The sequence below is a fragment of the Ruegeria sp. AB7 genome (assembly GCF_056542625.1).
The window spans coordinates 513769-744454 of record NZ_JBQGAC010000002.1 but is presented as its reverse complement, the minus strand read 5'-3'; the positions used below and the strand labels follow the sequence as shown (position 1 = coordinate 744454).

The window sequence follows — 230686 nt, the reverse complement described above, 5'->3', positions numbered from 1 at the left end:
TCGTCATGAGTCGACCCATTGGGCACAAGATCAATCATCGAAAGGCGATAGATGATGATGAAATCGCTCCCCACGGCTTCCCGCGTGCGGCGCACCACCTCGATAGGCAGACGCATCCTGTTCTCGTATGACCCACCCCAGCGATCCTCGCGCTTGTTGGTGTGGGTCACGAGGAACTGGTTCAGGAAATACCCCTCGGAGCCCATGATTTCGACCCCGTCATAGCCCGCCTTCTGGGCCAGAACAGCCGCGTTGACGATGTCGCTGATTTGCTTCTCGATACCCTCTTCGTCCAACTCATGCGGCGGAAACGGAGAAATTGGGGATTTCACCGGGCTGGGGGCCACGCATTTCGGACCATAGGCATAGCGCCCCGCATGCAGAATCTGCATCGCGATCTTGCCGCCTGCCTCATGCACACGTTTGGTCACAATGGAATGGTTCGCCACCTCTTCATCATTGGTCATCATCGAGGCCCCGGGCAGCACCGAGCCCTCAAGGTTCGGGCCAATCCCACCCGTCACCATCAAAGCAACACCACCGCGCGCGCGATCCGCGTAGAACTCGGCGACACGGATCCAGTCGCCGGTCTCTTCCAGACCGGTATGCATCGAGCCCATCAGCACGCGGTTCTTCAACGTGGTAAAACCCAGATCCAGCGGGGCCAACATGTTTGGGTACGCAGTCATGGCAAACTCTCCCTCCCGACTTTGACCGTCAGATTGACCTTCGCGTCACCTTTGTCACGCGAAACCTAACGTCATTCCCTTTGCCTTTACTGCGGCGCTTGCTAGAGACGCAGCAAAGCTTAATCACGAGGCCGCGCATGACCCCTGATGAAATCGCCAAACTGCCCTATCGCCCCTGCGTGGGACTGATGTTGATGAATGCCGAGGGTCTGATCTTTGTCGGTCAGCGCAATGATCGCCACAAGGACGCCTGGCAGATGCCTCAGGGCGGCGTGGACAAGGGCGAAGACCCGCGCGATGCGGCCCTGCGCGAGCTTTGGGAAGAAACTGGAGTGACCGCTGATCTTGTGGAAATCATCGCCGAGACCGACGGCTGGCTGCCCTATGACCTACCGCATGACATTGTGCCGAAAATCTGGAAGGGCCGGTATCGCGGGCAGGAGCAGAAGTGGTACCTGATGCGCTTTCTGGGCCGGGATGATCAGATCGATATCGCAACCGAGCACCCCGAGTTCACCCACTGGAAATGGCAAGACCCCAAGAGGCTGGTCGATGAGATCGTGCCGTTCAAAAAGGACGTCTACCAGCAGGTTTTGGCAGCGTTTGAAAGACACTTCACTTAATCAAGCAATCAAAAAATTCTGTTTCCAATACGGCGCTGTTTTCTCGTCTAACAGCTTTGGCGTACCAGTCTGGTCGATGCTTGAGCATGCATCGACCACTGTTATCTCTGTTTTGGAAACACTAGAACTCGTCCGCACCCAGACCACGATCCAGACAGCTTTTGTTTGAAACCGACGCATCTGATTTGAACGTGTTCGCGACCGATGCGTTGATAGTTTTTCCGCGGCCCATCGAGACGGACTTTATTTTCCCATCAACCTCAGTCTGAAAACAACCGGAAACGCCATCGATACCACCCTCGTGGTCCTCAGACAGTTCGACAACTTCGAAACAAGCCACATTGCGCGACAGCCGTTTGCACCAGAACCGATCGGTGCGCTGGTCAACCTTCTTTCCGTCTTTCCATGTCGTCACATATATGCTGCCATTCTTAAGCTTTTTGGCGCGCTTCAGTTTCCCGGTTTCATGTGCGATCGCGAAGCAAAAGCCTTCGCCTTCATCAATCGTTAGTGCACCGTCTTGGATTTTGTCTCGGACTTTATCTTTAAAAAGGCTTGCCGGAAATGCCGAAGGCACTGCTGAGATAAGGCTTGAAAGCGAACCCCGAATATCTTCGCCCAGCCCATCCGTCTTTCCCGAAGAACAGCCCATTAGGATCGATACTTGTGGCGCGATCTCCTGATCCATGATGACCGTATAGTCACCAAAAGTCTTTCCCGGTGCGCTTGTTTGGTCTTCAATCAGCTGTTTCAGGTCGCTCAACGACAGTGCCGCAGCCGGGGCGGCCCAAACTGCAAATGAAATCAGAACAGCGGTTAGTCGCATAATGAAATTCCCGTCAGAGTAGTTTTCCCTGCGAGAATTGTTCAGAATGCTCGACCAAGCAAGAATTCTTTTTGGGTTAAGTGAGTTAGTTGGTGCCCACGTCCCTGCGGGCGCTCAGAACAGTGTCTAAATCAATCCTTCCGCGCGCAGCAATTCCTGCATATTCGCCTCAGGGCGCGGGCCGATATGGCTGATCACCTCGCGGGCGCAGACATTGCCGATCCGTGCACATGTCTCGTAATCGCGACCTGTGGCCATGCCAAACAGGAACCCGGCAGCGAACTGGTCACCCGCGCCGGTCGCGTCCACGGGTACGACCTTTTCAACCGGTACATCGATGCGCGCGTTGCCGTTCAGAACGGTCACCCCGTCGCCAGACCGGGTGCAGACGACCAGAGGGCAAATCTCGGCGGTTTTGGCCAGTGCTTCCTCAAGATCGTCGGTTTCGAAAAGCGATTTGATCTCGGCCTCGTTGCCGATCACAAAATCCAGCTCGTTCTCGATCAGCAGCAGGAAATCAACGCGGTGCCGCTCGACGCAGAACGGATCGGAAATGGCAATACCTGCCTTGCCGCCACCCTTATGGCAGTTGCGCGCGGCTTCAAGGAACGCGGCTTTGCCCTTTTCCTTGTCGAACAGATAGCCCTCGAGGAACATGATCTGGCTGTTGCCCGCGACGTCTTCCGAGACATCCCGAGAAGACAGCTCGGACGAAATACCCAGATAGGTGTTCATCGACCGCTCGCCATCCGGTGAGACAAAGATCATTGAACGCGAGGTTGGCAGCTCGCCCCCCGGCACCGGCGGGTTCACAAAATCCACCCCGTCTTCGTTCATCGCATCGGCATAGAAACGGCCCAGCGCATCATCATGCACCCGCCCGATAAACGCCGAATCCAGACCCAGTGCACCCGCACCCGCAATGGTATTGGCAACCGAGCCGCCCGGCGTCTGCACCCGGCCTTCCATTGAGGCATACAGTACCTCGCCGCGTTCCTGTTCGATCAGCTGCATGATACCCTTTTCGATGCCCATCAGCTCAAGGAAACTGTCATCGGCTTGGGAAATCACGTCCACAACGGCGTTTCCGATGCCGGTCAGTTGGTAGGTTTTCATTCGGTTTTGTCCTCAAATTCGCAGAGATCGCGGATGATACAGGTCGGGCACTGCGGTTTGCGTGCCTTGCAGTGATAGCGGCCATGCAGGATCAGCCAGTGATGCGCATGCAGCTGAAAGTCGGTCGGTATGTTGTCTTCGATGGCGCGTTCGACGGCGTCCACATTCTTGCCGGGGCAGATGCCGGTGCGGTTGCCGACGCGAAAGATATGCGTGTCCACGGCCTGTGCCGGATATCGCCACCACATGTTCAGGACAACATTGGCTGTCTTGCGCCCCACACCCGGTAGCGATTGAAGCGCCGCGCGGGAGTTGGGCACCTCACCGCCATAGTCTTCGACCAGAATGCGACTCAGCTTGATTACGTTCTTGGCCTTCTGGCGGAACAGGCCGATGGTCTTGATATGTTCGATCAGACCTTCTTCGCCCAGATCCAGCATCTTCTGCGGCGTGTCGGCGATCTTGAATAGCGCGCGCGTAGCCTTGTTGACGCCGGCATCGGTCGCCTGCGCTGACAGTGCGACGGCAACGACCAGAGTATAGACGTTTACATGCTCCAACTCGCCCTTGGGTTCAGGGTCGGCGTCGTGAAAACGCGTAAAGATCTCGCGGATCTTGTGGTATCCGAGTTGATTGGCCATCCGAGCCTTAATGCCCTGCCAGACAAGCGGTCGCAATTGAAAAGGTGCGTTTTGGTTTTGCCTAGGCGCGGGTCTTGGTCGATTTATCCCTATGCCTCACTTTTGCAGTCGGAAATCCACCCCCGCCGTTGCAAGTTGATCCCTGATCCCCTGCCACCGGTTCGGATCAGCCGCCAGAACGGCTGCCGAATTGATCTGAACCCGGTATCCTCGATTGAGCGCGCCCTGCGCGGTTTTATTCACGCAATGACACCCGTCCAACCCTGTCAGAACCAGCGTTCCGATCCGTTTGTCTTGCAGGAACCGTTCAAAGCCCGGCGAAGAAAAGGCGTCACCTACGGATTTTACAAACTCGGCATCGGGATTCAGCGCAAGACGCGGATCCAACCCAACTCCGTCGGAACCTGCGTTGCCGCGCCCCTGATTGAACCACCCGTTCAGCAAGTTCGCCAGCCGTCCCTTGAATTCATGACGGATGGCAATCACGGACCAGTCAGACTGGCGGGCGCTGTCCATCGTTGACCGGATCGTCGACAAGGCACCCTCAATTTGTGCGTCATCCCAGGTGGGTATCGAGGTAAAATCTGTTTGCATATCGATCACCAGCAGCGCCGTTTCAGGCCGCGATGCCAGGTCTATTTTGGCTCCGGTTGTCGGAGTGCCAATCTTTCGGATTTGCAAGAGGATGTACAACACGGCGATCATGATGCTTGCCGCCATTATCCAAAGGACGGTCATGTCAGGCCTCCTTGGCGAGTTCTGCGAAATAGCGGGTCAGGGCCAGCTGAACCTTGTGATAGGCGACAAGCTCTGACGCAGAAAAATCCTGTGCAAAGCGTGTCAGCTTGGCCATCTCATCCGCTCTGATTGCCGTGATCGTCTCTTCGCCCGCAGGGCTCAGCCGGTAGCAGTAGGTGCCTGCACGTTTGGGATTGGGCTGGCTTTCGATCAGCTGTGCGCCCATCAGCTCTTTTAAGATGCGCGAGACATATTGTCGTTTCAGCTGCAACTCGGCGCACAGCACCGGGGCGGTCGCGCCGGGAGATAGCGACAGACCTTCCAAAAGGGCACGTTGCCCGACGGTCACGCCTTTGCGCTGGCTGCCCTGCTCAACTGCTGCCGTGATGTTCCGCAGCAAAGGCCGGGTGGCCTGAACTGCCTGATAAAGCTGATCCAACCTGTGTCCCATACCTGAATGGTAGGAGAAATCGATTTGATTCGTCAACTCAGTTGACAAGATAAAGCGCAGGTTCCGGGTCGCAAGATCGACAGGGGCAAGTTACTGTTCCTGTAACTGATGAGGTGACCGATGAACGTCCAGACAGCAGAAAGCGGATATCATTATAACGTCATGCGGCGCGCGATCGAATTGATCGATCAAGGCGGAGAGAGTCTCAGTCTTGATGAGTTGGCTCGCCAGATGGATATGAGCCCTGCCCATTTTCAGCGTCTGTTCTCACGCTGGACCGGGGTCTCTCCGAAGCGATACCAGCAATACCTGACTCTCGGCCATGCCAAAGCTCTGTTGCACGAGCGTTTCACCACGCTGGAAACCGCTCATAATGTGGGGCTGTCCGGCAGTGGGCGGCTTCATGACCTATTCCTGAAATGGGAATCCATGAGCCCGGGTGAATACGCCCGCAAAGGCGCAGGTCTCACGATCTACTGGGGCTGGTTCGAGTGCCCCTTTGGCCCTGCGCTGGTTATGGGAACTGACAAGGGAATCTGTGGAATCGCCTTTGGGGCCGAGACAGGCGAGGAGGCGGCGATGGAAGACATGATCTCTCGTTGGCCCAATGCTGATTTTGTCGAGGACCCGATGCGCCTGCGGCCTTGGGTGCTCAGCGCCTTCGGTGCGGCCAGCGACCGGTTGGAGCCGACCCCACTCTACCTGATCGGCTCACCACTGCAGATCAAGGTATGGGAAGCGCTGATGCACATCCCTTCGGGGCAGGTCACCACCTATTCCGAGATCGCGCAGCGGGTCGGCTCACCCCAAGCGGTGCGCGCCGTGGGCACCGCAGTTGGGCGGAACCCGGTCAGTTGGCTGATCCCCTGCCACCGTGCTTTACGCAAATCGGGCGGCCTGGGTGGCTACCACTGGGGACTGCCCGTCAAGCGCGCCATGCTGGCCTATGAGGCGGCGCAGGCCGACGCCTGATTGACATTCTGGCGCGTCGTTGCCATATGCACGGCAGGTTCGGGTCCCCTGCCGTTCGCGGCCTTAGGCTTTGGTGAAACCCGATTGAATCACATCTGTTGCCCTTTCCAGGCGCGCGGATGGCAATGCGAACCCCGTCCAGATTTCGCGCCCGTTTCAGGAAACGAGGCACACCATGACACATATTCAGAACATCGCTCCGGTTGCGGAGCTGAAAGAGCAGGCAAAACGCCTGCGCAAACGCCTGCAGGACGCCGGAGTGAAGCTATCGCATAGCGAGGCGTTGGAACTGTTGGCGCATCAACTCGGTGCGCGGGATTGGAACACGTTGCACGCGATGGCAGGAAATCGAGTGCAGCTGCGCGTTGGTGACCGGGTTGAGGGCCGATATCTGGGTCAGCCCTTCACCGCCGAAATCCGCGGTCTGACCATGATTGGGGATGGCGGACATCGCCGGGTGACCCTTCAGTTCGACGTGCCCGTAGATGTGGTCCGGTTCGACAGTTTTTCGTCCCTTCGCCAGCGGGTGACAGGTGAGATTGGCTGGGATGGTCGATCCACCCGCCACACGTCGGACGGAGAGCCGCAGCTTATCGTCCGACCTGCCTAAGAAACAAAGCGAGGCACCCTTAGGGTGACTCACATTTTGATAGCACCAAGATTGACTATTCGGCGGCCCAACCGCCAACGGCCTTGACCTCAAGGAAGTCCTCCAGTCCCCAAACCCCGCCTTCGCGGCCATTGCCGGACTGTTTCATCCCACCAAACGGGGACCCAGCGCTGCGCGACTGGCCGTTCATCTCAACCATGCCCGACCGCAAGACGCGAGCCATTCGGTTGGCGCGTGCACCGTCTTGGGTCTGAACATAATTGGTCAGCCCGTAAGGTGTGTCATTGGCAATCTCGATGGCTTCTTCTTCGGTGTCGAAGGGGATCATAGTCAGAACCGGGCCAAAGATCTCCTCGCGCGCGATCGTCATCTGGTTATTGGCATCGGCAAAAACCGTTGGGCGCACATAATAGCCCTTGTTCAGCCCCTCTGGCCGACCCGTACCGCCTGCAACCAGACGCGCGCCCTCATCAATTCCTTTCTGGATCAGGTCCTGAATTTTGGTCCACTGCACTTCGTTCACCACCGGTCCGATATGTCGGCCTTCCTCGGCGGCACTGCCGACGGTGACCTTGTTTGCCACTTCGGCGGCTGTCTCAACCGCCTGATCATAGATCGGACGCTGCACCAGCATCCGGCTGGGCGCGTTACAGCTTTGACCGGTGTTGTTCATCATGTGCAGGACGCCGCGTTTTACCGCCTTTTCGTCGGCATCGGCGAAGACCACATTGGCCCCTTTGCCGCCCAGTTCCAGATGCACTTTCTTCAGTGTATCCGCCGCATTCTTGGAAATCGCAGTGCCCGCGCGGGTCGAACCGGTGAAGCTGACCATATCAACATCTGCGTGCCCCGAGAGCTGAGAGCCCACGCCCACGCCATCGCCATTCACCAGGTTGAAAACACCAGCCGGGAAGCCAGCCTCATCCATCATCTCAGCAAAGATCATCGCGTTCAGCGGGCTTTGCTCGGACGGTTTCAGCACCATCGTGCAGCCCGCAATCGCCGCCGCGCCGACCTTGAGCGTGACCTGATTCATCGGCCAATTCCATGGGGTGATCAGGGCTGCCACACCCACCGCTTCATAGATGATCCGGTCATTCGGCGCATGATCGCCCAGTGGGCGTTCGAATTGGAACGCCTTGGCGGCACGGATGAAGTTTTTCAGGTGATAGATCCCCGCGCCCGATTGCTGGCTGCGCGCCATTTCGATCGGTGCACCCATCTCCATCGACATCGCCTGGGCCAGATCCTCTGAGCGGGTGGCGTAAATATCGACCAGTTTCTCTACCAAAGCGATGCGCTCGTCCACCGGGGTTGCCATCCAACCAGGCAGAGCAGCTTTGGCCGCGGCGACCGCTGCGTTAGTGTCAGCCTCTGACCCCAATGAGATCACCGCGCATGGTTCTTCGGTCGACGGGTCGATCACTTCGAAATCATTCGGCTCTGATGGGGCGACCCATTTGCCGTTGATATAGAAATCGCGTTTTTCGATCATGGCTCATCCTCCGGATCAGGAATCAATCGACCGAACGGTCGGTTTTCATTCGCACTCTGTCACCCACCCGGGTGTCGGGCAAGGGTAAAACATAATTTGATCAAATTATCTACCTACTGAATCTTCTGACAGCGCAACATGAATGGTTTAACCTCTGCGCAAAGTGATTAGGTTGGCAGCAATCGACTCGCGATTTTTCACAGGAAAGGAGTTTCCCAATGGGTTTGCGCATCAATGATACGGTCCCGAATTTCACCGCAGAGACAGATCAGGGCACCGTCCAGTTTCATGACTGGATTGGCGATAGCTGGGCCATCCTGTTCTCACACCCCAAGGACTTCACTCCTGTTTGCACGACCGAGTTTTCGGCAGTTGCGCAGCTGAACGATGAATGGGCGGCGCGGAACACCAAAGTGATCGGCGTGTCGGTCGATGGTGTCGAAGATCATAAGAAGTGGAAAAAAGATATCGAGGCCTATGGCAACGCCAACCCCGGCTTCCCGATCATCGCCGATGACGGTCTGGCTGTGTCCAAAGCCTTCGACATGCTGCCGGCCGAGGCCTATCTGCCCGACGGCCGCACGCCTGCCGACAGCGCAACTGTACGCTCTGTCTTTATCATCGGACCCGATAAGCAGTTGAAACTGTCCATGACCTACCCGATGACCGTGGGCCGCAACTTTGCCGAGATTCTGCGTGCGCTGGATGGCCTGCAGATGAGCGCCAAGGGCGTGGCAACCCCCGCAAATTGGGTGCCGGGTGAGGATGTGATCATTCCACCTGCGGTCTCCAACGATGAGGCAAAAGAGAAGTTCGGCGAGTTCGAGACCATCTTCCCCTATCTGCGCAAAACCAAAGCGCCGTCGTAAACGGATCAACGGGCAGGGGGGCGAAAGCCCCTGCCTTTTTCTAGTGCGCAAACGCCGAGGTTGCGCCGCAAGGGGCAGATAGCTCCGGGCGCAGCATTTGCACTTCGTACGGTTTCAGAACCGGCAGCACCGTATCACCATAGCCGCCTGTGTCGGAATGAAGCTCGGGGAACAGCTCGAATAGTTCCTCCTTCACTGCACTGCTCATCGCGTCCAGCGTATATCCGCCGGGATAAAACGATTCCGACCACAATCCTTCGACATTCACCAGCTCATGCTGGTCGAACAGAATGTGAATGTACTCGACGCCCCCGCTTGGCGGTACTTGCGTGATAGACTTGCCGTTGAGCAGAGACTTGGCCGTCGCCAACATCATCGGGTGACTATGATGCAATTCCAATGCAGGTGAGGACACGACAACCCGATGCTGAGGTGACAGCAGCAGATCTCGCGATGGTGTCTGCGGCCCAAGACTGCCCGCACTGATCCGGATCGGGCAATGCTTAGGGGTCTGTCTCAGATCCGCCTCACTCAGCCGTCGCCGACCCACCCAGCGCACGGCCCGACCGGTGCCATCTGCGGTGATCACATGATCGCCTGCTTTGACTTCTTCGATCAGACGCTGGCCCGACGGTGTCAGAATATGTGACCCCGAAGTAAAGCAGACAAAGCTGGGAAGGTTATCATATTCGACCGCAGGTGCAGTACCCTGGGCCAGTGAGTTGCCTGTCAGTACATCGTTAACAGCAACGTTTCCCGAGGTCACAACGATGTATTGCGTACCCGAGAATTGCAGCAGTGTGTAGGTGACCGGTGCACCTCCGACCGTCGCGCTGTAGCCTTCAAATATTTGAAAGCTGCCGGAATTGTTCAGCCCGGGGATTGGGAGGGTATCGAACTGTTGGCTGCCGTTGTTGTCCGGATTTTCGAGAAAATTATCATCATCAGTAATGGTGACCTGAAACCCCTGGGTCACCGTCACACTGGGGTTGCCAAACGGATCTCCGTCGATCTCAAAGATGGTGATAGAGGCCAAAGCGCGGCGACGTCCCAGATGATTTGGATTTCCTTAACTTTGAGCTAACTCAACTTAGAAGTGTTAACATATCGTTTACCGTGACGCGCAGGGCTCGAAAGCGGCACTGATCGAAAAAGGCAGATTGGCTATGGTTGGATCGACTGTGGGCACGCCTGCCGAGGCGGTGGTTGGGATCGGATACGTCAGTTGAACGCGGTCTCGCTGCCAAAGGATTGTATCTTCTGATGGAAACTGAAAGCCGCGCTGACTGCGTTGACCAGGCGAAACATTGCCATGATGTTCGATACCACAGAGGCTGCGTATCTCGAGGCGATTAACTGGGATCCGATTTTGGACGTCGAAAGGTTGCGTTGAAGGCAACCGTGACGCGGCTTTCTTTACTTTGGTTTGGGTGGACCCAATGAGTCAGATAGGATGGAAAAAGGATCATTTCGCCGGCTGCCGGGCGCAGCTTCTTTTTGTTCCGAAACGCACTCGCCTGAAGTATGCGCCAGTGAGGCAACTCGTTTCGGGGGTCGAGAAACTCAATCATTCCAGACGAACCTTCTTCGATCTCGGGTTGAGAAACATAGTACACTCCAGACCAATGCGCGCCGGGATGAGTATGCGGCGCATTGTACCCGCCGGAAGGATTGTCGTTTATCCACCCGAACAGTTTCAGGCGAAGTTTATCCGGTTCAATCTTGTCTGAGACCTTTCGTGTTATTTGAAACACCGCATCTTCGGCCGCGTCTCGCAAATTCTGAATAGCGGGCGTATCGCGATCAAAGAGGTTTCCGTTTGAGTGCCATCCGCCGCGATTGGATTTTGAGGCACCCTCGTCTTCCTCACGCATCTTTTCGGCCTCAAACAGAATCGCCGCATTAAGCGCTGCACTGTTAGGCACCACAAATCGCATCATTGGAGTAGAGAAGAGCTTTTCGAATTTCTTGGCTTCGGGCATATCCTCGGTGTCACCTTCAAAAACTACGTGGCTGTAAATTCAGATCGGTCCGAGATCAAATTCAGGAATTTGCTCCTGATAAATTCTTCGGCGCTCTCCAAATCCACGTTCCCGCACATTGCGCGCATTACCCAGTACCGTTGAGGATATAGTTCTTTGGTTCAAGTCTGGCCTAACCAACCTAAGTTATATTCCCATCGCAAAGCGCCGATGTTTTAGTTCAATTGGCAATTCCTTTGAGGATGGGAACATGAACAAGAAAACTATCGGTCTGACATCAACTTTCGTTCTGATGGCCACCACGGCGCTTTCGCAAACCACCAAGCAAGACATCATCGACGAACTCACAGAACAAGGTTTCCAACGAATCGAAATAACCAACACGCTGTTTGGGAATCTTCGCTTTGAAGCAACTGGACCTGGAATCGAGAGAGAAGTGGTGCTGGGGAAAGACGGAACCATCGTTCGGGATCGTTCAGAGCGAGACGATGAGTTCGACGATGAGGAAGATGACGACGAAGATTTTGATGACGAAGATGACGACGAAGATGACGACGAAGGATTTGATGACGAAGGTGACGATGACGAAGGCGATGGGGAAAACGATAGCGAAGGCGACGATGGTGAACGCGACAGCGAAGGCGACGATGGCGAACGCGATAGCGAAGGCGATGACGGCGAACGCGATAGCGAAGGCGACGATGGCGAGCGCGACGGTGAAGGTGACGATGGCGAAGGGGATGACGAAGGCGACGATGATTAATTCAGCTTCCAACTTGAGCCCAAGCGAGATTGGGGTTTGAACAAATGGTTTAAAAAAGAAGCCATGTTCAAAGCGGGGATCGCTGTATATGCGATCTCTGCTTTGACGTTTGTGATCGAATTGATTGGCGAAATAACAGGGTACTACATTTTTTCCGCGAGTTGGGTGGTCCATGAAATCACGGCTCTCATCACCCTATTTGGGTTTATTCTTGGGGGGCTTTTGATTTGGCAAAGCCACAGGCTGTTTTTGCGACGTCACCAAGAAGTCAAACAGAACCTGCGAAAGGCTCAAGGCGAGTTTTTTCGGATGCTGGAACTACAGTTCGACCGTTGGGGCCTTAGTGCCGCGGAACGAGATGTTGCACTTCTCACCGTAAAGGGCCTGTCCCTCGCAGAAATAGCTAAACTGCGCGAGACCAGCGAGGGAACAATCAAGTCCCAGAACAATTCAATCTACAAAAAAGCCAAGGTCAAATCGAGGACGCAACTGTTAGGCGCGCTCATAGAAGAGCTTTTGATCGAAGAAAAGAAATAAACCAAGAAACGATCGGATATCGTCGTAAATTCATTCATTTATCGGCAATGAGTAGAAAAGAACGCCCAAGTAGATGCCTCGGGGCTGTAAAGCCAACGTTTTAAGTGGTTGCGAGGCTCTGTTTCAGGGCAATGCACTCAGCGATTAAAACTGTATCCTCATCTAAATTGAAGCCTACCCCACCACCAGCTGATGGTCGGCGCATTCCACAGCATCGCTGCGGCACTCGACATTCGCCCAAAGAAAAAGGCCCCGGCGGATTACCGGGGCCTTCGTTCTTGCAAAAGAGGCAGATTACTCTGCGCTTTCCTCTTTCTTTTCTTTCTTCTCGGGAACGATCTCTTCGCCGGTTTCCTGATCGACAACTTTCATCGACAGGCGCACCTTGCCGCGATCGTCAAAGCCCAGAAGCTTGACCTTTACTTCCTGACCTTCTTTCAGAACATCCGACGGATGGTTTAGGCGGCGGTTTTCGATCTGGGACACGTGTACCAGACCGTCGCGCTTGCCAAAGAAGTTCACGAAGGCACCGAAGTCGACGATCTTGACCACTTTACCGGTGTAGATCTGGCCCTCTTCCGGCTCAGCAACGATCGAGTGGATCATCTCATAGGCCTTCTTGATCGATTCACCGTCGGGCGACGCGATCTTGATGACGCCGTCGTCATTGATGTCGACCTTGGCACCCGAAACCTCGACGATCTCGCGGATGACCTTGCCGCCCGAACCGATCACTTCACGGATCTTGTCGGTGGGGATGTTCATGGTCTCGATGCGCGGGGCGTGGACCGAGAATTCGTTGGTCTCGGACAGGGCTTTGCCCATCTCACCCAGAATGTGCATCCGGCCGTCCTTGGCTTGCGCTAGGGCTTTCTCCATGATCTCAGGCGTGATGCCTGCAACCTTGATGTCCATCTGCAGCGAGGTGATGCCGTTTTCGGTACCCGCCACCTTGAAGTCCATGTCGCCCAGGTGGTCTTCGTCACCCAGAATGTCCGACAGGATGGCGTATTCGCCGTCATCTTCCAGGATCAGGCCCATGGCCACACCAGCAACCGGTGCTTTCAGCGGAACGCCCGCATCCATCATCGAAAGCGAACCACCGCAAACCGACGCCATCGAGGACGAGCCGTTGGATTCGGTGATCTCCGACACGATGCGGATCGTGTAGGGGAAGTCGGTCGCCGCAGGCAGAACCGCCTGCAGGGCGCGCCATGCCAGCTTGCCGTGGCCGATCTCACGACGGCCCGGACCACCCACGCGGCCAACTTCGCCAACCGAGTAGGGAGGGAAGTTGTAATGCAGCAGGAAGTTGGATTTGAAGTTGCCGTGTAGCGCGTCGATGAACTGTTCGTCGTCACCGGTGCCCAGCGTGGTCACGGCCAATGCCTGAGTCTCACCACGGGTGAACAGGGCAGAACCGTGGGTCCGCGGCAGCATCGAGGTTTCTGCAACGATCGAACGGATATCGGTGGTCGAACGACCGTCGATACGCTTGCCGCCTTTGACGACGTCGCCGCGCAGAATGCCTGCTTCCAGCTTCTTCATTGCGGAGCCGAGGTTGCCGTCTTCCAGCTGCTCTTCGGTCAGCGCTTCCTTGATCGCTTCGCGGGCCGCGGCAACAGCGGCGGTGCGCTCTTGCTTGTCGGTGATCGCGAACGCGGCGCGCATCTTCTCTTCACCGGCAGCCGAAACAGCGGCGGACAGCTCCGAGTAATCGGGGGCGACGAATTCGAACGGCTCTTTCGCGGCTTCTTCGGCCAGCGAGATGATCAGGTCGATCACGGGCTGAATTTGCTCATGCGCGAAGTTTACCGCGCCCAGCATTTCCGCCTCGGACAGTTCGTAAGCTTCCGATTCCACCATCATCACGGCGTCTTTGGTACCGGCAACAACCAGGTCCAGACGCTGTTCAGGGTTCAGGCGCAGGTCCTGCATGTCGTCGACGGTCGGGTTCAGAACGTATTCGCCATCCTCGAAACCAACGCGGGCACCGGCGATCGGACCCATGAACGGCGCGCCGGAAATGGTCAGAGCAGCGGATGCCGCGATCATCGCAACGATGTCGGGGTCGTTGACCAGATCGTGGGACAGCACGGTGCACATCACCAGAACTTCGTTTTTGAAGCCGTCAACAAACAGCGGGCGGATCGGACGGTCGATCAGACGCGCGGTCAGCGTCTCTTTCTCGGTCGGGCGTGCTTCGCGCTTGAAGAAGCCACCCGGAACCTTACCGGCGGCATAGTATTTTTCCTGATAGTGGACGGTCAGCGGGAAAAAATCCTGACCGGGCTTTTGAGCACGGGCAAAGGTCACGTTTGCCATCACGCTGGTTTCGCCCAGCGTGGCAATCACGCTGCCGTCGGCCTGACGGGCAACCTTGCCGGTTTCCAGTGTCAGCGTCTCTTCGCCCCACTGAATCGATTTCTTTGTTACATCAAACATATGCGTATCCTAGAACGGAGCACTCCCGCCCCTGCGGGTCTCCGGTTTGCATGGCGGCCCCATTGCCGCCGACCCCACTTTATCTTCCATTCGAGTGCCGGGGTCAGGGCACAACGTCTCAGATGACAGGCCCATACATCAGTTTGCAAGCTTTGGAAAGTCGGGAGTTTTTGGGGGGCAGGGGATTGCCTAACCCCCGCCCAAGATGGGCAGGGGCCGATGTATCAAAGGATAGCGTGCGCCAATATCATCACCACGCCGCAGCCCAGCGCATATCCGGTGTCGACTGCGATGGCGAAGCCGCTTTTCTGCGCCCAGGCCCCGACCGATGCGGCCTGAGCAGCCACCGCAAGGATGGCCAGAACTGCAACGCCAAGGCTATTGGTGGTCTCGGTCACGGCGATCACAGCAGCCAGCAGGATCAGAAATATGATCTGGGCTGCCAGTTGAGGCAGAGGTGGTGTGTCAGGCGGTGTCGGATCGATCCGAGTACCTTCGGCCCAACGTTTCTGAAATCCCACAGGTCCGTAGACCAGCCACCCTAGCAGAAAGGCGGCGATGACTCCCGCGCCAAGGGCAAGCCAGTTGATCACAACGCGACCTCCAGCACTTCAAGGATCCGGGTCCAGCCGCCTTCATGATTGTCTCGGCTTTCTTGCGAAGGGAAACGGATGTGATGCAGGCGCAATTCCGTGCCCTTATCGGTTGGAGTGAAATCCAGCGTCACAGTGGAATCGTCCTGACTGTAAGGAGAGTTCCAAGTGAATTGCAGCCGATTGGGCCGGTCGATCACCTTGTATTCGCCCTCATGCGGAAGGTCCCCGGCCTCGGGCGCGCGCATGATGATCTTGAACCGGCCCCCTACCTTGGCGTCAGAATAAGCTTCGGGCACTGACATGTTGGGACCGGGCAGCATGAACTTGGCCAGCATTTCCGGGTCTAGCCAAGCATCAAACACCTTTTCCGGCGGGTGCGGAATGGCGCGGGTTATTTCAAGGGACAGTTCCGTCATCTTCTGGGTCCTCCAAAGCAGTTTCCAAGGCGTCCAGCCGAAGCGCCCAGATCGAACGCAGCCCGGCGAACCAGTCATCCACGGCTGACAAGGGGGCCATCTGCACCTCGATCAGATGCTCGCGCCATTCCGTCCGACGCCGCACCAGCCCGGCATTCTCGAGCACCTTGATGTGCTTGGACACCGAGTTGAGGCTCATATCGAATTGCCGCGCAATATCCGTCACCCGCAAGGGGCCCTGCTGCGCGAGCATCGTTAGGATCACGCGGCGGGTTGGGTCGGACGCGGCCTTCAATATAGCGCTTAGGTCATAGCGATTCTCTCGTTCAACCATTTGGATGAATTACATGCCTTTTCTGCTTCAGTCAACCATTTGGTTGAATAACAGGATATTTGCAGCTCTGAAAGCTAATTCGGTCGCTCCCACCGCCTAACTATTCGCGAAATCGAATATATTTGGTGAAAATTTAGTATCCGTATAGGCTGAAACCACCATACCTGCGGTCGAAACGACGGAAACGCGCCAAGGGAATACGAATATCACCTCCGTCCGCCGGTCGAATACCTTGGCGTTTGCACGTAGCGAACAGAAGGGCAGACGCATGGCACAAACCAAGAAAATGCTGGATCCGGATCCCCGGATTTATGACTTTGAGACCGAATATGAGCTGGGGCAGGACAATGTCCGGCCTTTCGGTCTGGACATCCATAACCCGGTCTTTTTGATCTCTAGTATCCTGATCTTTGCGTTCGTCCTGATCGCGCTGGCAAATCAGGAATCCGCAGCCACGTTCTTTGGCTGGCTCCGACCATGGCTGACCAGCACGTTTGACTGGTTTCTGGTGCTGTCGGTTGACGCAATCACCCTGTTCTGTCTGGTGCTGATCATCTTGCCGGTGGGCAAGGTGCGGATCGGCGGCAAGGACGCCAAACCCGACTATTCCTACGCCGGATGGATCGCGATGATGTTCGCGGCCGGGATCGGCATCGGGCTGTTGTTCTTCGGCGTGATGGAGCCGGTCTATTACAACTTTGCAGAAGACGGCAACGCCCGCCCGCTGGGCATCGATATCGCTGTGCCGGGTAACGAATATATCGGCATTGTCGGCACGATCCATCATTGGGGTCTCGAAGGCTGGGCGGTATATGCGGCCGTTGGTCTGGCGCTTGCAATCTTCAGCTATAATCTCGGGCTACCATTGACCCTGCGTTCGGCTTTTTATCCGATCCTGGGCGAGCGCGTCTGGGGCTGGTGGGGCCACATCATCGATACTCTGGCAGTATTCGCGACCCTCTTCGGCCTAACCACATCATTGGGTTTGGGCGCACAACAGGTGGCCGCCGGGCTGTATGAGGTCTTTGGCATCGAACCCAGCCCCACCGTCACCGTCCTGCTGATCATAGGCATTACGATGATCGCACTGGGCTCGGTCCTGATGGGCATGGATGCAGGTGTCAAACGGTTGAGTGAGATCAACATGATCATGGCCGTAGGACTGTTCATCTTCGTCATTGTAGTTACCGGTGTCGGCACCGCCATTGCACGGTACTTCAACGTGATGGTGGATTACGTGACGCACCTGCCTGCTCTATCCAATCCGTTCGGTCGGGAAGACACCAGTTACTTCCACGGCTGGACAACCTTCTACTGGGCCTGGTGGATTGCGTGGTCACCTTTCGTGGGCATGTTCATCGCCCGCATTTCCAAAGGTCGTACGGTGCGTGAGTTCGTGATCTGCGCCTTACTGGCACCCACTGCGGTATGTGCCTTGTGGATGTCGACCTTTGGCGGCGCAGCCATCGACATGCTGAACGCAGGCGGCGCAGAAGGTGTCCGCGCCACGGTGATCGACAGTTACGCCCCAGAAGGTGCGCTGTTCGGGTTCCTGAAGGAACTGCCGCTTTACGGCATCATTGCCCCGATCGCTCTGATCCTGATCGTTGTGTTCTTTGTCACATCGTCGGACTCAGGCTCGCTGGTGATCGACACGATCACGGCAGGCGGAAAGATGGACGCACCGGTTGTGCAACGCGTGTTCTGGTGCACGCTTGAAGGCCTCGTCGCAATCGCACTGCTGCTGGGCGGAGGTCTCTCTGCCTTGCAAGGGGCAGCGGTGTCGACTGGAATTCCGTTTACCTTGGTGGTTCTGATCATGTGCTACTGCCTGTGGCTGGCGCTTAAATCAGAAAAGGCCAAGATGTAACTGGGATTATCCTGAGAAAACCGAAACGCCCGCCAATTCGGCGGGCGTTTTTGGTCCGGAGCGGCCCCTGTAGTGCGTGCCCATGCAGAAGTCGTCAGGAGCGTACCAAACGGCGGTCAGTGCAGCGAATCCTCGCGTTTGCCTTGGGTTGGATATTCCATCTTTTCATCTTCTAGGATCCCGCGAAGAATCGCCGCTGTCTCAACCTTCGAAATTGCCTTCTTATGGTCGTAGGGGTTATTCAAAATCGACCGCGCATTTGTGGCGTTGGACGTCTCAGACATCTTGGTTGCAAACACCCGGCTCAGAATTGTCTTCAATGGCATCATTCAACTCCCGCAACATATGGTCATCAAATCCTTGCCGCTGCGGGTCAGGTCCAAGCCACTTGAGGGAAGGGCTCAAAGACCAACTTCCGTGAGTGTGAACCCGCAGCGACACCGTCCATGTAAGAAAAATGGGGTGCCGAGAAAGGGGGAAGAAATCTGCTGTTTGCATCATTTTTTTGACCGCTTGGAAAAAAATCACGGCACTGCTTACGCTTACGTCAACCTTCTAACCTAGGGCCCGGCTTTCGCGACGCGGCGTCACTATTCGAAACCCAAGGTCAGCGCCCCGGATACCGCCCGTCGCCACGCCAAATTGGACAGAAAACAAAAGAGCCCATACCCTGACTCCGGGCAAATCTTGGCGCAGCGCGTGTTTCTTGTGATGTGGCCGGCCCCCTCGACGTTTTGAAATTGGATTATTCCGGGACCGTAATGAGGATGCTGTTATGAACCTTTCACGATTGTCTCTGTTGCTGGTCGTTTTCATTGACGTGATGGGTTTTGGATTGATCGTGCCGATTTTCAACACGATCCTGCTGGATCCACACCAGGCTTTCCTCGCACATGGAACAGCGACGAATATCCGCCAGCTCGACTATACGATTCTGATTGTCGTCTTCTTTCTGTTCTACTTTTTCGGGGCGGCCTTCATCGCCAAGTTGTCGGACTATATCGGGCGTAAAACAGGCATCATGATCTGCCTTACCGGTGCCCTGATCGGCTATGTTCTGACTGTGGCCGCGATCATGACGTCCAGCTATTGGCTGTTACTTTTGGGGCGCGCCATTTCCGGGTTTACGACGGCCAATCAACCCATTGCGCAGGCCGCATTGATCGACATCAGCCATGACGATCAGGAGAAATCAAAAAACCTCGGGATGATTGTTGCGGCATCCGCGCTGGGCCTGCTCGGGGGGCCACTGATTTCAGGATTGCTCAGCGACCAAAACCTGATGGGATCATTTGCGTCACTGGAACTGCCTTTCTACGTCGCCATTGCCCTGATCCTGATCAACATGGCGCTGATTCTGTTCTTCTTCTCCGAACCCGGTTTCAAAAGACAAAAAATTGACTTCGGGCTTTTAGATGTTGTTTTGAACTTGTGGAAAGTCTTCTCGCACCCGGTCGTTTTGCGGCTTTCGGTCGTCATGTTGTTCTCGCTGATGTGCCTGAATGCGTTTTTCTTCTTCATCGACACGTATCTGCTGACCCGGTTCAAGTTCAGTACGCTTCAAAACAGCATGGCCCTCGCCGTGTTCGGAGGCTCCATGGCCTTTGGCAGTGCCTACCTCACCGCGCCGCTGCACGAGCGGTACAAAAAGTTTCCGATTCTGTATGTCTCCATTGCAGCGATGGCACTTGGGATATTGGCCTTCATGCTGAACCCCATGGCCGATCTGACCTATGTCCTGATTGTTCCGATAACCATCGCGTTCGCGATCATGTACCCGACCATGCTTTCGTTGTTTTCCGCGAGCGTCGGCCCAACCGAGCAAGGTTGGGTCATGGGTGTGACAGTCGCCATCTACGCGTTGGGCTCCGGGACCATTACGGCCCTCAGCGGGTCCCTCATGGCTATCAATTTGCGGATGCCTTTCGTGCTCGCGGTCATCTGCGGTGTACTGGCATTGATTGCGATGGCGAAACTGTTTCGCCATCCCGGCGTTCAGGCGCTTGATACCAAAGGCAAGTAGGTTTCATCAGTGTGTCCCGAACGAAAATGGGCGCGCCCGCTACAGGCACGCCCAGTAAAAAAGGGAGGACTATGAAAAACCTGACGCTCGAAACAAAAGAAGCGCCTACTCACTAACATCCTCAGAATGGCGCAATCTTTGACCGCGTTCAGTGAAGTGGTTCACAGGAAGTTAAAAAAGTTTGCGCTTCTTTGCGTAGCGGTAAGGTTTGGGCCGCAGGTATGTGTGTGCCGTCTCTCATGAACATGGCGGGAAATTCGCGCGCCGCACAGTTCACTAGATTAGACAGTGACCAAAACAAATACGCCCACCAAATGGCGGGCGTACAAGATGTACAATTTGTACGAACAGGGCCTCAGCGCCTGTACAACATGAACAAAACGCGTTTAGCGGCGGATGCCCAGCTTTTTGATCAGGTCCTGATAGCGTGCTTCTTCTTTGCCCTTCAGATAGTCCAGCAGCTTACGGCGCTGAGCAACCATCTTCAGCAGACCACGACGACCGTGGTTGTCTTTCTTGTGGGTTTTGAAGTGCTCGGTCAGGGTGTTGATGCGCGAGGTCAGGATAGCAACCTGGACTTCAGGCGAACCAGTGTCGCCGTCCTTGGTTGCGAATTCTTTCATGACGCGTGCTTTATCAGCGGCAGTAATCGACATCGGGGTCTCCTTTAAAGGTTAGAGTTGATGGCGCAGGCCGGGATGTCGTCCAGCACAGGCCCATGGAGAAAACCGCACCGATTCCGATGCGGATGGGCGCGTATAGGCGCATTCACCGCAAATGGCAAAGGGATTCTGCAGGCTCAACTAGTGAAGGCGTACTGCTCCAACTGGGCTTCGGTCACAAACTGAATATCTTCAACAGTCAGACCCTCTGCGCCAAAAAGCTGAGCGACGTCTTCGCCATTGACCCGAACATGGGTCAAGCTGTTGTTTTCACTGTCCTGTTCGATCGTCAATTCCGGTTCTTCCGGGTTGTCCCAGGTGATAAGAAGCTTGTCGTGACCGATCTGGAAATCCATGATTGTCGTGGCTTCCTGCTCGGGGTCGGACTGCACAACGATCTCGTCCTCACCCTCTCCACCTGTGACCACATCGCCGTCTTCGGCAAGAATGACGTCGTCCCCAGAGCCCCCGTTTAGGAAGTCGCGCGCAGGCTCGTCCGGACCATCTTCTCCGGACAAGATGTCATCACCATCTCCGCCAAACAGGGCGTCTTCACCGGCACCCCCAACAAGGTAGTCGTCGCCATCTCCGCCTTGTAGCGTGTCGTCGCCGTCGTCGCCGCTTAACGTGTCATCGCCCTGACCACCAAAAAGCCGGTCATTCCCATCACCGCCGCTCAGATCATCTGTTCCGAAATGACCATACAGGTCGTCATTTCCTGACATTCCGTCCAGCGCGTCGTCACCATATTCACCATGGAGCACATCATTCCCGAGGTTGCCAAACAGGACGTCCCCGCCACCACCGCCATACAACACGTCGTTGCCAGCGCCGCCGTCGATCCAGTCGTCCCCGCCATATCCGTTGATCTGATCGTTGCCTTCCTGCCCGGTCAGAACATCCGCATCCTCATCGCCCGCAATGACCAGATCGCCTTCATACTCGGACACAATCTCACCAGTGTCAGAGTCGGTTTCCTCGGCAGAGCTGGGCTCGTCGACATTCTCGTCCGCGTCAAGCAAATTGCCTTCCGACAGGTCGTCGTCGGCCGTTTCCTCGATGCGATCGTCTTCATCCTCGTCATCGCCTTTGTCTTCTGGCACAAGTACGTCGCTGATTGCGTAGGCGGCACCACCCATGGCGGCCATTCCGAATAATCCGATCAGAAACATATCTACCCTCCGCAAGCACAATGGCTCCGAGTGTAAAACATCTCATGCAAACAATGGCTTGGTCAAAGCGAAGCTGAGAGCGTGGTTAACCCTTTATCACCAGGGTTCGGGCTGCTGAGTGTACGCAATGTAGAGAGGATGCTTCGGATGCCCGTCCTTGGTCAGCCCAAGGTGGAACAAGGGCTGGCCCGTGCCGCGCAGCAAGTCCTCAACTGCGGGGCCGCGTTCCAGATGTGCGCCATGGGTGCCCCAGGCGGCGATGACCTGATCCGCCCATTCCACGCCGTCTAGGATGGCTGCGTCATTCTCAGGCCCCACCGGATCTGCAGATGCTCGCATCTTGCGCGGATCAGTGTCGCGCCAGGCAAAGATATTGGTGACCTGAAAAGCTCCGAAACCCAGTGTGCGTGCGCGACGCTCGCAACGTTCCACCGTGGGGTCGTTCTGCACCTCGGTCGCCGTCGACGGATTCAGCATCACAAACAACGCCTTGCGGCCCGCCGGGTTCCAGATACGGGTCAGGCTATAGCGGTATTTTTCGCAATCGGAGTAGATGGCAGTCGAGGGCGCGTCGCCCTTGGTGTGAGAACGGGTGATCATGCAGTCGGGTTTGGCTGGAATTAGGCCCGTTTACAAGGGGCGATGTCCTGATCCTTAACTTGTGCTATACCTGCCTTCATTTGAACGGCTTATTCTGGGGGGAAGACATGACATTCGAGACATTGGATCCGGCGGATTGGGAGCAGACCCGCAAATTAGCACATGAGATGTTGGATATGGCGTTGGATCATACGCGTGATGTGCGTGATAGGTCGATATGGAAAGATATGCCGACTGCGATACGCAACGGGTTCGAAACGCCTGCACCTCAGCAGGGTATGCCGTTGGGTGATTTGATGGATGATGTCCAATCTCAGGTCATGCAGTATCCGATGGGTAATATCCATCCCCGGTTTTGGGGCTGGTATATGGGCGCGAGCAATTTCACAGGCGCGATGGCAGATTTTCTGGCTGCGGTTCAGGGTTCGAACCTTGGGGGTGGGAATCATGCGGCAGCCCTGATCGACCGACAAGTCGTCGACTGGCTACGCGAGATGATCGGTCTGCCGGAGGGGGCCAGTGGGACATTGGTCAGCGGCGGCAGCGTGGCAAACTTGATCGGGCTGACGGTGGCCCGCAACGTCAAATCCGGGATCGACATGCGCGAAGAGGGCATCGCCGCCATGGATAAGCCGATGCGGTATTACGGATCGGATCAGATGCACAGTTGTCACCAAAAGTCGCTCGAAACACTGGGCCTGGGCAACAAGGCGCTGCGGCGTATTCCTACGCAAGACGATTTGACGATGGATCTTGAAGCGCTTGCCGGCATGGTCGCGCAGGATCGCGCAGACGGCCTTAAACCCGCTTGTGTGATTGCCACCGCCGGAACCGTGAACACAGGCGCCATCGACGACTTGTCGGCGATTGCCGATTTCTGCCGCGAGGAAGGCCTGTGGTTTCATGTTGACGGCTGTATCGGTGCGTTAATTGCAATCGCCCATGATAACAGTTGGCGCGTGTCCGGCATCGAACGCGCGGATTCCGTCGCGCTCGACCCACACAAATGGTTACATGCGCCTTTCGAAGTGGGTTGCGCATTGGTGCGAAGCCATGATGCCCACCACGCGACATTTACTCTGACCCCGGAATACCTGGAACCGCAATCCCGAGGCGTCGCCGGGGCGGCGTTTTTGCACGATTACGGCATTCAGACTTCGCGTGGGTTTCGAGCGCTCAAGGTCTGGATGTCCTTGAAGGAGCACGGCGTTCAGAAATTCGGCAGGCTCATTGATCAGGATATCGAAAAGGCGCGTTATCTGACTTCGCTGATCGAGGCAGAGGATGACCTCACCTTGATGTTCCCCACCAATATAAACATCGTTTGTTTCCGCTATGACCCGGGCGGTCTCAGCCCCGAAACTCTGCGTGCGATTAACAGCGAAATCATGTTGTGCCTGCAAGAGGAAGGCACAGCGGTTTTATCGGATACAACGGTTCAGGGGGCGCATTGCCTACGGGTGGCGGTCAACAATCACCGCACGCAAAAGCAGGATCTGGATCTACTGGTGTCCGAGATACTTCGACTGGGTCACAAATTGCGTATCGCCGCCTGAACAGTCATCAGTTGGCGGCAAAGACGCGGCTTGGGTGCAATTCGCCCGACTTGTAAATTCCTACGGCCACGGCCTTGCCATCCAGCGAGGCCCAGGCCTCGTCGCCGTATTCTACGTCAGAGGCCAGCACCATGCCCGGATTGCCATTCCGCAGACGGGTGGCTCCTTCAGAGGTGCATTTCAGCTCGGGTAGGTCCGATAAGCCGGTTTCCAGCGGATGCAGATAATTATCCAGTGCGGTGGTTTTGGCCATTTCGTCGATCTGTTCGATGGTCAGGCCATCCTCGGCCTCAAACGGGCCGGACCAGATGCGGCGCAGTTTTTTCACGTGGCCGTGGCAGCCGAGCGCCTCACCCAGATCACGCGCAATGGAACGGACATAGCCACCTTTGCCACAGGTCATCTCCAGCACGACGTGGTCTTCGTCGGGGCGGTCGATCAGCACCAGTTCCTCTACCCAAAGAGGGCGGGCGGTCAGTTCTACATCCTCGCCATCTCGGGCCAGCTTATAGGCGCGTTGACCGTCGATTTTCACGGCCGAGAACTTGGGCGGCACCTGTTTGATATCGCCCAGAAACGGGCCGAGCGCTTGTTTGATATCCTCATCCGAGGGGCGCGCAATGCTTTCAGCGATGACTTCGCCCTCGGCATCATCGGTGTTGGTGGCCTGCCCCAGCCGCACGGTGAAGGTGTAGGCCTTCAGCGCATCGGTGATGTAGGGGACGGTCTTGGTTGCCTCACCCAGCGCAACGGCCAGAACGCCGGTCGCCTCGGGGTCCAGCGTGCCCGCATGGCCGGCTTTCTTGGCGTCCATCGCCCAACGCACCTTGTTGACCACCGCGGTCGAAGTCATGCCAGCGGGCTTGTCCACCACCAGCCAACCGGAAATGTCGCGGCCCTTGCGTTTGCGTCCCATTCTACACCTTGAGTCTTGCTGAGGCGCGCGAGTTAGCGGATCGTTTCGATGCTGTCAATTTGCCGGAACGTCCTCGACGACACCCACGATGGGTCCCAGCGAAAACCCGATATCCGACCGGTTGCTGGCGCGATCATACATGCGGGAAACGTTGCCATCTAGAAACAGCGCATTCGGTGTTTTCAATACATCGCGGAATAGGCTGCCGAATTCGTGGAAAGTGACGTAATCGTCCGAGATCGCAAACACCGCACGCGTGCCATCGGCGCTGGTGCCCACTCCGTTTCGGGTGTAGCGCGAGGTTGAATCCGGCAGAAAGCGAGGGTGCAACTCTCCGTTGATCACCAGCATGGGGCCCGATTGTGTCGCAAAGCGGCACTGCGGCGCCTGATCGACGAAATCCAAAGTCTCGAACACATCGGTACGGTTTTCACGGATGCAGAACACACCGTTGGGCAGCAGGCCGAAATTGCCGGGTCCGGCATTCGGTATCACGCGCATCTGCTCTTGCCCTTCTTCGACATAGTGGCCGACGGGCGAGCGGTCGTCATGGTACATGCCCGCATTCATCGCAAAGACGAGCCTTTTCCCCTGAGGCTCCAACGCCTCATTCACCGAAGAGAAATGACCCAGCAGATCGCCATTTTCATCGTTCAGAAACAGGCGCAAATCTTCCGAGGTATCCACCTCGCAAACCGTATATTGCTTGTCCTCATGAGTCAGCTTCTCGCAGGTGACTGCAGAGACTTGCGCGGCCCAAAGGACAGCACACAGCATGACAAGGGTACGGATCACTCGTCCAGATCGCGGCGTACCGCGTCCTGATTAAACATACGGCGGGTGTCGTCCAGTCGATCAAACGTGTCATCCAGACGGAACCGCAGATCGGGCGAGAATTTTAGGTTCAGCTTCTTGCCGATTACGCGCCGCAGCTCGCCCTTGTTGCGGGCCAGCAGGTCAATCACGTCTTCCTGCCCCTTGCCGCCCAGGGGCAGCACATAGGCGGTGGCGATCTTCAGATCGGGCGAGGTGCGCACCTCACCCACGGTGATCGACATACGGTTCAGGTCGGGGTCGTGGACATCTCCGCGCGCCAGAACCTCGGACAGGGTGCGGCGGATCAGTTCGCCGACGCGCAGCTGTCGTTGGGAAGGGCCGGGGCCATCGTGGAATTTGTTCTTTGCCATGCCCCCCGATCTAAGCCCAAAGCGGGGCTTTGCCAAGCGGGCGCGAACCGGGTAGGAGGCTTTGAGCCGACTTTAGAAAGGACCAGCGCAATGACCCATATTCCGGGGATCGTTATCACAGGGGCTTCGGGCCGTATGGGGCAGATGCTGATCAAGACCGTGTCTGAGAGCGATCAGGCGCGTCTGGTCGGTGTGGTCGAGCGTAAGGGTCATGACTGGATCGGTCAGGATGTGGGTCAGGCAATGGGCGGGCAGGCGATCGGTGTTACCGTTACTGACGATCCGCTGGAGGCATTTGCACAGGCGCAGGCCGTCATCGACTTTACTGCGCCCGAAGCGACACTGGAATTTGCCGCACTGGCCGCGCAGGCGCGGTGCGTTCACGTAATTGGCACTACCGGCATGAGTGACGAACAGATCGCCGCGCTGGAACCTGCCGCGCGCCATGCTGTGATTGTGCGGGCCGGGAATATGAGCCTTGGGGTCAATCTGTTGGTGCAGCTCACCAAAAAGGTTGCCGCCGCGCTAGATGAGGATTTCGATATCGAGGTCATCGAGGGGCATCACCATCACAAGGTCGATGCGCCTTCAGGCACGGCTTTGATGCTGGGCGAAGCTGCCGCAGAAGGGCGCGGTGTCAAGTTGGCGGATGTGGCCGATCGGGGCCGCGACGGTATTACCGGTGCGCGAAAACGCGGCGATATCGGCTTCCACGCGATTCGTGGCGGAGACATTGTCGGCGAACACGATGTCCTGTTCGCGGCACCCGGTGAGCGTATCGTGTTGCGCCATCTGGCTACTGACCGTGCGATCTTTGCCCGTGGGGCGCTCAAAGCCGCGTTGTGGGGTCAAGGCAAGGCGCCGGGCCAGTATGACATGGTGGATGTTCTGGGGCTGTAGGCTTCAGGATCAAGAGCCAAGAAAATTCGACGAATTTTCTTGGCTCTATCGATCGGGCGGATGAAAGCTGTCTCAGCTCGCCTGAATGTGCCGGTCGACCATCCGTTGTACCATCGGTGCGAAATGGGCGAAATCCGGGGTCTCCATATCAGCGCGTTTTCCCGCTTCGTCCAGATAACGGACCTGAATGATCTCTTTCAGGTTCGGATTTGCCTCGAACTCGGCGATCTCCTTGGCACTCATCGGACCACCCTGCAGTTCCAGCGTATGGACCGAGGCTGCGGACAGGCGATTGAAATACTCCGGCTTGGTGGCGCAGAGATACCGCTTGGCTGCCACGTGGTACCGGCAGCAATCGGTGATGACCGACGGAAAGAACTGCTCCAACACCTCGGCACCTGCATCTTCATGATGCCGGTCCTCGGTATCGTCCGGATGGTAAGTGCCGAATTCCGACGTAAAATGGCCAATGTCGTGCAACAGCGCACCGACGATAATTTCTTCGGACTGCCCGTTCCGTTCCGCAATCGTGGCACCCTGCAGCATGTGCTGGGCCATGGTGACGGGTTCCCCCAGATATTCCTCACCCCCCCGACGATCGAAGATGTCGCTGATAAAGGCAACGATATTGTCCCGGTTTAAGGTCGAGAAATCGGGTTTCATTCCGCCGCCTCCGGTTGTGTCATCTGCATGGCGGCCAGTGTCGAAAGCAGCCCATCTTTGTCAGCATAGCATCCCTGCAACCAGCGAGACCCGGCCCCGGAATAGCCCAGCCGTGCATGCATTACGCGTGTGTTGTCGACGATGAAGCTTTCGCCCGGTTCCAGCTTGAAAGACACGCCCATGGCGGGATCGTCAATGATCTCGCCCAGCTGGCGATAGGCTGCATAGTAGGCTTCCATCTTGTCAAAGGGTACATCCACGAACGGCGCAGACGAGCGGTTGTTGAAGCGAATGCCGATCAACTCGCCATCGGGGGAAAGCTCGATCATCGGGCGACGTGACCGCAAACAGACCCCGTCCGAACCTTTATACTCGAACCGTGCCGGATAGCCTGCAAGCAAGGCGAAGCCCTCGGGGTTCAGATCGCGCAGTCGCTCAGCCGCGCGGAAACCATCGACAACGATGGAATCGCCGCCTTCGGCCGAGTTCTCAAGGCAGTAGAGGATTTGCAGTGTCGGCACCGGGTCGCGATAAGGGTTGTCGGTATGGGCCTGCAACCCCAACCCAGTATAGGCGAGGTTGGTCGGGTTCACCTCGGTCCGAACCTCGAAATAGGGGCCGTAATTTGTCTGGCGCACGTAGCCGAACAGATCGGCCACTTTCAGCAGCGATTCCGGCTCGGTTGGGCCACCTGTCAGCTTGGCAAAGCCGTACTCCGCGACGGCAGCCAGCCAGCTGCGCTTGGCCTCAGGGTCGGTGTGCACCCTTTCCCAGTCACCGCTGGGGGCGCTGATACCACGCTCCCATGTGGTGACGTCGGATGCGGTGCGGCCAACTTCTTGCGCCTGTTCGCGGTCATAAACGTGATCGGCTAGCCAATCGGCAGGGAACATCACGGATTTGTTTTCGGGCTGGAACGTAACGCTCAGATCGCCATTTCGGATCTCGGCAGCGCTGATCGAGATATCGGAGGGGATATCGCCGATTGTGATCAGGCGCTGCCCGTTGCCGGGGGCGCGGGTCTCGGGGTCCAGCGCATTGTCGCGCAGCCAAATGGCGTGGAAGCGGGCCTGGGTACTATCGGAAAACGCGATAGTGACCACAGATGGGTCGAAAGTGGCTGAGCGCAGCATGGGGTCTCTCCTATTCGGCGCGGACTTTGCTTGAGGAGATACGCGCTCCGTGGCATTACTACAATTAAACCTTATTGCCACTGAGGGCTGGAAATACTTATGGCTAAGAAGCAGATCGGTTTACCTCCTTTGGACTGGCTGCGCGTGTTCGAAGCCGCCGGGCGATTGGGCGGTTTTTCTGCTGCCGCGCGCGAATTTGGTTTGACGCAGGCGGCGGTCAGTCAACGGATAGGCAATCTTGAGGCGTGGCTGGGCCGGTCATTGTTTGTGCGCGAAGCCCGCGGTGTTTCGCTGACCATCGAAGGCGAAAGCTATCTGCCATTGGTGCAGGACAGTCTGCAAGCACTGGAACGCAATACCGAGGATCTGTTCGGCAAAACTCCGCGCGAGCTTCGGGTCGCGGGACTTTCGTCGCATATCCACGCGCTGGTTCTGCCAGCCTTGCCCACGTTCCTTGAGGCGCAGCCAAATGTGCGTGTAATGACAGATTCGATGGCCCGCCGCGCCTCGCTGGAGGAAGAACGTACCTGGCTGCAGATCCGCTATGGCAGAGGTGTCTGGCCTGGACGAAAGGCAAAGCTTATTGCGCCCGAAGTGCTGGCACCGATGGCCGCATCCGGCATCAACTGGGGTGCGCCGCTGATTGATTTGCGCGGAGAACGCCCCGGCTGGAAGGACTGGGCGCAGGTTGCGGGGGTTGATGAATTACCGGCTGGCCGGATCAGTTTCGACTCGGTGGGTCATGCGATCACGGCGGCGCGTCAGGGCATGGGGATCGCCTTGGGTTCAATCCCTCTGGCATCGGGCAGCATCAAGACTGGTCAGTTATACAGACTGGATATGCCTGAGCTTAGGACAAAGGATGGCTATTGGCTGACTTGGCCCGAGGATCGGGCAAGATCGAAGCGGCAAAGGGCGTTGATAGACGACTTTCTGCAAGCGCTGCGGGGCGGGGCCTGATCAGAAATCGATGGCGATGCCCTTTTTTTCCCAATCACCATAGCGTGCCGGATCGGGACCGTCGCGCCCACCCAGTTCCTTGGGCTGCGCCTTGGCTTCCGCTTCGGCCTTTTTGCGACGTTCCTCAGCCTCGGCCAATGCGCGCTGAGCGGCGGGGGGCAGGTCTTTGCGCTCGTCACTCATGACATCGGGTTCCTTTCTGTTCAGGGCCTTGATATACGCCCTCGTCCGCCTAAGGCAATGCGGCAAAGGTCACGAGAGGCACTCAGCATCATGTCAAACTCTGCAACCGCTGCGCGGCGCAGTGCAATCTATCTGCTGGATCAGATATTGGGCGAGGGGCGGCTGTTACCTGAATGTCTGGCGGCCGGAGCATTGGATCGTCTGGTACCCGAGGATCGCGCGCGCGCGCAGCGTCTGACGATTGAAACCCTACGCGGGCTTGAGCGTGCCGACCGGCTGTTGGCCGATCACTTGCGGCAGACACCGGCGCTAACGGTGCATAACGCGCTGCGGCTTGGAACGGTCGAGTTGTGTCAGGGCGAGGCCGCGCATGGCGTGGTCAATTCGATGGTCGAGATCGTGGGACGCTCGCGCAAGCATGGGCGGCTCAAGGGGTTGGTGAATGCAGTCTTGCGCAAGATTGCCGCCGATGGACCGGATGCTTGGCCCAAGATGCGCGTGCCCCGTCTGCCCGACTGGCTGCGCGATCCTCTGATCATGGCGTGGGGCGATGACGCAGTAAAGGGTATGGAACAGGCCCATTTCAATGGTGCACCGCTGGACGTGACGCTGAAACCGGGCGCCGAGGCGCCGGGCGGAGAAGCCCTGCCCACCGGCTCAGTCCGTTTGCAGGATGCGGGGCAGGTGTCGGCTTTGCCGGGCTACAAGCGTGGAAACTGGTGGGTTCAGGATGCGGCAGCGGCGCTGCCTGTGCGCGTGCTGGCCCCGAAAGCCGGGGAAAAGGTGTTGGACCTTTGCGCCGCGCCCGGTGGCAAGACGTTGCAATTGGCTGTGGTAGCGGCAGAGGTCACGGCGCTGGATATCTCCGAAACACGGTTGGAGCGGGTGCGCGAGAACCTGAAACGGACAGGTTTGAAGGCCAAGGTGATCGCTGGTGATGCGCTGGACCATCAGGGCCAGTATGATGCCATCCTGCTCGACGCGCCGTGTTCGGCCACGGGCACGATTCGCCGCCATCCTGATTTACCCTTCGCCAAGGATGGTTCGGAATTCGGGGGATTGATCGAACTACAGGCCCGGATGCTGGCCCATGCCTGGACCCTGCTCAAACCCGGAGGCCGATTGGTATATTGCACCTGTTCCTTGTTGCCGGACGAAGGAGAGGTGCAGATCGAAGAGGCGCTGGATCAATACCCGGATATGCAGATTGACCGTGCGGCGCTTGAGATTGCGGGCGTTGAACCAGACTGGATTACAGAAGAAGGTGGCTTGCGTTTGCGCCCGGATTTCTGGGCGGACAAGGGTGGCATGGACGGGTTCTATATCGCCTGTCTGAACAAATCCGCTTGAGGCGACGCTTTTCGATGACTTGACGCGCGGACCGGTCTATCGTGTGTTCAAGCGCCCGCAGAGCGCAAGGGGCAGAGTCGCAAGCGTCATGTCAGAATCGGACACAATGGCCAATCGCTGGATGCGGTTTCAGAACCGCCTTTACGCGCGCCTGAGCCAAAGGCGGAAGGCGGTTTCGGGATTCGTCAGCCAGCCTGAGCCGCGCACCGTCGGTTCGTTTGCACGCGGGCGACAACTGGTGGCCGGGAATCTCCTTTTCGCTGGATATCTGGTCGAGGCGGATGACACCGATCTCTGGGATGTTGCTGCGCCCAGTCCGGATTTTGATGATGAACGCCACGGTTTCATCTGGCTGGATGATCTGGCAGCCGTCGGCGATATGCGCGCCCGTGAAAAGGCGCAGCGATGGGTCTGGGGCTGGATCACCGCACATGGGCGCGGGAAGGGGCCCGGCTGGGCGCCGGACCTGACCGGGCGCCGGGTGATGCGCTGGATCAACCACGCGCAATTTCTGCTACGCGGCGCTGATGAGGCGCAAAGCAGAGCTTTCTTCCGCTCCTTGGCACAACAAACATGGTTTCTTTCCAAACGCTGGACAGCAGCAACACCAGGATTGCCGAGATTCGAAGCGCTCGCAGGGCTGGTTCAGGCTGGTTTGGCCCTGGAGGGGTTGGAGCAACTGGCTGATCCCGCATTGCGCGCACTGGCCCGGGAATGCGACCGCCAGATCGATGCCGAGGGCGGCATTCTCACCCGCAACCCTGAGGAATTGCTGGAGGTCTTCACTCTGCTGGCCTGGACCTCTGCTGCACTTGGTGAAGTTGGCCGAGGCACGCCTGCCTCTCAGACCGGGGCGATCAAGCGCATTGCACCTACTCTGCGAAATCTGCGTCATGCAGATGGATCTCTGGCCAGATTTCACGGGGGCGGGCGTGGGCTTGAAGGGCGGCTGGATCAGGCACTGGCGCAAAGCGGTGTCAAGCCGCAGCAGCATTCGGACCTGTCAATGGGTTATGCACGATTGGCCGCCTCGAGAACCACGGTTCTGGTGGATGCCAGTGCGCCTCCCAAAGGTGCTGCGTCGTTCAACGCCCATGCATCCTCGCTTGCATTTGAGCTGACCTCAGGCCGCCGTCCTCTGATCGTGAACTGTGGATCAGGTGGCAGTTTTGGGCAGGAATGGCGCAGGGCAGGGCGCGCGACCCCGTCGCATTCGACCCTATGCGTCGAAGGGTATTCCAGCGCCCGGCTTGCAGAAGGCGCAAATGGGTCGTCGCAGGAAGCATTGGTGGATGGCCCGCAGGATGTGCCCGTGGATTTCGAGGATGCATTCGAAGGCACCCGCTTTATGGTGGGACATGACGGCTACGCCAAAGTGTTTGGCCTGACCCATGCCCGCACGCTTGAACTGCGCTTTGACGGGCGTGAGCTGGTGGGCGAGGATATTCTGCTGACCGCAACCGACAAAGCCAAACGGCAGTTCGATCGCGCGATGGACGGGGCAGGTCTGCAGGGGATAGCCTTTGACATCCGGTTTCACCTGCATCCTGACGTTGATGCGGCACTTGATCTGGGTGGCGCTGCGGTGTCGATGGCGCTCAAAAGCGGTGAGATATGGGTTTTCCGCCATGATGGCGTTGGAAAGTTGTCAGTTGAACCAAGCGTTTACCTTGAAAAAGGCCGTTTGAAGCCACGCGCGACAAAACAGATCGTTCTATCTGGGCGCGCAATGGAGTATGCGACGCGCATCCGGTGGACGCTCAGCAAGGCTCAGGATACAGCCTATGCAGTGCGGGATACGCACCGGGACGAGCCCGTTTTCGACTGACGCCAAAAGGACCTTTGGACCCATGACCGACCTTCACCCCGTGCGCCGCGCGTTGCTTTCCGTTTCCGACAAAACCGGGCTGATCGAGCTGGGAACGGCGTTGGCCGAACGCGGGGTTGAACTGCTTTCGACCGGCGGTACCGCGAAGGCGCTACGCGATGCGGGGTTGGAGGTGAAAGATGTCAGCGAGATCACCGGCTTCCCCGAGATGATGGATGGCCGGGTCAAAACGCTGCACCCGATGGTCCATGGCGGGCTGCTGGCTCTGCGCGATAATGACACCCATGTCGCCGCGATGAACGAACATGGTATCGGCGCAATCGATCTGCTTGTGGTAAATCTCTACCCATTTGAAGCGACCGTGGCCAAGGGCGCTGCCTACGATGAATGCATCGAGAACATCGATATCGGTGGCCCAGCCATGATCCGTGCCGCATCGAAGAACCATGCTTTTGTGAACGTGGTTGTGGATGTCGAAGACTACTCGTCGCTGCTGGATCAGCTGGAAGAGAATTACGGTAAGACTTCTCTGGGCTTCCGTCAGTGGCTGGCGCAAAAGGCCTATGCCCGCACTGCCGCCTATGACACAGCCGTGTCCAACTGGATGGCCGATGCGCTGGAGCTTGAGGCGCCCAAACGCCGCGCCTTTGCCGGTGAGCTGAAACAGACCTTACGATATGGCGAGAATAGCCACCAGTCGGCAGCGTTCTATGTAGATGGCTCGGGTCGTCCGGGCGTGGCGACGGCGGTACAGCATCAGGGCAAGGAACTGAGCTATAACAACATCAACGATACCGATGCCGCCTTTGAGTTGGTCGCTGAGTTCGACCCGGTCGAAGGGGCAGCTTGTGCGATTATCAAGCATGCCAATCCGTGTGGTGTAGCGAAAGGTGCGACGCTGCTTGAGGCCTATAAAGCCGCGTTCGACTGCGACAGGACGTCGGCATTTGGCGGTATCGTGGCGTTGAATCAACCGCTGGACGCGGAAACCGCGCAGGAGATCACGGGGATTTTCACCGAGGTTGTGATCGCTCCAGGGGCGTCAGACGAGGCCAAGGCGATCTTCGCCGCCAAGAAGAACCTGCGCCTGCTGACGACCGAAGCTCTACCGGATGTGACCGCCGGTGGTAAAACTGTGCGACAGGTGGCAGGTGGCCTGCTGGTACAGGACAAGGATAACGGCTTTGTTGGTATGGGTGACTTGAAGGTGGTCACCAAAAAAGCGCCATCTGAGGAGCAGATGCGCGACCTGCTGTTCGCGTGGAAAGTGGCGAAACATGTCAAATCCAACGCCATCGTCTATGTCAAAGACGGCGCGACCGTGGGTGTCGGCGCGGGGCAGATGAGCCGCGTTGACTCGGCACTGATCGCGGCAAAGAAAGCCGAGCGTATGGCTGATGCGCTGGGCTTGCCCCAGCCGCTGACCATCGGTTCGGCCGTAGCTTCTGATGCATTCTTCCCCTTCCCCGATGGGCTCATGGAGGCCGCCGAGGCAGGCGCGACATGCGTTATTCAGCCCGGCGGTTCGATGCGTGATGATGAAGTGATCGCGGCGGCGGATGAGGCCGGTCTGGCCATGGTCTTCACCGGCATGCGGCATTTCCGTCACTGATGCGCGGTTCGTTCATCCTATGGGCCGGATTGGCGGCGTTTTTGATCGACCAGATCAGTAAGTATCTGGTCGTTCGCGTAATGCGCGTAGCGCAGGGCGATATCGACGTGCTGCCACCGCTTCTGGTTTTCAGATACGGCGAGAATCGCGGCATCAATTTTGGCCTATTTCAGGGCGACGGTGACGCCGCCCGCTGGGTGCTGATCGGGCTTTCCGTGGCGATCTGCCTGGGCGTCCTGATCTGGCTGGGCCGCATCGCTCCTACGAAGCTTCAACAATTCTGCGGCGGTCTTCTGATCGGCGGGGCGCTGGGAAATGTCGTGGACCGGGTGCTTTACGGCTATGTTCTGGACTTTTTGAACATGTCCTGCTGCGGGATCAGCAACCCTTTTGTGTTCAATCTGGCGGATGTGTTCATATTTGCGGGAGCTTTGGGATTGGTCCTGTTCGATGGCAAAAAGCCCTCGTGACCTGCCGGACGATATGCGATAAAAGCGCCTGAAACTGGCTGGAGACACTGATGCGTATGCCACGCGCCATACTTGTTCTGACACTCGCCGTTGTCGTTGCGGGCTGTTCCGATATTGGTTTGCGCAATCTTGATCCGCCCGGAGCGGGGCCGGATGAATTTTCGGTATTGCCCGTCAAGCCGCTGACCCAGCCCAAGGACTACGCCTTTCTTCCAGCGCCGACTCCCGGCGGTGCAAACCTGACCGATCCTAACCCCAAAGCGGACGCCGTTGTGGCGCTGGGTGGTAGTGAGGCAGCGCTGAACCCGAATACCTCAATACCGGCCAGCGATGCCGCGCTTGTGACGGCCTCAAGCAGATATGGCGTTCCTGCCAATACGCGCCAGATAACGGCCGAAGAGGATGCGGCTTTCCGCAAAAATCGCGGTCGCTGGACCCGCCTGCGCCTGTTCCCGGTTGATCGGTACTCGCAGGTCTATGAACGTCAGTCAATCGATGCGAACGCGACCAATGAAGCGGCGCGTCGTCGTGGGATCGAAACGCCGTCGGCCCCGCCGCTGGAATGAATTCTTCTTAACTTTCCGTCATTGGCCTTGAACCCCGGCGGCACCACCGTAGTTTGAATATCAGAAATGAAACGGAGGATGCCCCATGGTTCGGGCCCTGGCATTGTCGGCTGCCCTGATCGCCGCCACCCCCTTGTTCGCGAAAGAGGGGCAAGAGGCTGTCACCACATTTACGCTGGAAAACGGCATGGACGTCGTAGTGGTCGAGGATCATCGCGCTCCTGTTGTGCAGCATATGGTCTGGTACCGGGCCGGATCCGCCGATGAACCGATCGGATCCTCTGGCGTTGCACATTTCCTGGAACATCTGCTGTTCAAAGCCACCGACACAATGGAAGCGGGCGAGTTGTCAGCCACTGTCGCGGCCAATGGCGGCAATGACAACGCTTTCACTTCTTACGACTACACCGCCTATTTTCAGCGTGTCGCCGCTGACCGGCTGGAACTGATGATGCGGATGGAGGCAGATCGTATGCGCAACATCCGCCTGACCGAGAATGATATCATCACCGAACGCGACGTGGTTCTGGAAGAGCGTAATCAGCGGACCGAAAACAATCCACGCGCTCTGTTCGGAGAACAGATGAATGCAGCGCAATATTTGAACCACCGTTACGGAGCGCCGATTATCGGCTGGCGCCACGAGATGGAGGCGTTGGATATGGACGACGCCCTGTCCTTCTACCAGACCCATTATGCACCCAATAACGCCATATTGGTCGTCACCGGAGATGTTGACCCCGACGAAGTCAGGGCGTTGGCCGATCAGTACTACGGTGTTATCCCAGCCAACCCTGATTTGCCCGAGCGGGTACGCTCGCAAGAACCACCCCAGACTGCCGAACGTCGCCTGACCTTCAAGGATGCGCGTGTCGCACAACCCTACGTGCAGCGCAGCTATCTGGCCCCTGAACGGGACGCCGGTGAGCAGGAGAAGGCCGCCGCCCTGTTCCTTTTGGCGGAATTGCTGGGAGGAAGCACAACCTCATATCTGAATGAAAAGCTGCAATTTGAGCAGCAGAAGGTGGTCTATACCGGTGCGTTCTACAAGGGGGTCTCATTGGATGACACGACCTTTGATCTGATTGTTGTGCCGGCTGAGGGCGTTTCGCTTCAGGATGCGGAGGATGCCATGGATCAGGCCGTTGCGGATTTCATCGCGGAAGGTGTCAAGGATGAAGACCTGGAGCGCATTAAGATGCAGCTCCGCGCCGCGCAGACCTATGCGCGCGATAACGTGGACGGTATTGGAAACCGCTATGGTCGTGCGTTGACCAGCGGGTTGACGGTCGAGGATGTGCAGGCCTGGCCCGACATCCTGCAGGCTGTGACGGGTGACGAGATCATCGCGGCTGCCCGTGAAGTGCTGCAACCTGAAACCTCGGTCACTGGCTGGCTGATGCGTGACGATGAGGTGACACAATGAAACGGTTTGCCGCAACGCTGATTGCGCTGATCATTGCCCTTCCCGCCTGGGCCGAGATTAAGATCAAAGAGGTAACCTCGCCCGGTGGTATTACCGCTTGGCTGGTCCAAGATCATTCGATCCCCTTCACCGCGCTGGAACTGCGGTTTCGTGGAGGAACGTCGCTGGATGATCCCGATAAACGCGGCGCGGTCTATCTGATGAGCGGCCTGATTGAGGAAGGCGCCGGCGACATGGATGCCCGCACCTATGCACGCGAACTTGAATCTCTGGCTGCGTCCTTCAGCTACAGGGCAACAGATGATACGGTCTCCATTTCGGCGCGGTTCCTGACTGAGAACCGGGATGAAGTGATTGATTTGCTGCAGACCACAATTCATGAACCGCGTTTCGATGAGGATGCGATCGATCGGGTGCGCGCTCAGGTGATTTCGGGTCTGAAGTCCGACCAGACTGATCCAAGCGATATCGCCGGACGCAGCTTTGCTGAAATGGCATATGGGGATCATCCATATGCGTCGGACGGTAAAGGTACGATTGAAAGCGTTTCAAGCCTGACCCGCGACGACATCGTCGCTGCCTACGACAATGTCTTTGCCAAGGACAGACTGTACGTCGGGGCTGTCGGCGACATCACAGCAGAAGAGCTGGGGGTACTGTTGGACGAATTGCTGTTGGATCTGCCAGCAACCGGGAAACCCATTCCAGACAAGGCGAAGGTCACCATTGACGGCGGTGTCAGCGTGGTGGACTTCAACACTCCGCAATCCGTCGCCCTGTTCGGGCAAAGTGGCATTGATCGCGACGATCCCGATTTCTTTGCGGCCTATATCCTGAATCACATTCTGGGCGGCGGCGGATTCGAAAGTCGCCTGATGCAGGAAGTACGTGAGAAACGTGGCCTGACCTACGGCGTGGCGACCTATCTGGTGCCCAAGGATCTGGCGTCGGTGTATCTGGGCTCGGTCTCATCTGCCAATGACCGTATCGCCGAAGCGGTCGAAGTGATCCGACAGGAATGGGCGCGCGCGGCTGCGGAAGGTGTGACGCAGAAAGAATTGGATGACGCCAAGACCTATCTGACCGGGGCCTATCCGCTGCGTTTTGACGGCAATGGCCAGATTGCCGGAATCATGGTCGGGATGCAGATGGAAGATTTGCCTATCGACTACATTGCGACTCGCAACGACAAGGTGAATGCAGTGACCTTGGAGGATGTGAACCGGGTGGCGTCTGAACTGCTGGACCCCGAGGGTCTGCATTTCACCATCGTCGGCAAACCGGAAGGGGTGGACGGCTGACGTCGTCCATCTACCCGCTGCCGAACAGAATTATTCGTTGTTATTGAATAATTTTTCTTGGAATTGACGGCAGTGGGTGATGCGAACCACTGGCGAAAGCAACGAGTTTGTGACCTCTTGCAGGGCGCAGCGCCAGACAGAAGATCGGCGATTCTCCGCCTTAAGTAATCGTTAACTCGCCTTGGCCATACTTTGGCCAGAAATGTCGAGAATTCTATGTTAGTCGGGAACGGAGATGGGGTTCAGAAGATCAACATCTCCTGAGACGAGGCTTGGGACGGATAGCGGCACCATGATAGTTGCGATAATGGGATTGGGAATACTTGCAGGGTTGTTAACCTTTGCTGCCGCTTTGATTGTCGGTCAATCTCTGCTCAGCGCTTTTGCACTCTACGTGGTGGCCGGTACGCTGACATCGCTTTTGTTAGCAGCGGGTATCTATTTCAGAAGCTCTTGAATTTGGTAGGTTGGAAATAAAGCCCAGCGACTGAAAAGTTTGCCACCAATCGGATCCCTGTGTTCTCACCTAAGCTTGGTCCTTTTTCGCTGCGCGCAGCATCTGACCCATCATCTGGCCAAACTTGCCCGAGCCGCGCTGATACAAAGCCCCGTCAACGGCCATGACTGTTCCGCTGATATAGCTCGCCATATCAGAGCTAAGGAACAGGCAGGCATTTGCCACATCCTGAGGTTGACCCCAGCGACCCAGCGGGACGTCCCGACGCAGCTCTTCATGGGCGTTTTCGGTAGGGGCCAGCCGTTTTGCGCCTTCGGTTCCTTCGATAAAACCCGGAACAACCGAATTCACGCGAATCCCTTCGACGCCCCATTCCATTGAAAGGGTTCGGGTGATCTGATCAACGCCCGCCTTGGCGGCGCAAACATGGGCCTGCCCTTCGTAAGGCAGATAGGATTGCGGGGCCGAAATGTTGATAATGCTGGCACCGGGACGTTTGAGATAGGGGTAGGCCCCTTTCATGACGTGGATCGTGCCCATCAGATCGATATCTATGACCGCCTTGAATGCATTGACCGACATTTCAGATGCCAGCGCTGGGAAGTTGCCGGCAGCACCAGAAATCAGGACATCGAAATCTCCAAAAGCGTCGTGGAATTGCTTAAGGCCTTCGGCTACGGCCTCTGGATTGCGAACGTCGAACGCCGCGCCGATCGCGTCGGATGCGCCTGCTGCTTTCAACGCAGCCACGGTATCATCGACCTTTTCCTGCGACCGGCTGGCGACAGCCAGATTAGCACCCGAGGCCGCAAAGGCCTCGGCAATGCCGCGATTGATACCGCTGGTGCCACCAATGACGATGACGGTCTTACTTGAAAAATCCATTTAGGCCTCCGGTGGTACGGGGGCCTTACTCTCCGTAGGGCACCCAGATGTTTTTCACTTCGGTCGCAGCCTGCAGGAAGCGGCGCGAATGGTCCACGCTCCAGTCAAATGCCGTCGCGTTATTGACCCAAGTCCGCTTCAGATTTCCGGCCGAGACGACCTCGATATCTTTAGACACGTCGGTCGATGAGAACGACCAGACCGCATCCACGTTCAGATGCGAGGCCAGCGGCTTTACCAGCTCTGCGTGGCTGCCGGTCAGGATGTTGACCACACCGGCTGGCACGTCCGAGGTTTCTAGGATCTGGTAAAAATCCGTTGCTGCCAGCGGGTAGGGCTCACTTGCCGCCAGAACCACCCGGTTGCCCATCGCAATCGCTGGCGCCATGGCCGAAACTAGACCCAACAGGGGTGCTTCATCCGCACACAGGGTGCCGATCACGCCAACCGGCTCTTTCATGGCAATGGCGACGCCCCGGATCGGAACACCATGTACTTGACCATCATACTTGTCCGCCCAAGCGGCGGCGGTGAACAGTCGCTGGATCGAGGCCTCAACCTCTTTCGCGCCGTCTTTCTTACCGATCATCGCATCAATACGAGCAGCGAACTCGCCCGCACGTGCCGAGAGGTTTTCACCGATGTAATACAGGATCTGAGCCCGCAGATGGCCGGTGGTCTTGGACCAGCCTTTTGCACCCGCTGCAGCCTCAACCGCGTTGCGCACGTCCTTACGGTTGGCCAGACCCACATGGCCAAGTAGGCCGGATTTGCCCCAGACGGGTTTCGAATAGCCGCCATCGGGCCGCGCCTGCTTACCGCCGACATACATCTTGGCGGTGCGGTCAATAGGATCGACTGGAGCGCCTTCGCCCATTGCCGCCTCAATCTTCGTCAGCGGTTTGGCCTTGGCTTTGGGCTTGGTATAAGCCGTCAGCCCTTCCCAACCGCCTTCACGGCCAAAGCCGCTTTCGCGTACACCGCCGAACCCGGCAGCAGCGTCGAACAGGTTAGTTGCGTTCACCCAGACCACGCCCGCAACCAGCTTGGGCGCGATATCCAGCGCGAGGTTCACGTTCTCGGTCCAAACAGTCGCGGCCAGCCCGTAGCGGGTGTTGTTGGCCAACTCGACCGCTTCTTCCGGGGTGCGGAAGGTCGAAGAAACCAGAACCGGGCCAAAGATTTCTTCCTGCATCAGCGGATCGGAGGTTTCGAGCCCAGTGATCAGCGTTGGTGGATAGTAGCAGCCATTCGAGGGCAGCTCACAGGCCGCCTGATGAACATGCCCAACCGTGTTGCTTTCGACCATGCCCTTGATGGTCTGTAACTGCACGGGGTCCACAACCGCACCCACGTCGATGCACTTGTCCAGCGGATCGCCGATGCGCAGCTTGTCCATACGGGCACGCAATTTGTCGTGGAAGCGATCAGCGATACCCTCCTGCACCAGAAGGCGCGAGCCCGCACAGCAGACCTGGCCCTGGTTGAACCAGATCGCGTCGACCAAGCCTTCGATCGCTGAATCAATATCGGCGTCGTCAAAGACGATGTAGGCGGACTTGCCGCCCAGTTCCAACGTCAGTTCTTTGCCAGAGCCAGCGGTCGCTTCACGGATGCGACGGCCCACGACGGTCGAGCCGGTAAAGGCGATTTTGTCGACGTCCGAAGACACAATCATCTCACCAACGGCACCATCACCTGTGACGATGTTGACCACGCCTTTCGGCAACCCGGCCTGCATGCAGATGTCGGCAAACAGCAGCGCGGTCAGCGAGGTGTACTCGGCCGGCTTCAGAACCACCGTGTTGCCCATTGCGATTGCAGGCGCGATCTTCCACGCCAGCATCAGCAGCGGGAAGTTCCACGGGATGATCTGGCCGCAAACACCCAGTGCTTCGGCATCTGGCAATTCGCTTTCCATCAACTGCGCCATGCCGGCGTGATAGTAGAAATGCCGCTGTGCCAGGGGGATGTCGATGTCGCGGGATTCTCGGATCGGCTTACCGTTGTCGAGGCTTTCGAGCACAGCAAACAAACGCGAGTGCTTCTGCAGCAGGCGCGCAATCGCGTAGAGGTAGCGCGCACGACCGGCACCGCCCAGCTTCTCCCATTTCGGCTGCGCTTTGCGCGCTGCAGAAACGGCGGCGTCTACGTCAGCCTGTTTGGCTTGTGTCAGCTTGGCCAGAACCTCTCCGGTTGCTGGGTTGCGGCTGTCGAATCCTTTGCCGGGTTTGGTAAACGCGCCATCGATGTAGTGGCCGAACTTGTCGCCCTGATCGACCAGCCATGCCAGTGCCTCGGCTGCGCTTTCGGGGGCAGGGCCGTAGTCCATGGTCTCGAAAATCTCTTTGACTGTCATTGTTTTTGTCCTCAGCCCATGGAGTGACGGTAACCGGCGGAGTATGCGCCGGTGACATAGTGTTCCAACTGCCGCTCAATGTCGCCCAGCAATGATGAGGCACCAAAGCGAAACAGATCCGGCTCCAGCCAGCGGTCGCCCAGCTCGTCCTTGATCAGCGACAGATAGACCAACGCATCCTTGGCTTTCGAAATCCCACCCGCAGGCTTGTAGCCTACGCGATAGCCGGTGCGGTCATAATAGTCGCGAATGGCTCGGATCATTACCAACGACACAGGCAAGGTGGCGTTGACGCTTTCTTTGCCGGTCGAGGTCTTGATGAAGTCTGCCCCTGCCATCATGCACACCAGCGAGGCACGGGCGACGTTGCGCAGGCTGCCCAGCTCTCCGGTCGCCAAAATGGCTTTGACATGTGCATCGCCGCAGGCGACGCGGAAGGCCTTCATCTCATCATACAGGGCCTGCCAGTCGCCAGACAGCACATGACGGCGCGAGATGACGATGTCGATCTCCTCGGCTCCGGCCTTCACGCTTTCTTCGATCTCTGCCACACGCAGATGAAACGGAGAGAGCCCGGCCGGGAAGCCAGTGGATACCGCCGCAACCGGAATACCAGTGCCTTCCAATGCGTCCACAGCCGTTTCGATCATGTCATGGTAGACACACACCGCTCCGGTTGTGATCGGCGGCATGTCCAGCGCCTGCAGAACTGAAGACGCGACAGGTTGACGAGCCTTTGCGCACAGGCGACGAACCCGCCCAACCGTGTCATCGCCCGACAGAGTGGTCAGGTCGATCATTGTGATCGCTTTGAGCAGCCATGCGGCCTGGTATTCTTTTTTCACCGACCGCCGACCGGGCAGCGTCGCTGCGCGTCGCTCGATGGCCGAAGTGTTGGCCTGCACGGCCCGCACCCAATCCAGATCCAGATCCATTCCTGGGTTCCGGGGCTCGGTCACTTGCGGCAGATGCGGGGTGCGCACGGTGCTTTCTGAGCTCTGCGTTTCCATTATTCCGTCCTTTTGGAGGTTCGCGTCAAAATCGCATGGGTCGCAGCGAAAGGGAAGGTGTGCCAGCGTCGTAAAGGGCAAATTTTTGACCAAATGGACAAATATAGTCGCTTTCTTGCGAGTAATTCGCATTTGCATTGACTTAGTTGCGAATGGTTCTCATATTTTGACTTAACAGGATAACCGTTCGGAGTCTGAAATGATTCGTCGATCGCTACTTACGGCATTGGCTCTCGTGTTTGTGTGGCCCGTCGCCGCAATCGCTCAAGCGCCACTGAAAGTCGTCGCCACCACCGGCATGATTGCAGATGCTGCGCGCCAGGTCGGCGGTGAACAGGTCGACGTGAAGGGCTTGATGGGACCCGGTGTCGACCCGCACGCCTATCGCCAGACCCGCACCGATATTGTTGCGATGACCCGCGCTGATCTGGTGCTGTGGCACGGCCTCTATCTAGAGGCTCAGATGGAAGGTTTCTTTGACGATCTGGGCCGCAAGCGGACAGTGGTTGCCGTGGCGGATGGCATCGACACATCGAAACTGCGCGCCCATGACGACTACGCTGACAAATTTGACCCGCACGTCTGGATGAGCCCGGTTCTGTGGCGCGATGTCGTGATCGCAGTGCAGGAAGCTCTGACCGAAGCCCGACCCGAAGCGGCAGATGAGTTCGCAGCCAACGCACAAGCTTTTCTGGCCGAGATCGATCTGCTGGCCGCCTATGGCAAGCAGGTTTTGGCGGCCGTTCCCGAAAACAACCGCGTGCTGGTGACTGCGCATGATGCATTTGGCTATTTCGGTGATGAATATGGCTATGAGGTGCTGGGTATTCAGGGCATCTCGACCCAATCCGAGGCAGGGTTGAACCGGATCGGTGAGTTGGTCGAAACTCTGGTAGAGCGTCAGCTGAACGCCGTGTTTGTGGAGAGTTCCGTTTCAGATCGATCCATGCGTGCCTTGATCGAGGGTGCTTCGGCCGAAGGTCACAAAGTGGGTGTCGGCGGAGAGCTTTATTCCGACGCGATGGGCGAGCCGGGCACATATGAGGGTACTTATATTGGCATGCTTGATCACAACATTACCGTGATTGCCAGCGCGCTGGGCGCGGATGTTCCCGAACGTGGCATGAACGGCAAACTGTCGGCGGGGTTCTAAACCATGATTGAACTCGCAACAGTTCAGGGCGTTTCTGTCGACGGGCAGGACATCGATCTTTGCCCCCTCGCCATTCGTGGTCTGACCGTCTCGTACGGTCAGAAGCCAGCGGTTTTCTCGGTCGATATGACGGTGCAGCCCGGCGCCATGACGGCGATTATCGGGCCAAATGGGGCTGGCAAATCAACCTTGCTAAAGGCTGCTTTGGGGATCGTGTCTCCGCTGTCGGGTCAGGTGACCGTGTTTGGTCAGCCGCTCGAGGACCAGCGGGCACGCATCGCCTATGTACCACAGCGCGCCAGCGTGGACTGGGATTTCCCGACGCGCGTGATTGATGTGGTGCTGATGGGCTTGTCGCGTCAATTGGGCCTGCTGGGTCGGGTTCGTGCCCGCCATACCGCCCGTGCCATGGACTGTCTGCACCGTGTCGGTATGCGGGAATTTGCCGACCGTCAGATCGGGCAGCTTTCTGGTGGTCAGCAACAGAGGGTCTTTCTTGCGCGCGCATTGGCACAGGATGCCGACATGTATTTGTTGGACGAACCTTTTGCAGGCGTGGACGCCGCGACTGAAAAGGCGATCATCGCCGTGCTGAAATCGTTGAAAGAGGCTGGCAAGACCGTTGTTGTAGTGCATCACGATCTGGCCACGGTCACCGACTATTTCGACCATGTGTTCCTGATCAACACCCGCAAAGTGGCCGAAGGTCCGGTTGCACAGGCCTTTACCGCTGAAACGCTGCAGGCCGCTTATGGCGGGCGTCTCGCAACGGCCCAGATCGATCAGATTTCGCGCGCGCTGGGGTAGTCATGCTTTGGGAGGCTTTGACGTTACAGCTTGGCTATAACGCCACGCTGGTTGCTATTGGTGCGACGTTACTGGGCGTTTCAGCAGGTGTGACGGGCACGTTCTTATTCCTGCGTAAACGCGCGCTGGTTAGCGATGCCATCAGCCACGCGACCCTACCGGGCGTTTGCCTTGCCTTCATGGTGCTGGTGGCCCTCGGTGGTGATGGGCGTAACTTGATCGGACTGCTTGCAGGTTCGGCAATATCCGCATGGGTTGGTTTGCTCTGTATGAACTGGCTGACCAGTCGCACACGTTTGGCAGAAGATGCAGCGATCGGCGCAGTGTTATCGGTGTTCTTCGGTTTTGGTGTCGTACTGCTGACGGTTATTCAAACCATGGGGGTTGGACGCCAGGCAGGATTGGAAGGATTCTTGCTGGGTTCTACTGCGGGGATGCTGTGGGCGGATGCTCTGGTCATCGCGATCGGGGGCGCGGCAACTTTGGTGCTGGTGATGATCATCCGCCGCCCGATGACGATGGTCGCCTTCGATCCTGAATATGCCGCCGCGCGCGGGTTGCCCGTGCATCGGATTGATCTGGCGATGATGGGGCTCGTGATGGCGGTGACCGTGGTCGGGTTAAAGATCGTTGGTCTGATCCTGATTGTTGCTCTGCTGATCATCCCGCCTGGGACAGCGCGGTTCTGGACGGAGCGATCCGACCGCGTGGTCGTTCTGGCCGGTTTGGCCGGAGGTCTTGCAGGGTTTCTGGGGGCAGGTATTTCGGCCTCGGCTCCGAACCTGCCGACCGGACCGATCATCGTTCTGGTCAGTTTTGGGTTCTTTGCCCTGTCGCTCCTGTTCGCGCCGGTTCGGGGCGTGTTGGCAGCTATTCTCAGCCACCTTCGGTTCCAGCGTCGAGTGCACATTCGGCAGGGACTGCTTGCACTGGCGCAGGGGCAGCAAATCTATGAACCCCTAACCATTCGCCTGTTACGCCGCACCGGCCTTGTGCGCGCCGATGGAGTTGCAACGGAGGAAGGGAGGGCGCGTGCGGCCAAGGCCCTACGAGACGAAAAGCGGTGGGAGATCGTCCGCGCGGATCAGGCGCATGAGGCCTCTGCGGCGCTGTACGATGGGCTGCGCGATATCGAGACCGTGCTGACTCGCGATCAGATCGCCGAGATTGATCGTCGTATCGGCGGCCCGCAGGAGGTCACGCCATGAGCGGAGAAGAGTTCGTACCCCTGTCGCTGACGCCTTTGTTGATTGGGACATTCGCGGCCATCGCATGCGCTCTGCCCGGTAACTTTCTGGTGCTGCGCAAGCAAGCGCTGATTGGCGACGCGATCAGCCATGTGGTGTTGCCCGGTATTGTCGTCGCGTTTCTGCTGACAGGCGCAATTTCAACCTGGCCGATGATGCTTGGCGCAGCAGGGGCTGCTGTGGTCGCCGTGGTTATGATCGAAGCGATCCGGCGATTGGGTCAGATCGAGCCGGGGGCAGCGATGGGTGTCGTATTCACGACCATGTTCGCCGGTGGTGTCCTACTGCTTGAGCAGACTGACACTTCGACCGTCCATTTGGACGTTGAACATGCGCTTTACGGCAATCTGGAAAGCTTGATCTGGCTGGATGCAACGGACTGGTCGTCGCTGCTGGATCTACAGGCATTGGCAGGGTTGCCACCTGAATTGCCGCGCATTGCGCTGACACTGACGGGGGTCTTGCTGTTCACGTGGTTGTTCTGGCGACCGCTCAAGATATCGACCTTCGATGAAGGCTTTGCGCGCACAATTGGTATCCGCACTGGTGCGTTAGGGATGGCTCTGGTGATCATAGCTGCGATTGCTGCTGTCGCGGCATTTGATGCAGTGGGGTCGATCATCGTGATTGCAATGTTCATCTGCCCGCCAGCTGCGGCACGGATGATGACCAACCGGTTGGAAGTCCAGATCGTCTGGAGTGTCCTGTTCGCAACCCTTTCCGCCGTGTCCGGTTATGTTTTGGCAGGCTATGGCCCATTGTGGTTGGGGGCTGCGGATGCTGTCAGCGCCGCAGGAATGATCGCCACGATATCAGGCCTGATTCTGGCGCTGACCGCTGCTTTTGGCCCATGCCGAACCCGCAGCGGAGCGCCCAGTCAGGCTTGACTTGGCGTATTCACGCCAACGCCCATCACGCAGTTTCGGCTGAACTTCGCCAAGTGGAAACAATCACGAATTCTTAACAAGATTTATTCCATTTTCGGTGATACCAAACTTTCAATTGGAAACCACAAGACCACCACTCACTCTGGTATATCCGGCCAGTTCTGACCTTAGTCGCTACCCCCTTAACGGCGCGGTCAAACTGGCCGGATACCTTGTTTAAAGCCCGCTCTTCACAATTCAAACCGGTGGTCGAATCGCGTGCGCCTATGCTAGGTCTAGCGGTATGGTGTATGCGAACCCCAATATCAGCGACAATCAACCGGTCATCCGGCAGCTTGATGACGCAGCGATCAACCGGATTGCAGCGGGTGAAGTCGTGGAACGGCCTGCTTCTGCCGTCAAGGAATTGGTCGAAAACGCCATCGATGCCGGGGCCACACGCATCGCTATTGAGGTCGCGGATGGCGGCAAGACCCTGATTCGTGTCACCGATGATGGGTGTGGGATCGCAGCGGGGGATTTGCCTCTGGCGCTGTCGCGCCATGCGACATCGAAGATCGACGGGTCAGATCTGTTGAATATCCACACATTTGGATTTCGCGGTGAAGCACTGCCCTCGCTGGGGGCTGTCGGGCGTTTGACCATCACCAGCCGTGTCTCGGGTGCTGATGCGGCCTCGATCCAGGTGTCCGGTGGCAAAATGGATGCAGTGAAGCCAGCAGCCTTGCGCGCTGGGACTGTGGTTGAGTTGCGAGACCTGTTTTACGCCACCCCGGCACGGCTGAAGTTCATGCGCACGGACCGGGCCGAGGCGCAGGCGATTTCAGACATTGTGAAACGTTTGGCGATGGCCGAGCCTTCGGTCGCGTTCACCCTGCGCGATGTCTCGGGCGGGGGAGAGGCGCGCGTGACCTTCCGCGCCGACCGCGAGAATGGCGATCTGTTTGATGCGCTGCATGCCCGATTGGCGCGCGTTCTTGGCCGTGAGTTCGCTGAAAATGCTTTGCAGATCGATGCCACACGCGAAGGGCTCAGGCTTTATGGCTATGCCGCGCTGCCGACCTATTCGCGCGGGGCTGCAGTGGCGCAGTATCTGTTCGTCAATGGGCGACCCGTGCGGGACAAGATGCTGACCGGTGCGCTGCGCGCGGCCTATTTCGATTTCCTCAGCCGCGACCGGCATCCGGCGGCGGCGCTGTTCATAGACTGTGATCCGACGCTGGTGGATGTGAATGTACATCCGGCAAAATCCGAGGTTCGGTTCCGCGATCCCGGCCTCGCGCGTGGCTTGATCGTGTCCAGCCTGCGTCACGCGTTGGCCGAGGCCGGGCACCGGGCATCTTCGACCGTGGCCAACGCAACCTTGGGTGCGATGCGGCCCGAGCCGGCACCTGCAACCCCGGCGCGGGTGTATCAAATGGATCGCCCGTCACCCGCGGCGCGTCAGGCGGCCTATCGGGCGCAATCTCCGGGTTTTGCGGAACTGTCGCAGGACTATAGCGGACGCATCGTGGAACCGGTGCCCGAAACTGCACCGGTGGATAAGCCGCAAGACCTGCCCTTGGGGGCGGCGCGCGGGCAGGTGCACGAGAATTACATCATCGCCCAAACGGCAGACGGCATGGTGATCGTGGATCAACACGCCGCACATGAACGGCTGGTTTACGAAAAGCTCAAGTCCCAGATGGCCGAAAATGGCGTTGCCGCACAAGCGTTGTTGATCCCCGAAATCGTCGAACTGACAGACGGTGACTGCACACGTCTGATGGCCGTTGCAGAGGACCTGTCGCGCTTTGGATTGACCATCGAACCCTTTGGTGGCGGGGCAATCGCCGTGCGCGAAACTCCGGCCATTCTTGGCGAGGTCGATGCCCGCGCGATGATCCTCGATATCCTTGATGAGCTCTCCGATCAGGGCGAAAGCCAGATGGTGCAAGCGCGGATCGAGGCGATCCTGAGCCGCGTGGCCTGCCATGGCTCGGTTCGGTCTGGCCGTCGGATGCGGGCCGAAGAGATGAATGCCCTGCTGCGTGAGATGGAGGCGACGCCCCATTCCGGGCAGTGCAACCACGGGCGGCCAACTTATGTGGAACTGAAGCTGAGCGATATCGAACGCCTGTTCGGCCGCAGTTGATCCGCTGGCCCGCTCGGGCTATGAAGAATAAAACAAGAACATCTGAGGCGATATGATCGAGATTGCTGGCACCCAATATGCGTTGAATGACCCTATCATCCTGATTGCAGGCGGGGTGGTGGTGTTGATTCTGCTGCTTCTGTTTCTGTCACTTCGAGCGTCACAGCGTTCAGCTCGGATGGCGGAGCCGCTGGCCCGGCAGATGGCGCACCTTGGGCAGCATGTGCAGCAACTGGGCCAGGGGCAGGAACAACTGCGGGGTGGCCTACAGCATGTCTCGGACACGCAGGCCAACGCGCAGGTGCAGGTGATCCAGACCGTTGAATCCCGCCTGTCATCGGTGCAACAGCAGATGAATGACCGGCTGGCCGATAACGCGATGAAATCGGCGCGCGCTCTGGCTGAGATGCAGGAGCGGATGAAGGAATCGCTGCATGGTTCGTCGAAACAGACGGCGACCTCGCTGACGCAATTGCAGGAACGTCTGGCAGCCATCGACAAGGCGCAGGACAATATCACCAAGCTTTCAGGCGACGTGCTGTCATTGCAGGATATTCTGTCGAACAAGCAGACGCGCGGGGCTTTCGGGGAAATTCAGCTGAACGATATCGTTTCGAAGGCGCTGCCATCAGATAGTTTTCTGCTGCAGGCCACGTTATCGAACGGACGGCGCGCTGATTGCCTGATCAACCTGCCGAACCCTCCCGGACCGATCGTGATCGACAGTAAGTTCCCGCTGGAAGCCTATGAGGCACTGATCGGATCGACCAATGATATGGAGCTGAAAGCAGCGGTACAAATGTTCCGCAGTACCGTGCGTAAGCACATCAACGATATTGCCGAGAAGTACATTCTGGACGGTGAAACTGCAGATGGGGCGCTGATGTTTCTGCCCTCTGAGGCAGTCTATGCCGAGCTGCACGCCAAGTTCCCTGAATTGGTGCAAGAGAGTTTCTCGAAACGCGTTTGGATCGTTTCACCCACAACTTGCATGGCGACGCTGAACACCATGCGGGCGATCCTTAAAGATGCGCGTATGCGCGAACAGGCCGGTGCGATCCGCAAGGAATTGGGGCTGCTGCATAAGGATGTGGAACGTTTAGGCGACCGGGTGTCGAACCTCGACCGTCATTTCGGGCAGGCTGCAAAGGATATCTCGGAAATCAAGATCAGCGCGGAAAAGGCGGGTCGCCGGGCGCAACGGTTGGATAATTTCGATTTCGAAGAGCTTGCGCCGGATGACCAAACAAACGTCGTGCCGCTGGGCAAAACCGAAGGGTAAGCGTTATTGGATCGACAGGTCCAAATTGTAACCAACCGTCTTGCCTGTGTCGCGATCGTTACCCATCAGATAAACACGTATGGTGTAGTCGCCATCATCGGGAAGCTCGATCCGGGCGGTATTTCCATCGATTGAGCCGTTGTAAATTGCGACGCCGTCGCTATCCGGCGGCAAGATGTTGAAATAGATCACGCCGTTGCCATTGGTGTCACTGACCTTAAGGTCGGCGAACATCTCCTGCCCAGCCTTGGCTCCGAGTTTATAGTCGAAATATTCGTCGCCGGTGACAGTCCCATTCACCATCGTGCCGAAATTGCCCGGTTGGAATTTAACGTCTGCGGACATCTGTGCGGAAACGCTGGCTCCAAAAGTCAGCAAAAGCGCTGTGACTGCCATCCTTAAGAACATTTATAACCCCGATTTAGTTAGCGTCGATAAACAACCCTACCACAACGGATCAGATTCGAAGGAATGGTTGGAACAGGCGCGGCATCAGCTTGCTGAACTTCAGTGGAGCATCAGTGACGGCCAGGCAAATGCAGTCTTCAGAAATATCTGCCGTAGGGGTATGATGGATAGACTGGTCAGCGATTTCGACATCGCCGCGGTCGAAGCGGTCGATCTCGTCAGAGAATGCACCCTGCAGGACCATCGTCAGTTCTATGCCTTTATGGCTGTGATCCGGCACCGCTGCCCCGGCGGGGATAAACAACAACCGGGCGGTGGCTTCGCTGGTCGTGGGCAGGATTGCCTGTTTGACACCCATGCCGACGGGCTTCCATTTGATCGCGTTCACGTCGCCGCCGACATAGTCCTGCAGCGGTGTCGGAAGAACTGCACAAGACGGGTGCGCGGGTTTCACCTTTGGTGCGCCCTGAGCAATCAATGCCATTGTTGCCGCCAGTGAACCGTCACTCATGCTTGCTGACGCATCTTGTTCCTGCAAAACGCATCCGCCAACTGCGTCAAAGCTTTCAGCGCGGGCGCGGCAGTGGTCGCACAGAGACAGATGCGTTGCGACCATCAGGTCAAACGCTTCGGGCAGATTGCCTGCGGCATAGGCCATCAGCAGGTCGTCTGTCAGGTGATGTTTAATCTCGTTTTTCATGCTCGTCATCTCAGTTCATCGCGTGGCGCAAGCGGTCCAGCGCCAGCCGTATCCGTGATTTGATCGTTCCCAAGGGCAACCCGGTCTGAGATGCGATTTCTCGATGGCTCAGATCTCCGAAGTAGGCCTTCTCGATCAGCTGTCTTTGCGCCTCAGGTAATGCCGCCATGGCATCACGCAGCTGCGCGGTTTCCTGTTGCAGCGCTAGAACGTCTTCCTGTTCCGGCTCCGCCTCCGGCCCCCACCCGAGGTCTTCGGGTTCGGGGCGGCGTTGCTTGCGCAATACGTCAATGCGCTTGTTCCTTGCGATCGTGAACACCCAGGTCGCAACCGTTGCCCTTGTCGGGTCAAACAGATGCGCCTTGTGCCACAAGGTCGCCATGACCTCCTGCGCGCATTCTTCAGCCAGGGCGGCATCCGAACCGGACTTGATCAGGAACGCCTTGATACGAGGCGCGAAATGCTGAAACAGTTCGGCGAAGGACGCCTGATCCTGAGCGTCTCGGATTCGACGGACGTGTTCCACCCAATCCTTTCTGGCGCCACAAGTATTATTCTGTCCGTTCACCGAGTTGCCCTTAAAACGCTTAGGTCCGCGCCAAACAATTCTTCCAGCAGCTTCTGCCGTCGGTTCGTCCATTGTCGCGGTGTCAGTCTCGGTAAACATAACCACAATACGTGGGGACACCCAAGGTGGATCAGTCGGTTGGATAAATTTCATCCAAAACCGGCTGAATATCGTATTGTGAGATACCAGATATGCGGAAATGCATGTCAATTGAATGATTTGCGGGCAGGACGGAAAATCTGTTTTATGAACAGAATTGATTATATCGCGGGCCATACCTTTCACGGGCGCAAAGGTGCGGTCGAGAATGCGTTTCGCTATTCCGTCGATTACATCTTGTTAGACCCCGAGGCCCACCCCAAGACCCCATACCTGTTTTCGATCAATGGCGCGAACCTGACAAGCTGGCGAGATTGCGATCATGGGGGTGAACCTGGTCAGGGTCGCGGGGGGATCTGGCTGCGTGAGTGCTTTGAGGCGCAAGATATTCCACAACCGGACAGGATGACCTTGCTGACACAACCCCGTGTGTTAGGGCATGTGTTCAATCCGGTCAGTTTCTGGTTCTGTTTTGATAAAGATAACCAGCTTTATGCTGTGGTGGCCGAGGTGACCAACACTTATGGCACACGCCATAGCTACTTGTGCCACAAACCCGATCTTTCACCGATTGCACCTACCGATCGGATACTTGCGGACAAGCTGATGCATGTCTCTCCGTTTCAGAAGATCGAGGGCACCTATACCTTCCGCTTTGACTATCAGGACGAACGTGTTGGTGTCTGGATCGATTATGGGCGTGCCCGAGGCGGTTTGATTGCCACGCTGACCGGTCCGCGCCAGCCGTACAGCAACCGGATCATTCTAAAGTCTCTCTGGCGGCGTCCGTTCGGCGCGCGCCGGGCGGTGTTTCTGATTCACTGGCAGGCTGTGAAGCTGTGGTTCAAACGGGCGCGGTTCAGCCCGTTTCGTACCGCGCCGGTTCCCGATCAGCCTGTATCCCGGTCGCGGCACTAAAGCCCTCCGCTTTGCGCAAGATCAAAGACGGTCACCTGTGGGATCGTGCAGAAATGCCTGGACCGCGAACACGAGGAGTTGAGACAGATGTTGGAAATCTCGGCAAGAAAGATCGCCCAGGTCGCCATGATGGGGCGTGAACTGGACCGGGCCGAGGGCGAATTGCGCGCATTCATCGACCGTATGGGTGAGGATGAGCAAGCAGAGCTGGTGGCCGTCATGTGGATCGGTCGAGAAAGCTTTTTTGCCGAGGATTTGGCCGAAGCGATTGCGACGGCTAAGTCCGAAGCCTCGACGCCTTGCGCGGATTATCTGATCGGAACACCGCATTTGTCGGACCATCTGGAAAACGGTTTGGATGCGCTGGGAATTTCAGCCGAGGACGTTGAAAACGATCTGATGTAGTCGGTGATCTGGCGACGGGTCAGCTTATCCTAGCGTATGAAGCAAAATTAATGAGGCCTTCCGTCGGGGTTAATGTCGAGTTCTTTGATCAGGTTCATCAAACACAGCGATGAATCTAGGAGGAACCGTCATGGCACATGTCAATGCAACCGGAGCAGATCATCGGGATCTGCTTTTTGGCCAACTTGTGAACCAAACAGTGCCAAAGTCAGGATGGCAGCGCCGCAAGGTCTACAAGAACACGATCCGGGCGCTTGAAGAACTCAGCGATCGTCAGCTTTTTGATATCGGCATTCCGCGTGGTGAGATCAGGCGGCGCGTATATCGAAACGTCTATCAGAACATACCCTATCTGAACGGCGTTTAAGCCTTTCCGGCGCTGTACGGATATCGGTCCATTGTAAATTTTGCTGAGGTAACGAGTATGCTGGATGCCAACCCAATCCCGAAACAAACCCCTTCAAAAAGCGCATTGATGCTGTTTGACCGGGCGATGAGAATTCACGCGATCAGGGCGGATATCGTTTGTGCCGCCCAGGAACTGAATCGGCTTTCTGATTCCGATCTGTCAGAACTGGGCATCAACCGCTGCGATGTGGAAGCGGTGATTGCGCAATACATCTGACGATAGCGGGTTAAGCCGCATTAAGAACGCAGCCGCTCCGAAGGTTCCGGAGCGGCTGTTTGTGATTTAGGCCGTGTGGTCCACGATCTGCAGGTGCTGCGCCAGCGTGTCGATCTCGCGCATCCAGTCCTGCACCAGCTTCGGGTCGCTGGGTGCAGCGTGAACTCCTGCGGGAATAGCGCGGTTCAGCACGGCCTCGACGGCCAGTGAAACCGGGATCGAAACCAACCGCGCCATCGCCGTCCCGCGCGCGTCGCCCCAGGCATCCATGACATAGGTTTTGTGCCAAACTTCAACGCCGTCCTTTTCCGCCTTTAGGCCCACACATAAAACCACGCGGTCAGGCTCGCCCTCGTCATAGGCGTTCTCGGCCCAGAACTGATCCGACATCTCTTTCAAGCGCGCATCGCCTTCGGGGCCGGACAGCGTTTCGATTTCGGTGAACACATCCGACCAAGCCTCAGCCCAGCCGTTCAGGCGCAAGGTGCCACGGACAAATTCCTTGACCGGCCAGTGATCCTCGAACTGGTACTCGGCCTTGAAGGGGATCGAGTCGCGGTTCGGGTAGACTTCGAAGCTTTCCGGAGTGGGCAGCGGTGCGATGTAGCTGGTGATCGCGTCCCAAGGTCGGGCGACATCCAGCGGCGCGTAGTCCCGGATTGACTTGGAAGGAGAGCGCAGCGCTTTGAGCACACCCAGAGGTGACCAGCTGAATTTGTAGCGGAACGGGTTGGGATTCTTGGGAACGCCTCCGCAATAAGAGATAAAGCTCAGGTGGTTTTGCGGATCAAACGCGTCCGAGGCGCGGTAATCGGCAACCAGCGCATGCGCCATCAGATGGTCGATGCCCGGGTCCAACCCAACTTCATTAACCAGCGCTACTCCGGCCTCGCGGGCCTTGCTGTCCAGCGCGCGCATCTCAGGTGCGATATATGAGGAAGAGACAAAGTTGGCTTCTTTCGTGATTGCCAACTCTGCCAAAGGTACATGCCAGTCACCAGGCAGCATCGATACGATGACGTCAACTTTTCCCAGCACCTCACCCAACGCATCGATGTCGAAGGCGCGGATGTCGTCGGTGAGGTCACCAACCTCTGTCTTGGCCTTCTCAATGGTCCGGTTCCAGACAGTGACTTTGTGCCCGCCTTCAATAAGACGGCGCAGGCCGGGGATGGCCGACAGGCCGGTGCCGCACCAGTGAATCGTCATCGCTCAGATCCCTTCAATATGAGTTTTGTAAGTTGCTTCTGCCCGGCCCCAGACGCCGCTATCCAGATCGGTGAGGGTCAACAACGACGGAAGTAGTTGCGACGCGTAGTCCTCGGAACTTTCGACAGGCAGCATCGACGGCAGGTTGTCGATCGCCATAACATCCATCACCGGATCGGTGGCCACGCGCAAGGCGGGGGCATCCCATGTGGTCGCGCGGTCATAGACCGGCACCGGGTTGTAATCGCTATCCGGGTCGCAGGCCACATCGCCGATAGCTGTAAGGTTCCGCGAGGTGGTCAGCGCTGACCGTGGGACAAAGACCGGTGTGCCGGGACGAGCGAAGATACAGTTCAGGAACAGGTCGTGATCGAGGATTTCTGGGAATGGTCCGCCGCGGGCGGTTTCGGCCATGTCCCACTTGGTAACGCTGACGCCCATTGCCTCGCAGAGATCAGCCGCGCCTGTGCCAACACGGCCCAACGCACCGATGACGATGGCGCGGGGACGGTCGGCGCCGGTGGAGTCCAGCTCGGCCAGCAATTCGGCGTTCAACGTGTCTTTGTTCTTATAAACACCAACCGGCGGGCATTCTTCATTTCGTTGCTGGGCCGCCCATGTCTTGAGCGTCACGGCAGCCCCCGCGTACCCAGCCCAATAGCCGAAAGCGGCAACCCGGCGGCCGTTTTCCTCGACCAGATACTCCAGATCATAAAGTGTGCCGCCGCCAGCCTTGAACCGCTGCAAAAGCGCGCGTCCTGAATGTTGCCCCTTATAGGCATGGCCGAACATGATATGGCGGTGGGGCAGGGGCGTGCCGTCCTCGGGCAGCTCCTTGAGGCCAAAGATGATCGCGTCCAGCGGGGCATTGGGCCAGGAATTCTCAGCCGCGATTTCACAGCCCGCGTCCTTGTAGCCATCAATTGCGATGGCGCGGACGAAACTTTCCTCGACTGTCACGCGGATGCCTGCCGCGATCAACGCGGCAGTGCCTTCGGGGGTCAGCCCGACCCGTTCCTCGTTCGGGCGCTGTTCTGCCCGGACCCAGAGATGTGTCATTCCAATTCCTTTTGTCAGAGCATACCGGCAGTGCGTACCGCCTGTACCGAGGGACGCGCCTCCATCGCTTCGCGGAAGGCGATGATCTTTGGAAAGGCCGAGACGTCAACACCGTCGCCCTCCAGCCAGCTGCAAACCACGTACAGGTACGCGTCGGCCAGCGAGAACGCCTCGCCCAAAACAAACGGCCCACGCAACCCGTTCGACGAGATATATGCGCAGGACTCAGTCATGTTTTGCGCGACTTTGTCCTTCATGTCTTTCCAGCTGGATTTCTTGTCTGCCCAACGGGGCCCGCGCATCTTGTGGGCATGGTTCACATGCATGGTCGAGGCGAGATAAAACATCACCTCTCGCATCCGCGCCGCCATAACCGAATCTGATGGCACCAATCCCGCCTCGGGCGCTTTAGCGGCAATGTATTCCAACAACGCTCCGGTTTCGGTCAGAATGCCGCCATCCACAACCAGTGCCGGGACCCGACCTTTTGGATTTATCTGCTTATAGGCGGGTTTGGTTTGCTCACCTCCGGCAAAGTCCAGTTGGATGGCCTCATACTCAAGCCCGGCCTCTTCCAGCGCAATTGCCACGGCGACCGAGATTGTGCGGGGGGCATAATAAAGTTGCATTGTAGCCTCCTTACAGATGGGTCTGCGCGAACTGACGGTCTGGCGCTTCCAGATGGGGCACTGCGTTGAACAGAACCGGACTTAGCTGCGCGCCAATCGGGTGCAGACGATGCATCGACGTGTTCATGATGGCAAGCGCCACCCGCGCCATCGATGGGATATCCAAGCCCATCGCCTGCCGCACCACCATCGAGATCAGCCCGCCCGAGGTCACGACAATTGCCGGACCGCCTTCGGTGCCTATCTCACGCAGAGCGTCGCGAACGCGAGTCTCGAACTCTTCAAAGGTTTCCGGCGTATCTTCGATCTCGCCCCGGGACCAGGCGGCAAAGGTGCGGGGCAAGTGCTCGACAAAGCCTTCGCGGTCGGTTGGTATTTCAACCCCGTGCTGCTGTTGGAATAACTGGGCGAGGGTGAAATACTCGATCTCATTCAGCCGCGCATCCCGAGTTGGCTGCGGCAGCCCCATGCTGGCCGCAGTTTCCACGTGCCGGTTGAGTGTGCCGCTATAAACTCGAGGGTAATGCAGGCGGGTATCGCGCAAATGCGCGCCCAACCAACGGGCCTGTTGGTGACCCAGTTCGCTCAGCCGGTCATAACTCAGCTCATCCCGTGCGGTTGTGTTGGCCTGCCCGTGGCGCACAAGTGTGATATGTGACATGATGATCCCTCTTGCGTTGACGTCTTAGGGCAGGTTCGGGGCCGGGACCAGAGGGCTTTCACGCGGGCCCGAAAAAACTCCTATATCAGGCGAAGTTTACCGCTATGGTCACCCCGACAAGGAGGACCCATGGCTGTCGATCACACACGGTTTCTGACCGATCTACACACGCTGCGTTCATTCGGGGCTTCGGGCGTCGGCAAGGGCGTCGTCCGCCCCGCCTATTCCAAAGCTGATATCGCCGCGCGCCAGTGGCTCGCCGCGCGCATGACCGAGGCTGGCCTGACTCCGCATGTCGACCCGGTTGGAAACCTGTTCGGGCTGGCTGATGGACCCTCGCTGCTGATGGGCTCGCATTCCGACAGCCAGCCCGAGGGCGGTTGGCTGGACGGAGCCCTGGGCGTCATTGCGGCACTGGAAATCGCGCGTTCCAGTGATCGACCCATCTCGGTCGTCAGTTTTCAGGACGAAGAAGGGCGGTTCGGCGTCACCACCGGATCGGCGGTCTGGTCAGGTGGATTATCTTTGGAACAGGCGGACGTGCTGATTGATGGCTCAGGCGTCACCTTTGGCAGCGCGCGGGCTAAAATGGCAAAGAAGTCGCAAGGCTTTGTTGATCCTGTCCGGTTCAGCGGCTTCATCGAAATGCACATCGAACAGGGCCCGGCACTGGATGCAGCCGGTGAACAGATCGGCGTTGTCACCGATATCGTCGGCATCCGCGATATGGTCATCACCTTCCAAGGCCAGCAAAACCATGCTGGAACCACGCCAATGCATTTGCGACGTGACGCGTTTCAGGCCCTGTCGCTGTTCAACACGCGCCTCAATGACCGGTTCCGTAATGTGGTCATGCCGCAAACCGTCTGGACCATCGGGCGTGTTGATGTTCACCCCAATGCGTCCTCTATCGTGCCGGGACGGGTGCGGTTTTCGATGCAATGGCGCGACGGCGATCCTGAGCGTCTGGTGCGTATGGAAGACATCATTCGCGCGACCGCACAGCAGATTGCCGAAGAGCAGGGCGTAACACTAACCTACGGCCCGATGCTGGGGTTAGAGCCCGTCAGCATGGACCCGGTTTTGCGCGGTGCGCTGGAAAGCGGCGCGCAGGCCATTGCGCCTGGGCGTTGGCGCAATATGCCATCCGGAGCGCTCCACGATGCCACCAATGTCTCGCGCCTGATGCCGGTTGCGATGCTCTTTGTCCCGTCGATTGACGGAATCAGCCACGATTTTGCCGAAGACACAGCCGAAGAGGATTTGGTTGCAGGTCTCAGGGTGCTTGATCGCGCAGTCCATTCCCTTGAGGAATGAAGGTAAGTTGAAGACCATTTCACGATTTTCCACGCTAAACCAAGTTACTATCGGGGATGTCCACCAGCTATGGGTGGGTGCTCGGCACAGGTTTACTGACTCCGAACAAGGAGTGTTGCCTAACGGAAAAAAGTTTCCTATAGGAACATTATTGATGCATGCACCCGTATACTGTTCTGCCGTGATCGAGGCGATCTGCTGAAATCCTGGGCTGAATCGTTGCAATCTGTGCAGCTTGGGTCAGACTGACAGGAACGTTTCTGGGTAACTGATACAAAGCAGGTGGCCACCATGACTTCATCCTTAAAACGCACGCCTCTTCACGCTTTGCATGTTGAGTTGGGGGGTAAGTTGGTTGATTTTGCGGGTTGGGAGATGCCTGTTCAGTATCCGTTGGGGATTATGGGGGAGCATAAGCAGTGTCGTGAGAAGGCGGCGGTGTTTGATGTGAGCCATATGGGTCAGGTGATTTTGCGGGGTGAGAATGTGGGTGAGAAGCTGGAAGCGCTTTGCCCGCAGGCTTATGCGACGCTGAAGGAAGGCAAGGCGCGGTACGGGTTTTTCACCAATGCCGAAGGCGGGATCATGGATGACCTGATCGTGTCGAATGCGGGCGATCATTACTTTGTGGTGGTGAACGCGGCGCTGCGGCATCAGGACATTCCGCATATGCGTGAGCACCTCGAAGGCGTTGAAGTGATCGAGATTTTCGACCGCGCGCTGGTGGCGGTTCAGGGCCCTGCGGCGGAAAACGTTGTGGGCGAACTGTGCCCCGCCGCGCGGGATCTGAAGTTCATGGAAACCACGGTGGCCGAGATCAACGGCGTCGAATGCCGCATCTCGCGGTTGGGGTACACGGGCGAGGACGGGTACGAGATCTCGATCCCCGAAGACAAGGCGATCGAGATCACCAAGGCGTTTCTGGCGCATGAGGATTGCGAAGCGGCCGGTCTGGGCGCGCGCGACAGCCTGCGGCTGGAGGCAGGTCTGTGCCTTTATGGCAATGACATCGACCAAGGCACCTCACCGATTGAGGCCTCGCTGGCTTGGGCGATCCAGAAACGCCGCAAGGAAGAGGGCGGCTTTCCGGGGGCGGACCGCGTGCAGAAGGAACTGGCCGAAGGTCCCGCGCGCAAGCTGGTGGGCATCAAGCCCGAAGGCCGTGCGCCAGCGCGTCAGGGCGTTGAGATCCAGTGCCTTGAGGGCAACAGCATCGGTCAGATCACCTCGGGCGTGTTTGGCCCCACGGTGGGTGGACCGGTGGCGATGGGCTATTTGAGCAAAGGCCATGGCGAGCCGGGCGAGAAGGTGAACCTGATCATCCGGGGCAAGCCGCAACCGGCTGAGATCGTGGCGCTGCCCTTCGTCAAACAGAATTACAAGCGTTGAAGTCAGGAGAGAGAGACATGGCAACCTATTATTCCGAAGAGCATGAATGGCTGAGCGTTGACGGCGACACCGCCACGCTGGGCATCACCAAACACGCCGCCGAGCAATTGGGTGACGTGGTGTTCGTGGAACAGCAGGAAGCAGGCGACGAGTTCGAAAAAGGCGGCGAGATCGGCGTGATTGAATCCGTCAAGGCGGCGTCCGAGCTTTACGCACCGGTCGACGGCGAGATCACCGAGGTGAACGAGGCACTGGCCGACAATCCCGGCGCGCTGAACGAAGACCCCGAAGGCGAGGCCTGGATCTACAAGATCAAGATCGCGGACGCCTCGCAGCTCGAAGACCTGATGGACGAGGCCGGCTACAAGGCCTTCATCGGTTAACTCAGGCGGCGGGTCCGTGCGCGGCCCCGCCCCTTCATCTGTTTCCAAATACTTCCGCCGGAGGCTCCTGCCGTCTCCGCCGGGCCTGACCTATCCTTGAGGAGCGCACACATGGCCTTCAAACTGACCGATTACGAAGCCTATGACTTCGCCAACCGCCGCCATATCGGGCCCAGCCCGACCGAGATGCGCGACATGCTCAAGGTGATCGGCTTCAAGACGCTGGACGAGCTGATCGACGCCACCGTCCCGCCCGCGATCCGGCAGAAAGAGCCGCTGGACTGGGGTCCGGCGATGACCGAGCGCGATGCGCTCTTTCACATGAAAGAGGTGGCGAGCAAGAACAAGGTTCTGACTTCGCTGATCGGTCAGGGCTATTATGGCACCACCACGCCGGCGCCGATCCTGCGCAACATTCTGGAAAACCCGGCCTGGTACACGGCTTACACGCCCTACCAGCCCGAGATCAGCCAGGGCCGACTTGAGGCGCTCTTGAACTTCCAGACCATGGTCAGCGACCTGACCGGGCTGGACGTGGCCAACGCGTCCTTGCTGGACGAAGCGACTGCGGCGGCGGAAGCCATGGCCATGGCCAAGCGCGGTGGCCGGTCCAAGGCCAACAACGCGGCCTTCTTTGTCGACAAGAACTGCCACCCGCAGACCATCGCGGTGATTAAAACGCGCGCCGAGCCTCTGGGCATCGAGGTGCAGGTGGCTGATCCGGACACGCTGGATGCGGGCGCGGTCTTTGGCGCCATCTTCCAGTACCCCGGCACCCATGGCCATGTGCGCGACTTCACCGCCGAGATTGCGGCCCTGCATGAACACAAGGCGATTGCCATCGTCGCCGCCGATATCCTGTCGCTGGCGCTGCTGAAGTCGCCCGGTGAGATGGGCGCGGATATCGCCATCGGCTCGACCCAGCGCTTTGGTGTGCCGATGGGCTATGGTGGCCCGCACGCCGCGTATATGGCGACCACCGACAAGCTGAAGCGCTCGATGCCGGGCCGGATCATCGGTGTCAGCATCGACAGCCGGGGCAACAAGGCTTACCGCCTGGCGCTGCAGACCCGCGAACAGCACATCCGGCGTGAGAAAGCCAACTCGAATGTCTGCACCGCGCAGGCGCTGCTGGCGGTGATTGCCTCGATGTATGCCGTGTATCACGGCCCCGACGGCATCAAGGCCATCGCGCAATCGGTGCACCGCAAGACCTCGCGTATGGCTGCCGGTCTGGAAGAGGCAGGCTTTGCTGTGGAGCCGGAAGTGTTCTTCGACACGATCACGGTTGAGGTTGGCCATCTGCAGAAAACGGTCATGGAGGCCGCTGTGGCCCGGGGCGTCAACCTGCGTAAGGTCGGCGACACGAAAGTGGGCATCAGCCTGGACGAACAGACCCGGCCCGAGACCATCGAGGCGGTCTGGGGGGCCTTCGGCATCGACCGCAAGGATGACAGCTCGAACGTGGCCTATCGCCTGCCGGATTACGCGCTGCGCGAAAGCGAGTACCTGACCCACCCGATCTTCCACAAGAACCGGGCCGAGGCCGAGATCACCCGCTACATGCGCCGTCTGGCCGACCGCGACCTGGCGCTGGACCGGGCGATGATCCCGCTGGGCTCGTGCACCATGAAGCTGAACGCCACGATCGAGATGATCCCGGTCACCTGGCCCGAGTTCGGCAACCTGCACCCGTTCTGCCCCGAAGATCAGGCGCAGGGCTATCACGAGATGATCGATGATCTGAACGACAAGCTGTGCCAGATCACCGGCTATGACGCGATCAGCCAGCAGCCCAACTCGGGGGCGCAGGGCGAATATGCGGGCCTGCTGACCATCCGTAACTACCACTTCGCCCGCGGCGAAGGGCAGCGGAACGTCTGCCTGATCCCGACCTCGGCGCATGGGACCAACCCGGCCTCGGCCCAGATGGTGGGCTGGCAGGTCGTGCCGGTGCAGGCAGATGAGAACGGCAATATCGACCTCGCGGACTTCCGCGCCAAGGCCGAAAAGCACTCGGACCATCTGGCCGCCTGCATGATCACCTACCCCTCGACCCATGGCGTGTTCGAGACCACCGTGCAGGAGGTCTGCCAGATCACCCATGATCACGGCGGTCAGGTCTATATCGACGGCGCCAACATGAACGCCATGGTGGGTCTGTCGCGTCCCGGAGACATCGGCGGTGACGTCAGCCACCTGAACCTGCACAAGACCTTCTGCATCCCCCATGGCGGCGGCGGCCCCGGCATGGGTCCGATCGGCGTCAAAGCGCATCTGACCGAGCACCTGCCCGGCCACCCGGAATACGGCACCGCCGTGGGTCCGGTCTCGGCGGCGCCCTTTGGGTCGCCCTCGATCCTGCCGGTTAGCTGGGCCTATGTGCTGCTGATGGGCGGCGCGGGTCTGACCCAGGCGACCAAGGTGGCGATCCTGAACGCCAACTACATCGCGGCGCGGCTCAAGGATGCCTACCCGATCCTCTACACCTCGGAAACGGGTCGCGTGGCGCATGAATGCATCCTCGACACCCGCCCGCTGGACGAGGCGGCCCATGTCAGCGTCGATGACATTGCCAAACGTCTGGTGGACAGCGGCTTCCACGCACCCACCATGTCCTGGCCGGTGGCCGGCACCCTGATGGTCGAGCCCACGGAATCGGAACCCATGGACGAGCTGGACCGCTTCTGCGACGCCATGCTGTCCATCCGCTCCGAGGCACAGGACATCATCGACGGCAAGATCGATGCGGAAAACAACCCGCTGAAAAACGCTCCCCACACGGTGCGCGATCTGGTCGGCGACTGGGACCGTCCCTACACCCGTGAACAGGCCTGCTTCCCCCCGGGCTCCATGGGCGTCGACAAATACTGGTCCCCCGTCAACCGCGTCGACAACGCATACGGAGACCGAAACCTAATCTGCACATGCCCGCCAATGACCGAATACATGGACGCAGCTGAATAAACCTCAATCAATAAACCCTCGCCAACTGGCGGGGGTTTCAATCCAAGTTCGGGAACGATTGCTCGCGGCCGAAGCGCTAAAGAAGGTGGAGGAGAAATGAAGCATTATGTCCCTGCAAATGACCATGCGCATTTGACCGAAACCACGTTGGCACGACCCAAACGAGACCATCAGATCGAGATCATTCTTTGCGAGGGCGGAGCGGAAGCATCGGCAGATATGCTGGTTGATTTCTATCGTGCCCTGAATGAACTGAACGAAGGCCATACATACATTACAAATATCCGCACCATTGCCGACGGTGCTGCGGGCGGACCCTTGCACTGGACCGGGCGAACCGCGATTTTCTGGGGGGATATCTACAAAAGCTGGCCTCTGACACCGTCGGACAAAACCTGGATCGCCCAAGTATTGAACCTGTCCTACCGATCAATTCTCGTTGGCGGTGCAGTGTTTCTTCTCGCCCAGACTAGTCGCGCAACCAAGCGGATTGCATCGGTTCACCCCAACTTTTCTGCCGCAGCGCAAGAGGTTGGACTGATCGACGTCGGTTCGGGTACATACTGGTCCTCAGATAGCCGCACCCATAGCGCATCAACCAGATTGGGCACGTTGCGTTTGTTGTCCGATTTTGTTGCCTTTGATCACGGCGAGCATCTTGCCGAGTCAGTACGCAGCTATATCGGGTTGGCCGACAGGCAAACTACATGCGCAAGCCAACTGGCAGCTCGATTGATCAGACGTTCAAAAGCCGACCCAATGGTGCGACAGGTTGTTGAAAAGATGCAGAACAATCTGGAGGATCCGCTTAGGATACCGGAACTTGCGATGGCGCTTGGTACATCAACGCGCCAGTTACAGCGGCGGTTTCTGGACAGAACGGGTGTAAAACTGCTGACAACGTATCGGGAACTTCGCCTAGAACGGGCCTATGGCCTGCTTCAATTTACCGAGATGACCTATCTTGAAGTGGCGACTGCTACGGGCTTTTCTTCCACAAGTGCATTGATGCGTGCGTTCCGAGATCACTATGATGCATCGCCCGAAAGTGTACGAAATCGGCGATTTGCAGGCAAAACTCAGGCTGTTTAGCTTGATCGTGTGAATCGACAGCGCAGTCGAATGCGGTTGATACCACACTGGGCCTGAACTTTTGGCATTCACCATTCATGAGGTCGACGACAGATACGATTGTTAGTCCAGTTAACAATGCTTTGCCACCGGCTCAATTATTGACCCGGCCACATCCTCAATTGCCGTCTTACAGACAAGCTCGCAGCTACGCGCTGGCCAATTGTTGTCGTAGGACCTCTCGCTTGTGATCTGCGAAGTTGATACGCTGGTGTTTCGATCGATACGATATTGTACGGGTCGGTTTACCATCCAGGTCCGCACTAGGAAAAGAGAGCATGAAACCTAGGAATTTCGTTCCGAAAGGGGCCGCGACGTTCGACATCGATTATGACGGACCATCCAACGAGATCTATTTTCTGTTGCTGCCGAAACTCACCATGCTTGCCTTTAGCGCAGCGGTTGAACCGCTGAGGATCGCCAATCAGGTCACCAACAAAGAGCTCTACAAGTGGTTTCTGATCTCCGAGGATGGGAACCCTGTTCGATGCTCCAATGGAGTCGAAATAGCAGCTGACTTGGCTCTGCATAATTTACCGCGATCATCCAGATTGTTTGTGTGTTCAGGGATCGAACCATCGGAAAGCATTAATTCAACGATCCTTTCGTGGATCAGCCGTCAGAAAGCGTTTGGCTGCAAGCTTGGTGGAATTTGTACCGGCGCATTTACGCTGGCCAAGGCAGGTATGCTGACCGGCAAGAAGTTCACACTGCATTGGGAAAACCAACCCGCCTTTGTTGAACACTTCGAACACCTGACACCATCGGCTAACCTGTATGAGATTGACAATGATCTGATGACCTGCGGTGGAGGTAACGCGGCAACCGATATGGTACTGGACATGATTGAAACCGACTTCGGAAAGGATCTGGCCATCATCGTCTCGGACATGTGCATCCACTCACGATCCAACAATCAAAAAACGCTCCAGAAATCCGCGTTTTCTGTCGCGTTGGGCAGTCGGAACCAATACCTGATCAACGCCATCCAGATCATGCATGAGAATCTGGAAGAGCCTCTGGATATCTCTGAGATCGCCAAGATCGTTCAGATTTCTCGCCGACAGTTGGAGCGGCTGTTTCAAAAGTATGTCGAGGTTTCCCCGGTACAATTCTACATCGAATTGCGTGTGGCGCGCGCCTACGCGTTGCTAAGCGAAACAGAAATGACCGTTGCTGAAATTGCGGCCGCTACGGGTTTTGGCAGCGCGACCCAACTGACAGTTCGGTTCAAGAAACGATACGGCGCAGCGCCGACCTCATTCAGGCGAGGCTGGTCGGGACAGAACGATTGAGAGATGCCGTGCCGGTGGACCCGGCTGCGATCGTACTCTACCAATCAGGGCTAGAGTCCGAGTTCGCCCCGCTCGGATAGCACCTGTAATCTGGGAACATTAACCGCCATGGAATTGAACCAACCCGAACTGCGCCAACTTAGGCGGTCATTCCACAGACACCCCGAATTGGGCTTCAATGAAACGAAAACCAAAGCCAAAGTTGCGGCGCTGCTGCGTCAATACGGGCTTGAAGTTCATGAAGGCGTGGGCGTGGTGGGTATCCTCAGGGCCGGTCAAGGCAACCGCGCGATCGGATTACGCGCAGATATGGACGCGCTACCCATTCAGGAAGCCAGCGATCATGATTACGTGTCACAAAATCCCGGCATTATGCACGCCTGTGGCCATGATGGTCACATGACGATGCTGTTGGGCGCAGCAAAGACTTTGTCCTCGGATCCCGGTTTCAGCGGCACGGTGGTGTTCCTGTTTCAACCGAATGAAGAGCTTGGACTGGGGGCCAAAGCGATGCTGGACGAGAATGTCTTGACGCGATTTCCAATCGAAGAAGTCTACGCCATACATAACCTGCCTGGGGCACCCGTCGGGCAGATGTCGACCCGAACCGGTTTAATATGCACATCGGAAAGCCTTTTCGAAATTACGATCAATGGGCAAGGCGGCCATGCGTCCATGCCGCAGTCTGGACGTGATGCGCTAACCGTGGGGGCAGAAATCGTTCTGGCGCTTCAGACAATTGTCGCACGCAAGCTGGCCCCGGGCGCCGGGGCGGTTGTGTCAGTGACCGAATTTCTGACCGACGGGCAGCGCAACGTTCTACCTGGAACGGCAACGCTAAAGGGTGATGCGCGGGCTCGCAGCCCTGAAGATCGAAATATGATTGAAGAACACATGCGCAAGATTGCGCATGGCATCGCATCCGCGCATGGCGTCGAAGTCCAAGTGGATTTCAAAACTGAGTTCATCGAAACGATCAACGCACCGATCCCGACCGAAGCTGCCATCCGCGTCGCGCAGCAATCCGGGCTGGACACACTTCCCAATCGTCAACCGATGAGCTTTTCAGAGGATTTCGCGCATTTCTGCGAAGCCGTACCCGGCTGCTTTATTCTACTGGGCAACGGTGAAACTGGCCCGAATGGGCAACCGCTGCATTCGAATGACTACGACTTCAACGATGCGTTACTGCCGATCGGCGCGGAATTCTGGGCAAATCTCGTGCGCGATAGGCTTCCGCTTCAAGACGAAGACTGAACGGGGCCCAGCAACATAGCACCTTCGAACGGCCGTCAGATGAATGATCTAAGACGGCCGCTCACACTGTAATTTGGACCTTACCCTTGCTAGAGCCTGATGCGGAATGCCGCAAACCCATCAGCGCCTTCACCGGCATCCTCGATGGTGACGCCTTTGACTTCGCCCATGTAGTCGCGCGCCTTTGGACCAGTTTCAAACAACGCGGTGGTGTCAGAAAGCGGCGCAAACGACCAGTTTGCATCGGCCTTGGGATCGATTGTTCCTTGCTCGACGATATACCGCACGATCACGTCGCGGTTGGTGTCAGGGGCTTCGAACACGACGGTATCACCCATTGCGCCCGGGAAAGAACCGCCGCCCGAAGCACGATAGTTGTTGGTGGCAATGATGAACTCCATGTCATCCGTGACCGCCTCACCGTTGAAGGCCAAATCTACGATACGGGCTGCATCCGGGTTGATCTCTTCCCCCTTGGGTCCAAAGCGCGACGGTTGCGATAAGTCGATCTGGTAGGTCACACCGTCCATCACGTCGAAATTGTAGGAAGGGAAGTCCGGGTTTAGCAAAATCGCATCCTCGGATCCCGCCTCGATCTGGTTGAACATACCCGCCGAGCGTTCCAACCAACCCCGAACCTGAGCACCGTTCACGCGTACCGCGCGCACGGTATTGGGATACAGGTAAAGATCAGCTACGTTTTTGATCGCAACATCGCCCACCGGAACATCTGTGTAATAGTCCGGGCCGCCGCGACCCCCGGCCTTGAACGGCGCTGCAGCCGATAGAATGGGCAGACCTTCATGTTCGGTGCCCTTCATCATCTCTTCGACGTACCATTTCTGCGCGATCGAGACGATTTGCACCGATGGGTCATCCGCAACTAACGCGAAGTAGCTGTGCAGCGGAGCCGAAGTCTTGCCGACCGCGCGGCGTACATAGGCCAGTGTTTCGTCGTGATCTTTCGCCACCGAGTCCAGCACTTTCTGATCGTCGCCAACAAGTGCGGTGATCGAACGGTCTTCGTTTCGCTTTGAAATCGGGCGCGCCTCGGACGTTGTCGTCACAACCCGCCATTCGTTTCCGTCGCGCTCAAGCAGCAGGTCCAGCAGGCCAAGATGTGACCCCCAAAATCCGCCCATCACCGCCGGTTTGCCCATCAAGGTCCCCTTGTCGACATCAATGCCGGGACGATCAGCAAAGGTAGCGGACGGGAATACGAGGTGATTGTGCCCGGTCACCAGCGCGTCGATGCCATCGACCCCTGCCAAAACGACTGAAGCATTTTCCATTCCATCAGCGTGATCCGCATCCCCAATGCCGGAATGCGACAAGGCGATGATCAGGTCGCACCCTTGTTCTTGCATCTCGGGTACGTAAGCCTGCGCCGTTTCGACTATGTCACGCGCCTGCACGTTGCCTTCCAGATGCTTGCGATCCCAGTTCATGATCTGCGGTGGCGTGAAACCGATGACACCAATCTTGATCGGATGCTTGCTGCCATCCCCCATTTCAACCTCACGCTCAAGGATGGCATAGGGCTTTACCAGAGTCGTATCATCGCGGGGGGACGCCCCAGTCTCTTTTGCAACATTGGCCAGAACAACAGGGAATTCTGCACCAGCAAGCGCCTTTTCAAGGAAATCTAGACCATAGTTGAACTCGTGATTGCCCAAAGTGGCAGCGTCATAACCAACAGTATTGAAGGCAGTGATGATCGGATGGCTGTCGCCTTCTTTCATGCCACGCTCATAGGCGATGTAATCGCCCATCGGATTGCCTTGCAGAAAATCTCCATTATCGACGAGCAGCGAATTTGTCGCCTCGGAACGAATCTCATTGATGATCGAAGCGGTCCGCGACAGTCCGACAGTATCGCGCGGTTTGTCCGCATAGTAATCGTATGGGAACACGTGAACATGGATGTCAGTGGTTTCCATGATCCTCAGATGCGCCTGATTGTTGGCCGCCGCCGCCGAAAAGGGATGCAAGGTGATGGCAGCTGCGCTGGCGGTCGTAGTGGCGAGAAACTGACGGCGCGAAATCAAACTACGATTGGAATAGGACATAAGGCACCTCTCAGGTTTGTGGATCGACGCGTGTTCTGGATGCTTTTCACAACAAGGGTATGACAGTGAAGATCTTTGCATCAAACATGTCGAACTTGGGGGTAGGATCCTAAAAGCCTATTGTATTGAATTGCACAGTCCAAGTCACTTTACGCACCAAAGGCGATTGCAGCGAACTGCCCCCATCGTCAGGCCTTCCAACCGATGGATGGCGGTTTCCGCGAGAGCGATGGCTGAGTGACAGACAGCGGTCAAAGCGCGTCGCAACGCGCATTAGACCCTTGAGCCTATCGGATATGATCTCGATGCGGTTTTGCCGTCTGTACCGACGCTTGTCATATTTGACCGGGGTCTTGCACGGACCACAATCGGCAGGAGCGGCACGTCAGCGCATATCATTGTGAATGAAAAAGACTATTTCTCTCAGTACACACCTATCGTCGAACCGGGGCTTTCTAGGCGACTTCGGGATGAAGGGTCTAGGCGTGCTATCTGCGCGTCAGCCAGCCGATGAACTCAATCATGATTTCAGTTCAATTTTCCAATCGGGAAAAAAGTGAAAGCTGCAAGTCAATGGCTTCCGAACTTGACGAAGTTACAATGGCCAAAACTGTTTGCAAAGCAAATACCCATTGCCTTTTCCACCAAAGCAACTAGTAGAGACGCGACTTCGTATTCGGGCCCCCTCTGACTTTCCTGCGCAGACTTAGATAATGAGCGATTTTGTCATGACACAGACATCACTGGACAACCTGCTACACAAACTTAATGCGAAGCAGGCTGTGATCGGGATTGTTGGACTGGGATATGTCGGACAGCCCCTGGCCCTCAGATATACCGAAATTGGATACCGGGTCATTGGCTTCGACCTGGATGCCACAAAGGTGCAGGACTTAAACTCCGGTCACAGTTCGATTGAGCATATCGACGATGCCCGCATCACAGCGGCACGGGAAAATGGGTTCGAGGCTACCACGGATTTTTCGCGTATCGCTGAGGCGGATGGCATTATGCTTTGCGTGCCAACGCCACTCAACAAATATCGCGAGCCAGATCTGAGCTTTGTCACCGATACGTGTGACCAAATATCAGATCATTTGCGTCCGGGTCAGGTTATTGCGCTGGAAAGCACGACTTATCCAGGCACAACCAAAGAAGAAGTTTTGCCTCGGCTTGAGAAAAATGGACTTGAGGTTGGTGAGGATCTTTTTGCTGTCTACTCACCCGAACGCGAAGACCCCGCCAACCCTGATTTTACGACTAATACAATCCCAAAAGTGGTCGGCGGACATACAGAGGCTTGCCTGAGGGCGGGCATCGCGCTTTATGAGCACGCGATTGATAAGCTCGTACCGGTAAGCTCGACCGAGACTGCCGAGATGACAAAGCTTCTGGAAAATATCCACCGGGCGGTAAACATTGGCCTCGTGAACGAGATGAAAATCGTTGCTGACCGCATGGGGATCGATATTTTTGAGGTTATCGACGCGGCCGCGACCAAACCCTTCGGGTTTACGCCTTACTATCCGGGTCCGGGACTTGGAGGGCACTGCATCCCTATCGATCCATTTTACCTGACCTGGAAAGCACGTGAATACGGCATCAACACACGCTTCATCGAATTGGCCGGTGAAGTGAACACGGCGATGCCGGAATATGTGTTTGGCAAACTCGCCAATGCGCTGAATGATCGCAGCAAAGCGATTCGTGGCAGTAAAATCATGGTTTTGGGCATCGCGTACAAAAAAAATGTCGACGACATGCGAGAGAGCCCTTCTGTCACCTTGATGGAGCTGATCCGAGACAATGGAGGAGATCTCAGCTACTCGGACCCCCATGTGCCCGAATTTCCCACGATGCGGGAACACTTCTTTGAATTGTCATCTGAAACCCTTACCCCTGAGGTTCTGTCGGAGCAGGATGCAGTTATTCTGGCGACCAATCACGATGCCTTTGATTATGAGTTGATCAAAAATCACGCGAAGCTCCTCATCGACACCCGCGGTAAATACCGTACCTCTGAGCAAAATATTGTTCGTGCTTAAATGAAACTGCGACCGGCTTTGCCGAGCAGGGCCGGAACACCTGGCGGATGGTACTTAGGAACGGCTGTCGCTCGTATGACCGCTTACGCGGGACCAAAACTCTGAATGGTTTGACGGTGTCCTAAGCGCTGGATGAATGCGCTTAGAATTGGACCCGCAAGGCAAAAATGTCGGCACTTTCCTGCCATTCCAATCAATTCATCGGTACGAACACCGCCTAAACAATTGGCGGCGCATGAAACGCGCGTTGTTCCGGTGCAGGTAGGCAGATATAGTTGCGGGAAATGTCAGGCCGCCTTCGGGTACAGGAAGATTGGCTGTTGACGAGTTCCAATTGTGAGCAATCAAGGGCCAAAACGCGTGAGCTTGAAAAACCGCAACACCCCGCCTCAGCGCCATGAGCTGCGAAAGGTGCGTAATCAGGGGAACAGTTTCCTGGCGCTTGCCTTCATTTTCAGCGTTTTTGTCAATCTGCTTATGCTGACCGGACCGCTGTTCATGCTGCAAGTGTATGATCGGGTCCTTGGGTCACGCTCGGTCGAGACTTTATCAGCGCTATTTCTGCTTGTCGCGCTGCTTTATGCGCTGATGGCGATGTTGGACTATGCGCGCGGCCGAATTGTGGCTCGGTTCGGAGCGCGATTTCAATCAGCACTCGATGAACGCGTGTTTGAAGGGACCATGCGACGCGCATTGTTCCCACAGGTTCGATCAGCGCCTGCGACTGCATTGCGAGATCTGGAATCGATCCGTGCATTATGTGCCTCGCCCGTTTTGTTGGCGGTAATGGACATCCCTTGGACTCCAATCTTTGTGGCTGCAATTTTCCTGTTCCACCCGTTGCTAGGCTGGTTGGCCGTCGCAGGCGGAACGCTTCTGGTTGTTATCGCCCTACTGAACCAAGCGTTGACCCATCGCAAAGTGGCAGATGCTCAAATCGCCTCTGCCAAAGCAAATGCATTTTCTGAACACGCCAGACAAGCTGCCGAGGTCGTCAGATCTCAGGGCATGCAAGAAGATGTCTCAAAACGCTGGTTGAACCAACGCACCGAGGCGCTTTCTCAATCCATATCCGCAAGCGACTGGACCGGCAGCTTTACTTCGTTGACTAAGTCTCTGCGGCTGTTTTTGCAGTCCGCCATGCTGGCGCTTGGCGCGTTGCTAGTTCTGCGCAACGAAATGACGCCCGGTGCTATGATTGCTGGCACGATCCTTCTAGGTCGCGCTTTGGCTCCGGTCGAAATGGCGGTGGGTCAATGGTCGATGATCGAACGCGCGCGCACGGCATGGATTAACCTGAACACATTTCTTGATTCAACGCCTCCTGAAGCGTCTCGTACCAAACTGCCCGTTCCCAAATCACATCTTGTCGCAAAGGGCCTGACGGTGATCCCTCCGGGCGCGAAGACACCGACACTACGGAATGCGGCACTTGAGTTGCGCCCCGGCACAGCTCTGGGTGTGATTGGTAAAAGTGGGTCTGGCAAAACGACCCTAGCCAAAGCGTTGTTGGGCCTTTGGCAACCGGCGGCAGGGGAAATCCGTTTGGCCGGCGCTACACTTGATCAATACGACCCTGATGATCTTGGGCAACATATTGGCTATTTGCCCCAGCAAGTGACCCTCTTTAACGGAACGGTTGCTGAAAACATCGCCCGGATGTCACAAACCCCTGATCCCGAAGCTGTAGTTGCCGCAGCGAAAACAGCCAATGCGCATGAGCTGATTCTGGGGCTTGAGAAAGGATACGATACCTTCCTTGAGGGCAATGACAGCCAGCTTTCCGGTGGGCAGAAACAGCGGATTGCATTGGCGCGCGCTCTCTATGGTAATCCGGTATTGTTGATTCTGGATGAGCCAAACTCGGCCCTGGATGCAGACGGAACCCTTGCCCTGAACAACGCGGTCCGCGAGCTCAAGAGCGCGGGCAAATCCACGATTATCATGACGCACCGGCCTCAAGCGATCTCGGAATGCGACGATCTTGTCGTTGTCGAGAAAGGCCAGATCGTCAAATCCGGTGGGCGCGATGAAGTTTTGAACACGATGGTCCAAAACGCCAACGTTATCAAAAGGCACCTGAACAAGGTGGGTGAATAATGGCAGACAAGAGTTCACGTCCCGTTTGGAGTATTAAAGCGCCCGCTTTTGTCGGCCTTTTGGCTCTGGTAGTTTTGATCCTGGGACTGGGATTATGGAGCGTCCGCACTGAGCTGGCCGGTGCTATTATCTCGCAAGGTGTGATCGAAGTTCAGAGCAATCGTCAGGTCATCGAACACCCCGACGGTGGCGTTGTAGGCGAGATATTCGTTCGTGACGGTGACGCAGTGGCGCGTGGGGACATGATGCTGCGGCTTGACGATACGTTTTTGGCCTCGGAACAAACGATCGTGGAATCTCAGCTATTTGAGTTACTTGCCCGAAAGACCCGGCTAGAGGCTGAACGGGATGGTGCGAACGCAGATACGTTAAAGCAAAATCTGCAAGAGCTCAAAGCCCGCGAATCGATCGACGACGATCTGTTGGAAGGCCAACAACGTCTGTTCAACGCCAGGTTGGAAACGCTGACCCAGCAGATCGACCAGCTTGGGAAACAGAAGATACAGATCCAGAACGAGATTGAGGGGACGCAGGCGCAATTGGCGTCACTGAATACTCAGGTCGAATTGATCAGAACGGAGCTCGAAGATCAGCAAGGTTTGCTTGATCGCGGCCTGACACAGGCCAGCCGCGTTTCTGCATTGCAGCGGGAAGAGGCAAATCTAACAGGGCAAATCGGCAGCCTCGAATCCACAGTTGCGCGACTGACAGGCCAGATCGCCACGACCGAGATTCAAATTGTTGAATTGCAGGCCACGCGGCGCGAAGAAGCCATCACCGAGCTTCGGGATGTGCAGTCTCGCGTTGTAGAACTGGCAGAACGTCGTCTTTCCCTTTCCGAGCGTTTGTCGCGTCTAGACATCCGTGCACCCGTCGCTGGCACAGTTTACGACAGTCAGGTTTTTGCCATCCAGTCTGTGATCCAGCCGGGTGAGCCGATGATGTATGTAGTGCCGCAGGATACGCCCTTGTTGGTCGCAGCACGGGTGGATGCGTTGCATGTGGATCAGTTACATCGCGGACAGGAAGTCGCCCTGCGCTTTCCCGCATTCAATCAACGCGACACGCCCGAGCTGAATGGCCGTGTGATCAATGTCTCAGCAGATTCATTCACAGATGAGACAAGCGGCTTTACCTTCTACCGTGCTGAAGTTGTGCCTGACGAAGGACAACTGGACCGTTTGAATGGCCAGGAACTGTTGCCGGGTATGCCTGTCGAAGCCATGATCAAAACTGATGAACGCACTCCGCTTTCTTACCTGGTCAAACCATTGGCAGATTACTTCTACCGCGCGTTTCGAGAATAGCACCGGTCACGCAGTCTCATTCAAACTGCCTCGATATTGCCAAGCAGTATTGAGGTCATGTCGACCGACAGATCACTATCAACAATAGTGACCTCTGCTCCGGTTTCGTAGGTGACGTTGCTGCGTGAAATTCCGGATAGATCCGCATTTGCATCCAGAAAAACCCACTCAGCGTTGTGCGCAGAAGGCTGGCCAACCGCAACCTGAAGAATTGCCAGTGCATCCAACGCGTTTACCGATCCATCCCGGGTGATATCGGCCGCGATGTAATTTTCGGCCGTTGCCGGACCCCATGTCGGATCAAGTCCAACCGACATGCGCAAAACCTGCAATGCATCCAGCGCTGTTATCTCGCTGCTTGCCGTTGAATACGATTTAATGATGTCCAATTGGCCGGGAAACGCGCCGTCTGGTAGATCCAGATCAAATTCACCTTGTGCATTTGCCTGCGCAACAATTGCAGACCCTCCGTCTGGGGTGAACCGGATTTCAGTATTTCCCAACGCTGCGTTTGGAGTCGTCGAATTCAGCGTGAACCCACCAGCTACCCCGTCTGATGAGTTGTTATCCGGCCCGCTACCCAGATTGACAGGAATATGATCGGGACCACCAAACCCTGCGCCGAATACCTGCTCAGTTGTCAGGGAGGTGCCATTAGCTGAAACAAGTTCTATCGTTTCGTCGCGATAAGCGATTTGGGCGCCTTGAGCGGTGGAAGTGAAATCCAACTGCGCTGGGGTGCGCAGAAAAGGATAATCGGTCAGATTCAAACGATCGGTGCCGGCCTGAAAGTCCGTGATCACAGTCGGGCCACTTGTTTGACGGATCACAAAGATGTCCGCGCCAGCACCACCCGTCATGGTCGTGGAACTAGTGCCCGTAATCAGCATATCGTCCCCTGCTCCGCCGTCCAGAATAGTGTCCAGTATACCGCCTTTTAGCATGTCGTCCTGCGCGGTACCGGTTACTGTTCCGAAGCCTTTGGCAACAATTCCAAGGTCGGCAATCGATACGCTCAGCTGAGTGAGCCCTGCATCCTGTTGAGATGATACAAATATCTGCAGCTCATCCCCCATAGGCGCAACGCTGATCGTTTGGACATTTTGCAATCCACTGTCCAGAGTATCTGCAAAACTATCCATATGGATGAGCTGCCCGTCCGGCGTCATTGTAAACAGCGTGATCCCATCATCCCCGCCCCCAGCCACCACGAAAACCCGACCATCAACCTCAAGGACTGAAAGATCCTGTACGGCCCCAAACCGGGTATGCAGGGTGTCCAGAATATGATCCGTCGGCTTTAACCGCCCGCTGGCGTCCAATTCCATAACGCTTAGCGAATTGCTTTGCGATCCGGCCACAACAATCCATGACTTTCCATAGGCTTGAATTGTCTCAACCGCCGTAGGAGAACTTATGCCCAGCGTCTGGATATCGTCATTACCGGCAACCTCAGAGAGCACGCCACTGCCTTGATCGATCGAATATGACGAGATTGTTCCACTGGTTGCATCTGCGCCGACAATGAAATGATTCGACCCCGATTGCAGGGTCTGAAGCGTACTGGCAGACGCGTTAATGCTATGCGCCGGGCTCAGCGATCCATCACCATTGATACTATAGGTGCCGATCTGGCCTGTGTCCTCATGCGCAAGCGCAAGCAAGTCGCCAGCCCCAATCGTTACCTGGACCGCTGCAGCGATATCCCCGCCGCCCGTCAAAGCATTGGTTTCTTGCAAGGCACCGATAGTGCCATCCGCGTTTAGTTCATAACCCACAAGCCCTGTGGCAGTATCGACGTCGAGGACCAGTTGATCATTGCCCGCCAGATGAATCGGGGTTCCGCTGTGCCCGACCTGATGGGCAATCGAGGCATCGAAATATTGTTGGTCCTGTTCTTGTGGGCCAGCCCCCTCCACAAGGCGCCAAGACACGAGCCCTCCCCCGGATCCGCTCGTGCTGTAAAGATACGTTTCCCCGTTAAACGTTTTTAAAGCCGTATCGCCGATACCTGAATCGAGCGCTGCGGTCCCCGTTGCCACCACTCTTTCGAACTGAAGCATCATCGCCCGTTACCCCCTGCCACCCCTGGCAACACATACAGGATGAAACGATGTTCGGTTCTGAACCAGAACAGAAATGTGGTGAAAACAAGGACTTCAGTTCCAGATTAACTCAAATTTTTCGCAGCGGTCGAATGGCGCAGAAGATCAAACCACAGACCAGATCGGCCGAAAACAGCATATCACGCAACGACCAGCGTCCATCTAATGAGAGGGCAAAATGACCAAAGATACCGTTTCGACCAATAAATCGACCACGGACGCCGGGCCCGATGCGCAACGTACGCGCCATATCCGCAAATGGTTCGACAAAAAACTTCAGCGATGGGTAGGACGCGGGGTTGCTGGCGGCCTTGGCTCGACACTATTCGCATTACCAGCTCTTGCGCAGGCCACCGATGAACAGCTTGCGTCACATCAGTTTGCTGAGTCAATTCCGGGCGTTCGGGTGGCAAAGCTGCTTTCGAATGGCGACGTGCAGCTGAAACTGACAGATGGGCGGACGATTGTTGTCTCTGCCGAGAACGTACAGATTCTGGAAAACGGCACCATAATGGTTGCAGATGAAGTCGTCGGCGAAATTGCACAATCAGGTCTAGCCGCAGAGGCCGCAGGTGCGACCGCAGCAACCGCAGGTGGCATAAGCGGTGCCGGGCTGGCCTTGGGCGGGTTGGGAATAGCCGGTGCTGCAGCTGCCGGTGGCGGAGGCGGCGGCGGTGGAGACAGCGACGATGAAACTGATGCCAAACCCACCGTTACCCCCTCACCTCCTCGACCGCCCAGCCTGAACCTGGCTGAGCTGCAATCAAACGCATTGAGCAATCTCAGCAGCCAAACAACAGCGCCGGAAGGAACAACGACTGTCGAAGTTACCATCGGATCGGTGACAAAATCAGTCACTCCTGCAGGCGACGGAAGCTGGAGCGTTTCACTGACGCAGGCCGAGGCAGCGGCCCTGCCTCAGGGGATCTCGGATGTTTCCGTGCGCCATCTGGATGGTAGCGGGATGGAGCTATCGGCTGAAACCGCAAGGTTCGACGTTGATACCATTCCACCGGTCCTGACCATCGATACATTCTCGGCGGGTGCGGTAATGAATGCTGCAGAACAAGGTACAAATCTCGAAATCTCTGGCACAACGGATGCCGAGAATGGGCAGACCGTAACGGTAGCGATTGGTGGGCAATCCTATAGTGGCACCGTTTCGGGCGGCGGCTGGAGCGTTTCGGTGCCCGCTTCAGATCTTACCACGCTGCCAGACGGGTCAAGCGTCACGGTGACGGCTGATGTATCGGATCGCGCTGGGAACCCAGCACCTCAGGCCAATGGAAGTTTTGACACTGATCTGACCGCGCCTGATCTGACACTAAACCCAGTGGGTGGCGGTTCAATAGATCTGGCCGATGTCGTTGGGGATCTTGTCTTGTCGGGCACGACCACAGCTGAAAACGGCCAGGTGGTCAATGTATCTTTCGACGGTCAGGATTACACGGGTTCTGTATCGGGCGGCAGTTGGTCAGTGACGATCCCGAATGCCGATTTGTCTGGTTTGGCAACCGGTGTGCCCGCATCCGTTTCAGTTGCCGTCAGCGACACAGCAGGCAATTCGGCAACACCGATATCGGTATCCGTTCCGGTCGATCTTACGGGCCCATCAATTGCAATCACTCCCTTGTCGGTCGGGGCTATCCTGAATGCGGTCGAAACCGGATCTGACCTGGTCGTAAGCGGGACAACAGGGAACGTAACCGACGGGCAGCAGGTAACAGTAGCCCTTGATGGGCAGACTTATACCGACTCGGTCTCGGGCGGCAGTTGGAGTGTGACAATCCCCAGCGCCGATCTCATTGCGCTTGCCGATGGCGGAGATTTCAATATCACAGGCGACGTGACGGACGCCGACGGCCTTGTCGCCCCGCAAGCCAGCGTCAACTTATCCAAAGATGTCACCGCCCCAACTCTGAGTATCGACAGTTTTTCGGACGGAGCGGTTTTGAATGCTGCGGAACGTGGTACGGACTTGACCATTACGGGCACTACATCCGCCGAAGATGGTCAGACAATCACCGTAAATCTGAACGGCCAATCCTACACAGGACAGGCCTCAACCGGGGGGTGGTCGGTCAGTGTCCCCTCGGCGGATTTGGCGGCGCTACCCGATGGGGCCACGATCAGCGTGACAGCAGATGTCTCGGATGCCGCCGGCAATCTGGCGATACAGGCGACCAACAGCTTTGACACGGACTTCACCGCCCCGTCGCTCGCCATATCATCACTGTCAGGTGGAGCTGTAGTCAACCTGACCGAACAAGCAACGGATCTGGTGGTCTCAGGAACTTCTGATGCGGCCAATGGTACGCAAGTTTCGGTACAGATCGTCCAGTCCGGAGGTGCGGCTCTGACCGGCGGAATCGCCATAGTAAACGGTGGCATCTGGACATTCACAGCTGCGGCTGCAGACTTGAGCGGCCTGCAGGACGGGCAAACGTATGACGTGAACGCCTCAATCACGGATGCGGCTGGCAACACGAATGCAGCGACTACCAGTTTCAGCACCGACCTCAGCGCACCAACAATTGCATTGAACCCGCTTTCGGTTGGTTCCGTTCTGGATATCGTTGAACAGGGAACGGATCTCAGCGTGTCGGGGACAACAAATGCCGAGGACGGGCAGACTGTCACTGTAAGCCTGAATGGTCAGACCTACGGCGCGGTGGTTTCGGGTGGCTTGTGGAGCACAAGCATTCCTTCGGCGGATTTGGCCAGTTTGGCCGATGGAGGCAATTTTGCGGTCACGGCATCGGTTCAAGACGCCGCAGGAAACCCGGCAACCGATGCGACAACCATGTTGGCCACGGATTTCAAACCTATCCTCTACATCGATGATCTGGGTGCCAATAGTGCCGTGTCGCTGAGCGATGCACAAAACACTGGAATGACCGTATCAGGCAGTTCCGCAGGCCTGTCAGCCGGACAAGCGGTCGATGTTACACTTAACTCGGTCTCGCTTGGTTCGGCGACGGTTGCGGCCGATGGGAGCTGGACCCTGTCCGCGCCTGCCGCAAGCTTTGCCTCGATTGAAGCGGGAGACGCCCTCGATTTCGAAGCACAGGCGACAGTCGCAGGCGGCCCCGATCCTGATCCGGTGTCCGAACAGGCAATTGCTCATGTTCCGGCGGCCTACACCATCGTTGAAGCCGGTCGCAGCGGAACGACAGTGACGTTCGAGGTCTACGCAGATTCCGATCGCGATATCTCAAGCGGTCTGGCCTTTACCGCCGAGCTGGGGTTCGATCCTTCGGTGGCGACCTACGATAGCGGCTCCGAGTCAGAAAACCCTGACTTCAATCTCTTTCTGGCTAACCCGAATGGAGGTTCCGCAATCAGTTTCGCGGGCGCGGCCACGAGCTATGGGGATTTATCGCAGCCTGTGGTGACATTTACCATGACAGTTCAGGACGCGAACCAACCCATCGTCTTGACGTTGACCACTCCAGACGGAGGGCCATCACAGCTCCATCTCGGCACCGGTGGGAATGATACCATTACGGGCTCGGATGTTGATGATGTCATCCGCGGCAACCAGGGCGACGACACCATAGATGTGTCCGGGGCGGGTCGAGACGTCATCGTTTTCGAAGCTGACTCATCTTCAAATGGCATTGATACGATCAATGGTTTCACACTGGGCCCAGCAGCCAGCGTTTCTGACGCCTTGATGTTCCAGGGGTTGAATACCACATCGCTTCGCGGCGACGGGACCGGTGTGGAGACCTTGGTGGCCGGCGGCACAATTGGTGCCAACACCGGGTTCGTCGGGCTGGAGACCACGCTTTCGGACCTTGATCTGGATACAATCACTAGCGCAGCCGAAAACCTGAATGGTGCTCAATCAGGTGATGAGATGTATCTGCTGGCAACGGACGGCACTGACAGCATTCTGGTCAAGGTTGACTACTCTGGCCCAGATTCGGCGTCGGTCGAAGCGCTTGCACAGTTCGATGGCCTTTCCGATCTGAGCAGTTTGTCCGACGACAACATCCTGATCACTGACCCAACTGGCGCTTCAGCCTAAACGGCGCACGTAGCTTGGGGCGATGCACAAATGTAGCCTCGCCTCTTCAGAACAAGAGGATCACATGGCAGAGAACGGCCTTTTCCCAGTCAGCCTTGTACGGCACAGGAATCGATTCTGGCGCCGGTTCACATCATACCAATTTGTTGCAGAGATGGACGCCTGTCCCATCGTCATCTCAGAAGTTCCGCAAATTGCCACATCTTTTCCGATTGTGTTCCTGTCAAACCAAACAGGTTTTTCTCCCGTCGCACTATTCTCAGTCATCCCGGAAATGGCACCGCCCTTCGTCGACCAAAACGGTCGCTGGCTTGCGCCTTATGTGCCTTCAGCGTTGCGTTGCTTTCCATTCCAGGCAGAAGCTTTAAAAAAGGGCGACTCTCGGTCACGTCTGTTTGTCGACGAGGATTCAGGGTTGGTAACACATGACCCTAAGGACCAACCATTTTTTACAGTGGACGGACTTTTGACGCAGGATCTCTGCAGTGTGCGCCGCTTTCTGCAAAATCGCCTGGCCTCGGCAAACAAAACGGACCAAGTCTGCTCTTTGATCGCTGAAATGGGTCTGCTTGTACCACTGGACGAACAGAATGGCGTCACTTTGACCGAGTGTTACTGGGGCGTTGATCCAATTCTTCTGGAACGATTGCCCGAGTCTTATAAATTGGCCCTGCTTTCCAGCGGCGCGCTACGGTTGATTCACGCTCATCAAGTATCCCTGTCGCATTGCGTTTGGCTGTCCAGTGCACAGAGCCAATCAGGCACGAGGAGTTCAGAACAAAACGACACCTTTGGCGGATTCATGACTGCACTTGCTGAAGAGGTTCGGCACGGACAATGCAAGGAGGGCGCGATCCATGCAATGGGTTAAGCTCGGGCTTGGAATCCTTGGCATAACAGCGGGGTTACTGTCAGTTTCAGCCTGCACCTCAACGCCCAACCTAGCCGATGTCGAGACATCTTTAACGCGAGGAACGACCGGAGCAAGCGCAACAGCACGATCTAAAAAACTGTCAAAGAACGCTTTTGACCAACAAGTGCGAAAGGCTGTTCAGAGCAGTTCGATTGTGGCACGAAGTGGGTCCAAAACAAGGACAATCCAAGCTTACCAGAATGCCGCTGGCGGTGCATTTTTGGCTCAGGCTTTATTGGGGTTGATAGCACGGCCCGTTCAGACGAACTCCATTAGTAGTGAAGTGCCGTCTTACTTGCGGGTATCAAACGGTCATGAATCTAGAATGGGTGTATTAACCGCGAAATCCCGAGTGTCGGGTACGAAACGCAACTACATGCAGCTACAGGAACGGCTGATTCTGGCAGAGCAGAACTTCGCTTTGGCCAATCACGCCTCATCGAGCCTAACCGAGACCATTCTGGGTTCTCCGGGGTTCACGATGGACACGCTGGATAAGTCGCTATGAATGTTGATCGTGCAACTCTGACCGAATTGGAAGCTTGCTTGTTGAATGTCGCAGCGACACTTGAGCGGCCATTGACAGTTGCAGCACTGAACGCCTGCCAATCTGGTGATACAGGTGAGTTGACCGTGCGCGATGCGATGTACGCGGCACAACGAGCAGGCCTGCAGGTCGGGTTTGGTGCGCGAAAGCTGTCGGCATTTGATGCACCGCTGGCACCCGCGATCTTGTTGTTGGAAGGCGATCGCGCCGTTGTGTACCACGGGCGCACGCGCAATGGCGATCTATTGCTTTACGACCCCACTTTGGATGACGGTATCGGAGAGGTTCCCGAAAGCGGCGTGGACGAAGTCTACACGGGCTATGCATTGTTGTTTCGACCCTTGCACCGCGACGAGGTTAACGCAGATCAAGCGGATCAGCGGGGTCATTGGTTCTGGTCGTCCCTTTCCGCAAACCGCTGGTCTTATGTTCAGGTGGCGCTGGCTGCGGCGATGGCAAACGTTCTGGGGCTTACGACCTCAGTCTTTATCATGATCGTCTACGACCGGGTCTTGCCCAACGAGGCGACCGAGTCGCTGATTGCTTTGACGCTTGGCGTGGGGTTGGCGCTTCTTTTTGACTTCGCGCTGAAGCTCCTTCGCGCGGGGTTCATAGATCGCGCCGGCCAGAATGCTGACATGTCCATGGGACGGCGAGTATTTGACCAGGTGCTGAATATTCGCATGTCGTCCCGAACGGGCTCAACGGGTGCAATGGCCAGTACCATCCGCGAATTCGAAACTTTGCGTGAATTCTTTACTTCTGCCACACTCGTCGCTGTCGTAGACTTGCCATTCATCGCGGTATTCATATTCGCGATCTATATGGTGGGCGGCCCGCTGGCGCTTGTTCCGGCACTCGCTGTACCAGTCGTTCTTCTCAGCGGACTGGCTGTTCAACCGATCCTGTCGCGTCTTGCTGAACAAAGTTTTGCAGACGGACAATCCAAGCAATCTGTTCTGGTTGAGGCTGTATCAGGCTTGGAAACCATCAAGACAACCGCCGCCAGTCGGCAGATGCGTATGCGGTGGGAAGGTGCAATTGCACGCCAGTCAAACTACGGATCACGCAGCAGGGCCGTTACTCAATTTGCCCTGAACCTAACTGGATTTACTCAGCAGGCCGCGCAAGTACTTATCGTCTTTTATGGTGTATTTCTGATCACGGATGGCCAGACGAGCATGGGGGCACTTGTTGCGTCGGTGATGCTGACCGGCCGTGCCCTGGCACCGCTGGGACAATTGGCGCAAACCCTGACACGTGTCAATCAGGCACGCAGTGCCTACCGCAATCTGGACACGTTAATGCAGGCGAGCAATGAGCGGCCTGAAGGCAAATCTTGGATCAGCAGATCCGAGTTTTCCGGGCGGATAACGTTTAACAATGTTCATTTCGCATATCCTGATCAAACGGAAGATGCGATGAAAGGTGTTTCATTTACAATCGAACCCGGTGAAAAAGTCGCTGTCCTGGGCCAGATTGGGTCGGGCAAGAGTACGATTGCGCGACTGCTGTTGGGCCTCTACCAACCGCGTGTGGGCTCGGTGATGTTGGACGGGCTGGACATTCGCCAGATTGATCCCGGCGACTTGCGGCGAAATATTGGTTCAGTCTTGCAAGACATCTGGCTGTTTTCCGGTACCGTCCGGGAAAACATTGCCAGCGGGTCGGTGCGCCCGCGTGATGATGAACTGATCCGTGCAGGGCGCATTGCAGGTGTCGAAGATTTTATCGCGCGGCACCCACGGGGCTATGATCAGCCTGTAGCCGAACGAGGAGAAGGATTGTCAGGTGGTCAAAGGCAGGCGATTGCATTGGCCCGGGCGCTTATCGGGCATCCTCCTGTCCTGCTGCTGGATGAGCCTACGAGTGCGATGGACGTCAAATCCGAATCCGAAATTATACGCCGCCTTAAAAAGACCACGCCAGATACCACGATGATCATTGTGACGCACCGAACCAGCCTGCTGGAACTGGTTGATCGGGTCATAGTGATTGAGGATGGCAAAATTGCGATGGATGGACCCAAAAACATCCTGACGCAGACAGTTCGCAAGCCCGGGAGGCATCTGAATGTCGCGGCATCCTGATCTGGAAAGCCTCGCCCGTGAAATGCGTGGAGGGTCACCGCTGCGGGGATCATTGCTGCTGCTCCTGATACTCAGTTGTTTGATAAGCGCCGTCGCCTGGGCTCATTTAACTGAACTCGACGATGTCGTGAGGGCAGATGGGCGTATCGTGCCATCCGGCGATATTCAGGTGATCGAAGCGACCGAACCCGGTGTTTTGCGGTCCGTTCACGTGCGCGAGGGTCTGGTGGTTGAGGCTGGTACATTGCTGATGGAGCTGAATACTACTCAGATCGAACGAGAGTTGAGCCAAGAGCAACAGCGTGCCTTTGGTTTGATGGCCCGCGCACAACGACTACGTGCCGAAATCGATGGGGCTGAGCTTGAGTTCGACGACGATCTTCTGACTGGCGCGCCAGATGTCGTGCGGTCGGAGACTGCGCTGTACCACGGTCGGCAAGCAGAACTTGAAGCTGAGATTGCAATTCTCTCTCGACAGCGCGAACAGCGGCAACGCGAGTACGAAGAGGGATTGGTTGACCAGGTCACGTCAACCGAGACCCTGAATGTGTTGGCCGATGAGCGCGCTATGATGGTGCCATTGGTCGAACAGAAGATGGAACCGGCAACAACCCTTTTGGCCCTGCGCCGTAGCGAGGCGGAATGGAAAGGCCGCAAGGTCAGAGCAGAGGCGATGATCAACCGGTTGAAGGCCGGGCTGGATGAAGTGGATGACAAGGTCCGCGCGACGCGTAGTCGGTTTCGTAGTGCCGCACTAACTGATCTGGCTTTGGTTTCGGCAGAGCTTGCCGCCTTGCAACCTGCCCTACCCTCTTTGCGTGACCGTGCGTCTCGCGCGCTGATCCGGGCCCCCGTACGGGGTGTCGTAAACCGGATTCACCGGACGACGATCGGCGGGATGGCCCGAAGCGGTGAGGAACTGATTGAGATTGTTCCGTTGGACGACCGATTGTTGGTGGAAGCCTATGTTCGACCCAAGGACATCGCCTTCCTGCACCCAGAGCAAAAGGTCAAAATCAAGATCACGGCCTACGATTTTTCGCGGTACGGCAGTCTGGATGGTGAGATCGTTCGAATCGGTGCCGACACCATCACTCGCTCGGAACGAAGTGAAGAAGAGGTTTTCGTCGTCGAAATTCAGACTTCAGACACGATGTTGGATGCGGGTGGTACAGCGGTTGAAATCATCCCAGGAATGATCGCTCAAGTCGATATTCTGTCAGGCCAAAAGTCAGTTCTTGATTATCTGATCCAACCTGTTCTGAAGATAAAAGACGAGGCGCTGCGCGATTGAAGAGAACGACAGATGGGCAGCAGATAGCAAAGCGCCAGCCGATAGACATCTTAGGCGTCGGGGGGGACCGACGACTAAGACCAGGTCACGTCACCAAGAAAGATATATCCCGCACCATATATCGTTTTAATAAGGCGCGGGTTTTTGGGATCTTCGCCCAGCTTCGTTCGCAAGCGGGAAATCCGAACATCCATAGCGCGGTCAAAGCTGTCACCTGCCCCGCCACCCAACATGTCCTGCATGCGCGCGCGGCTGATCAGGCGTTTGGGACTTTCAAGAAACAATCGCAGAACCTCACCTTCGGCGTGGCTGAAAGGTGTCTCGACGCCATCGGCATTGATCAAGACATATCGATCAAACTGTGCGGTCCAACCATTGAATTCGGCTATGTCTGAATTCGGCGTTGCTGGTCCAGTAGAGCGTAGCCGGGCGCGGACCCGAGCAATTACTTCGGCTGGATCAAATGGTTTGGTGATGTAATCATCTGCGCCAAGCTCCAATCCCGTTACCCGGTCCTGTACCTGAGCGCGGCCTGAAATGATGATGACGGCAGCACCTTGCTCAAGCGCAAGTTTGTGCACAAGTGTAAGACCGTCGGTATCCGGTAATGATAAATCCACCAAACACAGATCCGGAGTGACCCTTTTCAGCGAAGCTTCAAATTCACGGGCACGTGAAAAGCTCTGAGTTTGAAACCCGGCATCTTCCAGCGCTTCCGTTAGGATACGGCGGATTTCAGGTTCGTCATCGAGAATGGTCACCAAAGGTTGTGTCATTCAGGCGGCCTCGGTTCGGATCAACGCCGACAATTGCGACGATGTGAATGGTTTGCTTAGGACGGGTGCACGGGTCAATGCCTGATGATGTAGCGGGTCATTTAGCGGCAGCGACGTCATCAGTATACAGGGCAACGCACCATTCAGGCGGTCGACAATGTCGATCCCAGTGCCTTCGCCCTCCAGCTTAATATCTGATAGAACCAGCGCGATATCACCGATTTCCGACGTCAAGGTCAAAGCTTCATCGACCGAGCTTGCCTCGATCACCGAACACCCCAAATCGACCAGCATGTCCCGGAACTGACTGCGCAGGTCATCGCTGTCTTCAACCAACAATACGAGACCCGCTTGCGCGGACGGGGCAGGACGGTAGGGCAAACGTATCACGACCGAAGCACCAGAAGGCGTGTTGCGCAAATTAAGGTCACCGCCCGCCAGCTTTACCGTGTCGTAGACCATTGGAAGTCCCAACCCCGAGCCATCGCTGCCTTTGGTGGAAAAGAATGGGTTTAACGCTTTCTTTAATGCTTCCCCGGTAAACCCCGGGCCAGTGTCCGACACCGTGATCTCAACCCATATTGTCCCGATTGCATGCGCAGTGATCGTGATCTGGCCCGATGTGCCGCAAGCATCCCGCGCATTCAGAACCAGGTTCAGCAGTGCATCCTGAACCATGCCGGGATCGAGCATCAGCGCCTTGTCGGGTAGAGTATTGACCACCGACAACCCCATGCCCCGCGGCAAGGACGGGGTGGCAAGGATTCGCAAATCCTCAAGTAAACCGCGCATATCCGTCGCCTGAGGTTGAGGCGTGCGATTGCCGGTCATGTCCGCGATGCGATTCAGCAATTGCCCCCCGCGACGGGCGGTCTGTTGCGTGGCCGTGACAAGCTGTCCGGCTTCCTCGGGCAAATCCATCTTCTCCAATCGCGCCTGCATGCCCAGAATGATGGTCAGCAAGTTTGAAAAGTCATGGGCGAGTCCGCTGGTCATTTGCGCTGCCATAGCTCGGCGCCGCGTTTGCTGAAGGGCGACACGGGCCTGAGTTTCCTCGGTGATATCCACCGACATGACATAAACACCACCTGCCTTGTCGGGTGTGAATGATACCCGAATGCGGCGCGAATCCTGATCCTCGGTAAATTCAAAAACCGAAGGTTGGCCGCCATAGGCCTGTTCCAGATGCGGTTTTACCCGATCATAGGCCGCCGGCCCCAAAGCCTTTGATATATGAAGACCCAGAATGTCAGACGGGCGGCCGGGCATAACCGAACTGAGGCGGCGGTTTGAGTAATCGTATCGTCCATCGGTATCCAGATGCGCGATATGGGCTGGCATCATCTCGGTCGTCATCCGAGTGCGGGCCTCGATCTCAGTCAGCTGACGCTTGGCTTCTTCCAGCGCGGTAATGGTCGCTGCCAATTTGCGGTTGGTTGCGGAAAGCTCTTCGGCATGGCTCAGAAGTTGGCCTGACAGTTCTTCTGAACGGGCACGCAGCAAATCTTCCACCCGCTTCGTGCGAGTTATGTCGGTATAGACGGCCACCCAGCCCCCATTGGGCAAAGGTGCACCTTCGACCGAGATCACCTGACCATTAGGCCGGGTCCGCTCCATGTAATGCGGCTCGAACGCGAGGGCCTGTGAAACACGGAGCTCGACCATCTCATCAACATCGCCAACCGTGCCGTATTCCCCTCGGCTGGCGAGAAAATGGATTGTATCGCGAAACAAGGCCCCCGGCTCGACAAGTTCACTTGGCAGATCGAACATTTCCTGAAACCGCAGGTTGCTGACCACGAGACGCAATTGGCTGTCATAGATCGACAACGCCTGACCGATCAGGTTCAGGCCAGCCGTGGTCATCGCCTTGATGCGCTGTTCGGAAATGTCCAAATTCATCCTCCCCTGCGCCCATGGGTATCACCAGTTCAGACGCAGGTGTAGGGAGATTTATCTATCCATGCAGCGGCAAATTGTTCGCGGCGCGGTAGGCTTGCACATAGCCACGTGCCACCGATCGAACGGCTGTTCCGATCTGCGAATAAGCCTCGTCCGGCAGGTTGGCAAAGGACACGCGAGCGGACCATCCGGGTGCATCAAATCCGCTGCCGTTCAGCAAAACGATGCCATAGTCTTCGGCCAGCTTGAACGCGATATCCAATGGGTGAACGTTCTGCTTGATCCAAGCCACGACATCTTCACCGACATATTTTCGCAACCAGTATTCGAAATCGATGATACCGTAATAGGCGTCGTAATGCTCACCTGCCTGCACCTCGATCCCCATTGCTTCGGTCAGGAGTTTGAAGCGGCGATGAACCAACTCCATACAGGCGGTCTGATAGATTTTCTTGCTGTCGACCAACTCACTAAGTGAAAACAGCGTCATCATCACCTGCTGCGGCAGCGACAGGCCCGCCGTGTGGTTCAGGGCCACATCCCGGCTATCGGCCACAAGCCGGTCGATAAAGCGAATGTCGCGCGGCGTCAGGCTAAGCGTGCCATAGCGCTTGTCCAGGGCCTGTTTGATCTCATCCGGGTGATCCGCCAGCTTGAGATCGAAGATGTTGTCTTGCGCGACAGCAATCACGCCAAGACGCCAGCCGGTGCAGCCAAAGTACTTGGAATAGGAATACACCCCGATCGTGTTGCGTGGCAGATGGCCCATGACCGAGGTAAAATCATGCACAAAGGTGCCGTAGACATCATCCGTTAGCACGATCAGATCAGGCCGGTGATTTTCAACCAGATCCGCTAGTTTGCGAAGTGACGCGGTACTGAGCGCGACCGAAGACGGATTGCCGGGATTGACTAGGAAGAACGCCTTTACCTTGGGATCTTTCAGCTTTTCCACTGCGGCATCCGTCAGTTGGAAGCCGTCTTCCTCGTCGGTTTCCACATGGACGGATTCAAGGCTGTAATCCTCAAGCTCTGGCATTTCCAGATAGGGGGTGAAGATCGGTGTACACAACGCGATCGTATCACCCGGGTTCAGCAGCCGATTGGCTTTGAGAGACTTGAAGATATAACACATCGCCGCCGTGCCGCCTTCGACTGCGAACAAATCGAACTGAGCGTCAGGCCGGTGACCTCGGCACATGGACCACATCAGGTATTCATGGGCAATGGTGGCATTGTGTTTCAGGATGCGGTCAGGCACCGGATAGTTATCACCGATGATCGAATCCGTCAGTTCATGCACAAACTCGTCCGCATCGAAATCAAATGCGGATATGGCATGCGCCACGACCTCAAGCAGCGTATCGACGCCCGGCGTGTCGGAATGATCAGACGCCCAGCTCTGCAGCCGTCCATGGCAACCTTTCTGCGCCGGCATTCCGCCTAAACCAGCGGGGTGGTCCATCACACGTTTGGATTCAGTTATGGCAAATTGACCAAGGGCAAAGAACGCCTCACGCGGACGGGTGGCAACCCAGTTAGGATTGCCGCGCCCCGCGTTCAGGAAAGCACTATTGGCCTTACGCGCCTCGGCCGAGGCCAGTTTGATCAGCTCATCCTTGATCTGAAACGGGCTGAGTGCTTCGTAATCGTGCAGCGTTACTCTATCCATAACGTGAACCTCTCCAAATCAGCTTAGGATCAAAACAACGACCATCCCGAAGATGGTCAATAATGTATTTCCGATCGCATACGGCATTCCGTAGCCAAGCGCCGGGATGCGACTTTGCGCGGCTTCCTGGATCATACCCAACGCCGCCGTCGTGGTGCGCGCACCTGCGCAGGCACCAAACAGAATGGCCGGGTGGAATTTGAACACGTAATGCCCGACGTAAACTGCAAAGATCATTGGTAGCGAAGTCGCGACGATTCCCCATAGCAGCAGCGCAATACCGGCCTGTTGCAGTCCCGCGACAAATCCCGGCCCTGCGGTGATCCCTATCACCGCGATAAACACGTTCAGACCCAGAGTGTTCATCAACCAAAGCGCCGGACCCGGGATGCGCCCAAAGGTCGGGTGCACCGTACGCAGCCAACCCAGCACCAGCCCAGCCAGCAGCGCGCCTCCGGTAGTGGAAAGGCTGATCGGGAAACCACCCATCATGACTGACAGTGTTCCAATGATGCCGCCGATGAAAATCCCCCAGCCTACAAAGGCCAGATCTGTGGTGTCTACCGGGCGGTCGGCATAGCCAATCTGGGCAACTGCGGCCTCGACATGACGCTTGCTGCCCTGAATTGTGACGATGTCACCACGATGCACGACTGTCCCGGGTAGCAGCGGCAAATCCTGCATGTTTCGCATCAGTTTCGAGACATAAATGCCCCGCGCGATCGACAGTTTGCTTAGCTCTTCAAGCGTCTTGTTATGAACCTCTTTGCTGGTGATCAGCACATCCAGTTTTTCCGACGGTATGCTCAGCAGATCAGGCGCGTCAGCTTCTGTAAGATTGGTCTCAAGCAAACCCACCAGATCAGCGCGGCGGCCTGAGAACATCACAACATCTCCGGCCCGCAATACGGTGTTATCATCTACCTCTATGATCTTCCCGTCACGTCTCAGGCGTTCGGCATAGATGCGGATACCGGGCATCAGATCTTTGACCGGTTGCCCCAGCAGATCGCTACCTTCTGGGATCTCAAAGGCCCGCGCCTCGATCGCGCGATATGCCGAGACGATGCCATCACCGGTTTCAACCGACGTCGTGCCACCCAGCTTAGCCTCATATTCCTTGCAGGCCGCGACCAGATCGACGCCAATCAGACGCGGGCCGATCTTGGCCAGAATGATGGCCGACCCGATTGTGCCGTAAATATAGGTCACCGCATAGGCAATCGGAATCTGGTTAGCATAGGTTTTGGCCTGTTCCGCCGACAGGCCCAGCTGGCCAATTTGGTCGGTGGCAACACCGATCGCCGCTGAAATCGTCTGCGATCCGGCATAAAGCCCCGCGGCATAGCCAAGTTCCAGACCCGCGACCTTGGCTGCGATGATCGGGATTACAAGGCAAAGTGCGAGCACGCTGAGCGCAAAGAACACCTCGCGCGCGCCGTCTGCTTTCAGGCCGCGGATGAACTGAGGTCCGACACCGTAGCCCACAGCAAAGATGAACAAGATGAAGAAAGTCGATTTGACCGCCGAGTCGATTTCAATCTGGGCCTGCCCGATCACCACCGCCGCCAACAACGTTGCCGTGACCGTGCCCAGACTGAATCCCATCAGTTTCCAGGGACCAACGAGAAAGCCGATACCGATGGACAGGAACACCGCCAATTCAGGGTAGTTTTGAAGAATATGCACCAGCCAATCGACCATCAATCACCTCTCAATCCGCGCCTGACAGGCATTTGAGGCAAAAGCCGGAGACAAGGTGAAGAAGCGCCCAATTGGCCCACTTGCTGCCCGACCAAGCCGCCTGTTCGAACACACAACCGCAACAGGAAAACTTCGGCCTCACGATACCTTACAAAGGACATTTGTCTATAATTATCTGAATATTAATAGTTCTGCTTGTCCGCCCTCATTCAGAACATCCTGACTGAGCCTGCCCCACAATGCAAACACGCGAAACGCATGGCTCGCCCGCTCTGCCTGCTCCAGAGCCGGAACCATGGGCTTCACTGTCGCTCTACCGCAATGCGCGGGCGCAAAATCCTGAGGGGTTCGAACAAATCCATTGCAGCGACCCGGTGTTTGCCATCACATACCGCTATGACACGGCCGACGATTATTTCCGAGACCAGCGCAACCGGCGTTTGTATCCGCCTTGCCGGAGATCTGCGCACTCAATCGTTGGATCGTGTCGAAGCGGGTTTTGCCGCCCAAAAGCCCAACGGCCAAGATGTCATTGTGGACATGTCGCAAGTTGAATCGCTGGATACCGGAGGGGCCTGGCTAGTCGCCAATCTGGTGCAGCGGATGGGAAGTGAGGGCGCTCAGGTCCAACTCGAAGGGTTGGCCCCTGCACATTCGTCATTGATCGAAACAGTATCGCACAACATACCCGAGGTTACAGGAGAAGAACTGCCGCCGCATGGCTTTGTGAATTGGGTTGCCCGGATTGGGCAAAAAACTTTTGGCGCCTGGAAGGACACATTATCAATCATCGGCTTTCTTGGCCTTACTCTGCATCGATTGGTCCGGACTCTGATCATGCCATGGCGACTGCGTCGTGCTGCGTTGGTGTCACAGATGGAGCAAGTCGGCTTCAAGGCGCTGCCGATTGTGTCCTTGATGGGTTTCCTGATCGGCGTCGTTCTGGCCTTTCAGGGCGCGACGCAGTTGAAACAGTTCGGGGCTGAGATCTTTGTTGTCGAATTGATCTCCATCTCGATCCTGCGTGAGCTTGGTATCCTGCTGACAGCAATCATCGTCGCAGGTCGCTCCGGGTCGGCTTTTACGGCTTCGATTGGCTCGATGAAGGTGCAGGAAGAGATTGATGCGATGCGCACCCTGGGGTTGGATCCGATTGAAGTTCTGGTCATTCCCCGTGTTCTGGCGCTGTTGATCATGTTGCCCATTCTTGGCTTTGTTGCCGATATGGCTGGCCTGATCGGCGGAGCGTTGATGAGTTGGATCGACCTCGGTGTCAGCCCCGGCATGTTCCTGACCCGGTTGAAGGAAAATACCGGCGTCGCACAACTTGCCGTCGGGATGATCAAGGCACCGTTCTTTGCACTGGTGATCGGTGTCATTGCCTGCTGGCAGGCTATGCAGGTCAAAGGTTCATCCGAAAGCGTTGGTCAGCGGACGACAGCCTCGGTCGTGCAATCGATCTTTATGGTCATCGCCATCGACGCCCTGTTTTCGATCTTCTTCTCAGAGTTGGGGATCTGACATGGATGGAGCCGCGCTTCAGGACAAGCCCCGATCCGACACGAAACGCGAGGCCGTTATTCGTGTGCGCAATTTAACCAACCAGTTCGGCGAGCAAGTGGTCCACGATAACCTCAACCTCGATGTCTGGCGCGGTGAAGTGCTGGGTGTTGTCGGTGGATCGGGCACTGGGAAGTCCGTGCTTTTGCGTACGATCGTCGGGCTGAACAAGCCCAAGTCGGGAAGTATTGAGGTTCTTGGCGTCGATGTTCTTAATGGCCCCGAAGAAGAACGTCAGCGGATCGAAAGAAGCTGGGGCGTGGCATTTCAGGACGGTGCGCTGTTTTCCTCACTGACTGTATTGCAGAACGTGATGGCGCCTCTGCGCGAGCACACGGGTATCAGTGAAAAATTGATGGCCGCACTAGGTGGGCTGAAGATCAGTCTCGTTGGCTTGCCTCAACTAAGTTGCAGCAAGTTCCCCTCGGAACTGTCCGGTGGAATGCGCAAACGCGCTGCGTTGGCCCGCGCCCTGTCGCTGGACCCGGAAATCGTTTTTCTGGACGAACCAACTGCCGGGTTGGACCCGATCGGGGCCGCCGCATATGATGACCTGATCGGGGAACTTCAGCACACGTTGGGGCTGACCGTGTTCATGGTAACGCATGATCTGGACAGCCTTTATGCCATATGTGATCGCGTCGCGGTACTTGCGGAAAAACGCGTGCTGGTTGAAGGTCCGATAGAAGAGATGACCAAGGTCGACCATCCTTGGGTTCAGGAATATTTCACAGGCCCCCGCGCCCGTGCGGCACAACAGAAGGGGCAGGACAGGTAGAGGCGATGGAGACCCGAGCGAATTACATCCTGATCGGTGCGTTCACCCTGGCGGGCATCCTTGGTGCCTTCGGGTTCTTTCTGTGGCTCGCCAAATTCGAAGTGACTCGGCAATACGCCTATTATGATGTGTTGTTCGACAATGTCTCGGGCCTGTCGGCTGCAGGTGGCGTAAATTACAACGGCTTGCCCGTGGGTCAGGTGGTTTCCTTGGACTTGGACAAAGATGACCCGTCAAAGGTGCGAGTGCGGCTTGAGGTTGATGCCGACATCCCTGTTACCAAAGAAACCATCGCACAATTGCAATCTCTGGGTGTGACAGGGGTTGCTTATGTTGAGCTTTCCGGAGGGTCTCCAACCGCAGAAAGGCTGGCCCAGAACAGTGTCATCCCAAGCAAGCGCAGTTCGATTCAATCCTTGCTTGAGGGTGCGCCAGAGGTTCTCGAAAAGGCGGTCACCCTGTTGGAGAACCTCAATTCGGTTGTTGATGACAAAAACCGAAAGGCGGTGTCGGATATCCTGAACAATCTGGCAGAAGCGTCGGGCAAGCTCGATAAAACTCTGACGGATTTCCAGTCGCTCTCGTCCGATTTGGGCGGTGCGGCCAAAGACGTTGGAGAATTTACCAAGAGACTGGATACGTTGGCGAACACGGCCGAAACGACGTTGAGCACAGGAACGGACACGCTGAAGAGTATCAAAGAGACCTCAGAATCCGCCAAAACAACGCTAGAGACTGCAAATAACGCCATTGCCAGTGCTGAAAGCGTGATTCAGGAAGATATCCGGCCCTTTATCGAACGCGGGTCAATCCTGGCCGAAAGGCTGACTCGGCTGTCAGATGAAGGCAGCGTTACGCTTGAGGTAATCAGCGAGACTGTTCTGAATGCAAACACCACCCTTGAATCGGTTACATCGACTATGGATTCAGCCAAAGGGGCGCTCAATTCAGCAGAGAGGGCGTTTGACTCGGCAAACCGCGTGATGGACGAGGATATCTCACCTGTCGCTGAAGATGTGAGTAAGGCGGCCAATCAGGTTGCGGAAACCGTCTCGAATATCACCGAAAAGATTGACAAGATTTCCGACGATGTTCTCAGCGCCTCCCAATCGGCGTCGGATCTGCTGGGAACCATCGACGGGATCGTTCAGGACAACCGCCGTCAGGTTTCGGACTTCTTGCGCGTTGGGTTGCCTCAGTTCATCCGGTTCATCGAGGAATCACAGCGTCTGGTCATCAGTCTGGATAGATTGGTCGACAAGGTCGAACGCGACCCGGCCCGCTTTTTGTTAGGCACCCAAGCATCGGAGTTTCGTCAATGATACGGCCCTTAATATTGACTCTGGTTTTGGCCGCTTTGACGGGCTGCACGGGCTTGGGCACGCTGCGGCAGGCTTCTAAGCCCAATGATTTGTATTTGCTGACACCCAAAAGCACGTTCTCGTCATCGCTGCCGCGTATCCAAAAACAGATCGTTGTCGAAGAGCCCACAGCGACGGCGGCCGTGAACACCGATCAGATCGCCGTGCAGCCCACCTTGCTTCAGGTTCAGTATCTACCGCGGGCCCGATGGGTGGATCGCGCTCCGTTAATTGTGCAGGCGCTGATGGTCGAAAGCTATGAAAATTCCGGCAAGGTCGCGGCCGTAGGACGTTCGACCGTAGGCCTGAGAGCGGACTATGTGATCGCGCCTGATCTGCGCGAATTTCAGGGCATCGTCATCAGCGAAACCGAAGACACGAAAACGGTCCGCGTAGAAGTGCGCATCAATATCAAGATCATCGATGAGTATGAGGACAAGATCATCGCTTCAAGCTCATTCCAGGAAGCAGTGCTGGCGACCAGCGATAAAACACCCGAACTGGTTGAGGCCTTTGATATCGCCTTGGGCAAGACAATGCGGGATGCCGTAGAATGGAGCATCCGCAAAATCCATACGCATACGCTCAATAACCCGCGATCAAGACCTAGCTAGTGGTCGCTAGAACTGGCTCGCTGAGGCGACTTGCCAGTCAGCGGCGAACTCTTCAGGGATGGTCTTGCCCAACAGAGAGCCGTCATCCAGAAAGCTGTATAGCTCGGCATAAGACCGCTCTCGTTCATCCGCATTTCGGCGCCGGATGTCAGCAGGGCGCAGGTCGGAAACTTTTGCTTTGCCCATAGCCCCTAATATCTCGCGGAAGCTTTCAAGCGTCGCGTCATGAAACCGATGCACGCGCTGTCGTTTCTGTGGCACATTCACCGCCCGCCCACGGATCGGATCTTGCGTCGCTACCCCCGAGGGGCACCTGTTGGTGTTGCAATGCAGCGCCTGAATGCACCCCACCGCAAACATCATCGCCCGCGCCGCGTTACACATATCCGCACCCAAAGCAAATTTCTCGACCATATCAAATCCGGTGGCCACTTTGCCCGAACAGATCACCCGAACCTTGTCGCGGACTCCAATACCGCGCAGGCAGTTGTTCACAAAGATCAGCGCCTCGTTAAGCGGCATCCCCAATCGGTTGGTAAACTCGACCGGGGCAGCGCCAGTGCCCCCTTCCGCGCCGTCCACCGTGATGAAGTCAGGCAGAATCTCAGTTTCCAACATCGCTTTGCAAATCGCCATAAACTCGGATCGACGACCGATGCACAGTTTGAAGCCTACGGGCTTGCCACCTGACATCTCTCGCAGATGCTGAACGAAATGCATCAATCCAGTCGGTCCATCAAAAGCCGAATGAATAGGTGGGGAAATCACATCCTGATGTACTGGAACCCCACGAATCTCGGCGATTTCTTCATCCACCTTTGCCGCCGGTAGGACCCCGCCATGAGACGGCTTCGCCCCTTGCGATAGTTTGATCTCGATCGCCTTGACGACGTCTTTCTTGGCCTTTTCGGCAAACAGGTCCTTATCGAACCCACCTTCAGGCGTGCGGCATCCAAAATATCCTGTTCCGATTTGCCAGATGATGTCTCCACCTTCTGCCAGATGGTGGGGGGACAGTCCGCCTTCGCCCGTGTTATGCGCAAAACCCCCATCTTTTGCACCGCCATTCAAAGCACGGATTGCGTTGGCGCTGAGTGCACCGAAACTCATTGCTGATACGTTCAGACGCGACGCATTGTAGGGTTTGTCGCACTGAGGGCCGCCCAGTATCACCCGTTCTTCGCTCTCTTCAACGTGCTTGGGGGATAGCGAGTGATCAGCGCGGTGATAACCTACCGTCATGATATCGTACTGAGTGCCAAACGCCTGAGTATCCACCTGCCCCTTGGCGCGGGAATAGACCAGACTGCGGATAATCCGATTATAGGGCCGCCCGCTCTCATTGGTTTCAACGAAATACTGCCGGATTTCAGGGCTGACAAACTCCAACATATATCGGAAGTGACCCAGTACCGGGTAGTTGTTCAGCACATTATGCTTTGTTGTCAGCATATCGTAGAGACCGACAACCGCATAGGGGATCAGTATGATCAGCAACCAGTGGGCGGGTGGCCAGAAAAAACCCCAAAGCAAAGTCAAAGGCAAGCAGACATAGCTGAGGAAATAGTAAAGCCTGCGAACAATCATTTCCTATCTCCCTGAGTAGCGCTGTGACAGCGTGACCTTGAATGGACATTGGGTCCATGACCCTGCTCTTCATCCAGAACGTGGAACAAATTGACCTGTTTGCGCAAGCCCTTGCTAATCAAACAAAGATAACGGTTGGGTTAGCGAGGCCGGTTGAACCAAGCAAAAGCAGTCTGTATGCAAAATGAAACGCTGGTCAGAGCAGGATCAACCGCAGTGTCGAAAACAGCGCCTGCATTCGGGCATCGCGCCCTGATGTATACAGCCGTCTTTGTGGGGGGTGCTGCAGGCTCGTTGCTGCGCGAGCTATTTTCGCTGGAGATCCCCGGCGCTCCGTTCCTGACCGCGACTTTCGGCATCAATGTTGCGGCCTGTTTCGTTCTAGGTTGGCTCTATGCCATTCGAAATCGTGTCCACGCCCACGTCCTGCATCTAGGGGCCGTCGGATTTTGCGGTGGGCTATCGACGTTTTCCTCATTCGTTGCCGAGCTGGAAAGACTGGCAGAAACCGGGAATTGGTTTGTGGTTATCGCCGTATGCGCGGAGATCGCATTTGGTCTTACGGCGGCGGTTCTTGGGGAAGCGCTGGGTCGGCGGCATCATTCCCGGGAAACATCGGAATGACGACCTTGTATCTGCATGCCATGTTCGCATTGGGCGGAGGATTGGGGGCTGTACTGCGGCATTGGCTGGCACTTCGGGTGACGCATGATCTGCCGTACTCGACCCTGATCGTGAATGTTCTGGGCAGCCTTCTGCTGGGTCTATGGATTGGTTATCTGGGTGGCTCTGCAGAAATGGGCGAAGAGGAAAAACGCCTTGTATTCGGGTTTTGCGGCGGCTTCACCACATTCTCAAGCTTCGCCTATCAATCGCTGCAATTGCACCGTGAACAGACGATCGTATTTGCCGCCGGTAACATCGCTCTCAGCCTCGTCTTGTGCTGGTTCGCGCTATGGCTGGGCCTTGTTCTGACGCGCTAGTGAACGGGTGCTGCAGCCCTTTGGTCGGGCCTGGGCGCGCGGCAGAAGAACAACAGTGGGATCGTGGCCAACGCCAGCAGTCCAAGATTGTTGAATACTGTAAGGTACGAGATCATCTCGGCCTGCCGTGCGATCTCTTGCCCCAGAATGGCGGCGCCCTGAGCGCTATCGGGTGTTAGCCCCAGCGGCGCAAGATAAGCCTGTGCAGCAGGATTGTAGGGTGTCACATTCTGGCTGAGCACTGCCGTATTGGTTTGCAGGCCTCGCACGACCCAAGTCCCCACCAATGAAATACCTACCGAAGAGCCAAGCTGCCTGGTGACGTTGAATAAGCCCGAGGCCTCATCCTGCCTTGATTTACTGATGCTCTCGAATGCCAGAATAGACATCGGCACAAACACCAGCCCCATCCCCAGACCACTGACAAAGCCCGGCCAAGCCAGTTGCCAGAAACCGGCGTCGAGGTTGAGCGTGCCCAACATGAAATTCCCCAGTGCTGTCAACAGCATCCCCAACCCGGCTAAAACTCGTGGATCAAACCGGGTGACCAGTACGGCCCCGGTCAGCACCATCGATGCACCTGCGGCGATCCCGCGCGGTATGAACAAATGACCGGATTCGATCACGGGGTAATCGAGCAGGCTTTGCACAAAGGTTGGCAGTATGGCGATCCCGCCAAACAATGAGATCGCGAACCCCGCTATCACTAGGTTGCACAGGGCAAAGTTGCGATCCGCAAAAAGGCGCAAATCAACGACAGAATGCCGGGATGTCAGAGAATGGACGATGAACCCCATTGCCCCAAGAACCGAAGCGATCAACGCCAGCTGTATCATCCTCGATGACAGCCAGTCCTTGGTCTCACCTTGGTCAAGAATGAATTGAAGGCATCCGATGCCAAGTGCCAGCAGCGCCAGACCTTTCCAGTCGATGCGCACCTCTTCGGTTTTGTCGTCCGGCAACTCGCCCGCTAAAAGCAGCAGGGCCATGGCAGCGACCGGAAGGTTGACGAAAAACACCATTCGCCACGAAAAATACTCAGTCAGGACTGCGCCTACAGTTGGGCCCAACACAGGTGCGACCACCACGCCCAAGCCAAAGACCGCCATGGCCTGCCCCCGTTTTTCACGCGGAAAGGCGTCAAACAGGATGGACTGCGACAACGGGATCAGGAACGCGCCGAACATCCCCTGCGCCAGGCGGAACGCGACGATAGTCTGAAGACTCCATGACAGGCCGCACATGACAGACATTGTGGCAAAACCCGTGACCGCAGTCAGGATCAGCCTGCGCCGCCCGACCCGACGCGCGACAAACCCGGTCAGCGGCATGACCACAACGGCGGAGACGATATAGCTGGTTAAGATCCATGTCGCCTGATCGGTTGTGGCCCCAAAAGCCGCCTGAATATGCGGCAACGCAACATTGACGATGGTACTGTCCAGAACTTCGAGAATTGCACTGAGCACGACGGCCACGACAATCACGCGATTGATGTGGCCGGCATCAGTCATTGGCTGGTTCCGGTTGTATCCACCGTAACTTTGCTGCTGCCTCCTACACGTAGCGGAGCATCAGTTGGATCAAGCTCAATCCGCACCGGGAAACGTCGAGTGACCTTGACCCAGTTGCCGCTGGAGTTTTCGGACGGCAACAACGAAAACGTATCGCCCGAGCCTCGACCGATCGACGCAACCTTGCCGGTCAGGGTCGTGTCTGGAAGCATATCCACCTGCACTGTGACCGGCTGACCGGGTCGGATGCGTGGCAGTGATGTTTCCTTGAAATTTGCATCGACCCACCAGTCAGACGACTCGACAATGGAAAATTGCGGCGCATTGGCCGAGACAGACGACCCTGGCCGCAGCGTCAGATTTGCGATCCAGCCATCGGCCGCGGCATAGACCTTGGTCCAGACAAGATCGGCCTGCGCGATTTCCAACGCAGCCTGCGAGGACAACACATTGTCCTGCCGGGCCGCGAGGCCACTTTGCAACGCAGAAAGCTCGGACCGGCTGGTGGTCAACCGGGCCGAAGCCTGTGCGAATTCGGACGTAGTTTGGTCCAGCGAGGCCTGCGCGAGGTCCCCGTCCGAAAACAAAGCTCGGGCGCGTTCAAGATTGCTCTGCGCGGTTTCGTAGAAAGAGTTGGCGCTTTCGACAGCGGCCTGTGCAGCGGTGATCTGGTTCGAGAAGGAGTCAGCCTGCTGAATGGCACTGTCCAGATTAGCTTTGGCCTGATCGACCGAGGCTTGGAACTGTGTCGGATCAATCGAGAACAGCAAATCGCCTGCATTGACCGGCTGGTTTTCGACCACCGCAACGTCTGAAACCTGCCCGGTCACCTGTGCGGCCACGTAGATGATATTCGCGCCGATATAGGCGTCTTTTGTTGACGGATACCGCTCTTCATGCCGCCAGAAAAGGAACAATCCAATAGCAATCGTGACCAGTATCCCTGCGGCGGCAATTGCCTTGAATGACTTCATAAGCAGCTTCCTTTTCGGTGCCTAATCGAGCGACCTCACATCACCTGCATATGCATGCGCATGGCCAGATTGCCCAGAATCCAAACTGTCCCGCCGATGATAATCAGCAGAACAAGTGTCGAGAACAGAACCAGGTCCAGATCCTCTCGGCTGCTGCGGCGGCGGTCGATGTGTAGAAAATAGATTAGTTGAACAACCAGTTGTGCCAACCCCAGAAGGCCGATGGTCATATAGACGCCTGGTGTTTCAATACCGAAATGATAGGCGATCACAAATACCACCAGCGTGAGCAGCAGTGACCCACCATAGCCAATCACGTAACGCCGCCGTTCGCGGTGATGCATCTCGGATCGTTTATCCATAGGCCAGCCCTCCGAAATACACGATGGTTATTATGCCGATCCAGATCAGGTCGAGGAAATGCCAGAATAGCGCCAACCGCACCATACGCGACATCAGCAGATCGGTCAGCCCGAACACACGCAGCTGAATACCCAGCACGATTAGCCACAGACACCCGGCTGCAACATGCAAGCCGTGGAGCGGTACGAGACCATAGAAGGCCGACAAAAACCCGCTACGCTGTGGGATACCGCCTTGGGCTGCCATGTTCATGAAATCACGGATTTCCAAAACCAGAAAACTGAGCCCCAGCAGCAGTGTCACTCCGAACCACAGCACGATCCGTGCCCGAGGCAGGTTGTATTTCAGCGCCAACATCGCCAGCCCGACGGTCAAACTGCTGGTCAGCAGAATGAGAGTCTGGGCAAAGATGCTTTTCAGGTCGAACAGCTCATGCGGGCCCGGACCGCCGGCCTGCGCGTCTATCATGGTGATATAGATCGCGAACATCAGGCCGAAATAGACCAGATCGCTCATCAGGAAGACCCAGAAGCCGAAAGTGACGACCTCGGTCGCCTTGTGAGCGCTGGCGTGGTCCTCACCGAGGTTTATCCCCGGATAGCTGTGCTTGGGTGCGCGCCTCATATCACGGCCTCCATATCCGGGCGGGCGAGGCCGCGATTCTCCGGTGTACTTTCATGATCGCGATCCACAGCGGCGGTGCTGTGGACCAGCGCCAACCACGCCTCGTGTTCTTTGCGGACCTCTTCGGCGGGGATGATGACCTCGGTGCTGGTGTCGAAACTCCAGATGATAATGGCGAGGATCATCGCGATGGTCATCAGTGCTGCCAGCCACCAGATCCACCAGACCAGAGAGAACATCCAGATGCCACTGAGCACGCAGAGGATAAACCCGATGCCGGTGTTGCGCGGCATCTCGATATCTTCGTAGGCCGCGGGTGCAGGATAGGCTTGTCCGCGCTCCTTAGCTGCAGCAAAGTCATCGCGCTCGCCAACCTGCGGAATAATAGCGAAGTTGTAGGGTGGCGGTGGAGACGGGATCGACCATTCCAGCGTGCGCCCATCCCAAGGATCACCGACCGGTGCGCGGGTCTGTTCTCGGTCGCGTATACTGACCCACAATTGGACCAGGATCGAAAGCAACCCGCAAGTAATCACCAGCGATCCTATGACGGCGGTGATCATGTAGGGGTGAAAGCTGGGATCCTCCCAACTGAACGACCGGCGGGGCATGCCCATCAGACCAACGAAGTAGAGCGGCATGAAGGTCAGCAGAAACCCAACCGTCCAGCAGAAAACCGAAACGCGGCCCCAGAACTCGTTTAGACGGAACCCAAAGGCCTTGGGGAACCAGTAGTTATAGCCGGCGAGCAACCCGAACAGCACACCGGGTAGCAACGCGTTGTGGAAATGAGCAACCAGAAACAGCGTATTATGGACCTGATAGTCGACGGTTGGATTGGCAAGAACCACCCCGCTGAGGCCGCCGATGACGAACAACATCAAGAACGCTAGGCCATAAAGCATCGGAACCGAGAATCGAATGCGCCCACGGTACAGAGTCGCCATCCAGTCATAGACCTTTACCCCGGTCGGAATGGCGATCAGCATCGTGGCAATCCCGAACACCGCGTTGATCAGAGCGCTTTGCCCCATGGTGAAGAAATGATGCAACCAAACCGTGAAGGACATGACCGCAATCGACATTGTTGCGATGACCAGTGAGTTGTAACCATAGAGACGCTTGGCCGAAAAGGTGGCAAAGACCTCGGAATAGATACCATATGCAGGCAGGACCAACAGGTAGACCTCGGGGTGGCCAAACAGCCAGAACAGGTTGGCATAGTTCATCATGTTGCCGCCAAGGTCATTGGTGAAGAAGTGGAAATCGAGATATCGGTCAGCGGCCAGCAACAATGCAGCTACGCCAAGGGGGGGCATGGCAAAGATGATCAGAATCGAGCTGCAGATTATCGTCCAGCAATACATGGGCAACCGCATGAACTTCATCCCCGGCGCACGCAGCTTGTAGATCGTGACGGCAAAGTTGATGCCAGTCAGTGTTGTGCCCACGCCAGAGACCACGATGGCCCAAATCCAGTAATCCGGCCCAACGCCGGGATTAAAAGCTGCTCCGGTATAGGGTGGATACGCGGTCCAGCCACCGGTCGAGAACTCTCCGACCACCAGCGAGACCATCAGCATCAGACCGGCCGAGACGGTTAAGCCAAGCCCGATCTGGTTCATCACCGGGAAGGCCACGTCGCGCGCGCCTATCATGAGTGGAATTATGTAATTAGCGACGCCAAAGACAAAAGGTACCGCGACGAAGAACACCATTATGGTGCCATGAGTGCTGAACAGTTCCGCGAAATGCTCGGGTTCCAGGAATCCGTCCCCCGGTCCCGCCGCCTGTTGGGCCCGCATCACCACGCCTTCCAGGACGCCCCGCGCTAGCATGACGATGGCGAAGACGATGTACATGACGCCGATCTTCTTGTGATCAGCGCTGGTCAGCCAATCGCGCCAGAGCGGACCCCACAACCGGAACCACGTCAGGATGCCAATCACTACCACTACGCCCACGATCACAATAGCAGCAGCAGCGTTTGCAATGATCTCATTTGCGCCAGGATTCTGGATCAGTCCAGCGATGGGAAATGCATCCCAGCTCAGGCGACCGAAGAAACCGGTCTCGGCATTTGTCATTGGCTTGCCTCCTGCCCGTATTCAGCCGTTCCGGGTTGCTGATCCAACTGCAGAGGCTCTCCGCTGTGATAACGACGCAGGATCGAATGGAACAGGTCGCCCTCTTCCAGCGTGAAATAAAGCGCATTCAGCGGCATGAGTTCGGTGCCCAATGCTGCCTGCACCTCATCCCGATCCGTACGCATCGCCAACGTTCGATAAGTGCTTTCGGTCAACGGTATGCCATGCGCTTTTACGCTGGCGACCCATGCCTGAAAATCCTCGGGCTGCATGGCTTGCGCCAGGAATTTCTGCTTTGTGAATCCTCGGCCATTATACTGTGTGTTCTCGCCTTGCATCGTTTCAGGCGAGTCTGCCACCAGGTGTAGCCGAGTCGTCATCCCCGGCATGGCATAGATTTGCCCCGCCAGCGCCGGGATCATGAACGACTGCATCACCGTGTCTGTGGTCAGCGTCATCGCAACTTGCTGTTTGATCGGTATGCCCAGTTCTCCCACCGTTGCGATGCCATGATCTGGATAGATGAACAGCCATTTCCAATCGAGGCCAACCACCTGCACATTTAGGGCAGGCTCCTCTCCAAAAGGGGCGGAATAAGGGTCAAGACGATGTGTCGCTTTCCAGAGATAGAAAGACAGGATCATCACGATCACGACCGGGACGCCCCACATCAGAAATTCAAGCTTCGCCGAAAAATCCCAATGCGGCGTGTATGCAGCGTTTCCACCCTTACGTCGGCGATAACGCAGGGCAATCAGCGGCACCAGAGCCAGAACCGGTATCACAGCGATCAAGATAAGAGCCGTCGCGCGCAAAAGGTGTGTCTTTTGCACCGCTGCAATCGGGCCTTGGGGGTCCATGAAGCTATCACTCGCCCCGGCAGACTCAGCCGTCAACAACAGAGCAACAAAGATCACCAAGGCTGGCACAGCGACTGAATGTATCCGAGACAAGGTCACACCTGATGATCCTCTTGCGGCGGGGTTTCCCGGCAACTATCGGCAGAGTCACGGATTTTCTCAAGAACTTTTCCAAAATCACCCTGCGCCGCCGCTGTTGACATGAGGTCAAGCGCGCGCGAGACCAATCATATGCGTTTGGTTCTTGCTATAGTCTCTCTGGTTTGTCTTGCCGCCCCCTCGGTAGCGCAAGATCGCGCTGAGGTTGAACGTCAGTTCCAGAACTGGCTACAACAAGCCATATGGCCTCAGGCAAAAGCCAAGGGCGTTTCGAAACGCACGTTCCAAACCGCCTTTGACGGGGTAACGCTAAACTGGGACCTTCCTGACCTGGTTCCGCCGGGAAGCCCCCAAAAGACACCCAAGCAACAACGGCAGGCCGAGTTCGGCTCACCTGGTCGATATTTCAATGCCGGATCAGTCCAGGGTGCCACCTCCGTCGGTCGCAAGATGGCTAGGCGCTACGCGGACACGCTATCACGTGTCGAGACAGAAACCGGCGTACCCGCCCGTATCATACTGGCCATCTGGGGCCGCGAAAGCGGATACGGACAAGTCCCTATCCGCCATAATGCGTTTCAGGTGCTGGGCACCAAAGGGTTCATGAGCACACGGGCAGAGTATTTCACGGCTGAACTAATTGCTGCGCTACAGATCGCAGAATCCGGTCACGGCCAAGGCAACGCACTGAAAAGCAGTTGGGCGGGTGCCTTGGGGCAGCCTCAGTTCATGCCCACAAATTTTCTGACTTACGCGCGCGATGGCGATGGCGATGGCCGAACTGATATCTGGGGCTCAGCCTCGGACACGATTGCATCAATCGGCGCGTATCTTGACGAGCACGGATGGGTGACAGGCCGCGACTGGGGGTTCGAAGTTATCCTACCCACGACCGTTTCTTGCGCGTTGGAGGGCCCTGATCAGGGGCGGTTGATCCGCGATTGGGTCGCCATGGGCGTAAATCGCGTTTCCGGCAAACCTTTTCCGGCACATGAACTTGATGCCGAGGGCTATCTTATGATGCCTGCCGGTCGTAGCGGTCCGGCCTTTATCGTAACGCCCAATTTCTATGTCCTCAAAGACTATAACACCAGCGACCTTTATGCGCTGTTTGTGGGACATGTCGGTGATCGCATCCAATACGGAGTTGGCGATTTTCGGGGTCGTTGGGGCGATGTCGGCAATCTCTATCGTTCAGATGTCGCCAGCATGCAGCAGGTGCTTGTTCAACAGGGTCATGACGTCGGTGGCGTCGATGGCCTGCCCGGATACAAAACCCGACGCTCGATCGGGCGCTGGCAAGAGGCTTCTGGAAGCACACCAACCTGCTTCCCCGATGCCTCATTGAAGGCCGTTCTGAAGCCGTAGCAGCGTACTGATTCGCCATTTACGAGCATCAATGCGAACACATTCACCCACGGTGATATGTTGAGCTTCACGAAAATGTCACTGCCACGAAGTGTTTCAAAATAAAATTTTAACACCTCCGCCGGCTGCGGTTCTAATCAGCCTTTGTGGTCTTCACCCACCGCAAAACCCTTTACCTTTGCTTCAAAACTGACAGGTTCATGGGCAGTGAAAGATAGCTTTCGCATTCGGATCTCCGACATTGCCTGATGCATGAATGCCGAAATTATCGATCTTGGCACGATCTAGATCAAGGTAAAGTCCAGACAATTGCCGGAGACAAAATGGCAGACAAGCGCCCACCGCGAATGCGGTTTGGACGTTCGAAACCATACAAAATGGGAGTAAACACATGAACAAAATAATCAGAACCTCTTTGGCAGGACTGTTGTCCTCGACCATCATTACCGGTGCTGCAATTGCTGCCGGTACACATCCCGAAACCGGAGAAGCCCTGGCCGACGATCAGACCTTCACCTATCGGATTCTCGATGAACACAGCTCGGTCGACCCGCAAGTCGTAGAAGATGTGTCGGGTGCAGAAATTGTTCGCGATCTGTTTGAAGGCCTGATGAATCAGGATGAGGACGGTAACCTGGTTCCTGGTGTCGCCACCGAATTCTCGGTCAACGATACCAAGGACGTTTACACCTTTACCCTGCGCGATGAAGCGAAGTGGTCGAATGGTGATCCGGTGACCGCAGGTGACTTTGTGTATGCCTGGAAGCGCGCCGTCGATCCCGAACTGTCGTCGCCCTATGCGTGGTTCATGGAACTGATGTCGATCGAAAACGCTGCCGAGATCATCGCGGGCGAAAAACCGGTAGATGAGTTGGGTGTCAAAGCCATCGACGACAAAACGCTGGAAGTCCGCCTGAGCGCCCCCCTTCCCTATTTCCCGCAGATGACCACACATTCGACAACCTTCCCGGCACCGCAGAAAGTGATCGAAGAATTTGGTGACGCCTGGACCAAACCGGAAAACATCGTCTCGAACGGCGCTTATGTTCTGACCGAGCACCTGCCGCAGGAACGCTCGGTACGTGAACGCAACACCGCCTATTGGGACAACGATAACACCATCATCGACAAGGTCGTGGCGCTGGTCATCAATGATGAAAACGTCGCCCTGACCCGCTATTTGGCTGGCGAACTGGACCGCACCGAAATTCCAGCCGGCCAGTACCCACGTCTGAAGGAAGAGCACCCTGTAGAAGCCATCAGCTTCCCACGCCTGTGCAACTATTATTACACCTTCAACCTATCTGATGGTGGCCCCGAGGCTTTCAAGGACCCGAACGTCCGCCAAGCCCTGTCACTGGCCGTTGATCGTGCGATTATCACCGAAAAAGTGATGGCAGGCGGTCAGCCCGAAGCCTACACTTTCGCCCCCGAAGCAACCGCAGGCTTCACCGTACCGGCCGTTGAAATGGCATCCATGTCCCAAGCCGAACGCGACGAGTTGGCGAAGGAGCTTCTAGCAGAAGCAGGTTATGGGCCTGACAACCCTCTGAGCTTCCAGATGGTTTATAACACCGCGGAAAACCACAAGAAGGTCGCCGTTGCGCTGAGCCAGATGTGGAAGCAGAAGCTTGGCGTGAACGCCGAACTGGCAAATATGGAGTGGAAAGTCTTCCTCGAGGAGCGCGGCAACCAAAACTTTGAGCTGGCACGTGGTGCTTGGTGCGGAGACTACAACGAGGCGTCAACCTTCCTGGACCTACTGCAGTCGGACTCGGGCTATAATGACGGCAAATATGCCAACGCGCGCGTTGATGAGCTGCTGGCCGAGGCCAAAACCTCGGACGATCCGGCTCCGCTTTACACCGAAGTTGAACGCATCATCGCCCAAGAAACGCCTGTGATCCCGATCTATCACTACGCAGGCGTCTATATGATGGACAGCGATGTAGGCAACTGGCCGGTGAACAACGTCGAGCAGAACTGGTACTCGAAAAACCTCTACAAGCTCGCTGAATAGTCGTCTTTGAACCACGCCCTGCCCCGGAGACATCCGGGGCAGGGCCAATAAACACGGGGGCATGAAATGCTTGCCTACAGTTTAAAGCGGCTGCTGGTCGCTATTCCGACGATCCTGTTACTGATCGTCGCCTGCTTTTTCCTCATGCACATCGCGCCTGGCGGGCCATTCACCTCGGAACGGCCATTGCCGCCGCAGGTTCTGGCCAATATCGAGGCGCGTTATGGATTGGACCAACCGCTGTGGAAACAGCTTTGGGACTATCTGTATAACATCGTGGTGCATTTCGATTTCGGACCGTCCTTCAAATTCAAGGATCGGGATGTGAACGACATCATCGCGCAGGGTTTCCCGATTTCGCTGACCTATGGTTCGTTGTCTTTCCTGGTGGCAACTTCCGTTGGCGTCGCGCTGGGAATTGCCGCTGCAATCAAACACAATAGCTGGATTGACTACTTTGCGGTGGGTCTGGGTATCGCCGCTCAGGCGCTTCCTAACTTCATCATGGGGCCGATCCTGATCCTGACCTTTACCCTGTGGCTGGGGTGGCTGCCGGGTGGCGGCTGGCATGGCGGTCAATGGCAGTATCTGGTGATGCCGGTGATTGCGTTGGCGACCTCCTACATGGGCTCAATCGCAAGGATTACGCGGTCATCGATGCTGGAGGTTCTGAACTCGAACTTCATTCGAACTGCACGGGCCAAGGGATTGCCGACAAGAACCGTGATCTGGCGCCATGCGCTTAAGCCGACATTGCTTCCCGTTGTCTCGTACCTCGGGCCGGTTTTTGTCTACGTTCTGACCGGTTCGGTTTTTGTCGACATCTATTTCTCAACCGGTGGTCTGGGGCAGGCCTATGTCGGCTCGGCTTTGTCTCGCGACTATGCTGTGCTGCTAGGGGTCACCATTCTTTACGGCGCGTTGACCGTGGTTGTGAACCTTCTGACCGACCTGGCTTATGCCTGGTTCGATCCAAAAATCCGATACTGAGGGGCAGGCAATGCTTGGAAAATCACAAAAAGCCGCCCATCTGGCCGAGGAAATCACTGATTACACGGTCATTCAGGGGCGCTCGCTTTGGCAGGACGCACGGATACGTTTTGTCCGCAACAAGGCCGCTATGGCCAGCGTTTTCATTCTGGGTCTGATCGTGTTGTTCACGATTGTTGGCCCTTACTTCGCAGTCTGGAACAATGAAGAGATCGACTGGAACGTCATGGGGGACGTGCGCGGCATGGGTATGCCGTCCATGGAAACCGGACACTATTTTGGCGTCGATGATTTGGGGCGCGACCTATACAGTCGCGTCATTCAGGCCACCACCACATCGCTGCTGGTCGGTTTGATCGGGGCCGCGACCGCTCTGATCGTCGGCACCTGTTATGGCATCACCGCCGGATATATCGGCGGGCGCACCGACAGCGCCATGATGCGGTTCGTGGATATCCTTCTGGCAATTCCGGCAACACTGATCATCATTCTGCTGCTAGTCGTGGCGGGACGGTCCTTCTTTATGCTGTTCATCGCATTGGGCGCGGTCGGTTGGCTGACGATGGCGCGGATTGTTCGGGGGCAAACCCTGACCCTCAAGAACCGCGAGTTTATCGAAGCCGCGCGCGCCGCCGGTGTCAGTGAGTTCACCATCATGTACCGACACATTCTGCCCAACCTGTTGGGCGTTGTGATCGTGTACGCTTCGTTACTGGTGCCTGAGATGATCCTGACCGAAAGTTTCATCTCGTTCCTGGGCCTCGGGATCTCAGAACCCTACACATCGTTGGGCCGCCTGATCGCTGAAGGGGCTGGCACCATGGCGTATGGTACGCTATGGCAGCTGATGTTCCCTCTTACTTTTTATGTCGCCATCATCATCACCATGTTCTTCATCGGTGACGGGCTGCGCGACGCTTTGGACCCGAAGGATCGCTGATATGAGTCTGTTTTCCGTTAAGGACCTGAGCGTCCGATTTGATACGCCCGATGGCGTGGTTGAGGCTGTAAAAGGCATCAGTTTCGACATCAATCCCGGCGAATGTCTGGGCATCGTCGGCGAAAGTGGCTCGGGCAAAAGCCAGACGTTCATGGCAGCGATGGGGCTGTTGCCCTCCGCTGGCCATGCGTCTGGCTCTGCTTTGCTGAATGGTCAGGAAATCCTGAATCTACCTGTGAACAAAATCAACAAGATTCGTGGCTCAGACGTCGGCATGATTTTTCAGGATCCGCTGACCGCCCTGACCCCACATCTGCGAGTCGGCCAGCAGATGCGCGAAGTGCTACAGGTTCACGAAGGTTTGCAAGGCTCGGCTGCCCGCCAACGTTGCCTTGACTGGCTGAATCGCGTTCGCATCCCCGAAGCGAAACGGCGGCTGGATCAATATCCACATGAATTGTCTGGTGGCATGCGTCAGCGTGTGATGATCGCCATGTCGATGCTGTGTAATCCCAAACTTTTGATCGCGGATGAGCCGACTACTGCGTTGGATGTGACCGTTCAGGCCGACATTTTGGACCTGATGGTACGGTTGCAAAAGGATGAAGGTACGGCCATAGCTCTGATCACCCATGACATGGGCGTTGTTGCGCGCATGTGCGACAATATTCAAGTCATGCGTATGGGTGAGTTTGTGGAGGCCGGTGACACGCGCGAAGTCTTTCGTTCTCCTCAGCATGATTATACCCGAACGCTACTTGAGGCTATGCCGCGAATTGATGCGGGCGATGCTCCGAAAGCTCTTACGCAGACGGGAGAACCGCTACTGAAAGTAGATGACGTCAAGGTTCATTTCCCCATCCATGTCTCGGGAGGTCTTTTTGGGCACAAGGTACCGCTGAAAGCCGTTGATGGCGTGAGTTTCGACATCCGAAAGGGCGAGACCCTAGGTGTTGTTGGAGAATCCGGCTGTGGCAAATCCACGCTGGCCCGGGCTGTGCTGCAACTGATCGAACCCAGCGCGGGCAATGTCAGCTGGCTGGGGCATCCGATCGTCGGGCTGAAACGGGCCGAGTTGAACAAGTACCGCAAGGACCTGCAGATCGTGTTTCAGGACCCGCTGGCGAGCCTTGATCCACGGATGACGATCTCGGCCTCGATCGCAGAACCGTTGAAAACCTATCGCCCGGATCTGACCGAACGGGAACGCAAAGAGCTGGTCGCAGAGATGATGGAGCGTGTTGGCTTGAAGGCCAACATGATCAACCGGTATCCGCACGAGCTGTCCGGGGGGCAAAACCAGCGTGTTGGAATCGCGCGTGCCATGATCAACAAACCAAAACTGATTATCTGTGACGAGGCAGTTTCTGCGCTGGATGTGTCCATTCAAGCCCAGATCGTAGGATTGTTGCGTGAACTGCAACAAGAGTTTGGCCTATCGATGATCTTCATCAGCCACGATTTGTCTGTGGTACGCGCGGTTTCGAACCGGATCATGGTTCTATATCTGGGCCGCATCGTTGAATTGGGCGATGGTGAAGTGATCTGTTCCGAACCGAAACATCCTTACACTCAGTCCCTGATTTCGGCGGTTCCGATCCCTGATCCGGATGTCGAGCGCAGCCGCCAAAGGCTTAAACTACCGGGAGAATTGCCTTCTCCCATGGATCCGAAAGCAGCTTTGCGCTTTTTGCCCAGCAGATTGTCTATGGGTGAGACCGACTATGTACCTCAACTCAGTGAGATTGCCCCGGATCATTTCGTCGCCGAACACGATCCGCTTGAGGCGATTATGGCCAATGCATAATCTTACGCGCCCCGATCTAAGGGGCGCGTTTTAAACTTCATAGAACAAGTGATTAGTGGATTGGTTCGGTGATCCCGCTTTCGGTCGTGTTTCGTTTTGACTCTGCCCTTAAGTTAATGGCAGATTCCAGCGAACCCGTAGCAGACCAGCCGGGTGTGATTGATTGGTAGGATTTTAGATTATATGTGGGGGCTCCGGCATCACCGAGAGTCGTCGGCAATATATAGAATTAGTGAGGTAATATGGTACGCAAAGTCACCAAGGCGATATTTCCCGTAGCGGGAATGGGCACTCGGTTTCTTCCGGCGACAAAGTCGGTGCCAAAGGAAATCATGACATTGGTTGATCGTCCGCTGGTCCAATATGCCATCGACGAAGCGCGTGCGGCCGGGATCACTGAATTCATCTTCGTGACATCGCGCGGAAAATCAGCACTTGAGGACTATTTCGATCACAATCTCGTGCTGGAGCAGGACCTCAAGTCTAAGGGCAAAGACGAACTGCTTGAAGTCTTGAACGCAACCAATATGGAAAGCGGAGCAATTGCCTATATCCGTCAACACAAGGCTTTGGGATTGGGGCATGCGGTCTGGTGCGCCCGTCGACTGATCGGGGATGAACCCTTTGCCGTGATGCTGCCCGACGATGTGATTGCCGCCGACAAACCCTGCCTACAGCAGATGGTCGAAGCCTATGAGGAAACCGGCGGCAACATGGTCGCCGCGATGGAAGTTCCCAACGAAAAAACCAGCTCCTACGGTATTCTGGATACCGGCCAGAATGTTGGAACGGTTGTCCGTGCCAAAGGAATGGTTGAAAAACCGAAACCCGAGGACGCGCCATCCAATCTAGCGGTGATCGGTCGTTACATCTTGGGTCCTTCGGTTCTGTACAATCTGAACCAGAAAAAGAAGGGAAGTGGCGGCGAAATCCAACTGACCGACGCAATTGCTGAGGATATTGGCAATGGTGTTCCTGTTTTTGGCTACAAGTTTGACGGACAGCGGTTCGATTGTGGTTCAAAGGCTGGCTTTCTGCAGGCAACGGTCTCGTTCGCATTGGCTCGCGATGATCTGCGCGACGACCTAAACCAATATCTGCATGAAGTCGTGGCCTCTGATCGGGCCGCGCAGTAGGCCTAGTTGTGTCAGCTATTCCGATTTCAATTCAATAGTTTAAGATAAAAGGTTCAGAAGGGGCAGGCACCGTGAGCATGGTCTATCCTGTAATTTTATGTGGCGGATCCGGCACTCGGCTTTGGCCGTTGTCGCGTAAAAGCTACCCCAAACAGTTTGTTCCGCTGATTGGTGAAACCAGCCTGCTGCAGCAATGTGCCGAGCGGTTGAAAGGCCCGACCGACGCGCCTTACGCCAAACCTCTGATCCTGACCAACGAGGCTTTCCGCTTTGTTGTCCCTGAACAATTGATGGCCATCGGAGTCGATCCGGGTCCGATCTTGATCGAACCCGAAGGACGCAATACTGCACCTGCAGTGCTGGCCGCTGCCCTGCACCTTTCATCCATTGATCCCGACGGGATGATGCTGGTAGCCGCGTCGGATCACGTTATTCCAGACAGTGCGGCCTTTCACGAGGCCGTCACCGAAGGTGTCCGAACAATAGCCGAGCGTGGAGATCTGGTGACATTTGGGATCACACCCGACCGACCCGAAACCGGGTATGGCTACCTTAAGCTCGCCCAAGCACCGGACTCGTCAGGCGCTTCTGTGCAACTTGACCGGTTCGTTGAAAAACCCGATCTTGAAAACGCCAAGGCAATGGTGGCTGAAGGGAGTTATCTTTGGAACTCGGGCATCTTTTTGTTCGCAGTCCGAGATATTCTTGAGGCGTTCGACCAGCATGCACATGATCTAATTGCGCCCGTTCAGAAGGCGGTTGAGCATGCGCAGTGTGATCTGGGCTTCCTGCGGTTAGATCCCGAGGCCTGGGCGACGGCTCAGGACATCTCTATCGACTATGCGGTTATGGAGAAGGCCGACAATCTCAGCGTTGTCCCTTATGCCGCCGGGTGGTCAGACGTGGGCAGCTGGTCTGCCGTACAAGAGCTTAGCAACCCCGATACGGACGGCGTTGCAACTGCCGGCGAAGTGACCGCCATAGATTGTCGCAACGTGCTGGTGCGTTCTGAATCGCCCGCGCAAGAAGTTGTTGCAATGGGGTTAGAGAACGTAATCACCGTGGCTATGCCTGACGCGGTTTTGGTCGCCAGCATGGACCGGGCGCAAGACGTCAAGCAGGCCGTCGCAGCATTGAAGGCAAAAGGCGCCAAGCAGGCGGAAGCATTGCCCGTTGATCATCGCCCTTGGGGATGGTTCGAAAGCCTCGTCATCGGCGATCGGTTTCAGGTCAAACGCATTCACGTCCATCCCGGCGCTTCGCTGAGCTTGCAATCGCATCACCATCGGTCCGAGCATTGGATTGTCGTGGAAGGCACCGCCGAGGTGACTATTGACGACAAGGTACAGCTCGTGTCTGAGAATGAATCCGTCTATGTGCCGCTCGGGGCCGTGCACCGGATGGTAAACCCAGGCAAAGTGCCAATGGTTCTTATCGAGGTGCAGACCGGGACCTATTTGGGTGAAGATGACATTATTCGCTACGAAGATGTCTACGCGCGTGACTGAGATCTGATTTCAAGAACTGATCCAAGTTTGGGGCATCTGCAAGGCAGATGTCTCCATATATCCGAGACCAAATCTTAAAAATTCGAAACCTGGGAGTTCGGCTGGGTCAGGCGGGATTTACGCACATCACGGCAGTGTGGCGCGCAATCATCATCGGACCGACACCACAGGAGGATGCCCATGCCACAGAACTCTCCCCGTCTAAATCTGCCCTATCTGCAACCCGCGCAGGCCCAAAAACATGTGACCCATAACGAAGCGCTGCGTGCGCTAGATCTGGTGGTGCAGCTAAGCGTTGCGTCCGTTAACGCGACGATCCCACCAGCTGCTCCTGATCAGGGTGAAACCTATGCATTGGGCACGTCTCCGACCGGGGCATGGTCCGGACAGGGTGGAAAACTGGCGGCTTGGTTGGACAACGGGTGGCATTTCTTGACGCCCGACATGGGCTGGCGGGCTTGGGATCAAAATGCAGGGCTGTTGAAAGTCTGGGACGGGTCGGCGTGGATCGACCAGCCGGTCAATACACAGAACCTTTCCGGGATCGGCGTCGCAACCGGATCAGACAGCACAAACCGTCTGGCCGTACGTAGCCCTGCCACCTTGTTGACGCATGAGGGCGCTGGCCACCAACTCAAGATCAACAAGGCTGGTGCCGGTGATACTGCCTCGCTGCTGTTTCAATCGAACTGGACCGGCCATGCCGAAATGGGCCTATCCGGCGATACAAATTTTTCAATCAAGGTCTCGCAGGATGGCGGAAGCTGGGTCGATGCTTTGCGGTTTGACGCCACAACCGGAACAGCCAGCGGAGCGGCTGTGCAAAGCAGCGCCGATGACACCACCTCGGGTCGCCTGATGCGGGCAGATTACGGGTACGGACCGGGCAATGTGCTGGGCACCGTATCCGAAAGCAGCGGCGTACCCAGCGGAGCGGTGATCGAGAGGGGCGGCAATGCAAATGGTGACTACACGCGCTTTGCCGATGGAACCCAGATTTGCACCGCCGTTCTAAGTGCTGTGGCCTGCACGACCGCAACTGGTAGTATGTTCGCCAGCGGTACCGCCAATTGGGATTTCCCTATTGCCTTTGCTGACAGCAGTTCTCCCGCTCTCAGCGGGAACGGCGGCGGTATTGGCCGATTTATGGGGTTTGATGCACCTTCAGAAACTCAAGCGACTTATCAGGTGATGGCTCCATCCTTGGACGCTACCAGTATAGCGCCAACAGTGATCGCAGTCGGACGTTGGTACTGAATAAAGACCGTTCGGGCCATCGCCCGGACGGTTATCGTTCTTGCAAATTGGTTTCTGACCGATCCAGACAACACGCAAAGATCTATCTTATCCTGTACCCAAGATCGACACTAGGAACCCAGCTAACAACCCTATCATTTCACTCTTTGTGAAAGTGGCAGATCAAGGCCAGTTACAAGGCCGCCGTCCATACGCGATATCGACCCTGCCCGGTTACTTCGCGGATTAGCCCCCTATCGCTGAATTTGTCCAGATTTCGCTGTGCCGCTGCACGCGAGGCATGGGTCAGTTCTTCGGCCAGCGGGGCGGAAACCATCGGCCAAGCCGTTAATGCATCAATCAGCACGGGTGGGGTTCGACCGCTTAGGTCCGAAATGGCGTCGCGGGCGCGCCCTTCCCAAGCGCTGATCCGGTCCAAATGCAGCAAAGCCGCAAGTGAGGCCTGACCTGCCCCCTGAATCCAGGCCGAAAGTTTCTCGTCCAACGATCCTGCCCCCCGCAATGCACCTGGGCCCGACAGAGAAAGCGGCATGAACAATGCGCCACCTCGACCCATCGCGGAGGCATGACGGGCCGCGATGACCGCAGCCTCGGTATCCTGTCCTATGCCAGGAGACAACGCGCGCCAGGCGTGAAATCCGATGGCGGCCTGGGTAACCGGGTGCAAACCGGCGACATTTCGCATGGTTTCCGCCAGATCAATCACTGCTTCGGGTGTATCTTCGAAACCTTGGGCCTGACGGTCTAGAAAAGCGGTCAGCCCCGCATCCCAGCCGCCCTCTGATGGCGCAGCACCCGACGACAGCCGCCTCACTGCCCATCCCGCCCGATACAAAGCCTGCACATCATCACCGGTTGCTCCGATCCGCAAACCGGTCCAAAGCGCAAGGCGGTCGACGCTGATCCGATCGCCCGTCCACCAGCCCAGATCCGAGACCTCCATCAGGGCCAGACGGTGACCCCACCCCTTGGGACCCGCGCGCAAACGTTCATCCAGAGCTCCAAATGTCACGGCCAGATCGGCAAGTTCAGCTGATAACTCGGATTGGGCCGCACGCCAGTCCCTTGGGTCAAACAGCAAACGCTGGTCCGGTCTCGGTACAGAGGGCAGAAATTCTCCCGGGTCTTCGTCGCCGTCAGGCGGGAGGAACCACAAATCCTCGTCTTCCGGCGGATCGGTGTCATAGATGCTGCGCGGCCCTTCTTCCAAGGCCTCATCATCCGGGTCCGATATCTGAGGGTTCGGCTTCATGTCGGGTATTCTTCGGGCATTTACCGCGGTTCACAAGTGGTTTTGCGGATTCTTGTCGCTCAGCCTGAAAACGCCTCGGTCAAAACACTTAGTTCTCCACTCAGGTCTGTTTGCGCATCTCCACCCAACAGCATATAGCCGTAGCCATCATTCGCCCATGTCGCTGTCGCAAGACCACTGAGCACCGCAAGGTTCACATCCTTGACCGGTGCTCCCGCGCCTTGCCGGATCACACAAAACGCCACCGGATTACCCTGGGCGTCAGCAAAGACCACCTGCACCAAAGGTTTACCTTTGAACGACAGTACCTGAGCACGTTTCAGATCAAGGCCCGGCAGATTTTCCAATACGCCCCGGTTCAGTGAACGACCCAACTGAGCCTCGGCCTGAACAAACTGCGCGTCCAGCGTTTGCTGAGAATTGTCCAGATCGGCAATCGTGTCCGGTGAATAAAGCGATTGATAGATCGCAGCCTGCTCCGCCCAGCCCAATGCCGGTGGTCGCGTGGCCCAGAATGTTGCAGACGCAGCAATAACAGCAACTGAGGCTGCGACCGCCAGCAAACGGAGCGGTCCGGCATTGGACTGTTGAGCGCTTGGTATGGGCAGATCGATCGAAGGCGCCTCAGTTGGAATGCCTTCAAAAGCCTGCTGCACAACCTGGGCAAATGGGTCGAGCGCCATGAGACGGTGTTCGAGTGCAGAATCCTCGGCCACCGCGTCTTCGATGCCGCGGGCTTCGGCCTCATCGAGGCTGCCTTCCAGATAGGCCAGAAGTGTTTCGTCGGAAAACTTCATTTGCCACTCCGTTGCACGGTGTCAGCCGCATCGTGCTGCATAACGGTTTTCAGTTTCTGCCGGGCATTGGAAAGCCGGCTCATGATTGTGCCGATGGGTACGTCCAGCATATCCGCAGCTTCGCGGTAGCTGTAGCCTTCGACAAACACAAGCATCACCGTTTCACGTTGCGCCTCTGGCAGCTGCATCACTTGAGTAAACACCTGAGCGGCGAAAATATTCGTTTCTGAATCAGGCCCTGTCGCGACTAATTCCGCCTCGGGCGTGACTGAAAGCGCCTGCGCCTTTCTTACGGATCGCGCCCGTATCTCGTTCAGCCAGATTGAACGGCAGATCGTCATCAGCCAACTGTCCAGCCGTTCATACGAGGTGACCTGGTGGTGCTTCTCCAACGCACGCAATGCCGTCGCCTGCAACAGATCATCCGCAACGTCCGACGCACCCGACAAAGCCAGCCCAAACCGCCAGACCCGTTTCGAGTGGGTCTGGATCGCGCCGCGCACGGCTTGTTCGGTGCTTATCTCAACACTCATCGAATAAAACGCGACCTGTGTGTGTTTGCTTTGACATGGGACCGGGCCCGCTTGGTCAGAACTGTCATAGATCCTGGAGGAAAGAAATGAAACTTCTGTTCAAAACAATCACGATTGCGTCGGCTATTATTGCAGGCCCGGGTCTGGCCGCTGATTGGACACTAAACCCGGATGCGTCTCATCTGGCTTATGGAACGGTCAAGATCGATGATGTTGGAGAGGTCAATTCTTTCACCAACCTTTCGGGTCATGTCAGCGAAGATGGCAAGGTTAATATCGATATCGATCTGTCGTCGGTCGAAACGAATATCGACATCCGTAACGAACGGATGATCGAGTATGTGTTTCGCAAGGCCGCGACCGCGACATTGAGCGCGAATATTGATATGGACCAAGTGTCGAAACTGGATGTGGGAGCCAGTAACACGATTGAGGTGGATGCGAAGCTGGCTCTGGCGGGGACCGAGGTGGAATTCTACACCGATATGTTTGTCCTGCGTGTGGCCGAAGATACCGTCATGGTTTCAACCAACGACATGGTGTTCATCAGCACCGAGGATGCGGGCGTTTCGGCAGGCGTAGACAAGCTGATGGAGTTGGCACAACTACCCAGCATCACCCGCACCGTACCGGTGACCGCACGATTGATGTTCAGTCTTGAAGGCTGAAACCTAAGAAAAGTACGGGGTCGAATTTGGCCCCGGCTTATGCCCCCCAAGTGTCGCTTAGGCGATAGCCGCCAGGCCATGGGTCATCGGGGTCCAGCATGTGCTGGTGCGTACCCGTAATCCAGCCTCGCCCCGAGATTTCCGGGGTGATCGCCACGCGGCCGTTCAGATCATGCCGCTCTACGATACGGCAGCGAAATTCACTGTTGATGACTGAACGCGCGTGGTAGCGATCGGTCATCGTCATTTCTCCCTTGGCCAGCAAAACCGCCATCCGGGCTGAAGCACCGGTGCCACAAGGTGAACGATCCAGCTTACCCGGTTTGATGGCGACAGTATTTCGTCCGATGAGAATATCGCCCTGACGATCGAGCGGGCCTGCAATCTGGCAAAACGAAATGTGACTCCAGTCTTTAGTGGGGTGATCGAAGCCAAGCTGCTCATTGGCGGCATCGGTGATACGCGCGCCAGTCCTTGCAAGATCAGCCCCTTCATCAGGGGTAAGCTCGAAACCCAGATCGGCGGCATCGACAATTGCAAAACTGTCGCCACCAAACGCGGTATCCACGCGCAACGTCCCGATGCCCTCAACCTCGATCCGGGCATCCAGCTTGTCGACGAAACTTGGTACATTATGCACAAAGATACGTTCGGCCTTGCCATTGCGGCATTCGGCGCGGACGCGGATCAACCCTCCTGGGGCTTCCAATGTCAGATGGGTTTCAGGCTCGTGCATCGGAAGAATGCCACTGTCCAACAGAACCGTTGAGACACAAATCGAGTTGGAGCCTGACATCGGTGGCGTGTCTTCCGGTTCCATGATGATGAACGCTGCATCGGCCTCGGTTTTTTTTGGTGGAACCAGAAGATTCACATGACGAAAGACGCCGCCGCGAGGTTCATTCAGCATGAAATCCCGCAATGTCTGGTCCTCAGCGATAAAGGTCCTTTGGTCCCATATCGTCTCTCCCGGAGGCGGAGCGACACCACCGACGATAACGTCGCCCACTTCGCCTTCAGCATGGGCCGAGATTACATGGATGGTTTTGGAACTGCGCATAAAGCCTCCGAAAAGCCGATGGATAATGCGCAGTCATGCAAAACAGATCCGGTCTGGCAAGCCCTATCGCAGCCGCTGACCCGTCTCGGGATCGAACAGCATCGCACGCTCAGGACGAACCGAAAGCCCGATGCGGTCACCGGTCGTACTGCGTTGGTCTTCCCGTTCTTCCACAATCAGCTTATCGCCATTTGGCGTCAGCAGATAAGAATATGAAACACCACCGAGCGCTTCGGTCAGATCAACTGTGCAGGTGTCACCGTTTCGATCCACCTGAATATGCTCGGGGCGAATACCCAATGTTACTTTCGTCGCTCCTTTGGGAACGCTCTCGGTGACCGGGACATCATCAGTAAGTGCAGGGTGCCGCACCATGCCGTCCACGACATCGCACTCAAGGAAGTTCATTGCAGGAGACCCGATGAAACCCGCCACGAACTTATTGTCGGGGTCGCGATACAGGTCCATAGGGGCTCCCACTTGCTCAATCCGACCGTCGCGCAATACCACAATCTTGTCGGCCATGGTCATCGCCTCAACCTGATCGTGCGTAACATAGATCATCGTCGCGCCGATTTCCTGATGAAGCCGCGCAATTTCAACCCGCATTTCCACGCGAAGTTCTGCATCCAGATTCGAGAGCGGTTCGTCGAACAGGAACACCTCGGGGCCGCGCACAATGGCACGCCCGATCGCGACCCGCTGACGCTGACCGCCGGACAACGCTTTGGGTTTGCGTTTCAGATATTGGTCGAGCTTCAGAATATTTGACGCTTCCTGAACCTTCTGATCGATCTCGGCCTTGGCAACACCGTTCATCCGCAGACCAAATCCCATGTTCTCGGCCACGGTCATATGGGGATAGAGCGCATAGGTTTGAAAAACCATCGCCACTCCGCGTTTGGCAGGATCCACATGCGTGACTTCACGTGCGCCGATATGGATTTCCCCGTCCGAGGTTTCTTCCAAACCCGCGATCATCCTCAACAGCGTCGACTTACCGCAGCCCGAGGGGCCCACGAACACGCAAAACTCACCATCTTCAATCTGCAGATCAATCCCGTGAATGACCTGCGTCTGGCCATACCGTTTGATCGCGCCTTTCAGGGTTACACCTGTCATGTTGCTTGCATCCTATTCTGTTGGCCCTCGGGGAACCGCCACGCCTGTGCTTCTGTGCCGATCTGTTCAGCGACGCGCCGGACGCGCGGCACCCAAGATTGCAATTGCTCGAAATCCATTCGCCCAGTCGATCCTGTCACCGAAAGGGCCCCCAACATGCGGCCCCCGTTAGTCAGAATCGGACAGGCAATGCAGATGATGCCAGGCTCATGCTCTTCATCATCAACTGCGTAACCACGGCTGCGGATCTTAACGAGATCAGCCCGCAATGCCTTTTCCGAGGCCAAGGTCTTGTCAGTGAACCGATGAAAGCTTTGTTGCGAGATCGTCTTTTCCAACTGTGCCTCGTCCAAATAGGCCATCATCGCTTTGCCAACGCCTGTGCAATAGGCCGGGCCGACCTTGCCGGCCTCAGAATACATCTCAATTGGTCGTTGCGCGTTGCGCTTATCCACATAAAGCACCTGCCCGGAATCAAGTTGCGCCAAGTGCACGGTCTCCCCTGTCTCGGCGCTGAGAGCGTCCAGGAAAGGCCGCGCAATTGGAGCTAATGAGCTATGCGTCCATGCCGAATGCGCCAGTCGCACCAATCGCATACCTGGCGAATAAGTCTGCCGTTCCGGTTCGTAATGCAGCATGCCCTGATTGGTTAGCGACTGCAGAAAACGGTATAGCGTCGCCTTGGGAAATTCACTGCGTTCCAGCAATTCCCCGAACCGCACCGGGCGTTCGAAGGCCGCGACCTGTTCCAGCACGTCACATGCTTTTCCTATTGTTCCGTCACCTGCCACGGGTGCCTGTTCTCCTCCACTTTCCCTCGGCTTTGGGCACGAGGGTCTTGACAAGAGTAGCCGAGTCGATGTGTAGTTTTCAATATATAAAACAAGGTTTCAATATTTGAGACCAATATGGAAGCTTAAGGGAGGAAACTATGCATTCCATGTTCAAGCGCACAGCGGCTGCTTTGGCTGCCAGTGTGGCACTTGCTGCGCCCGTCGCAGCAGAGCTGACCGGCGAGCTGCGAATCTTCCTCGATACGTCCAACCCGGCGCCGCGCGCGACGATGGAAGCGATGATCGAGCGATTCGCGGCCGAGCATCCCGGTCTGGAAATCGAAACCACCGTGATCGACCGTGAGGCCTACAAGACCCAGATTCGCAACTTCCTGACGGCTGACACGCCAGACGTTGCCACCTGGTATGCAGCCAACCGGATGAAGCCTTATGTTGAAGCGGGTCTTTTCGAAGACGTCTCGGACCTGTGGGCTGAACCTGAAATCGCCGACAATCTGGCCTCGACCAAAGGTGCGATGACCATTGATGGCAAACAGTGGGGTGTTCCGTACACCTACTATCAATGGGGCGTTTATTACCGCAAAGACATCTTTGATGAGCTGGGTCTGACCGAGCCGACCACTTGGGAAGAAGAACTGGCCAACTGCCAGAAGATCGTCGATTCCGGCCGCGCCTGTTATACCATCGGCACCAAGTTCCTGTGGACAGCAGGTGGCTGGTTTGACTACCTGAACATGCGCACCAACGGATTCGACTTTCACAATCAACTCGCAAATGGCGAGATCAGCTGGGAAGACGACCGGGTTAAGCAGACCTTCGCCAACTGGAAACAGCTGATCGACATGGGCGCATTCATTGACAACCACCAGACCTATAGCTGGCAAGAAGCCCTGCCCTTTATGGTCAACGGTGAGGCCGCCGCCTATCTGATGGGTAACTTCGCTGTGGCTCCGCTGCGTGAAGCAGGCCTGACCGACGATCAGTTGGACTTCTATCAGTTTGTCGCCATCAACCCCGATGTTGAACTGGCTGAAGACGCGCCGACCGATACGTTCCATATCCCGGCCAATGCCTCGAACAAGGAAGCCGCGCGTGAGTTCCTGCGTTTCGCAGTCTCTGCGGACGAACAGACCGAAATCAACAACGGTGCAAACCTCGGCCAGTTGCCTGTGAACGCGCAATCCGCAGTGGACGACGACAAGTTCCTGCAGCAGGGCTTTGTCATGCTATCGTCTAACAGCCCCGGCGGTGTTGCACAGTTCTGGGACCGCGACGCACCAGCGGAAATGGCAAAAGTGTCGATGGAAGGCTTCCAGGAATTCATGGTCAAGCCGGACAACGCTGACAAGATTCTGGCCAAGCTGGAACGTGCGCGCGAGCGCATCTACGACAACTAAATCTTGTCCAGGGTCGGGCTGAAGCCCGGCCTACACCTTGCACAATAGTAGGGCGGGCTTCAGCCCGCCTTCACCCACCAGATCCGAGATGCCCATGACCGCTGCCGTTGACGCCCCCGAGCAAGAAAGCTGGTTCCACAGAAACCAACAGCGCATCGCGCCCTGGCTGTTTTTGGCTCCGGGTCTGTTGTTCTTCATGGTCTATGTGATCATCCCGGTCTTTCAGTCTTTCAATCTGTCTCTTTATGAATGGGACGGTTTAGGTGCAGCTGAATATGTCGGCTTTCGCAACTATGAAGATCTGTATTGGGAATGGGTGGACCGCGACGCTTTCTACATCTCGCTCAAGAACAACCTGATCTGGCTGATCCTGTATCTGGCCGCAATCCCTGCAGGCTTGTTTATTGCACTGTTCCTGAACCAGACGGTCTGGGGCATCCGCCTCTACAAGTCTTTGTTCTTCTTTCCCTTCGTCATCTCTCAGGTCGTCGTTGGGCTAGTATTCACATGGTTCTACGACCCAACCTTTGGCCTTCTAAACGAATTCCTAAGCCTCTTTGGCCTCGGTCCACTGAACGTGCTGGGGGATGAGCGCTTCGTAACCTACGGCATCATCTTCGCAGGTCTATGGCCACAAACGGCCTATTGCATGATCCTCTACCTCACCGGCCTTAACGCCGTCGACCCCGAACAGATCGAAGCCGGGCGTCTGGACGGCGCAAAAGGTGGGCGAATGCTGTGGCACATTATTCTGCCGCAGCTGCGCCCGGCAACCTTCATCGCATTCGTTGTGACAATCATCGGCGCGCTGCGCAGCTTTGACCTGATCTCGATCATGACACAGGGCGGTCCTTTTGGCTCGTCCCGCGTGCTGGCCTACTACATGTTCGAGGTCGCGCTGTCCGAATACGGCTTCCGCATGGGATATGGCGCAGCTATCGCTGTGATCCTGTTCCTGATTATGCTCTGCTTCATCGCCTACTTCCTGTGGTCGATGTACCGCGAAGAAAGGGGGCACTGAGATGTTTCCCAAACCGATCGAAAAACAACCCCGCGCAGCGCAGATCACCTATCAGGCGATGTTGCCTCTGGCACTGCTACTATGGCTGGGGCCCCTTTTGGCGGTCGCGCTTTTCTCGGTCAAACCTGCCGCAGACTTCACCAATGCGAATTACTGGGGGATGCCGTCAAGTTTTGAGGGCGCGTTCAACTATGGTCAGGTCTTTTTCAATTCGGATATGCCACGTTACTTGATGAACTCGTTCCTGATCACCGTACCAACGGTAATCGGGGCCGTTGCACTCAGTTGCATGACAGGCTTCGCGCTGGGGATCTACAAATTCAAATCGAACCTCTGGATCTTCTTCATGTTTGTGGCGGGCAATTTCGTACCCTTCCAGATCCTGATGGTCCCTGTGCGAGATCTCACGCTGGAGTTGGGCCTTTACAACACCAAAACAGGGCTTGTGTTATTCCACATCGCCTTCCAGACCGGGTTCTGCACGCTCTTCATGCGCAACTTCATCCGCGCCCTGCCATTCGAACTGATCGAGGCCGCACGGGTCGAGGGCATTAGCGAATGGCGAATCTTCTGGTACGTCGTTCTACCACTGATGAAACCGGCCATCGCCGCACTCAGTGTCCTGATTTTCACCTTCATCTGGAACGACTATTTCTGGGCTGTTGTCCTGACCCAAGGGGCCGAAAGCCAGCCCGTGACAGCCGGGATCACCAGCTTTAACGCGCAATTTCGCGCTGCTTATCAGTTGATGAGTGCCGGTTCTATAGTGGCAGCCCTGCCGCCGGTTGCCATGTTCTTCCTGATGCAGAAACACTTCATCGCGGGCCTGACCCTCGGTGCCGTAAAATAACGTCAAACCAGAGGTTTACCTCATGACCAAGATCACCTTTGTAGGTGCAGGTTCCACGATCTTCATGCAGAACATCGTGGGCGACGCCCTGCTCACCCCTGCCCTTGCAGACAGCCACTTTGCGCTGATGGATATCGATCCGGTGCGCTTGGCCGAAAGCGAAGCTGTGGCCAAGGCCATGATCCGCTCAGTCGGCACGGGTGCAACCGTCTCAACCCACACGGATCGTCGCGCGGCGCTGGACGGCGCAGATTTCGTGATCACTGCCTTTCAGGTTGGCGGGTATGAGCCTTGCACGGTGACAGATTTTGAAATCCCAAAACAATATGGCCTGCGTCAGACTATCGCCGATACGCTGGGTGTTGGTGGCATTATGCGCGGCCTGCGCACTGTGCCCGTTCTGTGGGGCGTCGCGCAGGACATGATGCAGTTGTGCCCCAACGCAACGCTGCTGCAATACGTGAATCCGATGGCCATCAACACCTGGTCTCTGGCTGAGCGCTTCCCTAATCTGAAACATGTCGGCCTGTGCCATTCTGTCCAGAACACGGTCGAAGAACTGGCGCATGATCTAGACCTGCCCAAGGCGGACTTTCGCTACAAAGTTGCCGGTATCAATCACGTCGCGTTCTTCCTCAAGCTCGAGCATGAAGGCCGCGATCTGTATCCGGCTTTGCGTCAGGGCTATCGCGCCGGGCATTTACCCAAGCCTCCCCTGCTAATGCCGCGCTGTCCAAACAAAGTCCGGTACGAAGTGATGGACCATCTTGGATACTTCTGCACCGAAAGTTCCGAGCATTTTGCAGAATACGTTCCTTGGTTCATCAAAGACGGTCGCAATGACCTGATCGAACAGTTCAGCATACCGCTGGACGAATACCCGACCCGCTGTGTCGAGCAGGTGGCCAATTGGAAGGAACAGGCCAAGACCCTGACAGATGGTCGGAACATCGAAGTAACCCGAAGCCATGAATTCGCCGCCGACCTTATGAACGCAATCGTGACAGACACGCCGTACACAGCCTACGGCAACCTGCCAAATACGGGTCAGATTCCGCAATTACCCCTAGGTGCAGCGGTTGAAACGCCGTGTCTGGTTGACTCGAATGGCGTCCAGCCTTCCGTGGTCACGGATATCCCACCACAACTGATCGCGTTGATGCGGACCCAGATCAACGTACAAGAGCTAACGGTTCGCGCGCTGACCGAAGAAAACCCCGAATACATCTATCACGCCGCAATGATGGATCCCCATACTGCGGCCGAGCTGGATCTGCGCCAAATTCGCGGCCTCGTCACCGATCTGCTTTCTGCCCATGGCGATTGGCTGCCAGATTGGTGCCGCCCCGCCCGCGCAGCTTAATCTTCGTCTTCTCAAAAAACACTCAATTCCAACGCCAGACAGACAGAGCCAATAATGACCAAGAAACGCCGTTCACAGCATTGGTACGGAAAACTCGATAAGGACGGGTTCATTCACCGGTCCTGGATGAAAAACCAGGGCTTTCCGGATCACGCTTTTGACGGGCGCCCCATCATCGGCATCTGCAACACATGGTCGGAACTGACGCCCTGCAATTCGGGCCTTCGTGATCTAGCCGAAGGCGTGAAACGGGGCGTGTGGGAGGCGGGCGGCTTTCCAGTGGAATTCCCCGTTATGTCGCTGGGCGAGACCCAGATGAAACCCACCGCCATGCTGTTTCGCAACCTGCTGGCGATGGATGTGGAGGAATCGATCCGCGCCTATGGTATCGACGGCGTTGTCCTGCTGGGTGGATGCGACAAGACCACCCCGGGGCAGCTGATGGGTGCAGCCTCGGTCGATTTACCGTCCATCGTGGTTAGCTCTGGCCCGATGCTGAACGGCAAATACCGGGGTCAGGATATCGGCTCGGGCACAGATGTCTGGAAGTTTTCCGAGGCTGTTCGTGCCGGAGAAATGACACTTCAGGATTTCATGAACGCTGAATCAGGCATGTCGCGTAGCGCGGGTGTGTGCATGACTATGGGCACCGCTAGTACTATGGCCTCATTGGTTGAGGCGATGGGCATGTCGCTGCCCACCAACGCTGCCCTGCCCGCCGTTGATGCCCGCCGCACGGCGCTGGCGCATCTGACCGGCAAGCGCATTGTCGAGATGGTGGACGAGGACCTCAAGCCATCAGATATCCTGACCAGGGAGGCGTTTGAGAATGCCATCCTCGCCAATGCGGCCGTCGGAGGATCGACAAACGCAGTGGTCCACCTGTTGGCACTTGCAGGTCGCGTGGGTGTCGACTTGACGTTGAAAGATTTTGAAATCGGATCGGAAATCCCCCTGCTGGTCAATTGCATGCCTTCTGGCAAATACCTGATGGAGGATTTCTGTTATGCAGGCGGTGTGCCAGTGGTTCTGAGCGAACTCAAACCTTTCCTGCGCCCGGCAAGAACAGTTCTGAACAAGGACATCTCGGCCCACTGTGAAGGGGCTGAGTGTTTCAACACAGACGTCATCCGCCCATTTGACGATCCGATAAAACCCGCCGCAGGCCTGCGGGTTCTGCGCGGCAATCTTGCGCCCAACGGGGCAATCGTGAAGCCTTCGGCGGCCACAGATGCACTGCTGGAAACCGAGGCCGAAGCATACGTTTTTGAGAGCATCGAAGATCTGAAAGCCAATATCGACCGCGACGACTTACCAGTAACACCTGAGACCATTCTGGTTCTCAAAGGTTGTGGTCCCAAGGGCTATCCCGGGATGCCTGAGGTTGGGAACATGCCAATTCCGGCCAAGCTGGTAAAAGACGGCGTGCGCGACATGATCCGTATCTCGGACGCGCGTATGTCTGGTACCGCATTCGGGACAGTTATCCTGCATGTCAGCCCTGAGGCTCAGGCTGGTGGTACGTTGGCGTTTGTCAAAACCGGTGACCGTATTCGCGTGTCCGCCAGCAAGGGCGAGCTGCAGCTGCTGGTCGACGAAAAGGAACTGGACGCCCGCCGCGCCCTGTGGCAACCGGACGATCCGCATTACTCGCGCGGGTATGCGAAGCTTTATATCGACCACGTGTTGCAGGCTGATCGCGGCGCGGACCTTGATTTCCTTGTGGGCAAAGACACGCGCCTAGTGACGAGAGAGAGCCACTGATGGATCAACCTGCTACATTTCAAGACCTCAACGGAGCCTCTGTTTATATCACCGGCGGCGGTTCGGGCGTTGGTGCAGCGTTGACTGACGGGTTCATGGCCCAAGGGGCTAAAGTTGCCTTTATCGGTCGGTCAGATGCCGGTGAATTTGTCGAACAGATGCGTGACAAGCACGGCCGCGCCCCCTTGTTCCTGCAGGGTGACATGACTGATACCGAGCTGTTGCACGCCACCATGGCCAAAGCAGCTGAAGCCCATGGCCCGATTAAAGTGCTGGTCAACAACGCCGCGAATGACAAGCGGCACTCACTTGAAGAATCTACAACCGAGTTCTGGGACTGGATGATCGAAGTCAACCTAAAGGCCTACTATTTTGCCTGTCAGGAAGCCGCGCGACAGATGAAGGACAAAGGCGGTTCGATCATCAATTTCAGTTCGATCAGTTACCTGATGGGGAACGCAGGTTATCCAATCTATACCAGTTCAAATGCGGCGATCACCGGCATGACACGCTCGTTGGCGCGTGAACTTGGTCCACATAAAATTCGCGTCAACGCGCTGGCACCGGGATGGGTTCTGACACAGAAACAGCTGGACATGTGGGCCACACCCGAAGATCTGGCTGCGCATATGGATCGCCAGAGCCTGAAAGAGCATCTGACGCCCGAAGACATGATAGCACCAACCCTGTTTCTGGCTTCAAGCGCAAGCCGTGCAATGACCGGGCAGTGCATGGTGGTTGACGGCGGCGTGGTAGGAACGGGGTGATGCTATGAATGTCGAGTGGATCGCTGTTGACTGGGGAACATCTCATCTGCGGGCATGGGCCATGCAAGGTGATAGCGTTTTGGCACAGGCCGCGTCGTCAGATGGTATGTCCCGCACAACCGGCGGAGGTTTTCAGGCAGCCTTGCTGGCTTTGATCGAAGATTGGCTGCCCGGGCAACCGGTAGATGTGATCGCCTGCGGAATGGTTGGGGCACGGCAAGGTTGGGTCGAGGCCCCGTATTCAGCTGTTCCGTCCGAACCAATCCCGGTCGTACCATTCCGTGTTCCAAACACCGATCCGCGCATTCGGGCCTTCGTTGTCCCTGGGCTGAAACAGCCCAGCCCTCCCGATGTGATGCGCGGCGAAGAGACTCAGATCGCGGGGTTCCTCAGCACGCATCAGAATTGGGACGGTGTGATTTGCCTGCCCGGCACGCATACAAAATGGGCCCAGATCAGTGCGGGTGAGGTCGTTAGTTTCCGAACCTTCATGACCGGTGAGTTGTTTGATCTGCTGCGCGGGCAATCCGTTCTGCAGCATTCAATTGACGAGGGCTGGGACGACGCGAGTTTTTCTGAAGCGGTTGCCGACATGCTGTCGAAACCCGAGCAGCTGGCAGCGCGCCTATTCGGGCTACGGGCTGCTGATTTGCTGCACGGTCAAAACAAGAGCGTTGCACGCGCCCGTCTTTCAGGGTTCCTGATTGGCGCCGAGCTTGCCGCATCGCGACCCTATTGGCTGGGCCAGCAATTGGCGATCATCGGCTCGGAAAGCTTATCCAACGCCTACGCAACTGCCCTGCAGCAACAAGGTGCCATGGTCGAAACCGCAGACGCCACAATCGCAACACTTGCGGGTCTGTCGCAGGCCCGAACATTAACGAGGCAAACCGCATGAGCCGCCCCATCATTGCCATCCTGCGTGGGCTGACCCCTGACGAGGCAATACCCGTCGGTCACGCCCTGTTGGAAGCGGGCATAGACCGGATTGAGGTTCCGTTGAATTCTCCCGATCCGCTGGAAAGTATCCGAGTTCTCGCCTCGGAGATCGGGGACCGCGCGCTTATCGGAGCGGGCACTGTATTAACCCCCGATCAAGTTGACGCGATTGCTGATGTCGGAGGTAGATTGATCGTTTCGCCGAATTGCGATGTGTCCGTAATCCAACGCTCTGTCGCGCTTGGGCTGCAAAGCTGGCCGGGTGTGTTCACCCCGACCGAGGCCTTCGCTGCGCTCCAGGCCGGGGCTACGGGGTTAAAACTTTTCCCCGGTTCGCTTGCCGGTCTTGCAGGGTTGGCTGCGCTGCGCCCTGTTTTGCCGCCGGCTGCTCAGGTCTTTGCGGTGGGCGGTGCGGGCCCCGAGAACTTTGGAGCCTGGATCGAGGCCAGCGCCGACGGCTTCGGAATTGGATCTGCACTCTATAAGCCCGGAATGGCAGTTGGAGAAATAGCAAACCGTGCCCGGCAAATCGTTGCTGCCTATGATGAGGCCGTTGGATGAGTCAGGTCTATGACGACCGCCCCTGCGAATTGGGCGAGGGGCCATTGTGGCACCCTAAACGGCAACAGCTTTTCTGGTTCGATATCATCGGCAAGCGATTGATGACGCGAGAAAATGAACAAGCGCATAGCTGGGCGTTCGATGAACATGTCTCAGCCGCAGGATGGGTAGACCGAGACACTTTGCTGATCGCGTCGGAAACCGGCCTGTGGCGATTTGGGCTTGAGAGTCGAGCCAAAGATTTGATCGCCCCGCTTGAGGTCGACAATCCGGTGACTCGATCCAATGATGGGCGCGCCGATCCTTGGGGCGGGTTCTGGATTGGCACCATGGGCAAACAGGCAGAAGTAGGCGCAGGTTCGATCTATCGCTATTGGAATGGCGAGCTACGGCCATTGGTCCGAGATATCACCATCTCAAATGCAATCTGCTTTGCGCCGGACCGATCCTGCGCCTATTACAGCGATACCGCCACCAAGCTGGTCATGCGTTGGGAACTGGACGCGCAGACAGGCTGGCCCATAGGCAAAGCGGCGGTCTTCCTTGACCTGCGCAGCGAAGATCTGAACCCGGACGGCGCTGTGGTTGATCGCTCCGGAAACATCTGGATCGCCCAATGGGGTGCCAGCCGGGTCGCAGCCTATACGCCCAGCGGTCAGTTCCTGAAAGCTGTCGTCTTCGATGCCAAACACACTTCGTGCCCGAGTTTTGGTGGTGATGACCTGACTACACTGTTCTGCACCACCGCCCGCCAAGGGCTGGACGCGGACACCCTTGCAAGAACGCAGACGAATGGCATGACACTCACCGCGCCAAATGTGGCGCAAGGTCAAGCTGAACACAGAGTTATACTATGAAGCCGGAACTTGGCGTTTGCTATTACCCTGAACACTGGCCCGAAGAGAACTGGGCTCAGGACGCCGCGCGCATGGTCGAGACTGGCTTGAAATGGGTCAGGATCGGCGAATTCGCCTGGAGCCGAATGGAACCCACTGCTGGAGACCTGCAATTCGACTGGTTGGATCGCGCGATTGAAACCTTGGGTGCGGCTGGGCTGAAGATTGTGCTGGGCACCCCGACGGCAACACCTCCGCGATGGATGCTGGACAAGCATCCCGGCATGCTGGCTGTGGATGCTGATGGCAATCTACGCAAGTTCGGCTCACGCAGACATTATTGCTTTAGTCACACCGGCTATATCGACGAATGCAAGCGGATCACGAAGATCATGGGTCAGCGCTATGGCCGCAACCCGCATATCGCTGCTTGGCAAATCGATAACGAATATGGCTGTCACGATACGACGCTCAGCTATAGTGCTGCGGCGCTGTATGCTTTTCACCGCTGGCTGGCGAACCGATACAACTCGGTCGACGCGTTGAACGATGCCTGGGGAAATGTGTTCTGGTCGATGGAATATAACAGCTTTGATCAGATCGAGCTGCCGAACCAGACCGTGACCGAGCCCAACCCGGCACACGTCTTGGCGTTTCGCAGGTTCAGTTCGGATCAAGTGATGGCGTTCAACAAGGCCCAGGTCGATGCGCTGCGGCCGCTAACGGATCAACCATTGCTGCACAATTACATGGGGCGTGTGCTGGAATTCGATCATTTCGATGTAGGCAGGGATTTGGACATCGCGACGTGGGACAGCTATCCTATTGGCTTCCTGTCGGATCGGTTGGAAGTGGACGAGCCGCACAAGACTGCATTTCTGCAGCAGGGTGATCCGGACATGCAGGCCTTTCACCACGACCTATACCGCGCCGTCGGTCGAGGCCGTTGGTGGATCATGGAACAGCAACCCGGTCCAGTGAACTGGGCCCCCTACAACCCGGCACCCCTGCCCGGCATGGTGCGTCTCTGGTCGCTTGAGGCGGTGGCCCATGGGGCCGAAGTGGTCAGCTATTTCCGCTGGCGGCAAGCACCGTTCGGGCAGGAACAGATGCATGCCGGTCTACTTACCCCGCATGGCGACGAAGCACCCGGTTTGGCCGAGGCGCGTCAGACCGCCGATGATCTGGCCGCGATAGGCACGGTTCAGCCTATCCATGCGCAGGTTGCTATCGTCTTCGATTATGCATCTGACTGGGCCTGGACAACGCAGCCTCAGGGCGCGGGGTTCGATTATTTCCGGCTCGTATTCTCTGCCTACCGCGCGTTGCGGCGCGCTGGGTTGTCGGTGGATTTCGTGCCTCAGAACGAGGTCGGCAAGGAGCACTATAATCTGATCCTAGCACCGGGCCTGGCTGCCCTAGGCGATCTTGAACAAAGGCTACTACAAGGATGTAATCTTGCCGTTCTGGGACCGCGCAGCGGGGCAATCACCGAAGATTTTCAGATCCCTGATTCGGGGCGCCCAGGTCTTGATGGCCTCAGCAGCCATGTCGATCTGATCGAGACTTTGCCACCCGGCGTAACCCGCATTGTCGAAGGGGGCGGTGCTGCGGAACATTGGGTTGAGCGCTTGTCAGGCTCCGCGCAAAAGTTGCTTTCTTTCGCAGATGGCACTGCGGCGTTGCATGGCGGTGCCGGTCTTTGGTATTTGGCGGGGTTCCCCGATGAGGCCCTTTGGGATCGCGTCATAGCCATGGCGGCCCAGAAAACGGATCTGGCGCTCCATCCGATGCCCAAAGGGCTGCGGCGGCGCGAGACGCAGTCGCACGAAGTGCTGATCAACTATAATGCGCATTCAGTGACATGGGACGGCCAGCAGATCGAGGGATGTGATGTCCTGTTCAGGACGCGCGGTTCATATAAACGTTAATCTAGATACCGCTAACATAACCTGTTAGATGGCGTGACGCTGGTCATGGCTCCAACAGGTTGCGACAATGAAATATACCCGTTCTGACTTTCCCAATGGCTTTCTGTTTGGTGCGGCTGCCCCTGCAGAACCGGCAACTGGGCTAGACATGCACCGCTTTACAGTTCGTTGGCAGCACATCATGCCAGACGGTCGCATTCCTGATGCAAGCGCATTGGATCAGTGCGAGCAGCGGATTGACCAGCTTTTGGCACACAGCATTCGGCCATGCATCGTGCTGGATCACAACGATATCCCCCCAGCGCTGGAGGATATCGGCGGGTGGTGCAATCGAGTAATGGCCGACTATTTTGCAGCGTTTTCTGAGGTAATCGTCGCTCGGATGGGTGATCGGATATTCAACATCTCTACCTTGAACCCGTCCGTCGGAATCGAACGCGACCCTCGCACCAATGCCCGCAGCCTGCACCATCAATTGCTTGCACAGGGCGCGGCGCGTCAGGAAATGCGGAGCTATGGGATGGCCAATCTAGGTGTAGAGGTCGATCCGCTCATCCTTGATACGATAACCAACGGGCAATACCCGCAGTCTTTGCTGGATCGATTGGCCCGCCACTTTCCCGAAAATTGGCGGGATGATTTTTCCATCATCGCCGAGCCGATTGATTGGTGCAGCGTAGTCGTGAAAGAGGGCGCTGACATAGACATACTCATGCGCACAACACATGAGCAATCGCTGCCCTCATTCGTGACCGTAGCCGCCGATGCGGGTCATAACTTGGTGCATTCGCTGGCGCGCGTGCATGACGCGCTTGAATCCGACACCTTGGTACACGGCATTTTCGTTCAGTCCGGGACCGACGTCGAGGCGTTGCAGACAATCCAAACAAGTGACGCCCAGCCGGCCCCATGGGTTAGACCCAAGGGAGGGTTACACGCACATTGGAATCTGGTGGCCGATATCGGCGGCACCAATACTAGATTGGGCGTCGTAACCGAGGGAGAGCTGACCGATCTTCGCAAACACCCCACGGGCACTGTGAGCGACCTGCAAGACGCATTACACAGTTTATGCGACGAGGTCGGGACACAGCCGCGCGCTGTGGTCGCGGCCGGGGCGGGGCCGGTTCAGGACGGCACCATTCGCCTGACCAATGCCAATCTTGATCTTTCCGAAGACGCTCTGGCCCGAGCAACCGGCGCGCACCATACCTATGTCATCAATGATTTCACGGCTGCCGCATGGTCAGTCGCCGAGATTACCGAGAATGATGTTGAGGTATTGCAGGGCTCACCCGCTCCACCACTGGGGACACGGCTAGTTGTCGGGCCGGGAACCGGGCTGGGTGTGGGCGCCCTGCTCTACTCTGAAGGACATTTTCACACCGTTTCCGGCGAAGGCGGCCATGTTGGATTGTCCCCGCGCCATCTTGACGAGGTCGAGGTTTTCCGCGCAGCGCGCAAGATCATACCCGAGTGCTTTTTTGACGATACACTCACCATCGAGGCCGAGATGTTCCTGAGCGGAACTGGCCTACCGGTTCTCTATCAGGCGATCGGAATGGCCGAAGGTCAGCCCAACGGCATGATACGTTCGGCAAAAGACATTCTGCAGGATGCTCAGGACGGCTCGGATACCTGCGCTGTCAAAGCGGCGCGAATGTTTACCGAGCATCTGGGCGCCATAATGGGCGATCTTGCTGTTGCTCTTATCCCATCCGGAGGTGTGTTTCTGGTTGGCGGGGTGGCCGAAAAGAACCGCTGGTTGTTTGGTCAGGATTTTCTGCGTGCCTTCAACGCGGGTGGGCGGTTCGATGAATTGCGGCAATCGATGAACCTGTATGTGTCGGAGCAGAATGAGTTTGGCATTGTTGGCGCTAACAATTTCTGTAAGAATGCCTTGGCGCGGTAATTTGGCCGCGCATTTTCAAGCAGGCTGAGGGATAGCAGAATGATCCTGTGCTGTGGAGAAGCTCTGATCGATATGATTGCCGAACCAACGGTTTCTGGCAGCAAAGGGTTTGTGCCACATTCCGGCGGCGCGATCTTCAATACAGCAATTGCATTGGGTCGTTTGGGCATTCAAACGGGGCTTCTGTCAGGGCTATCTACGGACATGTTCGGAGAACAGTTGATCGCCGCCTTGCAGATCAGCCATGTCGCGACCTCGCACGTTATCCGCTCGGACCGTCCTACGACACTTGCATTCGTGCAGTTGCGGGATGGGCACGCCACATACAGTTTTGTCGATGAGAATACGGCGGGCCGGATGCTGCGGCCCGAAGACATGCCGGATCAACTGCCGGGCGTTTCCGCACTGTATTTCGGAGGGATCAGCCTGGCTTGCGAACCATGCGCTGATGCGTACGCGGCCGCACTTGATCGTCATGGCGCGGATCATGCAGTGATGTTGGATCCCAATATTCGACCCAGCTTTATCAAGGATCAGACGCGATACCGGACCCGCTTGAACCGTATGATCGCAAAGACCGACATCATTAAAGTTTCTGATGAAGACCTTGATTGGATTATACCGGGCCCCGAAAGCCATGCCGAGAAAATTCCACTGCTGCTTCGTGCAGGACCAGCGATTGCAATCGTGACCAAAGGGGGGGATGGCGCGACAGGCTATCTTTCTGATGGAACGGACGTATCCGTACCCGTCCAGAGAGTTAAGGTCGTGGATACTGTTGGTGCTGGCGATACGTTCAACGCAGGTGTGCTGGCTGCGCTAAGCCAAACCGGTCATCTCAACAAGCCCGCCTTGCGCACTTTGCCCACAAGCAGTCTTCGCGACGCGCTTGAATACGGTGCAAAGGTCGCTGCCGTCACCGTATCCCGAGCGGGGGCAAACCCGCCTTGGGCACAGGAGCTCTGAAGGTATACAGACCGATGCCGTGTTCAAGCTAAGACAGCAGCAAGGTCCAACGCCGCGTTCTTAATCGCAGCTGAAACAAAAAACCCCCGAGATTGCTCGGGGGCCGCTTTGTTACCACAGTATCGGAAAGACCGATCAGCTGCGGCCTTTCCATGGCACCAGCCAGTTCTCGGCCTTGCGCATCAGGATATCGATTCCATATCCGATCACCCCGATAAGGACGATCCCCATGATGACAATGTCGGTCAGCTGGAATTTGGATGCGGCGATGATCATCATGCCGGCGCCCTTTTGTGCGGCAACCAGTTCAGCCGCAACAACAGTTCCCCAACAGACACCCATAGCCACACGTGCACCGGTGAAAATCTCGGGCAGCGAGTTGGGCACGATCACATGGCGCATGATCTGCCATTTCGACGCCCCCAGAGAATACGCTGCGTGGATTTTCGAGATGTTCACACCGGACACACCAGCCCGCGCGGCGATGGTCATGATCCAAAGGGCCGCAAGGAACAGCAGAACGATCTTGCCGGTCTCCCAGATGCCGAACCAGATGATCACCAGTGGGATCAGCGCAAGTGGCGGCACAGGTCGCATGAACTCGACAATCGGATCGAACCAGCCGCGGAACCAACCGGATAGGCCCATTGCATAACCCAGCGGAATCCCCACAAGCGCACCTGCGATAAACCCAGCAATCACGCGCAACAGCGACCAGCCCAGATGCTCCCAAAGCGAGAAGTTCTGGTAGCCCTCATTCGCAATCTCAAAGAACCGGGCCACAACGGTTTCAGGGGCTGGAAGCCAGATGGGGTTCATCTGCAAGCCCTGTTTGGGGGTGAAACTGATCGCCCCTTTCCCGGTCAGCGTTACGGTACCATCGCCTGTATCAACCTTTTGGCCTTCACCTATAGGTGTGCCGTTGATCGCGACGATCTTTGCACCCTCATTACGTTTGGCATCATCGTTCTTGTCGAACAGGATCGTCGATGAGCGGCCCGCAGCAGCTGCAACCGCATCGTCTTTGGCAAATCCGCTGCCGGGCTCGACCTCGAATTTTTCTGCTTCCTCACCGAAGGCTGGAACGCGAACAAAAATCGTGGCTTCATCCGTGCTGCCATCCGCGTTTTCGAGCGTATAGGTGAATTGCGTATCACCCACAAATGGGCCCGGCACATGGATCGGAAACAACTTCGAGCCGGTGAAAGCCGCCCAGATTACAAAGATCACGAGAACCGAGATTATCGATGCAGCCCTATCCGCTCGTACGGCACTTTCGTCGCCGAAAGTCACAGTTTTCAAGCTTGTGAAATCCTGACGCGATTGCAAACCGCGGCGTAACGCGTAGACGATAAAAAACGCGCCACCGAACAGGCCGATATAGAAGAGAAGTACAATCATGATGCCTGCTCCGTCCGACCCATAATTTCTTCTTCCATCTCCCAGATCATCGAGAGGATCTCATCGCGCTTTTCCGCAAAACCTTCGGATTTCTTCACATCACGGAGATCGGCATTCACACCGCGTTCAGCAAAAGGCAGATTGTATTCGCGGTGAATGCGCCCCGGTCTGGGGGCCATGACAATCAGACGCTCGCCCAGCAACAAGGCCTCTTCGACCGAGTGGGTGATCAGGATGATCGTCTTGCCTGTTTCTTTCCAAAGCTTCAGGACAAGGCCCTGCATTTTCTCACGGGTCAGCGCATCCAAAGCACCCAGCGGTTCGTCCATCAGGATGACGTCCGGCTCATTCGCCAGGCACCGCGCCAACGCAACACGCTGCTGCATCCCGCCCGATAGTTCATAAACCGCCTTGTCCTTGAAATCCTGAAGCCCGACGACCTCAAGCAGATGGTCGGAAATCTGGTCACGCTCGGCTTTGGGCATGCCTTTCATGCGCGGGCCAAACTCGACATTTTCCCGCACGTTCATCCATTCGAACAACGCGCCCTTCTGAAACACCATCCCGCGTTCAGCATCAGGGCCTTTGACCAGATGGCCGTTCAGTTCAATCTTGCCAGATGTCGGCGCCAGAAATCCTGCAACGATGTTCAGCAACGTCGTTTTACCACAGCCCGACGGGCCAAGGACAGACATCAGCTCACCCTCTTTAAGGCTGAGTGAAACATCTTGTAGGGCCTGTACTGAGGAGCCGTTGGGTAAGTCAAAGCGCATGGACAATTCTACGATGTCCAGTTCAGGCATCCTGCCTCCTTCCTGCTTTCATAGCTGTCGACCGGCCCGAAACCGGGGCCGGTCGCATGAAATGTCCTGCGTGATTAGTTATTCGCAGCTGTCAGCGGGCCTGCATTAACGGCACCATCATACGAATCCAGAGCGGATTCGATGCTGCCTGCCGACACGAACACGTTTGCAACACCCTGCATGAAGTCTTGCGCGCCACCGCCCAGCCACTTCTCGGACAGCTGGTCTTCAACTGACGGGAAGGTGAAAGTCGCGATTGTGGCTTCAGCGTCTGCAGGATCCATACCAGCATCCTTTGCAATCACCGGCAGCATTTCATCTTTGCTGTCGCCTGCGTTCCACTTGGCGTTGGCATCTGCGGTAACCTTAAGGAACTTCGACAGAAGCTCAGGCTCTTCTTCGATGAAGCTTGCCGGAGCGCTAGTGACGTCGAACACCAGGATACCGATCTCTTCTTTTTCAGCACCGGTTAGCAGAATGTTGCCATGCTCGGTCATACGACGAAGCGCGCCACCCCAGCCGCAAACCATGTCGAGGTTGCCCTGGGCAAACGCCGCGGCGCCATCGGCCGGAGCCATGTCAACAATTTCCATTGAACCGATGTCGACACCAAAGTGAGACATTTGCGACAGGAAACCGTAATGCGCAGCTGTGCCGATCGGAACACCGACCTTCTTGCCGTTCAGTTCACCCGCATTGCCCTTGTCGATTTCAAGCGCTTCGGCAACAACGCAGTTGTCGTTGTCTGAATAGCTGACCGCCACATCGACGATCTGGATGTCCTGACCGGCCGAAGTGGTTACCACAAACGGTGGTACCCCTTGGCTGACCGCGATCTGTACATCACCCGAGGCCATCGCAGCTGACATGGCGGTACCGGTGTCGAAAGACACCCAGTTGATCTTGACGCCCAGTTCTTCTTCGTAGGTTCCGTTTGCTTTCGCATACTGGAACGGCATCGGCCATTCGAGGAAATATGCAACCGTCAGTTCATCAAGCGCGGCGGCTTGTGAAGCGGTGACGGCCGCAATCCCGGCATATGCTGTTGTGAGCAGATATTTCTTGATCATTTTGACTATTTTCTCCCTGCTGGTTCCACTTGTCGGCTCTTGAAACGTCCGAACTCTGGAACAGTAGAAAAACCATAGTCCTTACGCGTTGAATTAGTAAATCAAAATACTGGTTGCGTAAAAAGCGAAACTTTGTTTCGCTTTTGACTGATAGTTCGCTGGTTTGGGAGCATCCGATGACAAAGAAAGCACTCAGTCTCAGGTGGCTGGAGGTCTTCCAACTTATTTCCAAGTTGGGTTCAATCCAAAAGGTGTCAGCTGAAACCGGTTTGTCAATCAGTACGGTCTCCAATCATTTGCGCAGTCTTGAAAAGGCGCTGGATGTGGATTTGGTGGACCACAGCCGCAGACCCATGGGTCTGACACCCGCAGGCACGGTGTTCTCACGACATGTGCATGACGGCCTGATCGCCTTGAAACGGGGCGAGGCCGAGCTTCGCTCGGGCAGTTGGCAACATGCAACAGATTTGCGTCTGGGCCTGATTGACGATTTTGACAGCCGGGTCGCGCCAGAACTGTTCCGTCATCTCTCTGCAAGCCTGCCGCGGTGCAATTTTCGCCACTTTACCCGCCCCAGCCATGAGATTCTTGACAAACTGCAGTCTCAAAAGCTGGATGCCGGCGTTGCGACCCGACCTCCTGAGCACTTTGAGGGGTTAATCGAATTCCCGCTACTTCGAGATCCGTTTATCGTCATTCTTCCGCCCGCATATGACGGACCGGTCGAGGAACTGACCAAATCAGACAGTCCGCTTCCGCTTTTACGATATTCGCGTGATCACACCATCGGCAGACTCATCGAAATTCAGCTAACCCGTAGCAAGATCAACCTGCCCAACCGGTTCGAACTTGAATGTAATCAGTCAATTATCGGACTTGTCGCCGGGGGCAGTGGTTGGACGATCACGACTGCTGCCAGCTACTATCGCGCACGACGATTCCACAAAGATACACGCGCATTACCTTTCCCGGGCAAAAGCTTTGCGCGCACCGTATCGTTGTTCACGACCAATATCTATCCGTCGACAACCACACGACTGATCCACAACACACTGCAAAACCTGATCCGTCGTCATGTGACCGAGCCTATGAATTCGCGGTTTCCGTGGTTGAATGACGACTTTCGAACCATTCCCGCACCCCCCGAATGAGCAACCAGGTAATCTGAGCGCAATATCGAAGTTATTTTCCGGCTTTTTCGAAACCGGGTACAGTGCGCTTGACCGACGCGCCCCATCCGCTGTGATTAGGCCTGACCTTGCGGCTTGACTACAGGCGGCATTCTAAACCCAGAAACCTACCCAGCGGCCCATGTTGGCAAGACCTACCGGTCTTGAACCATGTGCCGGGCCCAGATCAGGACAGCTTGATGCATCTTTCCCGTTTTCCCCGTGTTTTTCTTGCCCATCTGCCAACTCCGCTTGAACGGATGGATCGTATGTCCGAGGCTCTGGGAATCGATCTTTGGATCAAGCGAGACGACTGCACCGGCATGTCGACGGGTGGCAACAAGACCCGCAAACTAGAGTTTCTGTTCGGCGAAGCGCTCGCACAAGGCGCAGACATGGTGATGACACAAGGGGCAACGCAATCGAACCATGCGCGTCAAACCGCTGCATTCGCTGCCCGGCTGGGTTTGAAATGTCATATCCTACTGGAAGACCGCACCAGCTATAACAACGCCAACTACAACAACAATGGCAATGTCCTGCTGGATCATCTGCATGGCGCAACCACCGAGAAGTTTCCCGGCGGCCACGACATGCCCGCCGAGATGGAGCGTTCGGCCGCGAAGAAGCGTGAAGAAGGTCACAACGTCTATGTCATTCCGGGCGGAGGTTCGAACCCGACCGGAGCGCTTGGCTATGTAAACTGCGCGCTAGAGCTTGTGAGCCAGGCCAATAACGCCGGTCTCAAAATCGATCGCGTGGTGCATGCGACGGGCTCCTCGGGCACGCAAGCCGGGCTGGTCACCGGGCTTTGCGCCATGAATACGGGCATTCCGGTTCTTGGCATTGGCACCCGCGCACCGCAGCTCAAGCAAGAGCAGATGGTCTATGATCTAGCCTGCAACACGGCTGAGAAATTGGGTTGCCCAGACGTGGTGCGGCGCGAGGATGTGATGGCCAATACCGACTATGTAGGCGACGGCTACGGCTTGCCGACCGAAAGCGGCATTGAGGCGATCCGCATGTTTGCCGAACTGGAAGGCATTCTGCTCGACCCGGTCTATTCCGCCAAAGGGGCCGCCGGTCTGATCGATCTGGCGCGCAAGGGCTCGTTCAAGGATGAGCGTGTGGTGTTCTTGCATACCGGAGGCTCGGTTGGCCTGTTCGGTTATGATTTCGCTTTCGATCACACCGACCGCTGGGTCAATCTGTAAATCACGGTGATAAGTTCCAGCAAGCAGGTCTTCGCATGAAACCCCGCGTCACCGGCATATTGGGCGGAATGGGCCCCGAGGCGACAATTCTGTTGCAGCAGCGCGTGTTATCCACGGTACAGGCGGCGGATGATGCCGATCACCTGCCACTACTGATTGACATGAACCCACAGGTGCCTTCCCGCATCGCGCACCTGATCGAGGGCAACGGGTCTGATCCCGGGCCGGTTCTGGCCGATATGGCGAGAGGATTGGAGCAATCAGGGGCAACCGCGCTTGCGATGCCTTGTAACACCGCACACCACTATGCGGCGCAGATAGAGGACGCCGTCTCGATCCCCTTTCTGAACATGGTAGACCTGTCCGTGGATCAAGCGGCGCAGCTCCTGCCTTCTGGCAGCCAGGTCGGAATTCTTGCCTCCCCAGCGCTGCGAAAGGTCGGAATTTTTGACGCCCCCATGAACCGCGCCGGATTTACCGCAATCTGGCCCGAGGATGAAGATAGGATGCTCGGCACGATCCGCCACATCAAATCTGAAGGGCCAACCGGCGCTGCACTCAGCACACTTTCCGACGCTGCTAACGCCCTTTCAGGCCGGGGTGCCGCGCTTTTGTTTGTGGCCTGCTCCGAATTCTCTCTGCTCACCCGCGACTTGCCCAAAAGCGTTCCGATCATCGACACCGTCGATATTCTGGCGGGCGCTATCCACTCCCACTCTCTGACGCGTTGAGGTTTCCCATGGCCGTCTCTTATCTGAAAACCGCCCTGCCCCGCCCCGATGCAGAAAATTCGGATATCCGCGATATCGTCGCGATCATGCTCTCCAATATCGAGCGCGAGGGCGAAGAGGCCGTTCGGCGCTATGCCGGAACGCTCGATGGCTGGACGGGAGAGTTCGTTTTGACTGATGAAGCGCGCAAAGCCGCATGTGACCGCGTGCCTGAACAGGTCAAAGACGACATCCGCTTTGCCCATGCCAATATCCGTCGATTTGCCGAAGCGCAGATGACCACGGTGAGCGAATGCGAGATCGAGGTGATGCCCGGCCTGATCGCAGGTCAGAAACAGATCCCGATCTCGAGCGCGGGATGTTACGTTCCTGGTGGTCGGTATAGCCATATCGCAAGTGCGTTGATGACGATTACCACGGCAAAGGTGGCTGGGGTGTCCCACATCACGGCGGTCTCGCCACCGCGTCCCGGTGCGGGCATCCCTGATGCAATAGTTTATGCGATGGACCTTAGCGGTGCAGATCTGATCCTGAATCTGGGCGGAGTTCAGGGGATTGCTGCGATGGCCCATGGCTTTTTTGGTGCGCGGCCAGCTGATATTCTTGTCGGTCCGGGAAACTCCTATGTCGCCGAGGCGAAACGGATGCTGTTTGGTAAGGTTGGCATCGACATGTTTGCAGGTCCAACCGATACCTTGGTCATTGCCGATCACACAGCATCGATCGAGACCGTCGCCTGGGATTTGGTGAGCCAAGCCGAGCACGGCGTCGATAGCCCTGTCTGGCTGGTCAGCACTGATAAAGCTCTGGCCCAGGGCGTTATCGCACGCGCCGATGCCCTGATCGAAAGTCTTCCCGAGCCGAACGCTAGTGCAGCGCGCACGGCATGGCGCGACCGGGCCGAGATCATTCTTTGCGACAGCCGCGACGAGGCTGCCAGGGTCGCCAACAACTACGCGCCCGAACATCTGCAGGTGATCGCCGAGGACCTGGATTGGTGGCTGGACCAACTGACCACCTATGGATCGCTGTTTCTGGGTGCCGAAACAACAGTGCCCTTCGGCGACAAGACGTCCGGGCCAAATCATGTTTTGCCAACAAGCGGAGCGGCCCGATATACCGGCGGTCTGTCAGTGCATAAATTCACCAAAACGGTGACTTGGCAGCGCTGCACAGCGCAAGCCTCGCACGAGCTTGCTGAACGCACTGCCAGGATCAGTCGGATGGAAGGCATGGAAGGCCACGCACGCGCGGCAGAGATGCGATTGTCTAAAGTGTGCTAAATCTGGCCCAAGGATCCTGTTGATTGGTCAGATTCACCGCATCACGAACGGATCGGGGATCGGATCGTCGCTTGTGCGCAACCAGACCGATTTGACCCGTGTGTAATCAAGCGCCGCCTGCAGGCCCCCTTCGCGCCCGTGGCCCGACAGTCCATGACCTCCGAATGGAGCAATCGGGCTGACCGCGCGATATGTGTTAACCCAGACAATGCCAGCCCGAATTCTGCGGATCATTCGATGTGCGCGGGTCAAGTCTTTGGTAAAGACACCCGACGCCAGCCCAAACGCGGTGTTGTTGGCTATTTGTACCGCCTCCGCTTCGGTCCCGAAACTGACGACCGAGAGGATCGGACCAAAGGCTTCGCGCGTCAGACAGGGCGCATCGGGCGCGTCCGTACAATCAATGATTGTCGGTGGAAAATAGTGCCCCTCACGGTCCAAAGGTTGCCCACCCGCTATCACGGTAGCCCCTGCCGAGACGGAATCAGCAACCAGATCTGCAGCAGTCACAAGCTGAGCCTGAGTGCACAGCGGGCCAACCTCGGTCTTTAGGTCATCGGGCGCCCCGATCACGATCTCACCCGCTTTTTCGGTGAGCCGGGCCAGAAACTCATCTTTGATCTTGTCAGAGATTACCAATCGCGATCCCGCCACGCAGCTTTGCCCGGTCGCAGCAAAGATCCCCGAGACCTGCGCGTTCAAAGCACTTTCGATATCGGCATCTTCGAACACGATGAACGGGGATTTTCCGCCCAGTTCCAACGAAGTCGAAGCGAGGTTTTCAGCCGAGTTGCGCACGATATGGCGCGCGGTTTCCGGGCCGCCTGTAAAGGCAACATGATCGACATCCGGGTGACTGGTCAGAACGGCGCCGCATTCCGGCCCGAAGCCGGTGATGACGTTCAGAACTCCGGGCGGGAAGCCTGCCTGATCGAAAATACGCGCGAATTCCAGCATCGGGGCCGGACCATCTTCGGATGCTTTCAGAACGACTGTGCAACCGGCGGCAAGCGCCGGGCCAATCTTGACCGCAGACAGGAACAGTTGCGAATTCCACGGCACTATGGCGGCCACCACACCAACTGGTTCGCGGTGCAGCCAAACCTCCATGTCGGGCTTGTCGATCGGCAGGTGCGCCCCTTCGATTTTGTCCGCCAATCCGGCATAGTAACGGTAGTAGTCCGCGACATAGGCGATCTGAGCAGAGGTTTCGCGAATGATCTTGCCGGTATCGCGCGTTTCAAGCTCGGCTAAGGTCTGAGCATTTTCGGCGACCAGATCGGCCAGCCGGTACAACAGTTTACCACGAGCCGTTGCTGTCATGGTCGCCCATTCGGGGGCATTCAGCGCTGAACACGCAGCCTCAACCGCGGCGTTCACATCATGTGTTCGGGCCTCAGGCATTTTCGCCCAAACGGTGCCCGTCGCGGGATCAAGGCTGTCGAACTGCGCGGTCCCATCCGAAAACGTGCCGCCGATATAGTGCTGAAACTGCCGCATTTTCTCTCCTTAGGCGAAGGCGGGCATGACGTCCGCGATGAACCGCTCTAGCGAGGCTTTCTTGCGCTCAAAGCTCATCCCACTGTCGATCCAGAAAGAATACTCATCATATCCAAGATCGCTATAGCCCTTGATGCGTTCGATTGCTTTGTCGGGCGTGGCGATCACGTTGTCCCGGATCATCGCCTCGGGCGAATAGAAGGGATGGTTAGCGATGTCGTCATCGCTCAGCGCCTGGATCAGTCCCTGCGACACTGGGCGTTCGTTTTTGAACCACGCGCCGAAATAGCAATAAAAGCGATTGATCTCTTCCGCCGCGCGACGGGCATCCGCCTCGTCCGAGGCGATGTAGGTGTGGTTCAACAGCATGATTTCGGGGCGCGGGACGTCATGGAATTTGGCGCAGGCTGCGTTGAACGTATCTATCAGCCGGGTGATCTCTTCGTCGCCCTGCCACAAAGGGGTGACCTGCACGTGACAACCGTTCGATACCGCAAACTCATGACTGTTGGGATCGCGCGCGGCAACCCAGATCGGTGGACCGTTTTGTTGCAGAGGCTTGGGCGAAGATGTGGTTGCCGGGAAAGAATGAAACTCTCCGTCCAGCGCATGATCGCCTTCCCAAAGACCCCGCACTGCCGGAACAAGCTCGCGCATACGCTGGCCTGCCTCCCAGGCGTCCAGCCCCGGCACCATCCGCTCGTATTCATAGCTGTAGGCGCCACGCGCGATGCCCAGATCCAAACGGCCATTCGTGATCATGTCCGTCATTGCGGCCTCTCCGGCCAGCCGGATCGGATGCCAGAACGGAGCGATAACGGTTCCGGTTCCCAGACGCACATTGTTGGTCTGGCGTGCCAGATCGACGATATTCAGGAACGGGTTCGGCGAGATGGTGAAATCCATCCCGTGATGTTCGCCGGTCCAGACCGCATGCATACCACCCGCATCAGCGATCTTGGCCAGTTCTATGAAGTTTTCATACAGCTCCTGCTGGTCCTGATCGGGAGAGGTGCGTTCCATATGAACGAAAAGCGAAAACCGCATGTCAGTGACCTCCTCGTGTAATCGGGCGAACCTCGCCGCTGTTCTTGTTTCCGTAGTAAATGCCAAAATCTCCCAGCCGGGATTCCTCGGACAATCGTTCCAGCATGGTTCGGGTCGCCGTGTCGGTTACAGTGCCAAAGGATACGACATCCAGTGGGACGAAATTACCTTTCTTCGGCTCACCATCTGCGGCCTGACACAGAAACGCGATATGTTGACGCTTTTTCTCTGCATCCTCGTAAACCGAATAAACAAAGCCCGGCTCTGCGGTCAGCCCGGTGGCCTCAATCAATTGTTCCAATGCCGCTGAAACACCTTCTGACCCAACCACTGCCTCGGGCGGTGCAAGCGCGCCGTCACCGGCATCGATCAACAGAACCTCACCTGCGCGTTCGATCAAGGCTGAGACGATCAGGCCGGTGTCCTGCATCAAGGCACCAGCAGCTGTTGATGGTGTTACATAGGCCCCCCTGACATATCCGAGACCGGGTGCCGGAGTATTGTCGAAGGCTTTGACCTCGCCGATCAGGATCACATGATCCCCCGCTTCGACGGTTTTGTGCATAGAGCAGTCAAACCAAGCCGACGACCCATCGATCAACGGCGATCCCGCAGGTCCACGCCGCCACTCGACGCTGGCAAACCGGTCTTCGACGGGCCGGGCAAAGGTATTAGATACCTCGATCTGTGTCTCTGACAGGATATTGACGGCAAACCCGTCAGCGGCAATCAATGCGTCATAGTTCTTTGAACTGTTGGCGAGACAAACCAGCACAAGCGGCGGGTCTAGTGAGACGGATGTGAACGAGTTCGCGGTAAACCCGATCGGGTTACCTTGGGTATCATGCGACGTAACCACGGTGACGCCCGTCATGAACGCTCCAAATGCATTTCGCAGCGTGCGGGGATCAAGCGAGGTCATTGCGCAATCCTTTCTTCGGCGGGCTGGCCGAGCCATTCAACCAGATGCGCTGTTACTTCATCGGGTGCTGTCAAGTTCACCATATGTCGGTGGCCTTGGATCACAACGGCCCGACCGTTTTGAACTGCTGCGGCCATAGCTTGTGACATAGCCGGGGTTGAGTTCGAGTCTCCGTCGCCGGTGAGCGCCAGAAACGGGCACGAAATCAGATTCATCTTGCTGGCGTAAGTGGCATCGCCCCGCGCAAAAGCGGAATAGGCGATGGCGTAGCCTCGTTGATCCACAGACCCAAGCCACGACGCCACCTGCGCACGGGCAGCCAGATCACCCGGACTATCACCAAACCAGCGCGACAACGGCGTTTCCAGATCAACTCGACCCGCGCTGATGTCAGCGGCCCGTTGGATGACTGCGGCGCGGGCTGAGGCATCGCGACTGAAGACGCCGTTCAACATAGCAACACGGCTAGTGATATCGGGGTACTCTGCCGCAAAGCCGGCGGCAATCAGTGCCCCCATTGAATGCCCGATGATTGCGACCGGAGCCAGATTCAATGCGTCGACAACATCATGCATCCAGCCAACAAAATCCGGCAATTGGCTTCCAGATGGCAGACGGTCACTGCCTCCATGCCCCGGCAGATCAACCGCAATTATACGGCAATGCTGGCTCAGCGTGTCAAACTGAGGGCCCCAGGCCGCAGATTGCATGCCAACGCCATGGATCATAAAGACCGGTTGCCCTTCGCCCGCCTCTCTGAACGCGACTGATCGGCCCGAGTTAGACAGCTGCAGGGTTGTCAACGTCATGACCAAGTTCCTCGATGTCCTGATAGCGATCCCCGATCCGGTGGTGCGGCCGCCCTCCAATCGATGCACCCAGTGCAATCAGAATCTCATCTGCCGCAGGTGCATCTGCGACCGAAGTCTGGATCGTAAGGTAGTGAGAGCGACGACCGCCATCATGTTTGTCCATCAAGGGGATCAGCAGCGGCGCATTGGCCGGGCCGCGCGTATTGCAGAAGGAAAGGTAGGATTTCGCTCCAACTGCTTTGCGATAATGATTGCCAAAATGCAGCGTGTGGATCAGGGCCGACGCATGCTCGACCTCTCCGTTCAAGCCCACAATCGCGGATTTTCCATAGGCTTCGACCCGGTCGCCGCCACCTGAAGCATCCAAAATCATTTTGGTCAGCAACTCCCCCAATCCGGGGGCGCAATCGCGGATCGCGGGGCCAAGATCTTCGACGAAACCCTGACCAGCCCAAGGGTTCCGAATGACAGCTATTGCGGCAATTAGCTTCAGCGGAGTGTCCGCCAACTTACCACCCTCGATCAGAGTGTCTTCGACATGCAGAAGCGTTTTTCGAATTTCGGCGGACATGGTGATTCCTTTGGCAAGCCTTTGGTCGAGAATATGGTATACCATAATACGATATGTCAATCATACTTGTTCCGGATCCGTACCACAGATATGAAAGCATCGATGATGAACACCGACTCCACCCTGCAAAAGATCGAAAAAGCACCGCAAACCTTGCGGGATATCGTGCAAGCGCGCCTGCGCGAAGCGATCATCGCCGGGCATTTTGCCCCCGGTGAGCGGCTTGTTGAACGCCCGCTTTGCGATCAGCTTGGTGTCAGCCGCACCGTCATCCGCGAGACGATCCGGTTTCTGGAAGCCGAAGGTTTGGTTGAGATTATCCCCAACCGCGGGCCAATCGTCTCGACCCTCAGCTGGGACCAAGCGCGGCAAATCTATGACATCCGATTACAGCTAGAAGGCTCAGCCGCCGCCGCCTGTGCACAAGCGCATGAGACAGGTTTCGCAAAGGATCTGGGCAAGGCATTGAAAGCAGTGGGCGCGGCGCAGAATGACACCGAATGGTCAAATCTGCTACAGGCCACAACTCGCTTCTATGAACTGATTTTTCTACAGGCTGGGCACAGCATCGCCTGGGATGTTGTGCAACGTCTGAACGGCCGGATCAGCCGCCTGCGGGCCTTGACCCTCGCAGCGCGGAATCGAGAGCGTTCTGGGATGAGCCACATGACTGCCATCCATGATGCCATCCTCAGTGGTGATCCTGCCAAAGCCCGAAAAGCAGTCGAAAGCCATATCGCGGATGCTGCACAGACCGCGCGCGGCTTTTTGGAAAGCTCTGAAACCTGATTGCTCGGCAATTGAGCCAGAATTCCAAGATTCTGATATCAAAGCTTTCAAAATCTGCGTATTTTCGTCAGGACCGCCCTGATCTCACGAAAGAACCGGAATGCCGCGTCAGTCTGCTCCCAAAGACCTCAGTCTCAAATGGCTGGAACTGTTTCAGATATGTGCGCAAAAGGGCTCGCTACAGGCGGCCGCCAAGGAAACAGGGCTGACGATCAGCACCGTTTCCCATCACCTGCGCAATCTCGAAGACCATCTGGGCGTTGAGCTGTTCAACCACACCCGCAGACCCATGGTTCTGACCCCAAAGGGCCGGGTCTTCCTGCGCAATATCGACGATGCGCTGCACCTGATCCGAAAGGCCAAGGCAGAGGCATCTGCGGGCAGTATTACCGAGGCCAGTTATCTGCGTTTCGGCACGATCGAGGATTTCGACAGCGACATCATTCCGGAACTGGCAGTCTACTTGTTTACGAACATGCCTGCCTGCGATTTCATGTACCATACAGATTCCAGCCACGCGATTATCGACATGCTGCGCGACAGGCAGTTGGATCTGGGGATTTCCACTACTCCTAGCGAACGTATGCGCGATCTGCAGGATCGCCCCCTTCTGCGCGATCCATTCGTGATCGTTTTGCCTGCGGTGAATGACAGGTCTTTGCAAGACATTGTAGAGGGTCGAACCAAATTGCCGTTTCTACGATATTCCAGCAATCTGATCATCGCGCGCCAGATCGAATCCCAATTACGCCGGATGGGGATTTCGTCCTCTCAAAGGTTTGAATGCAGCAACAATCAGACGCTGATGTCGATGGTGTCCTCCGGTGCGGGTTGGACCATCACGACGCCGCTGCTGTATTCTCGGGCAAAACGGTTCCAATCAAGGCTGTGCATGCACCCATTTCCGGGCAAGAGCTTTGCACGCACACTGGCACTGGTCGCGACGCCAGATTGTTCAAGATCAGTGATTGAGCTTGTGGATGCCAAAACCCGATCACTGATCAATGACCGCATCATTTCCCCACTGCGCGATGATATCCCGTGGCTGACGGATAGTTTCAAACTTATCGAATAGCACTGGATCAGCCTTCAAAGAATGTTGAAGCGATCTCGGATTTGCCGATCCTGTTCGTCTGACAGGTATCTTGGCGTATGGGTCTGCAAAATTTCTTGCGCCCGATGTCGCGCGCGGCTCCAGGCATCTTGCGCTCCGTTTTCTGCCCAGGTTCGCGGCTCGTCCCTGTCTGCAAGTGAGGGATAAAAGTAATCCCGTTCCATGGCCGCAAAAGTATGCTGACCACCCAGAAAATGGCCCTCGCCCAGAACTGCTTCGCAGATCGCGTCAAAGCCCAGATTCTCGTGTGTCACCTCTATGCCCCTCAAAGCGCGGTAGGTGTACGAGTGCATCTCATCATCCAGCACGAACGCCTCAAAACTTGCACCCAGCAACGAGGCCGTCATGCCCGAGCTTTCATAGATCAGATTACCACCTGCCAGCGCTGCCGCCATTGAGGTCAGTCCCTTTTCCATCCCGTATTGAGCGTCGATCGCCTTGGCATCAGACATCGAACAGGCCACGCCTGACGGCAGCCCAAGCCAATTTGATAATTGTGCTGATGCTGCATTCAGGACAGCCGTCTCTCCGCTGCCACCTGAGAACGCGCCGGTCCGAAGGTCAATCACCAGTGGCCAATTTGAAAAGACCATAGGAAACCCGGGCTGGATCGCATGGACCATTACCAGACTCGCAAGAGTTTCTGCCAATGACTGCGCCAGAAAACCAGCCAAGGTCGCTGGTGCAGTCGCGCCGGCCTGAGCAGCGGTGATGCAAGAAATCGGAATATTGTGTTCGATGCAGGCGTAGACCACATCCACTGCGTCTTCGCCGTAGCGCATCGGCGAGATCACCGGGCTTATATGTGCTTTCATGAACGGGCGTTTTGCGAATTCACCGGGTCCCCCGGCTGCGATATCCAATATCTCAACAATTGGCGCAACGTGCTGCGCCAATGTAAAAGACGTCGCGGTGGGCTTGGAGGTATTCTTCAACAGCGCGTAGACGGTGTTCACATCCAGATCGAAGGTTTCCTCCAGATCGGTTGCAACGCAACAGCGGGTGAACCAGCTGACATTTGGCAAGACATCCTGAAGACGCGTGAAATCATGCAAGTCCTGCAAGGTCGAAGGCCGATAGTGACCACTGCGCAGATCAAGCGTCTGAACCGCCGCCCCTCCGGTTCCGAAATAGACGCGATTACCGCCAACTTCGATGGATCGGGCTGGATCACGCCCGTGCAGAACGAAGGTCTTGGCGGCCTGATCAATCGCCTGTTCCACAAGTTGAGGCGAAAAAAGTATCCTCCCCTCCCCGCTATCTTGCGCCCCAACCGCCAACAAATCAGAACGCAAACGATCCGGCACCTCGCCGATCCCCAGCTTCTCAAGAAGATCCAGAGCTGTGTTGTAAATCCGCTCAAGCTCAACCCCAGTCAAGGGTTTGTAAGCGCCTCCCGGTTGACCTGGTGGACAGGGGTCGAGCGCAGGCTTTTCAGCCCGCTGTGCGATAAGTCCTTTTCGACCGGACCTTTTCGCCTGCGGCGCAGCCATTTGTGATCCTCCAACCGCATCAGGTTGATCAATTCAACTAAACGTCTAAAGCCAATTTCAACCGCATTCGAATTACTACGAGTTAATGAGCTTTTATTTTCGATTTTTTACGTAACAATATCCAGCCGCTTGTGAACCAACTGACAGAACAGGCTAATCCCCAAAAACTACGTACCGGAGGGTCCTTGATGAAATCGCGCACTAAAGTGGTCGTCATTGGCGGCGGTATCGCCGGCTGCTCGACTCTGTATCACTTGACCCGTGAAGGTTGGTCCGATGTGGTGCTGGTCGAGCGCGATGAGTTGACCAGCGGCACAACTTGGCATTCGGCCGCGCAGGTGACCAATTTTGGCATGAACCAGACCATGGTTGGTCTGAAGACCCACTCGATCAACCTGTACAAGGAACTGGCCGAGGATCCGGACTATCCTATCAACTACCATCACGGTGACGGCGGCATCCGGCTTGCAAATACGCCTGAGCAGATGCAGGGGTACCATCATTTTGCGTCTATGGCGCGCGGAATGGATGTGCATTTCGAGGTCATAGATGCAGAGGAATGCGCCCGCCGGCACCCGTTGATTTCCACCGACAACCTTCTCGGTGGGCTATGGGATCCGCTAGATGGCGACATCGATCCGGCTCAACTGTGCCAAGCTCTGGCACGCCGTGCGCGCAAAGCCGGGGCCGAGGTATATCGCAATACTCCGGTCACAGGACTGACACAGCACAAGGACGATACCTGGACGGTTCACACGGAACACGGCAATATTGACTGCGATATCGTAGTTAACGCTTGTGGTTATCGGGTCAACGAAGTGGGCGCGATGATGGGCGTGCACCACCCTGTCGCTTCGATGGAGCATCAGTATTTTCTGACAGAAGAAATCGAAGCGATCCGCGACGCAGGCCATCGGATGCCCCTGCTGCGCTGTCCGATCAGCGACTATTATTGTCGGCAGGAGAAGAACGGCTTGCTGGTCGGCTTCTACGAGCAGGATTGCAAAACCTGGGGCATGGACGGGATCGATCCGAATTTTGTGAACGCGCTGTGCCCTGACGATCTGGACCGCGTGACGGATGTGCTGGAAGGTGCCTTCGCACGCATGCCTGCACTGATGGATGTCGGCATTCATACAGTGGTGAATGGTCCGATCACCTACACAATTGACGGCGCACCTTTGGTCGGGCCAATCCCCGGAAAGCGCAATGCTTTCTGCATCATCGGTCTGCGCGCGGGTTTGGGCGAAGGGGGTGGCCATGGCTGGCTGCTGGCCCAACAGATCGTTCATGGCGAAGCCTGCTATGACACCTGGTGCCTTGATCCGCGTCGGTTTACCGGCCACACAAATGTGGAGCTGACCGCGCTGAAAGCCATCGAAGATTACCAGAATGAATTCCGCTTTCATTTCCCGCACGAACACCGGCCTGCCGGTCGCCCCGCCAAAACCACACCACTGACCCCGATCCTCGCAGCAGAAGGGGCTGAATTTACAGTGGTCAACGGTTGGGAGCGGGTCGACTACATCAAGCCTGCGCCTGATTTTCACCCAACGCTGAGTTTCAGTTTTGATGAGGCCTTTGACGTCGTCGCGGCGGAAATCAGAAACCTTCAGAAAAATGTCGGACTGGCCGAAGTGAGCGGCTTCAACCGGCTGGAAATCACCGGAACCGATCGGCATCGGTTTCTGGATCGGATGATGTGCGGCGCGGTGACAAAACGCGACGGGCGGGTCGGCCTTGGTTATCTGCTGAACCACCACGGGATGGTCAAAGCCGAGGCCACCATCGCCAACCTTCCCGCGAGTGATCGCGGCCCGGCACGGGTCTGGTACGGGTCCGCCGCCGCCAGCGAATACCATGATATGGACTGGCTAAAGGCGCATCTGCATGATGGCGAAGATGTGCAAATCCGCTCACTCACCAATGATCAGACAATATTAGTGCTGGCCGGACCCAAATCGCGCGACGTGCTGTCCGCTTGTGCTCGAGGAGACTGGTCGCGAGAAGCTTTTCCCTGGCTGTCAGTTCGCGAGTGCTTTGTCGGGTTCGCGCCAGCAACTGTATTGAATATCAGCTTCTCAGGGGAACTGGCCTACGAGATACATGTCCCGAACGCCTCACTATACGCGGCCTATCTGGCGCTCAGAAAAGCTGGCGAGACGCATGACTTGAAATTATTTGGTGCTCGCGCCGTCGAGTCCATGCGGATGGAGAAAGGGTTCTTGCACTGGAAAGCCGATCTGCTCACAGAGTTCGACCCGTTTGAGACCGGTTTGGATCGGTTCGTGAAACTGACCAAAGGCGATTTCATTGGCCGAAACACGTTGCAGAGACGCCTTGAGAACGGGCCTCAAAAGAAACTGGTAAGCCTGAAAATCGATGCAACCAAAGCACCGGCGCATGGTGGAGCCTCCCTGATGTTGGACGACATGGTTATTGGCACAATCACGTCAGGTGACTGGGGCCACAGAACAGGGCTAAACCTTGCTTACGGCTTTGTGAATCCGGAATTTTCCGAACCCGGCAGCCGAATGCAACTTGACCTGTGCGGAGAAATGATCGCGGCCGAGGTGATTGCGCCGTCCCCGTATGACCCGGACCTCTCACGCGTGCGAGGCTAATCCCAAAGTTACTCCCCGTTTCGATAGGCTGTTGGTGTCTGCCCGAATTGCATCCGGAAAGCCCGCGTCATTGCGCTTGGGTTCTCATACCCGCAGCGGCTGGCGATCTCGGCCACGGACTGCTGGGTCTCGACCGCAAGTTTACGCGCCAAATTCAGACGCAGGCGACGATAGAGCGCCTGCGGTGTTACACCCAGCTCGGACAAAACCCGGGTCTCAATCTTCTTTTGAGAGCACCCGAGCTGACGAGCGATATCCTTTATCATTACTGGCGCATCTAACGTGCCCTGCATGACGCCCAGCACCCGGTTCACCAGCCTGTCTTCGGATTTCATCTGTGTTGAAGCAGCACTTGGTTCACCACGGTTCATCAGAAGATGCGCCACCTCCATCGACAACAGCGGCCCGTGATCCGCAAGAATCAGAGCAGTCGCCAGATCATAAGCAGCCATCGCGCCTGAACAGGTGATCCGGTCCCGGTCGATCACAAAACGTTCCTGCACGACCTCGACATCGGTAAAAGTTTCTTCGAACCGGGAAAGTTCATCCCAGTGAATGGTCGCGCGATGCCCTTCCAACAGTCCCGCACGCGCGAGCAACCAACTCCCTGTGTCCAGACCAGCCAGTTTGCGATGACGGGTTGCGGCCCTGCGCAAAGCGCGATGAGTATCGGCAACCGAGTGTTCCAGATACCCATAAGACGGCATGACAACCAAAGCATCACCCGCCTCAATGCCCATCGCTCCATGCGGCGCGACCTGCAACCCGCTGGAGCTTTGGACTGGCGCACCATGGGGTGAATAAAACTGCCAGGCATAGAGATCCTGCCCCGCCAAAGTGTTCGCCGCGCGCAATGGCTCAACCATGTTGGCGAGGCAAAGGTTCGAGAACCCGTCGAACAGCAAAAAGTTATAGATCTGGGTCAAATTTTTCTAACTCGGCATGATATCGTACGATTACTGCATGTCATCGTGTCAGGCAATTACGTTTCATTGCCAATCAGACATCAGGGGAACGCGTCATGCAATTTGGCTTAACCGAAGAACAGGAAATGATCGTCTCAACAGTGCGGAGCTTTGTTGAGAACGAGATTTACCCCCACGAAGCTGAGGTCGAACGCACCGGACAGGTGCCGCAAGAGCTGGGCGACGAAATCAAGCGGAAATGCATTGAACTGGGATTTTATGCCTGTAACTTCCCCGAAGAAGTTGGTGGCGCGGGTCTCTCGCATCTTGATTTCACTCTTGTCGAACGCGAGCTCGGCCGAGGTTCGATGGCATTGACCCACTTCTTCGGTCGCCCGCAGAATATCCTGATGGCCTGCAACGCCGACCAGCGTGAACGCTATTTGTTGCCTGCCGTGCGTGGCGAAAAGATGGATGCTCTAGCTATGACCGAACCTGACGCGGGGTCAGATGTTCGGGGCATGAAATGTCAGGCCGTTCGCGATGGCGGTGACTGGGTCGTCAACGGTTCGAAACACTTCATCTCGGGCGCGGAGCACGCGGATTTCTTCATCGTGTTCATCGCAACAGGTGTGGATGAAACTCCGAAAGGCCCCAAAAAACGGATCACTACCTTCCTCGTAGATCGTGGTACGCCGGGTTTTGAAGTGCGCGAGGGGTACAACTCAGTCAGCCACAAAGGCTACAAGAACTATATCCTGTATTTTGACAATTGCCGTTTGCCCGACGAACAGGTTTTGGGCGAGGTCGATGGCGGTTTCGCCGTGATGAACGAGTGGCTCTATGCAACGCGCCTGACGGTTGCTGCTTTTTCGGTCGGGCGCGCGCGGCGCTGTTTTGATTATGCGCTGAACTACGCGGCTGAACGCAAGCAATTCGGCCAGCCGATCGGTAAGTTTCAGGGTGTCGGCTTTCAGATCGCCGACATGATCACAGAGATCGACGCTGCTGACTGGCTGACGCTCGCGGCCGCATGGCGACTGGATCAGGACTTGCCCTCAAATCGCGAGATTGCCTCGGCCAAGCTTTATGCTTCGGAAATGCTGGCAAAGGTCACGGATACGACGCTGCAAATCTATGGTGGCATGGGTCTGATGGACGACTTCCCGATCGAACGGTTCTGGCGGGATGCGCGCGTAGAACGTATCTGGGATGGTACGAGTGAAATCCAGCGGCATATCATCAGTCGTGATCTGCTGCGGCCTCTGGGTGCCTGAGGCCCGAATGAGCAAGGATATCTCCCGTCTTCTACGCCCGGAATCCATCGCGGTGATCGGCGGCGGTGCGTGGTGCCAGCAGGTTATCCTGCAGTCGGAACGCATGGGCTACGCAGGGAAAATCTGGCCTGTCCATCCCAAGGCGGATGAAATTGCCGGGCACAAGGCCTACGCACGGATTGAGGACCTGCCATCGTCCCCGGACGCGGCCTTTGTTGGCATCAACCGTCACGCCACCGTTGAGGCCGTTCAGGTTCTGTCAGACATGGGCAGCGGCGGCGCAGTTTGCTTTGCCTCTGGCTTCTCGGAAGCTGCAGCCGAGGATCAGGCAGGAGGAGATCTGCAATCAGAGTTGATCAATGCAGCAGGCAGCATGCCTATTCTTGGGCCAAACTGCTATGGCTTTATCAATGCGCTTGATGGTGCGCTATTGTGGCCCGATCAGCATGGAGCCGCTCGGGTAGATCGAGGCGTTGCCATTCTGACCCAGAGCTCCAACATCTCGATCAACCTGACTATGCAGAAACGAGCTCTGCCGATTGCCTATATGGTGACTTGCGGGAACATGGCGCAGACCAGTCAGGCTGAGATCGCCATGTCGCTGATCGATGATCCACGGGTCACTGCCGTCGGTTTACATATCGAGGGTTTCAAGGATATCCGCGAATGGGAGGCCCTTGCTGCCAAGGCACATCGGAAAGGCGTGCCTCTGATCGCACTTAAGGTGGGCGCATCCGAACAGGCGCAGGCAGCAACAGTTTCTCATACCGCCTCACTGGCTGGGAGCGATGCGGGTGCGCAGGCTTTGCTAAACCGGCTGGGCATCCCGCGCCTGTCCTCGCTGCCCGAGTTTCTGGAAACCCTGAAATTGTTGCATTGTTATGGGCCTTTGCCGGGGGGCAACATTGCTTCGATCAGCTGCTCGGGCGGCGAGGCCAGCCTGATCGCAGATATGGCGATCGGCACTGGCCTCAGATTTCCAGAACTGTCCAGAGATAAGCAAACTCGATTGCGCGATGCGCTTGGTCCGATGGTCGCACTAAGCAATCCACTCGATTACCACACCTATATCTGGCGCGATGAAGAGGCGATGGCGAACGCTTGGGCCGGAATGACTGGCGACGACATAGATCTGACATTCACGATCGTTGATTACCCGACCACCGACCCGACGGATTGGGCCGCCGCCACGCGTACAGCACAAAAAGTGCGGGCAGATACGGGTGCGTGTTTTGCCGTGGTTTCTACCCTGCCCGAATTGCTACCTGAAGATGTAGCACAAACCCTAATGGAGGCCGGTGTGGTACCCTTCATGGGTCTCCGCGAAGCCCTTTCTGCCACGCGCGCGGCGGGTCAGGTCGCCGCACCTGCAAGCGCGCCAGTCTGCTTGCCGGGTACGTCTGATGTCACGCATACGCTGTTCGAAGCCGAGGCCAAGCAAGCTCTGGCTGCCCATGGTTTGCGCATCCCTCGGAACAGGTCCGTTCGTGGCGCAAAGGAAGCCCTCAGCGCGGCGCAAGAAATGGAAGCGCCATTTGCTGTCAAAGGCGTCGGCCTTGCCCACAAGTCCGAACATTCCGCTGTACGATTGAGGGTTCAGGCTGCCGATGTGACAGGTGTGGCAGCGGATATTGGAACTGATGAGATTCTGATCGAAGAGATGATCACAGGTGCGGTGGCTGAAATCCTCGTCGGTGTGGTGCGGGACCCTGCCCATGGCTTTGTGCTGACAATAGGGGCCGGTGGTGTCTTGACCGAAATATTGCGCGATACCACCTCTCTTCTGGTCCCGGCAACATCCGACAGTATTCGCGCTGCTCTCGGCGAACTAAAGATCGCGTCATTGCTGGCAGGCTATCGCGGCCAACCAGCGGCTGATATGGATGAAATCGTTGCCGCCATTCAGGCCGTTCAAGACTATGTAATGCAAAATGCCGAAACGCTCGGCGAGGTCGAAATCAACCCGCTTCTCTGCACGCCCACCCGGGCGGTGGCGGTGGATGCGCTTATCAGAAAGGCCTGAGAAATGGACCCGATCAAGACCCGCCGTGACGGCGCAATTCTCGAAGTGACGCTGGATCGGCCAAAAGCCAATGCGATCGATCTGGCAACCAGCCGCATCATGGGGCAGGTATTTGCCGAGTTTCGCGATGATCCCGAACTGCGCGTCGCGATCTTGACCGGAGCAGGTGACAAATTCTTTTGCCCTGGCTGGGACCTGAAGGCAGCCGCCGAAGGCGATGCCGTAGATGGAGATTATGGTGTCGGTGGCTTTGGCGGTTTGCAGGAGTTACGCGATCTGAACAAACCGGTCATCGCGGCCATCAATGGTATTGCCTGTGGTGGCGGGCTCGAGCTTGCGATTTCAGCCGATATGATCCTGGCCGCTGAACACGCAACTTTTGCCCTGCCTGAGATTCGATCCGGAACCGTTGCAGATGCGGCGAGCGTCAAGCTACCCAAACGCATTCCCTACCACATCGCGATGGAGCTATTGCTGACTGGACGCTGGTTCGATGCCGAAGAAGGTCAGCGTTGGGGCTTGGTCAATGAAGTCCTGCCTGCCGATCAACTGATGGATCGTGCCTGGGAATTGGCGCGTCTGCTCGCCTCGGGTCCTCCGCTGGTTTATGCTGCGATCAAAGAGGTCGTGCGCGAAGCTGAAGACAGCAAATTTCAGGACGCCATGAACCGCATCACCAAGCGCCAGCTGCGCACCGTCGATATCCTCTATTCCAGCGAGGATCAGCTTGAAGGCGCAAAAGCCTTCGCTGAAAAGCGTGATCCGGTCTGGAAAGGAAAATAAGTTCAAAACACCGCTGCCTTCATCGCATTGGCGCAGTTTTGCGCCAATCGCTCAGCTAAGCTTGTTTTTTGTCAGAACACACTTTTACTATCCTGCAATTCAGGCCACAGCTACTTTAACTGGAAGAAGGAATGTCAAAGCGGCCCGATGCAGGACAAGAAAACAGAACCAGAACTTGAGATCGGGCGCACCCTGCAGCGTTTGCGACAGGAACGTCAGCTCACGGTGACCGAACTTGCTGCGCAGTCAAAGGTTTCCGCGCCCATGATCAGCCGAATCGAAAATGGTCATGTTTCGCCGTCCCTTAGTACCTTACACGCGTTGGCAGATGCACTATCTGTCTCTCTGATGGCGATGTTCAGCCATACCGACACGACCTCGGATGTGCATCACGTTCATGCGGGAACCGGGTTGCCGTCGCGGCGTATCACACCAGACCATGCCCATGACTATCTACTGCTCGGCAAACACAGCGGGCCTAGCGGGTCATTCCAATCCGCACGCATCCGCATCTCAAAACAAGACCAACGCAAGTTGCCTAACTATCAGCACGAAGGCTACGTCTTCATCTACATGATTGAAGGCAGCGCCATCTATGGCTGTGGGACCGAAGAGTTCCAGATGTCAGAAGGTGATACGCTCAGCTTCGACGCCAAGCTCCCACATGGGGTACGGGTCATCCTGTCAGACGAAATTGAATTCGTGACCGTGTCGACGCGACCGCATTGATCTTTGCAGATGCCCTAGGCTCCACGCCGCGTTTGGCATCCGATCAGACTGAAACACGCGAACACTACTGCAGCAACACAAACAATGGATGGCCCTGCAGGCGTATCAAACATGTAAGCAGCCCGTAGCCCGGCGATTGCGGAGAATGCGCCAATCGCCGCCGCAATCAATGCCATCGCTTCCGGAGATCTGGCCAGGCTGCGCGCAGCCGCCGCCGGGATGATCAGCATTGCAGCAATCAGTAGAACACCTACGACCTTTATCGCTACGGCCACTGTAACTGCCAGAGACAGCGTCAGGATCAACTGCTCTCGCTTGGGGTCAAAGCCGCTAGCATAAGCCAACTCTTCATTCATGGTCGCCGTCAAAAGCTGCGACCAGCGCCATACGATGAGGGCCACTACAAGCGCTGCGCCACCCCAGATCACAACCAGATCGGTGCGTGACACCGCCAGAATATCACCGAAGAGATAGGCCATCAGGTCGATGCGAACACCGGACAGGAACGATACGGCGACTAGACCGAAGGCAAGTGCAGAATGTGCTAGAACACCCAGCAGTGTATCCATCGCGTAGCCACGTCCGGACAACAGTGTCACGGTAAGTGCCATTGCAAGCGCAACAGCTAGCGCCCCAGTAAAGACGGACAACTGAAACGTCAGCGACAAAGCGACACCCAGGATTGCCGCATGGGCGGTGGCATCCCCGAAATAGGCCATTCGACGCCAGACAACAAAACACCCCAGTGGTGCCGCAGCAAAAGCAACGCCAACACCTGCAAGCGTCGCGCGCGTCATGAAATCATCCAGCATTATTCTGCGGCTTCCTGAGAGGTTTCACAGTGACCGTGATCGTGATCATGGTCGTGATCATGGCGATAAAGGGCCAGTGCGCCTCCGGTACCCGTTCCGAACAGGGCCCGATATTCCGGGGCCGAGGCTACGACTGCGGGGGACCCTTGGCAGCACACATGACCATTGAGGCAGATCACCCTGTCAGACGCGCTCATGACCACGTGCAATTCATGGCTGATCATCAGTATGGCGCATCCGGTTTCACGCCGGACCTCTTCGATCTGACGATAAAACGCCGCCGACCCCGGTTGGTCGAGACCCTGAGTGGCTTCGTCCAAAAGCAGAACGTCGGGCCGATTGATCAACGCTCGCGCCAGCAAAACGCGCTGAAACTGTCCGCCTGACAATTGCGACATTTGGCGCTTTAGCAGATCCGGCACCCCAGCAGTTTCAAGCGCTTCTGTACATTGAAGCCTAGAGACACGATCCGTCAGACGCATGAATCTTTCGACTGATATCGGCAGGGTCGGATCAATGTGCAGTTTTTGGGGGACATACCCGATTTTTAGCCCAGGCTTCAGTGTAACCTTACCTTCCGCAGGCTTGGTCGCGCCAATGACGGCACGCAACAGGCTGGTCTTTCCCGATCCGTTTGGACCAACGATCGTCACGATTTCACCAGCCTCAATCGTCATGCCGACATGGCGCAGAACGGTATTCGCGCCATAACGCACGCTGAGATTTTCAACGGTGATCAGGGTCATGTCTACGCCTTCTCGGTGCAGTCTGGGCAGAGTCCCTCGGCTTCTACAACGGTTCGCTCGATTTCGAAACCCGCCGCGCGCGCGGCTGCGCCGAGGACGCCATTGGACGGTGCCGACTGAGCTTCGGCGACAGCGTCGCATTTTCTGCAGATCATGAAGGCCGGGGAATGGACCTCTCCGGGATGAGAGCAGGCCACAAAGGCGTTCAAACGTTCAATCTTATGGACGAACCCGTACTGGACCAGAAAATCCAGCGCGCGATAAGCCACCGGCGGCTGCGAGCCAAAACCGGCTTCGCGCAAACGATCAAGTATAGCGTAAGCCCCAAGCGACTTGTGATCTTGCAACAGCATTTCAAGAACTTTTCGCCGCACAGGGGTTAGCCGCAACCCTTCTTCCCTGCACCGAGCATCCGCTGTGGCCAACGCCGTTTCGACGCAATTCTTGTGATCATGCTCCTGAAATCCTACCAGCGCATCTTCACCAACCGAAATGGAGTGCATCTCACTTGTCATGTTATACCATATCATATATGCCGCCCGTAACGTTATAAAATCACACAGAGGGTCTGATGTCCAGAAAGCTGCTCCCACTATCGATTACCGCTGCATTGATGGGCGGAACCGCCATGGCGGATGCACCCAAGGTTGCGGTTGACATCGCACCCGTTCACTCACTCGTGGCCCGGGTGATGGAGGGGGTAGGAACGCCTGAATTGATAGTGCAGCCCGGTGCCTCGCCACACGAATACAAACTTCGTCCGTCAGAAGCAGCCGCACTGCAAGAGGCAGATCTGGTATTCTGGATTGGCGAGGACCTGACCCCGTGGATGGAAGGCGCTGTCGAGACGCTCAGCGACGGGGCGACTGTTACGGTGTTGCTTGAGTCGGACGGAACGGTTCTGCTCGATTTCCGTGAAAGTGCTTTGTTCGAAGCGCATGACCATGGCGACGACGAAGATCATGGGGATGACAATCATGACGATCACGACCATGCTGAGGATGATGGTCATGATCACGACGACCACGACGATCATGCAAAAGACGATGACCACGATCACGAGGATCATGCCGAGGACAAAGAGCATGATGATCATAATCATGACGAAGAGCATGCGGATGAGCATGACCACGATGATCATGAGGACCACGCCGGACATGACGACCATGAGGGCCACGCGCATGGCGAACATGATCCGCACGCCTGGCTCTCTCCGGTCAACGCAGAAATCTGGCTGAAAACGATCGCGGCGCAGCTTTCTTCGGCTGACCCAGACAACGCAGGTGCTTATTTTGCAAATGCGGCAGCTGCGCGTGAAGAAATGGCTGCTTTGTCTGCGGAAGTGGCCGAAACGCTGGCGCCGGTCAAAGGTGGCAGCTTCATCGTGTTCCACGATGCCTATCAATATTTCGAAGATGCCTTTGGCTTCCCGGCCTCGGGTGCAATTTCCCTCAGCGATGCGACCGATCCAAGCCCGGCAAGGATCGCCGAAATTCAGGGGCGTATCCGCGACGAAGGTGTGGATTGTGTCATGGCTGAACCCCAGTTCAACCCCGGAATTGTCGCAACCGTTCTCGACGGCACCGAAGCTAAAACCGGCATCATGGACCCGCTGGGATCTGATCTGGAACCCGGAGTAAATCTGTTCCCGCAACTCATCCGCAATCTGGCCAAAACACTGTCTGAGTGCCTTTGACTCAATCAACAGCCTGGTTGGGAGTTGGTTCTGGCCAGGCTGAAATCAGACAGAGTTCTCCGCTCATCGTTCCAACAAAGTCATCAGTATTCGGCTACCGGCCTCTCTAAGCTGTCCAATTTGGCGGCTAAGCTGCCGGCGCAAGTCAATCATCGCCAGCGGACTTTCGATGCCGCGCTCGACCAGAGGTTGGATCACGCCAATCTATTCCTCCAGAAACGCCGCCTCCACACCTGTACGGTCGGGAAGATCAAATTCTTGTCCGGATATCTGAGCCTCAAGTCTCGCGCGCGACGCGATCGCAATCGCCTGTCGCGGCCTGCCAATCGACTAGATCACGCCACGAATACGAACGGGAAGGGCAGATCGACCAAAGCAACCAGCGAGGCAGACGTAAAGAAATCCCGGACGACCTCAAAATCCCGAAGGATCCAGGCCATGCGTCCATTCTGCCCGCCCCGGGCTTTCATTATAAGCGCCATCAACTGATTGAACAGCCGCTCGGTGATCTTCAGGTCCGCCCGTTTTCCCGCTGTATCGATGAACCGTGTCCGCAGGTTCTTGATCAGGAAATCGAACAACAGTGCAAGGCCAACGCCGACGACCATAGCCAACAAGCTATCAACCACTTCGTTTGGCAGAATGGGGTCATGAACGACCATGGTGAACCGCGACGTCACCAGCCCAAGCACGCTTGTCACCATCGCGGCCAATAGGATCTGAATGTAGACCCCGCGCAGATCGCTGAACGCGGACCAAAACCGATGACCTTGCGGCCTAAACGATTCTCGTTCCAGCGGCGCGAGCATTATGCGCGCAATATCCAGCGCGTCTTGCGCAGTCGTGTTTCCTGTCGCCGCCAGATCTGAGGTTCGCTGAATCCGCTGCTGGCATCGATCACAAGAAAGCGTCGGTGTATTCTCGATCCAGAACCACTAAAGGTTGAACATCTGGGGCAAACGCCAGGACCAGAAACAAGTTCAGGTCCAGTTTCAGTAACCGCGCTTTCCCAAAACCTGACTGTAGCCCACCGCTTCCACTGCGCTGACCGCCTAGGCGACTTCATTGCCCTAGAACACCCGAAAGATATCCACCTCGGACAAACCGGAACCCAAATGCTCGGTCAGAAGTCGGAGGTGCGTATTCAGCGGGTTAGTCGCAGTCGGGTTCACGACGGATATCACAAGGTTGGATCGGTCGGCTGTGCAACCCCCAACGCGTCCAGGATATCGCCCGTGACCGCCAGCACGGCATATTCTGCACGACGTGCCTGAGCCTCAAGCTGGATCACCCGAACCTGCGCAAGATTCAACTCGCGCAACGCATCCAATATCTGTACCAGCGTGCTGCGCCCGATATCAAACTGTCCACGAGCTGCATCCAGCGCTTGCTCATTGATCTCGACAGCGCGCCGGGCTGTGGCGAGCCGTCGCTTGATTGAATTGGTCTCTTCCAAGGCCTGGGAGAGATTACGTTGCAACTCGCGCCGCAATTCTTCTTCATCAGCCCGGCTTTGTTGAAGATTCGCCCTTGCGGTTTCGACATTGGCGCGCGCGGATCCCCCTTGGTAAATCGGGACCGTTACACCCAATCGGGCCTGCACACCGTCGTCGATACTGCCCTGGTCGAAATCTGTCTCAAGAATCGCAGAGAGTGTTGGGCGGGTCGCTCGTTCGGCAACCACGACCTCTTGTTCACGCACTTGACTGAAGGCGACCTGAGTACGCAGACGCGGGCTGCGTGCAACCATTTGCTGCGAGGTGGCCGCTGCCAGAATGGGTGCGGGGGGGATGGTCGGAATTATATCGGGTCGCGTTCCGAAGACTTCGACCCATGTTGCCGTCGCCAGTTCCACATCCGTCTGAGCCTGCGCTAATTCTGTCTCGGCGTTAGACTTCCGCCCCTGCCCCGCCAGCAAATCTGCCACCGATCCGGCCCCGGCATCAAAACGGGACTGGAGGTCGCTGACCAAAACGTCCGTACGATCCAGATTCTGCTGGGCTTGTTCTTCGAGGCGGCGATTTCGATCCAGATCAATTATGGTCTCGATGGCCTCGAAGCTCAGCGCGCTCAGCTCTGACAATTCGTTTAACCAGGTCTGCCGGGCTTCAATCTGACGCAAACCCACACGACCCGAGACTTTGCCACCATCATAGATGATCTGGCTAAGCCGCAGGATCGGTACTGTATCCCCATCGGATGTCAGGGATGTCTCGGCCTCGATCTGCGGCAGGAACGCGCCTTGCTCGGAATCAATGCGGGATTTCGAAGCCAGAACGCTGGCGGCTCCGGCTGCGGTGGTGGGCGATGTCGCGACAGACCTTCGCACCAACTCAGCGAATTCAGTGCGTGCGACATTTCCCTTCAGATTATTCCCCCCCGATAAGGGAGCGGGGGCTGGTGTCGCCCCGGGATCAAAGGACTTGGTTCCCTGTAAATCCTGACTGCAGCCCGCCAAAATAATAGTGGCTATCACAACCGACAACCATGCCCTCATCCCGCCAAAGCTCCTGATTTCAACTCTGAGATAAGCAACAAATTTCCAGTCAGTTAATCGTGGAACTTGCTGCCCGCATTTTGCGTTACAGGAGAAAGTGCGGTAAAAAAGTAACCATATTCTTTACGAGTTTAATGTTCTGGCACGACATCGGTTTATCAAGATGCGGGTCCAAAAAAATCAAGCGGAGCAAGGGCGCAGATCCCATCTGGTAATCCGCGAGCTTTCGGCCGCCAGCCATGTTCTGTTTGGCAAGTGCGATTCAACCAATCACAACTCATCCAACCTTGTTGCCCTGGCTCCAGACACCGCGCAAAACTGGTGTTTGACCCATGCGACGCACACGCAGAACGTCACCGCGCAGGCCAGCATTCAGGATGCCACGGTCATCAAGACCAACAGCCGTCGCAGGATTACGTGTAACCGTGGCCACAGCACGAGGCAGGTCGTCCCAAACATTGGCAAGATGAAAAGCCGACAGCAGTAGCGCAGAGGGCACGTAGTCGGAAGACACAATTTCCAGAAGATCGGCCTTTGCAAGATCTTCAGCCGCGACATTGCCGGAATGCGAGCCGCCACGGATCAGATTCGGGGCACCCATCATGACGGCGATGTTGCGGGTACGGCAGGCCTCGGCCGCCTCGAACGTGGTTGGGAACTCGGCGAAAGCCACACCATTTTCGGACGATTTTTCGACATGCTGCGCCGTGGTATCGTCATGGCTGGCCAGCGCGGCGCCAAGACGGGCGGCCTCGATCACTGCACCGGCTTCGTGCTTTTCTCCGAAACGCTGCTGCAGACCACGCAGGTTCTCGACATGTGCAACGAAATCGGCGTCGGTCATACCGCGCTTTTTGGCGACATAGGTCTTCAATGCACTCAGATCGCTGAATTGACGTTGACCCGGCGTGTGGTCCATCAGGCTGACAATACCAACCCTGTCTTCCGGCCCGAAGGTCGCCAATTCCTCAAGCAATGTCTCCGAGCAGATCTCGGCTCGCAGGTGAAGGAAATGGCTGATCTTGAAATAGCCTGCGGCGCGCGCCGACAACAGTTCGTCCGCCAGTTTGCGGGCATAATCGATGTAACGGCCCTTGCCGCTGTGAATGGAACCTACTCGCATGGCGTCGAACACGGTTGTGATTCCGGTCGAGGCCAGCTCGCTATCATGCGCGATCAGGGCCGGAAGATGAGGCCAGTCCACTTCCGGGCGAGGCTCGATATGACGTTCGATATTGTCGGTGTGCAGCTCGACCAGTCCCGGAAGGATGTAATCACCTGCACAATCGACTGCGCCGGTCGGAACATGATCCCCTTCGGTGATCTCGGAAATGACGCCCTGTTCGATTGTCACCCAACCGGTTACTACCCGATCGGGCATCACAAGCTGGGCATTCGCAAGGCACAGATTATCTGACATATCGCTGTCACAAGCCTTTGCCAAAGAGGGCGCGGGAAAAGGGGAATTCATGTCATACTCTCGATTTGCAATCTACTACGTGCCGCCCGAAGGACCATTGGAACAGTTCGGCGCGCGCTGGCTGGGATGGGATGTCGTGCAGGGCTGCGAAGTGCCTCAGCCCGATCTGCCCGATTTGCATGACGTTACGATGACACCGCGCAAATACGGCTTTCACGGAACGCTGAAACCACCCTTTCAACTGGCCGGAGGTTATTCGCTTGAAGCCCTGAAAGCGGCGGCGTCTGAGATGGCCGCTGGCCTGGCGCCTTCGAGCTGTGAAGGGCTGAGTCTGACGAGGCTGGGCCGGTTTCTCGCCTTGACCCCACAGGGCGATGTTAGCGGCTTGCAGAGAATTGCTGCGGCCTGTGTACGTGAGCTTGACCCGTTTCGCGCCCCAACCAACGAGGCTGAACTTGAGCGGCGGCGCGGTGCAAGGCTGAGCCAACGTCAGGACGCACTGTTGATCGAGTGGGGTTATCCCTATGTGATGGACGAGTTTCGGTTTCACATGACGCTGACAGGTCGGCTGCCGAATGGTGATATTCCTGTATGGACCGAGGCGCTGCGCCGCCATTTGCCAGCCTTGCCCGAGCCCTTCGTCATCGACCAAATTGCCTTGTGCGGCGAGCGCATTGATGGGCGTTTCGAGCTTATTCATCGGTACGCGCTCGCTGGTTGAAGGACCCCTGCGGCGCGCGCAACCGTCTCGGCCAGTGGGCCATCGTTGGAAATGGTGATAACGTCCAACCCATCGGGCAAGGGTTTTTCTGCCTGAGCAAGCCGATTTGCAATCTCACTATCGCTTTCTCGGCCGCGAGTCGCCAAACGCCGAGCAAGAGTTTCCGGCTTCGCGGTGATATTCAGGACAATGAAGCGTGGGAATTTTTCTGCGGCCTCGAGCAGAGCTTTACGGGAGAAATTTGCCAGACAATCTGCGCCATCACTCAGCCGATCTTTGACGGCAACCGGTATCCCGTAGCAAAGCCCATGAGCAACCCAATGCACCGCAAAGGCACCATTCACCGCCATTTCTTCAAATTCGGCGAGTTCGACGGCGTCATAGTCTTCCCCGCCCAACTCTGGTGCACGGGTGATGACGCGGCGCACCAAATGCAAATCGGGCAACAAGTCACAAAGCCCTAGCATCACACTGTCTTTGCCAGCCCCCGACGGGCCAACCACAGCGATGAGGCGACCCCGGGTCATGCCGCGACCTCGGGCGAAAACTGACTGGCGTCGATTTCGCGATCACAAACGCGCGCCCTAGCCGCTTCGTCGTGAAAGATGCCGATGATTGCAGTACCACGCGCCTTTGCCTCTTCGATGAGCCTTAGAACAACCTCGCGATTGGCCGCATCCAGACTGGCAGTCGGCTCATCCAACAGCATCGCGGGATAAGAATGGGCGAACCCGCGTGCGATGTTGACACGCTGCTGTTCACCACCCGAGAAGGTAGTCGGTGAAAGGGTCCAGAGCCGCTCGGGAATGTTCAGTTGCCGCAACAGAGCTTCAGCCCGCGCCTTCGCGTCAGCAGCGGAAATGCCCACAGCCCGCAAGGGCTCGGCCACGACATCGACGGTGGGCACGCGAGGAACCACGCGGAGAAACTGGCTGACATAACCCAGAACCTCGCGGCGCAGGGCGATAACTGTCCGAGGCTCTGCTTGCACGATATCCAAATCCCCGATGCGAATTTCTCCGCTTCGGGCCAGATAGTTGCCATAGATCATACGCATGAGGGTGGACTTGCCCGCTCCAGACGCGCCCGTCAGCGCTACGCATTCGCCCGGAGAGACCGAGAAGGATACATCATTCAAAACCTCAATCACGGCCGCGCCTTGATTATGGAGGGTGAAAGTCTTTGAGACGTTGTTAAGCTCAATCATTGCTCACACCTGCAAAACGGAACTGACAAGAAGTTGGCTATAGGCGTGTTGCGGGTCATCCAGCACTTGATCGGTGAGGCCTGCCTCGACCACGCGGCCCGATTTCATCACCATCAACCGATCTGCCAGCAGGCGCACCACGGCCAGATCATGCGTGACGATGATCGCCGACAAGCCCATGTCGCGAACTAACCCACGCAACAAGTCGAGCAACCGCGCCTGAACGGACACGTCCAGACCGCCCGTTGGCTCATCCATGAACACCAGTCGAGGACCGGTCACGAGGTTTCGTGCAATCTGCAGGCGCTGCTGCATCCCACCCGAAAAGGTCGTCGGGCGATCATCCACACGGGAGGCATCGATCTCCACTCGTTGAAGCCAATCCGTGGCCTTGTCACGTATGTCGCCATAGTGACGCTCTCCAACGGCCATCAGCCGTTCACCTACATTCCCACCGGCACTGACGCCCATGCGCAACCCGTCGCGTGCATGTTGGTGGACAAAGGCCCAATCGGTGCGGCTCAGCATCCGGCGCTCGGGCTCGGACATCGTTACCGTGTCCTGCGGACCTTTTGCGCGGGTGTCGAACACAACCTCTCCGGCATCCGGGGTCAGATGCCCGGCCATGCAATTCAGCAGTGTCGACTTACCTGACCCGCTTTCGCCAACGATCCCCATGACCTCACCGGGATAGAGGTCGAATGACACATCGGCACAGCCAATATTTGGGCCATAGCGCTTTGTGATGTCCCGAACAGACAGCAAAGGTGTCATGCGGCGTCCTTTCCTTTGTGACCCGCCGCCTGGCGCGCCTCGCAATAATCGGTATCCGAGCAGACGAACATCCGCCCACCCGCGTCATCGATGATTACCTCGTCCAGATAGCTGTCCTCGGCACCGCACAAGCCGCAGGCTTGGTCGGCCTTGGACGCCTCAAACGGATGATCCTCAAAATCCAGTGAGACAACCTGCGTGTAGGGTGGCAGCGCGTAGATCCGTTGTTCACGCCCAGCTCCGAACAGCTGGATCGCAGCCATATCACCAAGCTTTGGGTTATCGAATTTCGGGATTGGCGACGGGTCCATTACATAGCGGCCTTCGACCTTCACCGGGTAAGCATACGACGTCGCGATATGTCCGTGACGACTGATATCTTCGTACAGCTTCACATGCATCAGCCCGTATTCCTCAAGGCTGTGCATCTTGCGGGTTTCGCTCTCTCGCGGTTCCAGAAAGCGCAACGGCTCAGGTATAGGCACCTGATAGACAAGAATCTGACCCTCTTGCAGCGGCTCCTCGGGAATCCGGTGGCGAGTCTGAATCACGGAGGCGTCGCTTGTCGTTGTGGTTGTTTCAACCCCTGCAGTGCGTTCAAAGAAGGTGCGGATCGAGACCGCGTTTGTGGTATCGTCCGAGCCCTGATCGATCACCTTGAACGTGTCATCCGGGGTCAACACAGCGGCCGAGACCTGCACACCGCCCGTACCCCAGCCATACGGCATAGGCATTTCGCGCGAGGCAAACGGCACCTGATAGCCCGGGATCGCCAGACTTTTCAGAATTGCACGGCGGATCATCCGCTTGGTCTGCTCGTCCAGATAAGCAAAGTTATAGGCGTTCATTCCGCAGCCTCCTGCACCTGATCAGCACATGCTTCGCGGCGTAGTTTGCGCACCAGTTCCAGTTCAGACTGGAAATCGACGTAGTGCGGAAGCTTGATATGCTCTAGAAACCCCGTCGCTTGAATGTTGTCCGCGTGATAAAGGACAAACTCGGCATCCTGAGCAGGTGCGCCAACATTATCCTCACCCAGTTCTTCCCACCGCAGCGCACGGTCGACCAAAGCCATCGAGATCGCCTTGCGTTCCGTCTGACCAAACACAAGCCCATAACCTCGGGTGAATTGCGGCGGCTCGGTTTTGGAGCCCTTGAACTGGTTAACCGTTTCACATTCGGTCAGAACGACCTCACCGATTTCGATGGCAAAGCCGAGTTCAGGGATCTCCATTTCAACCGGCACGGACCCGATCCGAAGCTCTCCAACAAAGGCGTGATTGCGCGCGTATCCGCGCTGTGTGGAATACGCCAGACCGAGGGTGAAACCTTCATCCGCGCGGGTCAGCGCCTGAAGGCGCAGGGCGCGATCGGCGGGCATTTCAAGCGGCTCGCGGGTCAGATCAGGTGGCGGCGTATCGTCATGCGGCGCTTCCTCGATCAGGCCTTCGCGATTGAGGAAATCCGTGACATGCGGCACTTCACCCAGTTCAGCTTCGCGCGCTGGGGCTTTGGGCACCTCACCTTCAGCAGCCAGTTTGAAATCCAGTAAGCGATGAGTGTAGTCGAAGGTCGGCCCAAGCACCTGCCCGCCCGGCAAATCCTTGAAGGTTGCCGAAATGCGCCGGTCGCAAGCCATTGCCCCGGTATCAACAGGCTCGGATGCGCCAAAGCGTGGCAACGTGGTTCGATAGGCGCGGATTAAGAAGATGGCCTCAATCAGATCGCCTCGTGCTTGCTTGATCGAAAGTGCGGCCAGATCAGGATCGAACAACGAGCCTTCGCCCATGACACGATTGACCGCCAGGCTAAGCTGTTCGCGGATTTGCGCGATGCTCAGTTCCGCCACATCGGTATCACCACGGCGTTCTTCGGCAAGCCAGGCGTGGGCATTTTCAATCGCACGCTCGCCACCTTTTACTGCGACATACATCAAGACACCTCGGTCGTTCTTGGCAAAGCCGCCAGGCGGCTGCTATTCGTGAAGATGAAGTCGAGCCCCAGGGGAAATAGCGTCTGATTATGCCGAAACGCCTCAAGCTCGGGCAGGGAAAGCGCGGATTTATCCTTGATTCCCGGACCTGTCAGTGTCGCCCCTGAAGCGATGAGTTCGGGACATTCCACGATCAACGTGGCAGAACGATCCGGATATTCAGACGTCCCGATCGGGTATGCGTTCAATGGTCCCAGATCCGACCACGCACCAATGGCAAACATACAATGCGACGGGCCGGTCAGCGGTGCTCCGGTGTGGAATGCAAGCCAGCTGCGTACGGCGTCGCAATCCAGCGCACCTGCCAGATAAACGGGCGTCTCAGTGTCGCAAAGCGTCAACAACACCGCACCCGCTGCTGGTGACATTGGGGCCGGAGGAACTGCGCCAGAAATCTCTTGCACGGTACCGGGACGCGCCATTGCTTCCATCACGCTGCGAAAGGCGTGAGCAGATTGGATCGCGGGATCCTTGAAACCGCCGATCAGGGCTTCTGACTGCATCAATCCTCTCCTCGTACCATGGTGAAGAAATCAACCTTAGTGGCTGCGGCTTTGGCGGCACGCGCGGCCTTTGCATTGGTCAGCTCATCTCGCAAAGGGGTCAGCACTTTTGTGCGCAACAGATCAGACACATCTGTCTGCATCAGTGCATCAACCAGCGCGGCGACTTCGGCATCTTCTTTCCGACGGCCTTGTATATAGGCATGCCCGACTTCGCCCGTGCCCAGAGTCAGCGCACAGCGTGTTACCGTCATTTCGCCCAGATTGAACGGCGCACCGGTCCCACCTGCGCGAGCCCGAACCATGGTGCTGCCAATCTCAGGAGCACGCAGCCATGTGAAGCCGGGGCGAGGCATCGCTGCATCCAACAGGGCGGCCACGCGTCCCTCCGGCGCTTTGGCCAGCAGGCTCATCCAAGCCTTCCGGTCCGCGTTTTCATCAAAAGTGTCTTTCATCTCGACAACTTTTCCATATACTATACAACTATACACATCCTATCATATTTGCCGCCGTCAGACAGAGGAATTTTGTGAAACTTGCGTGACACTCCCACCAAAACCCCGATCTGGAAGGCCATTGCCGACGCACTTCGCAGCGATATGGCCGAAGGGCGCTATGGCCCGGGTGATAAGTTGCCAACCGAAGCGGCACTGGCAGAGCGGTTCGGTGTTAACCGCCATACAGTGCGCCATGGTATCTCAGCCCTTGTGGATGAGGGCCTAATCCGAACGCGCCGGGGCGCGGGCGCTTTTGTGGCAGCCACGCCCACCGATTACCCCATCGGCTCGCGGGTGCGATTCCATGAAAACCTCATCGCTGCTGGTCGCAGACCAGAAAAGAGAGTGCTTCATGTTGAAGAACGGGCAGCGACCGAGGGCGAGGCCACCGCACTGACCGTTTCACCCGGTGGTCAGATCTGTGCGTATCACGGCCTCTCATTGGCGGACGGGCACCCGATTGCCGTGTTTGAAAGCATGTTTTCCCTTGAGCGCCTGCCTGGCATCACTGCTGCGCTGCAAGCGACCAGCAGCGTTACCGAGGCATTAAACAGGTCGGGCGTCACTGACTATACTCGGGCCTCAACCCGGCTGACGGCCACGCGCGCGACGGCCACCCAAGCGCTACATCTGCAGGTCTCTGAAGGGGACCCGCTTCTCAGATCATCCGGGGTGAATGTGGACGAAAAGGGACAACCGGTTGAATTTGGCCGAACCTGGTTTGTTGGAGATCGGGTGACACTGACCCTTGAGAGTTAAGGCTCGTATTTCTCCAGAAACGCATCAGCCGTCAGAGCACGGAAATCGTCGAGCGCCAACCGCAACTTGTCATGAGACCAATTCCACCAGGCCAATGCGATTAACCGATCGGCGATGTGTCGTGGCTGACGCAGTCGCAAGGGTCTTGCAGGTGTACCGGCAACAATTGTGTAGGGGTCTACATCCTTCGTCACCAAGGCACCCGCAGCCACAACAGCCCCGTCACCCAGTGTGACCTCGGGCTTTATCATCGCGCCTGCGCCAATCCATGTATCGTTCCCGATATGGACAATTCGGGATTTGCGGTGACTAAAAAACACTTCGTCCCGATCCGCATCGTCCCAATAATCGTTCGAGCGATACAGGAAATGGTGACAGGACGCCGTGTGCAGCGGGTGATCAGTCGCGCCGATCCGCGAAAACGCGGCGATGTTGGCGAACTTACCGACCTTCGCGTTGGCGATGTCGGCATAACGATCGCAATAGCTGTAATCGCCCATCTTTGTATGTACGACGCGGCTGCCCTTGCCGATTTCAACATAGGCCCCGAACGTGCTTTCGGTAGTCTCACATTCGGGGTGAATGCAGGGTTGTTCTGCTGAAAGCCGCGTCATCAGTCTTTCCGCCCGATCAGCTTACCGCGCAACCAGCCCGATGCCCAATCCATGAACATCACCATGATGATGATCAGGACAATGTAATAGGCGACCTCTTCCCAATCTTGCTGCGTCTGGATGGCTTGCGTCAGCATCAGTCCGATGCCGCCACCGGTGATCGCACCGATGATCGTTGCCGAACGTGTATTGGATTCGAGGAAATATAGAATCTGGGCCAGCAGCACGGGAACAACCTGAGGGATCACCCCGAACCGGTATCGCTGGAGCGGTTTGGCCCCGGTCGAGGACACCCCCTCGATCTGTTTCTGATCAACGTTTTCCAACGCCTCCGAGAAGATCTTGCCAAACGTGCCCGTGTCGGTAATCAGAATCGCCAACGCGCCGGTCAATGGTCCGGGGCCAAAGGCCCGAGCCAGAACCACAGTCCAGATCAATGCGTCCACACCGCGCACAAAGTCGAAAAGACGGCGCGTTGCGGCGCGAAGCAACATGATCGGCGAAAACCGTTTGGCCGCGAGAAAGGCCAATGGCAGCGCGATCATCGCGGCACCCATCGTACCCAGAAATGCCATCAGGATCGTTTCTCCGATGGCCCAGGCCACATCCTTATGCCGCCACATCGCGTTGTTCCACCAGTCAGAGATTGCGCCTGCGATATTCGAACGGCTTGGATCGATCTGCGCGCCAAACAGGATCTCTCCAATCCCATGGCCGTGGTAGGGACTGTCAAGCGTGAACCAGAACAGCTCCCAACCCGGGAAATAGTTGAACACTTCAGTCCGAGCGCCCGTCATGGTGATCCGGCCCTCAGGCGTTGTGACGCCAACACGCCGTTCAGATGCGGAAATCCAGTCGGGCAGTTCAGAGGGCAGATTTGTCGTCAGGCGGCGTCCCTTGGCCTGCACTTCGATCAGCTGGAAGCCGGGTATTTCAATCTCGGTCCGGTTGTCAGGCAGGAACCGCACGATATGATTGCGGCCCAGATCGATCGTCGTCACCTCTTCACCCGATACCCAGTCGGGATGTTTACCCTCGGGATAAGTGCCCTTACGCTCGCCCTCAACCGCATAGGTCACCTCACCGCTCCGATTATTGCGTGTGACATGCACTTTGTGTGACCAGCTATCAGAAGCCAGTGTAACGGCGTTGTCCAGATTGGTACGTTGCGCAAGGCCCGGCAGGTCGAAGGCGAAGAAGATGTAGGTGAGATAAACGAGGATCACGACGGGGATGCTAAAGCCGATCAATCGTTTACGCTGAAATAGCTTTTCGGCGTCAAGCTTGGCCTCGTCCAGCCCGAAGTTCCAATCAATTGTGGTCATTGGCCCTGCCCTTCGGTCAGACGGTTGCGGTAGCGGCTGGACACCTGATCGAAGAATACGATGGTGCTGAATAGCAGGATGAAAATCGCGCCGGCCTCGTCAAAACGACCCGGACCCCAAGCCATGGCATTGCGCAGTTCGTAACCCAACCCTCCCGCGCCGACGAAGCCCAGGATGGCAGAAGCGCGAATATTGATCTCAAATCGCAGCAACGTGTAGCTGATATAGTTTGGCGCGACCTGTGGCAGGATACCCAGCATCATCTGTTTCGACCAAGTCGCCCCGGTCGAAGCCAACCCCTCAACCGGTTTCAGGTCAGCGTTTTCGGATACTTCCGAGAACATTTTACCAAGCGCCCCTGCGGTGTGGATTGAGATAGCGATCATCGCCGGCACCGGACCGCCCCCAAGGACGAAGATCAGCACAAGCGCGATAACGATTTCCGGCACTGCGCGCATAACATCCGAGATACGCCGGAAGACCGGGATTAAACCCGGCCATTTCGCCAGCCCGCGTGTGCCAAGAAGCGACAGGATCAGACCACCGATGGCCCCGATCAACGTGGAAACTGCTGCAATGTTCACCGTCTCAACCAGTGCAGGGAAGTACTTCACGATCAGGCCAGGCAGATCGGCCCGCTTTTCCCAAGCTTCAGACAGCACATCCGCCGGGTAATCACCGATCTGATGCAATCCGTCCCAGAACCCACCCGCGTTTCGGGAATCCGCAATGTTGAAACCTGATACCATCAGGACCACAAAGATCAGCAGCGTCAGCCCGCCATAAAGCCTGCGCTTGTGAACTTGTGCCATATAGCTGGATTGAATGGTCTCAACGCCGCCTGGCGCCGCACCGATTGATAAATCTGCCATCCCGAGCCCCGAATGAATAAAGACCGGCAACCCCAATGGGTTGCCGGAAATGTCATGTGCGCGCGTTAGCCACCGATTTTGGCTTTGCGGGCCTCAACAATCGAGATGTAGGTGTCATGCGATACCGGCTGGAAACCCAGCGTCTCGCCTGCCGCCACACCATAAGCGCAATCGGGGTCACGCTCGTGCAGGCCATCGACAAGATCTGTCATGGTCGCACGGACATCGGCAGGCAACGCCTTGCGCAGAACCACAGGGCCTTCGGGGATAACGTTCGATTTCCAGATCTGGACCATGTCGTTCATGTCGACAAGACCTGCGTCAACCGCTTTGCGCAGGGCACCAGAATTGTATCCATCTTCCCAGTTGCCCTGACCATCGGCCCAGGTCACACCACCATCAATGTCGCCATTATTCACAGCGACGATCGTCTGCTCGTGGCCACCAGTGAATTTGACCTCACCGAAATACTCACCCGACTCCATGGTGATACCTTCTTTGTATTGCGGGATTTCGATCGACGGGATCAGATAACCTGAGGTCGAGTTCGGATCACCAAACCCAAACACTTTGCCTTTCATGTCGTCCAGTGAGGTGACGCCACTATCCTTACGGGCGAACCCGATCGAGTGATACCCGATTGAACCATCCACATTGACCTTGATCAGAACGGGCTCAACTGCTTCGGGGTCTTGCAGATAGGTGGCCGCGTAAGAAGAGGCACCCAGCCATGCCATGTCGAGTGTACCGCCCAACAGGCCCTGTATCACACCGTTGTAGTCCGCCGGGGCGAATAGCTTGGTCTCAACGCCTAACGCCTCAGAGGTATAGTCTGCAAGACACTGGTACGAGTTCATGCGGTCCTGGGCATTTTCGCCACCGAGGATGCCAATGCGAAACTCGGTGATTTCTACGGCAAGAGCAGCAGTGCTCAATACAGTCGTGGCGGCAAACGCCAGTGCGAGGGTCTTTTTCATCATTTTCTCCGTTCGGTTAGATGAAGGTGGCCCGCGACGGACGCGGGGGGAAACTGGCTCAGACGTAGGCTTCCGCTTCGCGGACCTCGGGCCTGTCCAGTGTTTCGATCTCGGTCGAGGTTGCGGCCTCGGAAAAGTCTGCGCCTGCACCGTAGATGTCGCGCGCTACGCCCGTGGTCAGCTGCGCAGGGGTGCCGTCGAACACAATCCGACCATCACGCATTCCGATGACCCGGTCGCAGTAGCGACGCGCGGTATCCAACGTGTGCAGATTAGCAATGACCATTCGGCCGTCTTCTTCGTGAATGGCCCGCAGCGACTGCATCACAACCTGTGCATTCATTGGGTCCAGCGAGGCAATCGGCTCATCCGCCAGAATGATCTTCGGGTCCTGCATCAGCGCGCGGGCGATGGCGACGCGTTGCTGCTGGCCGCCTGATAAGGCTTCGGCTCGTTTGGGTGCTTGCTCGGCAATGCCTAGCCGATCCAGAATTTCAATCGCCTTATGAATATCCGACCGCGGGTACAGGTTGAACATCGTCGAAAAGGTCGATTGCCTGTTCAGCGTGCCATGCAAAACGTTCGAGACGACATCCATGCGCGGTACAAGATTGAACTGCTGGAAGATCATCGCACAGCGCGATTGCCATTCGCGTTTGGCAGCACCGCGAAGCGCAGAGATCTCTTCGCCTTCAAAAGTAATTGTGCCGGTCGTTGCATCGCTCAGACGGTTGACCATGCGCAAAAGCGTGGATTTTCCAGCCCCGGAGCTGCCTATAATCCCGATCATAGTTGGCTTGTCGACAACGATATTCGCCGAATCCACGGCCCGTTTGTCACCAAACTTTTTGGTCAGCTTTTCAATTCTCAGCATATCGCCCCCATCGTTGCGAGGCGGATAGAACGTCAAAACAAAAGCTTCGTGACGCTTTTGAATCGTTTCGTTTACATCTACGCGAAAGATTTGTGACAGGCGCAATGATTGCCTGGTTCTGCAGTGTGTGGCGTTTCTCGCAGGACTCTGCGCGAGTTTTATCCACAGGGCGTCATAAAACTGTTACGCTTGAGCGCAGAAAGAACTAACCTTCACCTATGACCCGTCTTCATGCCAGCCTTCTTCTTCTATGCCTTGCGGTGCCTTCTACTGCGCAGTCTAAAATGGCGGATGTCAGCTGTGATGACAGCGCGCGGATGGCACAGACACTGAAACAGGTTCTGGGGGCCGAACGTCAGGGCATGGGTTTGCGCGATCCCGAAACGATGCTGGAGGTTTGGGTCAAACGTACAAGCGGAGACTGGATGATCGTTCAGAACTACGCCAACGGTACTTCATGCATCGTCGCGATGGGGGACCATTGGCAAGGTGAGGTGCCAGACCCGGCTTAGGCAGGTGTCAGCAGACCGCGCGAACTGCAGACGCGCAATCTCGCTGATTGTGTTGTTCCTTCTAAAGATCTCGCGAAGGGATCAGGTCAGTCCAGCAGCCCACGTTCGGTCAGGACTTTGCGAGCGACACGGAAGCATTCAAGAGACTGCGGGACGCCACAATAAATGCCGATCACATGAATGATTGATCGGATTTCCTCTTTGGTGACACCATTGTTCAACGCGCCGTTACAGTGGATTTCCCATTCATGCATCTTGCCGAGTGCCCCAATCATAGCGAGGTTCATCATCGAACGGGTCTTGTGATCGATCGTGTCATCCCCCCAGCCGAAGCCCCAGCACCAAGCAGTCATGTTCTCTTGGAATGAGCGGGTAAAATCATCCGCCGCTGCCAGGTTCTTCTCAACATACTCGGCGCCCAGCGTCGACTTGCGCTGCTTCAGGCCATGTTCAAACAGGTTGTCGTCCATCATTCTCTCCTCAGGTGAAACGACCGATCTGCAACTTAGTCGGTCCTAGCTCGATATTCCGCTAAAGCCGCCGCCCCTGTCTTACAACCAACCCCACCACCGAAGGCAAGGGGCTCGATCGCGTCGTTCTGGTCGGGTGTGCCCTTTGGCACAGCGTTGGCTTCGGTGATGTCTTATCTGGCCCATCCACAGCACGTAACGTTATTCAATCGCCTCGCGCATCCATTGTTGAAGCTTCGCAACGGAATGCTCGCTCATGACGCCACAGGCCGGATCAAGCACCAGCGGTCCCGGTTTGTACCCTTTGGATTTCAGGCCGCGGTGAACGGATTCCACTAACCGAATATCCTCGGCCACAGTCGTTTCGCGATCCTGAGTGGCAAGGCCACGGATCACGTCGCTTTCATGACCGCCTTCTGTGTACCACCCGCGCCAGACGGTACAGCTGTCCACTGTATTTGCCCGCCAATGATAGGTGTTCAGAACATTTCCTGGATAGCATTGGAACGAGAACATCGGCCACAGGAACCAGCTTTGATAGTCGCCCGCATGCTTGTTGCTTTCCAGATCAATCGGATAGGTCATCTTTTCGAGGCTTTGGCACTCGGTCGTGTGACGCAGCACGTAACCTCCCGACACATCGGGCTGAATGTCATAGGTTTCCGGTTTGATCACGCCTTCGGCAAAGGTCGGGTGATTAGTTGGGCAGTGATAGCATTCCGAGTAATTCTCGATCGAAACCTTCCAATTGCAGTTCTCGGGAATTTCGACCCACTCTAAGGGGGCCAGAGCGTTAGTGTTAGGCACGAACTCAGACAACTCGTCCCGGACACCGGGATACCATTCGTCCATCGTTGCCGCGTTATCGTCCAAATTGACAAAGATGAACCCGAGGAAGTCTTCGGTCCGTACTTCGGTCAGACAGATTTTCGCGCGATCAAAACCGGGAACTTTCTTGATGTTCGGTCCAGACCGCAGGCCGCCGGTAAGCTCATAGGTCCACTGATGATAGGGACAAACCACTACACGGGTATTCCCAGTTCCGGTCACCATTTCATGCGCACGATGCTGGCACACGTTGTAGAAAGTCCTGACAAGATTGTCGCGTCCGCGAATGGCAAAAAGGTTCTGACCAGCGATTTCGAACGCAAAGTAATCGCCTACATTTGGGATATCTGCCGCATGACCAGCGTATTGCCAAGTTCTGCACAGCAGGCCGTTCATCTCTTTGTCGAATATGTCAGGATCCGTATAGTACCGGGCCTCGAGCGAGTGGGTTGGCAGGACAGTCATATTTTTTCTCCTGATACAAGCCGAGCTGGTGTTTCAGTCAAAAAGATCGCGTCAGGATTCGTAACATCCGTACGCGTCAGAATACCACTTGAAACATCTGTACCGCACATTGCTTACCTCGGTATGTACATTTGTGCCATTTTTAATTGACAGTGGTACATATGTAGCAATAGGAAGTCCACAGAATTCCATGTCTCGGAAACAGGAAGTTGCGATGTCTAAAAAGGAACTGCCTGCACGCGCAAAGGTCGTCATTGTCGGCGGTGGCGTCATGGGTTGCGGACTGGCCTATCACCTGGGCCATGAAGGTTGGGGCGAAGACACGGTGCTGTTGGAAAAGGCCGAGTTAACTTCGGGCTCCACCTGGCATGCCGCTGGTCAGATTACTCACTCCACCAGTTCCTACGGGCTGGGCAAGATGGTCGACTATAACATTGGCCTCTATTCCAAGACACTTGAGGAAGAAACCGGTCAAGCGGTCACGTGGCACGGCTGCGGTTCATTCCGTCTGGCCTATACCGAGGATGAGATGGACTGGCTGCGCCACACATTATCAGTTGGCCGAGCGCTGGGGTTCAACATCGAGTTGGTAGGGCCTGACTTCATAGCTGAAATGCACCCCTACTATAACCTCGACGGTGTCATTGGCGCGCTTTACACGCCAGATGACGGTCACGTTGATCCTTCGAACGTGACTATGGCCATGGCCGCTGGCGCCCGTCAGAAAGGTGTGAAGATTTTCCGCCACTGTCGCGCGACCAACATTACCCAGAACGATGCAGGTGAATGGGTGGTGGAAACCGAACAAGGCACCATCACCTGCGAACACGTCGTTAATGCAGGCGGCACCTATGCCCGTCAGATGGGCGAATGGTCGAACCTGCAATTACCCATGACCTCGATGACCCATCATTATTTTGTCACTGAAGATGTGCCTGAATTCAAAGACCTGATAACTGAGCTGCCGGTGATCCGCGATGACAAGATGGTTTCGGGCTATATCCGCATGGAACAGAAAAAGGGCCTGATCGGGATCTATGAAAAGGAGAACTCGAACTCTGTCTGGCATGATGAATGCCCATGGGAGTACGAAAACTGGCTGTTCGAGGCGGATTATGACCGTGTCATGCCTTGGCTGGAAAACTCATTGGAACGGATGCCGATCTTTTCTGAACTGGGCATCACCCGCGAAGTCCATGGTGCAATCAGCCACCCGCCAGATGGCAACCCGATGGTCGGCCCCGCACCCGGCGTCAAGAATTACTGGTGCTGCTGTGGCACGCAGATCGGCATCGGTTGGGGGCCTGGTCTGACCCGTGAACTGGCCAAATGGATGGTACACGGTGCTGCCGATATCAACATGCGTGACTATGATCCGCGCCGCTTTGGCAGCTATGCCAAGAAAGACTGGCAGGTCATCAAGGCGCATGAGGATTACAAGCTGCGGCACGAGATCCCCTTTCCGCATTTCAATCGTCTTGAAGGGCGTCCGATCAAACCCTCGCCGCTGTATGAAATCCTCAAGGAAAAGGGCGCGGTCTATGAAGAGGTTTTCGGCCACGAACGCCCCCGCTGGTTCGCGCGCAATGGTGTTGAACAGCGTGACCACTATTCGTTCCGCCGTAACGAGGTTTTCGACATGGTGGCGCTGGAATGCCAAGCCGTGCGTGAGCGTGTTGGTATCATGGACGTGACCGCGTTCACCAAAGTCGAAGTTTCAGGCCCCGATGCCTATGCCTATCTTGACCGTCTGACGGCCAACAAGATGCCGCAAAAAGACGGCTCGATCACGCTGACCCACTTTTTGAATCGCCGAGGCCGGATCGAGCTTGAGACGACCATCGTTCGCATGGCTGAAGATCGGTTCTACCTTGTATGTGCCGCCTTCTTCGAACAACGCCTTGTCGATCACCTGAACCAGAACCTCACGGGAGAGACAGTCTTTGTCAAAACGCTCTCCGAAGATTGGTCGGCTTTGTCCCTGAACGGGCCAAATTCCCGCGAGGTGCTGGCCAGATGCACCGACGCGGACCTGTCCAACGCCGGGTTCCGCTGGCTGTCGGCTCAGGAAATCACCATCGCGGGGCACAAGGTCTGGGCCTTTCGCATGTCCTATGCGGGCGAGTTGGGTTGGGAATTCCACATGCCGGATGAGGCCTGCGTTGACGTCTACAACGCACTGTGGGCAGCCGGCGAGGAATTTGGCATCGAAAACTACGGCTCGTTTGCGATGAACAGCCTGCGCATGGAAAAAGCATTCCCCGGTGCTGGAGAACTGACCAACGAGGTCACGCTGCCAGAGGCCAATGTCAGCCGGTTCTTCAAGCTGGACAAAGAGTATCTGGGTGTCGAAGCAACGCGCGCCAGTGCCGCTCAGTCTGAGGCGGGCGAGATGCCATGGATTTGCGCCTATTTGGAGATCGAACCGGATGGGGTCGAAGATGGTCATGGGGGCGAGGCTATTCGGATCAACGGCGAGGTTGTCGGTGCAACAGCCTCGGTCGCCTATGGCCACAGCGTCGGCAAAATCCTCGCCTTTGCTTACGTCAAGCCACACGTGAATGTTCCGGGCACAGAGATCGAAGTAGTTATCGCTGGTGTACCCCGCAAAGGGCGTGTCCTCGGCGAAGCAGCCTATGATCCGAAATCTGAGCGCCCACGTACGGATGCGGTTCGTGAATTGGCGTGATCTGAATGTCAGTGCGCCGGGGATTGCTCCTCAGCGCATGGCGGCCATCGCAGGAGCCCTGTGGTGAAACCATGAAGATTACGCGCATCCGAGTTTTCAAGACCCCCCTGCCATATATCGGCGGCTCATACGGCTGGGGGGCGGGCAACGCGATCACAACGTCGATGTCTTCGGTAGTGGTGATCGACACGGATGCAGGGCTGCAGGGCTGCGGCGAGTTTGCCCCTTGCGGCGAGAACTACATGATCGCCCATTCCGAAGGGGTCGAGGCCTTTGCCCGCCTTGCCGCCCCGCATTTGCTGGGTGAGGACCCCCGCCAGCTGTCCAAGATCGAACGGCTGATGGATAACATGGTACAAGGCCACGGCTATGCCAAAGCGCCCTTTGATGCAGCGTGTTGGGATATTCTGGGGCAGTCCACCGGACAATCTGTCTGGATGCTGATGGGTGGCAAACTCACCGATGGTGCACCGATGTACCGGGTTGTACCGCAGAAACCTGTCTTGGCAGAGACCATTGCCGAGATGGAGCAGCACCGGGCAGCGGGATACCGGCAGTTCCAGATCAAGGTAGGTGGCGACTGGGTGACCGATATCGACCGTATCCGCGAAGGCGTGCCCCTGCTGAAACCCGGTGAAAAGGCTATGGCAGATGCCAATCAGGGTTGGCGCGTTGACAACGCCATCCGTGTGGCCCGCGCAACCCGCGATCTGGATTTTATCCTCGAACAACCCTGCCACAGTTACCACGAGTGCCAGCAGGTGCGCCGCGTAGCCGAGCAACCAATGAAACTGGATGAATGCGTCACCGGGATTGAAATGGCCCGACGCATCGTGAACGATCGGGGTGCCGAAATTTGTTGCTTGAAGATTTCTAACCTGGGCGGCCTGTCCAAAGCCCGCCGGGTGCGCGATTTCCTGATTGATCACGGTATTCCGGTTGTCTCCGAGGACACATGGGGCGGTCAGATCACCACCGCCGTAGTTGCCCATTTTGCGGCCTCAACACCCCAAGAGATGCTGATCAATTCAACCGATCTGATGAACTACAACACCCGTAACACCGGGATTGGCGGCCCCACAGTAAGGGACGGTAAACTCTATGCCACAGATACTCCGGGGCTTGGGGTGACGCCGGACTTTGACAGCCTTGGCCCACCTGTCGCAACCTACGAATCCTGCGCCTGATGGAAACCGCCTGATGAAGATTACTCGCATCACCGCCTGGGAAGTCCCGCTGACCTCGCATGACACCTATTACATGGCCGAGGGCAAGACCTGCGATACGACGGTTTCAGTGGTCGTCCGCCTGGATACCGACACCGGCGCATCGGGCTGGGGAGAGGTTTGTCCGATCCCGCATTATTTACCCGCCTATGCCAAGGGCGTGGTTCCGGCGCTTGAGGAAATGGCATCTGTTCTTATCGGCGCTAACCCCGTTGGCCCCGAAGCCCTGATGGAGCGCCTCAACAAGCATCTGATCGGGCATGGCTACGCCAAGTCAGCGATCGATACAGCGCTCTGGGATCTGACAGCGCAGACAGCCGACCTGCCGCTTTATGCTTTGCTGGGTGGGCGGGCGGTTGCGGATATACCGCTGTATCACTCAATCACCTGTATCGCGCCGGATGAAATGGCGCACATGGCGCGCGATGCCTTTGATCAGGGCATGCGACAGTTTCAGGTGAAGCTGGGCGCGGATAACAACTGGGAAGCCGACGTTGCTCGTTTGATTCAGGTGCGCGAGGCTGTAGGTGATGGCCCGTTGGTTTATGGAGACTGGAATTGCGGGTCAGATACGCTGACCGCTACACGAGTTGGCCGCGCTGTCTCGCATCTGGACATAATGCTGGAACAACCCTGCGCCACGATTGAGGAATGCGCCCAGGTCCGCGCCGCGACTGGTCTGCCGATGAAGCTGGACGAAAGCGCCTGTGACATTCATTCGGTTCTGGCAGGACACCGCGCTGGCTGCATGGATGCTGCTGCGCTGAAACTGTCGAAGATGGGCGGCCTTTCGACGATGCGTCAAATCCGCGATCTCTGCCTGTCGCTTGGCACGCAGATGTGCATCGAGGATACCTGGGGCAGCGATGTTACGACGGCCGCCTCGCTGCATCTTGCGGCCTCAACCCCAGCGCGCGGCATCATGAATACATGCGATCTGTCCCACTATGTCAAACCGCGTCTCGATCCGAATGCACCTAGCCGCCGGAACGGTCGCATCGCCCCACCCGAAGGCCCCGGCCTTGGCGTCAGGCCTGATGCAGACGCTTTGGGCCAGCCAGTAACCATCATCGATTGATCCCAACCCCGCACGCCAAGAGGCCTGTTATGGAAGACTTCAGCAACGCCTACCCCTCCCATGATCCCGAATGGGTCAAAGACATGCACGCGGACCATTACCTGCAAAGCTGGTCAAAGCAGGGCAGCCGCCCGCGCGTCATAACAGGTGCTCAGGGCAGTTGGTTCTGGGACAGCGACGGCAAACGCTACCTCGACTTCCAATCCCAACTGGTAAACGCCAATATGGGTCATCAGCACCCCAAGATCGTACAAGCGATTAAGGATCAGGCGGACAAGCTTTGTTATATCGGCCCGGCCATGGGCTCGGATGTTCGATCAGAACTCGCGGCAATCATGACCGAGATCACACCTGCCAACATCTCATCAACCTTTTTTACAACAGGAGGGTCCGCCGCCAATGAAACCGCGATCCGTTTGGCGCGGCATTACACCGGTCGGACAAAGATCATTGCCCGCTACCGTTCCTACCACGGGGCAACCGGTGGCACGCTATCGCTGACCGGCGACCCGCGCCACCATCTGACCCGCGCCGATATGCCGGGCATCGTGCGGATGCTTGATCCTTACGTCTATCGGTTACCAACAGGCCACAAAGACCCGGCCCAGTGCCCGGTCGCCCAAGGCGGGCCGCATCTGGAAGAAATCCTGATGTATGAAAACCCCAACACCGTGGCCGCTGTCATTCTGGAACCTATTGTCGGCACAAACGGGATCATCGTGCCACCCGACGGATATCTGCAATCTATTAAGGCAACCTGCGAAAAATACGGCATCCTACTGATCGCGGATGAGGTCATGGCCGGGTTTGGCCGGACCGGAAAATGGTTCGCCGTCGATCACTGGGGTGTTCAGCCGGACATCATTTGTTCGGCCAAGGGCATCAACTCGGGTTACGTGCCGCTTGGCACCATGTCCGTCAGTACCGAGCTGCATGACTGGCTGCGCGATTACCCATTGCCCGGAGGCCTGACTTATGCCGGCCATCCGCTGGCATGCGCATCTGGCATTGCCGCGATCCGAGCCATGCAGGAAGAAGGCACGCTGGCCCACGCCACCGCGGTGGGGGAAAAGATGCGCGCAGAGCTGCACAAGCTGGCAAAGAAACACCCCTCGATCGGGGATATTCGCGGCAAGGGCATGTTCAACGGCATCGAACTGGTCAAGAACCGCGACACCCGCGAACCGCTGGTGCCATTTGCCGCCAAAGGCGAAGACGCCAGACCCATGAGCGAGATGATGAGCTTTGCGATGAACGAAGGCCTCTACCTGTCCTTCTTCTCGAACGTGATCCGCCTGACCCCACCGCTCAACATCAGTGAAGACGACCTGATGACAGGGCTGGCGATTCTGGACCGCACCCTCGACATCGCCGACCGGGAGTGTCTCTGAGAACTAGTCGGCGCGAACGCTCGCATCTCGGAAATCCAAAGCCATCACATAGCCCTACGCCGCAGCCTCCGCTCGTTGCGAGCGCAATCACAAAATGAACGCTATGGTCAGACCCATCTACGCGTTGCTAACCAAGAAGGCCTGCGCGGCCTTCTGGAAGGAAGGCCAGGCAATCACGGCAGCATATCGGATATTCTGCTAAATCCCGCCAGATCGAAACCAAAGGAAATCGGATCGCCGACCCGGTTTACGCTTTCAATACTCAACAGATTGCCAGCGCGCATCTTTGACATCCAGTCCTGAGAAACAGGAGAACGGGCAAAACAACCCTGTGCTTCGCAGGTTAGAAAATCCAGCCGCGCGATCTCGGCATCATCCACTTTAGCAATCAGCCCTTCAGAGAACAGCAGGCCAAATGGCAGTGTCAGCACCGCTTCGATCTCTTCTCTGCCGGCAGGTTTGACGAACGCAATCGAGGCAAGCCTTTGATTGTTCTCGGTTAAGATAATGGTCTGGGTCATTTCACAAATCAATTCAGTTCCGTTGACCTGATTGCTGCAGTTGACCGACCACAATGGCGCTTCGTTTTCCTGTGCGCCAAGTTGAGTTGTCAAACCGAACGACGCCACCAAAGCGTAGATCCAAGTTTTCATACTGCTGTTCCTCATAAACTAGAATTGTATCCCAAGGCCAATGCCAACCTGCAGGGCTTCGGTTGAGTCTCCAAACATATGGTCCAGGCTCAGGTTGATAAAGCTGCTGTCATCCAAAGCAAACAATCCCAACCGCGCGGACACGACGCCGTGGGCGTCACCGATATAGCTGGTATTCACGAACCCTCCATCGGCGGCGCTGGCCCCACTGAAGCCAGCGGTTACCGACACCGTGTCGTCAGACGAGAGGATGGCACCGGCGCGCAGGCTCGCACGCAGTTTCTGCGAGGCACTAAGTATCTGCTCGGTCCCGATCTCAATCGACGGCGTCAGCGAATAGATCATCTCGTTGTCGTCCTGCAAGACGATACCTGACAAAGTGGCATCGCCATTGCTTTCCGTCGCCAACCGCGTCGCATCGACGGCCAGTTCGGGGCGCAGGTACGCTCCACCAGCGCCAAGTCTTTGATCATACGCCAGGCTGAGCCGCAGGTTCTGGTGGTTCATCTTGTGCTTGATCTCGCTGACACCAACGGTGTCCACAATTGTGCCATTGGGCAAAACGCCCCGGATCCCACCTGCACGGCTTGTATCGTAGTTTGACCAACCTGCCGACAGCATGGCCGCAAACTCCCACGCGCCTGTGTATTTGGTCAGCGATGCACCCAGATTGAACCGATCGCCGGATGCATTGTATTGCGATCCGTTCTGCAGGCTGATCTGGTCGTAGCCCAGGGCAAACCCTGCATACAACTCATCCCCCACCGGTAGACGGACACCCGCCGACCAATTGGTGTTATTGACGTTCAGATCGTTGTAAATCCCGGTCTGCTCGCGGTCGAAGAAATAGCGGCCGCCGGTAAACCAGATACAGTTACGCGGATCATCCCCGGCTTGATAATTGGTGTAGCGTTCGCAGTTTTGCAGCGTATCCGCGAATACCCGCGTGCCAAAATACGCATCCACCGCATCTGCGGCGTAGTCCGCTGTCGACAAGCTCTCAATGGCCGCGATCACATCGGCCTCGGATTGCATGTTCCCGATCAGCGCCAAAAGCTCGCCCTGTTCGGACGTTCCCCGCCCGTTCAGGACATCATTGATATAGTCACCGATCGCGGTCTGGTTGGAGTTCATCCTGGGCGTCGAATAGTCTGGTGTGATCACCAGATCGATCGAACTGCCGTCCGACGTCGCCCCGTTCAAACCAATGGAGTAATCAAGAACCACAGTGTCCTGGATGGTCGTGCCAGCATCTGCGGCCGTTCCATCGGGATTGATGATGACAAGCGGCAATGCACGTTCGAGCGTGTTCAACCGCGGCACCAATGTACCACCAATGGTGGCATCCCCGGTGACATTGATCAGATCGCTGTCTCCACCCGATATGCCAGTGGTTCGGAAATACACGTCGAACGTTGAAGTCGCAGTGCCGCCAAAGGCCAGACTTCCGGTCACGTTCGTGGTCTGGCTGACATTTTCGGTGAAGGAAAAATCATCCGCTTGAACAGCAGCCGTCAGGCCTCCGTCGACGCCCCAATTTGCGCCCAGAACCAAGTTGCCATCCACCTGCATGAGCCCGGCGTCGCCCAGATTCACGGTATCCAATGCATAGAAGGTTGCACCATCTTCCACGGTCAGGCCATTCGTCCCGTCACCAAGGTTCAGGTTCCCAAGCGCGCGTCCGGACAGCGTGATTTGTTCATTGCCATCGCCGCCGTTCACCAGTTGGTTATTGCCCGCGATCAGCACCGTGTCTTCTGATAGGGTCAGCGTGTTGTCGGTACCTCCTTCGACAATGATCGAGGCAACCGAGTTCGCTTGCCCGGTGCCGCCCATGACAACACCATCGAACCCAAGCATAATGGCGTCTGCACCGTCACGGCCTTCGGATTGTGCAAAGACACCAATGCCACCGTCGCCGACCGACATCACATTGCCGGTCAGGGTCATGTCGATAGCACCGCCCGACCCGGCGCCACCTGCGGCACCCCGGAATATGGAGTCGACGATGCCGCCACCGCCACCCAGCGATTGCGCTGCAACACCGATCGCGTTCTCTCCGCTGGTGACCGTGTTACCAGTTTGCGAGAACAGAATGTCCCCGCCGTCCCCGCCATTTGCAGCTGACAGATTTACGGTCACCTGGCTGGGGTCCAGGTCTGTCGTGACAAGACCACCGCCGCCGCCGATGCTCTGGATCACGAACGCATGCGATCCGGTACCACTTGTGTTTACGTCACCGGTATTGGTGAAATCGACGTTGCCGCCATCTCCAGTTGAATCGTCCTGCGCCCCGAGGGTCACATCGACGCCTCCAAGACCAGCAACGACAGCTTCACCACCGCCCGCGCCGATGCTTTGAACGCTTTGGCCAAAGGACCGGTCACCGCTGGTGAAGACATCTCCATTCAGATCAAGATCGATATCACCGCCGCTGTTGCGGAAGCTTGGATCGGACCCCAGGATTACCGAAGCAAACCTGTTGGTATCAGCCGTGCCCGTGCTGTTGAGCACCAGCTTACCGCCGCCGCCGCCAATAGATTGCGCCGTACCTGCCGAGGAAAACGCACCATCTGTGCCGACATCGCCCGTCCGGCTGCCGAACACATCGCCACCTGCTGCATCATTCGTATCAATCGCGCCCAGGCGCGCATCAATCTCGATACCGTCGCCATCCTGAAGGCTGATGTTGTTGGCCGATGTGCCACCACCGCCGCCAACACTCTGCAGCATCAGACCTGTCGAGCGGTCGCTGGTGGTCGCTATGTTACCGACGTGCGACTGGGCAACCTGGCTGCCCGCCGTGCCCGAAACATCATCACCGCCCAACGAGATGTCACTGATATAAACAGTGCCGGTTCCACCCGCGCTTGCCGTCGCAGTCATAAAGTCGACCGATGTTTCGGAGTTGCCGCCGCCACCATTGACGGATTGGGCGAAGATGGCCTCGCTGCCTGCACCATTCACCAGAATGTCTCCGGTTGAATTGACAGTCGCAGTTCCCACCGAGCCGGTGGTCCCTTCTCGCGCGCCCAACACATGAGAGATCGTGTAGTCCAGCGCCGAGACCAAGGGCGACGATACCGAATATCCCGCATTACCGCCGCCGCCACCTACGGATTGGGCATAGATACCGAACCCGTTTTCAGCGTTCACGACAATCGTACCGGTATGGTTGACCGTGACATCTCCACCATCCGCCCCGTCACCACCAGAACCGCCAATGGCGATCTTCGAGTATGACTTGCCGGTCATTGTGTTTTTGAGGTCGTTCACATGCATCGCAACGGCCAATCCACCATTGCCACCACCGCCACCAACGGATTGCGCGAAGATACCGTAGGCCCCTTCGCCATCAACGCGGATGTCGCCGGTATTGGTGACAACCGCGTTTCCGGCAGCATTCCCACTGCCACCCGAACCACCGATGTTCAACTGCGCGGTCGGAGAGCTATTGTCCCCAGTCTTAAGCCGCATCGTCCCAGTAATCGAACTCCCACCATTGCCGCCGCCGCCACCAACGGATTGAGCAAAGATGCCATGCGCACCTGCACCAATGGTGAGGATCGTACCCGCATTTGTGACGGCCACGTTGCCTCCGGTTCCACCGGAACCACCCGAGCCACCCAGGCCAAACTGCAACGCCCGCCGAGTGCTCGCCTCGGCCCCGCCATAGCGACCATCAACCGAGATTGTCGATCCGCCATTGCCGCCGCCACCGCCGACAGACTGCGCGAAGATACCGTGGCTTTCGGCTCCGCTGGTCACGATCGTACCATCGGCTTCGTTCACAACAGTGGTTGTACTGCCAGAACCACCGGTGCCGCCGGTGCCACCAATAAGGATCGCGTTTGTCGTAGACCCCTCCGAGGACCGGCCCAGAATAATGTTTCGAACTTGCTGTGCATCACCACCGCCACCGCCGACCGATTGCGCGTAGATACCCACCGACTTGTCGCCCGTGGTTAGGATCACGTCCCGGTTGGTCACAGATACCGCCGCCGACATCGCACCCGAGCCGCCGTTGCCGCCGATGGACAAGGTCGCGGTGTTTCCAATCTCTTTACGAAGGCTGATGATGCGGTTTTCCACGACACCACCCATGCCGCCGCCGCCTCCGACGGACTGCGCAAAGATACCATGGGCCATGGTGCCTGCTGTGCTGATTATTCCGTCGCTCACAACGGTCACGATGTCCGAGGTCATACCGTCCCCACCTGTACCGCCTATGTTGATCGATGCTGTGGTGCCGACTGTGGACGGGTTGACCACAGCTTTGATGGTATCGAGGTTCGATTGTCCGGCCTGTACCATGCCGCCAGTTCCGCCTGCGCCACCGATGGATTGCGCCATCAGCCCAATCGAACGATCTCCGAACGTTGCGATCTGGGCAGTGTTGGTCACGTCCACCGTGCCACCAACGCCTCCGGTGCCACCAGTGCCACCGATGGACAAGGCAATTGAAGTGCCCTTGCCAGCCGAGTTGCTGGCCTTGCCACCATTGCCGCCGCCGCCGCCAACTGACTGCGCAAATACGCCATGTGCGTCATCGCCCTGCGTGACAACAGTGCCCGCCACCACAGAAGTCACATCGCCTGCTGCGCCACCCGTACCGCCTTCAAGCCCGACTGACAGGCTGGCTTTGTTGCCTTTGCTGTCGCCGGATTTCGGGGTGCCGATGCTGACCGAAGTTGATGACGAGTTACCCCCGCCATTGCCGATGGACTGTGCAAAGAAGCCATAAGACCGGTTGCCCGTCGTGCTGATCGCGCCGTTCGAGCTGGCATAGACGTCCCCGCCGCTGCCCCCGGTTCCACCCGTGCGGCCGATCTGGATGTTTACATTGCCGCCATCAACCGAAGTCGATGCCGAATTGTAGCCAGCATTGCCGCCGCCGCCGCCAACGGACTGCGCAAACAGACCATGGGAATCTGCGCCCGAGGTCGCGATGTCGCCTGTATTGCGCACATCCACCGAACCACCGATGCCGCCCTCACCCGTGCCGCCGCCAATAGCCAAGCCAAAGCCTTTGTTGGTCGCGTCGGAGGCAAGCTCATAGGTCATGCCGAGGTTCAAGGCGGCGTTGCCGCCGCCACCGCCGATGGATTGCCCAAACACACCGTGGCTGCCATCTTGCAAGGTGACGATATCACCATAGTGATCAACATCGACCTCGCCACCGTCCCCTGCCGTACCTGCATCGCCACCGATGGCAACCACCGCTGACACACCGGTTTTATTGCCAGAGGAATCTGCAGGGTTCACCTTGCCTTCAAGCTCATCCAAAACCGCGTTGTAGTTGGCGATGACCGAGTCATCGACGCCGGTATTGGTCGGTGTCTTACGATCGGATGAATCGCCTGTGCCGCCGTTGCTTTGGTTGCCGGTGGTCTTGCTGATACCCACAACTGCGTTGATCCCCGCATCGCCGCCGCCGCCGCCAATGCTCGACGCCTCGATACCGTGCGATCCAACGCCATCGGTCGTGATTGTCCCCGCAGCAAGGGCCGCTGTGCCACGCGCGACGGTCACGTCACCCGCATCGCCGCCACCGCCGCCAAAGCCGCCGATCCCCATCGCGATAGGTGAGCTGTCCTTGGTACCAACAAAGGTCGCATTAATGCCGCCGGTACCACCGCCGCCGCCGATGCTCTGGGCAAAGATTCCACGCGCGTGATAGCCATTTGTTGCGATGTTGCCGGTCTGAGTGACCGACACGTCACCCGCATCCGCACCAGTACCTCCGTGGCCGCCAAGGCCGCCCACAATGCTCAGATCCGTTTTGCCGTCCGAGTTGTTGGAGTCGCCATAGTTCAGCTGCCCGGTCACATTCAATGCACCGTTGCCACCGCCGCCTGCGATCGACTGGGCCAAAACTCCATGTTTCCAGTTGCCGGCGACTGACACAGTTCCCGCGTGATTGACGCCCACATTGCCCGAGACATTGCCGTCACCGCCAAAGCCTCCGACGCCAAACGTAACCGAAGGGATCTTGCCATCTTTGCTGAGCGCGATTCCACCCGAGACATTCAGACCGCCATTGCCGCCGCCGCCGCCGATGGACTGCGCCAGTAGACCCGCCGAACCGTCAGTATCCGGCTTTTCTTCGTTGAAGACACCCATGTCGATGAACAGGCGTTCCAACCCGAAGTTCGACGCCAATTCCTCGGTCTCATCTACGATCGAGTCGCCCAGGAAATCACGCAGTTTGTCTTCGAACGTCGTTGTGTTGGGGATCGATATATCGTCCGGGTTCGTTGTAACCGTAATATCCGCTTGCGAGGTGACCGTGACGTCTCCGGCCTGACCGCCATCGCCTGCGAAACCACCGACGCCCACGATCAGAGAGCTGTCGGATACGATCCCGCCTGACACGTTCAGACCACCGTTGCCACCGCCGCCGCCAACGGATTGGGCCAGCAGGCCGGATTGGCCAGTGCCGTGAGCTGTGATCGTACTGCCTGCGCCAATGTTCACATCGACATTTCCGGCGTCTCCACCGCCGCCACCAAAGCCCCCGACGCCCACGACAACCGCGTAGGATTTGCTGCTATCTGTCTGGCCTGCGCCGGGTTTGCCGCTGATCGCGAGGCCGCCCGAGACGTTCGTACCACCGTCACCGCCGCCGCCGCCAAGCGACTGAGCAATGATGCCACTGGCCCCTTTGCTTTCATCAACAGCGAAAGTGCCATCCGATTGCTCGACCATCGGAACGGCCTGCACATTGCCGGTATAGTCCAGATCGACGTCACTTGCGTCACCGCCAGCCCCGCCAAAGCCGCCAACACCCGCTGAAACCGAAAAGATCGTGTCCGACCCCGATGGTTTGGTCAGCGCCAGAGTGCCCGAAATATTCACGCCCCCGGTGCCGCCACCGCCACCAAGGCTTTGCGCAAACAGACCATGCGATCCGTCACCCGCCGTCACTACATCGCTTTGAACATCCAACGTGACCGCATCGGCATTGCCACCACCGCCACCAAAGCCACCAAGTCCCAGGGCAACCGCTGCACCGGATTTGCCGGTGAGATTGACAGCGCCAGAAACGTTCAGACCGCCGTTACCGCCGCCGCCGCCGACCGACTGGGCCATGACACCAATACTGTCTACGCCAGTGGTTACCACCGAAGTTGTGCCACTGCTGTCCGTTCTTGAGCGCAATGTGCTGTTCACTTCACCAGCGTTACCCGCCCCGCCACCGAAGCCGCCAACGCCCAGACTGACCGAGCCGCCATTTTCCTGGCTGATACCCAACGAGGCCGAGATATTAGTGCCGCCGTTGCCACCACCGCCGCCAAGGCTCTGTGTCAGGATCCCGGTGCTGCGATCACCTGTTGTGGTTACTCCACCGGTGATTGTCGATTGCACCAACGCTCCGGCATCAGCGCCGCCGCCGCCAAAACCGCCCACACCGATGCCGACCGCCGCATTGGCTGATCGGGACAGAGACAGCGCTGCCGAGATGTTGGTGCCGCCGTTGCCACCACCGCCGCCGAGGCTTTGCGTCAGAATGCCGACCGAGTCATCACCGGTTGTCATGACATCTCCGGTGACCCGCTGCGTGACGTTATCTGCCGCACCACCGTCCCCGCCAAAGCCGCCGACGCCGATCCCCAAACCGCCGGAATAGTTGCTGGCTAAAGAAATGGCCCCGGAAATGTTTGTGGCGCCATTGCCGCCACCTCCGCCAAGGCTTTGTGCGATAATACCTGCCGACCGCGGACCCGAGGTGCTCACATTGCCCGAGAACGTGTTGTCGACTACCCCGCTGGTCCCGCCACTGCCGCCGAAGCCGCCCACGCCGATACCTGCCGCACCCGATCCAGTGCGTGCGATGCTCAGAGCGCCCGAGATGTTGACGCCGCCATTACCGCCGCCGCCGCCAACGGATTGGACCAGAACGCCCGTCGCGTTCTCACCACTTGTAGTGACATCGCCGGTGACCGACCCCGTCGCCGAGCTCGCAGCACCGCCATCTCCACCCGAGCCACCGATGCCAACCCCAACGGCGCCGCCTCCGGTGCCCGAGATGTTCACGGCGGCTGATACATTCAGCCCACCATTGCCACCGCCACCCGCAGCAGATTGCACCAAGACGCCGCCAGAATTGTCACCGGTAGTGGTAACATTGCCAACGATCGTGCCTTCGGCAGTATCCGCGTCGCCCCCGTCGCCACCGCTGCCACCAAGACCAACAGACGCACCACCGCTGCCGGTTCCTGCGACAGTGACTGTGGCGGAAACATTCATGCCTCCATTGCCCCCACCGCCGCCAAGGCTTTGCACGATCACCCCGCCGGATTCATCGCCTTGTGTCGAGACGTTTCCGTTCAATGTGGCTTCAACTGTGCCTCCGTTGCCGCCGGTACCGGACGCCCCACCAAGACCCACGGATGCCCCACCCGAGCCGGTGCCCGCCGCGGCCACTGCAACCGAGACGTTCATGCCACCATTACCGCCGCCACCGCCGACAGATTGTGCCAAGAGACCGCTGGAGGTTTCACCTTGCGTGATCAGATTCCCGGTTACATTCGCCGTGACCGCCGAGGCGTCACCGCCGCCAGTTCCACGACCGCCCAAGCCAACTGCCGCAGCGCCAGAACCCGTACCTGCGCCACCGACGGAAGCAGAAACGTTGAACCCGCCATTGCCGCCGCCGCCGCCGATTGATTGCGCCACAACTGCGCTGGACTGCGCACCTTCGGTTTGAACACTATTGGCAACCGTCAGGCCAACAACACCCCCCGTGCCGCCGCTGCCACCGGACCCACCCAGGCCAACGCTGATCGCGCCCGATCCGGTGCCGGCCCCAGCCAAAGCCGGTGAGACATTGAAGCCACCATTACCACCACCGCCACCAACGGACTGCGCGAGGATACCCACCGAAGCATCCCCTCGGGTTACCACGTTAGCTGTTGTGCTGGCCGCCACCAAACTGCCGTCACCCCCGGCGGACCCTGAGCCGCCCAGACCAACCGAAACTGATCCCGCACCCGTTCCAGCCCCGGACACGGTGGGCGAGACATTGAACCCGCCGTTACCACCGCCACCGCCAAGCGACTGCGCAACAAACCCACTTGAGGCGAAGCCATCCGTCAGGATGGTGCCATTCGAAGTCAGCGTGACAATGCCGCCATTGCCGCCGGTATCACCTGAACCACCCAGTCCTACACTCACCGCACCACTGGCTGTACCTGCGCCCGACAGAACCGGGGCTACGTTGAACCCACCATTTCCGCCTCCGCCACCGATGGATTGCGCTACGACGCCCGAGGACTGATCCCCCTGCGTTTCAACCGCATTATTCGATGTGGCATCGACCGTGCTGCCATCGCCGCCACCGCCGCCGTTGCCACCCAATCCGACCGAGACGCCAGCCCCTGCAGTGCCCGATCCCTGAACCGATGCGCTGACGTTAAACCCGCCGTTACCTCCGCCACCGCCGATGGACTGCGCGAGGAAGGCCGTCGCCGAGTCGCCTTGCGTCAGAATTGTCCCACTGGATCTTAGCGTAACCGACCCGCCATTACCGCCACCTGCGCCCGTTCCACCAAGCCCGACACTGACCGCACCGCTTGCAGTACCTGCACCGGCCCCAGTCCCCGAGATATTAAACCCACCATTGCCGCCACCACCGCCGATGGATTGGGCGACGACGCCTGAAGAACGGTCCCCGACAGTTACAATCGTATTTGTAGTCGTCAGATTGACTGTGCCACCCGTCGAGCCCGTACCTGCGTCGCCGCCAAGGCCAACTGAAACTGCACCGCTCGCAACCCCAGCCCCTGCAAGTGACGCGCTAACATTAAAAGCACCATTGCCACCGCCTCCGCCAACGGACTGTGCCAGAACGGCAGTAGAGTCCGCGCCACCGGTGCTTACGGTGCCTGTGACTCGACCTGTCACCGATTGACCGATTCCACCTCCTGAGCCGTCGCCACCAAGGCCTACGGTGACGGCACCGCCACCTGCCCCCGCACCAGCAACACCGGCCGTCACGTTGAAGCCACCATTGCCACCACCGCCGCCGATGGATTGGAAAACTACGCCGCCTGAGCCTTCGGACACTGTTGTGACGTTTCCAGCAACCTGGCCTTCAACCACGCCGCCATTGCCGCCTGTATCGCCGTTGCCGCCGAGCCCGACGCCAATTGACCCAGCACCGGCTCCTGCCGCTGCCACACCGGCAGTGACATTGAAACCACCATTACCACCGCCACCGCCGATGGATTGAATAACGACAGCCGTCGAGCGTGCACCTTCGGTCCGAACCTCGCCGTTGACGCGCACGCCGGTTACCGTACCGCCTATGCCGCCGCTGCCTCCGTCGCCGCCAAGTCCGACTCCAATCGTTCCGGCACCGCCACCGCCGGCCGCCAAGCCAGCAGCGACGCTGAAACCGCCATTGCCACCGCCACCGCCGATGGATTGCACCACGACCGCACCGGCATCGTCCCCACGGGTTGTGACATCCGCATCAACTTGGGCCGTCACTGTACCGCCCGCACCTCCACCGCCAGCTTTACCGCCGAGGCCTACACTGATGGACCCGGCAGCGCCGCCCGCAATATCGGCGCTGGCACCGATGGCATAACCACCATTACCACCGCCGCCGCCAACAGATTGCGCAACGACACCGCTGGAGAATGCACCGCTGGTTTCGATCGAGGTCCCACCAGCACGCAAAGTGACATTGCCACCGATACCGGCACCACCACCATCTCCGCCGACACCAACGTTGATCCCGACCGCAGCGCCTCCGCTTGCGCTGATACCGGCCGCGATGCTTCCACCACCATTACCGCCACCGCCGCCCACGGATTGCGCGATAATCGCGCTGGAGCTTGTGCCAGTCGTGGTCACGTCAGCATTGGTATAGACCTGAACAAGTCCACCATTGCCCGCACTGCCGGCCTTGCCGCCAATTCCAACTGATACGTTGCCCGAAAACAGAGCCGAGGCGCCACCGGTCGCAGCGACCGCCAAACCACCATTGCCACCACCCCCGCCGACGGACTGGAACAGCATGCCTGTCGATCGGTTTCCGGTCGTGACGACAGTGCCTTCAAACCCAGCTGCTGTTGCGACGCCACTACCATCGAACTGGCCAACCGTGACTGGACCACCCGTGCCGCCCGTACCTCCGTCACCGCCAACCCCAACAGCCAGCGAACCCGATACTGGACCTCCAGAGGCTGCGACAGATACCGCATAGCCACCATTGCCGCCGCCACCGCCAACAGATTGCAGCATCACCCCAACCGAGTCGTCGCCTCCGGTCTGCACCGAAGCTGAACCGCTGCCGCTAAGTGTGACCGTCCCACCGTTGCCACCATTGCCAGCGGACCCACCAACCGAGACCGATGCCGCGCCAAATGCGCCAACCGCAACCGAGACCGCTCCGCCACCGTTGCCACCACCGCCGCCGACAGATTGTGCAAATACACCTGCCGAGCGCGCGCCCGAAGTCCGGATAGCCGATGGCTGGCTGCCATCGGTGTTGGATAAGGTTACGTTGACATTGCCACCGGTCCCTCCGGCCCCGCCATCACCACCGATGGCTACCCCGACAAACGCACCTACCGAACCAGACGAACCACCATTGCCGCCACCGCCACCAATCGACTGGGCCAGAATACCCATCGCATCATCACCCGAAGTGGTGATGATCCCGTCATTCACGATCGTCACAGTGGACCCGCTGCCACCGCCGCTGCCATTGCCACCGACCGAGACCATTCCACCGGACGAGCCACCATCACCGCCACCGCCGCCGATGGATTGCGCAATAATCCCGCGGGCGTTGTCGTCTTCGGTTACAATACGCCCGTAGTTGCTGACGCTCACTGCAGCGCCCGTTCCGCCCCGAGATCCTGTGCCACCAATCGCAACAAGCCCATAGGAGTTTGCACCGGTTCCGCCGCTGCCGCCGATGGATTGCGCCATGACACCGTCAGCCCCAATGCCCAAAGTCAGGATGCTTCCCGAACCTTGCACAGTGACATTCACCGCGTCCCCGCTACCGCCGTTCGAGCCCACACCACCAAGAGAAAGGGATACCAGGCCGCCTGCAGTTCCGCCCGAACCACCGCCGCCGCCGATGGACTGGGCAACAATACCGCGCGCGAAATCACCTTGTGTTTCAATCGCGCCACCATGCGAGACGTTAACCCTGCCTCCATTTCCGCCATTATCGGCCCCGCCAATGAGCGAAACCAACAAGTTGCCACTTGTCCCCGCTGACCCCCCCGAACCGCCGATGGATTGGGCGTAAATCCCGTTCGCATAGTCGCCGGTCGTCAAGATGCTACCGCTTGAGGTCGTGTTTACCGTTACGGTGCCACCGCTACCACCATAGCCTCCGTTACCGGACGAGCCAACCAGCCCCCATTGTGAGCCACCATTACCGCCGTTGTTCGAAACGCTCAGCGCATAGATGCCATCAGCCGAGTCGCCGGACGTAGAAATGTCACCCCGCTGCGTAACGGTTACGTCGCCACCATCTGCCGAGTGGCCACCGGTGCCCCCACCCGGAGCCGCGAAGCCGCTGCCACCATCACCAGCCTCGCCGCTGCGGCTGAAGGCAAATATACCGTCATAGCCGTCGCCCGATGTCTGGATCGTGCTGCTGGAGGATTGTGTTGCGTTTACCGTGCCGCCTTCCCCGCCGTCGCCGCCATCGCGCCCGTCCCAAAAGCTCAGATACGAGTCGCCGCCCTGACCACCGTCACCGCCAACGCTACCCACTTGCCAACCGACATTGCTGGTTGCGTTGACATTCCCGCTCAGGGTTTGTGTCTGGGTTGGGCCATCGGCACCGTTTCCACCTGAACTTGGTGGAACAACAAGCGCACCATCGCGCCCATTGCTGCCATCTCGCCCGTAAACGACCTGGCTCACACCGTTAGGTCCGGAGACGTTCACCGGCGGGGTGACAGAGCCAGGAGTACCCGAACTGTTGAAGTTGCTGTTGTACTGAGACAGGGTCAGCTGAGTGGACAAGCTGGCCGTTCCGGTCGCACCAGAATTACTGATCTGAGCCGTTGTTCCCGTTATGGATACAATCTCAAATGCCAGTGGGGGATTGTCGGAGTTGTAAATTGTATCGCCGGCATCTTTGACGAGAAACACATAGCCATCCGCCGTCTCAACAAAAGCCGTCGTCCCGGCGGTAGGTGTTGAAGCGGGATCCACGATCAGTGCGGTGACTGTCGTATCCAGACCAGTCACAGGGTTGTTAACAGTGTCTCCAACAATTGAATCTGCAGTCGGCGCGGCAAGCAAAGGTGTTGAATTAAATAGAAAAATAGAAAGCGCGAACAGCAGGTTTGAAAACTTTGACACCTTGAGACCCTACAACCCAATTCACCAGCACAGTAGGCAAAGAAGAGCCGCACCCAAAAGCAACACATTGCTTTTGAGTATTTCCCCATCACCACCTAAAGAAAGATAGGCGCAAGTTTAAGGAGAGTGGATTTCTTAAATTTGTCTAAAACTGGATTTGGTTAAAATAGTGCTAAAATGCCACAACCTGGGTTCATCCCTAAGGCTGGATCAGTTCGGCTGAGTTGGTTTAGGTTCACACAACTTTTCGAAAAAATGAAAGAGCACACTATGAAGGCTGTCCTGTTCGAGAAGTTCCGACAAACCCCCAAGGTTGTCACAGTCGACGACCCTGCACCCGATACTCATGGCGTTGTTCTGAAGGTCGAAGCCACTGGCGTTTGTCGCAGCGATTGGCACGGGTGGATGGGGCATGACAGTGATATCGAGCTGCCTCACATACCCGGTCATGAGTTGGCTGGCGTGGTCGAAGCCGTCGGACGGGATGTAAAGAACTGGAAAGTTGGCGACAAGGTAACCGTACCTTTCGTCTGCGGCTGCGGAACGTGCAGCGAATGTCACGCAGGGCATCAGCAAGTCTGTCTGTATCAAGAGCAACCCGGCTTTACCCATTGGGGCAGTTTCGCGGAATATGTGCCAATTCATCAGGCTGACCTTAATTTGGTCGCGCTGCCTGAAACCATGGAATTTGCAACCGCCGCCAGCCTTGGCTGCAGGTTTGCCACTTCATTCCGCGCGGTCGTCGATCAGGGAAGGGTCTCGGCCGGTCAATGGGTTGCCATACATGGCTGCGGTGGGGTCGGTCTGTCAGCCGTTATGATTGCTGCCGCCGTCGGGGCCAATGTCATCGGGGTTGATCTAGACGAATCCAGACTCGAACTTGCGCAAGAACTGGGTGCAGTTGCGACCATTAACGGTACAGACGCTGATGTTCCCGAAGCGATCCGCGAAATCACCAAAGGCGGCTCCCATGTGTCAATCGACGCATTGGGTCATCCCGTCACTATGACCAACTCAATCCTCTGCCTGCGTCCGCGCGGCAAGCACATTCAGGTCGGTCTGATGCTGGGTGATCACGCTTCGCCAGCAGTACCCATGCCAAAGATCGTAGGACAAGAGATCGAACTGCTTGGTTCGCACGGGATGCAGGCACATCGCTATGACGCGATGCTCGACATGATAGAAAATGGCAAGTTGGATCCGGCCCGGTTGGTAGGGGAAAAAATCAGCTTGGAAGACGCACCCAAGGCCTTGATAGGGATGGATAAGTTTACCTCAATCGGTGCGACGGTCGTCACAAGGTTCTGAGTCACAAACAGGATCCGCCCCGTGCGAAAATGGCGCCACTAAACGGCGATTTCAAAATGCATCACTCAATTGGCAAGTTCTGTTGGTATCGCAGAAAAATGGGCATCGCCTGATCCCAAAAGGTACTTTCGGACCGCCAGGTCGATTGATTTACTCTGTTCTGAATAGACACCGCAGGCAGTGAGCGCTTCACGGGCGGTAATGCGCTCATCAAGCCGTTTCCAGATTGTTTTCGCGGCATAAGGGTGTGGAAACGGCCGCCAAGCCACACCCATTGTCATACCACGCAAGTATTTTAGCTGTTGGCGATGCGCGGAATAAAGGATGGTCTGCGCAATGCTTCCTTCCTTGCCGCATTCATGTTCGGTGGCGAAGATCCTGTTACCGCGCAGGGCAACCAGCCCTTCGTAGCGCGAAATCTGCCGAACGCTTTTGTCCGGGGACGTGGCGTTTTCGTGCGAGCGGATCGTCACCACGCCATCCACCTCCTTAAGTCGGATCAGAGAACAAAAAATGCGCCCCTGCCAAGACGGTGTGCAAAAGAAAGAATGATAGAAGCCCACATAGCGTCTGAGATTCTTCACCTGATCACTGTACGGCTTAACAAACAAGCTGGCAGGAGTTTCTTTCCGACGGACGATCGAGTCTTTCAATGTTTCTTCAAAATCCGTCCGAGGCGTAAAAAGCTGCGCCTCAGGCAGATCGAAATACCGAGCGATACGGCGCAGGTTGTGGGCTGATGGCAAGCTTTCGCCGTTGAGGTAGCGATTAAACTGCTGCCTGTTCAGGCCGATTTCTCGACAGACTTGCGAGATATTGCCTCGCTCGGCGCACAAAGACCGTAAATTTGCGGAAAAACTTTCGGACATAAGCGTCATTTCTTTCGCGTTTTGACGCTATAATGCTAAAGATTGAATAAAAGCGCGTAAAGTAGCTCAGTTCAATAATTTTCGGAATGCGGGTTGGCTGTACCAAACGCAACAACGGGACCTCGCTCCGAATGTCCACAAAAATCATCGAAAACACCTGGATCCCCCTGCCGGATGGTCGGAAACTGGCTGCACGAATTTGGTTGCCCGAAACCGGGCCGTCACCCGCCATTCTGGAATACCTCCCCTATCGCAAACGGGATGGAACTGCGCCGCGAGATGCAACCACTCATCCAGTATTTGCCGAGGCAGGATACGCCTGCATCCGCGTCGACATTGCCGGGACCGGTGATAGCGAGGGGCAGTTCGACGACGAGTATTCGGAACAGGAACTCCGCGATGGTGAAGCCGTTCTGAGTTGGATCGCCGCACAAAACTGGTGCGACGGAAACATTGGGATGATCGGTATCTCCTGGGGAGGGTTCAATGGGCTGCAGCTGGCCTTTCGCCATCCGCCCGAGCTCAAGGCGGTGGTCAGTGTCGCCTCGACCGTGGATCGGTACGCCGATGACATACACTTCATGGGCGGCTGCCTGTTAAGCGACAATATCAACTGGGGCAGTCAAATGTTCGCCTATTTGACACGGCCCGCAGACCCCGAGCTGCGATCTGATTGGCGAGAAGACTGGCTTGCCCGACTTGAGAATGTACCATTCTCAGCAGCCGATTGGCTGCGTCATCCAACGCGCAGCGCGTTCTGGAAACATGGCTCGGTCTGCGAGGATTGGTCGGCGATTCAAGCTCCGGTTCTTGCGATAACGGGTTGGTCGGATGCATATGTCAACGCTCCGCCAGCGCTGGCAGCAAATCTGGCCGTGCCGTCAAAGGCGCTGATCGGACCGTGGGAGCACCGCTATCCGCATATCTCGAAACTGGAGGCAGGGGATTTCCACTCCGAGGTGATCGGCTGGTTTGATCGCTGGCTGAAGGGGCAGCAGAATGGCGCCGAAGACCTGCCCGCCTACCGAACCTATATGCAGGATCATTTTGGCCCGAGCAAAAAGAACAAACCCAGGCAGGGCCGCTGGATCGCCGAGACAGAATGGCCGTCGCCCAATGTCAGCGATGAAGTCTGGCATTTGGGATTGGGTGGGTTTTCCGACGTCGCCATTACGGCCGAGACAACCGTATCGAATCCGGCCCATATCGGACAGGCTGGCGGGTATTTCTGCCCGGGCATGCGGATCGACAATGAGTTGGCCGAAGATCAGGCAGCCGACGACGCACTGTCGCTTTGTTTCGATACGGCACCGCTGGACAAGCCGCTTGAACTGCTTGGACGGGCGCGACTGAAACTGTCCTTCACCGTGGACAGACCGGTAGTCCAACTGATAGCGCGGTTGTGTGATGTCGCCCCGGATGGGGTTTCTCAGCGGATCACCTATCGGGCGCTGAACCTGACGCACTACAAGAGCCACGAGACCCCTGAAGCGTTGGTTCCCGGTCAGGTCTACAGTGCGGAAATCGCACTAAATGAGTGCGCGCATCGCGTGAAACCCGGTCATATCCTGCGTCTTGCGCTGTCTACCGCTTACTGGCCTATCGTTTGGCCCGCGCCAGAAGCGGCAGAGGTGACGTTACAACTGCAAGGTTCGGCGCTGTATTTGCCGGTTCGGACGATGTCTGAGGAAGCTGATCCTGCACATCCCGGACCAGCGCAGGATTATCCGACGTTGCAAAGCACCGAGCTGCGCGCGCCGTCGGGCCGATCCGAACGGCGCATCGAAGCGGACGGAACCGTCGTACTTGAGACATTCGACGACTACGGCAAAGCACAGGACCCCGGCCACGGCCTCATCGTCGGAAGCCACGTCGCCATGCGCTATGCGATCCATCCCGATGACCCAGCGACCGCGCAATTCACGGCGGGCTGGCGTTTCACGTTCGAGAGGGACGAATGGCAGGTCGAGATCAGCACCGAAAACGCGATGACCTGTGACGTCGAGAATTTCTATCTGCATCGAAAACTGCGCGCCACCGAAGGCGCGGACAAAACAGAAGTTCTGACAAAGGAATGGAACGAAACCATCCCGCGCAGGCTTCTGTAAACGATCTGACCCAAGGGAGAACATCATGAAAATCGAATGGACAAAAGCAAATGTCGGGCGCAGGGGCTTCTTGAAAGGGGCAACTGCGCTTGGGGCGGCATCCGCGCTGCCTGCAAGCTGGGCCAATCGCGCCTTCGCCGCTGATGACGGGGTGTTGCGGGTGCGCGCCTACGGTGATGCCCAGAACATGGACCCCGCACATTCCGTCGGTGTTGTCGAAGAAGAAGTGCATGCCTCGATTTACAACAAGCTGATCCAATACAAGCCCGGCGAGGAATGGGGTTGGCAGCTGGATGCGGCGGCGATGATCGAGCAGGTTGACCCGACCCATATCAAGTTCGCCCTACGCGATGATATCGGTTTCACCAATGGCTTCGGTGCGATGACCGCTGAAGACGTGAAATTCAGCATGGAGCGCATCGTGGACGATGCGACCGAAAGCCCGAACAAGCCCGATTTGGGTCCGTTCAGCCATGTCGAAGTGAGCAGCGAACGCGAAGGTACCATCGTTCTGAACGAGCCGTTTGCTCCGATTTGGTCGATCGCCCTGCCCTACATAACCGGCAACATCGTCTCGAAAGCTGCGGTCGAGGCCGCAGGGGGCCGCATCGGGGCTGATCCGGTCGCTGAATCCGGCCCTTATCTGCGGGACAGCTGGTCACCCAAAGAAAAAACCGTGCTTAAGCGCAACCCGGATTGGAAGGGTGACGCACCAACATGGGACACAATCGAAATCCTGCCGATCGACGACGAAAACACCGCCGAGATCGCCTTTGAGGCGGGCGAACTGGACATGACTCGGGTTTCGCTGGGATCGGTCGAACGCTATCGGGCCGGTGTTCCGAATGGCGGATCTTTGGTCGAGAAACCCTCACTGTTCTATGTCTGGTTGGGCATGAATCTGGATCACCCCAAGCTTCAGAACCCAAAACTGCGTCAGGCGATTCAACATGCAGTCGACGTACCAAGCATCCTAGAGGCGGCCTATTTTGGAGCCGCTGAACCCTCGACAGGCATCATCGCACCTGGCCTTGCGGGCCACCGCCCGCAATCTCTGGTCCCTCCGGCGGCAAACTTCGAGAAAGCGGCGCAATTGCTGGCGGAATCTGGCGAGACCAATGTGACGCTTACGTTGGACACGCTGAACAAGACCACTTTCACCACGACGGCTCAGATCATTCAGGCAACTCTGGCGCAGATCGGGATCACGGTCGAAGTCAACGTACTGGAATCCGGTGCATTCTGGGCAAGCGGAGACAACGAGAACCTGCAACTGGTTCTGAACCGCTTCTCGATGACCCCCGATCCATATTATGCGACGGCCTGGTTCACCACCGAACAGGTCGGCATCTGGAACTGGGAGCGGTTCAGCAACGCTGAATTTGACGAAATTCACAACTCGGCATTCAAGGAAGCGGATGTGGCCAAACGCGCTGAGATGTATCAGCGGGCGCAGGATCTGATGGAAGAAAGTGGTGCCTACCGCTTTATCACCCACGAGGCGACACCGGTGATTCATTCGGCGCGTGTCACCCCCGCGCTAAGACCCGACGGTCTGGCACTGCTGCGGTACTTCGGCAAGGCGACCTGACCTCCCCAAGGTCGGCTATGTCCGGCGGGGTTTGACGCCCGCCGGACAAAACAGCTCGCCACCCATCCAAAAGGAGCCAGCTTTTCATGTTGAAGTTTGCAACCCGCCGCTTCGGGCTAGCGCTGCTTATCCTGTTCGTGGCGGTTACCGTCATGTTCCTGATGATCCGCGCCGTCCCCGGGGACCCGGTCCAGATCATGTTGGGGCCACGCGCAACACCTGAGCTTCAGGCCCAGCTCACCGCTGCGTTGGCGCTGGATCAACCAATCTGGAAACAGCTGGTCATATTCTATGGAAACCTGGTCCGTGGCGATCTGGGAATCGACGTATTCTCGGGCCGGTCCGTGACAGATATCGTGTTTCAGCAGCTACCCTACACTCTGGAACTGATCTTTGCGTCGATCCTGTGGTCCGCCACTTTGGGAATTGCACTTGGGGCATATGCCGCCGCCCATCCGAACACTCTGATCGATCGCATTGCGGCGGCGATTTCGGTCAGTTTTGTTGCAGCACCCGCCTTTGTCGTAGCACTTCTGTCGCTATTGGTCTTTGCCGTGCATCTTCAGTGGTTTCCAGCCATCGGCGCGGGCGAAGGCTTCTGGGGCCGCATTGATCACCTCGTCTTGCCCGCCTTTGCCATCGGGCTAAGCTGGGTGGGCTACATCGCGCGGTTGGTGCGCGCCTCGATGTTGGAAGTCTTAGGCGAAAACCACGTTCGGACCGCACGAGCCTTCGGTATCGCAGAGCGCCGCGTGGTGATGGTTTATGCCTTGCGTATCGCCATTCTTCCGGTTGTCACGGTGATCGGCGTCGGCATGGGTTTCCTGCTGAGCTCGGCCGTATTCGCCGAAATAGTGTTCGCGCGCCCGGGTCTGGGCAAGCTGGTGATCGACAGCATAACCACCCGCAATTACCCGATTGTCATGGGCTCGGTTCTGATCTCAACCGGTTTGTTCGTCGTGTCGACCGCACTGGCGGACCTGATCAATGCGTGGCTCGACCCACGCGCTAGACAAGCGCATTGAGGAAAGCCGAAATGGAAAAATCTCGTTCTGAACTTGGTCAGATCATTGTCGGCGTCGCCCGCGACCCTCTGGGTCTGATTGGTTTGGTCATTGTCGGCACCATCGTCTTCTGTGCGATTTTCGCCTATTGGATTGTGCCCTATGATCCTGTGGCCATGGATATCAAAGCCCGGTTGCAAGGCCCGTCTGCCGAGCACCTTCTGGGTACGGACCAACTTGGCCGCGATACGTTTTCCCGCGTGATTGCCGGCGGTCAGGTTGCGTTGAAAGTCGCCTTGCCTGCGGTCTTTGGTGCGATGGTAATTGGCCTAACCTTGGGAATGATTGCGGGGTATGGGCCAAAATGGCTCGACAACCTGTTGATGTTGTTCTTTGACACCATCCGATCCTTCCCAACCGTGATGTTCGCGCTGGCCGTTGTGGCCCTGGTCGGTCCCAGTTTGCAAACGGTTGTGTTCGTGGTGATGGCGACTTCGATCCCAACCTATGGCCGTGTGGCGCGAACGCAGACCCTGACGTTGCGCAATTCCGAGTTCATTCTGGCCGAGCGGTCGATGGGGGCCAGCATGGCCCGCATCTTGGGTGTGCACATGCTACCAAATATCGTGGGGGTTTTGGCCGTCCTGGCTGCTATGGACATCCCGACGGTAATCGCGCTTGAGGCGGGGCTGTCCTTTCTCGGGCTTGGTGTGAAGCCCCCAACCCCCAGTTGGGGCGCACTTCTGAAGGACGGGTATTCCCTGATCCGACAGACACCTTGGCTGGTGGTGGGCGGCGGTCTGCCGATCATTCTGGCAACCCTGGGCTTTACGTTTTTAGGGGAATCCCTGCGCGACGTGGTTGATCCCAAACTGAGGAAACAGCGATGACCGAAACTCTTCTGGAAATCGAGAACCTCAGCGTCGATTATGAAACGGCACGCGGAGATCTCAAGGCATTGCGGGATATCACCTTTGACATCCGCAAAGGTGAGATCGTGGGTATTGTCGGTGAGTCTGGTTGCGGAAAATCAACCTTGATCTCGTCGATCCTGCGGCTGACCGCACCGAACACGCGGTTCCGGCAAGGCGAAATACGCTTTAAGGGGCAGGATCTGTTGCAAGTGCCTGAACGCAGGATGCGTGATCTGCGCGGGGCCGATATCTCGATCATCTTTCAGGACCCGATGCAGACCCACAATCCGGTTCTGACCATTGGCCAGCAGATGGTCGATATTCAGCACCGGTCCAAGGCTAGTAAGCCGGAAAAACTGGCCAATGCGGCAAAGATGCTGGGGGCTGTCGGTATCCCGGACCCAGAGGCGCGGTTAAAGCAGTTCCCGCATGAGTTCTCGGGCGGGATGCGGCAGCGGATCGCGATCGCCATGGCGTTGATGTCAGAACCCGGCCTGCTGATCGCGGATGAGCCGACCACCGCGCTGGACGCCACGCTTGAGGTGCAGATCATCGAACGCCTGAAAGAGCTGCAGCGCGAATTCCATTGCGCCATACTATTTATCTCACACCATCTGGGTGTGATCGCGGAACTGTGCGACCGAGTGGTTGTGATGTACGCAGGCGCCGTCGTCGAAAGCGGTGAAGTGCGCGAGATTTTTCACAATCCCAAGCACCCTTACACACGCCGTCTAATCGACTGTGACCCGGGCCATATCAAGGAACGCGCACGGGTCCTGCCAACCATTCCGGGCGAAGTACCCGATCTGGCCAACCTGCCCGGTGGATGTATCTTCCGCGACCGCTGCGACCAGGCGATGCCGCGCTGTGCAATGGACGTTCCCCCCTTGGATCTTCTGAAAGAAGGGCATCACGCCGCCTGCTGGCTGAACCATGAGGAGGCCGTGACATGAGCCTGCTGAACGTCCACGACCTGCAAACCAGCTATGGCCCTGTCAACGTGCTGGCTGGCGTCAGTTTTGAGGTCGAAGCTGGCGAAACCTATGCGCTTGTCGGCGAGAGCGGCTCGGGCAAGACAACTGTCATCCGTGCGATTGCTGGTCTGGCCCCGGCGCAAGCCGGCTCGGTCGTGTTTGACACGCAAGAGATACGAGGCGCGCCGGAACGGGTCATGCGCCCACTGCGCAAGGACATGGCGATGATGTTTCAGGACCCTGTGGGCAGCTTGTCACCACGCCTGACAATCCGAAGCTTGATCACGGAACCCTATCGCATTCAGGGCATGAAAGATCGCGATCTGGATGCCGAAGCCAAGCGTCTGCTGGAAATGGTGAACCTGCCGGTGCATTTCGCGGACCGCTATCCCTATCAATTGTCCGGTGGCCAGGCACGACGGGTTGGTGTCGCCCGCGCTTTGGCGCTGGAGCCGAAACTGATCCTGGCGGATGAACCAACGGCAGGGCTGGATGTCTCGGTACAGGGTGAGCTGCTGAACCTGCTCAATGACCTGCGGGAACGCCTGGGCCTTGCGATGGTGATCATCACCCACAACCTGAACGTGGTGCGCCACGTGGCAGACCGCATGGGCATTATGTATCTGGGTCGACTGGTCGAGGAAGGCACGACCGAGGCGATCTTCGACGATCCGCGCCACCCCTATACCCGCTGCCTGCTCAGCGCCAACCCCGAGCCGGATCCCGATGCGCGCCTTGAACGGATCGCGCTCAAAGGTGAGCCGCCCAGCCTCTTGCAACGCCCGTCGGGCTGTGAGTTCCGCGAAAGATGCCCGTTTGCCAAAGACATCTGCACACAGACACCGCAATGGGAGGTTGCGGCGGGCCACGGGCTGCGCTGTCTCGCACCCTTGTCGGGTGCGCCTGCTCCGGGTCACTAAAGGATGAGGGAAACACTCTATTTTGGCGGTCCCATCCTGACGATGGACGCCGACAATTCCCGACCCGAGGCGGTGTTGGTGCGGGACGATGTCATCATTGCGGTGGGGGACGAAGCAACGCTGCGGCGGCAGATGTCATCCGATGCGGGTGTATATGACCTAGCTGGCCAGACCCTGATCCCAGCCTTCATCGACTCGCACGGCCACTTCCCAGATCCCGGCTTCATCCAGCTGTTTCGGGTTGATCTTGCATCACCTCCGCGCGGCGCGTGTATGGATATGGCGCAAGCTTTGGAAAAGCTGCGCTGCCGGGCCGAAGAGACGCCTGAGGGCGATTGGGTGATGGGCGTTTTGTTCGACAACACCGCCATTTCAGAAGGCCGCATGCCCTCCCGGGCCGAACTGGATGATGTCTCAACGGCGCATCCAATCTGGGTTCTGCATGCTTCGGGTCACAACGGCGCGGCCAATTCGATGGCGCTGAAGCTGCATGGCGTCAATCGCGACACCCCGGACCCGGCCGGAGGGCGTTATGGCCGCGACCCCGATACCGGCGCCCTGACGGGGCTGGTCGAAGGGCTGTCGGCCATGGGCGAAATGGGCGATACTGATTTTCTGATCGGCCGGGACAGGTTCTGGCAAGGGTTCAACGCCTGCCGTGATGAGTATTTGTCCCACGGAGTAACTTATGCACAGAACGCTTGGGCATCGCAGGTTATGCTCGACCACTTTGCCAGCCTTCGTGCCGATCAGGATCCCGGCATTGATTTGGAATTATTGCCAATTGCCGATCTGGAACCGGCTCTGAGCCAGGGCTGGATCGACGATAACTGGCCCGGCAACCCACATTTTACGCTGGGTGCGCGCAAGCTGTTTACCGATGGCGCATTCCAGTTACAGACTGCCTATCTGTCTGCGCCCTACCACAAGTCGCTGGACCCCGATCACCCCTGTGGCATGATCTATGCCACGCAGGTCGACATGGATTCCGAGGTTCTCCGCCTACACGCTATGGGGTTTCAGATCCACTGCCATTGCAACGGGGATGCCGGGTCCGAGATGTTCATCGATGCGGTGGACAAGGCCTTGTTAGCGCATCCGCGAGACGATCACCGCCATACAATCATCCACGGCCAGGTTCTGCGCGACGATCAACTGGACCGCATGGCGCGGCTAGGAATAACTGTCAGCTTCTTTTCAGCACATGTGCATTTCTGGGGGGACCGACATTACGATACCTTCCTCGGACCGGAACGCGCTGAACGGATTTCGCCAGCCGCAACTGCGGAACGATACGGTGTACGCTATACGATCCACAATGACGCGTCGGTTACGCCAACGCGGCCAATCCATCTGGCGCATTGCGCGGTGAATCGACTGACTGCATCCGGCCGGCAACTGGGTGAAAAGGAAAAGGTCAGCGTACTGTCTGCGCTACGGGCACAAACCATCGATGCGGCGTGGCAAGTGTTTAAAGAAGATCAGCGCGGTTCGATTGAGCCCGGAAAACTGGCAGATTTCGCCATCCTTTCTCGCAATCCCCTAGATGATCCTGAACGGCTGCTAGACACATCGATTGTTGCAACCATCCGGCGAGGTCAGATTGTGTTTGGCATCACCAAATCCAGAAAAGAACTGGAATTTTAGAATGACAGCCAAACGCATTGCCATTGCCGGATTTCAACACGAAACCAACTGCTTCGGAGCGACCAAAGCGGGTCTGCCCGAGTTCGAGATGGCAGATTCATGGCCCGAAATGTTGCATGGCCCGCGTGTCATCGCGGACACCAAAGGTATGAACCTACCCATCGCCGGGTTTTCTTCCGCCGCGAACCAGGCAGGTTTCGAGCTTTTCCCGATCCTGTGGTGTGCGGCGGAACCTAGCGCTCATGTCACGGATCACGCGTTCGAGAAGATATGTACTATGATCTTGGATGGCCTTCGCGGCGCGGGACCGCTGGACGGAGTGTATCTCGACCTGCACGGTGCCATGGTGACTGAAAGCCTTGCCGATGGTGAGGGAGAGCTGTTGCGCCGAGTACGTGATCTGGTAGGGCGGGATGTTCCGGTCGTGGCGAGCCTTGACCTGCATGCCAATATCTCTGACCAGATGATCTCGCAGGCGGACTATCTGGCAATTTTCCGCACGTACCCGCACCTCGATATGGGCGAAACCGGTGCGCGATGCGTACCGGTTCTGCAAAGGCTACTGGCAGGAGAGAAGCTGCACAAAGCCTTCCGGCAGGTGCCCTATCTGATCCCATTACATGCGCAATACACCTGGGCTGCACCGTTTGATGAGATTTATCAGTTGCCCACCCGGTTCGAACAGGCCCATGTCTATGCAGAAATCGCACTGGGTTTTACAGCGGCAGACTATCCCGATACTGGTCCGTCCTGCGTTGCCTACGCGACCAGTGCCGCGCAAGCGACCGCCGCAGTAGATCAAATTGTCGACCTTTTTCTGGCCCGAGAACCTGATGTGGACTGCTCTATGTTGTCGTTGGACGAAGCCGTTCTGGCCTGTCGTTCGCATCGCGACAAACCGCTCGTGTTAGCGGATGTACAGGACAACGCAGGCGCAGGCGGCACATCCGATACCACCGGACTTCTGGCCGCTTTGATCGAGGGGGAAGCGCAGGAGGTTTTGATGGGTCTCTTCCACGACGCCGAAAGCGCAGAGAAAGCGCATCGTGCAGGCCAAGGCGCAAAACTGAACCTGGCCATCGGCGGAAAATCAGGTCTGCCCGGGCACCACCCCGTTGAGGCAAAGTTCGAAGTTCTGGCCATCGGAGATGGCATCTGCCGATACTCAGGTGAGATGTACGGAGGCGGCATCGCGACGCTTGGCAAAACGGCCGCTCTGAGGATGATAGAGTCTGGCGCGAAGATAGACTTGGTCGTCACCAGTGTGCGCAACCAATGCCTAGACCGCGCTCATTTCACCCATATCGGCCTGAATCCCACATCCTATTCAGTGATCTGTGTCAAAAGCACCACACATTTCCGGGCGGATTTCCAACCCATCGCAAGCGACGTGAAAGCCGTTGCCGCTCCAGGCACCTTTCTCTGCGATCTGGACCAGATCCCCTACTACAACATCGCAGGCAAACGCCGCATCGAAACAAGTGGACCCAAAACCAGGAACCATTGATTTCCCACCCGCATCGCATCTCGCAATCGACATAGCAGGCGCAGAAACTGCATCGAGATCCCGCTCGTAAACTAAGAGATTGGAAACTTCTCGCTTCACGTTTTGACAATGCTGCGTCATCATTCGCTTCAAACCTACAGAAGATAGGGCTTAAACCGCTTCTGTTCGGCAGAAACCCAAGCCCATTACGACCAAGCTTTGATAGAGCAACCCTGCGGCAAATCCCGACCCAGCAAACGGACCTTGCTAGCGCGATTCACGGTTCGAAATCGAGCGGTGAATATGTCTGACTTATATTGGTTGGCTGGCGCAAATATAGCGCGTCTTGAGCCCTTATTCCCCAAATCACACGCCAGTCATCTACGCGAGACCCGCGGAGTTACAGACCCAGATTGTGATGATCTGCTAAAACCCGCTTTTTATCGGAATAGTGAACGAAACCGCAACGCTGGGAAATACCATCACACCGGATACCTCTGCTCAAACAATCTGGTCTGAGATCCGGCCTGTTCGGCGTTGGATGTAGACGGCAAGTGTAGCTATCGATAGACAACTTCCACAGGGTCAAACCGAAAACGAGTGCCCGAGGCAACCCAGGCAACAGGAAGAAACTATGAAGCGCTGTGCAATTGTACAATTTGAACCGCGCCATGAAGAAGTCATCCCCAGCTTGGTGGCCGCCTGTAATGCCAACGGGTACCGACCACGAATCTTTCTGCATCGCCGGATCTTAAAGCTGCGCGGAGATATCATGGCCTTGGTCCCGGGATTGGAATTTGATGTTGAGTATGTGCCTTTAAGCACGCCGGATTACCGGGCTGCGGATGCACCAAAACATATCAAATCTACTATGGCTGCAATTGAAGCGGCCGAACATGACTTCGTCCTCATGGCCTCTTTGAGTCGTCCAAAAGCGGCAAGCTGGGCGCATGGAGTGAAGAAGCCATTGATCATGGTCCTGCATAATCTGGATCAGTTCAGCCAGATGGCACCCCTGCGCGAGACGCTTCAGATGCCAAATGCGCGCTACATCAGCCTGAGTGCACATGTCACGGCTGAATGGATCAGCCGGGTGGGCAAAGCCCATATGGACAGGATCGCGACGTTGGAGCCGTTTTATTGGATCGATGATCCGGAACCAAAGTTGGGCCAGCCGCGTCAGGTCGTGATCCCCGGCAACGTTAACATGCGGACACGTGATTACCCTGGCCTGCTGGAACTTCTTGGCAATCGACCGGACGCCTTTCAGAATCTGCATTTCATCCTGCCGTCAGGAGGCGGAGATCGCGCCAAGGTTGAAAGTGAGATCCAGGACCGAAAGCTTGACGCGCGTTTTACGTGCGTGCCTTTGGACAACAGCGGGCAGGTCGGGCATGCCGCGTATTTTGACGCACTGGCGGGCGCTCAGGTGATACATCCGCTCATGCCATTTGACTATGAACAATATCAACGGATCAAGATCACATCTGCCCTGTCCTCATCGGGTGGATTCTGTGTGCCGATCGTCATGGACCGCTGGTCAGAGGCCTGTTACCGACCACCAATGCTGATTGCTGACAATGGGTTGGAGGCAAGCCTGACCCGCATTTCAGAGGCGAGTGATGCAGAACTCAGCGATCTGCAGGCAGCGCTGAAGTCTTACCGCCGATCTGCACTTGCAAACGGATCTGTCGGGCTACGACGGCTAATTGAACAATAAGTGCATCTATCCGGTTCACTCTCAGCCTTTTAGATCCACCTACCACCGAGTTGGAAATCGCCCAAGTTGGCAACATGATGCCGCGCCGTACATTTTTCGTTCCTATGTGAAATTCGCAGTACAGAACATCTGCAAAACCGTTATTCTCAATGAGCACCACATCACATGCGGTCTGGCGAATGACCAGACTGAAGCGTCGGATCAAAGGAATAGAATGACACGAAAGCTAGCGATCCTGACGGTCAAAGATGAAGGCGCGTTCCTGTTGGAATGGCTCGCCCATCATCAGATGGTTGGTTTCACTGATTTTCTGATCTTCTCAAATGATTGCGCGGATGGCACCGATCTGATGTTGCACCGACTCGAAGAGATGGGGCAAATCACTCATGTCAGCCATGAAGCCAAGCCTGATAAGAGCGTACAGTGGCAGGCTATGAAACAAGCCGCCAAACATCCTCTATTGAAAGAAGCAGACTGGATACTGGCGCTCGATATTGATGAGTTTGTAAATATCCATATTGGCGACGGCTCATTAAACGCGCTCATCCATAGCCTCCCCGAGGCGGATGCGATCACGCTCACCTGGCGGCTATTCGGAAATGCAGGGATCGTTTATTTTGAAGATGCGCCGGTGACCGAACAGTTCACTTCCTGCGCCCCCAAACCCATCCTTTGGCCGTGGCGCGCCTCGATGTTCAAAACGCTTTATCGCAACAACGGGATTTACCGTAAACCAGGCATTCATCGGCCAATTTCGCCTGATCAGACCCGCGTGGATGAGGCGCGCTGGTATGATGGATCAGGCCGTTTGCTTGGTGGCGATCATCGCCGCCAGCGGGTATTTTCCAACTATACGCAAGATACGACCATGACGGTTCAGCTTAACCATTATGCTTTGGGCGCGATGGACTCCTTTCTGCTCAAACGTGCGCGTGGACGTGGGGTGCATTTCAAAGAGAAAATCGGCATGGATTATTGGGTCGATTACAACTTTAACAGCGATCAGGACGTCTCTATTTCCCGCTACCAATTGGCACGGGCTGCTCGGGTTACCGAGCTAAAATCAGATGCCACACTGAAGAAGCTACATGACAAGGCCTGCGAATGGCGGCACAAGCGATTTAAGGAACTTTTGGAGTCAGAACCTGAACGCGCGTTTTTTGCTCGCCTGATGATGGCTGGCCAAACCACACCTCTGATGGAGCATACGGCCCGTCAGCTTATTTCAGTTGCCATGCGCGCGAACCAGAAAGCCGCCGCAGAGTCCGAGTAGGAGCCTTCCTTCGTGCCGCAATCATCAAAAACCCATCCTGAATATCTGTCTACTCGTGCAGGCCGTACGCGGCGGATATTTCAGGTCGGTTTCAACAAGTGCGGCACAAGGTCGATTTCCGCCTTTCTAGATAACAACGGCATTCCGACGGTTCACTTCAAGCGTGGCAATCTGGCCCGCGCGCTCGCTAACAATCTTAAGTATGGTTATGCGCCGCTCAATGGCATTGACCGTTGGGTCGGCTACACCGACATGCAGATGGTGAGCGGCTCGCGCGTGATTGAAGGTTGCCGTTATTTTCGTCAACTCGCGGCATATTATCCCAATTCCTATTTCATATTGAACACTCGAGACAAAGACAGGTGGATCGCAAGTCGCCGAAACCATGGCAATGGGTTTTATGCCGAGCGTTATCGTAAGGGTATGAATTTCGAGTCGGTTGATCAGGTAATTGATCATTGGTCAGAAGAATGGGATCGGCATCATCAGGAGGTGCCCGAATTTTTTAAGGACCAACCGGATAAATTATTGATATATAATATAGAAACAGACAGCCCTGACCAGATGTCCAAGTTCCTTGCGCCTGATTTTGAGACTGATCCGACTTTCTTCGGCCATGAGGGTAAAACGTCCGGAGGCAATGACGCCGACGATGCGGTTTCTCCGAATTGAGATGTCATGGCCTGCTTATTTGAGCAGCATAAGAAATCGAGTGTGGGCGAGAACGAAAGGTTCGGTCGCCAACTCTCTGACGAATGAATGCGACTTAAAACTTGCCCAGCTTAGCTGGCTAACGGAGCGACAAGACTGAACAGGCAGGCTGCGCCGCCGCGCACCTTTTGATTGCCTTGATTCCTATGGTGCGCGCGATGCTCTTGCCGTTGGCAATCTTTTGGAAAGGCCGTTGATTTCGACAATTTGGGCAATGAGCGTCGTAACTGTTGGTTTACTCTTGGTGCTGTTAGAGCACAAAATCCAGACCAATATCGAGGCAGTGTGCACTATGGGTGATCCAGCCCATAGAAATCAAATTAACACCGGTGTTCGCCACAGCCCGCACATTATCTGGGGTTATCCCGCCTGAAGCTTCGGCAATGGCTTGACCATCAATCATGCCTATAGCTTCGCTTAAGGTTCTTGGATCCATGTTATCCAGAAGCACCGCATCAACACCGATTTTCAGAACTTCGGCCAGCTGCTCCAGCGTGTCGACCTCGATCTCGATCTTGACCATATGACCGACTGTCTCTTTGGCCCGAGTCAAGGCTGGGCGGACACCCCCGGCTATAGCGATGTGGTTGTCCTTGATCAGCACCGCGTCACTTAGGGAGTAGCGATGGTTCATGCCGCCGCCTGATCGCACAGCGTATTTCTCTAAAGCCCGCAAACCGGGCGTTGTTTTTCGGGTACAGACGATGGCAGCACGCGTGCCTTCGACGCGGCGAACCATATCGGCTGTCACACTTGCAATACCCGATAGATGACCCAAGAAGTTGAGCGCCGTACGTTCAGCAATCAGCAGACTGCGCGATGGTCCTTTGAAGGTAGCGATCACTGTGCCGGGCACGACTGTCCCACCATCCTCGACATGACGGATTACTTTGATCGCCGGATCTATCAGCTCACAAGCCAATTCAGCACAATCCAGACCGGAAATACATCCGGATTGACGCGCGCAAGCCACAACTTCGGAAACATGATCCGAAGGAATAACAGCCGAAGAGGTGACATCTCCGGCGAGGCCCAAATCTTCATCAAGTGCGCGGCGGATCACCGGCTCCAGCATCGTTCGGGGCAACGGGGCTAGGGGCATGATAGTCATTTCTCAAGCAGTCCTCAGAAAGGGTTCCTGACTGTTCAAACTCGCATGAGCAAGTACTTCGGTCAGAGTCATCAAAAGAGATTGCGCGTTCGCCTCAGGATTGGGGAAGTCGCTTCGGTAATGTCCGCCACGCGATTCTCGGCGCAGATCGGCAAAGACCGCGATCGAAAGCGCGACTAGTGCCGGGTCAGAAGCGCAGGCAGTGGTTTCGACCAACGGAGATAACTTTGAAATGACTTGACGCAATCCCACCTCGTCGCGGATCAAACCCAGAAATTTTGTAGCCAAAGGCCGGACAGAGCTAGGGTCAGAACGAGGCAGAGCGGTAACTGTAGGAACAAATGACAGGTTTCTCATTTCTGCCTTGGCAACATCATTTGCGGCGCGGCGTCCCATCACCACCGCCTCCAGCAGTGAATTGCTAGCAAGGCGATTGGCACCATGCAGGCCAGTGGCCGCGCATTCACCTATGGCCCAAAGGCCTGACAGAGTGCTTCTTCCATGCTCATCAACGGCGATACCGCCCATGTGGTAATGCGCAGCCGGAAGTATCGGTATGGGATCGCGCGCCGGATCAATTCCGCTTGCTGCGCACAATGCATGGATGCCAGGGAACCGCTGGACAAATTCGGCACCAAGCGCGGCACGAGCATCAAGAAACACTCGCCCACCTTCCAATATGACCTGATGCACGGCACGAGCCACCACGTCGCGCGGGGCCAGTTCAGCCCCCGGAATATGCGACATGAAGCGCTTGCCGGTTTGGTCGATCAGAATTGCGCCCTCGCCCCGGACGGCTTCACTGACCAATGCCAGAGGTGTCTGCTTGGTATCCAACGCGGTGGGATGAAACTGGACAAATTCCATATCGCGCAAGGCGGCCCCGGCGCGGGCGGCCATCATGACGCCCTGGCCGAAATTACCTGAAGGGTTGGTGCTGGCATCAAACAGACCGCCGCAACCGCCTGTCGCCATAACGACCTGAGATGTGCGCAATACCTCTGCTTGGGCATCTTTTTGCAGATGAACGCCTGTGACGTGTCCGTCTAGCGTCAACACCCGTCGGGCTTCGACTCCGGTCAAGCAAGTGATCGACTGGCATTGCAACACAGCACGCGCAAGGGCCGATGTGATTTCGGCTCCGGTGCGGTCGCCGCCTGCATGCAGTATGCGGCGGCGGGAATGCGCGGCCTCGCGCCCCAAGGCATATGTGCCGTCGGCGGTTCTATCGAAACGAACGCCATGATTCTCTAGCACAGTGATCGCCTTTTGCGCTTCGCAGAGAATGGCCGACGCCACGGTTTCGTCGCACAGCCCGTCGCCCGCCCGCAAAGTATCGGCCAAGTGTTGCGCAGGATCACCATCCGTGCCTAGTTCGGCGGCAATCCCTCCTTGAGCCCAAGCGCTGGAACATTCCTGGCCCAGCCCTGCACGGGTGATTAGTACTACGGGTTGTGGAGCTAGTTCCAGCGCAGCCGTCAGCCCGGCGATGCCGCCACCGATGATGGCAGTTCGACCATGAAGCCCTTCGAGCCAGATCATTTCACTGCCAGCATCCGTTCTACCGCGCGGCGCGCATCTTCGGCGATGGCCGGATCGACGGTGACTTCGTGATGGCCCAGTTCCAATGCGTTGCGAATGTTGCGCAGACTAATGCGCTTCATATGTGGACACAGGTTACAGGGGCGCACGAATTCCACCTCAGGATGGTTCAGCGCCACGTTGTCGCTCATCGAGCATTCGGTCAGCAGGCAAACCCTCGTCGGTTTTTTGTCACCGACGAAATCCGACATGACTGCGGTAGAGCCAGAAAAATCTGCTTCGGCAACCACTTCGGGCGGGCACTCAGGATGGGCCAGGACCGTAACACCCGGCCACGCTTCGCGCATTTCACGTATATCGGCTGGAGTAAACAGTTCGTGCACCTCGCAATGTCCATGCCATGCGATCAATTCGACATCGGTCTCTTTGGCGACGTTCTTGGCGAGATACTCGTCCGGGATCATCAACACGCGCGACACCCCGAGGGATTCCACCACCTTTACTGCGTTGCCCGACGTGCAGCAGATATCCGATGCCGCCTTCACCGCTGCCGAAGTGTTTACATATGTGATCACCGGAACGCCTGGATGGGCTTCGCGCAGAAGCGCAATATCCTCGGGTGTGATGGAATCCGCCAGTGAACACCCCGCCCCCAAATCTGGGATCAGCACTGTCTTATCCGGATTCAGCAGCTTGGCAGTTTCCGCCATAAAATGCACACCAGCCAACACAATTACATCGGCATCAACCTCGACAGCTTCGCGCGCAAGCGCAAGGCTGTCGCCCACGATATCGGCAACTCCGTGGAAGATCTCCGGCGTTTGGTAATTGTGGGCGAGGATGACCGCATTCCTCTCACGCTTGAGATCAAGGATGGCTTCCAGATCATCTTCAAACAGCATCCATTCGGGTTGCGGGATGATCTGCTTTACCCGGTCGTAGAGGTCTGGAAGGCGAAAATCTTTCATTGGCTTCTCCATTTATACTCGAATCGAGTATATTGAGGTTATGCTTATTCTCGATTCGAGATTATGTCAAGCGAGGTTCAGGAGCGGGAGAGAGGTAATCTGACGCCCGACAGCATGCGAGCCTCTAGAATGGCCGGCCGATATCGGAACAGGCGTGCCGGACGACCACCGGTGCCGCTGGACATTTCGCCGGTATCTTCAATCAATTCCTGCTGATCAATCTGGCGGCGAAAATTGGGTTTGTGCAGGTGTAGACCAGACAGCGCTTCAACTGTGCGCTGTAACTGCAGCAAGGTGAAGCTTTCGGGCATGAGCTCGAACACAACCGGAGAGTATTTTATCTTGGCCCGCAAGCGAGATATGCCGGTGGCGAGAATGCGACGGTTGTCCGCTTCCATGTGACGACCGAATTCAGTAGTGTCAACAAGCCCTGCTTCGTACATAAGCTCATAACGTTGCAAAACCAGCTCTTCGTTCCAGGTCTTCCCATTCAGACCAAACAGATAGTCCACACGCTGCAGTTTTAGCGGATCACTCCCTGCCCAAGCTGAGATACGTTTGATAATTTGTGGTAGTTCTTCGGGGCTGCGATCGCGATGATCCTCCCATGGGAAGTATTGATACCAGCTACGCCATGCCGGACGTCCAGCACCAGTAGTATCCTGCTCCCGCACCAGACCGAGATAGCTGATCGAGATACGCTGAGAGTTGTCGGCATAACCTGAGCGTGGATCGCGATCCTTGTCTGCAAAGGTGTAAAGCTGTTCAAGATATCCCACCGGATGGCCGGTCTGCGCCTCAATCCAGGCCCGCAAGCCGCTTTGCAAGCTGCGGTGTGAAGATTCGAACGGTCCCGAAGGTAGCGCGTTACCGCCACGCAAGGTCATGACACGCGGCTGATCATCAGTCACGGCGATTAGGATTGCGATCAGTTCGGCAGGGGCTAGTCCACTTGGCAAGGAATTTCCTGTTTGTAGAATGTCGCGAAGCGTTGGTTAGAATGTGCGTTCTAACCCAAATTTAGTACCTTGGCTTGAAGAAAAATACAGTGTGACGGGTGCTTCTTCAGAGAACAAGCATTTCTGGCCCAGTTAATCGTCCCACTGTTCTAACATCAGGTTACTACTTTCGGTCCAATGAACCTGAAATACAGTTTCGTCTCACGACTTGAGAAGTGTCGCAAGATATGGGTTCGGGCTGACCAAACAGCCCGTTGAGGTATTCGTTTCGCTAAAGTAGTTCTCAGAACGGTCTTACGTATGATCTTTTTGAAGGCTGCCGTTTCCGCAAAGACATTAATGATTACACTAAATACTTCGATTTGCGACACACAGTGTCTTATCGAAATTTGGAAGCGATCATAGCATTTCGCAGCTAAGGTCTGACCACTTCACATTCGACAGTTGGGTTGTGAAGCTTCCTCCAGTTCGAAGATACCCATCCGACCCGCGGCGCTAAGCAGCCAGTTCTTTGAATCGTTGTACGGGACGGGGTCCAGGAGTGAATTGAAATCTACGGATCGGGACCTCTAGGTAGTTTGATATCTTGGCTGATGTTCACAAATTGCAAGTTTCAGAACAACCCAGTTTGATTTTTGCGTCATGCGCTTTGGCTTTCTTAGGCTGAAGATTCTGATCCCGCATTGACACCACGGATGAAAGAGTCCGCGCACGGCGGTAACAATCCAGCAGTCGTTCGGGCGGGGCATTCTGCTGCTCCGATACCAGCACTACTGGTCGAAAACTTCTCCCGGTCCAATAGTCAGAAAGAGAGAGGCCCAGGGCAGCAAAACCCTGAGCCAGCTTTCAATCGGACGGTCCCGCCTCAGCCGCCACTCGAGTTTGCTAACCCGGGCTGGGCAAAATCATTGGCGGGTGGTGTCAAATCCTGCGCACCGGTGCCGGGCATCAACTCGAAACCCAAATCGAATTGATCCAGGGTCGAAGCCAGTTGCGCTACGATCTCGGCGTTGCCCTCAGACTGCGCGGTGCCATCAGCGAGCATCTCGGTCAATCTGCGCTCACCGGTCATGACCTTTTCCAGGTCCGTGCGGCTCAGACTGATCGAAAGATCGGCGTCTTCCGCCACCTGATCGACGATATGAGTCAGAGTGGCATTGCTCATCTCGACAACGATGTTCTCGTCCCGGTCGGGGATCGACAGGTTGATGGTGAACTCCATATCGGCGGCTTTGGCGCTATTGACGCGAATGGCCAGAAAGTCGAGCCACATCGTGGTCTGCATCGCCTTGATCGTATCGGGACCGGTGGTCTCGATAGTAGCGCCCTGCGGAATACCGTTGCGCAGTTCGAACGCCGCGCCAAGGAACGAGTTGCGGACCGAAGGGCTTTCCTTCTGATACCCGATCTGCTCGAACGCGTCGGCCAACAGGTCCTTGGCGGCCTGGTTCTGTGGCTCGGCGTAGACCAGTTTGTTTAGAATCTCGGTCGCTTCAAGATATTTACCGGTGTCCACCAATTCCTGCCCTTTCGACAGGATCGGTTCGGCGCCGCCCATCATCTCGACAAACAGCGGCGCGCTGTCTTCTGGCGACAGAGGTGTGAGCGTGGTGGGGTTGGCATCCCAGTAGCCCAGATAACGGTTTATCACCGCCCGGCTGTTATGCTCGACCGAGCCATGATAGCTGCGCGCGGCCCATTGCTGCTGCAGGCTTTCCGGCACGTCATAGACGTTGTGAATCTGATTGATGGTCACGCCCTTGTTGGCCAGATTCAACACCCCGTTGTTAAGATTGGCGTAAGTGTCACGCTGCGCACGCATCACTTCTTGAATGCGCTCATTTCCGTAACGGGGCCAAGAGTGAGAGGCGAACATCAACTCGGCATCCTGCCCAAACTTGTACAGAGCGTCATTGACATGCTTGGACCAGCTCAGCGCATCGCGCACCAGTGCGCCACGCAAGGTATAGATGTTGTGAATTGTGCCAGTGATGTTTTCCGCCGCCCAGAATGCCTTGAGGTCGGGGAAATAAGTATTCATCTCAGCAGGTGCTTCAGTACCCGGTGTATTCTGGAAGATCATACGCACGCCGTCTACGGTGATCTCTTCATACGCGTCCGAGACATAGCGGGTCGGTTCGATCAGGCCCGTGGTGCCAGCCGAGATGTTCTTGCCGATGGACTGATCCACATGACCGAACGGGCTGCGTGGCAGCAATACGCCGTATTGGAAAAACAGACGGCGGTTCATCACGTTGCCCGCATAGACGTTTTCGGAAACCGCATGTTCCATGAAACCTTCGGGCGCGATCACCTCCACGCCGTTTGCCACGTCCTCATCGGTGATCACTCCGCGCACACCGCCATAATGGTCGGCGTGGGAATGCGAATAGACAACCGCCTTGACAGGAAGTTCGTCCACGGTGTCGTTCAGCAGCTTCAGCGCTGCAGCGGCAGTTTCCTTGGAGGCCAGCGGGTCAAAGATGATCCAGCCGGTATCGCCACGAATAAAAGTGATGTTGGACAGATCGAAGCCACGCACCTGATAGATGCTGTCGTCGAGAATCTCGTACAGGCCGAAATTCATGTTCAGGATCGCCTGACGCTGCAACGACGGGTGGATCGAGTCGAACTCTTTGCCCTCGAGCAGATAGTCATAGCTGCCGATGTCCCAGGCGACGGTGCCATCCTCGGTTTTGATCTGGCGGTATTCTGGAACCGCAATTAGCCCCTTGCGGCTTTCTTCAAAGTCACGCTCGTCATCGAACGGCAGGTTATTGCGTTGGTTTTGCTGGAATTCGATCGTGTAATCCGAGGGCAGCTTGCCCTTCGGGTCAAAGTGCTGAGGACTATCATCCTGCGCGACGGCAAGACCTGAGGTCAGCGTCAAAAAGGTGACGGTCAAGAGTAAGGTGGTTCGGCGTGGCATATATAATCGGTTCCTATCATGAACGCTTCAAAAGAGGTCGCAGCGCAGGAGGTCTGACGGGACGAACCACGAGGTTGAAATTCGTCCCGCCGGTGCATTGACGTCCAGAAGTGCCGAGATGCGCGATCTTTTGGAAGCCGGGTGCCTGCCTGTACGACCAGCAGTGCGGCCCTCTTATCCGCAGAATTTTTCCCGAGAAGTGCAAACATGTTGCCACCTGTCGAAAAACACATGTATCAACGAGGCCAACATAATGGTTTTCCTTGGTTTTCCCGAGGCAGAGGGATATTGAAGTGGATACTACCGAGCGCGAAATTCGGGTACAGATGCAACGTATCCTGGATCATCCGGATTTCACCGCCAGCCCCAAACGCCGCGCATTTCTGAACTATATCATCCAGGAATATCTGGCCGGTCGTTCAGATCAGATCAAAGGCGTGTCGATTGCCATGTCGGTCTTTGACCGCGACGAAAGCTTCGACCAGCAGGTCGATCCGATTGTCCGACTTGAGGCGCGGCGACTACGGCAGGAGATTGACACCTATTATGCCGGGCCCGGTCGGGGCGATCCGATACGCCTCACCATGCCCAAAGGAGGATACGCGCCGCGGTTCGAAAAATCTTCACTGCCCGGCCCTGTTCCGGCACCTGCTGACGCCCGGCCCAAGGCCGGACTCAGGAGGCGACGACGCGCTCAGATTGGACTGGCTGCCGCCTTTGGCCTGGCATTGTTTGGGCTAATCTGGGGATTGACCCGTTCAGGGACGCCAGAGGAACAGGCAAATCACAGCTTGCCCAAAGGGCCCGTCGTGGCTGTACTGCCCTTTGAAACTCTGGGAGATGGCCCCGAGTACCTCGCCGATGGTCTTACCCGGCAGTTGACGACCGAGTTGATCCGGTTCCGGGACATCTGGGTCTTGCCCCTTGGCAGCACACTGCATTCTGGTGAAACCGAGATTGATACGACGAGCTTGCGTACAGAATTCAACGCTGATTTCGCGCTGGAAGGCAATGTGATGGACAGGGGCGACACCTTGCGCCTGTCCGCACGCCTCATTGATCTGAAAGACCGAAGATATATCTGGTCGCAAAGCTATGAGGTCAGCAATACCTCCGAGGAAATCTATGCGGTACAGGACAGCATTATCCGAGATGTAATGGGTAAACTGGCCGGGAAATACGGGCTACTGACGCTTGGCGCGATGCGAGATGCCGATAGAATTCCACCCAACAATCGCGATGCTTATGACTGTGTGCTTGGTTATTACAGCTATCAGGTAACCATCAATCTGGATCGCCATGCCGAAATCAAATCCTGCATCCTGAACGCGCTTGAGAAGGCTCCGGATTATGCCGAGGCCTGGGCGGTGCTGTCGAACCTGTATCTGCAACAGATACGTTTTGGGCTGGGCGGAAATCGCGAACAGATTCTGGCCGCAGCCGATGCCGCAGCACGCCGGGCGGTCGAGATCGACCCAAATCTGGCGGCGGGACATCTGATGATGGCCAATATGCGGTTCGTGCTCGGTGATTTTGCCGGGTTCCGCGAGGCCGGGCAACGGGCGATTGACCTGAATCCGAAAGACACCGACATTCTGGCCCATTACGGGATGCGTCTGGCGTTCAGTGGCGAATGGGAAAAAGGACTTGCTATTGTAGACCGGGCAATCGCTCTGAACCCTGTGCATCCTCAGTGGTATCTGTTTCCGCGGGTTTTTTACGAGTTCGACCGGGGCGACTATGAAGCGGCGCTGGCACAATTGGAACAAATCGATATGCCAGGTTTCTTCTGGACCCATCTATGGCAGGCCGCGCTACACAGCAAACTGGGAAATGGGGAACAGGCCCAGGCGGCTCTACGCAGCTTGTTGGTTCTACGCCCAGATTTTTCATCTGTTGCATCGGATATACTTGCCATTTGGCAACTTGACGCCACTTTTAAGGAGAACCTGTTGGCCAGCCTCCAGAAGGCTGGTTTGTCAGATTCTTGACCGGCTTATCCAGTTTCCGCACACCTATTCATCGGTGGGTTTCACAGTTATCTGGAATCGCATCACCCTTGTACGCAGCAATAAGTAAACCACGTCAGATGGCTGACTTTATATCATCAGATCGTCGTTCGATTTTCTAGCTTTCACGCAAGCGGGCCAACGATCGCTGCCGGTCCATATCTGGGATGGTTTGTCAGAGTTGGCGTTTTTTTGGGACGGCCTTTTACATAGTTTCGGCATTGCAAAACACTTTGCTCATCGGTGCTCAACAAGCGGAAGTTGATCACCTGTAGCCTGAAAGAAGCGCGCTTCTGGGTGGAATATGTCAATTCGATGCGCCAACATGCAAGGCAATCGAGACGCATCTTTGTAAGATCTGCGCGACACTGTTCACCCACCCAATCAGGCCGGTTTCTTTAACTTTTACAACTGAAACGTTTATTCGGCATCAGAGCACTCCTTCTCTGGTCAGAATTTGCCCCAAAATTACGAACTCTGTTCGGACCCTTTTTTGAGTCAGGGCCGAGGCCCAGTTCGATAAACCACTGAGTAATCTGCAGCCATTACTAGCCCACCACACCGTGACCACGCACCTGCATGCAGTTCACAAGCACATGACGCCGCGCCATTTCGTCATTGTACTGGCCGCGCACAGATCCGACGATGCCACCTGCGATCGCACCTCCGATGACATCTTCCTTCTCGCCAACAACCCAACCAGTAACCGCGCCATCAATAGCGCCGAACGTAGCATCCATTTTACGCTGCCCAGGATTGAAACTCGCGGCCATCAATCGGCATTCAGCCTCATCTGTGTAGAAGGTCGCATTCCTGGTTCCGTCAACCATCAGTGGCTTCTGCATCGGATACTGAGTGCATGCGGTAAGACTGATGAGAGCAACAAAAATGAACTTTTTCATCGCAGCTTTCCTTTCGGGAATCGAAGTAATTGCTTGGCGTACACGCTAAACTTGCCCGCCTAGGCAGATCTCATTTAGGAAGTTTACGATTGTCGAAAAATAGCCCAGCCATTTTACGCAGCGTAAAATTGCATTTGTTTCGCTGGCTCGGTCGCAAACTTCTCTGGCGCATGAATGTAGCGCCTTTCTTGCGCAGCTAAGTTGGCTAAATAGGCAAGTAGATTAACGCGAAAAAACCGTCGGCCGAGCATGCCGAACGCGTGACGGCACGCAGCCGCGTAGGGCTGCGGCACAAGAAAGTCGGCGGCCCGAAAGTCCTTTTTCATTTTTCATAGGGTCTTCTATTCAGCCGCGCAACGCTCCATGTCGGCAAGGCGCGTGTATCCGTCCCGCGTCTGTGGTGTTTTAATGCCTAGAATATTTCCGGCGATTTGGGTCCGGAGAATCTGTGCGGTCCCGCCGCCGATAGTGAACATGCGCACATCGCGATACATCCGCTCCAGAGGTTCACGATCGCTGTAGCCGCGCGCGCCGAACATCTGCAGCGCATCGCTGACCACCTTAATAGCCATCTCGGACGCAAAAAGCTTGGCGCGGGCGGCCATGGTCATATCGGGATACTGACTGCCGTTTGGGCCACGCGATCGTGCCGCTTCATGGAGCAGCAGCCTAGCTGCATGAACTTGCGTGTCCATATCGGCCAGCATCCATTGAAGCCCCTGGAATTCTGCAAGCGGGCGCCCGAACTGTTCACGTTGAACGAGGTAGCGTTTTGCATGTTCAAGTGCCCCTGCCGCAACACCCATAGCAACTGCTCCCGCACCGACGCGTTGCGAATTGTAAGCGTTCATCAGATCGGCAAAGCCACGCTTCAATCCTGAAGGCGGTTTGACCAGCCATTTCTCGTTGATCTCGATATTTTCGAACCGCAATTCTGCTTCGGGCATACCGCAAAGGCCCATCGTGTATTCGCGACCCACCACGGTGAACCCCTTGGGCGTATCACCTGACATCGGATCGGCAAACAGAATGAAACCGCCAATCCCCTGATCGACGCCTGCCTCATCGAGCACGCGGGCAAAGATCAGGTGCAGCTTCGAGACCCCTCCACCAGTGATCCAATGCTTGGACCCGTTGAGGATGTATGTGCGACCCTGTTTCCGCGCGGTAGTCTGCATTTCGGTCGCGGCACTTCCCGAGTCAGGTTCGGTTATGCAGATCGCAGGCTTATCTCCTGCCAGGACATGCTGAGCACAAAAAGCCTTCTGCTCATCATTGCCGTACCCCATGACCGCA

195 protein-coding genes and 1 pseudogene (2 of these 196 running past the window's edge) are annotated in these 230686 nt (G+C 56.8%); 103 read left to right on the top strand and 93 right to left on the bottom strand.

What is annotated here, in order from left to right:
* A protein-coding gene (locus tag ACR0EN_RS09320) for an FAD-dependent oxidoreductase (protein WP_480586361.1) crosses the window boundary here: on the bottom strand, positions 1-689 show its 5' portion. The gene continues 1339 nt to the left of window position 1, outside the view; the window shows 689 of its 2028 coding nt (coding positions 1-689); its start codon is at positions 687-689; the stop codon falls past the left edge of the window.
* A 137-nt stretch (positions 690-826) separates the two neighbouring features.
* On the opposite strand from ACR0EN_RS09320, the gene ACR0EN_RS09315 reads away from it, so the two are divergent.
* Positions 827-1312 carry an RNA pyrophosphohydrolase gene (locus ACR0EN_RS09315; RefSeq protein WP_480586358.1) on the top strand — a complete coding sequence of 162 codons (486 nt, stop codon included), beginning with the start codon at positions 827-829 and terminating at the stop codon, positions 1310-1312.
* Positions 1313-1433: 121 nt separating this feature from the next.
* Here the strand turns inward: ACR0EN_RS09315 and ACR0EN_RS09310 are convergent, their stop codons facing one another.
* From ACR0EN_RS09310 to ACR0EN_RS09290, 5 genes are all read right to left on the bottom strand, one after another.
* A complete protein-coding gene (locus tag ACR0EN_RS09310) occupies positions 1434-2138 on the bottom strand; it encodes a hypothetical protein (protein WP_170626763.1) in 705 nt (234 codons plus the stop codon).
* A 126-nt stretch (positions 2139-2264) separates the two neighbouring features.
* Positions 2265-3254 carry an adenosine kinase gene (locus ACR0EN_RS09305; protein ID WP_170819200.1) on the bottom strand — a complete coding sequence of 330 codons (990 nt, stop codon included), beginning with the start codon at positions 3252-3254 and terminating at the stop codon, positions 2265-2267.
* Entirely contained in the window at positions 3251-3895 is a 645-nt protein-coding gene (gene nth / locus ACR0EN_RS09300) for an endonuclease III (RefSeq protein ID WP_170515076.1), read from the bottom strand. Before nth ends, ACR0EN_RS09305 begins: the two co-directional genes overlap by 4 nt.
* Before the next feature lie 96 nt (positions 3896-3991).
* Positions 3992-4633 carry a cysteine hydrolase family protein gene (locus ACR0EN_RS09295; protein WP_480586354.1) on the bottom strand — a complete coding sequence of 214 codons (642 nt, stop codon included), beginning with the start codon at positions 4631-4633 and terminating at the stop codon, positions 3992-3994.
* 1 nt (position 4634) lies between these two features.
* Positions 4635-5084 carry a MarR family winged helix-turn-helix transcriptional regulator gene (locus ACR0EN_RS09290; RefSeq protein WP_170394734.1) on the bottom strand — a complete coding sequence of 150 codons (450 nt, stop codon included), beginning with the start codon at positions 5082-5084 and terminating at the stop codon, positions 4635-4637.
* 120 nt (positions 5085-5204) lie between these two features.
* Here ACR0EN_RS09290 and ACR0EN_RS09285 point away from each other — a divergent pair, with 120 nt between their 5' ends.
* On the top strand, positions 5205-6056 hold the full coding sequence (locus ACR0EN_RS09285; RefSeq protein WP_170394731.1) for a bifunctional helix-turn-helix domain-containing protein/methylated-DNA--[protein]-cysteine S-methyltransferase: 852 nt from the start codon (positions 5205-5207) through the stop codon (positions 6054-6056).
* 175 nt (positions 6057-6231) lie between these two features.
* On the top strand, positions 6232-6666 hold the full coding sequence (locus tag ACR0EN_RS09280) for a glyoxalase superfamily protein (RefSeq protein WP_170426134.1): 435 nt from the start codon (positions 6232-6234) through the stop codon (positions 6664-6666).
* Between the two features lie 55 nt (positions 6667-6721).
* On the opposite strand, the gene ACR0EN_RS09275 is transcribed toward ACR0EN_RS09280, so the two are convergent.
* On the bottom strand, positions 6722-8161 hold the full coding sequence (locus tag ACR0EN_RS09275) for an aldehyde dehydrogenase family protein (protein WP_170394725.1): 1440 nt from the start codon (positions 8159-8161) through the stop codon (positions 6722-6724).
* Positions 8162-8379: 218 nt separating this feature from the next.
* Between ACR0EN_RS09275 and ACR0EN_RS09270 the strand changes: the two genes are divergently transcribed.
* Positions 8380-9030, top strand: coding sequence for a peroxiredoxin (locus ACR0EN_RS09270; RefSeq protein ID WP_170408508.1), 651 nt, complete (start codon positions 8380-8382; stop codon positions 9028-9030).
* A 40-nt stretch (positions 9031-9070) separates the two neighbouring features.
* Here ACR0EN_RS09270 and ACR0EN_RS09265 read toward each other — a convergent pair whose 3' ends face one another.
* Positions 9071-10066, bottom strand: a complete 996-nt coding sequence (locus ACR0EN_RS09265; protein WP_170636548.1) for a Hint domain-containing protein — start codon at positions 10064-10066, stop codon at positions 9071-9073.
* Between the two features lie 316 nt (positions 10067-10382).
* Entirely contained in the window at positions 10383-11012 is a 630-nt protein-coding gene (locus tag ACR0EN_RS09260; RefSeq protein ID WP_480586349.1) for a TIGR02466 family protein, read from the bottom strand.
* A 250-nt stretch (positions 11013-11262) separates the two neighbouring features.
* Between ACR0EN_RS09260 and ACR0EN_RS09255 the strand changes: the two genes are divergently transcribed.
* Complete coding sequence (locus ACR0EN_RS09255; protein WP_170648800.1) at positions 11263-11775, top strand: hypothetical protein; 513 nt, start codon at positions 11263-11265, stop codon at positions 11773-11775.
* A 36-nt stretch (positions 11776-11811) separates the two neighbouring features.
* Entirely contained in the window at positions 11812-12312 is a 501-nt protein-coding gene (locus ACR0EN_RS09250; protein ID WP_170394711.1) for a helix-turn-helix transcriptional regulator, read from the top strand.
* Positions 12313-12606: 294 nt separating this feature from the next.
* Here the strand turns inward: ACR0EN_RS09250 and pnp are convergent, their stop codons facing one another.
* The 4 genes from pnp to ACR0EN_RS09230 form a co-directional block, all read right to left on the bottom strand.
* Positions 12607-14757: a polyribonucleotide nucleotidyltransferase gene (pnp, locus tag ACR0EN_RS09245; RefSeq protein ID WP_170394709.1), complete on the bottom strand. Its 2151-nt coding sequence runs from the start codon at positions 14755-14757 to the stop codon at positions 12607-12609.
* 224 nt (positions 14758-14981) lie between these two features.
* A complete protein-coding gene (locus tag ACR0EN_RS09240; protein ID WP_170737213.1) occupies positions 14982-15350 on the bottom strand; it encodes a DUF1761 family protein in 369 nt (122 codons plus the stop codon).
* Entirely contained in the window at positions 15347-15769 is a 423-nt protein-coding gene (locus tag ACR0EN_RS09235; protein ID WP_170426148.1) for an SRPBCC family protein, read from the bottom strand. The genes ACR0EN_RS09240 and ACR0EN_RS09235 overlap by 4 nt, the downstream gene beginning before the upstream one ends.
* Entirely contained in the window at positions 15750-16103 is a 354-nt protein-coding gene (locus ACR0EN_RS09230) for an ArsR/SmtB family transcription factor (protein ID WP_170426150.1), read from the bottom strand. Before ACR0EN_RS09230 ends, ACR0EN_RS09235 begins: the two co-directional genes overlap by 20 nt.
* Before the next feature lie 268 nt (positions 16104-16371).
* Between ACR0EN_RS09230 and ACR0EN_RS09225 the strand changes: the two genes are divergently transcribed.
* Positions 16372-17973 (top strand): BCCT family transporter, encoded by a 1602-nt coding sequence (locus ACR0EN_RS09225; RefSeq protein WP_170513982.1) that lies wholly within the window; start codon positions 16372-16374, stop codon positions 17971-17973.
* 116 nt (positions 17974-18089) lie between these two features.
* Here the strand turns inward: ACR0EN_RS09225 and ACR0EN_RS09220 are convergent, their stop codons facing one another.
* Positions 18090-18299: a hypothetical protein gene (locus ACR0EN_RS09220; RefSeq protein WP_480586345.1), complete on the bottom strand. Its 210-nt coding sequence runs from the start codon at positions 18297-18299 to the stop codon at positions 18090-18092.
* Between the two features lie 449 nt (positions 18300-18748).
* On the opposite strand from ACR0EN_RS09220, the gene ACR0EN_RS09215 reads away from it, so the two are divergent.
* Positions 18749-19996: an MFS transporter gene (locus ACR0EN_RS09215; RefSeq protein ID WP_170408500.1), complete on the top strand. Its 1248-nt coding sequence runs from the start codon at positions 18749-18751 to the stop codon at positions 19994-19996.
* 386 nt (positions 19997-20382) lie between these two features.
* Here the strand turns inward: ACR0EN_RS09215 and rpsO are convergent, their stop codons facing one another.
* The 3 genes from rpsO to ACR0EN_RS09200 form a co-directional block, all read right to left on the bottom strand.
* Positions 20383-20652 (bottom strand): 30S ribosomal protein S15, encoded by a 270-nt coding sequence (rpsO, locus tag ACR0EN_RS09210; protein WP_050605082.1) that lies wholly within the window; start codon positions 20650-20652, stop codon positions 20383-20385.
* A gap of 143 nt (positions 20653-20795) precedes the next feature.
* Positions 20796-21830, bottom strand: a complete 1035-nt coding sequence (locus tag ACR0EN_RS09205) for a calcium-binding protein (RefSeq protein ID WP_480586342.1) — start codon at positions 21828-21830, stop codon at positions 20796-20798.
* A 96-nt stretch (positions 21831-21926) separates the two neighbouring features.
* Positions 21927-22430 carry a DUF1643 domain-containing protein gene (locus ACR0EN_RS09200; protein ID WP_170513974.1) on the bottom strand — a complete coding sequence of 168 codons (504 nt, stop codon included), beginning with the start codon at positions 22428-22430 and terminating at the stop codon, positions 21927-21929.
* A 107-nt stretch (positions 22431-22537) separates the two neighbouring features.
* Here ACR0EN_RS09200 and ACR0EN_RS09195 point away from each other — a divergent pair, with 107 nt between their 5' ends.
* The gene (locus ACR0EN_RS09195) at positions 22538-23986 is read left to right on the top strand and encodes a pyridoxal phosphate-dependent decarboxylase family protein (protein ID WP_480586339.1); all 1449 of its coding nucleotides are present in this window, start codon (positions 22538-22540) and stop codon (positions 23984-23986) included.
* Between the two features lie 7 nt (positions 23987-23993).
* On the opposite strand, the gene truB is transcribed toward ACR0EN_RS09195, so the two are convergent.
* Genes truB through rbfA form a run of 3 tightly spaced genes read right to left on the bottom strand, consistent with a single transcriptional unit; the run spans position 23994 to position 26089 of the window.
* Entirely contained in the window at positions 23994-24902 is a 909-nt protein-coding gene (truB, locus tag ACR0EN_RS09190; RefSeq protein ID WP_170394679.1) for a tRNA pseudouridine(55) synthase TruB, read from the bottom strand.
* 54 nt (positions 24903-24956) lie between these two features.
* Entirely contained in the window at positions 24957-25679 is a 723-nt protein-coding gene (locus tag ACR0EN_RS09185; RefSeq protein WP_480586478.1) for a phosphodiester glycosidase family protein, read from the bottom strand.
* Positions 25680-25693: 14 nt separating this feature from the next.
* Positions 25694-26089 (bottom strand): 30S ribosome-binding factor RbfA, encoded by a 396-nt coding sequence (gene rbfA / locus ACR0EN_RS09180; RefSeq protein WP_170394676.1) that lies wholly within the window; start codon positions 26087-26089, stop codon positions 25694-25696.
* A 90-nt stretch (positions 26090-26179) separates the two neighbouring features.
* Between rbfA and dapB the strand changes: the two genes are divergently transcribed.
* A complete protein-coding gene (gene dapB, locus ACR0EN_RS09175; RefSeq protein WP_170626775.1) occupies positions 26180-26989 on the top strand; it encodes a 4-hydroxy-tetrahydrodipicolinate reductase in 810 nt (269 codons plus the stop codon).
* A gap of 72 nt (positions 26990-27061) precedes the next feature.
* Here dapB and tmpB read toward each other — a convergent pair whose 3' ends face one another.
* Positions 27062-27652, bottom strand: a complete 591-nt coding sequence (gene tmpB, locus ACR0EN_RS09170; RefSeq protein ID WP_170819210.1) for a (R)-1-hydroxy-2-trimethylaminoethylphosphonate oxygenase — start codon at positions 27650-27652, stop codon at positions 27062-27064.
* Positions 27649-28785, bottom strand: a complete 1137-nt coding sequence (tmpA, locus tag ACR0EN_RS09165) for a 2-trimethylaminoethylphosphonate dioxygenase (protein WP_170819211.1) — start codon at positions 28783-28785, stop codon at positions 27649-27651. Before tmpA ends, tmpB begins: the two co-directional genes overlap by 4 nt.
* Before the next feature lie 99 nt (positions 28786-28884).
* Between tmpA and ACR0EN_RS09160 the strand changes: the two genes are divergently transcribed.
* Positions 28885-29745, top strand: coding sequence for a LysR family transcriptional regulator (locus tag ACR0EN_RS09160; RefSeq protein WP_170513952.1), 861 nt, complete (start codon positions 28885-28887; stop codon positions 29743-29745).
* On the opposite strand, the gene ACR0EN_RS09155 is transcribed toward ACR0EN_RS09160, so the two are convergent.
* Positions 29746-29928: a DUF1674 domain-containing protein gene (locus tag ACR0EN_RS09155; RefSeq protein WP_170394659.1), complete on the bottom strand. Its 183-nt coding sequence runs from the start codon at positions 29926-29928 to the stop codon at positions 29746-29748. It abuts the gene before it with no gap.
* A gap of 90 nt (positions 29929-30018) precedes the next feature.
* On the opposite strand from ACR0EN_RS09155, the gene ACR0EN_RS09150 reads away from it, so the two are divergent.
* From ACR0EN_RS09150 to ACR0EN_RS09115, 8 genes are all read left to right on the top strand, one after another.
* A complete protein-coding gene (locus ACR0EN_RS09150) occupies positions 30019-31278 on the top strand; it encodes an RsmB/NOP family class I SAM-dependent RNA methyltransferase (protein WP_170426173.1) in 1260 nt (419 codons plus the stop codon).
* An 88-nt stretch (positions 31279-31366) separates the two neighbouring features.
* A complete protein-coding gene (locus tag ACR0EN_RS09145) occupies positions 31367-33106 on the top strand; it encodes a heparinase II/III domain-containing protein (RefSeq protein ID WP_170566965.1) in 1740 nt (579 codons plus the stop codon).
* Between the two features lie 22 nt (positions 33107-33128).
* Positions 33129-34718 carry a bifunctional phosphoribosylaminoimidazolecarboxamide formyltransferase/IMP cyclohydrolase gene (gene purH / locus ACR0EN_RS09140; RefSeq protein ID WP_480586333.1) on the top strand — a complete coding sequence of 530 codons (1590 nt, stop codon included), beginning with the start codon at positions 33129-33131 and terminating at the stop codon, positions 34716-34718.
* Positions 34718-35188, top strand: a complete 471-nt coding sequence (gene lspA, locus ACR0EN_RS09135) for a signal peptidase II (protein WP_480586330.1) — start codon at positions 34718-34720, stop codon at positions 35186-35188. Before purH ends, lspA begins: the two co-directional genes overlap by 1 nt.
* Before the next feature lie 50 nt (positions 35189-35238).
* A complete protein-coding gene (locus ACR0EN_RS09130) occupies positions 35239-35754 on the top strand; it encodes a DUF3035 domain-containing protein (protein ID WP_170566971.1) in 516 nt (171 codons plus the stop codon).
* Positions 35755-35839: 85 nt separating this feature from the next.
* The gene (locus tag ACR0EN_RS09125; RefSeq protein ID WP_170513933.1) at positions 35840-37180 is read left to right on the top strand and encodes a M16 family metallopeptidase; all 1341 of its coding nucleotides are present in this window, start codon (positions 35840-35842) and stop codon (positions 37178-37180) included.
* Positions 37177-38481, top strand: a complete 1305-nt coding sequence (locus ACR0EN_RS09120; protein WP_170613311.1) for a M16 family metallopeptidase — start codon at positions 37177-37179, stop codon at positions 38479-38481. The genes ACR0EN_RS09125 and ACR0EN_RS09120 overlap by 4 nt, the downstream gene beginning before the upstream one ends.
* A 292-nt stretch (positions 38482-38773) precedes the next feature.
* A complete protein-coding gene (locus ACR0EN_RS09115) occupies positions 38774-38938 on the top strand; it encodes a hypothetical protein (protein ID WP_170566978.1) in 165 nt (54 codons plus the stop codon).
* A 69-nt stretch (positions 38939-39007) separates the two neighbouring features.
* On the opposite strand, the gene ACR0EN_RS09110 is transcribed toward ACR0EN_RS09115, so the two are convergent.
* From ACR0EN_RS09110 to deoC, 3 genes are read right to left on the bottom strand one after another with little or no spacing between them, the layout of a single operon-like run.
* Positions 39008-39823, bottom strand: coding sequence for an SDR family oxidoreductase (locus ACR0EN_RS09110; protein ID WP_170613309.1), 816 nt, complete (start codon positions 39821-39823; stop codon positions 39008-39010).
* Between the two features lie 25 nt (positions 39824-39848).
* A complete protein-coding gene (locus ACR0EN_RS09105) occupies positions 39849-42182 on the bottom strand; it encodes an aldehyde dehydrogenase family protein (protein ID WP_480586326.1) in 2334 nt (777 codons plus the stop codon).
* 11 nt (positions 42183-42193) lie between these two features.
* Complete coding sequence (gene deoC, locus ACR0EN_RS09100; protein ID WP_170394626.1) at positions 42194-43192, bottom strand: deoxyribose-phosphate aldolase; 999 nt, start codon at positions 43190-43192, stop codon at positions 42194-42196.
* Between the two features lie 199 nt (positions 43193-43391).
* Between deoC and ACR0EN_RS09095 the strand changes: the two genes are divergently transcribed.
* The 6 genes from ACR0EN_RS09095 to ACR0EN_RS09070 all read left to right on the top strand — a co-directional run bounded on the left by ACR0EN_RS09095 (position 43392) and on the right by ACR0EN_RS09070 (position 50702).
* Positions 43392-44345: a metal ABC transporter solute-binding protein, Zn/Mn family gene (locus ACR0EN_RS09095; RefSeq protein ID WP_170626785.1), complete on the top strand. Its 954-nt coding sequence runs from the start codon at positions 43392-43394 to the stop codon at positions 44343-44345.
* A gap of 3 nt (positions 44346-44348) precedes the next feature.
* Positions 44349-45152, top strand: a complete 804-nt coding sequence (locus ACR0EN_RS09090; RefSeq protein ID WP_170819216.1) for a metal ABC transporter ATP-binding protein — start codon at positions 44349-44351, stop codon at positions 45150-45152.
* A gap of 2 nt (positions 45153-45154) precedes the next feature.
* A complete protein-coding gene (locus tag ACR0EN_RS09085) occupies positions 45155-46360 on the top strand; it encodes a metal ABC transporter permease (RefSeq protein ID WP_480586322.1) in 1206 nt (401 codons plus the stop codon).
* On the top strand, positions 46357-47286 hold the full coding sequence (locus tag ACR0EN_RS09080; protein WP_170426196.1) for a metal ABC transporter permease: 930 nt from the start codon (positions 46357-46359) through the stop codon (positions 47284-47286). The genes ACR0EN_RS09085 and ACR0EN_RS09080 overlap by 4 nt, the downstream gene beginning before the upstream one ends.
* Positions 47287-47569: 283 nt before the next feature.
* On the top strand, positions 47570-49420 hold the full coding sequence (mutL, locus tag ACR0EN_RS09075; RefSeq protein WP_480586319.1) for a DNA mismatch repair endonuclease MutL: 1851 nt from the start codon (positions 47570-47572) through the stop codon (positions 49418-49420).
* Positions 49421-49472: 52 nt separating this feature from the next.
* Positions 49473-50702, top strand: a complete 1230-nt coding sequence (locus ACR0EN_RS09070) for a DNA recombination protein RmuC (protein WP_170394608.1) — start codon at positions 49473-49475, stop codon at positions 50700-50702.
* Positions 50703-50705: 3 nt separating this feature from the next.
* Here ACR0EN_RS09070 and ACR0EN_RS09065 read toward each other — a convergent pair whose 3' ends face one another.
* From ACR0EN_RS09065 to ACR0EN_RS09055, 3 genes are read right to left on the bottom strand one after another with little or no spacing between them, the layout of a single operon-like run.
* A complete protein-coding gene (locus ACR0EN_RS09065; protein WP_480436536.1) occupies positions 50706-51110 on the bottom strand; it encodes a hypothetical protein in 405 nt (134 codons plus the stop codon).
* A 49-nt stretch (positions 51111-51159) separates the two neighbouring features.
* Positions 51160-51810, bottom strand: coding sequence for a ChrR family anti-sigma-E factor (locus ACR0EN_RS09060; RefSeq protein ID WP_170408477.1), 651 nt, complete (start codon positions 51808-51810; stop codon positions 51160-51162).
* 10 nt (positions 51811-51820) lie between these two features.
* Positions 51821-52477: a sigma-70 family RNA polymerase sigma factor gene (locus tag ACR0EN_RS09055; protein WP_170395087.1), complete on the bottom strand. Its 657-nt coding sequence runs from the start codon at positions 52475-52477 to the stop codon at positions 51821-51823.
* Between the two features lie 147 nt (positions 52478-52624).
* Between ACR0EN_RS09055 and ACR0EN_RS09050 the strand changes: the two genes are divergently transcribed.
* The 4 genes from ACR0EN_RS09050 to ACR0EN_RS09035 all read left to right on the top strand — a co-directional run bounded on the left by ACR0EN_RS09050 (position 52625) and on the right by ACR0EN_RS09035 (position 54425).
* Entirely contained in the window at positions 52625-53395 is a 771-nt protein-coding gene (locus tag ACR0EN_RS09050; RefSeq protein WP_170566993.1) for a DUF1365 domain-containing protein, read from the top strand.
* Between the two features lie 87 nt (positions 53396-53482).
* Positions 53483-53800 (top strand): DUF3775 domain-containing protein, encoded by a 318-nt coding sequence (locus ACR0EN_RS09045; RefSeq protein WP_170408475.1) that lies wholly within the window; start codon positions 53483-53485, stop codon positions 53798-53800.
* Between the two features lie 130 nt (positions 53801-53930).
* Positions 53931-54167, top strand: a complete 237-nt coding sequence (locus ACR0EN_RS09040) for a DUF1127 domain-containing protein (RefSeq protein WP_170394595.1) — start codon at positions 53931-53933, stop codon at positions 54165-54167.
* A 57-nt stretch (positions 54168-54224) separates the two neighbouring features.
* Positions 54225-54425, top strand: coding sequence for a DUF1127 domain-containing protein (locus tag ACR0EN_RS09035; RefSeq protein WP_223117180.1), 201 nt, complete (start codon positions 54225-54227; stop codon positions 54423-54425).
* 66 nt (positions 54426-54491) lie between these two features.
* Here the strand turns inward: ACR0EN_RS09035 and ACR0EN_RS09030 are convergent, their stop codons facing one another.
* Genes ACR0EN_RS09030 through ACR0EN_RS09015 form a run of 4 tightly spaced genes read right to left on the bottom strand, consistent with a single transcriptional unit; the run spans position 54492 to position 57983 of the window.
* Positions 54492-55634, bottom strand: a complete 1143-nt coding sequence (locus ACR0EN_RS09030) for a saccharopine dehydrogenase family protein (RefSeq protein WP_480586315.1) — start codon at positions 55632-55634, stop codon at positions 54492-54494.
* Between the two features lie 3 nt (positions 55635-55637).
* A complete protein-coding gene (locus tag ACR0EN_RS09025; protein ID WP_480586312.1) occupies positions 55638-56693 on the bottom strand; it encodes a saccharopine dehydrogenase in 1056 nt (351 codons plus the stop codon).
* A 14-nt stretch (positions 56694-56707) separates the two neighbouring features.
* On the bottom strand, positions 56708-57322 hold the full coding sequence (locus tag ACR0EN_RS09020; RefSeq protein ID WP_170819223.1) for a glutathione S-transferase family protein: 615 nt from the start codon (positions 57320-57322) through the stop codon (positions 56708-56710).
* 10 nt (positions 57323-57332) lie between these two features.
* Positions 57333-57983 (bottom strand): histidine phosphatase family protein, encoded by a 651-nt coding sequence (locus ACR0EN_RS09015; protein ID WP_480586309.1) that lies wholly within the window; start codon positions 57981-57983, stop codon positions 57333-57335.
* 129 nt (positions 57984-58112) lie between these two features.
* On the opposite strand from ACR0EN_RS09015, the gene ACR0EN_RS09010 reads away from it, so the two are divergent.
* The 7 genes from ACR0EN_RS09010 (at position 58113) to ACR0EN_RS08980 (ending at position 67722) form a co-directional block, all read left to right on the top strand.
* Positions 58113-59300 (top strand): Zn-dependent hydrolase, encoded by a 1188-nt coding sequence (locus tag ACR0EN_RS09010; RefSeq protein ID WP_480586306.1) that lies wholly within the window; start codon positions 58113-58115, stop codon positions 59298-59300.
* Positions 59301-59591: 291 nt separating this feature from the next.
* Positions 59592-60689 carry a glycine cleavage system aminomethyltransferase GcvT gene (gcvT, locus tag ACR0EN_RS09005; RefSeq protein ID WP_480586304.1) on the top strand — a complete coding sequence of 366 codons (1098 nt, stop codon included), beginning with the start codon at positions 59592-59594 and terminating at the stop codon, positions 60687-60689.
* A 17-nt stretch (positions 60690-60706) separates the two neighbouring features.
* Positions 60707-61072, top strand: a complete 366-nt coding sequence (gcvH, locus tag ACR0EN_RS09000) for a glycine cleavage system protein GcvH (protein ID WP_170393732.1) — start codon at positions 60707-60709, stop codon at positions 61070-61072.
* Between the two features lie 111 nt (positions 61073-61183).
* Complete coding sequence (gene gcvP, locus ACR0EN_RS08995) at positions 61184-64039, top strand: aminomethyl-transferring glycine dehydrogenase (protein ID WP_170625827.1); 2856 nt, start codon at positions 61184-61186, stop codon at positions 64037-64039.
* Between the two features lie 96 nt (positions 64040-64135).
* Positions 64136-65131, top strand: coding sequence for a helix-turn-helix domain-containing protein (locus tag ACR0EN_RS08990; RefSeq protein WP_480586301.1), 996 nt, complete (start codon positions 64136-64138; stop codon positions 65129-65131).
* 317 nt (positions 65132-65448) lie between these two features.
* The gene (locus ACR0EN_RS08985; RefSeq protein WP_170818162.1) at positions 65449-66465 is read left to right on the top strand and encodes a GlxA family transcriptional regulator; all 1017 of its coding nucleotides are present in this window, start codon (positions 65449-65451) and stop codon (positions 66463-66465) included.
* Positions 66466-66573: 108 nt separating this feature from the next.
* Complete coding sequence (locus ACR0EN_RS08980) at positions 66574-67722, top strand: amidohydrolase (RefSeq protein WP_170818163.1); 1149 nt, start codon at positions 66574-66576, stop codon at positions 67720-67722.
* An 89-nt stretch (positions 67723-67811) separates the two neighbouring features.
* Here ACR0EN_RS08980 and ACR0EN_RS08975 read toward each other — a convergent pair whose 3' ends face one another.
* Positions 67812-69791, bottom strand: coding sequence for a bifunctional 2',3'-cyclic-nucleotide 2'-phosphodiesterase/3'-nucleotidase (locus tag ACR0EN_RS08975; protein WP_480586298.1), 1980 nt, complete (start codon positions 69789-69791; stop codon positions 67812-67814).
* 144 nt (positions 69792-69935) lie between these two features.
* Positions 69936-70146, bottom strand: a pseudogene (locus tag ACR0EN_RS08970) (hypothetical protein); the annotation flags it as partial.
* Between the two features lie 358 nt (positions 70147-70504).
* Between ACR0EN_RS08970 and ACR0EN_RS08965 the strand changes: the two are divergent.
* The 3 genes from ACR0EN_RS08965 to ACR0EN_RS08955 all read left to right on the top strand — a co-directional run bounded on the left by ACR0EN_RS08965 (position 70505) and on the right by ACR0EN_RS08955 (position 75243).
* Entirely contained in the window at positions 70505-71836 is a 1332-nt protein-coding gene (locus ACR0EN_RS08965; RefSeq protein WP_480503043.1) for a nucleotide sugar dehydrogenase, read from the top strand.
* Positions 71837-72196: 360 nt separating this feature from the next.
* Positions 72197-73936 carry a type I secretion system permease/ATPase gene (locus tag ACR0EN_RS08960; protein WP_480586295.1) on the top strand — a complete coding sequence of 580 codons (1740 nt, stop codon included), beginning with the start codon at positions 72197-72199 and terminating at the stop codon, positions 73934-73936.
* Entirely contained in the window at positions 73936-75243 is a 1308-nt protein-coding gene (locus tag ACR0EN_RS08955; RefSeq protein WP_170818165.1) for an HlyD family type I secretion periplasmic adaptor subunit, read from the top strand. Before ACR0EN_RS08960 ends, ACR0EN_RS08955 begins: the two co-directional genes overlap by 1 nt.
* A 20-nt stretch (positions 75244-75263) precedes the next feature.
* Here the strand turns inward: ACR0EN_RS08955 and ACR0EN_RS08950 are convergent, their stop codons facing one another.
* A complete protein-coding gene (locus ACR0EN_RS08950; protein ID WP_480586292.1) occupies positions 75264-77177 on the bottom strand; it encodes a hcalcium-binding protein in 1914 nt (637 codons plus the stop codon).
* A 349-nt stretch (positions 77178-77526) separates the two neighbouring features.
* On the opposite strand from ACR0EN_RS08950, the gene ACR0EN_RS08945 reads away from it, so the two are divergent.
* From ACR0EN_RS08945 to ACR0EN_RS08925, 5 genes are all read left to right on the top strand, one after another.
* Positions 77527-81381 carry an Ig-like domain-containing protein gene (locus ACR0EN_RS08945; protein ID WP_480586289.1) on the top strand — a complete coding sequence of 1285 codons (3855 nt, stop codon included), beginning with the start codon at positions 77527-77529 and terminating at the stop codon, positions 81379-81381.
* A 64-nt stretch (positions 81382-81445) separates the two neighbouring features.
* The gene (locus ACR0EN_RS08940) at positions 81446-82252 is read left to right on the top strand and encodes a SapC family protein (RefSeq protein WP_480586286.1); all 807 of its coding nucleotides are present in this window, start codon (positions 81446-81448) and stop codon (positions 82250-82252) included.
* Between the two features lie 367 nt (positions 82253-82619).
* The gene (locus ACR0EN_RS08935) at positions 82620-82802 is read left to right on the top strand and encodes a hypothetical protein (RefSeq protein WP_170509688.1); all 183 of its coding nucleotides are present in this window, start codon (positions 82620-82622) and stop codon (positions 82800-82802) included.
* Complete coding sequence (locus ACR0EN_RS08930) at positions 82799-84931, top strand: type I secretion system permease/ATPase (RefSeq protein WP_480586283.1); 2133 nt, start codon at positions 82799-82801, stop codon at positions 84929-84931. Before ACR0EN_RS08935 ends, ACR0EN_RS08930 begins: the two co-directional genes overlap by 4 nt.
* Positions 84915-86225, top strand: coding sequence for an HlyD family type I secretion periplasmic adaptor subunit (locus tag ACR0EN_RS08925; RefSeq protein ID WP_170625511.1), 1311 nt, complete (start codon positions 84915-84917; stop codon positions 86223-86225). The genes ACR0EN_RS08930 and ACR0EN_RS08925 overlap by 17 nt, the downstream gene beginning before the upstream one ends.
* Positions 86226-86299: 74 nt before the next feature.
* Here the strand turns inward: ACR0EN_RS08925 and ACR0EN_RS08920 are convergent, their stop codons facing one another.
* Genes ACR0EN_RS08920 through aspT form a run of 4 tightly spaced genes read right to left on the bottom strand, consistent with a single transcriptional unit; the run spans position 86300 to position 92279 of the window.
* Positions 86300-87001 carry a response regulator transcription factor gene (locus ACR0EN_RS08920; RefSeq protein ID WP_480586280.1) on the bottom strand — a complete coding sequence of 234 codons (702 nt, stop codon included), beginning with the start codon at positions 86999-87001 and terminating at the stop codon, positions 86300-86302.
* Positions 87002-88903 (bottom strand): PAS-domain containing protein, encoded by a 1902-nt coding sequence (locus tag ACR0EN_RS08915; protein ID WP_480586277.1) that lies wholly within the window; start codon positions 88901-88903, stop codon positions 87002-87004.
* 55 nt (positions 88904-88958) lie between these two features.
* On the bottom strand, positions 88959-90575 hold the full coding sequence (locus ACR0EN_RS08910) for a bifunctional aspartate transaminase/aspartate 4-decarboxylase (protein WP_480562016.1): 1617 nt from the start codon (positions 90573-90575) through the stop codon (positions 88959-88961).
* Between the two features lie 18 nt (positions 90576-90593).
* Entirely contained in the window at positions 90594-92279 is a 1686-nt protein-coding gene (aspT, locus tag ACR0EN_RS08905) for an aspartate-alanine antiporter (RefSeq protein WP_480586274.1), read from the bottom strand.
* Positions 92280-92675: 396 nt separating this feature from the next.
* Here aspT and ACR0EN_RS08900 point away from each other — a divergent pair, with 396 nt between their 5' ends.
* From ACR0EN_RS08900 to ACR0EN_RS08885, 4 genes are read left to right on the top strand one after another with little or no spacing between them, the layout of a single operon-like run.
* Positions 92676-93800, top strand: coding sequence for an ABC transporter permease (locus ACR0EN_RS08900; RefSeq protein WP_170735890.1), 1125 nt, complete (start codon positions 92676-92678; stop codon positions 93798-93800).
* A 1-nt stretch (position 93801) separates the two neighbouring features.
* Entirely contained in the window at positions 93802-94617 is an 816-nt protein-coding gene (locus tag ACR0EN_RS08895; RefSeq protein ID WP_170407830.1) for an ABC transporter ATP-binding protein, read from the top strand.
* 5 nt (positions 94618-94622) lie between these two features.
* Positions 94623-95939, top strand: a complete 1317-nt coding sequence (locus tag ACR0EN_RS08890) for an MlaD family protein (protein WP_480586271.1) — start codon at positions 94623-94625, stop codon at positions 95937-95939.
* The gene (locus ACR0EN_RS08885; RefSeq protein ID WP_170407827.1) at positions 95936-96592 is read left to right on the top strand and encodes an ABC-type transport auxiliary lipoprotein family protein; all 657 of its coding nucleotides are present in this window, start codon (positions 95936-95938) and stop codon (positions 96590-96592) included. The genes ACR0EN_RS08890 and ACR0EN_RS08885 overlap by 4 nt, the downstream gene beginning before the upstream one ends.
* A gap of 6 nt (positions 96593-96598) precedes the next feature.
* Here the strand turns inward: ACR0EN_RS08885 and ACR0EN_RS08880 are convergent, their stop codons facing one another.
* Entirely contained in the window at positions 96599-98179 is a 1581-nt protein-coding gene (locus ACR0EN_RS08880; RefSeq protein ID WP_170394512.1) for an FMN-binding glutamate synthase family protein, read from the bottom strand.
* A gap of 216 nt (positions 98180-98395) precedes the next feature.
* Between ACR0EN_RS08880 and ACR0EN_RS08875 the strand changes: the two genes are divergently transcribed.
* Together ACR0EN_RS08875 and crcB are read left to right on the top strand one after the other, a co-directional pair.
* Positions 98396-98803, top strand: coding sequence for a fluoride efflux transporter FluC (locus ACR0EN_RS08875; protein WP_480586268.1), 408 nt, complete (start codon positions 98396-98398; stop codon positions 98801-98803).
* Entirely contained in the window at positions 98800-99162 is a 363-nt protein-coding gene (crcB, locus tag ACR0EN_RS08870; RefSeq protein ID WP_480586265.1) for a fluoride efflux transporter CrcB, read from the top strand. The genes ACR0EN_RS08875 and crcB overlap by 4 nt, the downstream gene beginning before the upstream one ends.
* Here crcB and ACR0EN_RS08865 read toward each other — a convergent pair.
* The 6 genes from ACR0EN_RS08865 to ACR0EN_RS08840 are packed head-to-tail and all read right to left on the bottom strand — an operon-like array spanning position 99159 to position 105683.
* Positions 99159-100676: a DHA2 family efflux MFS transporter permease subunit gene (locus tag ACR0EN_RS08865; protein WP_480586262.1), complete on the bottom strand. Its 1518-nt coding sequence runs from the start codon at positions 100674-100676 to the stop codon at positions 99159-99161. The genes crcB and ACR0EN_RS08865 overlap by 4 nt on opposite strands.
* Positions 100673-101650 carry an HlyD family secretion protein gene (locus tag ACR0EN_RS08860; RefSeq protein WP_170509660.1) on the bottom strand — a complete coding sequence of 326 codons (978 nt, stop codon included), beginning with the start codon at positions 101648-101650 and terminating at the stop codon, positions 100673-100675. The genes ACR0EN_RS08865 and ACR0EN_RS08860 overlap by 4 nt, the downstream gene beginning before the upstream one ends.
* A 35-nt stretch (positions 101651-101685) precedes the next feature.
* Positions 101686-102012, bottom strand: coding sequence for a cytochrome o ubiquinol oxidase subunit IV (locus tag ACR0EN_RS08855; RefSeq protein ID WP_255612219.1), 327 nt, complete (start codon positions 102010-102012; stop codon positions 101686-101688).
* Positions 102005-102637 (bottom strand): cytochrome c oxidase subunit 3, encoded by a 633-nt coding sequence (locus ACR0EN_RS08850; RefSeq protein ID WP_170422821.1) that lies wholly within the window; start codon positions 102635-102637, stop codon positions 102005-102007. The genes ACR0EN_RS08855 and ACR0EN_RS08850 overlap by 8 nt, the downstream gene beginning before the upstream one ends.
* Positions 102634-104724 (bottom strand): cbb3-type cytochrome c oxidase subunit I, encoded by a 2091-nt coding sequence (locus ACR0EN_RS08845; RefSeq protein ID WP_170818173.1) that lies wholly within the window; start codon positions 104722-104724, stop codon positions 102634-102636. The genes ACR0EN_RS08850 and ACR0EN_RS08845 overlap by 4 nt, the downstream gene beginning before the upstream one ends.
* Positions 104721-105683 carry a cytochrome ubiquinol oxidase subunit II gene (locus tag ACR0EN_RS08840; protein ID WP_170407810.1) on the bottom strand — a complete coding sequence of 321 codons (963 nt, stop codon included), beginning with the start codon at positions 105681-105683 and terminating at the stop codon, positions 104721-104723. Before ACR0EN_RS08840 ends, ACR0EN_RS08845 begins: the two co-directional genes overlap by 4 nt.
* 132 nt (positions 105684-105815) lie before the next feature.
* Here ACR0EN_RS08840 and ACR0EN_RS08835 point away from each other — a divergent pair, with 132 nt between their 5' ends.
* From ACR0EN_RS08835 to ACR0EN_RS08800, 8 genes are all read left to right on the top strand, one after another.
* Positions 105816-107051: a lytic murein transglycosylase gene (locus ACR0EN_RS08835; RefSeq protein ID WP_170818175.1), complete on the top strand. Its 1236-nt coding sequence runs from the start codon at positions 105816-105818 to the stop codon at positions 107049-107051.
* Between the two features lie 391 nt (positions 107052-107442).
* Complete coding sequence (locus ACR0EN_RS08830) at positions 107443-109071, top strand: peptide ABC transporter substrate-binding protein (RefSeq protein WP_170407804.1); 1629 nt, start codon at positions 107443-107445, stop codon at positions 109069-109071.
* A 66-nt stretch (positions 109072-109137) separates the two neighbouring features.
* On the top strand, positions 109138-110061 hold the full coding sequence (gene oppB / locus ACR0EN_RS08825) for an oligopeptide ABC transporter permease OppB (RefSeq protein ID WP_170422826.1): 924 nt from the start codon (positions 109138-109140) through the stop codon (positions 110059-110061).
* A 10-nt stretch (positions 110062-110071) separates the two neighbouring features.
* On the top strand, positions 110072-111001 hold the full coding sequence (locus tag ACR0EN_RS08820; protein WP_170509646.1) for an ABC transporter permease subunit: 930 nt from the start codon (positions 110072-110074) through the stop codon (positions 110999-111001).
* Position 111002: 1 nt separating this feature from the next.
* The gene (locus ACR0EN_RS08815) at positions 111003-112808 is read left to right on the top strand and encodes an ABC transporter ATP-binding protein (protein WP_170818178.1); all 1806 of its coding nucleotides are present in this window, start codon (positions 111003-111005) and stop codon (positions 112806-112808) included.
* A 242-nt stretch (positions 112809-113050) separates the two neighbouring features.
* Positions 113051-113944: a UTP--glucose-1-phosphate uridylyltransferase GalU gene (gene galU, locus ACR0EN_RS08810; RefSeq protein ID WP_170407796.1), complete on the top strand. Its 894-nt coding sequence runs from the start codon at positions 113051-113053 to the stop codon at positions 113942-113944.
* A gap of 77 nt (positions 113945-114021) precedes the next feature.
* Entirely contained in the window at positions 114022-115452 is a 1431-nt protein-coding gene (locus ACR0EN_RS08805; RefSeq protein ID WP_170818456.1) for a mannose-1-phosphate guanylyltransferase/mannose-6-phosphate isomerase, read from the top strand.
* Positions 115453-115632: 180 nt separating this feature from the next.
* Positions 115633-116709, top strand: coding sequence for a DUF2793 domain-containing protein (locus ACR0EN_RS08800; protein ID WP_170818179.1), 1077 nt, complete (start codon positions 115633-115635; stop codon positions 116707-116709).
* A 172-nt stretch (positions 116710-116881) separates the two neighbouring features.
* On the opposite strand, the gene ACR0EN_RS08795 is transcribed toward ACR0EN_RS08800, so the two are convergent.
* From ACR0EN_RS08795 to ACR0EN_RS08785, 3 genes are read right to left on the bottom strand one after another with little or no spacing between them, the layout of a single operon-like run.
* Positions 116882-117961 (bottom strand): helix-turn-helix domain-containing protein, encoded by a 1080-nt coding sequence (locus ACR0EN_RS08795; protein WP_170422835.1) that lies wholly within the window; start codon positions 117959-117961, stop codon positions 116882-116884.
* Between the two features lie 59 nt (positions 117962-118020).
* Positions 118021-118758, bottom strand: coding sequence for a hypothetical protein (locus ACR0EN_RS08790; RefSeq protein ID WP_170422837.1), 738 nt, complete (start codon positions 118756-118758; stop codon positions 118021-118023).
* Entirely contained in the window at positions 118755-119291 is a 537-nt protein-coding gene (locus ACR0EN_RS08785; RefSeq protein WP_170422839.1) for a sigma-70 family RNA polymerase sigma factor, read from the bottom strand. Before ACR0EN_RS08785 ends, ACR0EN_RS08790 begins: the two co-directional genes overlap by 4 nt.
* 86 nt (positions 119292-119377) lie before the next feature.
* Between ACR0EN_RS08785 and ACR0EN_RS08780 the strand changes: the two genes are divergently transcribed.
* Positions 119378-119959, top strand: a complete 582-nt coding sequence (locus ACR0EN_RS08780) for a YceI family protein (RefSeq protein WP_170422841.1) — start codon at positions 119378-119380, stop codon at positions 119957-119959.
* Positions 119960-119996: 37 nt separating this feature from the next.
* Here the strand turns inward: ACR0EN_RS08780 and ACR0EN_RS08775 are convergent, their stop codons facing one another.
* From ACR0EN_RS08775 to ACR0EN_RS08765, 3 genes are all read right to left on the bottom strand, one after another.
* Entirely contained in the window at positions 119997-121019 is a 1023-nt protein-coding gene (locus ACR0EN_RS08775) for a trans-3-hydroxy-L-proline dehydratase (protein WP_170611661.1), read from the bottom strand.
* 63 nt (positions 121020-121082) lie between these two features.
* Positions 121083-122141: an ABC transporter ATP-binding protein gene (locus ACR0EN_RS08770; RefSeq protein ID WP_170407775.1), complete on the bottom strand. Its 1059-nt coding sequence runs from the start codon at positions 122139-122141 to the stop codon at positions 121083-121085.
* Positions 122138-122932: an IclR family transcriptional regulator gene (locus tag ACR0EN_RS08765; RefSeq protein WP_170394450.1), complete on the bottom strand. Its 795-nt coding sequence runs from the start codon at positions 122930-122932 to the stop codon at positions 122138-122140. Before ACR0EN_RS08765 ends, ACR0EN_RS08770 begins: the two co-directional genes overlap by 4 nt.
* Positions 122933-123072: 140 nt before the next feature.
* On the opposite strand from ACR0EN_RS08765, the gene ACR0EN_RS08760 reads away from it, so the two are divergent.
* The 12 genes from ACR0EN_RS08760 (at position 123073) to ACR0EN_RS08705 (ending at position 137242) form a co-directional block, all read left to right on the top strand.
* Complete coding sequence (locus ACR0EN_RS08760; RefSeq protein WP_170394448.1) at positions 123073-124332, top strand: ABC transporter substrate-binding protein; 1260 nt, start codon at positions 123073-123075, stop codon at positions 124330-124332.
* A 94-nt stretch (positions 124333-124426) separates the two neighbouring features.
* On the top strand, positions 124427-125353 hold the full coding sequence (locus ACR0EN_RS08755) for a carbohydrate ABC transporter permease (RefSeq protein WP_170394445.1): 927 nt from the start codon (positions 124427-124429) through the stop codon (positions 125351-125353).
* Position 125354: 1 nt separating this feature from the next.
* A complete protein-coding gene (locus ACR0EN_RS08750; protein ID WP_170394442.1) occupies positions 125355-126203 on the top strand; it encodes a carbohydrate ABC transporter permease in 849 nt (282 codons plus the stop codon).
* 22 nt (positions 126204-126225) lie between these two features.
* A complete protein-coding gene (gene melA / locus ACR0EN_RS08745; RefSeq protein ID WP_170422850.1) occupies positions 126226-127566 on the top strand; it encodes an alpha-glucosidase/alpha-galactosidase in 1341 nt (446 codons plus the stop codon).
* A gap of 54 nt (positions 127567-127620) precedes the next feature.
* On the top strand, positions 127621-129330 hold the full coding sequence (locus tag ACR0EN_RS08740; protein WP_170625527.1) for an IlvD/Edd family dehydratase: 1710 nt from the start codon (positions 127621-127623) through the stop codon (positions 129328-129330).
* Positions 129330-130097: an SDR family NAD(P)-dependent oxidoreductase gene (locus ACR0EN_RS08735; RefSeq protein WP_170625528.1), complete on the top strand. Its 768-nt coding sequence runs from the start codon at positions 129330-129332 to the stop codon at positions 130095-130097. The genes ACR0EN_RS08740 and ACR0EN_RS08735 overlap by 1 nt, the downstream gene beginning before the upstream one ends.
* A 4-nt stretch (positions 130098-130101) precedes the next feature.
* Positions 130102-130995 carry a 2-dehydro-3-deoxygalactonokinase gene (locus ACR0EN_RS08730; protein ID WP_170625529.1) on the top strand — a complete coding sequence of 298 codons (894 nt, stop codon included), beginning with the start codon at positions 130102-130104 and terminating at the stop codon, positions 130993-130995.
* Positions 130992-131597: a 2-dehydro-3-deoxy-6-phosphogalactonate aldolase gene (locus tag ACR0EN_RS08725; protein WP_170625530.1), complete on the top strand. Its 606-nt coding sequence runs from the start codon at positions 130992-130994 to the stop codon at positions 131595-131597. Before ACR0EN_RS08730 ends, ACR0EN_RS08725 begins: the two co-directional genes overlap by 4 nt.
* The gene (locus ACR0EN_RS08720) at positions 131594-132454 is read left to right on the top strand and encodes an SMP-30/gluconolactonase/LRE family protein (protein WP_170818181.1); all 861 of its coding nucleotides are present in this window, start codon (positions 131594-131596) and stop codon (positions 132452-132454) included. Before ACR0EN_RS08725 ends, ACR0EN_RS08720 begins: the two co-directional genes overlap by 4 nt.
* Positions 132451-134364 (top strand): beta-galactosidase, encoded by a 1914-nt coding sequence (locus tag ACR0EN_RS08715; protein ID WP_170818182.1) that lies wholly within the window; start codon positions 132451-132453, stop codon positions 134362-134364. Before ACR0EN_RS08720 ends, ACR0EN_RS08715 begins: the two co-directional genes overlap by 4 nt.
* 67 nt (positions 134365-134431) lie before the next feature.
* The gene (locus ACR0EN_RS08710) at positions 134432-136276 is read left to right on the top strand and encodes a family 1 glycosylhydrolase (RefSeq protein WP_170818183.1); all 1845 of its coding nucleotides are present in this window, start codon (positions 134432-134434) and stop codon (positions 136274-136276) included.
* Positions 136277-136315: 39 nt separating this feature from the next.
* A complete protein-coding gene (locus ACR0EN_RS08705) occupies positions 136316-137242 on the top strand; it encodes a carbohydrate kinase family protein (protein ID WP_170732748.1) in 927 nt (308 codons plus the stop codon).
* A gap of 135 nt (positions 137243-137377) precedes the next feature.
* Here the strand turns inward: ACR0EN_RS08705 and ACR0EN_RS08700 are convergent, their stop codons facing one another.
* The 3 genes from ACR0EN_RS08700 to ACR0EN_RS08690 all read right to left on the bottom strand — a co-directional run bounded on the left by ACR0EN_RS08700 (position 137378) and on the right by ACR0EN_RS08690 (position 140516).
* Complete coding sequence (locus ACR0EN_RS08700) at positions 137378-138643, bottom strand: ABC transporter permease (RefSeq protein WP_170394412.1); 1266 nt, start codon at positions 138641-138643, stop codon at positions 137378-137380.
* Complete coding sequence (locus tag ACR0EN_RS08695; RefSeq protein WP_170394409.1) at positions 138640-139446, bottom strand: taurine ABC transporter ATP-binding protein; 807 nt, start codon at positions 139444-139446, stop codon at positions 138640-138642. The genes ACR0EN_RS08700 and ACR0EN_RS08695 overlap by 4 nt, the downstream gene beginning before the upstream one ends.
* A gap of 74 nt (positions 139447-139520) precedes the next feature.
* On the bottom strand, positions 139521-140516 hold the full coding sequence (locus ACR0EN_RS08690; protein ID WP_170394406.1) for a taurine ABC transporter substrate-binding protein: 996 nt from the start codon (positions 140514-140516) through the stop codon (positions 139521-139523).
* Positions 140517-140692: 176 nt separating this feature from the next.
* On the opposite strand from ACR0EN_RS08690, the gene ACR0EN_RS08685 reads away from it, so the two are divergent.
* The 4 genes from ACR0EN_RS08685 (at position 140693) to hisD (ending at position 144913) form a co-directional block, all read left to right on the top strand.
* Positions 140693-141667: a LysR family transcriptional regulator gene (locus ACR0EN_RS08685; protein ID WP_170394403.1), complete on the top strand. Its 975-nt coding sequence runs from the start codon at positions 140693-140695 to the stop codon at positions 141665-141667.
* Between the two features lie 218 nt (positions 141668-141885).
* Positions 141886-142899 (top strand): D-cysteate sulfo-lyase, encoded by a 1014-nt coding sequence (gene cuyA, locus ACR0EN_RS08680; protein WP_480586248.1) that lies wholly within the window; start codon positions 141886-141888, stop codon positions 142897-142899.
* Positions 142900-142934: 35 nt separating this feature from the next.
* Positions 142935-143630, top strand: a complete 696-nt coding sequence (gene cuyB, locus ACR0EN_RS08675) for a cysteate racemase (RefSeq protein ID WP_480586245.1) — start codon at positions 142935-142937, stop codon at positions 143628-143630.
* An 8-nt stretch (positions 143631-143638) separates the two neighbouring features.
* Positions 143639-144913, top strand: coding sequence for a histidinol dehydrogenase (gene hisD / locus ACR0EN_RS08670; protein ID WP_170625537.1), 1275 nt, complete (start codon positions 143639-143641; stop codon positions 144911-144913).
* A 33-nt stretch (positions 144914-144946) separates the two neighbouring features.
* On the opposite strand, the gene ACR0EN_RS08665 is transcribed toward hisD, so the two are convergent.
* Genes ACR0EN_RS08665 through ACR0EN_RS08645 form a run of 5 tightly spaced genes read right to left on the bottom strand, consistent with a single transcriptional unit; the run spans position 144947 to position 149765 of the window.
* On the bottom strand, positions 144947-146413 hold the full coding sequence (locus tag ACR0EN_RS08665) for an aldehyde dehydrogenase (protein ID WP_170818188.1): 1467 nt from the start codon (positions 146411-146413) through the stop codon (positions 144947-144949).
* Between the two features lie 9 nt (positions 146414-146422).
* Positions 146423-147460, bottom strand: coding sequence for an LLM class flavin-dependent oxidoreductase (locus ACR0EN_RS08660; protein WP_480586243.1), 1038 nt, complete (start codon positions 147458-147460; stop codon positions 146423-146425).
* 1 nt (position 147461) lies between these two features.
* A complete protein-coding gene (locus ACR0EN_RS08655; protein ID WP_170561568.1) occupies positions 147462-148382 on the bottom strand; it encodes a flavin reductase in 921 nt (306 codons plus the stop codon).
* Positions 148379-149191, bottom strand: a complete 813-nt coding sequence (locus ACR0EN_RS08650; RefSeq protein ID WP_170818190.1) for an alpha/beta fold hydrolase — start codon at positions 149189-149191, stop codon at positions 148379-148381. The genes ACR0EN_RS08655 and ACR0EN_RS08650 overlap by 4 nt, the downstream gene beginning before the upstream one ends.
* The gene (locus ACR0EN_RS08645; RefSeq protein ID WP_170394379.1) at positions 149163-149765 is read right to left on the bottom strand and encodes an amino acid synthesis family protein; all 603 of its coding nucleotides are present in this window, start codon (positions 149763-149765) and stop codon (positions 149163-149165) included. The genes ACR0EN_RS08650 and ACR0EN_RS08645 overlap by 29 nt, the downstream gene beginning before the upstream one ends.
* Positions 149766-149867: 102 nt before the next feature.
* Here ACR0EN_RS08645 and ACR0EN_RS08640 point away from each other — a divergent pair, with 102 nt between their 5' ends.
* Together ACR0EN_RS08640 and ACR0EN_RS08635 are read left to right on the top strand one after the other, a co-directional pair.
* On the top strand, positions 149868-150554 hold the full coding sequence (locus ACR0EN_RS08640) for a GntR family transcriptional regulator (protein ID WP_170511995.1): 687 nt from the start codon (positions 149868-149870) through the stop codon (positions 150552-150554).
* 100 nt (positions 150555-150654) lie between these two features.
* Positions 150655-151629 (top strand): LysR family transcriptional regulator, encoded by a 975-nt coding sequence (locus tag ACR0EN_RS08635; protein WP_170818191.1) that lies wholly within the window; start codon positions 150655-150657, stop codon positions 151627-151629.
* A 14-nt stretch (positions 151630-151643) separates the two neighbouring features.
* On the opposite strand, the gene ACR0EN_RS08630 is transcribed toward ACR0EN_RS08635, so the two are convergent.
* Complete coding sequence (locus ACR0EN_RS08630; RefSeq protein ID WP_480586238.1) at positions 151644-153161, bottom strand: trimethylamine methyltransferase family protein; 1518 nt, start codon at positions 153159-153161, stop codon at positions 151644-151646.
* 188 nt (positions 153162-153349) lie between these two features.
* Here ACR0EN_RS08630 and ACR0EN_RS08625 point away from each other — a divergent pair, with 188 nt between their 5' ends.
* Positions 153350-155785 carry a GcvT family protein gene (locus tag ACR0EN_RS08625; RefSeq protein ID WP_480586236.1) on the top strand — a complete coding sequence of 812 codons (2436 nt, stop codon included), beginning with the start codon at positions 153350-153352 and terminating at the stop codon, positions 155783-155785.
* 8 nt (positions 155786-155793) lie between these two features.
* Here the strand turns inward: ACR0EN_RS08625 and ACR0EN_RS08620 are convergent, their stop codons facing one another.
* Positions 155794-156711, bottom strand: a complete 918-nt coding sequence (locus ACR0EN_RS08620) for a GlxA family transcriptional regulator (protein WP_170818194.1) — start codon at positions 156709-156711, stop codon at positions 155794-155796.
* Between the two features lie 95 nt (positions 156712-156806).
* Here ACR0EN_RS08620 and ACR0EN_RS08615 point away from each other — a divergent pair, with 95 nt between their 5' ends.
* The 4 genes from ACR0EN_RS08615 to ACR0EN_RS08600 all read left to right on the top strand — a co-directional run bounded on the left by ACR0EN_RS08615 (position 156807) and on the right by ACR0EN_RS08600 (position 161502).
* Positions 156807-157967: an acyl-CoA dehydrogenase family protein gene (locus ACR0EN_RS08615; RefSeq protein WP_170512005.1), complete on the top strand. Its 1161-nt coding sequence runs from the start codon at positions 156807-156809 to the stop codon at positions 157965-157967.
* 7 nt (positions 157968-157974) lie between these two features.
* Positions 157975-159990 carry an acetate--CoA ligase family protein gene (locus tag ACR0EN_RS08610; protein WP_480586233.1) on the top strand — a complete coding sequence of 672 codons (2016 nt, stop codon included), beginning with the start codon at positions 157975-157977 and terminating at the stop codon, positions 159988-159990.
* Between the two features lie 3 nt (positions 159991-159993).
* Positions 159994-160773: a carnitinyl-CoA dehydratase gene (locus ACR0EN_RS08605; protein WP_170407705.1), complete on the top strand. Its 780-nt coding sequence runs from the start codon at positions 159994-159996 to the stop codon at positions 160771-160773.
* A 147-nt stretch (positions 160774-160920) separates the two neighbouring features.
* Complete coding sequence (locus tag ACR0EN_RS08600; protein ID WP_170422893.1) at positions 160921-161502, top strand: XRE family transcriptional regulator; 582 nt, start codon at positions 160921-160923, stop codon at positions 161500-161502.
* 14 nt (positions 161503-161516) lie between these two features.
* Here the strand turns inward: ACR0EN_RS08600 and ACR0EN_RS08595 are convergent, their stop codons facing one another.
* The 3 genes from ACR0EN_RS08595 to ACR0EN_RS08585 are packed head-to-tail and all read right to left on the bottom strand — an operon-like array spanning position 161517 to position 163575.
* Entirely contained in the window at positions 161517-162314 is a 798-nt protein-coding gene (locus ACR0EN_RS08595; RefSeq protein WP_170422895.1) for a metal ABC transporter permease, read from the bottom strand.
* The gene (locus ACR0EN_RS08590) at positions 162314-163060 is read right to left on the bottom strand and encodes a metal ABC transporter ATP-binding protein (protein ID WP_170407697.1); all 747 of its coding nucleotides are present in this window, start codon (positions 163058-163060) and stop codon (positions 162314-162316) included. Before ACR0EN_RS08590 ends, ACR0EN_RS08595 begins: the two co-directional genes overlap by 1 nt.
* Positions 163061-163062: 2 nt before the next feature.
* On the bottom strand, positions 163063-163575 hold the full coding sequence (locus tag ACR0EN_RS08585; RefSeq protein WP_170818196.1) for a Fur family transcriptional regulator: 513 nt from the start codon (positions 163573-163575) through the stop codon (positions 163063-163065).
* Between the two features lie 56 nt (positions 163576-163631).
* Here ACR0EN_RS08585 and ACR0EN_RS08580 point away from each other — a divergent pair, with 56 nt between their 5' ends.
* Complete coding sequence (locus ACR0EN_RS08580; protein WP_480586229.1) at positions 163632-164756, top strand: zinc ABC transporter substrate-binding protein; 1125 nt, start codon at positions 163632-163634, stop codon at positions 164754-164756.
* A 335-nt stretch (positions 164757-165091) separates the two neighbouring features.
* On the opposite strand, the gene ACR0EN_RS08575 is transcribed toward ACR0EN_RS08580, so the two are convergent.
* The 3 genes from ACR0EN_RS08575 to ACR0EN_RS08565 form a co-directional block, all read right to left on the bottom strand.
* Complete coding sequence (locus tag ACR0EN_RS08575) at positions 165092-165565, bottom strand: 6TM ABC transporter family protein (protein ID WP_480586226.1); 474 nt, start codon at positions 165563-165565, stop codon at positions 165092-165094.
* A 371-nt stretch (positions 165566-165936) separates the two neighbouring features.
* Entirely contained in the window at positions 165937-167085 is a 1149-nt protein-coding gene (locus tag ACR0EN_RS08570) for a TolC family protein (protein ID WP_480586475.1), read from the bottom strand.
* Between the two features lie 445 nt (positions 167086-167530).
* Complete coding sequence (locus ACR0EN_RS08565) at positions 167531-168673, bottom strand: alpha-D-ribose 1-methylphosphonate 5-triphosphate diphosphatase (protein ID WP_480586223.1); 1143 nt, start codon at positions 168671-168673, stop codon at positions 167531-167533.
* Positions 168674-168722: 49 nt separating this feature from the next.
* Between ACR0EN_RS08565 and ACR0EN_RS08560 the strand changes: the two genes are divergently transcribed.
* The gene (locus ACR0EN_RS08560; protein ID WP_170512023.1) at positions 168723-169394 is read left to right on the top strand and encodes a DUF1045 domain-containing protein; all 672 of its coding nucleotides are present in this window, start codon (positions 168723-168725) and stop codon (positions 169392-169394) included.
* Here the strand turns inward: ACR0EN_RS08560 and phnN are convergent.
* The 7 genes from phnN to phnG are packed head-to-tail and all read right to left on the bottom strand — an operon-like array spanning position 169370 to position 174326.
* A complete protein-coding gene (phnN, locus tag ACR0EN_RS08555) occupies positions 169370-169921 on the bottom strand; it encodes a phosphonate metabolism protein/1,5-bisphosphokinase (PRPP-forming) PhnN (protein ID WP_480537130.1) in 552 nt (183 codons plus the stop codon). The genes ACR0EN_RS08560 and phnN overlap by 25 nt on opposite strands.
* Entirely contained in the window at positions 169918-170601 is a 684-nt protein-coding gene (phnL, locus tag ACR0EN_RS08550; RefSeq protein WP_170646967.1) for a phosphonate C-P lyase system protein PhnL, read from the bottom strand. Before phnL ends, phnN begins: the two co-directional genes overlap by 4 nt.
* A gap of 3 nt (positions 170602-170604) precedes the next feature.
* Positions 170605-171375: a phosphonate C-P lyase system protein PhnK gene (gene phnK / locus ACR0EN_RS08545; RefSeq protein WP_170394315.1), complete on the bottom strand. Its 771-nt coding sequence runs from the start codon at positions 171373-171375 to the stop codon at positions 170605-170607.
* The gene (locus tag ACR0EN_RS08540) at positions 171372-172223 is read right to left on the bottom strand and encodes an alpha-D-ribose 1-methylphosphonate 5-phosphate C-P-lyase PhnJ (protein ID WP_170509531.1); all 852 of its coding nucleotides are present in this window, start codon (positions 172221-172223) and stop codon (positions 171372-171374) included. The genes phnK and ACR0EN_RS08540 overlap by 4 nt, the downstream gene beginning before the upstream one ends.
* Complete coding sequence (locus tag ACR0EN_RS08535; protein ID WP_480586221.1) at positions 172220-173308, bottom strand: carbon-phosphorus lyase complex subunit; 1089 nt, start codon at positions 173306-173308, stop codon at positions 172220-172222. Before ACR0EN_RS08535 ends, ACR0EN_RS08540 begins: the two co-directional genes overlap by 4 nt.
* The gene (gene phnH, locus ACR0EN_RS08530) at positions 173308-173871 is read right to left on the bottom strand and encodes a phosphonate C-P lyase system protein PhnH (RefSeq protein WP_480586218.1); all 564 of its coding nucleotides are present in this window, start codon (positions 173869-173871) and stop codon (positions 173308-173310) included. The genes ACR0EN_RS08535 and phnH overlap by 1 nt, the downstream gene beginning before the upstream one ends.
* The gene (gene phnG, locus ACR0EN_RS08525; RefSeq protein WP_170646972.1) at positions 173871-174326 is read right to left on the bottom strand and encodes a phosphonate C-P lyase system protein PhnG; all 456 of its coding nucleotides are present in this window, start codon (positions 174324-174326) and stop codon (positions 173871-173873) included. The genes phnH and phnG overlap by 1 nt, the downstream gene beginning before the upstream one ends.
* Before the next feature lie 81 nt (positions 174327-174407).
* On the opposite strand from phnG, the gene phnF reads away from it, so the two are divergent.
* Positions 174408-175127 (top strand): phosphonate metabolism transcriptional regulator PhnF, encoded by a 720-nt coding sequence (gene phnF / locus ACR0EN_RS08520; protein ID WP_480586215.1) that lies wholly within the window; start codon positions 174408-174410, stop codon positions 175125-175127.
* On the opposite strand, the gene ACR0EN_RS08515 is transcribed toward phnF, so the two are convergent.
* From ACR0EN_RS08515 to phnC, 5 genes are all read right to left on the bottom strand, one after another.
* Positions 175124-175741, bottom strand: coding sequence for a DapH/DapD/GlmU-related protein (locus ACR0EN_RS08515; protein WP_480586212.1), 618 nt, complete (start codon positions 175739-175741; stop codon positions 175124-175126). The two genes, phnF and ACR0EN_RS08515, sit on opposite strands and share 4 nt — an antisense overlap.
* On the bottom strand, positions 175741-177066 hold the full coding sequence (phnE, locus tag ACR0EN_RS08510) for a phosphonate ABC transporter, permease protein PhnE (RefSeq protein WP_480586209.1): 1326 nt from the start codon (positions 177064-177066) through the stop codon (positions 175741-175743). The genes ACR0EN_RS08515 and phnE (ACR0EN_RS08510) overlap by 1 nt, the downstream gene beginning before the upstream one ends.
* The gene (phnE, locus tag ACR0EN_RS08505; protein WP_170509514.1) at positions 177063-177938 is read right to left on the bottom strand and encodes a phosphonate ABC transporter, permease protein PhnE; all 876 of its coding nucleotides are present in this window, start codon (positions 177936-177938) and stop codon (positions 177063-177065) included. Before phnE (ACR0EN_RS08505) ends, phnE (ACR0EN_RS08510) begins: the two co-directional genes overlap by 4 nt.
* A gap of 65 nt (positions 177939-178003) precedes the next feature.
* Positions 178004-178915, bottom strand: coding sequence for a phosphonate ABC transporter substrate-binding protein (phnD, locus tag ACR0EN_RS08500; protein WP_480586206.1), 912 nt, complete (start codon positions 178913-178915; stop codon positions 178004-178006).
* Positions 178916-178973: 58 nt separating this feature from the next.
* Positions 178974-179789, bottom strand: a complete 816-nt coding sequence (phnC, locus tag ACR0EN_RS08495) for a phosphonate ABC transporter ATP-binding protein (RefSeq protein WP_170394291.1) — start codon at positions 179787-179789, stop codon at positions 178974-178976.
* A 284-nt stretch (positions 179790-180073) separates the two neighbouring features.
* On the opposite strand from phnC, the gene ACR0EN_RS08490 reads away from it, so the two are divergent.
* Positions 180074-180301 (top strand): hypothetical protein, encoded by a 228-nt coding sequence (locus ACR0EN_RS08490; protein WP_170509507.1) that lies wholly within the window; start codon positions 180074-180076, stop codon positions 180299-180301.
* A gap of 86 nt (positions 180302-180387) precedes the next feature.
* Here ACR0EN_RS08490 and ACR0EN_RS08485 read toward each other — a convergent pair whose 3' ends face one another.
* Both ACR0EN_RS08485 and ACR0EN_RS08480 read right to left on the bottom strand, forming a co-directional pair.
* The gene (locus tag ACR0EN_RS08485; RefSeq protein WP_480436495.1) at positions 180388-180774 is read right to left on the bottom strand and encodes a carboxymuconolactone decarboxylase family protein; all 387 of its coding nucleotides are present in this window, start codon (positions 180772-180774) and stop codon (positions 180388-180390) included.
* A gap of 198 nt (positions 180775-180972) precedes the next feature.
* The gene (locus ACR0EN_RS08480) at positions 180973-182064 is read right to left on the bottom strand and encodes an aromatic ring-hydroxylating oxygenase subunit alpha (RefSeq protein ID WP_170394282.1); all 1092 of its coding nucleotides are present in this window, start codon (positions 182062-182064) and stop codon (positions 180973-180975) included.
* A 214-nt stretch (positions 182065-182278) separates the two neighbouring features.
* Between ACR0EN_RS08480 and ACR0EN_RS08475 the strand changes: the two genes are divergently transcribed.
* The 4 genes from ACR0EN_RS08475 (at position 182279) to ACR0EN_RS08460 (ending at position 188448) form a co-directional block, all read left to right on the top strand.
* Positions 182279-184753 (top strand): FAD-dependent oxidoreductase, encoded by a 2475-nt coding sequence (locus tag ACR0EN_RS08475; RefSeq protein WP_480586203.1) that lies wholly within the window; start codon positions 182279-182281, stop codon positions 184751-184753.
* Positions 184754-184824: 71 nt separating this feature from the next.
* The gene (locus tag ACR0EN_RS08470) at positions 184825-185940 is read left to right on the top strand and encodes a mandelate racemase/muconate lactonizing enzyme family protein (RefSeq protein ID WP_170611746.1); all 1116 of its coding nucleotides are present in this window, start codon (positions 184825-184827) and stop codon (positions 185938-185940) included.
* A gap of 13 nt (positions 185941-185953) precedes the next feature.
* A complete protein-coding gene (locus ACR0EN_RS08465; RefSeq protein WP_480586199.1) occupies positions 185954-187057 on the top strand; it encodes a mandelate racemase/muconate lactonizing enzyme family protein in 1104 nt (367 codons plus the stop codon).
* A 29-nt stretch (positions 187058-187086) separates the two neighbouring features.
* Positions 187087-188448 (top strand): aminotransferase class III-fold pyridoxal phosphate-dependent enzyme, encoded by a 1362-nt coding sequence (locus ACR0EN_RS08460; protein WP_480586197.1) that lies wholly within the window; start codon positions 187087-187089, stop codon positions 188446-188448.
* Between the two features lie 173 nt (positions 188449-188621).
* Here the strand turns inward: ACR0EN_RS08460 and ACR0EN_RS08455 are convergent, their stop codons facing one another.
* Together ACR0EN_RS08455 and ACR0EN_RS08450 are read right to left on the bottom strand one after the other, a co-directional pair.
* Complete coding sequence (locus ACR0EN_RS08455; protein ID WP_480586194.1) at positions 188622-189101, bottom strand: invasion associated locus B family protein; 480 nt, start codon at positions 189099-189101, stop codon at positions 188622-188624.
* Between the two features lie 18 nt (positions 189102-189119).
* Positions 189120-202445: a hypothetical protein gene (locus tag ACR0EN_RS08450; protein ID WP_480586192.1), complete on the bottom strand. Its 13326-nt coding sequence runs from the start codon at positions 202443-202445 to the stop codon at positions 189120-189122.
* 270 nt (positions 202446-202715) lie between these two features.
* Between ACR0EN_RS08450 and ACR0EN_RS08445 the strand changes: the two genes are divergently transcribed.
* The gene (locus ACR0EN_RS08445; protein ID WP_480586189.1) at positions 202716-203753 is read left to right on the top strand and encodes a zinc-dependent alcohol dehydrogenase family protein; all 1038 of its coding nucleotides are present in this window, start codon (positions 202716-202718) and stop codon (positions 203751-203753) included.
* A gap of 65 nt (positions 203754-203818) precedes the next feature.
* On the opposite strand, the gene ACR0EN_RS08440 is transcribed toward ACR0EN_RS08445, so the two are convergent.
* Positions 203819-204622 (bottom strand): helix-turn-helix transcriptional regulator, encoded by an 804-nt coding sequence (locus ACR0EN_RS08440; protein WP_480586185.1) that lies wholly within the window; start codon positions 204620-204622, stop codon positions 203819-203821.
* A 131-nt stretch (positions 204623-204753) separates the two neighbouring features.
* Here ACR0EN_RS08440 and ACR0EN_RS08435 point away from each other — a divergent pair, with 131 nt between their 5' ends.
* The 11 genes from ACR0EN_RS08435 (at position 204754) to ACR0EN_RS08385 (ending at position 218931) form a co-directional block, all read left to right on the top strand.
* Positions 204754-206730, top strand: a complete 1977-nt coding sequence (locus ACR0EN_RS08435) for a CocE/NonD family hydrolase (protein WP_480586182.1) — start codon at positions 204754-204756, stop codon at positions 206728-206730.
* Positions 206731-206755: 25 nt separating this feature from the next.
* Complete coding sequence (locus tag ACR0EN_RS08430; RefSeq protein ID WP_170509482.1) at positions 206756-208321, top strand: ABC transporter substrate-binding protein; 1566 nt, start codon at positions 206756-206758, stop codon at positions 208319-208321.
* A gap of 86 nt (positions 208322-208407) precedes the next feature.
* Complete coding sequence (locus ACR0EN_RS08425; RefSeq protein ID WP_170422950.1) at positions 208408-209346, top strand: ABC transporter permease; 939 nt, start codon at positions 208408-208410, stop codon at positions 209344-209346.
* Between the two features lie 11 nt (positions 209347-209357).
* Complete coding sequence (locus ACR0EN_RS08420) at positions 209358-210215, top strand: ABC transporter permease (RefSeq protein WP_170394253.1); 858 nt, start codon at positions 209358-209360, stop codon at positions 210213-210215.
* Entirely contained in the window at positions 210212-211192 is a 981-nt protein-coding gene (locus tag ACR0EN_RS08415; protein WP_480586179.1) for an ABC transporter ATP-binding protein, read from the top strand. Before ACR0EN_RS08420 ends, ACR0EN_RS08415 begins: the two co-directional genes overlap by 4 nt.
* Positions 211189-212133 carry an ABC transporter ATP-binding protein gene (locus ACR0EN_RS08410; RefSeq protein ID WP_170407608.1) on the top strand — a complete coding sequence of 315 codons (945 nt, stop codon included), beginning with the start codon at positions 211189-211191 and terminating at the stop codon, positions 212131-212133. Before ACR0EN_RS08415 ends, ACR0EN_RS08410 begins: the two co-directional genes overlap by 4 nt.
* A 3-nt stretch (positions 212134-212136) precedes the next feature.
* Positions 212137-213780, top strand: a complete 1644-nt coding sequence (locus tag ACR0EN_RS08405) for an amidohydrolase (protein ID WP_480586176.1) — start codon at positions 212137-212139, stop codon at positions 213778-213780.
* A 1-nt stretch (position 213781) separates the two neighbouring features.
* Positions 213782-215287, top strand: coding sequence for a M81 family metallopeptidase (locus ACR0EN_RS08400; RefSeq protein WP_170818216.1), 1506 nt, complete (start codon positions 213782-213784; stop codon positions 215285-215287).
* A gap of 613 nt (positions 215288-215900) precedes the next feature.
* Positions 215901-216986, top strand: coding sequence for a hypothetical protein (locus ACR0EN_RS08395; protein ID WP_480586173.1), 1086 nt, complete (start codon positions 215901-215903; stop codon positions 216984-216986).
* 214 nt (positions 216987-217200) lie between these two features.
* Positions 217201-218259, top strand: a complete 1059-nt coding sequence (locus ACR0EN_RS08390) for a glycosyltransferase family 2 protein (RefSeq protein ID WP_480586170.1) — start codon at positions 217201-217203, stop codon at positions 218257-218259.
* A gap of 12 nt (positions 218260-218271) precedes the next feature.
* A complete protein-coding gene (locus tag ACR0EN_RS08385) occupies positions 218272-218931 on the top strand; it encodes a sulfotransferase (RefSeq protein WP_170818218.1) in 660 nt (219 codons plus the stop codon).
* A 289-nt stretch (positions 218932-219220) separates the two neighbouring features.
* Here ACR0EN_RS08385 and nadC read toward each other — a convergent pair whose 3' ends face one another.
* The 5 genes from nadC to ACR0EN_RS08360 form a co-directional block, all read right to left on the bottom strand.
* Positions 219221-220081: a carboxylating nicotinate-nucleotide diphosphorylase gene (gene nadC, locus ACR0EN_RS08380; RefSeq protein ID WP_480586167.1), complete on the bottom strand. Its 861-nt coding sequence runs from the start codon at positions 220079-220081 to the stop codon at positions 219221-219223.
* A 3-nt stretch (positions 220082-220084) separates the two neighbouring features.
* Positions 220085-221623: an L-aspartate oxidase gene (locus ACR0EN_RS08375; RefSeq protein WP_170818220.1), complete on the bottom strand. Its 1539-nt coding sequence runs from the start codon at positions 221621-221623 to the stop codon at positions 220085-220087.
* A complete protein-coding gene (nadA, locus tag ACR0EN_RS08370) occupies positions 221620-222591 on the bottom strand; it encodes a quinolinate synthase NadA (protein WP_170625571.1) in 972 nt (323 codons plus the stop codon). The genes ACR0EN_RS08375 and nadA overlap by 4 nt, the downstream gene beginning before the upstream one ends.
* Before the next feature lie 77 nt (positions 222592-222668).
* The gene (locus ACR0EN_RS08365; RefSeq protein WP_170818221.1) at positions 222669-223550 is read right to left on the bottom strand and encodes an NrtR DNA-binding winged helix domain-containing protein; all 882 of its coding nucleotides are present in this window, start codon (positions 223548-223550) and stop codon (positions 222669-222671) included.
* A gap of 865 nt (positions 223551-224415) precedes the next feature.
* Positions 224416-226479, bottom strand: coding sequence for an alkyl sulfatase dimerization domain-containing protein (locus ACR0EN_RS08360; RefSeq protein WP_170818222.1), 2064 nt, complete (start codon positions 226477-226479; stop codon positions 224416-224418).
* 293 nt (positions 226480-226772) lie between these two features.
* Here ACR0EN_RS08360 and ACR0EN_RS08355 point away from each other — a divergent pair, with 293 nt between their 5' ends.
* Positions 226773-228470, top strand: a complete 1698-nt coding sequence (locus ACR0EN_RS08355) for a hypothetical protein (RefSeq protein ID WP_170818223.1) — start codon at positions 226773-226775, stop codon at positions 228468-228470.
* Positions 228471-229036: 566 nt separating this feature from the next.
* Here ACR0EN_RS08355 and ACR0EN_RS08350 read toward each other — a convergent pair.
* Both ACR0EN_RS08350 and acdA read right to left on the bottom strand, forming a co-directional pair.
* Entirely contained in the window at positions 229037-229390 is a 354-nt protein-coding gene (locus ACR0EN_RS08350) for a hypothetical protein (protein WP_170394225.1), read from the bottom strand.
* A gap of 341 nt (positions 229391-229731) precedes the next feature.
* On the bottom strand, positions 229732-230686 hold the 3' portion of the coding sequence (gene acdA, locus ACR0EN_RS08345) for a 3-sulfinopropanoyl-CoA desulfinase (RefSeq protein WP_170818224.1). 263 nt of this gene lie beyond the right edge of the window; 955 of the gene's 1218 nt are visible here — the last part of the coding sequence; its start codon lies off the right edge, out of view; its stop codon occupies positions 229732-229734.

Bases quoted from the DNA above. Each gene is read 5' to 3' on its own strand.
- purH (WP_480586333.1), top strand. From the start codon at position 33,129: ATGACCGACCTTCACCCCGTGCGCCGCGCGTTGCTTTCCGTTTCCGAC.
- ACR0EN_RS08565 (WP_480586223.1), bottom strand. From the start codon at position 168,673: ATGTCAGATAATCTGTGCCTTGCGAATGCCCAGCTTGTGATGCCCGAT.
- ACR0EN_RS09025 (WP_480586312.1), bottom strand. From the start codon at position 56,693: ATGACACATCTCTGGGTCCGGGCAGAACAGCGCCCGAACGAGGAACGG.
- ACR0EN_RS08910 (WP_480562016.1), bottom strand. From the start codon at position 90,575: ATGGATAGAGTAACGCTGCACGATTACGAAGCACTCAGCCCGTTTCAG.
- ACR0EN_RS08350 (WP_170394225.1), bottom strand. From the start codon at position 229,390: ATGAAAAAGTTCATTTTTGTTGCTCTCATCAGTCTTACCGCATGCACT.
- ACR0EN_RS08420 (WP_170394253.1), top strand. From the start codon at position 209,358: ATGGAAAAATCTCGTTCTGAACTTGGTCAGATCATTGTCGGCGTCGCC.
- ACR0EN_RS08880 (WP_170394512.1), bottom strand. From the start codon at position 98,179: ATGATTGTTCGCAGGCTTTACTATTTCCTCAGCTATGTCTGCTTGCCT.
- truB (WP_170394679.1), bottom strand. From the start codon at position 24,902: ATGGGACGCAAACGCAAGGGCCGCGACATTTCCGGTTGGCTGGTGGTG.
- ACR0EN_RS08590 (WP_170407697.1), bottom strand. From the start codon at position 163,060: ATGACCCTGATCACCGTTGAAAATCTCAGCGTGCGTTATGGCGCGAAT.
- ACR0EN_RS09225 (WP_170513982.1), top strand. From the start codon at position 16,372: ATGGCACAAACCAAGAAAATGCTGGATCCGGATCCCCGGATTTATGAC.
- ACR0EN_RS08400 (WP_170818216.1), top strand. From the start codon at position 213,782: ATGACAGCCAAACGCATTGCCATTGCCGGATTTCAACACGAAACCAAC.
- ACR0EN_RS08665 (WP_170818188.1), bottom strand. From the start codon at position 146,413: ATGCGGCAGTTTCAGCACTATATCGGCGGCACGTTTTCGGATGGGACC.
- phnD (WP_480586206.1), bottom strand. From the start codon at position 178,915: ATGAAAAAGACCCTCGCACTGGCGTTTGCCGCCACGACTGTATTGAGC.
- phnG (WP_170646972.1), bottom strand. From the start codon at position 174,326: ATGAAAGACACTTTTGATGAAAACGCGGACCGGAAGGCTTGGATGAGC.
- ACR0EN_RS08405 (WP_480586176.1), top strand. From the start codon at position 212,137: ATGAGGGAAACACTCTATTTTGGCGGTCCCATCCTGACGATGGACGCC.
- ACR0EN_RS09120 (WP_170613311.1), top strand. From the start codon at position 37,177: ATGAAACGGTTTGCCGCAACGCTGATTGCGCTGATCATTGCCCTTCCC.
- ACR0EN_RS09280 (WP_170426134.1), top strand. From the start codon at position 6,232: ATGACACATATTCAGAACATCGCTCCGGTTGCGGAGCTGAAAGAGCAG.
- ACR0EN_RS09090 (WP_170819216.1), top strand. From the start codon at position 44,349: ATGATTGAACTCGCAACAGTTCAGGGCGTTTCTGTCGACGGGCAGGAC.
- ACR0EN_RS08770 (WP_170407775.1), bottom strand. From the start codon at position 122,141: ATGACAGGTGTAACCCTGAAAGGCGCGATCAAACGGTATGGCCAGACG.
- ACR0EN_RS08775 (WP_170611661.1), bottom strand. From the start codon at position 121,019: ATGCGCAGTTCCAAAACCATCCATGTAATCTCGGCCCATGCTGAAGGC.
- ACR0EN_RS09195 (WP_480586339.1), top strand. From the start codon at position 22,538: ATGACATTCGAGACATTGGATCCGGCGGATTGGGAGCAGACCCGCAAA.
- ACR0EN_RS08360 (WP_170818222.1), bottom strand. From the start codon at position 226,479: ATGCCACGCCGAACCACCTTACTCTTGACCGTCACCTTTTTGACGCTG.
- ACR0EN_RS09130 (WP_170566971.1), top strand. From the start codon at position 35,239: ATGCGTATGCCACGCGCCATACTTGTTCTGACACTCGCCGTTGTCGTT.
- ACR0EN_RS08445 (WP_480586189.1), top strand. From the start codon at position 202,716: ATGAAGGCTGTCCTGTTCGAGAAGTTCCGACAAACCCCCAAGGTTGTC.
- ACR0EN_RS08830 (WP_170407804.1), top strand. From the start codon at position 107,443: ATGAACAAAATAATCAGAACCTCTTTGGCAGGACTGTTGTCCTCGACC.
- ACR0EN_RS08735 (WP_170625528.1), top strand. From the start codon at position 129,330: ATGGATCAACCTGCTACATTTCAAGACCTCAACGGAGCCTCTGTTTAT.
- ACR0EN_RS08540 (WP_170509531.1), bottom strand. From the start codon at position 172,223: ATGAACGCCTATAACTTTGCTTATCTGGACGAGCAGACCAAGCGGATG.
- phnK (WP_170394315.1), bottom strand. From the start codon at position 171,375: ATGACACCTTTGCTGTCTGTTCGGGACATCACAAAGCGCTATGGCCCA.
- ACR0EN_RS09205 (WP_480586342.1), bottom strand. From the start codon at position 21,830: ATGTTTCTGATCGGATTATTCGGAATGGCCGCCATGGGTGGTGCCGCC.
- cuyB (WP_480586245.1), top strand. From the start codon at position 142,935: ATGAAACCCCGCGTCACCGGCATATTGGGCGGAATGGGCCCCGAGGCG.
- ACR0EN_RS08425 (WP_170422950.1), top strand. From the start codon at position 208,408: ATGTTGAAGTTTGCAACCCGCCGCTTCGGGCTAGCGCTGCTTATCCTG.
- gcvP (WP_170625827.1), top strand. From the start codon at position 61,184: ATGGCCTTCAAACTGACCGATTACGAAGCCTATGACTTCGCCAACCGC.
- tmpB (WP_170819210.1), bottom strand. From the start codon at position 27,652: ATGAAACCCGATTTCTCGACCTTAAACCGGGACAATATCGTTGCCTTT.
- lspA (WP_480586330.1), top strand. From the start codon at position 34,718: ATGCGCGGTTCGTTCATCCTATGGGCCGGATTGGCGGCGTTTTTGATC.
- ACR0EN_RS09045 (WP_170408475.1), top strand. From the start codon at position 53,483: ATGTTGGAAATCTCGGCAAGAAAGATCGCCCAGGTCGCCATGATGGGG.
- ACR0EN_RS08990 (WP_480586301.1), top strand. From the start codon at position 64,136: ATGAAGCATTATGTCCCTGCAAATGACCATGCGCATTTGACCGAAACC.
- ACR0EN_RS08535 (WP_480586221.1), bottom strand. From the start codon at position 173,308: ATGTATGTCGCAGTAAAAGGTGGCGAGCGTGCGATTGAAAATGCCCAC.
- ACR0EN_RS08465 (WP_480586199.1), top strand. From the start codon at position 185,954: ATGAAGATTACTCGCATCACCGCCTGGGAAGTCCCGCTGACCTCGCAT.
- ACR0EN_RS08480 (WP_170394282.1), bottom strand. From the start codon at position 182,064: ATGACTGTCCTGCCAACCCACTCGCTCGAGGCCCGGTACTATACGGAT.
- ACR0EN_RS08730 (WP_170625529.1), top strand. From the start codon at position 130,102: ATGAATGTCGAGTGGATCGCTGTTGACTGGGGAACATCTCATCTGCGG.
- ACR0EN_RS08415 (WP_480586179.1), top strand. From the start codon at position 210,212: ATGACCGAAACTCTTCTGGAAATCGAGAACCTCAGCGTCGATTATGAA.
- gcvH (WP_170393732.1), top strand. From the start codon at position 60,707: ATGGCAACCTATTATTCCGAAGAGCATGAATGGCTGAGCGTTGACGGC.
- ACR0EN_RS08645 (WP_170394379.1), bottom strand. From the start codon at position 149,765: ATGTCCGCCGAAATTCGAAAAACGCTTCTGCATGTCGAAGACACTCTG.
- ACR0EN_RS08845 (WP_170818173.1), bottom strand. From the start codon at position 104,724: ATGACAAATGCCGAGACCGGTTTCTTCGGTCGCCTGAGCTGGGATGCA.
- ACR0EN_RS09200 (WP_170513974.1), bottom strand. From the start codon at position 22,430: ATGATCACCCGTTCTCACACCAAGGGCGACGCGCCCTCGACTGCCATC.
- ACR0EN_RS08490 (WP_170509507.1), top strand. From the start codon at position 180,074: ATGGCGGATGTCAGCTGTGATGACAGCGCGCGGATGGCACAGACACTG.
- crcB (WP_480586265.1), top strand. From the start codon at position 98,800: ATGACGACCTTGTATCTGCATGCCATGTTCGCATTGGGCGGAGGATTG.
- ACR0EN_RS08740 (WP_170625527.1), top strand. From the start codon at position 127,621: ATGACCAAGAAACGCCGTTCACAGCATTGGTACGGAAAACTCGATAAG.
- nadA (WP_170625571.1), bottom strand. From the start codon at position 222,591: ATGAAAGATTTTCGCCTTCCAGACCTCTACGACCGGGTAAAGCAGATC.
- ACR0EN_RS09220 (WP_480586345.1), bottom strand. From the start codon at position 18,299: ATGCCATTGAAGACAATTCTGAGCCGGGTGTTTGCAACCAAGATGTCT.
- ACR0EN_RS08705 (WP_170732748.1), top strand. From the start codon at position 136,316: ATGATCCTGTGCTGTGGAGAAGCTCTGATCGATATGATTGCCGAACCA.
- ACR0EN_RS08430 (WP_170509482.1), top strand. From the start codon at position 206,756: ATGAAAATCGAATGGACAAAAGCAAATGTCGGGCGCAGGGGCTTCTTG.
- ACR0EN_RS09295 (WP_480586354.1), bottom strand. From the start codon at position 4,633: ATGACCGTCCTTTGGATAATGGCGGCAAGCATCATGATCGCCGTGTTG.
- ACR0EN_RS08660 (WP_480586243.1), bottom strand. From the start codon at position 147,460: ATGCGGTTTTCGCTTTTCGTTCATATGGAACGCACCTCTCCCGATCAG.
- ACR0EN_RS09310 (WP_170626763.1), bottom strand. From the start codon at position 2,138: ATGCGACTAACCGCTGTTCTGATTTCATTTGCAGTTTGGGCCGCCCCG.
- phnE (WP_480586209.1), bottom strand. From the start codon at position 177,066: ATGACCACAATTGATTGGAACTTCGGGCTGGACGAGGCCAAGCTTGAC.
- ACR0EN_RS08895 (WP_170407830.1), top strand. From the start codon at position 93,802: ATGGATGGAGCCGCGCTTCAGGACAAGCCCCGATCCGACACGAAACGC.
- ACR0EN_RS08610 (WP_480586233.1), top strand. From the start codon at position 157,975: ATGAGCAAGGATATCTCCCGTCTTCTACGCCCGGAATCCATCGCGGTG.
- ACR0EN_RS08685 (WP_170394403.1), top strand. From the start codon at position 140,693: ATGACAAAGAAAGCACTCAGTCTCAGGTGGCTGGAGGTCTTCCAACTT.
- ACR0EN_RS09185 (WP_480586478.1), bottom strand. From the start codon at position 25,679: ATGCTGTGTGCTGTCCTTTGGGCCGCGCAAGTCTCTGCAGTCACCTGC.
- ACR0EN_RS09235 (WP_170426148.1), bottom strand. From the start codon at position 15,769: ATGACGGAACTGTCCCTTGAAATAACCCGCGCCATTCCGCACCCGCCG.
- ACR0EN_RS09270 (WP_170408508.1), top strand. From the start codon at position 8,380: ATGGGTTTGCGCATCAATGATACGGTCCCGAATTTCACCGCAGAGACA.
- ACR0EN_RS09085 (WP_480586322.1), top strand. From the start codon at position 45,155: ATGCTTTGGGAGGCTTTGACGTTACAGCTTGGCTATAACGCCACGCTG.
- ACR0EN_RS08720 (WP_170818181.1), top strand. From the start codon at position 131,594: ATGAGTCAGGTCTATGACGACCGCCCCTGCGAATTGGGCGAGGGGCCA.
- ACR0EN_RS09030 (WP_480586315.1), bottom strand. From the start codon at position 55,634: ATGACGATTCACTGGTGCGGCACCGGCCTGTCGGCCATCCCCGGCCTG.
- ACR0EN_RS08760 (WP_170394448.1), top strand. From the start codon at position 123,073: ATGCATTCCATGTTCAAGCGCACAGCGGCTGCTTTGGCTGCCAGTGTG.
- ACR0EN_RS09010 (WP_480586306.1), top strand. From the start codon at position 58,113: ATGGCTGTCGATCACACACGGTTTCTGACCGATCTACACACGCTGCGT.
- ACR0EN_RS08930 (WP_480586283.1), top strand. From the start codon at position 82,799: ATGAATGTTGATCGTGCAACTCTGACCGAATTGGAAGCTTGCTTGTTG.
- ACR0EN_RS08585 (WP_170818196.1), bottom strand. From the start codon at position 163,575: ATGACAAGTGAGATGCACTCCATTTCGGTTGGTGAAGATGCGCTGGTA.
- ACR0EN_RS08945 (WP_480586289.1), top strand. From the start codon at position 77,527: ATGACCAAAGATACCGTTTCGACCAATAAATCGACCACGGACGCCGGG.
- ACR0EN_RS08485 (WP_480436495.1), bottom strand. From the start codon at position 180,774: ATGATGGACGACAACCTGTTTGAACATGGCCTGAAGCAGCGCAAGTCG.
- ACR0EN_RS08595 (WP_170422895.1), bottom strand. From the start codon at position 162,314: ATGCTGGATGATTTCATGACGCGCGCGACGCTTGCAGGTGTTGGCGTT.
- ACR0EN_RS08820 (WP_170509646.1), top strand. From the start codon at position 110,072: ATGCTTGGAAAATCACAAAAAGCCGCCCATCTGGCCGAGGAAATCACT.
- ACR0EN_RS08965 (WP_480503043.1), top strand. From the start codon at position 70,505: ATGAGCGATTTTGTCATGACACAGACATCACTGGACAACCTGCTACAC.
- ACR0EN_RS09230 (WP_170426150.1), bottom strand. From the start codon at position 16,103: ATGGTTGAACGAGAGAATCGCTATGACCTAAGCGCTATATTGAAGGCC.
- ACR0EN_RS08940 (WP_480586286.1), top strand. From the start codon at position 81,446: ATGGCAGAGAACGGCCTTTTCCCAGTCAGCCTTGTACGGCACAGGAAT.
- ACR0EN_RS08935 (WP_170509688.1), top strand. From the start codon at position 82,620: ATGGGTGTATTAACCGCGAAATCCCGAGTGTCGGGTACGAAACGCAAC.
- ACR0EN_RS09110 (WP_170613309.1), bottom strand. From the start codon at position 39,823: ATGGATTTTTCAAGTAAGACCGTCATCGTCATTGGTGGCACCAGCGGT.
- nadC (WP_480586167.1), bottom strand. From the start codon at position 220,081: ATGACTATCATGCCCCTAGCCCCGTTGCCCCGAACGATGCTGGAGCCG.
- ACR0EN_RS09065 (WP_480436536.1), bottom strand. From the start codon at position 51,110: ATGTTCTTAAGGATGGCAGTCACAGCGCTTTTGCTGACTTTTGGAGCC.
- gcvT (WP_480586304.1), top strand. From the start codon at position 59,592: ATGACTTCATCCTTAAAACGCACGCCTCTTCACGCTTTGCATGTTGAG.
- ACR0EN_RS08690 (WP_170394406.1), bottom strand. From the start codon at position 140,516: ATGATCAAGAAATATCTGCTCACAACAGCATATGCCGGGATTGCGGCC.
- ACR0EN_RS09285 (WP_170394731.1), top strand. From the start codon at position 5,205: ATGAACGTCCAGACAGCAGAAAGCGGATATCATTATAACGTCATGCGG.
- ACR0EN_RS09020 (WP_170819223.1), bottom strand. From the start codon at position 57,322: ATGCAACTTTATTATGCCCCCCGCACAATCTCGGTCGCCGTGGCAATT.
- ACR0EN_RS08855 (WP_255612219.1), bottom strand. From the start codon at position 102,012: ATGGATAAACGATCCGAGATGCATCACCGCGAACGGCGGCGTTACGTG.
- ACR0EN_RS08630 (WP_480586238.1), bottom strand. From the start codon at position 153,161: ATGGCTGCGCCGCAGGCGAAAAGGTCCGGTCGAAAAGGACTTATCGCA.
- phnN (WP_480537130.1), bottom strand. From the start codon at position 169,921: ATGACCCGGGGTCGCCTCATCGCTGTGGTTGGCCCGTCGGGGGCTGGC.
- rbfA (WP_170394676.1), bottom strand. From the start codon at position 26,089: ATGGCAAAGAACAAATTCCACGATGGCCCCGGCCCTTCCCAACGACAG.
- ACR0EN_RS08560 (WP_170512023.1), top strand. From the start codon at position 168,723: ATGTCATACTCTCGATTTGCAATCTACTACGTGCCGCCCGAAGGACCA.
- ACR0EN_RS08575 (WP_480586226.1), bottom strand. From the start codon at position 165,565: ATGCTCGCGCCGCTGGAACGAGAATCGTTTAGGCCGCAAGGTCATCGG.
- dapB (WP_170626775.1), top strand. From the start codon at position 26,180: ATGACCCATATTCCGGGGATCGTTATCACAGGGGCTTCGGGCCGTATG.
- ACR0EN_RS08460 (WP_480586197.1), top strand. From the start codon at position 187,087: ATGGAAGACTTCAGCAACGCCTACCCCTCCCATGATCCCGAATGGGTC.
- phnE (WP_170509514.1), bottom strand. From the start codon at position 177,938: ATGGCAGATTTATCAATCGGTGCGGCGCCAGGCGGCGTTGAGACCATT.
- ACR0EN_RS09080 (WP_170426196.1), top strand. From the start codon at position 46,357: ATGAGCGGAGAAGAGTTCGTACCCCTGTCGCTGACGCCTTTGTTGATT.
- ACR0EN_RS08920 (WP_480586280.1), bottom strand. From the start codon at position 87,001: ATGACACAACCTTTGGTGACCATTCTCGATGACGAACCTGAAATCCGC.
- ACR0EN_RS09275 (WP_170394725.1), bottom strand. From the start codon at position 8,161: ATGATCGAAAAACGCGATTTCTATATCAACGGCAAATGGGTCGCCCCA.
- ACR0EN_RS08715 (WP_170818182.1), top strand. From the start codon at position 132,451: ATGAAGCCGGAACTTGGCGTTTGCTATTACCCTGAACACTGGCCCGAA.
- ACR0EN_RS08890 (WP_480586271.1), top strand. From the start codon at position 94,623: ATGGAGACCCGAGCGAATTACATCCTGATCGGTGCGTTCACCCTGGCG.
- ACR0EN_RS09215 (WP_170408500.1), top strand. From the start codon at position 18,749: ATGAACCTTTCACGATTGTCTCTGTTGCTGGTCGTTTTCATTGACGTG.
- ACR0EN_RS08795 (WP_170422835.1), bottom strand. From the start codon at position 117,961: ATGAAGCCGAACCCTCAGATATCGGACCCGGATGATGAGGCCTTGGAA.
- nth (WP_170515076.1), bottom strand. From the start codon at position 3,895: ATGGCCAATCAACTCGGATACCACAAGATCCGCGAGATCTTTACGCGT.
- ACR0EN_RS09255 (WP_170648800.1), top strand. From the start codon at position 11,263: ATGAACAAGAAAACTATCGGTCTGACATCAACTTTCGTTCTGATGGCC.
- ACR0EN_RS08865 (WP_480586262.1), bottom strand. From the start codon at position 100,676: ATGACTGATGCCGGCCACATCAATCGCGTGATTGTCGTGGCCGTCGTG.
- ACR0EN_RS08615 (WP_170512005.1), top strand. From the start codon at position 156,807: ATGCAATTTGGCTTAACCGAAGAACAGGAAATGATCGTCTCAACAGTG.
- ACR0EN_RS09150 (WP_170426173.1), top strand. From the start codon at position 30,019: ATGTCAAACTCTGCAACCGCTGCGCGGCGCAGTGCAATCTATCTGCTG.
- ACR0EN_RS08900 (WP_170735890.1), top strand. From the start codon at position 92,676: ATGACACGGCCGACGATTATTTCCGAGACCAGCGCAACCGGCGTTTGT.
- ACR0EN_RS09115 (WP_170566978.1), top strand. From the start codon at position 38,774: ATGATAGTTGCGATAATGGGATTGGGAATACTTGCAGGGTTGTTAACC.
- ACR0EN_RS09055 (WP_170395087.1), bottom strand. From the start codon at position 52,477: ATGTTTACCGAGACTGACACCGCGACAATGGACGAACCGACGGCAGAA.
- ACR0EN_RS08475 (WP_480586203.1), top strand. From the start codon at position 182,279: ATGTCTAAAAAGGAACTGCCTGCACGCGCAAAGGTCGTCATTGTCGGC.
- ACR0EN_RS08640 (WP_170511995.1), top strand. From the start codon at position 149,868: ATGATGAACACCGACTCCACCCTGCAAAAGATCGAAAAAGCACCGCAA.
- ACR0EN_RS08725 (WP_170625530.1), top strand. From the start codon at position 130,992: ATGAGCCGCCCCATCATTGCCATCCTGCGTGGGCTGACCCCTGACGAG.
- ACR0EN_RS09315 (WP_480586358.1), top strand. From the start codon at position 827: ATGACCCCTGATGAAATCGCCAAACTGCCCTATCGCCCCTGCGTGGGA.
- phnH (WP_480586218.1), bottom strand. From the start codon at position 173,871: ATGCAGTCAGAAGCCCTGATCGGCGGTTTCAAGGATCCCGCGATCCAA.
- ACR0EN_RS09050 (WP_170566993.1), top strand. From the start codon at position 52,625: ATGAACAGAATTGATTATATCGCGGGCCATACCTTTCACGGGCGCAAA.
- hisD (WP_170625537.1), top strand. From the start codon at position 143,639: ATGGCCGTCTCTTATCTGAAAACCGCCCTGCCCCGCCCCGATGCAGAA.
- cuyA (WP_480586248.1), top strand. From the start codon at position 141,886: ATGCATCTTTCCCGTTTTCCCCGTGTTTTTCTTGCCCATCTGCCAACT.
- ACR0EN_RS08700 (WP_170394412.1), bottom strand. From the start codon at position 138,643: ATGATTGTACTTCTCTTCTATATCGGCCTGTTCGGTGGCGCGTTTTTT.
- ACR0EN_RS08925 (WP_170625511.1), top strand. From the start codon at position 84,915: ATGTCGCGGCATCCTGATCTGGAAAGCCTCGCCCGTGAAATGCGTGGA.
- phnC (WP_170394291.1), bottom strand. From the start codon at position 179,789: ATGCTGAGAATTGAAAAGCTGACCAAAAAGTTTGGTGACAAACGGGCC.
- melA (WP_170422850.1), top strand. From the start codon at position 126,226: ATGACCAAGATCACCTTTGTAGGTGCAGGTTCCACGATCTTCATGCAG.
- ACR0EN_RS08710 (WP_170818183.1), top strand. From the start codon at position 134,432: ATGAAATATACCCGTTCTGACTTTCCCAATGGCTTTCTGTTTGGTGCG.
- ACR0EN_RS08580 (WP_480586229.1), top strand. From the start codon at position 163,632: ATGTCCAGAAAGCTGCTCCCACTATCGATTACCGCTGCATTGATGGGC.
- ACR0EN_RS09015 (WP_480586309.1), bottom strand. From the start codon at position 57,983: ATGTCACATATCACACTTGTGCGCCACGGGCAGGCCAACACAACCGCA.
- pnp (WP_170394709.1), bottom strand. From the start codon at position 14,757: ATGTTTGATGTAACAAAGAAATCGATTCAGTGGGGCGAAGAGACGCTG.
- ACR0EN_RS08785 (WP_170422839.1), bottom strand. From the start codon at position 119,291: ATGAGTGTTGAGATAAGCACCGAACAAGCCGTGCGCGGCGCGATCCAG.
- ACR0EN_RS08470 (WP_170611746.1), top strand. From the start codon at position 184,825: ATGAAGATTACGCGCATCCGAGTTTTCAAGACCCCCCTGCCATATATC.
- ACR0EN_RS08800 (WP_170818179.1), top strand. From the start codon at position 115,633: ATGCCACAGAACTCTCCCCGTCTAAATCTGCCCTATCTGCAACCCGCG.
- ACR0EN_RS08915 (WP_480586277.1), bottom strand. From the start codon at position 88,903: ATGAATTTGGACATTTCCGAACAGCGCATCAAGGCGATGACCACGGCT.
- deoC (WP_170394626.1), bottom strand. From the start codon at position 43,192: ATGGAAACGCAGAGCTCAGAAAGCACCGTGCGCACCCCGCATCTGCCG.
- mutL (WP_480586319.1), top strand. From the start codon at position 47,570: ATGGTGTATGCGAACCCCAATATCAGCGACAATCAACCGGTCATCCGG.
- ACR0EN_RS08790 (WP_170422837.1), bottom strand. From the start codon at position 118,758: ATGAAGTTTTCCGACGAAACACTTCTGGCCTATCTGGAAGGCAGCCTC.
- ACR0EN_RS08975 (WP_480586298.1), bottom strand. From the start codon at position 69,791: ATGTCCTATTCCAATCGTAGTTTGATTTCGCGCCGTCAGTTTCTCGCC.
- ACR0EN_RS09290 (WP_170394734.1), bottom strand. From the start codon at position 5,084: ATGGGACACAGGTTGGATCAGCTTTATCAGGCAGTTCAGGCCACCCGG.
- ACR0EN_RS08655 (WP_170561568.1), bottom strand. From the start codon at position 148,382: ATGACCTCGCTTGATCCCCGCACGCTGCGAAATGCATTTGGAGCGTTC.
- ACR0EN_RS09260 (WP_480586349.1), bottom strand. From the start codon at position 11,012: ATGCCCGAAGCCAAGAAATTCGAAAAGCTCTTCTCTACTCCAATGATG.
- ACR0EN_RS08390 (WP_480586170.1), top strand. From the start codon at position 217,201: ATGACACGAAAGCTAGCGATCCTGACGGTCAAAGATGAAGGCGCGTTC.
- ACR0EN_RS08695 (WP_170394409.1), bottom strand. From the start codon at position 139,446: ATGCCTGAACTGGACATCGTAGAATTGTCCATGCGCTTTGACTTACCC.
- ACR0EN_RS08815 (WP_170818178.1), top strand. From the start codon at position 111,003: ATGAGTCTGTTTTCCGTTAAGGACCTGAGCGTCCGATTTGATACGCCC.
- ACR0EN_RS08755 (WP_170394445.1), top strand. From the start codon at position 124,427: ATGACCGCTGCCGTTGACGCCCCCGAGCAAGAAAGCTGGTTCCACAGA.
- ACR0EN_RS09035 (WP_223117180.1), top strand. From the start codon at position 54,225: ATGCTGGATGCCAACCCAATCCCGAAACAAACCCCTTCAAAAAGCGCA.
- ACR0EN_RS08435 (WP_480586182.1), top strand. From the start codon at position 204,754: ATGTCCACAAAAATCATCGAAAACACCTGGATCCCCCTGCCGGATGGT.
- ACR0EN_RS08980 (WP_170818163.1), top strand. From the start codon at position 66,574: ATGGAATTGAACCAACCCGAACTGCGCCAACTTAGGCGGTCATTCCAC.
- ACR0EN_RS08780 (WP_170422841.1), top strand. From the start codon at position 119,378: ATGAAACTTCTGTTCAAAACAATCACGATTGCGTCGGCTATTATTGCA.
- ACR0EN_RS08750 (WP_170394442.1), top strand. From the start codon at position 125,355: ATGTTTCCCAAACCGATCGAAAAACAACCCCGCGCAGCGCAGATCACC.
- ACR0EN_RS08805 (WP_170818456.1), top strand. From the start codon at position 114,022: ATGGTCTATCCTGTAATTTTATGTGGCGGATCCGGCACTCGGCTTTGG.
- ACR0EN_RS08985 (WP_170818162.1), top strand. From the start codon at position 65,449: ATGAAACCTAGGAATTTCGTTCCGAAAGGGGCCGCGACGTTCGACATC.
- aspT (WP_480586274.1), bottom strand. From the start codon at position 92,279: ATGGTCGATTGGCTGGTGCATATTCTTCAAAACTACCCTGAATTGGCG.
- ACR0EN_RS08955 (WP_170818165.1), top strand. From the start codon at position 73,936: ATGGCAGACAAGAGTTCACGTCCCGTTTGGAGTATTAAAGCGCCCGCT.
- ACR0EN_RS09305 (WP_170819200.1), bottom strand. From the start codon at position 3,254: ATGAAAACCTACCAACTGACCGGCATCGGAAACGCCGTTGTGGACGTG.
- ACR0EN_RS09125 (WP_170513933.1), top strand. From the start codon at position 35,840: ATGGTTCGGGCCCTGGCATTGTCGGCTGCCCTGATCGCCGCCACCCCC.
- ACR0EN_RS08410 (WP_170407608.1), top strand. From the start codon at position 211,189: ATGAGCCTGCTGAACGTCCACGACCTGCAAACCAGCTATGGCCCTGTC.
- tmpA (WP_170819211.1), bottom strand. From the start codon at position 28,785: ATGCTGCGCTCAGCCACTTTCGACCCATCTGTGGTCACTATCGCGTTT.
- ACR0EN_RS08835 (WP_170818175.1), top strand. From the start codon at position 105,816: ATGCGTTTGGTTCTTGCTATAGTCTCTCTGGTTTGTCTTGCCGCCCCC.
- ACR0EN_RS08860 (WP_170509660.1), bottom strand. From the start codon at position 101,650: ATGAAGTCATTCAAGGCAATTGCCGCCGCAGGGATACTGGTCACGATT.
- ACR0EN_RS08650 (WP_170818190.1), bottom strand. From the start codon at position 149,191: ATGACGTTGACAACCCTGCAGCTGTCTAACTCGGGCCGATCAGTCGCG.
- ACR0EN_RS08625 (WP_480586236.1), top strand. From the start codon at position 153,350: ATGAAATCGCGCACTAAAGTGGTCGTCATTGGCGGCGGTATCGCCGGC.
- ACR0EN_RS08375 (WP_170818220.1), bottom strand. From the start codon at position 221,623: ATGATCTGGCTCGAAGGGCTTCATGGTCGAACTGCCATCATCGGTGGC.
- oppB (WP_170422826.1), top strand. From the start codon at position 109,138: ATGCTTGCCTACAGTTTAAAGCGGCTGCTGGTCGCTATTCCGACGATC.
- ACR0EN_RS09105 (WP_480586326.1), bottom strand. From the start codon at position 42,182: ATGACAGTCAAAGAGATTTTCGAGACCATGGACTACGGCCCTGCCCCC.
- ACR0EN_RS09155 (WP_170394659.1), bottom strand. From the start codon at position 29,928: ATGAGTGACGAGCGCAAAGACCTGCCCCCCGCCGCTCAGCGCGCATTG.
- ACR0EN_RS09040 (WP_170394595.1), top strand. From the start codon at position 53,931: ATGGCACATGTCAATGCAACCGGAGCAGATCATCGGGATCTGCTTTTT.
- ACR0EN_RS09160 (WP_170513952.1), top strand. From the start codon at position 28,885: ATGGCTAAGAAGCAGATCGGTTTACCTCCTTTGGACTGGCTGCGCGTG.
- ACR0EN_RS08455 (WP_480586194.1), bottom strand. From the start codon at position 189,101: ATGAAAACTTGGATCTACGCTTTGGTGGCGTCGTTCGGTTTGACAACT.
- ACR0EN_RS08635 (WP_170818191.1), top strand. From the start codon at position 150,655: ATGCCGCGTCAGTCTGCTCCCAAAGACCTCAGTCTCAAATGGCTGGAA.
- ACR0EN_RS08600 (WP_170422893.1), top strand. From the start codon at position 160,921: ATGCAGGACAAGAAAACAGAACCAGAACTTGAGATCGGGCGCACCCTG.
- ACR0EN_RS08605 (WP_170407705.1), top strand. From the start codon at position 159,994: ATGGACCCGATCAAGACCCGCCGTGACGGCGCAATTCTCGAAGTGACG.
- ACR0EN_RS08395 (WP_480586173.1), top strand. From the start codon at position 215,901: ATGAAGCGCTGTGCAATTGTACAATTTGAACCGCGCCATGAAGAAGTC.
- ACR0EN_RS08885 (WP_170407827.1), top strand. From the start codon at position 95,936: ATGATACGGCCCTTAATATTGACTCTGGTTTTGGCCGCTTTGACGGGC.
- ACR0EN_RS09145 (WP_170566965.1), top strand. From the start codon at position 31,367: ATGTCAGAATCGGACACAATGGCCAATCGCTGGATGCGGTTTCAGAAC.
- ACR0EN_RS08440 (WP_480586185.1), bottom strand. From the start codon at position 204,622: ATGTCCGAAAGTTTTTCCGCAAATTTACGGTCTTTGTGCGCCGAGCGA.
- ACR0EN_RS08515 (WP_480586212.1), bottom strand. From the start codon at position 175,741: ATGACGCGGCTTTCAGCAGAACAACCCTGCATTCACCCCGAATGTGAG.
- ACR0EN_RS09060 (WP_170408477.1), bottom strand. From the start codon at position 51,810: ATGAAAAACGAGATTAAACATCACCTGACAGACGACCTGCTGATGGCC.
- ACR0EN_RS09095 (WP_170626785.1), top strand. From the start codon at position 43,392: ATGATTCGTCGATCGCTACTTACGGCATTGGCTCTCGTGTTTGTGTGG.
- ACR0EN_RS08850 (WP_170422821.1), bottom strand. From the start codon at position 102,637: ATGAGGCGCGCACCCAAGCACAGCTATCCGGGGATAAACCTCGGTGAG.
- rpsO (WP_050605082.1), bottom strand. From the start codon at position 20,652: ATGTCGATTACTGCCGCTGATAAAGCACGCGTCATGAAAGAATTCGCA.
- ACR0EN_RS09070 (WP_170394608.1), top strand. From the start codon at position 49,473: ATGATCGAGATTGCTGGCACCCAATATGCGTTGAATGACCCTATCATC.
- phnL (WP_170646967.1), bottom strand. From the start codon at position 170,601: ATGATTGAGCTTAACAACGTCTCAAAGACTTTCACCCTCCATAATCAA.
- galU (WP_170407796.1), top strand. From the start codon at position 113,051: ATGGTACGCAAAGTCACCAAGGCGATATTTCCCGTAGCGGGAATGGGC.